The sequence below is a fragment of the Saccharothrix sp. DSM 118769 genome, from assembly GCF_052936295.1.
In genome coordinates, this window is record NZ_CP193627.1 from 7,902,501 (window position 1) to 8,130,788 (window position 228,288).

The following is a 228,288-nucleotide window of genomic DNA, read 5'->3' on the forward strand; positions in this document are numbered from 1 at the left end:
CCTTCGGCAGGAAGGTGAACAGCCGCAGGTACCGCAGCACGTCGGCGTCGCCGACGTTCACGAAGTACTGGTACCAGGCGTACGGGGAGGTCATCGCCGGGTCGAGCCACACGTTGCCGCCGCCGGTGGACTTGCCGAACTTGCGGCCCTCGGCGTCGGTGACCAGGGGCGCGGTCAGGGCGTGCACCGTCTTGCCCTCGACCTTCCGGACGAGGTCGACGCCGCCGATGATGTTGCCCCACTGGTCGGAGCCGCCGACCTGGAGCCGCGTCCCGTACTGCCGGTGGAGCTGGAGGTAGTCGTGGGACTGGAGCAGCAGGTAGCTGAACTCGGTGTACGACATGCCGTCGCCTTCGAGGCGGCGCTTGACCGTCTCGCGCGCGAGCATGACGTTGATCGAGAAGTGCTTGCCGACGTCGCGCAGGAACTCCAGGGCGGTGACGGGCCCCGTCCAGTCGAGGTTGTTGACGACGACCGCGCCGGTGGGGCTGTCGTCGAACTCGACGAACCGCTCCAGCTGGCCGCGGATGCGCCCGACCCAGTCGGCGACGGTGTCGAGGGGGTTGAGGGACCGCTCGGCGGTGTCGCGCGGGTCGCCGATCATGCCGGTGGCGCCGCCCGCCAGGACGACGGGCCGGTGCCCGGCGCGCTGGAAGCGGCGCAGCATGAGCAGGGGCACGAGGTTGCCGGCGTGCAGGCTGGGCGCGGTCGGGTCGAACCCGGCGTAGAGGGTGAGCGGGCCCGAGTCGAGGTCCTTCCGCAGTGCGTCGAGGTCGGTGGAGTGCGCGATGAGGCCGCGCCAGGTCAGCTCGTCGAGGATGTGCTCGCTCACCAGGCCATTGTCCGACACCTGGTCAACGCGGTTTGAGGCGGTGTGCGCTTCGGGTAGTCGGGAGCGGGCTCTAGTGAGAGGACCGCAGCGATGAGCTACCCGGATCGCGATCCACGTCCCGCTGACCGCCCCACCGAGGTCGTGCCCCGTCCCGGGGTGCCGCAGGTGCCGCAGCAGCACGTACCCACCCAGCAGCACGCGGCTGCCCAGCAGCAGGTGCCCTACCAGCAGGAGGAGGTCGTGGAGCGCGGTGACGGCCGCGTGCGCGCGGTGCGCGTGGCCTGCGCGGTGATCGACGTGCTGTGCTGGCTGTTCGCCGTCGTGCTGGCGATCCACATCTTCCTGGTGATCGGCGGCGCGAACCCGGCGAACGGGTTCGCGCAGATGATCGAGTCGTGGTCGGCGGGGGTGTCGCTGGGCCTGCGCGACCTGTTCACGCCCGCGAGCGCCGGTCTGCGGACGCTGCTGAACGACGGGCTGGCCGCGCTGCTGTGGCTGCTGATCGGCGCGGTGCTGACGAACGTGATCACCCGGGTCGCGCTGCCGGAGGGCGAGCGGCGGGTCTGGTACCGGCGGACCGTGCGCTGATCACCGGCGCTACCGACGGTCACCGCGTCGTTCACCCTGCCGCACACGGGTATGCCCCGGCTGGTCAATTGCCCGCACCGCGTTCGACCACCAAGTTCGTTCACGTGGCCAGCGACTTGCAGCGGGAGAAGACCTCCATCGTGTTCGCCGCGATGGACGTGAACGGCGACGGTTACCTGGAGCGCGCCGATTTCGAGGCGTTGACGGACCGATGGGTGGGCCTGCGCGGCGGGGACGGGCCGGAGCGGTTGCGGGAGATCATGATGGGCTGGTGGGAGGCGCTGCACGCGGCCTCCGACCAGGACAGCGACGACAAGGTGACGATCGACGAGGTGCTGGCGGTGGTGTCCGACCTGGGCACGATGCTGGACCTCGTAGTGGCCACGGCCGAGTCGATGTTCGAGGCGGTGGACGAGGACGGCGACGGCACGGTGTCGGCGCCCGAGTACGGCCGCATGATCCACGCCTGGACCGGTGACGACGCGCCGACGGACGCGGTGTTCGCCCGGTTGGACCTCGACGGCGACGGCGCGATCTCCAAGTCGGAGTTCGTGCGGCACTGGGTCGAGTTCTGGGCCGGTGACGACCCGGAGGCGCCCGGCACGCACGTGTTCGGCGAGGTGAAGGGCGCCTAGGGGGTGGCGCGGGTGCGGCGGGTGCCCCGGCGGTAGGTGCTGACCGCCGGGGAGTCGATCCAGAACCGCCACGGCACGTCGACCGCGACGGCGACGCCGACGCGGGGCCCGGTGCGGATGTCGGCCGGGTCGACGGGGTCGCCCGCGAGCAGCCGCACGGTGGCGTCCGGCGAGGTCAGGTCGGTGCCGTTGTGGGCGCGGTCGAGGCCGAGGACGCCGGTGAGGCGGGCCGGGCCCTTGGCCAGCTCGGCGTCGCTGCGCGCGGCGGGGCGGCGGGCGCGGGCCAGTTCGACGCCGGTCACGACCTCGCCCGCGCGCAGCAGCACGGCGCCGGGGACGCCGTCGGTGAGCGACACGACGTTGGCGCAGAAGTGCATGCCGTAGACGAAGTACACGTAGAGCCGCCCGGCGGGGCCGAACATGACGTCGTTGCGCGGCGTCCGGCCCCGGTAGCAGTGGGAGGCCGGGTCGTCGCCGCCCCGGTACGCCTCGACCTCGACGACCCGCACGCCCACGACGCCCTCGGGCGAGGTGGCCTCGACGGTGGCGCCGAGCAGGAGCCGGGCGGCGTCGACGGGGTCGACGGCCAGCTCCCGCTCGGTGAGCTGCCTAGGGGAGGCGGGCAAGGGAGACCCTGTCCCGCAGCCTCTTGAGCTGCTCGGCGACCCGGTCGGGCGCGGTGCCGCCGTGGGCGTCGCGGGAGGCGATGGAGCCCTGCACGGTGAGCACGTCGCGCACCTCGGGGGTGAGGGCGGGCGAGATGGCGGCGAACTCGTCGTCGGTCAGCTCGTCCAGGCCGACGCCGCGGGCCTCGGCGGCGCGCACGCACTCCCCCGCCGCCTCGTGGGCGACGCGGAACGGCACGCCCTGCCGGACCAGCCACTCGGCGATGTCGGTGGCCAGGGTGAACCCGGCGGGGGCGAGCGCGGCCATGCGGTCGGTGTCGAACCGCATCGTGGCGATCATCCCGGCCAGGGCGGGCAGCAGCAGCTCCAGCTGCTCGACGGAGTCGAACAGGGGTTCCTTGTCCTCCTGGAGGTCCCGGTTGTAGGCGAGCGGCTGGGCCTTGAGGGTGGCGAGCAGGCCGGTGAGGTTGCCGATGAGCCGGCCGGACTTGCCGCGGGTCAGCTCGGCGACGTCGGGGTTCTTCTTCTGCGGCATGATCGAGCTGCCGGTGGCCCACGCGTCGTCGAGGACGGCGAAGCGGAACTCGGCGGTCGTCCAGATGATCACCTCCTCGGCGATCCGGGACAGGTCGACGCCGATCATGGCCAGCACGAACGCGATCTCGGCGGCGAAGTCGCGCGAGGCGGTGCCGTCGATGGAGTTCTCCACCGGCGCGTCGAAGCCCAGCTCCTCGGCGACCGCGGCGGGGTCGAGGCCCAGCGACGAGCCGGCGAGGGCGCCCGACCCGTACGGGGAGACGGCGGCGCGCTTGTCCCAGTCGCGGAGCCGGTCGACGTCGCGCAGCAGCGCCTGGCCGTGCGCGAGGAGGTGGTGCGCGAGCAGCACGGGCTGCGCGGACTGGAGGTGCGTGCGGCCGGGCATGACGGCGCCGGCGTGCGCGGTGGCCTGGCCGGCGAGGGCGTCGACCACGTCGAGCACGCCCTCGGAGACGCGCTTGGCGGCGTCGCGCAGCCACATGCGGAACAGCGTGGCGACCTGGTCGTTGCGGGAGCGGCCGGCGCGCAGCTTGCCGCCCAGCTCGGGCCCGGCGCGGTCGATGAGGCCGCGTTCCAGGGCGGTGTGCACGTCCTCGTCGGCGAGCACCGGCGTGAACGCGCCGGAGGCGACGTCGGCCTCCAGGGCGTCGAGCGCGGCGAGCATGCGCGCCAGCTCGTCGTCGGTGAGCAGGCCCGCGCGGGTGAGCACGCGGGCGTGCGCCCTGGAACCCCTGATGTCGTAGGGGGCGAGTCGCCAGTCGAAGTGCGTCGAGAGCGACAGCATCGCCATCGCCTCGGCCGGTCCACTGGCGAAACGCCCGCCCCACAGAGAACTCATCTACCCCTGATCCCTCTTCGGCTGGTCGTGCGGGTGGCCCCAGCCGCGGCCGGCGGGGGCGGAGTCGTGCGGCTCGTGGCCGAGCACGGCGGTGACGGTGGCGCGGCCGTCGTGCAGCGCCAGCCGCACCTCGCCGGTCACGTGCCGCCGGGTGGTGCCCAGGAAGCCGTCCAGCGCGTGCCGCAGCGGCGAGAACCACTGCCCGTCGCGCACCAGTTCACCCCACCGGAGGTCGACCTGCCGCTTGAAGCGGGCCGTCCCCTGCTCCAGGGTGGCGGCTTCCAGCTCCCGGTGCGCGGTGGTCAGCGCGAGGGCACCGGGTGCCTGCCGCACCCCGCGCACAGTGTGCCGGCCGGCCTTGAGGTCGAGTTCGCGGATGGCCTGGAACGCGGTGACGGTCTCGCCGTCGAGGGCGACGGGCACGCCCCGGTCGAAGGTGACGACGACCTCGCAGGCGTCGGCGGGCCCGGTGCTCGCGGCCTCGCCGCCGGTGTCGGGCCCGGTCCGGGGTGGTTCGTGGTCGGGCGCGAGGACGGTCAGGTGCGGTGCGAGGGCCTCGACGCCGGCTTCGACGGCCGCCCGGTCGGCGGCGGCGAGGTCGTGGGCGACGGCCCCGGCGCCGTGCCGCTCGGCGACCCGGACGAGGTGCTCGGCGAGCAGCGGCCGGGTGAGGGCGGGGAGCAGCGGGCCGTGCAGCGCGTTGGCCCGCAGCGCGGGCAGGCAGTAGTGCTCGGCGAACTCGTCGCGGGCGTCCACGACGAGGGCCTCGGCGGCGCCGCAGGCGAGGGCCCGCTCGCGGACGGCGACGAGGGCCCCGCCGACGGGGGCACCGCCCACCGGGGCGACGGCGCGGCCGACGTCGAGGGTCACCGCGATGACCTCGGCGCCGGTCTCGGCGAGGCGGCGCAGGGCGACGGACGAGGCGAGGGCGCCCGAGTAGGCCAGGACGACCCGCCGGTTCACGGTCCCTCGTCCCCGGGTTCGCCGGTGGCGAGGGCGGCGACCCGGGCCGCCAGCTCGGCGCCGGTGAGCGGTTCGCGGGCGACGGCGAGGATGGTGTCGTCGCCCGCGATGGTGCCGACGATGTCGTGCAGCGCGGCCCGGTCCAGGGCGCTGGCCAGGAACTGGGCCGCGCCGGGCGGGGTGCGCAGGACGGCGAGGTTGCCGGAGTGGTCCACGGACACCAGCAGCTCGTTGAGGACCCGCACGAGCCGGGTGGTGCCGCCCTGCACGCCGCGCACGGGGCTGCCGTCCTCGGGGATGACGTAGACGGGCGCGCCGCCGTCGGGTCCGCGCAGCTTCACCGCACCGAGCTCGTCCAGGTCGCGCGACAGCGTGGCCTGGGTGACCTCGATGCCCTCCACCGCAAGCGTTTTCGCCAGCTCCGACTGGCTGCGGATGGCGCGCTGGGCGACCAGTTCGACGATGCGGGCCTGCCGCGCGGTGCGTGTCACGCCGACTGCTCCAGGAGCCAGACGAGCAGCGCCTTCTGGGCGTGCAGGCGGTTCTCGGCCTCGTCCCAGACGGCGCTGTCGGGGCCGTCGAGGACGTCGTCGGTGATCTCCTGGCCGCGGTGGGCGGGCAGGCAGTGCAGGACCGTGGTGCGCACGCCGGTGGCGGCGACGAGGTCGGCGTTGACCTGGTAGGGCCGGAAGGGCCGCATCCGGTCGCGGCCGTCGTTTTCCTGGCCCATCGACGTCCACGTGTCGGTGACGAGCACGTCCGCGCCGTCCACGGCCTCGCGCGGGTCGGTGACCACCCGGACCGAGCCGCCGGTGTCGGCGGCGCGCTTGCGGGCGTCGTCGAGGACCCACGGCTGCGGTTGGAAGTTCTCGGGCGCGGCGATCCGCACGTGCATGCCCGCGGTGACGCCGCCGAGCAGCATCGAGTGGGACATGTTGTTCGCGCCGTCGCCCAGGTAGGTGACGGTGAGGCCGGGCAGCGCGCCGTGCCGCAGGCGGATCGTCTGGAGGTCGGCGAGCACCTGGCAGGGGTGGAACTCGTCGGTCAGCGCGTTGATCACCGGGATGCGCGAGACGGACGCCATGGCGTCGATGCGCTTCTGCGCGAAGGTGCGCCAGATGACCGCGTCGACGTAGCCGGACAGGATGCGGGAGGTGTCCTCGATGGTCTCCTCGCGGCCGAGCTGCATGGAGCGGCCGTCGATGATCACCGGGTTGCCGCCGAGCTGGGCGATGCCCACCTCGAACGACAGGCGGGTGCGGGTGGAGTTCTTCTCGAAGATGACCGCGACGGACTTCGGCCCGGCCAGGGGCTTGGCGGTGAGCCGGTCGGTCTTGCAGGCGTCGGCGAGGTCGAGGACCTCGGCCTGCTCGGCGGGCGTCAGGTCGTCGTCGCGCAGGAAGTGCCGGACCACGTCAGACCTCCAACCAGGTGGGCAGCTCGGCGACGAGCCGGTGGGCGTCGGCCTGGTCGAGGACCAGCGGCGGGGCGAGCCGGATGACGTCGGGCTGGATGGGGTTGATGAGGTACCCGGCCTGCTGCGCGGCCGCCGCGGCCTTCGCCGAGACCGCCTCGCGCAGCGTGATCCCGAGCAGCAGGCCGGCGCCCCGCACACCGGAGATGAGCGGGTGGTCGAGGGCCTCGACGCCGGCGGCGATCTCCTTGCCGACGGCGGAGGCGTGCTCCAGCAGCCCGTCGGCGGCGATCGTGTCGAGCACGGCGAGCGCGGCGGCGCAGCACACCGGGTTGCCGCCGAACGTGGTGCCGTGCTGGCCGGGCGCGAACAGGTCCTTGGCGGGGCCGAGGGCGACGCACACGCCCAGCGGCAGGCCGCCGCCGATGCCCTTGGCCAGCGTGAACACGTCCGGCACGACGCCGGCCTGCTGGAAGGCGAACCAGGTGCCGAGGCGGCCGACGCCGGTCTGCACCTCGTCGAGCACGAGCAGCGCGCCGTGCTCGGCGGTGATGCGGCGGGCGGCCTGGAGGTAGCCCTCGGGCGGCACGACGACGCCGTTCTCGCCCTGGATGGGTTCCACGACGAACGCGGCGGTGTCGTCGTCGATCACCGCCTCCAGCGCCTCGACGTCGCCGAACGGGACGTGCACGACGCCGGGCACCAGCGGTTCGAACGGTTCGCGCTTGGCGGGCTGGCCGGTGAGCGCGAGGGCGCCCATGGTGCGGCCGTGGAAGCCGCCCTCGGTGGCGACGACCTTCACCCGGCCGGTGCGGCGGCTGAGCTTGAACGCGGCCTCGTTGGCCTCGGCGCCGGAGTTGCAGAACAGCACCCGGCCGTCGCCGTCCGCGCCGGCCAGGTCGAGCAGGCGCTCGGCGAGCTTGAGCGCGGGCTCGTTGATGTAGAGGTTGGAGGTGTGGGAGATCCGGCCGATCTGCTCGGTGACGGCCGCGACGACCGCCGGGTGGGCGTGGCCGAGGGCGTTGACGGCGATGCCGGTGAGCAGGTCGAGGTAGCGGTTGCCGTCGGCGTCCCAGACGTGCGCGCCCTCGCCGCGCACCAGGGTCAGGTCGGGTGTGCCGTAGTTGTTCATCATCGCGGCCTGCCACCGCTGCCGGTCGTTCATGCCCGTTCCCCAGTCCCCTCGGTCACCATGGTCCCGACGCCCTCGGAGGTGAAGACCTCCAGCAGCACCGAGTGCGCCAACCGCCCGTCGATCACGTGCGCCTCCGGGACGCCGCCGCGCACCGCGCGCAGGCACGCCTCCATCTTGGGCACCATCCCGCTGTCCAGGTCGGGCAGCATCTTCTCCAGCGCGTCGGCGTCGACGCGGTGCAGCAGCGAGCCGCGGTCCGGCCAGTTCGCGTACAGGCCCTCCACGTCGGTGAGGACCACGAGCTTCCGCGCCCGCAGCGCGACGGCCACCGCGCCCGCCGCCGTGTCGGCGTTGACGTTGTGCACGACGCCGTCGGCGTCCGGGGCGACGGAGGAGATCACCGGGATGCGGCCGGCGTGCACGACGTCGAGCACCGCGTCCGGGTCGACGTCCACGATGTCGCCGACGAGGCCGATGTCGACCGGTTCGCCGTCCACGACCGCGGGGCGGCGGGCGGCGGTGAGCAGGCGGGCGTCCTCGCCGGACAGGCCGACCGCGTACGGGCCGTGCTCGTTGATCAGGCCGACGAGTTCGCGCTGCACCTGGCCGACGAGCACCATGCGGACGACGTCCATGGCCTCGGGCGTGGTGACGCGCAGGCCGCCGCGGAACTCGCTGTGGATGCCGAGCTTCCCGAGCATGGCGGCGATCTGCGGGCCGCCGCCGTGCACCACGACCGGGTGCAGGCCGGCGAGCTTGAGGAACACGACGTCCTGGGCGAACGCGCGCTTGAGCGCGTCGTCGACCATGGCGTTGCCGCCGTACTTGAGGACGACGGTGGCGCCGCGGGAGCGCTGGAGCCAGGGCAGCGCCTCGACCAGGACGGCGGCCTTGTCGTGCGGTGTGGTCATGAGCTGTACGCGCTGTTCTCTTCGACGTAGGCGTGCGACAGGTCGGTGGTGAGCACGGTGGCCGTGCCGTCGCCGAGGCCCAGGCTCACCACGATCTCGACGTCGCGGCCGGACAGGTCGGCCTCGGCGCGGTCGGCGGCCTTGTGGCCGTCGGCGAACAGCGTGACGCCGTTGATGGCGATGCCGAGCCTGTGCTGGTCGACGGTGGCCCTCGACCGGCCCACGGCCATCGCGATGCGGCCCCAGTTGGGGTCCGAGCCGAACAGCGCGGTCTTCACCAGGTTGTCCTCGGCGACGGTCTTGGCGACCTCGACGGCCTCGGCCTCGGTGAGCGCGCCGTCGACCGTGATGGACACCTCCTTGGTGACGCCCTCCGCGTCGCCCTGGAGCTGCTTGACCAGGTCGCCCGCGACGGCTTCGAGGACGCGCGCGAACTCCTCGGCGTCGGGGGTGGTGCCGGACGCGCCGGAGGCGAGCAGCAGCACGGTGTCGTTGGTGGACGTGCCGCCGTCCACGTCGAGCCGGTCGTAGGTGCGGGCGGTGACCCGGCGCAGGGCCGCGTCGAGCGCGTCGCCGTCGAGGGCGGCGTCGGTGGTGATGACGCTGAGCATGGTGGCCATGTTCGGCGACAGCATCCCGGCGCCCTTGACGAAGCCGCCGACGGACCAGCCGTCGGGGTGGGCCTCGAACGACTGCTTGGGGTGGGTGTCGGTGGTCATCACGGCGGTGGCGGCGGCCAGGCCGGCCTCGTCGGTGCCGGCCAGTTCCGCGGCGGCCTTGTCGACGCCCGCGGTGAGGGCGTCCATGGGCAGGCGCTCGCCGATGAGGCCGGTGGAGCACACGGCGACCTCGATCGCGCCGACACCGAGGACGTCCGCGACCTTCTCGGCGGTGGCGTGGGTGTCCTGGAAGCCCTCCGGGCCGGTGCACGCGTTCGCGCCGCCGGAGTTGAGCACCACGGCGCGCAGCCTGCGCTCCCCGAGCACCTGCTGGGACCACAGGACGGGCGCGGCCTTGACCTGATTGGTGGTGAAGACGCCCGCGGCGGCCTGGCCCGGCCCCTCGTTGACGACCAGCGCGAGGTCGAGCGCGCCGGACTCCTTGATGCCGGCCGCGACACCCGCGGCCCTGAAGCCGGACGGGCCGGTCACACCCCTGCTGCGGTTCACGGTGCTACTCCCACGGTGGACAGGCCGGTGGTCTCCGGCAGGCCGAGTGCCAGGTTCATGCACTGCACCGCGGCGCCCGCGGTGCCCTTCGCCAGGTTGTCGACCGCGGCGACGACGACGAGCCTGCCCAGGTCCCGGTCGACGGTGACCTGGAGCTGCACGGCGTTCGAGCCGAGCACCGCGCCCGTGGTGGGCCAGTGGCCCTCCGGCAGCAGGTGCACGAACGGCTCGTCGGCGTACGCCTTCGCGTAGGCGGCGCGGACGTCCTCGTCGGGGTCCTTGAGGGTCGCGGAGCAGGTGGCCAGGATGCCGCGCGGCAGCGGGGCCAGCACGGGGGTGAACGAGACCTTCACGTCGTGCCCGGCGACGGCGGTCAGGTTCTGCGCGATCTCGGGGGTGTGCCGGTGCGCGCCGCCGACGCCGTAGGCGGACAGCGAGCCCATGACCTCCGAGCCGAGCAGGTTCGGCTTGAGCGACTTGCCCGCGCCGGACGCGCCGGAGACGGCGACCACGGTGACCTCGGGCTCGACCAGCCCCATCGCGGGGGCCAGGGCCAGCGAGGACACGGTCGGGTAGCAGCCGGGCACGGCGACGCGCCGGGCGCCGCGCAGCTCGTCGCGCTTGCCGGGCAGCTCGGGCAGGCCGTAGGGCCAGCTGCCCGCGTGCTCGCCGCCGTACCAGCGCTCCCAGGCCGCGGCGCTGGTGAGCCGGTGGTCCGCGCCGCAGTCGACGACGAGGACGTCGTCGCCGAGCAGGGCGGCGAGTTCGGCGGACTTGCCGTGCGGGAGGGCGAGGAAGACGACGTCGTGGCCGCGCAGGCGCTCGGCGGTGGTCTCCTCCAGCACGCGGTCGGCCAGCGGCAGCAGGTGCGGCTGGTGGGCGAGCAGCGGCGCGCCCGCGTTGCCGCCCGCCGTGAGCGCCCCGATCTCCACGTCCGGGTGCCCGAGCAGCAGCCGGAGCACCTCACCGCCGGCGTAGCCACTGGCCCCGGCCACCGCGATCCGCACCGTCATGCGGATAAGTATGCACCGCCGTGCATCATCACTCAAATTTTATTCCACGGTGTGGGAGCACCTCACCGCGCCGCGGTCCACCGGGCCGCGGGTCACCACGCCACGGGCAGCGACGACAGGCCGTGGACGACCTGCTGCGAGCGGAACACCGGCTCGCCGGCCAGGCGCAGGTCCGGGAAGCGGCGGACCAGCGCCGGGAAGGCGGCGCGCATCTCCAGCCGGGCCAGGGGCGCGCCGACGCAGTGGTGGACGCCGTGGCCGAACGCGACGTGGCTCACCGGCGAGCGGGTCAGGTCGAGGTCGTCGGCGCCGGCCAGCAGGTCGGGGTCGCGGTTGGCGGCGGGCAGCGAGCAGACGACGAGGTCGCCCGCGGCCAGCTCGCGCCCGCCCAGCTCGACGTCGGCGGTCACCACCCGCGGCACGCCGGTGTGCACGACGGTCAGCCAGCGCAGCAGCTCCTCCACCGCAGCGTCGTCCAGGTCGGGTCGCTCGCGCAGCAGGCGGCACTGGTCGGGGTGGCGCAGCAGGGCCAGCGCGCCCAGGCTCAGCATGTTCGCCGTGGTCTCGTGGCCCGCGAGCAGCAGCAGGTCGGCCACGCCCACCAGCTCGTCGTCCGCCAGGCCGCCGTCGGCCGGCCCGCCGGCGCGCGCCAGGACGCCCAGCAGGTCGTCGCCCGGTTCGACCCTGGCGCGGGCGACCAGCTCGGCCAGGTAGGCGCGGGACCGCAGCGCGACGGCGAACCGCTCGTCGGGTGAGAGGGACACGTCGAAGAAGTCGGCGGCGCGCTGCTGGAACTCGCTGCGCTCCGCGTAGGGCACGCCCAGCAGCTCGCAGATCACCAGCGACGGCACCGGCAGCGCGAACGCGGGCACGAGGTCGGCGGGCGGGCCGGCGGCGGCCACCGCGTCGAGGTGGTCGCGCACGATCTCGCGCACCCGGGGTTCGAGCAGGCGCACCCGCCGGGCGGTGAAGCCGGGCGCGACCAGCCGCCGCAGCCGGGTGTGCCCGGGCGGGTCGTAGCCGAGCGGGTTGCCGGGCCGCACGCGGGCCAGCTCCTCCTCGGACATGGCGGGCGCGCCGGGCACGAGGTGGTGCGCGGAGTTGCCGAACACGACCGGGTCGCCCAGGACGCGGCGGACGTCGGCGACGCGGGTCACCAGCCACACCCGGTCGCCGATCGGCGAGTCGAACAGCCGCACGCCCTCGTCGTCGCGCACCGCGGCCAGCTCGGCCGCCGGGGCGAACCCCTCGCGGCGCATGTGCAGGGGCAGGGTCATGGCGGGCCTCCGGCGTCGGCGGTGCGGGGAGGGGCGGCGCGGACACGGTAGCGACGGCGCGGGGTGACGCGGCAGGGTCGGGCGAGTGAGACGCCACGACACGGGCAGTGACGGACGACTGCGCACGGTGATCTTCAGCCGGCCGGACGAGGGTGATCGCGGCTGGTCGCGGCTGGCGGCGGCCGGGCGCGGCTAGCGGCGGCCGGGCGCGGCTAGCGGCGGCCGGGCGCCACGAGGTCCGCCCACCGCGCGGCGTCGGCCCCGGTGAGCACGCGGTCGAGCACCACGGTCGGCCGCATCAGCGGGTAGGCGCGGCCGGCTTCCCAGGAGCGCCCCCGGGGCGGGTCGAGCACCACGACGCGCCGCCCGCCCACCAGCGGCACGTCCGCCGGCCGGCCCTCGTGCCGGATCGCCGCGCCGTGCGCGTCGACCAGGGTGAACGAGCCGCGGATGCCGCCCTCGGGCCGGAGGTCGTCGCCGTCGACCGCCGCCGCCACCCACCGGGGGTGCGGCGGCCGGCCCGGCAGCAGGCCGCGCGCCGGGTCGCCGACGAGCACCGCCGCGAGCAGGGTGTGCAGCTGGGCGTTGTCGCCGACGCCGCCGACGGTCAGCTCGTAGGCGGCGCCCGTGCCCCGGTGGACGACGACCAGCGGTTCGTCGTCGAGCACGTCCAGCAGGCCGTGCAGCCACGGCGCGGAGGCCACCCGCCGCGCCGCCCCGGTCGCCGCGCGGAGCCGGTCGCGGTGGGGCAGGGCGCGCCGCACGTCGGCGAGCTGCAACGGCACCAGCAGCCCGGCCACCCACTCGTCGACGGCGAACCACGCCTCGGCCACGTGCCGGCCGTCCGGGGTGGGCAGCCGCGTCAGCACGGCGGGGATGTTGTCGCGCTCCGGCGCGGGCGGCTCGCCACCGCCCGCGGCGCGCCACCGCCCCACGAACCGCGTCGCCCGCTCCAGGGCGTCGGCCACGCGCAGCACCAGCGGCCCCAGCACGGGTGCCGGGTCGCCGCCGAGGTGCACCAGGGCGCCGGTGAGCTGCACGAGGTCGCCGCCGTTGCCCAGCGACAGGTCGGGCAGCGCCGGTCCCAGCACGGCGAGGGCGGCGGACAGCTGCGCCCCGTCGGCCTCCGGGAGGCGCTCGACCAGCACCTCGTAGACCTCGCGGAACCCCGCGGCGTCGCGCCGGCCCACCGCGTCCACGAGCGCGGCGCACGACCCGGGCAGTTCCGCGTTCTCCGGCACGACGCGAGCGTAGCCGCGCCTACCGGCCGAAGCGCTCCAGCGCGCGGATCTTGTTCGTGGCGTCCAGGGCGGCGACCTTGTACGCCTCGGACAGGGTCGGGTAGTTGAAGACGGTGTCCACCAGGTAGTCCACCGTGCCGCCGCACGCCATGACGGCCTGCCCGATGTGGACGAGGTCCGTCGCGCCGGTGCCGAACAGGTGCACGCCCAGCAGCTTGCGGTCCACGGTGGACACCAGCAGCTTGAGCATCCCGTAGGCGTCGCCGACGATCGAGCCACGCGCCAGCTCCCGGTACCGCGCCAGGCCCACCTCGTACGGCGTGGCGGACGAGGTCAGCTCGGCCTCCGTGGCGCCGCAGTAGGAGATCTCCGGGATGGTGTAGATGCCGATCGGCTGCAACGACGACAGCTCGCGCGCCTCCTCGCCGAACGCGTGGTAGGCGGCGAGCCTGCCCTGGTCCATCGACGTGGCGGCCAGCGCCGGGAAGCCGATCACGTCGCCCACCGCGTAGATGTGCTCCACGGGCGTGCGGTAGTGCTCGTCCACGGCGAGCCGGCCGCGCCGGTCGGCCTCCAGGCCCGCCTTGTCCAGGTCGAGCGCCTCGGTGTTGCCCTGCCGGCCGGCCGAGTACATGACCGCGGCGGCCGGGATGCGCTTGCCGCTGGCCAGCGTCGTCACCGTGCCGCTCTCCGACACGTCGACGGTGACGACCTTCTCGCCGAACCGGAACGTCACCGCCAGGTCGCGCAGGTGGAACTTGAGCGACTCGACGATCTCCGGGTCGCAGAAGTCGAGCATCCGGTCGCGCTGCTCGACCACCGTGACGCGGGTGCCGAGCGCGGCGAACATGGAGGCGTACTCGATGCCGATGACGCCCGCGCCGACCACGACCAGCGACGACGGGATCTCGTTGAGCGCCAGCACCTCGTCGGAGTCGAGGACCCGCTCCTCGTCGAAGTCCACCTGCTCCGGGCGCGCGGGCCGGGTGCCGGTGGCGATCACGACCTTGTCGGCGGTGACGACCTGGTGCTCGCCGCGGTGCGCGCCCTGCACGGCGACGGTGTGCGGGTCGACGAAGCTCGCCGTGCCGCTGAGCAGGTCGATGTGGTTGCGGTGCAGCTGGGCGCGCACGACCTGGACCTCGCGCCCGATGACGTGCTGCGTGCGGGCGAGCAGGTCGGAGATGGTGATGTCGTTCTTGACCCGGTAGCTCGCGCCGTACAGCTCGCGCTGGCTCATCCCGGTCAGGTACATCACCGCCTCGCGCAGCGTCTTCGACGGGATCGTCCCGGTGTTGACGCACACGCCGCCCACCATGTCGGCGCGGTCCACGACGGCGACGCGCTTGCCGAGCTTGGCGCCCGCGATGGCCGCCTTCTGCCCGCCGGGGCCCGATCCGATGACGACCAGGTCGTAGTCGTACTCGCTCATGCCCGAAGCCTCGCACAAGAACCCGTTCCGCGGTGATCGGGTGAACGGACCCGCCGGGGCGGTCCGCCGCGGTCGGGGCCGACGCCGCCGACCCCTTCCCGCGCGAGGCCCCCGAGCGCCCCTAGCCGCGGGCCGCGCGCCCCGTGTAGGTGAGCGGGAAGACGAGGTCCTGGCACGCCACCGGCACGTCGTGCGAGATCTGCACGACCATCTCCACCTCGACCTCGCCGGCGGGCGGGATGGTGACCGGTTCCCCCATGGGCACCACGGTGAGCACCCCGGAGGGGCAGTCGGGGACGCGGTTGTGCGCCGCGTCCAGCGGTTGGCCCGGCAGGGCCTGGAGGGTCAGCACGACGATGTCGACGCTGTTGGGGTTGGAGAGGCGCACCAGCCGCGCGCCCTCGCTGCCCGGGGTCAGCTCGACCGGGGCGCCGGAGACGTCGTCGATGCCGAACGGCTCCAGGTCGGCCACCCCGGCCTCGGCGCCGCTCACCGAGTACGCCATGGCGGGCAACTCGGGTTCGGGCCAGGTCAGGTGCATGGACGCCACCACGACGGCGCCCGCACCGAGGATGGTCGCGGCGACGGCGGCTTCCATCCGGGGACCCAAACTGCGCATGAGGCAACCTCACTCGATTGCTGCTCCAGGCGGTGGGTTCGCCGCTAGCTCCCCGTCGGACCGGCGACCAGACACGCCCGGCGGTTCATCGCTTCGCCCCTCGGCCCAGCGGGCCGCGGGATCAATCTTGAAGAACGTTCAACCTCCGCGCAAGGACCCGGCCTGCCCGGAAACACGGGTCTTTGGGCCCCTTGACACGCCACGGCACCGGGGTTGACCTGCGCGTTCACCGGTTTCGACGACCGCGGGCATCACCCGACCGGCCTAGTCCCGGACCCGCAGCGGTGCGGCTCCGGGACCGGGCCGGTCCCCTCGCGTCTCAGCCCCTGAGCACCGCGCCGAAGCGTTCCGCGGCGGCGGCCACGGCCGCGTCGCGCGCCGCCGTCGCCTCGTCCACGGTCAGCGTGCGGTCCGGCGCGCGGAAGCGCAGGGAGTAGGCCAGCGAGCGCTTGCCCTCCCCCACCTGGTCGCCGGTGTAGACGTCGAACAGCCGGATGTCCTCCAGCAGGGCGCCGCCGCCGGAGCGCAGCGCCCGGGACACCCGGTCGGCGGGCACGTCCGCGCCCACCACCACGGCCACGTCCAGCAGCACCGGCGGGTACGGCGACACGACCGGCGCGGGCCGGTCGTCGGTCAGCGGCAGCGCGTCGAGGTCCAGCTCCAGCGCCACCGTGCGCTTCGGCAGGCCCAGCGCCTCCACGACCTTCGGGTGCAGCTCGCCCGCGTGGCCCACGGGCCAGTCGCCGACGCGCAGCTCCGCGCACCGGCCGGGGTGCCACGGGGCCAGGTCGGAGGCGACCGCGGTCAGCTCCACCCCGTACGCCTGGCCGATCAGCCGCGCCGCGCCCACCGCGTCCGCCCAGTCAGCCGGGCGGCCCTTGCCCCACCAGCCGGCCCGCTCGCGGTTGCCCGCGAGCACGGCGGCCACGTGCACCGGCTGCTGCGGCAGCGATGCCAGCAGCGAGGCGACGTCCGCGTCGGACGGGCGCGCGCCCACGCCGACCGCGGGCACCGGCACCTGCTGCGCGCGCGGCAGCGTGACCTGGGCGACCGCGTAGACCGCCAGGTCCTTCTGGCCGCGCGCCAGGTTGCGCTGCACGGTCTCCAGCAGCCCCGGCACCAGCGTGGTGGCCAGCGCGTGCTTGTCGGCCTCCAGCGGGTTGAGCACGCTCACCGCGTTGCGCCGCACGTCGCCCTCGGGCAGGCCCAGCGCGTCGAACACCGCGGGCGCCACGAACGGGAACGGCTTGACCTCGACGAACCCGTTCTCGGCCAGGGCGCGCGACACCGTGCGGCGGCGGCGCTGCTGCTCGGTCAGGCCGCGACCGGCGGGCGCGGGCGGCAGGACCGACGGGATCGTGTCGTAGCCCTCCAGCCGCAGCACCTCCTCCACCAGGTCCGCGGGCTGGGTGAGGTCCGCGCGCCACGTCGGCGGCACCGCGGTGACCATCGTCGCGCCGTCGTCACCGGTGGTGACCTCGACCTGGCAGCCGATCTGGCCCAGCCGGCGCGCCGTCACGCCGCGCGCGTAGCGCACCCCGGCGACCCGGTCGGGCAGGTCGATCGGCATCGACACCGGGCCGGGCGCGGCGGGCGAGCCGACGTCCGTGCGCTCGGGCCGGATGCTGCCGTCGGCGAACATGTCGAGCAGCCGCGCGGCGCGCTCCAGCGCCACCGGCGCCAGCGCCGGGTCCACGACCCGCTCGAAGCGCCGCGCCGCCTCGCTGGGCAGCTTGTGGCGGCGCACCGTGCGGGCGATGGACGCCGGGTCCCAGTTCGCCGCCTCCAGCAGGATGTCCGAGCTGCCGGGGCCGACCTCGGTGCTCGCGCCGCCCATGACGCCGGCGAGCGAGATGACGCCGCTGTCGTCGGCGATCACGATGTCGTCCGGGTCCAGGGCGCGGACCTGCTCGTCGAGCGTGGTCAGCTTCTCGCCGGCCACCGCGCGCCGCACCACCAGGCCGCCCTTGACCGACGACGCGTCGAACGCGTGCAGCGGCTGCCCCAGCTCCAGCATCACGTAGTTGGTGACGTCCACCGGCAGCGAGATCGACCGGATGCCCGCGAGCATCAGCCGCCGGCGCATCCACCACGGGGTGGGCGCGGTCGGGTCGACCCCGGTGACCCGGCGGGCCACGAACCGCGGGCACGCCACCTCGTCCTCGACGCGGACCGGCAGCACCTCGCCCTCGCCCTCGGGCACCTCGGCCAGGCCGGGGTCGCCGAACGGCACGTCGAACGCGCAGGCCAGCTCGCGGGCCAGGCCGCGCACCGAGAACGCGTAGCCGCGGTCCGGGGTCGGCGAGACCTCGATGACCGCGTCGCCCAGGCCGAGCAGCTCGACGGCGTCGTCACCGGGCTGCGCGGTGCCGCTGGGCAGCACCATGATCCCGGCGTGGTCGTCGCCCAGGCCCACCTCGCGGGCCGAGCAGATCATGCCCTCGCTGGTCCTGCCGTAGGTCTTGCGGGCGGAGATGGCGAACCCGCCGGGCAGCACCGCGCCGGGCAGCGCCACCACGACCGTGTCGCCCTCGCGGAAGTTCGACGCGCCGCAGACGATGCCGTTGACCTGGTCCGGGCCGACCTCGACCCGGCAGAAGCGGATCGGCTTCTTGAACTCGGTCAGCTCCTCGATCTCCACCACGCGGCCCGCGACCAGCGGACCGGTGACGCCGTCGAGCCGGTGGACGTCCTCCACCTCGATGCCGATCCGCGTGAACGCCTCGGCGAGCTGCTCTGGCGTGGGGGTCTCGGTGAACTCGAGGTTCTCGACCAGCCAGGTAACCGGAATGCGCACCGGTCAGGCCTCCGTTCCGAATGGCTGGGTGAAGCGGACGTCGCCCTCGACCATGTCCCGCATGTCGGGCAGCCCGTTGCGGAACTGCAGGGTGCGCTCCAGGCCCATGCCGAACGCGAAGCCCGAGTAGGTGCCGGGGTCGACGCCGCAGTTGCGCAACACGTTCGGGTTGACCATGCCGCAGCCGCCCCACTCGACCCAGCCCGCGCCGCCCTTCTTCTCCGGGAACCACACGTCCACCTCGGCGGACGGCTCGGTGAAGGGGAAGAAGCTCGGGCGCAGGCGGGTGCGGGAGCCCTCGCCGAACATGGCGCGGGCGAACGCGTCGAGCGTGCCCTTCAGGTGCGCCATGGTCAGGCCCTTGTCCACGGCCAGGCCCTCGACCTGGTGGAACACCGGGGTGTGCGTGGCGTCCAGCTCGTCGGTGCGGAACGTGCGGCCGGGGCACACCACGTACACGGGCGGCTCGCGGTCCAGCAGCGTGCGGGCCTGCACCGGGCTGGTGTGCGTGCGCAGCACCAGGCCGGAGTCGGCGGGCGCGACGTAGAACGTGTCCTGCATGGTCCGCGCCGGGTGGTCCTTGCCGAAGTTCAACGCGTCGAAGTTGAACCACTCGGTCTCCAGCTCGGGGCCCTCGGCGACCTCGTAGCCCATGGCCACGAACACGTCGGCGACGCGCTCGGCGAGCGTGGAGATCGGGTGCCGCGCGCCGCGCGGGACGCGGTCCCACGGCAGCGTGACGTCGACCGCCTCCTCGCGCAGCACGCGCTCGTCGCGCTCCGCCTGGAGCTCGCCGCGCCGCTCCTCGAACGCGAGCTTGACCGCGTTCTGCGCCTCGTTCACCCGCTTGCCCGCCTCGGCCTTCGCGGCGGGCGGCAGGGCGCCGATCTCGCGGCGCGCCAGCAGCACCGGCGAGCGGTCGCCCAGGTGGCTCGGCTTCACGGCGGCCAGCTCGTCGAGGTCGGCCGCCTTGGCGAACGCCTCCCGAGCCTGCTCGACCGCCGCGCCCAGCGCCTCCGGGGAGAGCGCCGCGACCTGCTTCGGGTCGTACGGGTCGTTGGCTCCGGACATGGTTGGTGGACAGCTCCCGTCACGGACAACAGGTGGATATCCCCCTCCGCGAGGGACGCGGAGCGGCGGACCGATCCTAGGTGATGGGGCCCGACCGGCATGAACCGCCGTCCGGCGCGGCCGTGCTCCGTGACCTCGGCTCGCCGCGCCGGGCCGCGCCCCGCGCCGGTCACCGCTCCCCCGGCCGCGGGTCGCGTCGCGCTCCGGGGCGCGACCGCGGGATTGTCGGTGGGTCGTGGCAGTCTTGCGGTCGCGAGCGGGACCGGCGGGCGAACAGCGGAAAACCGGACCACGAGCCGCGCGAACGAACCTAGAATCGTCCGTCACACGCGACCTTGACCCCGAGGTGAACTCCACTTGGCACACACCTTCGGTGTCGACCTGCGCGGCATCATCGACCTGCTCAGCCACCACCTCTACAGCGGCCCCCGCGTCTACGCGCGCGAACTGCTCCAGAACGCGGTGGACGCGATCACCGCCCGCCGCGCGCTCCAGCCGGACGCGCCGGGCGAGGTGGTGATCGAGCCGGTCGGGTCCCCAGGCGGCACCTTCCGCATCTCCGACACCGGCATCGGCCTCACCGAGCACGAGGTGCACGACCTGCTCTCCACGCTCGGCCGCACGTCCAAGCGCGACGACCTGGGCTTCGCCCGCCAGGGCTTCCTGGGCCAGTTCGGCGTGGGCCTGCTGTCCGCGTTCCTGGTCGCCGAGCGCGTCAACCTGACCACCCGGTCGGCCAGGGGCGGTCCCGCCGTGCGCTGGACCGCCGACGCGAGCGGCGCCTACGAGGTCACCGCGGCCGAGCGGGCCGAGGTCGGCACCACGATCGAGCTGGTGCCGCACCGCGACGCCGAGCACTGGCTGGAGCACGACGTCGTCAAGGCCCTGGTCACCGAGTACGGCGAGCTGCTGCCGGTGACCGTCCGGGTCGGCGGCGAGGTGGTCACGCACGACGAGCTGCCGTGGACCGGCGACGACGCCCTGGCCTACGGCGAGCGCGTGCTGGGCGTGCGGCCGTTCGACGCGATCCCCGTCGAGGTGCCCACCGTCGGCCTCAGGGGCGTCGCGTACGTCCTGCCGGGCGGCGTGCACCCCGGCGCCCGCCAGTCGCACCGCGTCTACCTGAAGCGGATGCTGGTCGGCGACTCCATCGAGGGCCTGCTGCCGGAGTGGGCGTACTTCGTGCGCTGCGCGGTCGACTCGACGTCGCTGCGCCCGACCGCGAGCCGCGAGTCGCTCTACCAGGACGAGACGCTGCTCGCGGTGCGCGAGGAGCTGGGCCGCCAGGTCCGCGACTGGCTCGTGCGGCTCGACGCGACCGACCCCGACCGCACCCGCGCCCTGCTCGACGCGCACCACCTGGGCATCAAGTCGCTGGCCCGCGCCGACGACGAGATGCTGCGCCTGGTCGAGCGGTGGCTGCCGTTCGAGACCACCGACGGCCCGCAGTCGCTGCGCCAGTTCCGCCGCCGGCACGGCACGGTCGCGCACGTCCCGGACGTCGACGAGTTCCGCCAGCTCGCGCCGGTCGCGCACGCCCAGGGCATGGGCCTGGTCAACGCGGGCTACGCCTACGACGCCGAGATCATGGACCGGCTCGTCGCCCTCGACGGCCCGGCCGCCGCGCGCCGCGTCGCCCCGAGCGAGGTGCTGGCCGCCCTCGGCGACCCCGAACCGGAGCTGGAACGCGCCCTGCGCGAACGCCTCGTGCTGGCCAAGGACGTCCTGGAGCGGCACGACTGCGAGGCCGTGCCGCGCGACTTCGACCCGGGCACGCTGCCCGCGCTGCTGGTCACGAACGCCGAGGCCGAGCGCAGGCGGGACGCGCAGCAGGCGGGCGAGCAGGCCGACCCGCTGTGGGCGGAACTGCTGGGCAGCCTCGTCGAGTCCTCGTCGTCCGACGCCGCGCAGCGCCTCGTGCTGAACTGCCGCAACCCGCTGGTGCGGCGCCTGGCGAGGCTGACCGACGCGGCGCTGGTGGAGCTGACCATGGAGTCGCTGTACGTGCACGCCCTGCTGCAGGCCCGGCGGCCGATGCGCCCGAAGGACACCGCCGCGCTGAACCGCTCGTTCCTGGAACTGCTGGACCGCGCCGTGGGAGACCGTTGATGAGCGAGGAGAAGGACGCCGCCGAGCGCCAGTTCGTCGAGGCGTACCACATGCCCGAGGGCATGGCGCGGCACGAGGCGCTGGAGCGCGCGGCCCGCGCCGCGGACGCCGTCGACCACCTGCCGCTGGCCGTGAGCTGCCGGATCGCGCTGATCCGCTCCGCCTACGACCTGGGCCGCTACGACCTGATGCTGGCCCCGTTCGCGTGGTGCGGCACGGCGGAGAAGCGCGACCCGGGCGCGTTCGACGAGTGGGAGACGCACAGCTTCGACTGGGCGCACAAGTGGATCGTGTCGGGCCTGATCGCCGACCCGAGGTTCACGCTGGCGCAGATCGAGTCGTTCGTCGACCAGCTCGCCGCCCGCTACCAGCGGCTCGGGTACTCGATGCAGCCCGTGCACGGCGCGCGCGCCGACCTGGCCGCGCACGTCGGCGACGACGAGGCGTACCGGGAGCACTTCGCCCGGTACCTGGCGGTCGACCGCGGGCCGATGAGCGACTGCGAGGCGTGCGTCGTCGAGGAGCAGGCCGGGCACCTGATCCGGCAGGGCAGGCACGCCGAGGCCGTCGCGCACGCCGAGCACCAGCTGGAGCAGGAGACGGGCTGCGCCACCCAGCCGCAGGGCATCCTCACCACGCTGACGCCCGCGTTCGTCGCGCTGGGCGACGTGGAGCGGGCCCGGCGGGCGCACGTCGTGGCGCACCGGCTGATCCGCGACGACCTCGTCGGCGGCTACCTGGACGACCACCTGGTGTTCTGCGCGACGTCGGGCAACGTGCGCCGCGGCGTCGACCTGCTGCGCGGCCACCTGCACCGGGTGCACCACTCGACCAGCCCGTCGCAGGCCGCGCACTTCTCGGCGGGCGCGGCGCTGCTGCTCAGCCGGGTCGACCCGGACGAGGAGTTCGCCGTTCCGCGCGACGGCACGGCCACCGTGCTGACGGCGGCCCGGCTGCGGGCGCTGCTGGAGGAGCAGGCGCTCGACCTGGCCGCCCGGTTCGACCGGCGCAACGGGTCGGACGCGATGAGCAGGCGCATCCGGGAGACCCTGGAGCGGCCGGACACGGCCCCCGTGCCACTGGCGGTGCCGGTCGCCGCGCCGCCCGCGCCCGTCGCGGAGGAGGAGCCGGTCGCGGTCGGCGACCCGGTGGAGCTGGCGCACGCCATGTGCGAGGCGTTCGACACGGGCGAGTTCATCACCGGCATGCGGCTGCTGCGGTCGCTGCCCGCCGACCTCGACCCGCTGCTGCCCGAACCGCTGGCCGCGCTGGTGGCGGTGCGGCGGGCCATCTCCGGCGCGCACGTCCGCCCGCGCGACGAGGTGCTGGCCGAGCTGGACGAGGGCGTCGCGCGGCTGGCCGCGTGCGGCGAGCACGACCTGGCCAACCGCTACCGGGCGCGGGGCGCCGGCCTGCGCGCCGAGGCCGTCGAGGACGCCCTGGACGAGTGCACCGAGGTGGCGCGCACGTGCCTGGCCGAGGCCGAGGTCGCGGGCACCGCGTACACGCGTGTGCTGACCAGGCTGCTGCTGGCCGACCTGCTCGCCGAGGCCGACGAGCACGACGAGCAGGGCGTGCTCGCCGCGCAGGCGCTGGAGCTGGCGCGCGCCGAGGTGCCCGAGCTGGTGTCGCGGGCGCGCTGCGACCGGGCCCAGCACCTGGCGACGGTGGGCGAGCTGGACGAGGCGCACGCCGAGGTCGTCGACGTGCTGGCGGACGACGCGCCCGCGTCCGTGCGGTTCGACGCGCTGCGCCTGCTGCTGAAGATCCGGACCGTGCGCGGTGACGCCGAGGCGGTGGCGACGGCGGAGGAGTTCGTGCGCGCGTTCAGCGTGCCGCGCGGGCCGTGGACCGCCGAGGCGCACCGGCAGCGCGTGGCGTCCGTGGAGCGGCTCGGCGTGGAGGCCGCGCACCTCGTGGAGCTGCGCGACGCCGTGGCCGCCGGGCACGAGGTGGGCGTGCCGGACGACGTGGCCAAGGCGTGCTACGCCCTGGCCGGCGGCTACCTCAAGTCGGGCCGGTTCGTGGAGGCCGCCGAGGCGTTGGAGGAAGCCGTCCGCGTGGTCGAGTCCGGCGACGTCGACCCGGACGTCGTCGTGCCCATCCGCTACCGGCTGGGCCAGGTCTGCGCCCGCCTCGACGAGACCGACGCCGCCCGCCGCCACCTGGAGCACGCGCTCGGCCTCGTCCCGCCGGACGAGGCGTGGCGCAGGGCCATGGTCCTCGACCTGCTGGGCAGCGTCCTGCGCCGCCTGGACCGCCCGCTCGAAGCCGCCTCCGCCTACCAGGGCGCGGCGGCGGCGTGGCAGCAGGTGCCGGACGACGCCGAGGCCGCGGGCTCCCTGGTCGAGGCGGCGGCCGCGCTGCCGAACGAGGAGACCGCCGAGTGCGCCACCACCCTGAGCGCGGCGGAACGCCTGCTGCCCGAGGTGGAGGACACCGACCACCGCACCCACCTGACCGCGCGGATCGCCGCGATCAGGGCGTTCCTGCACGTCCAGGCCGGGGAGCACGCCGAGGCCGTGGAGCAGAACGGCGTGGCCGAGGAACTGGCCGCGCAGATGGGTGACGTCGACTGGCAGGCGTTCCTGGTCGCGCGGGGAGCCCGGTTCCTCCTGGAGTCCGGCGACGCCGAGAACGCCGAGTCGGAAGCGCGCCGGGCGGGGACCCTCATCACCGACAGCACGCCGCCCCAGATCCTCGGCGACACGGCGAACGTGCTGGAGGAAGCGTTGAGGGCGCAGGACAAACCCGCCCAGACCGACCCCCTGCTCAGAGCCCTGACCACGAGGCTGGAGTCCTGAGCCGGATGTCAAGCAAGACCACCGAATCGAGCGAACCTGACCACAACCGGCCGCGCAGCTAGAACCACAACGCCGGTCGAGCGTCGCCTTGAACGAGGAAGGAGGCCGGCCCAAGCGCCCAGCACCGCCGGCCTCCGCACACCACACCCACAACCGCCGCCCCACAACCACCGCCCCAGCCACCAACCGGAAGCGCCACCGACCGACAGCGCCACCGGCCACCAGCGCCACCGGCCACCAGCGCAGCGGCGGCTCGCCGACGGCCACCCCCGACTGCCGCCGGCCAACAGCCACTCGCCGGCGGCCACCCCTCGCGGCCGCCGGCCAGCAGCCGCCCTCCGGTGGCTGCCCCCTGCAATCGCCCGCCGGCGGTCAGCGGCTGGCGGGCGCTCGCCGGCTGGCGGTCACTCACCGGCGGTCAGCGGCCAGTGGTCACCGGCGGGCGGTCGCTCACCGGCGGTCACTCGTTGCGCAGGACCTCCGCGATGGTCGTCCGCGCCGCGGCCCTGGCGGGGAACAGCGCCCCCAGCACGGTGATGAGCACCCCGGCCAGCACGGGGCCGACGAGCACAGCGGGCTGGTAGACGTCCACGACGACGTCGAGCACGTCGGCCTGCGCCGCGCGCATCATGGCCGGCGCGACCAGGCTGTGCGCCGCGACCCCCAGCGGCAGGCCGATGAGGCCGCCCAGCACGCCCAGCGCGGCCATGGAGGTCACCAGCATGGTCGTGACCTGGCGGGGGGTCATGCCGATCGACTTGAGCATGCCCAGGTCGCGGCGGCGTTCGCGGGCGTTGAGGACGACGGTGTTGAAGACGCCCAGGGCGGCCACGGCTCCGAGCACCAGCGTGAGGAGCGTGGCGGTGCTGATGATGACCACGGCCTGCGACGAGGTGTTGTCGCGCGGTGGCGCGGGGAGCAGGCCCGCGTCGCCCGCCTCGGCCGCGTCGAGGTACGCCTGCTGGTCGGTGCCCGGCGCGAGGCGCACCTGGTAGGTGTCGGCTGGCGCGTCCGGGGCCAGCAGCCGCAGGGTGTCCCAGTTGGAGAAGGTCTCACTGGCGTTGTTGGCCAGGACGACGCCGACGATCCGCACCTGGGCGCGGTTGCCTTCGAGTTCGAGGGTGACGGTGTCGCCGATCGCCAGGCCGCGCTGGTTCAGGAACCTCGACGGGACCGCCAGCTGTCCCGGGCCGTTCGGCCAGTGGCCCGACAGCACCTGCGGGCTCAGGGCGGTGGCGTCGCCTCGGTAGAACGTGACGCCCGCGAGTTGGCCGCCGCCGGCCACGCCGACCGCACGGTGGGTCAGGGCCGCCACGGCGGTCGCGCCGGGGAGTGAGCGCAGCAGGGCCTCGTCCTCGGGGTCGCTCAGTTCCGGTTCGGTGGTGGGGGTGTGGGGGGTTCGGTTCGGTCTTGGCGGGATGGGTGGGGGCGGGGTGGCCGCGCCCGGGGTGGCTGTGGGCGGGGTGGCTGTGGGCGGGGCGGTCGGGGGTGGGCGGTTGGTCAGCAGTTCCACTCGGTCGTGGTGGGACGGGGCTACCGCGTCGCGGTAGGCGGTGACGGACATCGTGATGCCCAGCGCCAGGGTCACGGTGACCACGCCGAGCACCACCGCGGCCAGGGTGAGGGTGCTGCGCGCCGGGCGGGCGAAGGGCACGCCCAGGCCCAGGCTGACCGCTCTCGGCAGGTGCGTCCCGGCCAGTCGGCGCTGGATGGCGAGCGCGCGTCCACCTCCCGGCGCGCTGCCCGCGCTGATCGCCCGCGCGGCCGGTAGGCGGCGGGCGCGCAGGGCGGACACCGAGGCGGCCAGGAGCACGACGGCGGGCATCCCGAGCAGCGCGACGGCGTTCACCCACGGGTCGATGCCGATGTCGGTGGCGCCGAAGCCCGCGAAGGCGTCTTCGAGCATCTGCCGGGCGGCGAGGTTGCCGAGGAGGGTGCCGGCCACGCAGCCGGCGGCGGCCGGGACCGTGACCAGGACCAGGTAGACGGCCATCACCTGGTCGGGGGTGAACCCGAGGGACTTGAGCACGCCGATGTGCCGGTACCCGGCCACGACGGCGCCGCTGATCACGTTGGCCACGATGAGGACCGCGACCACCACGCCGAGGATGCCGAACACGACGAGGAACGGGATGTAGACGCCGGACTCGGCGATGACCTGCTGCTTGGTCGTGAGGTACGACCGGGTGCCGAGCAGCGCGTCCGGCGGGAGGCCCGCGGTGACGGCGGCTTGGCCGGCGGCGATGTCGTCGGCGGTGGCTGCGGCGGTGAAGCGGTAGAGGAGCTGGGTGTCGGTCGGGTCGAGGGCCGCCATCTGGTCGGGGGTGACCCAGGCGTCGGCGGAGGTGCTGACGGAGTGGGCGAAGCCGACGATGGTGAGGGCGGGGCGTCCGGGGACGTCGACGCGGTCGCCGAGGCGGGTGGGGCCGAGTTCGCCGGGGTTCCGGGCGAGGACGATCTCGCCGGGTCCGTCGACCCAGCGGCCTTGCCACACGTCGAGGCGGTCGACGTCGCCGCCGGGGTCGGCGCGGCCCGCGGTGGTGAGGGCGGGGGCGATGCGGGAGCCGGCGGTGTCGAGGGTGACCTGGTCGAACGGTCCGGCCACGGCGGTGACCAGCGGGGAGGACGCGGCGGCGGTGAGCTGGTCGTCGGGTGCGGCGGTGGCGTCGTAGGCGGCGACGAGGTGGGCGCCGTTCTGCTGGGTGTGCGCCCGGTCGAAGGGGGCCGACGCGGAGGTGAGCAGTCCGAGGGCGACCACGATCGTCGCGGTGGACACGCCGGTCACGACGGCGATCACGGTCGTCTGGAGCTTGCGGCGCCGCACCGCGGCGCCGGCGACCCGCCACACGGCGGTCACGGCGTCCGCTCCACGCTGGTCTCGCGGGCGATCCGGCCGTCGACGACCTCGACGACCCGGCCCGCGCAGCGGGTGGCGAGCCGTTCGTCGTGGGTGACGAGCAGGAGGGTCTGGCCGATCTGGTTGAGGTCGAGCAGGAGGTCGACGACCTGGTCGCCCGCGCGGCTGTCGAGCGCGCCGGTGGGTTCGTCGGCGAGCAGCAGGGCGGGGCGGTTCACGAGTGCCCTGGCGACCGCGACGCGTTGTCGTTCACCGCCGCTGAGCTGGGCGGGGTAGGTGTTGCGGCGGTTGGCGACGCCGAGTTCGTCGAGGAGTTCGAGGGCGCGTGCGCGGGCCTGGGCGGCGGGGGTGCCGGTGAGCTGGGCGGCGAGGGCGACGTTGTCGAGGGCGGGGAGGTCGTCGAGGAGGTTGAAGAACTGGAAGATCATGCCGATGCGGCGGCGGCGGAACAGGGCCAGGCCGGTTTCGCCCAGGCCGCCGAGGTCGTCGCCGTTGACGACGACGGAGCCCGAGGTGGGCCGGTCGAGGCCGGCGATCATGTTGAGCAGGGTGGACTTGCCGCTGCCGGAGGGGCCCATGACCGCGACGGCCTCCCCCGCGTGGACGCGCAGCGAGACGTCGTCGAGTGCGACGGAGTCGCTGTACTCCTTGCGGACGGCGGTCAGTTCCACGACCACCCGCTTCGTGCTGTCTTCTGTCGTCACGGTGGGCAATCCTGTGGCAGGTGCGCGGGTCGGGGCATCGGGCCGGGGTGGTATCCGGCGGGGCGGGGTCATCCCGGGGATGTAGGCGCGGGTCGGGATGGGGCGCGGAGGTGATGCGCGGGCGGTGCGCGGGCTGGGACAGTGGCCGCCGTGTGGGTGCCGTGGCTGGTCGTGGCGGTGGTGGTGGCGGTGGCCGGTGTGCTGGCGGCGCGGTTGGTCCGCGCGCGGCGCGCGTTCACGAGGGCGTTGGAGGAGCGCGGCTGGTTGTTGGAGCGGGAGCGGGAGAGCGCGGCGCGGGGCGCGGTGGACGCGGAGCGCGCGCGGATCGCGCGGGAGCTGCACGACATCGTGAGCCACAACGTGAGCGTGATGGTGGTGCAGGCGGGTGCGGCGCGGCGGGTGCTCGACGCCGAGCCGGGGCAGGCCGCGGCGGCGTTGTGGGCGGTGGAGTCGGCGGGGCGGGACGCGATGACGGAGCTGCGGCACCTGCTGGGTGTGCTGGCGCCGCCCGCGGACGGCGGGGAGCCGTCGGACCTGTCGCCGCAGCCGAGCCTGCGGGTGCTGGGGCCGCTGGTGGACCGGATCGCGTTCGCGGGGTTGCCGGTGGAGGTGCGGATCTCGGGTGAGCCGAGGCCGTTGCCGTCGGGGGTGGACCTGACGGCGTACCGGATCATCCAGGAGGCGTTGACGAACGCGTTGAAGCACGGTGACGGGTCGACGGCGGAGGTGACGGTGCGGTACGCGGACCACTACCTGCGGGTGGAGGTGCTGAACGGCGGGCCGAGCGCGCTGAACAAGACGAACGACAAACCGAACACGCGGGTGGCCGGGCTGAACAAGGTGAACGACAAAGTGAACGACAACCTGAACAACGACGAGGGTCGCGGTCTGGCGGGGTTGCGGCAGCGGGTGGCGGTGTTCGGCGGTGACCTGGACGCGCGGCGGCGGTTGGGCGGCGGGTTCCGGGTCAGGGCGCGGATTCCCCTGGAGCGGCCGTGACGGGTGCCGGGCCGCGGGTGGTGATCGCCGACGACCAGGCGTTGGTGCGCACGGGTTTCCGGATGATCCTGGCGTCGGGCGGCGTCGACGTGGTGGGTGAGGCCGCCGACGGGGCGGAGGCGGTGGAGCTGGTGCGGGCGCTGCGGCCGGACGTGGTGCTGATGGACGTCCGGATGCCCGTCGTGGACGGCCTGGAGGCGACCCGCCGCGTGCTGGGGCTGTCGCCGGGGTGCCGGGTGCTGATGCTGACGACGTTCGACCTGGACCGGTACGTGTACTCGGCGTTGGCGGCGGGGGCGAGCGGGTTCCTGTTGAAGGACGTCACGCCGGAGCACCTGGTGGCGGCGGTGCGCCTGGTCGACACGGGGGACGCGCTGCTGGCGCCGTCGATCACGCGGCGGCTGGTGGAGCGATTCGCGTCGGGCGGCGCGGCGTCGGGGCCTGCGGTGCACCGGGACCTGGCGTCGTTGACGCCGCGCGAGCGGGAGGTGCTGACCCTGTTGGGCCGGGGCCTGTCGAACGCCGAGCTGGCCTCGGCGCTGGTCCTCAGCGAGGCGACGGTGAAGACGCACGTGGCCCGCATCTTCGCGAAGCTGGCGTTGCGCGACCGGGCGCAGGCCGTGGTGCTGGCCTACGAGACGGGGCTGGTCGCGCCGGGCGACCAGGTGTGACCGGACCGGGCACGACCGGACCGGGCACCCGGCCCGATCGGACCCGGACCGGTCGGGAGCGGGGCCGGTCGGACCCGGGCCGGTCAGGAGCGTTGGGCGCGGGCCGAGGCGTAGAGGCACACGGCGGCGGCGGTGGCCAGGTTGAGGCTTTCCGCGCCGCCGTAGATGGGCACCTTGAGCGCCGCGTCGAGGCCGGCCACCACGTCGTCGGGCAGGCCGTGGGCCTCGCTGCCGAACACCCACGCGGTGGGGGTGGCCAGGTCGCCGCGCAGGTCGGCGGTGACGAGGTCCTCGGGTGCGTAGCCGTCGGCGGCGACGAGGCGCAGGCCGGCCGCGCGCAGCGCGTCGAACGCCTCGGACGCGTCGCGGACGCGCGTGATGGGCAGGTGGAAGACGCTGCCGGTGGACGCGCGGACGCACTTGCCGTTGTGCGGGTCGACCGTGTCGCCGGCGAAGACCACCGCGTCGGCGCCCGCCGCGTCGGCGACGCGCACCACGGTGCCCGCGTTGCCGGGGTCGGTCACCCCGTGCAGGACCGCGACCAGCCGCACGCCGGGGACCAGCGCGTCGGCGGGCGACACGTCCACGGGTGAGCAGACGGCGACGACGCCCTGGGGCGTCACGGTTTCCGACAGCGCGGCGGCGGCCTTGTCGGTGACGCCGCTGATCCGCACGCCCGCGTCGACGGCGGCGCGCACCAGGTCGGGGTTGCGGGTGGCGGCGACGGCGGTGACGAACAGCTCGTGCACCTCGCCGCGCCCGGCGTCGGCCCAGGCGAGGGCTTCGCGCACCGCCTGCGCGCCCTCGGCGAGGAAGCGCCCGGCGCGGTCGCGGCCGGAGCGCCTGGTCAGCCGCCGAGCGGCAACGACCCGGGGTGTCCGCTCGGTGAACGGAGCATCCCCGGGTCGTGGTGCGCGGTCGTCGCCGCTCAGCCCTGGTCCTGGGCGGGCGCGTTGACGTCGTCCGGCAGGGCGGCGCGAGCGGCCTCGACCAGCGCGGCGAAGGCGGCGGCGTCGCTGACGGCCAGCTCGGCGAGGATCTTGCGGTCCACCTCGATGCCGGCCAGGCGCAGGCCCTGGATGAAGCGGTTGTACGTCATGCCGTTGGCGCGGACACCGGCGTTGATGCGCTGGATCCACAGCTTCCGGAAGTCGCCCTTGCGGGCGCGGCGGTCCCGGTAGGCGTAGTTGAGCGAGTGGAGCACCTGCTCCTTGGCCTTGCGGTACAGCCTCGAACGCTGGCCGCGGTAGCCGCTGGCGAGCTCAAGGGTGGTACGGCGCTTCTTCTGGGCGTTCACTGCCCTTTTGACGCGTGCCACGGGTCCGTCCTGTCGATCTCGTGGGGCCGGGTGAGGGGCCCCGGGTGTTCAAGGGGGAAGGTCTTAGAGGCCCAGCAGCTTCTTCAGCCGCGGCACGTCGTTCTTGGCGACCTCGGTGGTGCCGGAGAGGCGGCGGGTCAGCTTGCTGGACTTCTTCTCCAGCAGGTGGCGCTTGCCGGCCTTCTCACGGAGCAGCTTGCCGCTGCCGGTGACCTTCACGCGCTTGGAGGTCCCGCTGTGGCTCTTGTTCTTGGGCATTTCCGTCCTCAGTCTCGTGCAGCCACCGGGGATGGGGGCGGCCATGCTCGCCCGCCGGCCCGTGAGGGCCGGGGGCACCGGTTCCCGACCCCTGGGGGCCGGGACTTCACTCCTCGACAGACTCCGCCGGCGCCTCGTCCTCGGCGCTGTCGCTCCTGATCGGGCGGGTCTTCGTGGTCTTGTGCGGGGCCAGCACCATGATCATGTTGCGGCCGTCCTGCTTCGGGTTGGACTCGACGAACCCCAGCTCCGCGACGTCCTCAGCGAGCTTCTGGAGCAGCCGGTAGCCCAGCTCCGGCCGGGACTGCTCACGGCCGCGGAACATGATGGTCACCTTGACCTTGTTCCCGTGCGACAGGAAGCGGGCCACGTGGCCCTTCTTCGTCTGGTAGTCGTGCGGGTCGATCTTCGGGCGGAGCTTCTGCTCCTTGATGACCGTCAGCTGCTGGTTGCGGCGTGACTCGCGGGCCTTCTGCGCGCTCTCGTACTTGAACTTGCCGTAGTCCATGAGCTTGCAGACGGGCGGCCGAGCCTGCGCGGCGACCTCGACGAGGTCGAGATCCGATTCCTGGGCGAGTCGGAGCGCGTCCTCGATGCGAACGATCCCGACCTGCTCGCCGTTCGGCCCGACCAGTCGAACCTCGGGCACGCGGATGCGGTCGTTGATGCGCGGCTCGGTGCTCACAGGAGCACCTCGGTTCGAGGGACTTGTCATTCACGTCCTTTGTGACTCGTTGTGCGCCAAAGACAAGAGGCCCCACACCTGCCCGGTGTGAGGCCCGCTTCCGACCGATCGCACGGCGAAGGGCGCAGTCCACCCTTCACCGGACCGGACCCGGCCACCTGCTCGAAGCGGCGGACGCGGGTGGGAGCGGGGCTCCACTTGCCGTCCCCACACGGGTGGGGACTGGTCGCGCCAAAGATAGTAGCAGACGGGCTTGTCAACCCCCGAACCGGCGAGCCGTCCGACGGGGTTGCGAGAATGTCCCGCGTGACCGACCTGCCTGCCGACAACGCCCCCGACAACGTCCGCGAGCTCTCCGACGTCCCCAGCGTGGAGGTGATCAGCAAGGCGGCGATCATGCTGCTCAGCTCCGCCGCCGAGCGCCTCGGCCTGGCCGACGAGGACCCCGACACGAGCCCGCGCCGCGACCTGGACGAGGCCCGCCGCCTGATCACCGCCCTGGCGGGGCTGGTCACGGCGTCGGCGGAGTACCTGGGGCCGCACGCGGGTCCCCTGCGCGAGGGGCTCCAGTCGGTGCAGCGGGCGTTCCGCGAGGCGTCGGCGTACCCGGACGAGCCGGGGCAGGGGCCGGGCGAGAAGTACACCGGCCCCGTGTACTGACCGCGGTGCGCCGATCGGGGCCACCCGACCGAAGGACCGCCCGAAGGACCCGTCGCCACGCCCTGTGACGGCAGTTCACCCCGTGCCATGGTCGAGGGGTTCGCGCGAACCCCCTTGATCCACGACCCCGCACGAGGGAGAACCCGACATGGGAGAGTTCCGCGCGCCCTGGACCAGGTTGGCGGGTGCCGGCGCGATAGCCGTCGCCACCGCGGCGCTGGTCGCCGCACCCGCCCAGGCCGCCGAGGCGTCGATCCGCGACGCGGGCGGCCCGGACGCCGTGGCCGGCAGCTACGTCGTCGTGCTGAAGGAGGGCCGCGCGTTCACCTCGGAGGTGGACGGGCGGGTCACGCACCGGTACTCGGCGGCCCTGGACGGGTTCGCCGCCACGATGTCGGAGGCGGCGGCGAAGCGGCTGGCCGCCGACCCGGCGGTGGACTACGTCACCCAGGACCGGTACGTGCGGGTGGCGGCCGACCAGCCGAACCCGCCGTCGTGGGGCCTGGACCGGGTCGACCAGCGCGACCTGCCGCTCAACGCGAACTACGGCTACGCCACGACCGCGCCGAACGTGCACGCCTACGTCGTCGACACCGGCATCCGCGCCTCGCACCAGGACTTCGGCGGGCGGGCGTCGTTCGACGTCAACACGACCGGGGACGGCAACGACACCGACTGCAACGGGCACGGCACGCACGTCGCGGGCACGGTGGGCGGCACGGCGCACGGCGTGGCGAAGGGCGTGCGGCTGCACGGCGTGAAGGTGCTGTCGTGCTCGGGTTCGGGCACGATCGCGGGCGTCGTGGCGGGCGTGGACTGGGTGACGGCGAACGCGGTGAAGCCGGCCGTGGCGAACATGAGCCTGGGCGGTGGCGCGAACGACGCGCTGGACGCGGCGGTGCGCAACTCGATCGCGTCGGGCATCACCTACGCGGTGGCATCGGGCAACTCGAACGCGAACGCCTGCTCGTTCTCGCCGGCGCGGGTGGCGGAGGCCATCACGGTCAACGCGACCGACGCCAACGACGGCCGGGCGTCGTTCTCGAACTGGGGTTCGTGCACGGACCTGTTCGCGCCGGGCGTGGGCATCACGTCGGCGTGGAGCACGGGCGACTCGGCGACGAACACGATCAGCGGCACGTCGATGGCGTCGCCGCACGCGGCGGGCGCGGCGGCGCTGCACCTGGCGGCGAACCCGGGCGCGACGCCGCAGCAGGTGCGGGACGCGCTGGTGTCGGCGGCGACGCCGAACAAGGTGCCCAACCCGGGCACGGGGTCGCCGAACCTGCTGCTGTTCACGGGGTCCGCGCCGCCGCCGCAGCCGTCGAACGACACGCTGCTGCGCGGCGAGGCGCTCCAGGCGGGCCAGTCGCGGACGTCGGCGGACGGCCGCTTCACGCTGGTCATGCAGGGTGACGGGAACCTGGTGCTGTACACGGCGGCGGGTCAGGCGCTGTGGCACACGAACACGCACGGCACGGGTGCGACGCACGCGGTGCTCCAGGGTGACGGCAACCTGGTGGTCTACACGGCGGCGGGCGTGGCGAAGTGGAACACGGGCACGTGGGGCACGGCGGCGGACCGGCTGATCGTGCAGAACGACTCGAACGTGGTGCTCTACGGGCCGGGCGGCCAGGTCTTCTGGCACCGCCTCGGGTGACGCCCGACCGCGGCGCCGGGGTCCGCGCGTGACCCCGGCGCCACGGGTCGCGGTGCCCGCCACCGTTCGGCTCGGGCACCGCGCGTGTCCGCTTGACCGCTGTCGGTGATCAGGTCCGCACGCCGCTGGCGCGCAGCTGCCTGGCCGCCAGGGCCGTGATGACCTCGGGGTCCTGGCGGCGCCAGCCCTCCACCGGGTCCTGGGGGAAGTTCGCCAGCTCCCGCAGGGACAGGTTGTTCAGGGCGTGCAGCGCGAGCAGGTCGAGGCGGCCCTGGTCGCGCAGCCGCCTGGCCGCGCCCGCCCGGCGGGCGAACCGCAGCCGCAGCGGCAGCCAGGTGATGAGCAGGAACGCGACCGGGATGGCGATGAGCGCGACGGTGAGCCACATCGCGGTGGTCTCGACGGCCTCGATCTGCGTGTTCCCGGCGTCGGACAGGGTGCCGCCCGCGTCCTTGCCCTTGTCGAGGGCCTCGCCCAGCCGGTCGCCGACCAGCGGCACGTCACGGGCCTTGGCCGCGGCGTCGCCGAACGTGTCGGACAGGCCGCGCCCGGCGTCCACGAGCCCGTCACCGGGGGCGCGCAGCGCCCGGACGGCCTCGCCCACCGCCAGGGCGGTGGTCGCCCAGAACAACACCCAGGCCACCGCCGCGAGGTCGGCCACCACCTGCCGGGCCAACCGGGCCGGGCGGTCCGCGTACCACTTCATGTGCGTGGTCTTACCAGGCTCGGGCCGCCGGTGACGGGCCGCTGCCGGATGGTTGCGCGAATGGTCATTGTTGGTGACGTCACCCGGCCGGGGTGGGCGTGGCGGCTACTACTGTCGCAGGGGTGGGGACGACGTTCGGTGACCTGCTGCGGGCGCACCGCCGGCGGGTGAGGCTGACCCAGGAGGAGCTGGCGGAGGGCTCCGGGGTGAGCGTGCGGGCGATCAGCGACATGGAGCGGGGCCGGGCCCGCGGGCCACAGCGGCGCACGGTGGAGGCCCTGGCCGCGGTGCTGGCGCTGGCCGGGCACGAGGTCGAGGAGCTGCTGGACGCGGCGAAGGAGGGCCGGGCGCGGCGCACCGCCCCCGCCGGGCCGCCGGTCGCGCAGTCGGCGCTGCCGCCGGACGTGGCGGACCTGACCGGTCGGGAGGACGAGCTGGCCGCCCTGGACGCGGCCGGGTCGGAGCGGCGGACGACGTCGATGGTGGTGCTGCACGGGCCGCCGGGCGCGGGCAAGACGACGCTGGCGGTGCGGGCGGCCTACCGGCTGGCGAAGCGCTTCCCCGACGGGTGCTTCTTCTTCAACCTGCGCGGCATGGACGCGCGGCCGGTGCACCCCTCGGAGGTCGTGCACCGGATGCTGCTGGCGCTGGGCGTGGACGAAAAGGGGGTTCCGGCCGGCGAGGCGGAGCGCTCGGACCTCTACCGGGCCCTGCTGCGGGAGCGGTCGACGTTGCTGGTGCTGGACAACGCCTCCGACGAGGGGCAGGTGCGCCCGCTGCTGGCGACCGGGTCGCGGTCGCTGGTGCTGGTGACGTCGCGGCTGGTCCTCGGCGGGCTGGAGGCGAGCCTGCGGCTGGGGCTGGACGTGCTGGGTCCGGGCGAGTCGCTGGACCTGCTGGCCGCGATCGCGGGGCGGGCCCGGGTCGACGCGGAGCCGGTGGAGGCGGCGCGGGTCGCGATGCTGTGCGGGCACCTGCCGCTGGCGCTGCGCATCGCGGGCAACCGGCTCGCCAGCCGTCCGAAGTGGACGATCACGCACCTGGCGGAGCAGCTGGCCGACGAGCGGCGCAGGCTGACCGCGCTGACCGCGGGCGACCTCCAGGTGCGCACCGCGTTCGAGATGTCCTACCGGCAGCTGGGCGAGAAGGCCGCGGTGCTGTTCCGGCGGCTGTCGCTGGTGCCGGGCGCGGACTTCGGGCCGGACCTGGCGGCGGTGCTCGCCGACGTGGACCGGTTCTCCGCGGAGGACACGCTGGAGGAGCTGGTCGACGTGAGCCTGCTCGCCACCGGGGAGGTGCCGGGGCGGTACGTGTTCCACGACCTGATCCGGGTGTTCGCCGGGGAACGGCTGGTGGACGAGGAGCCGGTGCCCGTGGTCGGCGCGGCGCGGCGGCGGGTGGTGGACCACCTGCTGGGCACGGCGGTCTCGGCGGCCGGGTTCTTCGGGCCGGACGCGAGCAGCGCGCCGTCCGGGTCGCTGCGCAGCCAGGAGGACGCCGACGCGTGGCTCAGCGCGGAGACCGCGAACTGGGCGGGCGCGCTGCGGTGGGCGGCGCGGGACGGGCGGCACGAGGACGTGCTGCGGCTGGCCACGGCCATGCACTGGTACTCCGACCAGCGGGGGCGCGGCGAGACGTGGGTGGAGGTGTTCAGGGCGGGCGTGGCGGCGGCGCGGGCGCTGGGCAGCGTGCGCGACGAGGCCGTGCAGCTGAACTTCCTGACCTGGACGTTGGCCGTGCTGCTGCGCCGCTACGACGAGGCGCTGGCGCTGCACGACGAGGCGTGGCGGGCGGCCGTGGCGTCGGGGGACGTGGTGGAGCAGGGCTGGGCGATGCACTACCGGGCGGTGTCGCAGATGCGGTCGGGCCGGCTGGAGGCGGCGCAGGGCGACGCGCGGCGGGCGCAGGTGCTGTTCCGCGGGGCGGGCTTCGCGCTGGGCGAGCACATCGCGCTGTCGTGCCTGGGGCTGGTGCTGCACGGGCTGGCGCGGTACGAGGACGCGGTGGTGGTGCACCGGGAGCTGGTGGGTGCCGTGCGGTCAGGGCGGTTGGCGATGGCGCCGGTGATGGCGGCGGAGATGACGGCGCAGCTGCTCGTGCGCACGGCGAACAGCCTGGTGCCGCTGCGGAGGTGGGCCGAGGTGCTGGCGGTGGCGGACGAGGCGCTGGACGCGCTGCGGGGCGCCACGGCGCCGTCCACGCTGTGCGAGGCCCACCGCCTGCGCGGGCTCGCGCTGCACCGGCTCGGCGACCCGGCGGGCGCGCGGGTCGAGCTGGCGCTGGCCGTCGACCTGGCCGACGCCCAGCGCCACCACGACCTGGCGGACGTGCTCGAAGCCCTCGCCGACGTCCACGACGACCTGGGCGACCCGATCGCGGCTGGGGAATTCCGCGACCGGGCCGCACACCTGAGGTCAACCGATCGGTGACGCGTTCCTCGCCATCGCCGGGGTCCTTCCGTGCCGTGCTCTCGGGTGCCCCCAGTCAACCCCGCGGGGTTCCCCGGCACCACGCAGAACAACCGGCAGAAGTACACCCGTCCACCCGGGAGCGCCCGGGTGGACGGTCGCCGGGGGACGAACGCAGGACACGCGGGTCACGAGCGCATGACTCGCGGGTCACGAGCGCATGACTCGCGGGTCCTGGGCGTAGGACTCGCCGGGCCTGAGCGTAGGACTCGCCGGGCCTGGGGGTTGGACTCTCGGGGTCTGGGGGTTGGACTCTCGGGGGTGGGTGGGTGGGTCAGTCGAGGACGGCCAGGGCGTCGATCTCGACCAGGAGGCCCTCGGGCAGGCCCACGTAGACGGTGGTGCGGGCCGGGAACGGGGTCTCGGTCACGAGGGCGTTGTAGGTCTCGTTCATCTCGGCGAAGTGCGCGGTGTCGGTGAGGTACACGCGCAGCATCACCACGTCGGCCAGGGACGCGCCGCCCGCCGCGAGCACGGCCTCGACGTTGCGCAGCGCCTGCGCGGTCTGCTCGGCGACGGTGCTGCCGACGACCGCGCCGGTCTCCGGGTCGAACGCGACCTGCCCCGCGACCTGGAGGACCGGTCCCTTGCGGACGCCCTGGGAGAAGGCGGCCACCGGGGTGGGGGCGGAGGCGGTGCGGATCTCGGTCTTCGACATGCGTTTCTTCCTCTTCTTCAGTCGCGCGGCGACCAGCCGCACTCGACGGACGCCGCCCGCGCGGTCGCGAGCAGGTCGGGCAGGTGGCCGATGAGGCCGTCGAAGTCCAGCAGGACCTTCGGCACGGACATCGACACGGCGGCCACCACCTCGCCGCGCGCGCCCCTGATCGGCGCGGCGATGCAGTGGATGAAGTCCTCGTGCTCGGCGTTGTCCACGGCGTAGCCGGCGGCGCGCACGCGCTCCAGCTCGGCCAGGTACGCCTCGGGCGTGACGAGGGTGTTCGCGGTCAGCGGCACGTAGTCGATGGCGGCGGCGACCTCGCGGCGGCGGGCCTCGGGCAGGTCCGACAGCAGGACCTTCGCCACGGCCGTGCAGTGCAGCGGGGCGCGGCGGCCGATGCGGGAGTACATGCGCATCGGGTGGGTGCTGTCGTACTTGTCGATGTAGATGACCTCACCGTCCTCGTAGGACGCGAGGTGCACGGTGTAGCCGGTGCGGGCGTTCAGCTCGCGCAGCGCGGTCTCGGCGCTGCGCCGCACGTCGCGCTCCTCCAGCGCCCGGTTGGCGAGGTCGAACAGGGCGGTGCCCAGCCGGTAGTGGTGCACGCCGTCGCGCTGCACGAACCGGTGCGACTCCAGGGTGCGCAGCAGCCGCAGGGCGGTCGACTTGTGGACGTCGACCACGCCGGACAGCTCCTCCAGGGTCTTCGGCCCGGTCGCCAGCTCGCGCACCAGGGTGAGGGCCCGGTCCAGGCTCTGGCTCATCGACGTCTCCTCAGGTGTGCGGCGGCCCACGTGCCCGGGTCGGCGTCCAGCAGCGGCGCGGTGACGTGGGGCGGCAGTGGTTCGCCGACATCCTCCCTGGTGAGCAGTGCGGACGCGGCCTGGAGGTGCCCGGCGCGCAGCCGGCGGGCCGGCGGGTCGCCGGCGAGGTGCGCGGCGAGGTAGCCGGCGGCGAACGCGTCGCCCGCCCCGACGGGTTCGACGACGTCGACCCGCAGGCCCGGGTGGAAGGTCGTCGCGCCGTCCTCCACGACGGTCGCGCCGCGCGCGCCGTGCTTCACGACCAGCGTCCTCGGGCGGGGCAGCAGGGCGCGCAGCTCGTCGGGGTCGCCGGTGCCCCACACGGCCTGCGCCTCGTCGGCCCCGGCGAGCACGACGTCGGCGGCGTCGGCGAGGTCGCGCAGCACGCCGGGGTCGCGGTCGCGCCACAGCGCGGGCCGCCAGTTCAGGTCGAACGACACGGGTGCGGCGCGCGGCCCGTCGAGCACGGCCCGCAGCAGGTCGAGGCAGCTGTCGGACAGGGCGGCGGTGATGCCGGTGACGTGCACGAGCAGGGTGTCGCGGAGGTCGAGCCGGTCGAGCACGGAGGGGTCGAGGGCGGAGGCGGCGGACCCGCGCCGGTAGTAGCGGACGCGGCTGCCGGCGGCGTCGGCCTCCTTGACGTACAGGCCGGTGGGCCGGTCGGGGTCGACCCGCACGCCGGTGACGTCGACGCCCGCGCCGCCGACCGCGTCGAGGACGGCGCCGCCGAACGCGTCGTCGCCGACCGCGCCCACCCAGCGGCTGCGCACGCCCAGTCGGCACAGGTGGACGGCCACGTTGGACTCGGCGCCGCCGATCGCCCGGGTCCACGTGCGCGCGGCGCGCACCGGGCCCGGGTCGGCGGGCACCAGCACCGCCATGGTCTCGCCGAGGCACACCACGCCACCCGGCAGGTCGAACCGCATCCGTGCTCCTCCCAGCGCCTTCGCGTTGACGGGCGGCGAGCCGAATGTTACACACTTCGACATCACATCGCGCAATAGCCGTTGCGTATAATGCAACGTGAGGAGTGCCGATCCCCGTGGACCTCGACGCTGTGGACGCCATCCGCCAGGACCGGGTGGACTGGCGCTTCAAGGGCCTGCCCGCCGACGCGTTCGGCGGCACGGTCGGCGAGCTGGTCGACCGCCGGCCCGACCTGTTCGCCGACGGGTTCGTCGGCCCGCTGGTCGTGCTCGACGCCGCCGCCCTGGAGCACAACCTCGCCACCATGGCCCGCTGGTGCGCCGAGCGCGGCGTGCTGCTCGCCCCGCACGGCAAGACGACCATGGCCCCGCAGCTGTTCGCCCGCCAGCTGGCGCACGGCGCGTGGGGCATCACCGCGGCCACCATCAGCCAGGTGCGCGTGTACCGGGCGTTCGAGGTGGGCCGCGTCCTGCTGGCCAACCAGCTCGTGGACCCGGCGGGCCTGCGCTGGCTGGCCGACGAGCTGGCCGACGAGACGTTCGAGTTCACCTGCTGGGTCGACTCGCGGGCGGCCGTCGAGCGGATGACCGAGGTGCTGGGCACGCCCGACCGGCCGGTGGACGTGCTGGTGGAGCTGGGCGCGCCCGGCGGCCGGACCGGCGCGCGCGACCTCGACACCGCGCTGGCGGTCGCGCGGGCGGTCGAGGCCAGCCCCGCGCTGCGGCTCGCCGGCGTCGGCGGCTACGAGGGCGCGCTGGCGCACGACGCGTCGCCGGGGGCGAGGGCCACCGTCGACGGCTACCTGGAGTCGTTGCGGGAGCTGGCGACCCGGCTGCGCGACGGGTTCGAGGTGGACGAGCCGATCGTCACCGCGGGCGGCAGCGCGTACTTCGACCAGGTGGCCGCCGCGCTGACCCGCGAGTGGCCGTTCCCGGTGCGGCCGGTGCTGCGCAGCGGCGCGTACGTCACCCACGACGACGGGTTCTACCGGGGCATCTCGCCGCTGGGCCGCACGCCCGGCGCGGAACCGTTCCGGCCCGCGCTGCGCGCCTGGGCGCAGGTCACGTCGCGGCCCGAACCCGGCCTGGCGCTGCTCACGCTCGGCAAGCGCGACGCGTCGTTCGACGAGGGCCTGCCCGAACCCCAGCTGGTGCGCGGGCGCGACGGCGCGGTCAGGCCGCTGACCGCCGAGGTGACCGCGCTCAACGACCAGCACGCGTTCGTGCGGCTCTCCCCCGACGACCCCGTGGAGGTCGGCGACTGGGTGGGCCTGGGCCTGTCCCACCCGTGCACGGTGTTCGACAAGTGGCAGCTCATCCCGGTGGTCGACGGCACCACCGTCGTCGACCTCGTGCGGACCTACTTCTGAGGGGGCGGCGTGGACATCGTCTTCCGGGGCGCGCTGGTCGTGGACGGCACCGGCGCGCCCGGCCGCCGGGCGGACGTCGGCGTGCGCGACGGGCGGATCGCCGAGATCGGCGACCGGGTCACCGGCCGCCGGACCGTCGAGGCCGACGGCCGCGTGCTCGCGCCCGGCTTCATCGACATGCACTCCCACTCCGACCTCCAGGTGCTCGCGAACCCCGAGCACCTGGCCAAGGTCACCCAGGGCGTGACCACCGAGGTGCTCGGCCAGGACGGGCTGTCCTACGCGCCCGTGGACGACGGCGTGCTCGCCGCGCTGCGCGCCCAGCTCGCCGGGTGGAACGACGACCCCGCCGGGTTCGACTGGGACTGGCGCTCGGTCGGCGGGTACCTCGACCGGCTCGACCGGGGCATCGCCGTCAACGCCGCCTACCTCGTGCCGCAGGGCACGCTGCGGATGCTGTGCGTCGGCTACGACGACCGGCCGCCCACCGACGCCGAGCTGGACCGGATGCGCGAGGTGCTGGCCACGTCGCTGCGCGAGGGCGCGGTGGGCCTGTCCTCGGGCCTGACCTACACGCCCGGCATGTACGCCGACACCGCCGAGCTGACCGCGCTGTGCCGGGTCGTCGCCGAGCACGGCGGGTTCTACAGCCCGCACCACCGCAGCTACGGCGCGGGCGCGCTGGAGGCGTACGCGGAGGTGGTGGCCGTGTCGCGGGAGTCCGGCTGCCCGCTGCACCTCGCGCACGCCACGATGAACTTCGAGGTCAACCGGGGCCGCGCGGGCGAGCTGCTGGCCCTGCTGGACGACGCCCTCGCGACCGGCGTCGACATCACGCTCGACACCTACCCGTACCTGCCGGGCGCGACGTACCTGTCCGCGCTGCTGCCCAGCTGGGCCGGCGAGGGCGGCCCGGACGCCACGCTGGCCCGGCTGACCGACCCGGCGACCCGCGAGCGCATCCGGGTCGAGGTCGAGGAGGTCGGCTCGGACGGCTGCCACGGCGTGCCCGTCGACTGGGCGACGATCGAGGTCAACGGCGTGCGCCGGGCCGAGAACGCGCACCTCGTGGGGCTGTCGGTGGCGGAGGCCGCGCGCCGCGCCGGCCGGCCGCCCGCCGAGCTGTACTTCGACGTGCTGGTCTCCGAGCGCCTCGGCACCTCGTGCCTCATGCACGTCGGCCACGAGGACAACGTGCGGGCGATCATGCGCCACCCCGCGCACACCGGCGGCAGCGACGGCCTGCTCGTGGGCGACCGGCCGCACCCGCGCGCCTGGGGCACGTTCCCCCGCTACCTCGCCCGGTACGTGCGCGAACTCGGCGTGCTCGGCCTGGAGGAGTGCGTGCACCACCTGACCGGGCGGGCCGCGCGGCGGCTGCGGCTGGCCGACCGGGGCCTGGTGCGCGAGGGCTTCGCCGCCGACCTGGTGCTGTTCGACCCCGACGCGGTCGCCGACACCGCCACCTTCGACGAGCCCCGGCGCGCCGCCGCGGGCATCAGCCACGTCGTCGTCAACGGCGTCCCCGTGCTCGACGACGGCGAACGCACCGACGCCCTGCCCGGCACGTCCCTGCGAAACCCCCGGAGCCACGCGTGATCGACTGGTTGCAGCACTCGACGGGAGGGCTGCTGACGCTGTCCGCGCTCAGCATCGCCCTGCTGCTGGCGCTGATCATCAGGCTGAAGGTCGAACCGTTCATCGCCCTGCTGGTCGTGGGCCTGCTCGTCGCGCTCGCCGCCGGCCTGCCCGTGGAGGCGCTCGTCGGTTCCGCGCAGAAAGCCTCCGAGTCCCTGCTGGAGAAGGGCTTCGGCGGCATCCTCGGCCACATCGCCGCCATCATCGGCCTGGGCACGCTGCTCGGCGCGATCCTGGAGGCGTCCGGCGGGGCCGAGGTGCTCACCCGGTCGCTGCTGCGGGCGTTCGGCGAGAAGCGCGCCCCGCTCGCGATGGGCCTGTCCGGCCTGATCTTCGGCGTGCCGGTGTTCTTCGACATCGGCATCTTCGTGCTCGCGCCCCTGGTGTACGTCGCGGCGAAGCGCAGTGGCCGGTCGATCGTGCTCTACGCCCTGCCGCTGCTGGCCGGCCTGTCCGTGATGCACGCGTTCATGCCGCCCCACCCCGGCCCGGTCGCCGCGGCCGGCCTGCTCGGCGTCGAACTGGGCTGGATCATCCTCATGGCGCTCGCCGTGGCCATCCCGTCGTGGTTCGTCGGCGGCGTGCTGTTCTCGTCGTGGATCGGCAAGCGCCTGCACGTGCCGGTGCCCGAGGAGATGCTGGCCGCCGCGGAGGAACTGCGGAACCGGGAGGCGAAGGGCGAGCCGCCGCTGTCGCTGGTGCTGGGCGTCATCGCGGTGCCGCTGGTGCTGATCCTGGCGGGCACGTTCGGCAGCGTCCTGCTGCCCGAGGGGTCCACCGCGCTCGGCGTGTTCACGTTCTTCGGCACGCCCGCCGTGGCGCTCACGATCGCCGTGCTGCTCGCGTTCTGGCTGCTGGGGTACCGGCGCGGCATGACCCGCGAGCAGGTCACCGAGCTGTCCGCCGCGTCGCTGCGCCCGGTCGCGATGATCCTGCTGGTGGTCGGCGCGGGCGGCTTCTTCGGCGCGGTGCTCGCCGCCACCGGCGTCGGCAAGGTGCTCGCCGGCTCGCTGGCCGACCTGGGCCTGCCGGTGATCGCCCTGTCCTACGTGATCAGCTGCGGGATGCGCATCGCCCAGGGCTCGGCCACGGTCGCCATCGTGACCACCACGGGCATCGTCGCCCCGGTCGTCGCGGACCTGGGGTACTCGCAGCCGCGGCTGGCGCTGGTCGTCATGGCCATCGCCGCCGGCTCGATCATCGCCTCGCACGTCAACGACGGCGGGTTCTGGATCGTGTCCCGCTACTTCGGCCTGTCGGTCAAGGAGACCCTCCAGACGTGGACCGTGCTGGAGACGGTCCTGTCGGTGGTCGGCTTCGTCGTGGCCGCGCTGCTCAGCCTGGTGGTGTGACCCGCGGGGCCGGTGTCCCCACCCCCCGGTGGGGGACACCGGCCCCGCGGTGCTCCGGGAGCCCGCGGTTCAGGCCCCGGTGGTTCGGGCCCCGCTGGTTCAGGGCCCCGCTTGTTCAGGCCCCGCTTGTTCAGGCCCCGGCCTTCGCGCCGCCGGGCCCGGCGGCGAACCACTTGCCGCCCACGCCGTGCCCCTTGGCCTCGCCGCACAGCCGGTCCTCGGCGAACAGGTACAGCGGCTTGCCCGCGACGGTGACCTGGAGCGCGCCGTCCGCGCGGGTCACCGTGCCGACCAGCGACGCGTCCACGCCCTGCGCCTCGAAGTTCGGCGAGTCGACCAGCAGCGGCGGCCACTGGGCGGCGCACGCGCCGTCGCAGGTGGACGCCGGCGGGTCGGTCGGGTCGTCCTCGAAGCGGTACAGCGTCATGCCGGTCCGGTCGGTCAGCACGGTGCCCAGCGCGCCGACGGACGCGGTGGTCAGCGCGAGACCGGCGGCCGGGGGCAGCGCCTTCCGGCCGTCCGGCGCGGCGACGAACCACGTGCCGTCCACGCCCTGACCGCCCGCCTGGCCCGGCGCGGTGTCCTCGGCGAAGTGGTAGACCGGCCAGCCGGCGACGGTGATCTGCCTGGTGCCGTCCGCGCGGTCGACCGTGCCGACCAGCGCCCGGTCGACGCCCTGCACCTCCACGTCCCCGGAGGTGGCCAGGGCGGGCGGCCACTTCTCGGCGCACGGCCCGTCGCAGGTCGCGGTCGAGGGCTTGGCGGTGTCCCGGTCGAACCGGTAGAGCGTCAGGCCCTCGCCGTCGGTGAGCACGGTGCCCAGCTCCGGCACGACGGCGGTGGCCAGCTCCGCCGCCCCGGCGAACCGCCGCACGTCCAGCCCGTCGCCCGCCGCCTGGACCGCCGTGCCCGGGGTGGGTGCCGCGACCCGGCCGCACGCGCCGAGCAGGACGGTGCCGAGCAGGGCCGCCGCCCCGAGCGCAACCGCACGAGTGAGGATCATGGTGGACCTCCCCTGGGTGATCGCCCGCGTCCCGTCGCGGCAACCGATGCACCCGACACGGATGTCACCCGGGGGTGGTTCACAAGGATCTTCGGCGAAAATCCCCGGCCGGGACCTTCAGCGTTCGCCGTGCTCCCGGAACACCGCCCGCTTGAGCGGCGGCACCGCCTGGAACGCCCGCAGCGCGGTCCGGAACGCCGACCGGCCCCGGCCGGACACGAACTGGCGGGCGCTGCGCAGCGACGCCTCGACGGCGGCGAAGCCGTGCTCGCGCATGTCCTGCTCGTAGGCGCCGATCGCGGCGAGCAGGTCGCGGGTGGTCGGGGTGCCGCGGGAGGTCGGGGCGGCATGGGAGGTCGGGGCGGCGTGGGGGGTGAGGGCGCGGCACAGGGCCAGGGCGTCGCGCAGCGCGGTGTTGGCCCCGGTGCCGCGCATCGGCGTCATGCTGTGCACCGCGTCGCCGAGCAGCGTCACCGCCGACGGTTCCCACGGCGGCACCCGCACCGACGTGCGGATCGGCCAGTGCGCCACCGCCCCGGGCGGCGTGTCCCGCACCAGGCGCACCAGGTCGGGGTGCCAGCCGGCGAGGTGCCCGAGCACCTCCCCCGCGTCGGCGGTCGCCAGGTCACGGGCGGCGAAGGCCCACATCAGGTAGCCGTCGTCGGCCAGTTCGTGCGGCGCTAGGAACATCCCCGCCGCCGCCCGCGGCACCACGGACCACGCGTGCGCCAGCAGGTCCGGCGGCAGCCACGCCCGGGTCGCCGGGGTCAGCGGCAGGCGACCGGCCACGGCGGTGATGCCGGTGTCGACCAGCGCGGCGTGCGGCAGGCGCTGGGCCCGCACCGCCGACCGCGCGCCGTCCGCGCCCACCAGCACGTCGCAGCGCACCGCCGTGCCGTCGGCGAAGTGCGCGGTCACCCGGCCGCCCTCGTGCTCGTAGCGGGTGAACCGCCGGCCGAACGCCACCGCGTCGCCCAGGCCGTCCAGCAGCACCTCGCGCAGCGCCACCCGGCTCACCGAGTGGTGGGCGCGCTCGGGCGCGTCGTCCCGCCCGTCCAGGACGAGCAGCCGCCGCAGCCGCTCGTCGAGGAACCCGAACCCGCCGCCGCCCCGGCCCGTGCCGGCGGTGAACCGCTCCCACAGCGCCGGCGGCAGGCACTCGTGCAGGGCGTGCGCGCCGACCGGGTTGACGTGCAGGCGGTACCCCTGCACCCGGTCGGTCGGCGTCGCGTCCCGCTCGTGCACCGACACCTCCACCCCGTTCCGCCGCAACCCCTGGGCCAGGCACAACCCGCCCACCCCGGCACCGATCACCGCTACGTGAATCCCCATGACGCCCACTATCAACCATACGTTTGATTGAGTCAAACAGGTGGTTGACAGTGGGCGATGGACTACCGTGGGCGCGTGCCACGCCGCTCCCCCGACGCCACCGAGCGCAAGCGCGACCCCGAACGCACCAGGGCGCGCATCCTGGAGGCGGCGGCGGCCGAGTTCGGCGCCAAGGGGTACGCCGGGGCGCGCGTCGGCGGCATCGCCGAGCGCGCGGGCGTGAACAAGCAGCTGATCTCGTACTACTTCGGCGGCAAGGAGGGCCTCTACCGGGCCCTGGCCGACCGGTGGCGCCACAACGGCGGGCAGCTCGCCGACGGGCCGCTGGACGAGGTCGTGCGCGGTTTCGCGCTGTCCGCGCACGAGCAGCGCGACTGGGCGCGCCTGATGGTGTGGGAGAACGTCTCGGACGACGGCGACCCCGGAGCCCCCGGGGACGGCGACTCCGACGACGGTTTCCTGCGCGGTCAGGTCGAGGCGCTGCGCCAGCGCCAGGCCGACGGCGAGGTCCCCGCCGACCTCGACCCCGCGCACCTGCTGCTCGCGCTCACGGCGGCGGCCTCGGCGTCGCTGTTCATGCCGAAGACGGCGCGGCGGATCACCGGCGAGGACCCTGCGTCGGCCGGGTTCGCCGAGCGCTACGCCGAGCAGCTGGCCCGCCTCGTGCGCCACCTCGGCCGACCGGCGGACCCGGCCTAGCCGGTGTCCCGCAGGTCGTTGTCGCGGCCGGGGGACGACGGCGGCGATGGTGGGTCCGGCCCGGTGGTCGCCCGCCGCGCAAGCCCGGCCGGTGGACCACTCGCCGAGACGGGACGGCCCCGTCCCGGACGGCTCAATCCCCGGAGTCGCCGCCGTAGTCGCCGCCGGAGTCGCCGTGGTCACCGCCGGAGGAGCCACCACCGTCCCCCCGATCAGCCCGCTTCGGCACGCCGTCGGGTCCGGGCGGGTCGGACTTCGGCGCATCCGGGTCGTCCGCCGTCGGTTCCCGCCGGGGTTCGGGGCCCCGCGCCTTCGCCGGCGTCGCGAACGGCATGCGGGAGCCGGTGAGCCGGTAGCGGCGCAGGTCCCGGCGCATGCGCAACCCGGTGACCAGGAAGATCACGCCGAACCCGGGGCCGGCGAACAGGTAGGTCGACGTGCGCGCCTCGGGAGACATCCCCGGGCCCTCCATCGGCAGCCGGCCCCGCGGATCGACCAGGACCTCCAGCCGGTCGCCGACCCGCAGGTCCCGGTCGGCGTGGTGGGCGAGCTCGCCGAGGTCCGCGCCGGTGCCGGCGTCCGCGACCCGGATCTTCCGGCCGGTGTCCGGAGCGGAGTCGCCGTCGTGGTCGTCGACGACCACGACGGCCACCCGATCCGCAGCCGTGTGCAGGTAAGCGAGCGACAGACCGGTCGGGGCGTAGAAGAACAGGCAGACCGCGGCGAGCACCACCGGCAGGATCCACTCCGGTTCGACATCCAGCGAATGCTCGCCGATGAAGCACACCATCACGCTGGCGAACGCGCCGACCAGCAGGGGCAACGAGACCAGGACGGTGAGCCAGGTGAAGCCGAAGCTGTGGCTGTAGGCCACTCCGCCGCTGGTCACCACGATGGCGAGCAGGAATCCGAGGGTCAGCAGAACCTGTCGTACGCAGATCCACGTCCGGGGCACCCCACCATCGTGCCCGCCGCGGGCAACTGGCCGGACCCACCACCACCGCCATCGCCCCCCGGCTGCGACAACGACCCGCGGGACACCGCCTAGCCGGTCCGCTCCCCCGCCAGGCGGGCGCGCAGGCCGCGCAGGCCGCTGCGCATCATCAGCGCGTGGTTGGCGGTGAACAGCGGCCGGGCCACCGGCGCGAGCGCGCGCAGCAGCGGCTTGCGCACCTCGACCTCCTGCTCGAACACCAGGCGCGTCCCGGTGCCCGCGGGCGCGATGCGCCAGGTCGCCGTGCCGTCCATGTCACCGGACAGCACGGCCCGCAGCACGCCCGCCGCCGGGTCGTCCACGTCCCGGCGCAGCACCACCACCAGCTCGTAGGGCAGCAGGGACCGCAGGCGCAGCTCGGCGGCGTCGTCGGCCACCCGCCGTCCGCCGCGCACCTCCCGCCACCACCCCTGGTAGCCCGCGAGGTCGGAGAGCACGTCGTAGACCGGCACGGGCCCCTCGTCGAGCGACCAGGTGCTGCGGAAGCGGTAGTGGTTCAGCGCCATGCCGTCCCACTACCCCCGCGACGCCCTCCCGAACCGGCGGGCTCAGCCCGCCGCCGCCGTCGCCGGCAGCACCGTGCGCAGGAACTCGCCCGTGTAGCTGTCGGCCACCGCGGCGACCTGCTCCGGCGTGCCCTCGGCGACGACCGTGCCGCCGCCCGAACCGCCCTCGGGGCCCATGTCGACCAGCCAGTCGGAGGTCTTGATGACGTCCAGGTTGTGCTCGATCACGATCACCGAGTTGCCCTTGTCGACCAGCCCGTTGATCACGCCCAGCAGCTTGCGGATGTCCTCGAAGTGCAGGCCCGTGGTCGGCTCGTCGAGGATGTAGACCGTCTTGCCGGTCGACCGCTTCTGCAGCTCGGACGCGAGCTTCACGCGCTGCGCCTCACCGCCCGACAGGGTCGGCGCGGGCTGGCCCAGCCGCACGTACCCGAGGCCGACCTCGACCAGCGTGCGCAGGTGCCGGTGGATGGCGTTGATGGGCTCGAAGAACGTCGCGGCCTCCTCGATCGGCATGTCGAGGACCTCGGAGATCGTCCTGCCCTTGTAGTGCACTTCCAGCGTCTCGCGGTTGTAGCGGGCGCCCTTGCACACCTCGCACGGGACGTAGACGTCCGGCAGGAAGTTCATCTCGATCTTGATGGTGCCGTCGCCCGCGCACGCCTCGCAGCGCCCGCCCTTGACGTTGAACGAGAAGCGGCCCGGCTGGTAGCCGCGCACCTTCGCCTCGGTCGTGGCCGCGAACAGCTTGCGGATGTGGTCGAACACGCCCGTGTAGGTCGCCGGGTTGGACCGGGGCGTGCGGCCGATCGGGGACTGGTCGACCTGCACCAGCTTGTCGACGTGCTCCAGGCCCTTGATCCGGGTGTGCCGGCCCGGCACCTGGCGGGCGCCGTTGAGCTTGTTCGCCAGCACCGTCGCCAGGATGTCGTTGACCAGCGTGGACTTGCCCGAGCCGGACACGCCCGTGACCGACACCAGGCACCCGAGCGGGAACGACACGTCGATGCCGCGCAGGTTGTGCTCGCGCGCGCCCACCACGGTCAGCTGCCGCTTCTTGTCGACCTTGCGGCGGGTGGCGGGCATCGGGATCTCCCTGCGCCCCGCCAGGTACGCGCCGGTGATCGACTCCTTGTTCTTCAGCAGCGCCTTGTACGGGCCGCTGTGCACGACCTTGCCGCCGTGCTCGCCCGCGCCGGGGCCGATGTCGACCACCCAGTCGGACGTGCGGATGGTGTCCTCGTCGTGCTCGACGACGATCAGCGTGTTGCCCAGGTCGCGCAGCCGGGTCAGCGTCTCGATCAGCCGGTGGTTGTCGCGCTGGTGCAGGCCGATCGACGGCTCGTCCAGCACGTACAGCACGCCGACCAGGCCGGAGCCGATCTGGGTGGCCAGCCGGATGCGCTGCGCCTCACCGCCGGACAGGGTGCCCGAGGCGCGGTCCAGCGACAGGTAGTTGAGGCCGACGTCGAGCAGGAACCGCAGCCGGGCCTGGATCTCCTTGAGCACCGCGCCCGCGATCATCGCCTCGCGCGTGCCCAGCCGCAGCCCGTCGAGGAAGTCGGAGCACTCGGCCACCGACATGTTGCAGACCTCGGCGATCGACTTGTCGCCCTTGGTCGCGTGGTGCAGCGTGACGGCCAGGATCTCCGGCTTGAGGCGCGTGCCCCGGCACACCGGGCACGGCACCTCCCGCATGTAGCCCTCGTACTTCTCCTTCATGTACTCGGACTCGGTCTGCTCCTGCCGCCGCTCCAGGAACGGGATCACGCCCTCGAAGTTGGCGTAGTAGGAGCGCTCGCGGCCGTAGCGGTTGCGGTAGCGGACGTTGACCTGCTCGTCGACGCCGTGCAGCACCGCCTTCTGCACCTTCGCGGGGAGCTGCCGCCACGGCGTGTCCATCCGGAAGCCCACGGCCAGCGACAGCGACTCCAGCAGGCGGGTGAAGTACTCGGCGGTCTGGCCCGAGGCCCACGGCGCGATGGCGCCCTCGCCGAGCGACAGCTCGTCGTCCGGCACGACCAGCTCCGGGTCGACCTCCTTGCGCACGCCGATGCCGGTGCACGTGGGGCACGCGCCGTAGGGCGAGTTGAAGGAGAACGACCGGGGCTCCAGGTCCTCGATCGCCAGCGCGTGGCCGTTCGGGCAGGCCAGGTTCTCGGAGAAGCCGCGCACCCGGCCGGGGTCGTTCTCCGGCACGTCGACGAACTCCAGCTCGACCAGGCCGTCGGCCAGGCGCAGCGCGGTCTCCACCGAGTCGGTGAGCCGCTGCTTGGAGCTCGCCTTCACGCTCAGCCGGTCGATCACGACCGCGATGTGGTGCTTCTCCTGCTTCTTGAGCTTCGGCACCTCGCCCAGGGCGTGCACGACGCCGTCGACCTTGGCGCGGGAGTAGCCCTGCGACTGGAGCGTGGAGAACAGGTCGACGTACTCGCCCTTGCGGCCGCGGATGACCGGGGCCAGCACCTGGAACTTCGTGCCCTGCTCCATGGCCAGGACCTGGTCCACGATCTGCTGCGGCGTCTGCTTGCTGATCGCCTCGCCGCACTGCGGGCAGTGCGCCTTGCCGGCGCGCGCGTAGAGCAGGCGCAGGTAGTCGTAGACCTCGGTGATGGTGCCCACGGTGGAGCGCGGGTTGCGGCTGGTCGACTTCTGGTCGATCGACACCGCGGGCGAGAGGCCCTCGATGAAGTCCACGTCCGGCTTGTCCATCTGGCCGAGGAACTGCCGCGCGTACGCCGAGAGCGACTCGACGTAGCGTCTCTGCCCCTCGGCGAAGATGGTGTCGAAGGCGAGGCTGGACTTGCCCGAGCCGGACAGCCCGGTGAACACGATGAGGCTGTCCCTCGGCAGGTCGAGGTCCACCCCTCGCAGGTTGTGCTCGCGCGCCCCGCGAACGACAAGCCGGTCGGCCACAGCATGTTCCCTTCGAAGTTGACCATCCCCCGAACAGACGTTCGAAAAGCGTATCGGACCACCGGGCCGGGGTCTGTCGGGGAGGGCTCGGACCATGCTAGGTGGGCCCACCGACAAAAACGCGGTGGCGGCTCTCCCACGATCGTGCGCCAACGGCTCTACCGGTGGGTAGACGACGCCCCTACGCTGGGGCGATAGGCCGTTCGGCCGCATGACGCCGGGATGAGGTGCCCATGAGCTCCGCTGATGCCGCCCAGGTCCGATCCGCCCAGACGAGCGTACCCGCGCCGCGCGAGCACTCCGCGCCGGTCCGCGACGCGAAGGCCGGGCTGGCCGCCGCGGAGCGGGCCACCGACGCGGTGTACGAGGTCGTCGCGGCGCTCGACCAGCGCGCCCTGCGCGGTCCGAGCCTGCTGCCGGGGTGGACGCGGGCGCACGTCGTGACCCACCTCGCCCGCAACGCCGACGCCCTGGTCAACCTCCTGACCTGGGCCAAGACGGGTGTCGAGCACCTGATGTACCCGAGCCGGGCCGACCGGGACGCGGACATCGAGGAGGGCGCGGGCCGCCTGCCGCAGCTGCTCCGCGCCGACCTGGACGCGGCGTGCGAGAGGTTCGCCACGGCGGGCGGTGAGCTGCCCGACAGCGCCTGGGACCACCTGCTCGCGCACCCCGGCACCGGCGCGCCGATGCCCGCGTGCCGCGTGCCGTGGCTGCGGGTGCGCGAGCTGTGGGTGCACCTGGTCGACCTCGACCGCGGCGTCGGGTTCGGCGACCTGCCGGAGGACGTGCTCGACCACCTGCTGGCCGACGCGGCGGGCCAGTACGCGAACCGGTCGGACGTGCCGCCGCTGCGCGTCGAGGCGGTGTTCCCGGACGGCCGTCAGCGCAGCTGGGCGCTCACCGCGGCCGGCGCCGACCCGGTGGCCGTGAGCGGCGACGCGGCGGACGTGCTCGGGTGGCTGACCGGCCGCCAGAGCGGGGCGCGGTTGACCGGCACGGCCCCGACGCTGCCCAGGTGGCTCTGAACGACCTGGGTCCCGGCGGCGTGCAGCCGCGCGCTGAGCACCAGGCCCGCGAGCACCGGCCCGTTCGGGCTCGCGGTCAGCGCGCGGTGCGCCGGCCGCTCCACGAACCGCGTCAGCAGCCAGCCGAGGACGACGGCGGTCCCGGTGAACGCCGCCAGCTCGGCCCACGGGCCGAGGGGGGCGACCTTCGCCATGACCACGTAGCCGATCTCCTGGTGGACCAGGTACACGCCGTAGGAGATGCCCGCCAACCACCGGATGGGTCGGGCGAGGGCGCGCACCGGCGCGACGTCCCAGTCCGGGCCGCCCGCCGCCGCGCACACCGCGATCAGCAGCACGCCGAGCCCGATGGTCGACGGCAGGTCCGCGCTGTGCACCGCCTGCGCCAGCAGCGCGGCCGTGAGCAGGGCGAACAGGTGCGTGTCGCCCAGCCTGCCGCGCGCCCACAGCCAGATGCCGACGCCGATCGCGAACAGCTGGCCGCGGTGCACGCCGAGGCCGTCGTAGAGGGTGCGGACGAGACCGGGGTCCCCGGTCCACCCGCGCGCCACCAGGGGGCCGAGGACCAGCGCCCACAGCATCGCCTTGACCCCGCCGCCGCGGACCCGGGAGACCAGCAGCGCGCCCGCGACGAACCCCGTGACCTGCACGGGCAGCGTCCAGTAGGAGAAGTCGACCAGGCGGACGCCGGGGAACCAGTTCTGGAGCATCAGGGCGTTGAACAGCAGGTCGCGCGGCTCCAGGTGGCTCCAGCCCGCCGGCGCGACGTGGCGCAGCACGAGGTAGGTGACCACGGCGGCCACGACGTAGGCGGGCAGCAGGCGGGCCAGGCGGTGGCGCAGGAAGCGCGCCGGGGCGCCCTTGGCCAGCGAGGCGCAGGCGAAGAAGGCGGAGATCACCACCAGCGCGCTGGCGCCGAACTCCAGGCCGAAGGCGAAGACGGGGTCGCCGAGTTCGGGGTGGACGGACGGTCCGGCGTGGGTCGCGTGCTGGAGGAGGACGCACAGCACGGCGGCGATGCGCAGGACGTCCCAGTTGATCCGGCGGGTGGTGGGCGCGCTAGTAGGCACGAGGTGGGAAAACCCTATTCAGACGACATCGGCGGTGCGGCGGGGCGCGGCGCCAACCCTAGGGGAGGCACCTGTGGGGACCCTGAAGGGCGTGGGTCGGCTACCGTCGGCCGCTGTGGACGTACTTGAGGACTACACGGGGCACGTGGAGCCGGGCGGGCCCGCCGCGCGGCGCACCCTGGACGCGCTGACCATCACGAAGATCTCCGTCGGACCGATGGACAACAACGCCTACCTCCTCGTCTGCCGGGCGACCAACGAGGCGCTGCTGGTCGACGCGGCCGCCGACCCGGAACGCCTGTCCGACCTGGTGGGCCACTCGCTGAACCGGCCCAGGCTCAAGACGGTCGTGACGACGCACCAGCACGCGGACCACTGGGGCGCCCTGGGCGCGGTGGCGGGGGCCAACGGGTCGAACACGGTGGCGCACGCCGCGGACGCGGGCGTGCTCCCGATCCCGCCGGACTTCCTGGTGGAGCACGGTGACGCGGTGCGGGTCGGCGAGGTACCGCTGGAGGTGATCCACCTGCGCGGCCACACCCCGGGGTCGATCGCCCTGCTGTACCGCGACCCGACCGGCCACCCCCACCTGTTCACCGGGGACTCCCTGTTCCCGGGTGGTGTGGGCAGGACCACGTCGCCGGAGGACTTCACGTCGTTGATCTCCGATGTGTCGTCCCGGATCTTCGACGTGCTGCCGGATGACACCTGGGTGTACCCGGGTCACGGGGACGACACCACCCTGGGGGCTGAACGTCCTCACCTGGACGAGTGGCGTTCGCGCGGCTGGTGAGCCGACAGACGGGCTGTTCGGTGGAAACCGGCAGCCCGTCCACCTTCACGATCTGCTTCGCTCAGCCCTTCCGCGCCGGCGCCTTGCGCCACCACGCGCTCGCGGCCGCACACAATCGCACCACATCCGCTCGTCCAGGGTCGAGACCACACGACCAGGGGTGTCGTGGTGTTTCAAGAAGTAGTCCACCATCCTGCCTCCCTCCCCCAGGCCGCCTCGCCGTAGTCGGTCACCACCAGGGAATCGGAATTGTCGGTGAAGTGGGCCACGTAGTCGTGGACTTCGCGTCGGCACCGACGTGATCAGCCAGGGCGTGAATGAGATCGGTACGCGAGAAGAGGTGGAGGCGGAGTTCGTCGACAAATTCGGGCAGCGCGTCGTCGGCCAGCACCGGCTCGCGGGGAACCCGGATCGATTTGAGTTCGTCACCGAATCGACTCGCGTTTCGCAACTGCGCGGTGGCGTTCGCCCAGTGGGGGGTGCCAGCTTCAGGGTCGTGGACAACGCAGACCACCGGGACGTTCGGCCGGTACCGGTCGTCGCGATCCCACCTACCCGCACCGGCAATGCCCTGTTCGGCGGCCGGGACTCACGCTTGCCGTGCACCACGAGCACCGCGATCTCCGGAAACCGGGTCGTCACCACCACCGACAGGCGCGTGGCTTGACCGCACTTGTGCGGTCGCCTGTATCCCACACGGGTCACCGGGCCCTCAGCGCGAGAGCGAGAGCCGAAGATCACCCGATCGGCAGGTGTCAGCGGACCGGTCGAACTCCCAGGATCGAAGTTGCCCGGCTTGCGACCACAGGCGCTCTTCGGCAGGGAGTCACGCGATGCCCTTCACCCCATTGATCGCGTTGAAGAGCAAAAAAGGTGAACTCGACGCGCTCCACCACCTTCCGGCGAACCCCGAGTCACGACCGGCGATCCTCGTGGAATTGCTGGACTCCGTCGGAGTGGCGGAAAGAGGGCAACTCCTGCCCGCGCTCGTCAGAGCCGCGGTGGACGCGGCAGCGCACGACAAACCACTGTGGATCGACGCGCACCTGCTCAGCGCGACCAGTTCGCTGGCCCGCCAGCCGGGCGGCCCGTTGGAATTCCTCGACAAGCAGATCGAGAACACGCTGCACGACGAGCTCGGGCTTCTGGCGCTCGACGTCACCGCGTTGATCCCCGTCGTGGCCGACTCGGCGACGGACGACGAACTCAGGACGATCTCCCTACTCCGACAACACCGGCCGCGGGACGTCGTGGTGCGGGTGCGCGGGGTCGCCACCCCGCCGGCGGAGATCGTCGACCGGCTCCGGCGCGTCGTCAGCCGGACCGGCGTCGAGGCGGGGCACCTGCACGCCGTGATCGACCTCGGCTTCGTCGAGACCGTGCAACCCGCCCACGTGGCACGGGCCGCACGGCTGATCGGCACGATCGTCGAGGGCATCGGGCCGTCGTCGACGACGCTGCTGGCCGGTTCGATCCCGGCCGGCCGGAACAGCTTCGCCACGACTACCCGTCAACGCCCCGAAGTACCTCTGTGGCTTGCGGTCGCCGAGCAGGTGGGCAGGGCGGTGAACTACGGGGACTACGGCGTGGTTCACCCGGTGCCACCCGAAGGCGGGGACCCGGGCCCGAGAACCGTCAACCCGTACCTCTACTACACGGCTCCGGGTTCCACGGTCGCGCTGCGCAGACAACTCGCCAGGGAAGACGGCAAGCCGGTGCAGGGTGCGGCCGTCGAGGCCTTCACCGCCTTGGCGGAAGAGCTTCTGGCACGGCCGGAGTTCGCCGGCAGGGACTTCTCGTGGGGTGACCACGAGTTGACCCGTTGCAGGCGAGGGGGCGGAAGAACCGCGGGCACCGTGCCCCGCTGGATAGCCATCGCCACGTCGCACCACATCGAGCACGTGACGCGCCGGGCGCCATCCGACCTCTGATGCCCGTGCTCGACCACTTGACCGGGAGGACACGCACGGCTGCCCGGTCCGAGCGGAGTCGACATGGCGCGCCTGTGATCGAGTCGGGTCGAGAGACAGCCGATCGTGGCGCTGCCGCACGCTGAAGTGCTGATCCCGCTGTCCGCTGGTGCGGCTTGCTGTTCTAGCCGGGTGTACTGCCCGTCCGCAGGACGCGGCTGCCTCCTCGCCCGGCGCTCCCCGCAGGCGGAGCCACACGGACCGGGGAGCGCCCGCGTCGCTCTCAAGATCGGTAATATGTCGGTTCGACCTGTCGCCAAATGTCGATCCGGTGTGCTGTGAACTGTCGGTCCAGCGCGTGGCGAGGTGTACGGTCAGCCTGCCGTGCCACGACAATCCCCTGCTGAGGGCAGATGACCGACACCGACCTGATGCGCGCTTGCAGCACAGTGGCCGAGGAGTACCTTTCGACCTTCAGGGTCGTCATCCTCAACGGACCACGCCAAGCGGGTAAGACCACCCTGCTCAGGCACATGCGACAGGAGCGCGGCGGAACACTGCTCAACCTCGACAACGAGCAACTGCTGCAAGCGGCGGTCAGCGATCCGTTGGCCTTCGTGACCAGTGGTGAGGAGCCGCGGTTCATCGACGAGGTCCAGCGAGCCGGTGACGCACTCGTGCGCGCGATAAAGGCCGAGGTCGACTCCGCACCCGCACCAGGTCGCTACGTCCTGGCCGGATCCACGCGCTTCCTCGCCACTCCGAGCCTGTCCGAGTCGCTCGCGGGGCGCGGCGCGGTCGTGGACGTGTGGCCGTTCTCGCAAGGCGAGTTCGAGGGCAGGTTCGAGAGCTTCATCGACATCGCGTTCGACGATCCGGGTTCGTTGAGGGCGTTCCCGCCAACCGCTGTGGATCGGCTCGGCTACTTCGAGCGCCTGTGTCGAGGCGGGTTCCCCGAGCCGGCGCTGATGAAGACCGCTCGCGCCCGGCGCACGTGGTTCCGCAGTTACGTGCAGGCGATCGCGGAACGCGACATCCGGGAGATGGCCAGGGTCAACGAACCGAGCGCCATCACCGCCCTGCTCGCCTACCTCGCCTCGATCACCGCCCAGGAGCACAACAGCGTCAACACATCGAGCAAGACCGGTCTGCACCGCACCACCGTGAACCGCTACATCGAACTCCTCGAAGCGGTCTTCCTGGTCCACAGGCTCCCGGTCTGGTCCCGGAACCTGACGGCGCGAGTCGTCAAGCACTCCAAACTGCACCTCACGGACACCGGTTTGGCCGCATCGATGCTGGGCGTCTCGCCCGAGTCCCTGGCGAAGCCGGTAGCTCCGGCGCGCGGTCCGCTCGTCGAGACGTTCATCGTCAACGAGTTGGCGAAACACGCCACCTGGAGCGAAACAGCGGTTCGCTTGCACCATTGGCGAGTCAGCGGAGGCGCGGAAGTCGACGTGGTCCTGGAGCGCGACGACGGCCACGTGGTCGGCATCGAGGCCAAGGCGAAGGACACCGTCACCGGCGAGGACTTCCGGGGACTGGCCACGTTGCGAGACCTGCTGGGTGACCAGTTCTCGCTGGGCGTCGTCTTCCACACCGGACGCCAGGGGGGTATCAGCTTCGGCGACCGACTGGTGTCACTGCCCATCGCGGCGCTGTGGGAAACCGCGCGACCGTGATGGCGCCGTGTTCACCGTTGGTGTGATTCGCCGTTCCCAGATCTTCGACGTGCCTGCCCGATGATAGCTGGGTGTACCGGGGTCACGGGGACGACACCACCCTGGGGCGTGAACGGCCTCACCTGGACGAGTGGCGTTCGCAGGGCTGGTGAGCGGACGGTCGGAGACCACCGCCTGCCGACGCGATCGACCGAGGGCGTCAGCGCGGGTGGGTGCCTGCCGCCCCTCCGGCCCGGTTGGCGAGGATCGCGCGTGCCCCGGCGGCGACGCCCCGGTCCGGGTGGTGCTCGGAGATGGTGGACAGCATGTCGTACCGGTCGGGGTGGTCGGCGTCGGCCAGCGCTCGGACGAAGCCGAGCTGGTCGTCGAGCGGGTGCCCGGTCAGCTCTTCGACCAGCAGGCCGTGCTCGTGCCTGGCGGCGAGGTTCTCGGCCAGCGCGAGGACCACCTCGTGCTTCCGCGCGGCGCTCGGGGCCAGCTCGCCGTGGCGGACCAGCCACTCGGTGGCCACGGCCCCCGGCACTCCGCCGGTGGCGCGCAAGCGGCGGGCCTGTTCGACGCCTGACGCGCCCGTGTGGTGCAACGCCGACCAGGCCAGCAGGCGAGCTGACGGCGACGGCCCGGCCGCGCAGCACTCCGCCAACCCGGCCGCCGCCTCAGCGGTCCCCCTCGCCCCGACCCAGCCCGCCAACACCGACTCGACCAGCTCGGGCGCCGCCTGCCGCAAGGCTTCGCACACCTGGTCCAGCGGCCGTTCGGCCAGCTCCTCGGCCGTGGGTGCGTCGAAGCCCTCCGCCAACAGCACCTCCCGCACACCCCACAACCCCAGCGGGGTCAACTTCACGAGCCTCGGATCGGGGTTCTCCTCACCGGACAGCTCGGCGACCTCGTCCAGTTCCCACGACTCCGCGGCCACCTCCTCCACCGCTCCCAACGTCTCCAGCGCCGTGAGCACGTTGTCGAGGTCCCTGCGCCACATCAGCTCGCGGAAGTCCACCAAGAGCCCGCCGACGCCGAAGTCGAACAGCTCGGAAAGCAGGTTCCGGACGTTCCGGACCAGCAACTCCACCGGCAACGGCGTCCCGCCCGCGGTGTAGAGGTCCAGCAGCAGTTCGGGCGCCACCTCGGGCAGGGACTCCCCGAGCGGGGAAGGAGCTTCGTAGTAGCTGGTGGGCGCGCACAACACGTGCCCCAACCCCGGGAGGGCCGCGTACGCCCGCCGCCACAGGTCCAGCGGTCGGTCGAGCAGTCCGACCGCGCTCTTGACCGGCACCAACCGGCCCTTGACCACCCGGAGCACGCGGACCGCCCTGGCCCACTCGACCAGCAGCGACACCTGCGGCAGGTCGGCGCTGCTCCGTGCCCGCTCCAGGAAGGGCTCGTCCACACCCAGCAGCCCGGCCAGCTCACGGGCGTCGGTGACGCGCAGGCGCTTGGTCGCCGTCAACGCGCGCCCCGCCCCCACCCACGCCACCACCGCGCGGAGCCGGGTCACCAGGGCCGAACCACCCGCCATGGCGGCCAGGTCCTGCTCGGGGGGCAGGACCACCGGCGGCAGTTGACGCCCCACACCCTCGTCGAAGCCGAGGTCGACCAGGTCGACCCCACCGTCGAACGCACCGCGCCGCACGATCTCGGCCAGGACGTCCTGGTCGTAGTCGACCTCGCCGGCCTGGGCCGCCGCCACGAAGCGGCGAACACCCTCACCGTCCTGCGGGTCGACGCCCTGCTCGATCATGCGCGTCGCCCAGAACTTCCCCAACCCGTAGTTGCGCTCGTCGGCCATCCTCTCGAAGAAGACCGGGGCGACCTGGTCGATCACCGCGTGCAACGCGGCCGGATCGCCCGGCCGGTCGATCGGCGCGACCGCCAGGAAATCAACCCAGCTGTGCAGCGTCGACAACGTTCCCGGCCACTCGGACCGGCTCATGGTCACCTTGCGGGGAAACCACTCGACCAACAGCTCCCGGATGTCCTCGGCAGTCCACCGGGCGGGATCGCCATCCCCCGAAACGCGCCACTCCAACGCCGCCTCCACCACGAAGTGGTCGGCGTCGAGGCCGTGCGCGGCGGCCCAGTTCTCGAACTCTGCCGCCAAGGAGTCAGCGGCTGCTCCACGCACGCGGTGGCGATCACCCGTGTTCATGCGGTCACTATCTCGGACGGCCGGGGCCGGTCACCATGCCCCTCCGCCAACGCGTTCTCGACGACCACGCTCCCCGAATCCCACACCGGGGCGGAACGTTCGACGCGGTGGTTCCGGGCGGGGCCGTGCGCCGATAGGCACAGCGGCACGGCGCCACAGCGGCACGGCGGTAGCCCACTGCCCGCGCCTGGGCATCGCCCCACGAACGACAGCCGGCGGCGTGTTCACCGTCGAAGCGACTCGCTGTTCCCGGGAGGAAGCCGGGTGCACCTCTCCTCCACCACGGGCCCGCCGGCCGGTCGACCGAAGGCCGCCGGGGTCAGGGGGTGCCCGCGAGCGCGTCCAGGACGTCGAGGTAGCCGTCGGCGGAGCGCCAGAGGTCGTCCGCGACGGGGTCGAGCTTGCCGGGGCGCCAGCGCGCCTCCTCGTAGCCGCGCGTCCGGCCGCGCAGGGCGCGCAGGCTCACGGCCAGCTCGTCCTCCAGGCGGGCGCGCAGGTCGTCCGGGCTCGGCGCGGGGGTGCGGACCTGCTCGCCGCGCCCCTCGGCCAGCGCCGCCAGGGTCTCCTCCGCCACGCCGGTCGCCGCGTCCCACAGCAGTGCGGGGCGGTCGACGCGGTGGTTCCAGACGGGGGCGCGGGTCGAACGCCACAGCGGTGTGATCGGGTTCGTGGCGACGCGGGTGGCGTGGGCCCAGTGCCCCGCGCCGACCGGCTCGCTCAGCCACGGCACCTCGTCGGCGGGGAGGTCGACCTCCAGGGCAACGGTGAGCCGGTCGATGTCGCGGACCCCGCCGAGGACGTCCCCGACGGCCCACAGCCGCACCACCCGCAGCCGGTAGACCGGGTTCGCCTGTTCCGCCAGCTCGTCGCACTTCTCCGCCAGGTCCCGCAGGTGCCCCACCGCACGCGTCCACTTCACCGGTCCATCCTCGTGCACCCGCCGGTCGCACGGGTCAGCGGCGCAGGAACGCGGCCACCGAGTCGCGCAGGGCCGTCACGCAGGCCGCGGTGACCGGGTGGGCGGCGGCGCCGCGGCGGTGGGCGACGCGGGTCCTGCGGCGGGTCGGCAGGGGGACCAGGCGGACGCCCGGCGGGGGGCGTTCGGCGGCCAGCTGGGGCACGAGCGAGACGCCCTGGTCGGCGGCCACCAGGGCCAGGACGGTGGTGAAGTCGTCCGCGTGGTGGCGGGCGCGCGGGGCGAAGCCGGCGGCCCGGCACACCAGGGTGGTCGCGGTGTGGCAGAGGGTGCCGGGGGCGGCCATGATCCAGTCGGCGTCGCGGGCGGCGTGCAGCGGGTCGGCGGTGCACGGCGCGGTGGCGGGCACGGCCAGGTAGACCGTCTCCTCCAGCAGCGGCACGGAGTCGAGGGACGGGTCGGGCACGACCGGTACCACGTCGTAGTCGTTGAGCAGCCCCACGTCGAGGCGGCGGTCGCGCAGGGCGGCCGGCACGTCCACCGGGTCCAGCTCGGTCACCATCAGCTCCAGGCCGGGGTGCTCCTCGCCCAGCGCGACCAGCGCGGTGGGCAGCAACGTGCGCACGGCGGTGGGGAACGCGCCGATGCGCAGCGGGCCGGACAGGCCGGTCGACACCGCCGCCAGGGCCGCGGACGTGCGTTCGAGGGCGGCCAGGACGGACTCGGCGTGCTCGACGAGGACGCGGCCGGCGGTGGTGAGGGTGACGCCGCGGCCGGTGCGCTCCAGCAGCGGCACGCCGGCCTCCCGCTCCAGCGCGGACAGCTGCTGGGAGACGGCGGACGGCGTGTAGGCGTTGGCGCGGGCCGCGGCGGCGATCGTGCCGAGGCGGGCGAGGTCGCAGAGCAGGCTCAGCCGGCGCACGTCGAGCATCAGGTGAGCTTACGGTTCTCGTCACGGATGCGAACTGGACCTTACGGATCGGGTGGCCGACGCTGGACGCCATGACCCTCACCGGTGTGCACGTGCCGCTCATCACGCCCTTCGACGTGGACGGCCGCGTCGCCCTCGACGCCCTGGAGCGGTTGGCGCGGGACGTGCTGGACGAGGGCGCGTCCGGCCTGGTGGCGCTCGGCACGACCGGTGAGCCGGGGTCGTTGACCGAGGTCGAGCGGCGGGCCGTGGTGGACCTCGTCGCGGGCGTGTGCCGGGAGCGGGGCGTGCCGCTGACGGTCGGCGCGAGCACGGCCGAGGCGCTGACCGCGCTGGACCCCGCGGTGGTGACCGCCGCGCTGGCGACCGTGCCGCCGTTCGTGCGGCCGGGCGAGGCGGGCGTGGTGGCGCACTTCGCGCACCTGGCCTCGCTCAGCCCGGTCCCGTTGGTCGTCTACAACATCCCGTACCGGACGGGTCAGCGGCTGTCGGTGGGCGCGCTGCGCGACCTGGCCGCCGTGCCCGGCGTCGTCGGCGTGAAGCACGCGGTGGGCGGGATCGACGCCGACACCGTGGCGCTGCTCGCCGACCCGCCGGCGGGCTTCGCCGTCCTCGGCGGCGACGACCTGGTGATCTCGCCGCTGCTGGCCATGGGCGCGCAGGGCGGCGTCCTGGCGTCGGCCAACGTCGTCACGGCCGGGTTCGCCGACCTGGTGACGGCCTGGCGCACCGACCCGGCCAGGGCCCGCGCCCTGGGCAACGCCCTCGCGCCGCTGTCGGACGCCCTGTTCGCCGAACCCAACCCGACCGTGGTCAAGGGCGTGCTGCACGCGCTGGGCCGCATCCCGACGCCCGCCGTGCGCCTGCCCCTGCTGCCCGCCGCGCCGGGGACCGTGCGGGCGGCGCTGGACGCGCTCGACCGGCTGCCCGCGCCGATCGGCGTGTGAGCCGGGAGCCCGGACGCCGCCCTGTCAGCCCCGTCGCCCTGTCAGCCCCGCCGACCCGTCAGCACGGCGACGCGCACGTCCTCGGTGAACGGCGCGTGCGGGGCCACGGCGTCCATCACGGCGGCGGTGAAGGCGGCCCGGTCGGGTGGCAGGCGGTCCACCGGGAGCGCGGACAGCACGCCGCCCGCGATGTCGTCCGCGGTCAGGGGCGCGGTGTACTCGACGGTGGTCGCGGCGACGGCGTAGCCCGCGGCGGAGAGGTCGGCGGCGTAGTGCCGCTGCGACTCGTCGTCCGTGCCGCACGCGCGGTCGCCGCCCAGGCCCAGGTGGTCGTGCAGGAACGCCCGCAGCGCCCGCGACCACGCGCTGCCCTGCCGCCACAGCGGGGTGCCGTTGGTGACCACGGCGACGCCCCCGCCCGGCCGCACCAGGGTCGCCAGCTCGGCGAACAGGCGTTCGCGGTCCATCCAGTGCAGCGCCTGGCCGATGGTGACCGCGCCGACCGTCCCCGCGCCCAGGACCGCGCGCAGCGCGGGCACGTCCGCGTCCGAGCCGACCACCCACGTCGCGTTCGGCAGGTCGCCGGCGGCGGCGCGGGCCTCGGCGAGCATGTCCGGTTCGGGGTCCACGCCGACCACGCCGCGCACCCGGCCCGCCAGCGGCACGGCCAACTGGCCCGTGCCGCAGCCCAGGTCGACCACGACGTCGTCGCGCGTGAGGGCGAACGCGGCCACCAGCGCGTCGACCACCGGCGGCGGGTAGCCGCGGCGGTACCGGCGGTAGAGGGCCGCCACCTCTCCCCTGAATCCCAGGTCCACACCGCACACCGTGCACGCCGGCGACGGGCGGCGGTAGTGGGGTCCGCTCTCGGCTGATCAGCTGCCGACGAACGCCCCGGTATGTTCTGGCGCGTGGAGCGGGTGGTGGAGATCTACACCGACGGGGCGTGCAGCGGGAACCCCGGGCCGGGCGGGTGGGGCGCGGTGCTGCGGTACGGGGAGCACGAGCGCGACCTGTTCGGCGGTGAGTCCTCGGCCACCACCAACAACCGCATGGAGCTGATGGCGCCGATCCGGGCGCTGGAGACGCTGAAGCGGCCGTCCACCGTGCGGATCTACACCGACAGCACCTACGTCCGCAACGGCGTCCTGTCGTGGATGGCGAAGTGGAAGTCCAACGGCTGGCTCACCTCCGCCCGCCAGCCGGTGAAGAACGTCGACCTGTGGCAGCGCCTCGACGTCGCGCTCACGCCGCACGACGTCGAGTGGCACTGGGTGAAGGGCCACTCCGGGCACCCGGAGAACGAGCGCGCGGACCGGCTGGCGGTCCGCGGCGTGCAGGCGGCGCGGGAGTCAGACCTCCGGGCAGACGTCGTACATGATGGCGAACAGGCGTGACGACTCGGGCGACTCGACGGGCGGCAGGTCGAAGTACGCCTTGGCGGCGTCGACGCACCGGGTGAGCACGTCGTGCTCGGAGGTCAGGGTGGCGTGGCGGGAGCGGCTGTCCTCCAGCGCCCGGTCGGCCTCGTCCTGCCCGGCCCGCACGCCGGAGAGGAGGCGTTCCTCCTCCTGCCGGGCCGCGGTGAGCCGGTCGCGGTCGTCGCCGGTGTTGGCGTGCAGCACGGTGAACACGGCGGCGACGACCGCGAACACGACGGCCAGCGCGGTGAGCACGACGACCGGCGCGCGGGACGGGGCGGCGGGCGGCGACGGGGCGGCCGGCGGCGGGAAGGCGGCCGGCGGAGCGGCGGCAGGTAAAACAGCGGCCGGCGGGGCGGGCTGGTGCGGGGCGGGCTGCGGGTAGGTCTCCGGGTGGACCGGGGACTGCGGCGGTCGCGCGGGGTGCTCGTCGGTGGGCTGGGACTGCTGGGCGGGTTCGGACGTGGTCATGTGCGGTTCCCCTCGTTCAGCAGTTGTCCGAGGCGCGGTCCACGGCGGGGCCCAGCGCCGCGTCGTCGTCGTCCCGCGCGGCGATGATGGAGTCCTTGGCCGGGTCGGCGCACTTGTGCAGCTCGGCGTTCTCGGCCTGCAGGCGGGCGATCCCGTCGCCCAGCTCGTCGATCGACGCCGTCGTGTCCGCCAGCCGGCCCTCCGCCTCGGACCGGGTCGCCGACAGCTGGTCCAGGCGCTGGGACTCCAGGTCGCGGTCGTCGCGCGCACCGGCGAACAGCGTGATCGCCAGCACCGACGCGCCGATCAGGAGCACGACGAGCGCACCGAGCGCGACGACCACGCGGCGCGGGCCGGACTTCGGGAGCGGTTCTGTCATGGGGCGAAGCTAGGTCGCCGCCGCCGGGCGGGGTCGCCGCGCGCGGGCCGCGACGCCGCCCGACCTGCCGCCCCCGGTTCCCCGGAGCGGGCCGGACCGGGGAACGGCGGGCCGGGAACCGGGACCGGAGGGCCGGGGAACCGGGTCCGGCTACCGCAGCACGGTCGCCAGCCGGCGCATCCCCTCGGCGATGTCGTCCGGCGTGTTCGTGGTGAACGACAGCCGCATCGTCGCCCGGTCCGGCTCACCGGCGTGGAAGGGCGCGCCGGGCACGAACGCCACGTCCCGCTCCAACGCTCCCACCAGCAGCTCGGCGGTGTCGACGTCGCCGGGCAGGGTCAGCCACACGAACATGCCGCCGTCCGGGTCGGTCCACCGGGTGCCGTCGGGCGTGGTCGACGGCAGCGCCGACACCATCGCGTCCCGCCGCTCGCGGTAGGCGGCGCACAGGCCGCGCACGTGCTCGTCCAGGTCGCGCGCGCCGAGGTAGACGGCGGCGGCGGCCTGGTCGAGGGCGGAGGTGTGCAGGTCGGCGGCCTGCTTCACGATCACCAGCGTGCGCATCAGCGACTCGGGCGCGCGCAGCCAGCCGAGCCGCAGGCCGGGCGCGCCGGTCTTGGAGAAGCTGCCCAGGTGCAGGACGCGGTCGCTGAACGAGGCCAGCGGGGGCACCGGTTCGCCGCGGAACCGCAGCTCGCCGTACGGGTCGTCCTCCACCACCCACAGGCCGTGCCGGTCGGCGACGGCGGCGATCTCGGCGCGCCGCCCGGCGTCGATCGTGCGGCCGGTGGGGTTGGCGAACGTCGGCACGAGGTAGAGCAGCTCGGGCCGCTCCCGCTCGACGACCTCGGCCAGCGCCGCCGGGTCCAGGCCGTGCTCGTCGCCCGCCACGGGCACGACCCGCGCGCCCGCGAGCCGGAAGCACTGGAGCGCGGCGAGGTAGGTGGGTTCCTCGACGGCGACGACCGAGCCCGGTTCCAGCAGCGCGGTCGCCACGAGCGTCAGCGCCTGCTGCGACCCGGTGGTGACGAGCAGGTCGGCGGCGGCGGTGGTGGGCAGGCCGCGGCGGGTCATCCGGGCGGCGACGAGGGCGCGCAGGTCCGCGTCGCCCTCGGTGGGCGCGTACTGGAGGGTCCTGCGGGACAGCGCCCGGTCGAACGCGGCGCGCAGGCCGTCGACGTCGAACAGCTCGGGCGCGGGCAGGCCGCCCGCGAACGAGATCACCTCGGGGCGGCTGGTGAGGGCGAGCAGGTCGCGGACCGGGGAACTGGTGAACGTGCGCGGCACGGTGACTCCTCGGGGCTTCGGCGGGGCGAGCGGGGCGTTCACGCGGTCGTGCCACGCGGAAGTGGGCTGCACCGAGGGGTCGAGGGGCGCCGGGGCCAGTTTACCGTGTGCCGGGTGGACCTGGAGAAGCATCGGGTGGAGCTGACCGGCTACTGCTACCGCCTGCTCGGCAGCCCGTTCGAGGCCGAGGACGCCGTGCAGGAGGCGTTCGCGCGGGCCTGGGGCGGCGGGTTCGACCCGGCTCGGGGCCCGCTGCGGCGGTGGCTGTACGCGATCGCCACGAACGTGTGCTTCGACCTGCTGCGCGGCGCGCGGCGCCGGGCCCTGGCGCACGACCTGGCCGCGCCCGCCGCGCCGGGGTCCCCGCTGGGCGAGCCGCTGCCGCCGGGCGCGTGGGTGTGGCCCGCGCCGGACGCCCGCGTGCTGCCCGCCGACGTGCTGGTCGAGCGGCGCGAGTCGGTGCGGCTCGCGTTCGTCGCCGCGCTCCAGCACCTGCCGCCCCGGCAGCGGGCCGTGCTGGTCCTGCGCGACGTGCTGGTGTGGCGGGCGCACGAGGTGGCGGACCTGCTGGGCACCACCACCGCGGCGGTCAACAGCGCGCTCCAGCGCGCCCGCGCCACGATCGCCGAGCGCAGGCCGGCGCCGCTCGAACCGGTCGACGAGGGCCTGCTGGAGCGGTACACGACCGCGTTCGAGCGGCACGACGTGGCCGCGCTCGTCGCGATGCTGCACGAGGACGCGACGACGACCATGCCGCCGTTCGCGTGGTGGCTGCGCGGGCGGGCGGACGTCGCCGCCGTCCTCGCGGTGCCGGGCGCGGGCTGCGAGACCGCGCGGGTGGTGCCGACCCGGGCGAACGGGGTGCCCGCGCTCGCCCAGTACCGGCCGGACGCGGACGGCGTGCTGCGGCCGTTCGCGCTGGTCGTGGTCGAGTTCTCGGGGTCGCGCCTGGTGTCGGCCACGACGTTCCTGGGCGATTCGCTGTTCGGGTTGTTCGGGCTGCCGATGAGTTTCGACGCCCCGGTCCGTACTGATGGGTGAGACCTACGGGAGGACCGCTGATGTACGAGGACGTGAACGGCGTGCGCACCTGGTTCGAGGTGCGCGGCGAGGGCGAGCCGCTGGTGCTGCTGCACGGCGGGTTCGGCGACTCGCGGGACTTCGGGCCGAACCTGGCGCGGCTCGCGGACCGGTTCCGGGTGTTCCTGGTGGACCGGCGCGGTCACGGCCGCACCCCGGACGTGCCGGGCGAGGTGGGCGCGGACCTGCTCGCGGGTGACGTGATCGCGTTCCTGGAACGGGTCGTGGGCGGCCCGGCGCACCTGGCGGGCTACAGCGCGGGCGGGGTGGTGGCGCTGGGGGTGGCCGCGCGGCGGCCGGACCTGGTGCGCCGGCTGGTGGTGCTGAACTCGGGCTTCTCCGCCGACGGCTGGGTGTTCCTGCCGGAGCCGGATGTCGAGTTCCCGCCCTCGGTCGTGGACCGGTACGCCGAGGTGTCGCCGGACGGTCGGGAGCACTTCCCGGTGGTGGTCGACAAGTTCGCCCGCGCCGCGCGCTCGCCGGAGGTCGTGGACCTGGCCGCGATCACCTGCCCGACGCTGGTGCTGGGCAGCGACGACGACATCGTGCACCTGGAGCACACCGTCGCGATGTACCGGGGGATCGCCGACGCGCAGCTGGCGATCGTGCCGGGCAGCTCGCACCTGGCGCTGTTCGAGCAGCCGGACCTGTGCGAACGGCTGGTGGCCGGGTTCCTCACCTCGGTGCCGCGACCGCTGATGCCGGTCCGCCGCTCCTGACACCTACATGCCTGATGGGTTGTATTGCCGGTATGGAATCCACGTTCGCGGTGCTGGCCGACGCGCACCGCCGGCACATCCTCGACGTGCTGCGGCACGGCGAGCGGCCGGTCGGCGACCTGGTCGACGGGTTGGCGATCAGCCAGCCCGCGGTGTCCAAGCACCTGAAGGTGCTGCGCGAGGCCGGTCTGGTCGAGGTGCGGCGCGACGCCCAGCGGCGGCTGTACCGGCTGCGACCCGGGCCGCTGTCCGAGGTCGACGCCTGGCTCGCGCCGTACCGGCGCATGTGGGAGGCGAGCCTCGACCGACTGGAGCGGCGGCTGGACGAGGTGGACGGGTGAGCGCCGAGCTGCGCCGCGTCGCGGGCAAGCCCGTGCTGCGCTTCGAGCGCGTGCTCGACCACCCGCCCGAGAAGGTGTGGCGGGTGGTCACCGAGCCGGACGAACTGGCGCACTGGTTCCCGGCGGCGGTGGCCGTCGAGGGTCGGGCGATGACGTTCGCGTTCCCCGACCAGGTCACCACCGGCGAGGTGCTGGAGCACGACCCGCCGCGGGTGTTCGCGTTCCGCTGGGCGAGCGACGTGCTGCGGTTCGAGCTGCTGCCGCACGAGCGCGGCTGCCTGCTGGTGTTCACGCACGTCGTGGACGACGAACTGGGCACCGCGCGCACCGCGGCCGGCTGGGACACCTGCCTGGCCGGCCTGGGCGCGCGGCTCGACGGGCGGCCGTTCACCCCGGACGGGGACGTGCTGGGCCCGGTCGAGCGGTACGCGCGCGAGTTCGGCCTGGACGAGGGCGTGTTCGAGGACGGCGAGGTGCGGTTCGCCCGCGACCTGGTGTGGCGACCGCTGGACGTGGTGTGGGACCTGCTCACCGAGGGCTCCGACGAGGTGCCGGTGGGCGTGACCAACCCGGCCGCGCCCGCCGGTCCGCTGGTCGAGCGCACGCCGCCGCGCGTGCTGGCGCACGACTCGCCGGCCGGGCGGGTGCGGTGGGAGTTCCGGCACGACCCCGAACGCGGCACGGTGGTCGAGCTGACGCACCGGCCGGTCGACCCGGCGTCCGCGCCGCGCGCGCTCGCCGCCTGGCACGTGCACCTGGAGCTGTTCCTCGCGGCCCTCCTCGGCGGGGTCCGGCGCCCGTGGCCGGCGGACCGAGAGGCGGAACTGCTGGCCCGCTACCGGAGGAGGCTGTCCACAGAGGACAGGTGAGTGCGGCCGAACGGCCCGTCCTCCAGACCGTCCACCAGGGACACCGGCAGGTCGGCGGCGACCTCGTCCGACCCGGACGCGGCGGCCAGCGCGATCGCCGCGACCGTGTCCACGTCCCCGGTGAACGCGACGCACGCGCGCAGGACGGCGCTCAGCGACCCGCCGGTCGCGAGCGCCGTCAGCGCGGCCCGCACGCTCGCCACGCCCTTCGGGCCCACCGGTCCGCGCCACGGCCGCGCCCACACCGGCGAGCCCAGCCGGTCGGCGACCCACGTGCCGACCGAGGCGACCGGGCCCAGGCCGCGGTGGCAGTAGTGCACGGCGAGCGCGGCGGCCCGCGCCGACGCGATCCCGTCCGGGGTGTCGTGCGTGACGCGGGCCTGCACGTCGCTGTGGTGCAGCACGTCGGCCACCCCCGGCAGCAGGCCGACCGGGGCGACCCGCATGGCCGCGCCGCTCTTGTCGCTGCCCGGCCGGATGCGCGCGAGGAACTCCTCCCCCGTGCGCACCGACCCCAGGAACGCCCGGAAACCGCGCGCGTAGCCCTCGCGCGGGTCGCGGTGGAACGCCGTCGTGAAAGCCGACGCGATCGACGCCGCGGTCCACGGCCCGCCGGACGCCAGCAGTTCGGCCAGGGCCAGCGCCATCTGCGTGTCATCGGTGTAGCGGCCCGGCGCCAGCGCCGGGTGCACCGGGTTGCGCACGTACCCGGCGAGGGTGTTGCACCTGGTCACGTGGTCCGCGTCGGCGTACTCGAAGCCCGCGCCGTACGCGTCCCCGATGGCCATCTCGACAAGCACGCGGCCCACGTTATAGCCGGTTCGGTATGGCCCTTTTCACCCGGTCGGGTGGTACGAATCCCCTGTTCCGAGACACCCCTGTGCGCGAGCAATCGCGCGTCTCACGAAACGAGGAAACCGTGCGACTCACCAGGTTGATCCCCACGCTCGTCGCCGCACTGCTCTCCCTGCCCGCCCTCGCCCTGTCCGGTTCGGCGGCGCCCGCCGCGGACGGCGGGGTCGCGCCGTACATCATCGGCGGCGGCTACGCGAGCAACGCGCCGTGGGCGGCCCGGCTGTTCTCCAACGGCCGGCAGACGTGCAGCGCGACGATCATCGCGCCGACGTGGGTGCTGACCGCGAAGCACTGCGTGAGCGGCGGCGGGCTGTCCTTCCGGATCGGCAGCCTCGACCAGACCTCCGGCGGCACCCTGGCCAACGGCGTGCAGACCGTGAACCACAGCTCCGACCTGTCCCTGGTGCGCCTGGACCGCTCGGTGAGCGCCACCTACGCGCGGCTCGGGCAGCCGGGTTCGGTCACCGTGGGCCAGTCCGTGCAGGTGTACGGCTGGGGCGCGACCTCCCAGTGCGGTTCGGAGATCAACTGCCAGTCGCAGTACCTGAAGGTCGCGAACGTGACCGTCACCGGCGGCTGCACCGACGCCTACGGCGGCAGCGCGATCTGCGCCCGGCGCGGCGACGGCATCACCGCGGGCGGTGACTCGGGCGGCCCGATGATGGCCGGTGGCGTGCAGGTCGGCGTCGCCTCGACCAGCGACCGGCAGACCACCACCGCTTACACGAACGTGACGCGCTACCGGTCCTGGATCCAGTCGGTGGCGGGCGTCTGACCCGTCCCCGGACAGGCCCGCGGCGACCGGGGGGACACCCCGGTCGCCGCGGTTCCCCGGGTCGAGCGCGGGTCGCACGCTGACACCCGCGCGCGGTCCGTGACACGATCACGCCATGAGCACGAGCCCCCGTGACCGCGACGAGCAGGGCCGGGCCCGCAACGCGCGACCGCGCGACGGCCTCGGCCGACCGCTGCCCCACGGGCTGCCCGGCGTGGAGCGGCAGCCCGAGGGCGTGCCCCGCACGCCGGACGAGGCGCTGACCGAGGCGCAGCGGCTGCTCGACACCGGCCGCCCGTTCCACGCGCACGAGGTGCTGGAGGACGCGTGGAAGGCCGCGCCCGAGCACGAGCGGGAGCTGTGGCGCGGGCTGGCGCAGCTCGCCGTGGGCCTCACGCACGCCGCGCGCGGCAACACCGCGGGCGCGCGGTCGCTGCTCGACCGCGGCGCGGTCAACATCGCGCCGTACGCCGACCGGCCGCCGCACGGGATCGACGTCGCCGGGCTGGTCGCCTGGGCCGGGACCGGCGCGGGCGTGCCGCGGCTGACCGGGGGTCCGTGACGCGCCGACCGGGCCGCGCGAGGAGCGCGACCGGCCCGGAAGTTGGGCCGAATGCCTGCTTGGGAGCAGGTGGGAGCGGGTAAGTCCCGATCACCTACTACACCGGGAGGCTCCCGTGCTAGCGATCATCGCCGCGGTCATCTTCGGCCTCGCGCTCCTGCTCGACCTCGCCGACGCCTCGCTGGGCACCGTGCTCGACAGCGGGACGCTGCTGATGGCGGGGCTGCTGTGCGTGGCACTGCACCTGGCGGGTGTCGGCGCGGGCGCGCGCACGCTCAGCTTCCGGCGCCGCCGCTGAGGCTCCAGCGCTCACGTGAGGCCCCGGACCACGTCGGTCCGGGGCCTCCCCGCGTACCGGGTCAGGTGCGCGCCGGCGGGGCGGAGAGCAGGCACGGCACGCACGGCACGCCCTCGGGTTCGGGCAGCAGCTCCGCCGTGCCGACCTCGATGCGCTCGCCGCACAGGGCGACCAGCGCCGACCGCGTGCCGTCCGGCAGCGGGACGAGGTGGCAGCTGCGCTCCCGCCCCGACGCGTCGTCGAGCCTGCGCACCAGCAGCACGGGGTCCTCGCGGCGCGCGGCGGGGCTCACGGCACCACCGGCCCGTCGGTCACGCCGCGCACCACCGCGTCGGGCGTGGCGCGGAAGTCCGGGAGGTGCGGCCCGCGGCGCCGGCGGGCCTCGACCGGGTGGCCGCCCGGGTGGCCGCCGGTCGCGTCCCGCGGCGGTGGGCCCGTGGGTTCCGGTTCGGTCATCCCCTCATCGTGGGGGTCGGCCGGCGGTCGGCGAAGGGCGGAGACCCGATCGACGCCGCGGTATGCGCAAGACGCATGTGAACGGTTGAGGCCTGGCGCGTCTCACTTCGCGCCGCGGGCCAGTTCGGCGACGTGGGGTGCGCCCTCCCAGTGCCCCAGCCCGGCCAGCTCGCGGACGACCTGCGCCGACCCCGTGGCGCGGGCCGCGTCGAGCGCCTCCCAGGCCAGCTCCGCCGCCCGGTCGCGGTGGCCCGCCCTGGCGTGCGCGCGGGCCAGCTTGGCGATGTGCACCCCCTGCTCCCACAGGCACATCCGCCGCCACCGGCGCTGGTGCAGGTCCTCGTAGACCTCGATGGCGCGGGTGGGCCGGCCCAGCTCCAGCCAGCCGGCCGCGCGTTCCAGCTCGATGTGCTCGGCGGTGAAGCAGTAGCCGATCCAGTAGGCGTCGCCGTCGGGCCGCCGGACGCGCTCGAACTCGGCGTCGGCCAGGTCGAGCCGCTCCATGCACGTCTCGTCGCCCGCCGCGGCGAGGCCGCGCGCCTCCTGGCGCAGCGCCATGGCCCGCACGACGGGGCTCAGCCCGTGCTCGCGGCGCGCCGCGCGGGCCAGGCCGATCACCCGGTCCGCGTCGCCGTCGGCCTCGGCGAGCTGGGACAGGCGCACGTACGAGTAGCCGACGACGTCGCGGTCGTCGGCGGCCTGGCCCTGCTCCAGCGCGCGGGCCGTCCAGCCCACCGCGCCGCGCGGGTCGTGGGTCTCCTCGTGCAGCCAGCCGCAGAACTCCGCGTACACGGCGACGATGCCGAGCAGCCTGCGGCGCTGCTCGCCGCGCGCGGAGCGGCGCAGCGCGTCGATGAAGTCGTGCAGGGCGCGCACGGTCGGTGCGAGCGCCGCGAAGCCGCGCCAGTTGTGCGCGTCGTTGACGACGCGGCGCAGCACCATCAGGCGCTCGAACGTGTCGTCGGCGATCGGCCCGCCGGCCGGGCCGCCGCCGAACACCGCCGAGCCGGTGAGCGCGATCAACGCCGCCGCGTCCAGGCCGAGCACGTCACCCGCACCGCCCGCGCCCACCGCACCGGCCAGCCCCGCCGCACCGCCCGCGCCGGCCGCACCGCCCGCGCCCAAACCCGCGGCACCACCCAGATTCGCCGCACCAGCCAGACCCGCCGCACCACCCAACCCCGCTGCGCCGGCCAGTCCCGCCGCACCAGCCAGACCCGCCGCGCCGCCCGCGCCCGCCGCGCCCAGACCCGCCGCGCCGGCCGGCCTCGCCGCGCCGGCCTCACCGCCCGCGACCACCGCGCCGGGGCCGGCCGCGAAGTCCGGCGCGAGCGCGCGCACCTGCCGCGCCTCGACCGGCACCGTGTCGTCGGCCAGGCCGAGCAGGTGCGCCGGGATGCCCATCAGCCGCTGGAGGGGCCGCAGCACGCGCAGGTCGTAGGCGATGTTGCTGCCCGCCTCCAACCGGGAGATCGCGGACTGCGAGAAGCCCGCGAGCGCGCCCAGCTCGTCCTGGCGCAGGCCGTGCGCGCGGCGGGCCGCCGCGACGACGGCCCCCGGTGACCGGTGGCGCACCGCGTCGCGCACCTCGGCGGCGGCCCACAGCGACGGCGGCAACGGCGGCAACGGGCCCCGCGGGACCACCGCGTCGGGCTTCCCCGAGGTCGGGTCGGTGCGGTCGAGTGCCATGCCCGTCCCTTCGCGAGACCCCGCATCCTGGCACCGCTGCCGGGACGGGGCACACCGCCGTTTCGGGGTACCGGAAGCCCGTGCTCAAGCGGTTGAGCGGGCCGCGTTCCCGTGGGGTTACCGACAACGACCACGGGTCGTGGCGCCCACGCGGATATGCTCCGCGCCGTGATCAGGGTGCTGCGGGACTTCTCCACCGGTGTGAAGGTGCTCGGCGAGGGCTTCGGGCTGGTGTTCCGCTCGCCGAAGCTGTTGCTGATCGGGGCGATCCCGGCGCTCGTCACGACGGCGCTGCTGATCGGCGGCCTGATCGGGCTCACCACCTACGTCGACGACATCGCGGCGTGGATCACGCCGTTCGCCGACGACTGGGCGGAGACGCCCCGCTCGGTCGTCCGGTTCGCCGCCGGGGTCGGCGCCGTCGTCGCGTTCGTCTCGGTCGGCCTGCTGCTGTTCACCGCGATCACGCTGGTCATCGGCAGCCCGTTCTACGAGTACATCGCCGAGAAGATCGAGGACGACCACCTCGGCGGCGTGCCCGAGGCCGAGCGGGTGAGCTGGCTCACCTCGGCCGCGATCGGCGTGCGCGACGCCGTGCTGCTGGTCGGCCTCGCGGTCCTGTGCGCCATCCCGCTGTTCGCGGCCGGGTTCATCCCGGTCGTCGGCCAGACGGTGGTGCCGGTGATCGCGGTGTGCGTCAACGCCACGATCCTCGCCATCGAGCTCACCGCGATCCCGTTCACCCGGCGCGGCCTGAACCTGAAGGTGCGCAGGCAGGTCCTGCGCCGCCGGCGCGCGATCACGCTCGGCTACGCGGTGCCCGTCTACCTGCTGTGCCTGATCCCGTTGGCGGCGCTGGTCGTGCTGCCCGCCGCGACGGCGGGCGGCACGGTCCTCGCGCACCGGCTGCTGCACGACCAGGTCAGGTGACCGACCGGGCCAGGTGACCTGGTCAGGTGAACGGCAGCCAGGCCCGCTCCACCAGCCCGTCGAGCCGGGTGACCCGCGCGCCGGTGGCGGACAGCGTCCACAGGTCGTCGCCGATCAGCAGCGCCCGGCGGATGCCCGCGTCGTAGGACGACGCCTCGTGCCGGACCTCGCCGAGCGCGGTGAACGCCCGGTCGGCGAGCCGCAGCACGAGCACCCCGCCGACCGCCGGCGCGACCGGCTTCCCCACCGTGCCGGTCGGGTCGGCGGGCGACGCGGTCGGCACGGGCGACGTGGCCGACGCGGTCACCACCGGCAGCACGACGAGGTCGCGCTCGGGCGAGTACAGGAACGCGTGCGGGTCGTACTCCACCTCGGAACTCGCCCCCGGCAGGTGGTGCCCCGCGACCTTGGCGGGCGCGGCCGGGTCCGACACGTCGAACAGCGACACCTGCGTGCCCGTGGTGCGGCCCTGCCCGGTGGCCTCCTGGCCGACGCCGATGAGCGTCCCGCCCTCGCCGGGGTGCAGGTAGGCCGAGTACCCGGTGATCTTCAGCTCGCCCACCCGGCGCGGCCTGGCCGGGTCGGACAGGTCCAGCGTGTAGAGCGGGTCGACCTGCCGGAACGTCACCACGTACCCGACCGGGCCGACGAACCGGACGCTGTAGATCCGCTCCCCCACGCCGAGACCGTCGACCTTGCCGACCTCCTCCAGCTCCCCGCCGTCCCGCTTGAGCACGGTCACCGCGCTCTGCGTGGCGGGCGCCCGCTCGGGGACGCCCGGCGCGTCCCCGGTCGTCGTCGCCACCCGCAGGTGGCCCGCGTGCTCGGACAGCGAGTACTGGTTGAGCAGCGTGCCCGCGACCCGACCGGACGCCACGTGCTCCGGCGGCCCGGGCCTCGACACGTCGAACTGGTGGATCGCGGTCGTCGGCGGACCGTCCGGCGCGCGGCGCGTCCGCGGACGCAGGCGGTGGTCGTCGGCGACGTAGAGGGACCCGCCCGTGCCGTACACGGTGTCGCCGTCCGCCAGGATCGTCACCGCGTCGCCGGTGCCCAGGTCGCCGGGGAAGTCGAAGGTGAGCACGGACAGCATCGACGTGCCCGAGTGGCCGGTGGGCGCGCTGATCCGGTCGCACGCGACCAGCGGGCCCTGCGACGTCCGGCCGGCCGGGTCGCTCAGCTCGTAGCGCGGCAGCCACGCCTCGATCGGCGCGGTGGCGACGACCTCCCGGTTCCTGATCAGGGACTCGGCCTCGCCGCGCCCGTCCGCCGGGTAGGTCCAGGGCAGCTCCGGTCCTGAGTGGACGACCACGCGCACGACGTCGTCCACCTGCCGCGCGTCGACGTACCGGCCGTCGACCCGGAGCGAGCCCAGCACCGCCGGCTCGCCCGTGAGGTCGACCAGCGTGATCGTGGCGCCCTCCCCCGGGACGCCGTCGACCGCGGTCCCCCGGCCGGTCGGGCCGTGCGCCCCGCCGACGAGCAGCGCGCGGTCCCCGCGCAGCAGCAGCTGGGACGCGGGCGCGTCGGCCAGGTCGAGGGTGCCGGTGACCCGCTTCGAGGCCACGTCGAGCACGCGCAGCCGGCCGTCGACGACCGTGACGACCCGCTCGCCGTCGGTCTTCACCAGGTCCGGCTCGTCCACGCCGCGCTCGTGGGTGTTGGTGGTGGAGTGGTCGGGGGCGGGTGCGTCGGGCGCGGACTGCTCCACCGCGGCCTTCTCCCCCGAGGACCGCTGTCCCGCGACCGGCGGGACAGCGCCCGCCCGCGCGTCGGTGGCGACGTCGCCCTCGGCGCTCATCAGGAAACCGCCGCCCAGGCCGTACGGGCCGACGTGCGGCGCGACGGCCGTGCGCAGGCCGTTCAGCGCGTTCTCGCACGAGTCGAACGCGACCAGGTCGACCGGCACCGCCTCGATCGGCGGCACGATCCGCCAGTCCACCTCCGGCGCGGGCACGGCGGAGGCCGCGCTCACCCCCAGCACCAGCGCCGCGCCGCCGACCAGCGCCGCCCGCGAACCCCAGGACCATCGCCTCATGCCCCCAGGACGGGGCGGGGCGGCGGCGCGGTTGCGCGGCACGCCGGATTCCGCGACCGCTGGGCCGATCGGCCTCACCCGGGCGGGCGTGGTTGAGTAGTCGCCGACCGCCCCGCCAGGGGCTGACCGCGAGCACAGGAGAGTGACATGGCCCCGAGCAAGCCCGAGGTGGAGCCCTACGAGGGCGCCGCGCCCGCCGACCTGGTGATCGAGGACATCACCGTCGGCGACGGACCCGAGGCGACCGCCGGCCAGCTCGTGCACGTCCACTACGTCGGCGTCGCGCACTCGACCGGCGAGCAGTTCGACGCGTCCTGGGACCGCGGCGAGGCGTTCTCGTTCCCGCTGGGCGGCGGGCGCGTCATCGCCGGCTGGGACCAGGGCGTGCAGGGCATGAAGGTCGGCGGCCGGCGCAAGCTGGTCATCCCCGCCCACCTGGGTTACGGCGACCGCGGCGCGGGTGGCGTGATCAAGCCGGGCGAGACGCTGATCTTCGTGGTCGACCTGCTCGGCGTGAACTAGCCGCGCCACCCGGCCCGGTCCCGGCGGCTGCTCCGTTCGGAGCATTTGGTCCAGCCCCGGAACCGGGCCGTTCGCGTCTGCGTCATCCTGTCGGGGGAACGCAGGGGACCGGTACAGCGAGGGGGAAGCCGCCGTGCCCGAGGACATCGGGGCGTCCGAGCGGATGCTCAGCCAGTGGCAGCGCAGCGTCGAGGAGAAGGCCGAGCGCTACCAGGAGATGGCGACCCGCGTGCAGGGCATGTCCATCTCGGAGACCTCGCGCGACGGTTCGGTCCGCCTCACCATCGGCTCCAACGGCATCCTGACGAACCTGGAGATCGCCGAGTCCGCGCGGGACAAGCGGATGGCCGAGGTGTCGGCCGAGGTGATGCGCACCCTGCAACGCGCGCAGTCCCGCATCCCGGAGCTGCTCCAGCAGGCCATGAGCGAGACCATCGGCACCCGGGACGAGACGGCCAACGCCCTGTTCGACCAGGCGAAGCGCACCTTCCCGGCCCCGCCGCACGAGGAGCCGCCGCCCCCGGTCAACCGCGAGCTGCGGTTCGGCATCGAGGACGACGCGGCCCAGCCGCCCGGCCCGTCCCAGCCACCCGGTGCGGCCCGGCCGCCCCGTCCCGTCCAGCCACCGCCCCGGCGGCACGCGCGCCCGGACGACGAGGACGACGACTTCGGCGGGCGTTCGTTCCTGTCGTGAGCACGGTTCAAGGGGGGTAGGGCATGGCGGGCTTCGAGATCGTCGCGGACAGCCTCGACGCGCACGGCAAGCAGTTGACGGACCTGGGCACGCGCCTCCAGGGCGCGGTGGACGCCGCCCGGACGGTGAGCATGCCGACCGACGCCTACGGCATCATCTGCCAGCCGTTCCGGATGATGCTCGACCCCGTCGAGCAGTGGGGCCTGGACGCGCTCCAGGGCGCGGTCGGGGCCATGGAGGCCGCGGGCGAGTCCGTGCGGACCACGGCGGCGCAGTACCGCGAGGTGGAGGACGCCATCCGCGACGGCTTCGGGTCGGGCGACTGATGGCCGGCGAGAACCCGCTGGTGGCGCAGGCCCCGGCGGAACCGGGTGGTGTCGTCAACGCGGGCACCGGCGACAACGGGTGGGCGACGGGCATCTCCATCGCCGAGTCCGCGATGGACACGTTCAACGGCGTCAAGGACGGCGACTGGGTCGGCGCCGGCCTGGGGATGGTCGGGCTGGCCGCGGACGCGGCGGCGATGGCGATCGACCCGTTCGGGACGCTGATGTCGTCGGCGGCGTCGTTCCTGATGGAGCACGTCCAGCCGCTCAAGGACATGCTGGACTGGCTGGCCGGGAACCCGCCGGTGATCGAGTCGTACTCGACGACCTGGACCAACGTCGCCACCGAGCTGGGGAAGATCGCCGAGGACTACGCGTCGGCGGTGTCGTCGGGCACGGCCGGGTGGACCGGTGCGGCGGCCGAGGCGTACGCGGAGAACTCGAAGGTCCACGGTGACGCGCTGTCCGGCGCGGCGTCGGCGGCGGGGACCGTGGGCACGGTCGTGGGCATGATGGGCATGGTCGTGGCGTTCGTGCGCGAGGTGGTGCGCGACCTGATCGCCGACCTGGTGGGGAAGCTCATCGCGTGGGTGCTGGAGGCGGCGTTCACGCTCGGGTTCGGGACGCCGGTGATCGTGGCGCAGGCGGTGACCGCGATCGCGCGGTGGGCCGCGAAGATCTCGAAGATCGTCCAGGACCTGCTGGACGCGATCAAGCGCGTCTCGCCGATGTTGAAGCGCCTGGTCGAGGTCTTCGAGAAGATCATGAAGGTGGTCGGCAAGCTGGCCGGCAAGGCCACCGGCCTGGACGTGCTCGACCCGAAGAACATCAAGCGGGGCGGGTTCCTGCAGACCGGTCGGACCGACGTCGACGCGCCCGGTGGGACGCCGGACGGCCCTCCCGCCGGCGGTGACCGCGGCACGGGCCGTGACGGCGGTACCGGCAACCCCGACAGCGGCACTCCCGGCACCGGCACCCCTGGCACCGGCAACCCCGGTACCGGAACCCCCGGCACTGGTGACCCCGGCACCGGAACCCCCGGCACCGGCCGCCCCGGCGACACCACCACGACCTCCGGCACCACGACCGGTACCGACTACCCCAGGCCGGGCCGCGACCCGGACGGCCCCCTGTCCGCACCGCGCCCGGGCCGCACCCCGGACAGCCCGGACCACGACCTGCCGCGCGGCGGCACCACGCCGGGCGGCCCCACTCCCGGCACTCCCGCGCCGGGTGTTCCCGGCCACGGCACCCCGCGCGGCGGCGTGCCGGTCGGCGAGCACCGGGGCGGCCCCGGCGGGCAGTACCCGCCCGGCAGCACCCCCTCCGGCAACCCCTCCGGCGGCGTGCCCGTGGGCGAGCACCGAGGCGGCCCGGGCGGGCAGCCCGCCCCGGGAACCGGCGGTTCCCCGTACGGCGGCGGTTCCCCCAACGGCGGGGCCCCGGGCGCGCCCACGCCCCACCGCTTCGACCAGACCTCGACCTCCACCGCCTCGACGCCCGAGGCACCCCCGCGCCACGGCCAGCCCAACACCCCCGGCGGTTACCCGAACCCCGCCGGCACGCCGGGCAACGTCCCGGGCGGCATGCCCGGAGGCGGCCTGCCCAGCGGTGGCGGCACACCGGGCGGCGGTGCTCCCGGCGGCGGCCCGCGTCCCGGTGGCGGCGGTGGTGGCTGGACCGGAACCCCCGGCGGTCGAGGTGACATGGGCTCGGGTGTCCCCGCGGCACGCGGCCCCGAGACTCCGAGGCCCTCGTCGTTCGGACCCTCGTCGTTCGGGCCCAGTCACGCGGGCCCCGGCCATGCGGGCCCCGGCCATGCGGGCCCCGGCCATGCTGGACCCGGCCACAACAGCCCTGGTCACAACAGCTCCGGTCACAACGCTCCCGGTCACAACGCTCCGGGCCACGGTCGGCCGGGAGGTGCGGGCCCGACCCACACCGGCCCCGGTACCCCGCCGCACGATCGCCCCGGCGGCCCCGGCCCGAACCCGCCCGCACCCGGTCACCACGGCCCGCCCGGGCGGCCCGACGCGCCCCACGCCGCCGATGGCGCGCGCCCGCGCGCCGCCGAGCCGTGGACCCCGCCGCGCCGCGATCCCGACACCACCCCCGGCCCCGGCCACCACCACGAAGGTCCTGACAGCGACCGCCCCGACACCGACCGCGCGGACACCGACCGGTCGGGCATCGACGAGGCGCACGCCCGCCACGGCGAGACCACACCCGCCGGCGTCAGCCACCACCGCGGCGACCCCGACATGGGCGACCTGCCCCACCGCGTCCCACCCGACCCCCACCGCTTCACCGCCGACGTCCACATCACCCCGGACGGCCACGCCCGCATCGGCAACCGCACCTGCACCCCCGAGCAGTACGGCGACCTGCTCCGCCGCAGCGGCTGGGACGGCAGGACCCCCATCCGCCTCATCGGCTGCGACGCCGGCAGCAACGACTTCGCCCAGCGCCTCTCCCGCCACACCGGGGCCGACGTCCTCGCCCCCACCAAACCCGCCTGGACGGACGCCAACGGCCGCGTCTACACCAGCGACGCCCACATCGGCCCGGACGGGAACCGCCACCCCCGCATCCCGCCCAACGGCGAGTGGCAGACCCACCACCCCGACGGCACCACCACGAAGGCCGGCGGCGACGGCTACGCGCCCGGCACCCACGACACCGACAAGGGCGACCACACCGACGCCGACGGCGCCCGCGACCGCGCGACCGACGGTGGTCCCTACGAGCGCGACCCGCGCTTCGAGCACCACCCGGACGACCCGCCACCGGACCCGAAGAGGCCCCAGGAGCTGGAAACCCTCGACCCCGCCCGGTGTGGGACCGAGAACGGCCTGATCACCCACTACGACGGCCAACCGATCGACGCCTACCAGCGGGACGTCCTCGCGGACCGGGCGAAGCTCATCCAGTCCAGGATCGAGGACCGGTCCCTCATGCCGGAGAGCATCCGGGGTGAGACGCACCGCAACCCGGAGAAGTGGGCGGGCAAGAACGTCGTCTGCGTATCCGTCTCGATCGACCACCGGACCGGCAAGGTGTACGAGTCCATCAACGGCGCCCCGACCGACCTGATCCCGGACAGCGACTTGCACCCCGTGCTCCGTGATCGCCAGGAGGCCATGCGCGGGAACCCCCAACCCGACGGCACGCGCCCCGGCTACACCCAGCCGGACCGCCACCCCGATCGGCTCGGGCAGCCCGCTCGCGACGGCAGCGGCAACGAGGTCCGCACCGAGTGGCCGCAGAACGACGCGCCCACCCGGCACGCCGAGGTCAAGAACGTGAACCAGATGTTGAACGACCGCGACCTGCCGCCCGACCTCACGCCGGAGCAGTTGGACGAGGTGCTCGCGGAGTTGCGGGTGGACAACGCGTTCACGCCACCGGGTCGAGGGCCGAACGCATCCGGGGAGTTCCCCGACATCGCCAAGTGCTGCCCCAACTGCACGAGGATGATCGACGGCGTGCGCAGCGGAACGGAACGCGCGACCCACGCGGTGGGCGACCCGAACCGACGCATCATCCCCCCGGAGGAGAGGCACTATGCGAGTTGACGCTGATGAGGTCGAGGAGGACGAGGGCGTCGTCTTCCACCAGGGCGTGCCGTTCACGGGCGAGGTGGTCGAGTCCCGGCCCGACGGGACCGTCCTCACGCTGTACACCTACCTCAACGGCGTCGAGGACGGGCCGTACCGGGAGTGGTTCGACCGCGATCGCCCCTACAAAGAGGGGGAGATGCGCTACGGCATCCCGGTCGGTCGGCACCGGCAGTGGCACACGGACGGCCGGCTCGCGGCCGACCTCCTGTTCAGCGACCGGGGCGACCAGCTCGAACGACGCGAGTGGGACCAGCGGGGCAACCTGGTCACCGAGTGGGCGAAGCAGCCCTGACCGCCGGCGGCGGTCCGTGAAGCGCTCCCCGTTCCCCGCGCGGGGAACGGGGTCGCGAAGACCAGGGCACCGGGAACGAGGGGGCTCCGCACCGTGACGATCGTGCGCGTCGACGAGTCGGACACGTACGTGGACGACGCCCAGCGGGTCTGCCACGACGACGGGCCGTTCACCGGCGAGGTCGAGCACCGCGACGGGAACGGCCGCCTGGTGGGGTCGAACAGCTACTTCGAGGGCATCAGCAGCGGTCTTCAGGAGGAGTACCACCCCGATGGGCGGCTCAGGTCCAGGGGTTGGACCCACATGGGCGTCGCTGTCGGCGACTGGTACGAGTGGTACCCGGACGGGCGGTCGGCCGCCCACCACGTGTTCTCCGACAGCGGTCGGCCCGAGCAGGTCGAGCGGTGGGACGAGCGGGGCGCGCCGGTCGGGGACGGGGGCTGAGCTGTCCCGACCGGACCCCGGCGGTGTGTCGTGGCCGTTAAGATCAGCGCACCGTGTCGGGGGGAGCCGAAAGGGTGTTCGACGCATGAGCCAGCCAGCCACACCGCTGTCCGAGGAGGAGCAGAGCAGGCTCGTCAAGCAGATCGGCCGCGCCATGCTGCCGGCGCTGCCCCCGGGGTGGCAGCGCATCCGCGCCGAGTACCGGGCGGCGGGCAGGCACATCGAGGTCGACCTGGCGTTCGCCGGACCGGACGGGCAGTGGCGGCCGGTGCGGCCCCCGTTGGACGTGGTGCAGCTGTTCGGGCAGCTGCGGGCGGGGATGCACCAGCCGGACCGGGGCACGTGGCTGAGCGCGGTGTACGAGATCGATGCGCCCGCGTCGTTCTCCGTGGACTTCAACGCCGAGGACGAGCCGCGCTGGCGCAACGCGCCGCCGGTGATCGGCTTCCAGGACGAGCTGCGCACGTTCCCCCGGCACGACGACCGCGTGCCCGACTGGTTGCGGCAGCGCGTGGGCCTGCCGCCGCGGCAGCGGGAGCTGCGCACCGCGCACGTGTACGACGGCCGCGACGACGCGGGCCGCCCGGTGGTGAACCGGCAGGCGATCGACCGGCAGCTGGGCGAGGCGCTGCTCACCTACCTGGAGGGCGCGCCGGTGGTGCTGGCCGCGCGGAACCTCGACGTGGACGAGTTCGCGCCCGCCGAGGTGGACGTGCCGCTGAACTTCCGCACCGACGGGACGTGGGTGTGGGCCGGGGCGGTGCCGCACTACCTGCGCAAGCACGGCCTGCCGCCGGAGCCGGAGCTGGTGGCGCACATCGTGGCCCGCGGCTTCCGCGTGGGCGAGGTGGACGAGGCCACCCGCGACCGCGCGGTCGCGCTGATCACGGGGCCGTGACCGCCGCGGGGCGTGGCCTGAGCGCCAGCACGACGAGCGCGGCGAGCCCCGCCCAGACGTAGGCGTTGCCGACGACCTGCTGCCACCAGTTCCAGGTCTGCTCCAGCTTGTCCTCGTACGGCACGTACCACATCGGCCCGAGCCAGAAGAGGAGCGCGACGGCGGCGGCCCACGGCCACGACCGGTGCAGCAGGTAGGCGATCGCGGGCACGACCCACACCCAGTGGTGCGTCCACGACACGGGCGACACGAGCAGGCCGCCGACGGCGACGGCGAGGAACGCGCCGACCCGGTCCTCGCCCGACCGCGCCACCGCGACCCACACGAGCGCGACCGCGGCCAGGCACAGCGCCACCCACAGGCCGGACTCGGCGGTGCCGGTGAAGCCCCACCGGTTGACCAGGCCGCGCAGCGACTGGTTGGCCACGTAGTCGAGACCGCCGACGCGGCCCGGGTCGAGCAGCGCGTGGAACCAGTACTCCTTGCTGTCGGTCGGCGCGACGGCGAAGCCGACGAGGCCGAAGCCGACGAACGACGCGACCGCCGTGACGACGGGCCTGATCTGCCTGCGCGGCAGGAAGAACAGCACGAACACCAGCGGCGTGAGCTTGACGGCGGCGGCGAGGCCGATGAGCAGGCCGCGCGGCCAGCGGGTCCGGGGCAGCAGGCAGTCGAGCCCGGCCAGGCCGAGCAGCACGAGGTTGATCTGCCCGAAGTCGAGCGTCGCGGTGACGGGTTCGAGCAGCAGCGACCCGAGGGCCACGCCGAGGCCGACCAGCAGGGCGCGGTGCGTGCGGCCGTAGGCGTGCTCGGCGGTGACCAGGCAGACGCCGGTGAGCAGCGCGAGCCCGACGGCGGTCCAGATCAGCACGGCGGCGGGCCACGGCACGAGCGCGAGCGGGCTGAACAGGAACGCGGCCAGCGGCGGGTAGGTGAACGGGAACGACGGGCCGTCCAGGGGCTTCGGGAAGCCGTCCGAGTACAGCCGGACGCCCTCCAGCCACGCCTCGCCGCCGGTGCGGTAGACGCGCAGGTCGAGCAGGCCGATGTCACCGCCGGAGCGGCCGAGGACCACGACGAGCGCGGTCACGACCGCCCCCGCCCACAGGACGGCCACCCCGGCCACCCTCTTGTCCACCCGCGCCGGTACCACCACCGGACCACCCCCGCCCTCTCATCCGGCGGCATCGTATCCAGCGGCCGGGTGAGTCCCAGGTCACCGTGCCCCACCTCGTTCGTTTACGTAGAGTGGTGTGCTGTGTGCGCTGCGTTCACAACTGCCGACATTCGAGTTACATGTGCGCACAAAAGCGCACGCCCGGGATACCCTGTGCGCATGAGTCCCGCGCTTGAGGCGGTGTTGGCCAAGGCAGGTCTTCAGGTCACCCCCGACGAGTTCCTGTCCCTCGTCGCCGACGCCGCCAAGAGGCTCGCCCCTCCGCACCCGGACCCGGGCAGCTACTTCCCACCGGACCAGCGCGACGCGCTGGTGGAGGTCGGCCTCGACCTCGCACCTCACCGCACCGCCGACGACCAGGGGCGCGCGCGGACGGTGGTGGCGCACGCGGTGCTGCGCGACTCGGCGATGACCGTCGCCGACGCGGCCCGCCAGCTGGGCGTGGACACGAGCCGCATCCGGCACCGGCTCGGCGTGGGCCGCCTCGTCGGCTGGAAGGACCGGGGCAGCTGGCGGCTGCCCGCGTGGCAGTTCGCCGGCGACGGCGTGCTGCCGGGCCTGGAGGCCGTGCTGGCCGCCGTGCCCGCCGACCAGCCCGCGCTGGTCGTGGCCGGGTTCATGACGACCCCGCAGGAGGACCTGCTCGTCGACGACGAGCCGACCTCGCCCCGCGAGTGGCTGCTGGCCGGCGGCGACCCCCGCCGCGTGACCGCGCTCGCCGCGCAGCTCGGCACCCCCGCCTGAGACACCCCCGCCTGAGGCGCACCCCGCCCGAGGCACCCGCCCGAGGCACGCCCACCCGGGAACGCCCCCGCCCGGGGCGCACCGCCCCGGCCGCACCCGCCCGGGGCCACCCGCGGGACCACGCGTCCCGCGATCCCCCGGTCCCCGAGACACTGGACGCGCATGTCACGGCTCCCCCAGCCGCCCGCTCCCGCCGTGCTCCAAGCGAGCCTCCGCCGCACCGAGGACGTCGTGGCGGTCCACCGGGCGACCCGCCTGGTGCGGATCTTCGCCGCCAAGGGCCTGCACCCGCAGCGCTGGAACAGCTTCCGCTACACCGGGCCGCTGGCGCACGCCCGCTTCGACACGCACCCGCCGTCGCCCGACGGGGCGCCCGCGCACGCCCACGACCAGGGCGTGCTCTACTTCGGCCTCACCGTGCGCACGTCGGTGGCCGAGGTGTTCCAGGCGACGTCGGTGGTGGACCGGCGCACGCGCAGCCCGTTCCTGGTGGTGATGCGACCGCGGCGGACGCTGCGGCTGCTCGACCTGGTCGGGCTGTGGCCCACCAGGGTGGGCGCCTCGCAGGAGATCAGCTCCGGGCCCAAGCACATGACCCGGCAGTGGGCGCGGGCGATCCGCGCGGCCTACCCGGAGCTGGACGGGCTGTGGTACCGGTCGTCGATGGACTCGGGCGCGCCGGCGGTGTGCCTGTGGGACCCGCCCGCGGCGACCGGCCTGCCCGTCTCGCCCGACGTGCTGCTGCCGCTGGAGCACCCCGGCCTGGACCTGCCCCTGGGCCGCGTGTGCGACGAGCTGAACTACACGCTGCTCGGCTGAGCCGCCGGTCCGGCCGGGGTCACAGGCTCATCTGGCGGCCCCGGCGCCGGGGCGCGGACAGGAACCGGCCGTAGCGGACCTCGGGCAGCTCCTGCTCGCCCAGCTCGTAGCGGTGGACCAGCCCGTCGTGCCGCCACCCGTGCGCCTCGTAGAACGCCCGGCTGCGCGCGTTGTCCTGGAAGACCCACAGGACCGCGTACCGGAAACCCTGGTCGAGCAGGTGGCGCACGCCCGCCTCGTGCACCTCGTGGCCCGCGCCCGTGCCGCGGAACCGGGGGTCGGCGTAGATCGCCACCAGCTCGCCGGTGTGCAGGTCGGGGTGCGCGTCGGTGTTCTCGCGCACCGCGTCGACCGCGCAGTAGGCGCCGATCCGGCCCGTGCCCTCCTCGACCGCGACGAACACGCGGCTGGGTTCGGGCAGCCGCAGCACCCGCGCCCACGCCGGGAGCCTGCTCTCCGGGAGCATCCGGTCCAGCACCGGGTCGTCCACGATCCCCCGGTAGGAGTGCTGCCAGGCGTCCACGTTGATCCTGGCGATCTCGGGCGCGTCGTCGGGCCGCCCGGCCCGCACGGTCCACTGCATCGGGAGAGCGTGCCGCAACCGGCTCGCCGTCCGCTAGCTTTCGGTCAAGCGCGTGCGGGGGCGACCGGGCACAGGTACCCGGCGTACCAGGTGCTCTTGACCCGGAAGCGCGTCGGCCGGAACCGGGACGGGTCCAGGTCGTGGAACCGGGTGCGCACGACGTCGGCGAACAGGCGGTCGGAGATCACCAGCACGAGGTCGTCGTCGGAGCCCGCGAGCTCCTCCCGCACCACCTTCGCGTCCAGCAGCCGGCACGTGACGATCGGGGCGTCGCCCACCAACCCGAACGCGCCCGCCGTGAGCGGGCCGCAGTGCATCGCCAAGCGCATCCGCAGCGGGGTGCCCGCCGCCCTGAGGTCGGCCAGGGCGCGCGCCAGCTGCTCGGTGAAGCGGGCGACCACCCACGCGGCGTCGGCGTCGGCGGGCAGCACGGCCAGTTCGCCGTCACCCCGCACCTGCCGGTACCACAGGTCGCGGTCCAGCCCGGCGTTGCGGGCCGCCACGTCCAGCACGTCGCTCAGCCGCGCCTGGACCAGGGACTGGTCGAGCGCGTCGAGCTTGCTGTACCCCTCCACGTCGACCGCTACCACGAGGCGGTAGACCAGTCCGTGCAGCGGCGTCACCATGTCCAGCGTCACCGGTGCAGCATCCCGCCCCCCGGCCCCGGGAAGTAGGGCTATCACCGGGTTTCCCGTTTCACAGCAGTTCGCCGATCTCGCGCAACCGGTCGCGGTCGACGATCGTCACCGACCGGTACCCCACGGTGATGGCCTCCCGGTCGCGCAGCGTCCGGAACTCCCGCCGGGCGGTGTCCTCCTCGACCCCCACCAGCGACCCGATCTCGCCCTGGGTGAGGCCGAGCTTGAGCATGACGCCGCCGACCGCCTTCCGGCCGTAGGCGTCGGCGAGGTACACCAGGACGCGGGCCAGCCGCGTCGCCGCCGGGTAGCCGCTGAAGTCGGTGCGCCGCTGCTCGCCCCACCGCATGGTGCGCACGATCGTCCGGTCCAGGGCGAAGTGCGCGGCCGGGAAGTCGGTGAGGAACCGGGTGAAGGCCGCGGCCGGGACCACCCGCACGCGGCTGTCGACGCACGCGGTCACGGTCGCCGACCGCGGTTCGCCGGTGATCAGCGCCATCTCGCCGATCAGGTCGCCGCCCACCTTGATGTTGAGCAGCGCGACCCGACCGTTCTCCAGGGTGACGGTGGCCTTCACCAGGCCCTGCTCGATCACCACCACGTGGTCGGACAGGTCGCCCTCGCGCATCAGGGGCGTCCCGCGCCGGTAGGTGCGGGACGCGCCGAGGGTGAGCAGCGCGCCCCGGGCGGCGTCGGGCAGCGTCTCCAGGTAGGTCCCGGTGGGTCCGGGCAACGGGTTCACCATGGCGTTCGACCTCCTCCGCAAGGGACCAGTCTGCCGCCCACCACCGCCCGGGACCCGGGATTTCCCGTGGTTCAGCCCAGGTGGCGGCCCCACCAGGCGAGGACGTGGTCGAACCGCTGCTCGCGGTGGCGGGGCTTGCCGGAGCGGGTCAGCTCGTGGCCCTCGCCGGGGAACAGCAGCATCTCGGCCTCGACGCCGTTGCGGCGCAGGGCCACGTACAGGCGCTGGGCCTGCTCCAGCGGACAGCGCCAGTCGTGCTCGGAGTGCGCCACCATGAAGGGCATGGTGATCTTCTCGGCGTAGGTCAGCGGGCTCATCGCGCGCTGCTCCGCGAGGCCCGGCCCGCAGTAGGCGTCGGTGAAGAACCAGCCGATGTCGGAGGACCCGGCGAACGAGTCCCACGCGTTGACGGCGCGCTCGCTCCACGCCGCCCGGAACCGCTCGCCGTGGTGCGCGGCGAGCCACGAGGTCATGAAGCCGCCGTAGGAGCCGCCCATCACGCCGACCCGGCCGGCGTCCAGGTCGGGCCGCTCCAGGGCGACGTCGAGCACCGCGAGCACGTCGTCCACGTCGACGGTGCCGAACGCACCGACCACGGCCTGGCCGTGCGCCTGGCCGTACCCGGCGGACCCGCGCGGGTTGGGCAGCACGACCGCGTAGCCGGCCGCCGCGTAGACCTGGGCCTCGTCGAAGAAGCCCCAGCCGTGGTACATGAACGGGCCGCCGTGCACGGCGAGCACGACGGGGTGCGGCCCCTCGCCCTCGGGCAGGACGAGCCAGCCGTGCACCGGGTAGCCGTCGGGCGCGCTGCCGGTCAGCTCGACGGAGGGCCGCAGCGGCACGGTGGAGCCGAGGTCGGTGAGCACGTCGCCGCCGACCCGCACGACCTCGCCGGGGTTGTCCGCGGTGGAGACCACGGCCACGGTCACGTCGCCGTCCGCGGCGAAGGACCTGACCTCGGCGCGGTCGCCGGCGAGCAGTTCGAGGTCGTCGAGCACGGCGCCGGGGGTGTCGAGCGGCACGCGCCGCAGCTCCACCGCGCCCCGGTTGCGCACGGCCACGAGCACGCCGGCGTCGGTGACCACGGGCGCGCCGGCGGCCTTCTCGCAGTCCACGGTCTCGGTGTCGGTGAGGCGCACGAGCCCGGCGCCGTCGAACCGCCACAGGCCGAGGTTGCGGGCCACGCCGTGCCCGCCGGGGAACTCGGTGCCGTAGAACAGGACGCCGCCGCCGGGCAGCGCCACCGGGAGCGCGACCTGCCCCTCGGAGGCGACCAGCAGCGTGGGCGCGCCGCCCGCCGCGGGCACCGAGTACAGGTCGTTGTAGACGGTCTCGGTCGCGCCGAGGTCGCGGTCGGCGACGAACACGAGCGAGTCGCCGTCGGCGCTCCACGCCGGCTCGGTCGCGGCGAACGCCCCGTCGGTCAGCTCGACCGGCGAGGCGCCCGGGTCGAGCGCGTCGACGGTGAACAGCCGGGTGTGCCGGTCGGTGGTGAAGCCGACGTCGTCGATCCGGTAGTCGAGCCGGGTGATGTGGCGGGGCGCCTCGGCGTCCGGTGACGGGGCCTCGTCGCCGTCGCCGACCGGCGTCCCGTAGCGGCCGGCCTCGGGCACGCGGGCGGTGAACGCGAGCCGCCGCGAGTCGGGCGCCCACACCGGCGCGCCCGCGCCCAGCGGCAGGTCGGTCAGCGCCCGCGCGTCGCCGCCGTCCGCGGGCATGACGTGCAGCTGCGGCGCCGCGCCCTTCCGGGCGACGCGCAGGAACGCGACCCAGCGCCCGTCCGGGGAGATCCGGGGGGCCAGGTCGCGTTCCGCCCACGTCCAGCGCCGCGCGCCGCCACCGTCGAGGGGCACGCGGTGCAGCCCGCCCCGGTAGGTGTTCGAGGCGACGTCCGGGGTGGTGACGTTCACCAGGACGAGGTCACCCCGCACCGACACGGAGCCGGGGGTGGTCAGCTGCTGCAAGTCATCGGGGCGCACGCCTCAGCACGGTACCGGACAGGTCCTTAGCAAAGCGTACGAGTTATTGACGCTCACAGAACGTCACCCGAACGGCCCGGACGACTACTCCGCGGGCTTGTCCGCGCCCGTGTGCAGCGCCGCCTCCGGGTGGCGCTTCACCTTGATCAGGCTGGCGATGGTGGTGATGGCCAGCACGCCGATGATCACCGACAGCGACAGCTCGATGCCGATGGTCGGCACGTGCAGCGGCTCACCGCCGTTGAGGAACGGCAGCGAGTTGGTGTGCAGCGCCTCCAGGATCAGCTTCACGCCGATGAAGCCGAGGATCACCGACAGGCCGATCGACAGGTACACCAGCTTGTTCAGCAGGCCGCCGAGCAGGAAGTACAGCTGGCGCAGGCCCATGAGCGCGAACGCGTTGGCCGAGAAGACCAGGAACGGCTCCTTGGTGAGGCCGAAGATCGCCGGGATCGAGTCGAGCGCGAACAGCAGGTCCGTGGTGCCGATGGCCACGATGACGATGAACATCGGCGTGACGAAGCGCTTGCCGTCGATCTTCACGAACGAGTCGCCGCCGTGGTAGCGGTCGGTGACCGGGTAGACCTTGCGCACGACCCGCGTGGCGACGTTCTCCTTGTACTCCTCGCCGTCGTCGTCGTGGTTCGTGAACGCCAGCTTGTAGCCGGTGTAGATCAGGAACGCGCCGAAGAGGTAGAAGACCCAGCTGAACTGCGCGATGACCGCCGCGCCGACCGCGATGAAGATGCCGCGCATGACCAGCGCCATCAGGATGCCGATCAGCAGCACCTTGTGCTGGTGGATCGCGGGCACCTTGAAGGTGGTCATGATGATCAGGAAGATGAAGAGGTTGTCGACGCTCAGCGAGTACTCGGTGATGTACCCGGCGAAGAACTCGCCCGCGTACGTGCCGCCCGAGAAGTACCAGATGCCGAGGCCGAACAGGACCGCGACGCCGACGTAGAAGATCACCCAGCGGCCCGCTTCGCCGATGGTGACCTCGTGCGGTTTGCGGTCGACGATGAAGAGGTCGATGGCCAGCAGCACCACCAGGCCGGCGATCGTGGCGAACCACAGCCACACAGGAACAGACATCGAGACACCCTCCGGTACACCGCGCGCACGCCAATGACCGGAGGTCTCCTCCGCCGACTGGACCAGCCGACCGGTGGCACCGGGAACCCCACGCCGGATTCCGTGCTGACGACACCACCGCGTTAGGGAGTACTCCCCTCCACCTGCGGATAGTCTCACGCATAACCCCCCTCCCGCGCCACTCGGGGTGATCAGGGGCACCCATTTCGTCGTTTTCGGGTGATTCGCTGAGAGTCGGACCCCCTGCTCACACACCGTTCTCAGGCGTGCGCGCCTAAGGTCGTGCCGTGGCCTCCCTCAACCGCCTCCGCGGCAGGTGGTCGCTCCCCGCGCTGGTCCTCGTAGCAGCCTTGCTGGCTGCTGTCGTGGTCTGGACGCGCGGGGGCGACGAACCAGCCCCGGTGAGCACCCGCGACGCGGTGATCGACGTGCCGGAAAGTCCGGACAGCGACCGCACCGTGCAGATCGACACCACCCTGTACCTGCCCGAACGCACGCCCGCCCCGGCCGTCCTGCTCCCGCACGGCTTCGGCGGGAGCAAGCAGGGCGTAGCCGGTCAGGCGACCGAACTGGCGCAGCGCGGCTTCGTCGTGCTGGCCTACTCCGCCCGCGGCTTCGGCCGCAGCACCGGGCAGATCGCGCTGAACTCGCTGGACCACGAGGTCCGCGACGCGCAGAAGCTCCTCGACTGGCTGGCCACCCGCGAGGAGGTCGTGACCGACGGCGGCGGGGACCCGCGCGTCGGCGTCACCGGCGGCTCCTACGGCGGCGCGCTGGCGCTGTCGCTGGCCGGCGTGGACCCGCGCGTGGACACCATCGCGCCGGTGATCACCTACAACGACCTGGCCCAGGCGCTGCTGCCGAACTCGGCGCGACCGGACGCGGTCGACGCGAGCACGGCCTCGCCGGGCGCGTTCGCCGACAACGGCGTGTTCAAGCGCTCGTGGGCGGGCATCTTCTTCTCCGCCGGCCTGTCCGGCGCGGACGCCGCCAACCCGGGCCAGGAGGCCGTCGAACCCGGCCAGGAGGACGACGACAACCTGGGCGCCGCCGCCGCGGCCGCCACCCAGGCGCCCCCGGCCCAGCAGCAGGGCGAGGGCCGGCCCCCCGGTCCCGTGACCGGGGCGTGCGGCCGGTTCCAGGCCGACGTGTGCGCCGCGTACACCGAGGTCGCCACCACCGGCAAGGCCGGGCCGCAGACGCTGGAGCTGCTGCGCCGCTCGTCCCCCGTCGCGGTGACCGACAAGATCACCCAGCCCACGATGATCGTGCAGGGCGAGCAGGACACCCTGTTCGGCCTCGACCAGGCCGACGCCAACGCCCGCCAGATCGCCGCCAACGGCGCCAAGGTGAAGGTCGTCTGGTACTCCGGCGGCCACGACGGCGGCTCCCCCGGCCCCGAGCTGCGCGGGCAGATCGCCGACTGGCTCGACTTCCACCTGCGCGGCGAGGGGACCGACCCCGGCACCAGCTTCGAGTACACGGTGGCGGGCGCGTTCCGCAGCAGCGGCACCCCCGCGCTGCGCACCGTCGTCGCCCCGGCCTACCCGGGCCTGGCGGGCACCTCGCCCGTGGCGCGCACCGACGTGGCGCTGTCCGGGCGCGAGCAGGTCGTGGTCAACCCGGCGGGCGGCAACCCGGCCGCCGTGTCCAGCCTGCCCGGCCTCGGGTCGATCGTGTCGCGGTCCAGCTCGCTGTCCTCGCGGCTCTCGCTCGACCTGCCCGGCCAGTCCGCCGTGTTCCAGAGCGAGCCGCAGACCGCCCAGACGCTGCTGACCGGCGCGTCCACCGTGCGGCTGCGGGTCGCCGCGGTGCCCGGCCAGCCGGTGCCCGCCGAGGGCGCCGTGCTGTACGTGAAGCTGTACGACGCGGACGCCAACGGCGTGCGCACGCTGCCCGGCTCGGCCGTGGCCCCCGTGCGGATCGCGTCCCTGCCCGCCGACGGCACGCCGGTCGACGTGACCGTGACGCTGCCCGGCGCGGTGCGGCCGGTGGAGAGCGACCACCGCTTCCAGGTCGTCGTGTCCACCACCGACCAGGCGTACGCCAACGCCACCGAGCCCGCCGCGTACCGCGTGTCGCTGGCGGTCCCGACGCTGTCCGTGCCGGTGGTGGCGGGCGTGAACGCGACCAGCGACGTGCCGACCACCGCCCTGTGGGGCATCGCGGTCGTGCTGGTCGTGTGCGTGATCGCGGCCGTGGTCGCCTGGTTCCGGCGCAGGCTGTCGGCCGACGTCGACCCGTCGCTGGAGTCGGTGCCGCTCGTCATCGAGGGCCTGACCAAGTCCTACCCCGGCGGGCTGACCGCGGTGAAGGACCTGTCGTTCCGGGTGGAGCACGGCCAGGTCCTCGGCCTGCTCGGCCCCAACGGCGCGGGCAAGACCACCACGCTGCGGATGCTCATGGGGCTGATCCGGCCCAGCGAGGGCGGCATCCGGGTGTTCGGGCACAAGGTGCACCCCGGTGCACCGGTGCTGTCGCGCATCGGGTCGTTCGTCGAGGGCTCCGGCTTCCTGCCGCACCTGTCCGGCGCGGCCAACCTGCGGCTGTACTGGGCGGCCACCGGCCGCCCGGCGGAGCAGGCGCACGTCGAGGAGGCCCTGGAGATCGCGGGCCTGGGCAACGCGGTGAACCGGCGCGTGCGGACCTACAGCCAGGGCATGCGGCAGCGGCTGGCCATCGCGCAGGCCATGCTCGGCCTGCCGGACCTGCTGGTGCTCGACGAGCCGGCCAACGGGCTCGACCCGCCCCAGATCCACCAGATGCGCGAGGTGCTGCGCCGCTACGCGGGGGCGGGGCGCACCGTGCTGGTGTCCTCCCACCTGCTCGCCGAGGTCGAGCAGACGTGCTCCCACGTCGTCGTGATGCACAAGGGCACCCTGGTCGCCGCCGGCCCGGTCGAGGAGATCGCGACGGGCGGCGGCGAGGCCAGCTTCCGGGTCGACCGCCCCGAGGAGGCGGCCGACGTGCTGCGCGGCCTGGCCGGCGTGCACGACGTGAGCGTGGACGGCGACCAGGTCCACGCCGGCCTCAACGGCACGCCCCGCGCGTCCGCGCTGGAGGCCCTCGTGACGGCGGGCGTGGCGGTGGACCAGGCCGGTCCGCGGCGGAAGCTGGAAGACGCGTTCCTGGAACTGGTGGGCGAATGAATACCAACGGCGTGCACACCGACCCGTCGGCCATCGCCGACCTGACGAACGCGGCGGCGGCGGAGCACTCCTCCGTCGCCCCGGACGGCTCGAAGGTGGGCTACCGGGCCGGGCGGACGCTGCCGCTGCGGGTCGAGCTGGCCCGGCAGCTGCGCCGGCGGCGGACCCAGCTCGTGCTCGGCTTCCTCGTCCTGCTGCCGTTCATCCTGGTGGTGGCGTTCGAGATCGGCGAGTCGCAGGCCAACCGCCGGTCCGGCGGGTTCGTCGACCTGGCCACGGCCAGCGGCGTGAACTTCGTGATCCTCACGCTGTTCGTGTCCGGGAGCTTCCTGCTGCCGATGATCGTCGCGCTGTTCTTCGGCGACACCATCGCGTCGGAGGCGTCGTGGTCGTCGTTGAAGTACCTGCTGGCGGCGCCCGTCCCGCGGCACCGGCTGCTGCGGCAGAAGGCGCTCGCGTCGGGGCTGCTGTCGCTGTTCGCGCTGGTCCTGCTGCCCGCGGTGGCGCTGGGCGTCGGCGTGGCCTGGTACGGGGCGGGCGAACTGGTCTCCCCCACGGGTGAGGCCGCGCCGTTCGGCGACGGCGTCCTCGGCATCGCGCTGGCGGTCGTCTACATCGCGATCCACCTGTTCTGGGTGGCCGGGCTGGCGCTGTACCTGTCGGTGTCGACCGACGCGCCGCTGGGCGCGGTCGGCGGCGCGGTGCTGGCGTCGATCCTGTCGCAGATCCTCGACCAGATCACCGCCCTGGAGGACCTGCGGAACTACCTGCCGACGCACTACGCGCTGGCGTGGGTCGACCTGCTGTCCACCGACGTGGACTGGTCGCAGATGGCGATGGGGACGTTCTCGGCGCTCGCGTTCGGGGCGTTCTTCACCCTCATGGCGGCGCGCAAGTTCGCCACGAAGGACATCACCAGCTGAGGTCTTCCCGCTGTTCGGAGGGGGTGTCGGGGATCTTCCCGGCACCCCCTCCTCATGGCCGCTTCTTCTTCGGCAGCCCGGCGACGACGGCGTCGTAGGACCCGTCGAGCAGCTCCAGCAGCTCGTCGTCCGGCACCGCGCCCGCGAGGTCGACGCGGTTCCAGCCGTAGCGGCCGACGTAGGCGCTGACCGCGATGTCACCGGGGTACCGCTCCCGCCACGCCGCCGCGTCCTCGGCGTCGGTCCCGCACTTGACGCCCACCGTGTGCTCGACGAGCCCGATGAACGCGAACGCCTTGCCGCCGACCTTGCACACCAGCTCGGACTCGCCCCACGGGTAGGTCTCCTCCGCGCCGGGCTTGGCGAGGCAGTGGGCGATGACCTCGTCGAGGGTCATGACGGTTCCTCCAGGGTCGCGGGGTCGGGCAGGGCGTCCGGACCGACGGGCAGCTCGCGGGCCGCCCCGGCGTGCGCGCCGTCGAGGAAGATCGCCAGGTTGCGGCGCCAGGCGTCGGGCGCGGTCGCGTGGGTGGCGCGGACCAGCTGGGCGTGGGACCAGAACACCACGAACAGGTCGCCGGGCGCGAGGTCGGCGCGCAGCGACCCGTCGCGCTGGGCGTCCTGGACCACCCGCGCGGACGCGGTCGAGGACCTGCCCGAGGTCGGCGGCCACGAGGTCGGGCAGGACGGCGTCGATGAGCGCCTCGCGGCTGCCGAAGCGGTTGTAGAGCGTGCCGGTGCTGGCCCCCGCGCGGGCCGCGATGTCCCCGAGGGGTATGGCGAGGCCCCGTTCCCGGAACACCTCGACCGCGGCGGCCTTGAGCTTCTCGACGTTGCGCCGCGCGTCCTGCCGCAGGTGCGGTTCGCCCGCGAGGGGTACGACGTGGCGCTGGTGGCGCGGCGGCGGGGCCCGCTGGAAGCGCTGCGCGACGGCCTGCGGGCCGAGGGCGTCGACGTCGAGGCGTTCACCGCCGACCTGGCCGACCTGGTCTGGGACCTGGTCACGAAGCGCGACCGGGTGGAGGAGGTCCACCCGCCGGTCGGGTCGTGACGGCGGTGGCGCGCCCGCGACCGGGCGCGCCACCGCGCACGGGCTACTTGACCCCGGCCGCGTCCATGCCGCGCAGCTCCTTCTTCAGGTCCTGGATCTCGTCGCGCAGCCGGCCCGCCAGCTCGAACTTCAGCTCGCGCGCGGCGGACATCATCTGGTCGGTCAGGCTCTGCACGAGGTCGGCCAGCTCGGACCTCGCCATGGTGGACGGGTCGCGGTCGGCCAGCACGCCGGAGCTGCGGCCCGAGGCGCCCGGGTCGCCGGTGGGCTTCTTGCCGCGCGAGGCGTTGCGGCCGGAGCCGCCCGGTTCGACGGCGTCCTCGGCCTCGGAGTAGACCTGTTCGAGGATGTCGGTGATCTTCTTGCGCAGCGGCTGCGGGTCGAGGCCGCGTTCCTCGTTGTAGGCGACCTGCTTGGCCCGCCTGCGGTTGGTCTCCTCGATCGCGTGCCGCATCGAGTCGGTGACGCGGTCCGCGTACATGTGGACCTCGCCGGAGACGTTGCGGGCCGCGCGGCCGATCGTCTGGATGAGGCTGGTGCTCGACCGGAGGAAGCCCTCCTTGTCCGCGTCGAGGATCGCGACCAGGGAGACCTCCGGCAGGTCGAGGCCCTCACGGAGGAGGTTGATGCCGATCAGGACGTCGTACTCGCCCAGGCGCAGCTGGCGGAGCAGTTCGACGCGGCGCAGGGTGTCGATGTCCGAGTGCAGGTAGCGGACCCTGATACCGAGTTCGAGGAGGTAGTCCGTCAGGTCCTCGGCCATCTTCTTGGTCAGGGTGGTGACCAGGACGCGCTCGTCGCGCTCGGCCCGGACGCGGATCTGGTGGACCAGGTCGTCGATCTGGCCCTCGGTCGGCTTGACCACGACCTCGGGGTCGACCAGGCCGGTGGGGCGGATGACCTGCTCGACGAACTCGCCGCCCGCCTGGCCCATCTCGTACGGGCCGGGGGTCGCGGACAGGTAGACGGTCTGGCCGATGCGGTCGGCGAACTCCTCCCACGTGAGCGGGCGGTTGTCGAGCGCGCTGGGCAGGCGGAAGCCGTGCTCGACGAGGTTGCGCTTGCGCGACGCGTCGCCCTCGTACATGCCGCCGATCTGCGGCACGGTCACGTGCGACTCGTCGATGACCAGCAGGAAGTCGTCCGGGAAGTAGTCGATCAACGTGGCGGGCGCGGTGCCGGCGGCGCGGTCGTCGATGTGGCGCGAGTAGTTCTCGATGCCGTTGCAGAACCCGACCTGGCGCATCATCTCGACGTCGTAGGCGGTGCGCATCCGCAGCCGCTGGGCCTCCAGCAGCTTGCCCTGGCGCTCCAGCTCGGCGAGCCGCTCGGCCAGCTCCAGCTCGATGTTCCGGATCGCCTTCTCCATGCGCTCCGGCCCGGCCACGTAGTGGGTCGCCGGGAAGATCCGCAGCTCCTCGACCTCCTTCACCACGTCACCGGTCAGCGGGTGCAGGTAGTAGAGCTTGTCGATCTCGTCGCCGAAGAACTCGACGCGGATCGCCAGCTCCTCGTACGCCGGGATGATCTCCACCGTGTCGCCGCGCACGCGGAACGTGCCGCGGTTGAACGCCAGGTCGTTGCGCGAGTACTGGATGTCGACCAGGGCGCGCAGCAGCAGGTCGCGCTCGATCTCGCCGCCGACCGCCAGCTGGATCGACCGGTCGAGGTAGGACTGGGGCGTGCCGAGGCCGTAGATGCACGACACCGAGGCGACCACGATCACGTCGCGCCGGGTCAGCAGGCTCATGGTGGCCGAGTGGCGCAGCCGTTCCACGTCCTCGTTGACCGACGAGTCCTTCTCGATGTAGGTGTCGGTCTGCGGGATGTACGCCTCGGGCTGGTAGTAGTCGTAGTAGCTGACGAAGTACTCCACCGCGTTGTCGGGGAAGAACTCCTTCAGCTCGTTGGCCAGCTGCGCGGCCAGGGTCTTGTTCGGCGCCATGACGAGCGTGGGCCGCTGCACCTTCTCCACCAGCCACGCGGTGGTGGCGGACTTGCCGGTGCCGGTCGCGCCGAGCAGCACCACGTCCTTCTCCCCACCGCGGATGCGGCGCTCCAGGTCCGCGATCGCCGCCGGCTGGTCGCCCGCCGGCTGGTAGTCGCTGACCACGCGGAACCGGCCCTCGGTGCGGGGGATGTCACCGACGGGGCGGTGCGACGAGTGCGCCTTGACCGGGATCTCGGTAGGGAATGCCACGGCTACGAAGGTACGCCCCGGGTACGACAATTTCGCATCGCCCGAGGTGGGCGCGCTAGCAGCTGCAGTCGCAGCAGTTGCAGCAGTTGCCGCAGCCGTCGCAGCCCGAGCAGTCGCAGTTGCACCACGCCTCGCGCCACTTGCCGCTCCACGACCCGGGGTAGGGGTCGCGGAGGCACTGCTGGCACGTGCCGCACTGGTAGAGCACGGCCAGGCAGCCGGTGAAGAGACCCCGGGAGACCGGTGGCCGCCGCAACTTGGGCCAGGCCCACAGGCCGCTGCCGGAGCCGGCCGGGTCGTCGCCGCGCCCGCGCCGGTAGCCCTTCGGCGGGGGCGGCGGGCCGTTGCGGCCGGGCGCGGACGCGGGCGGCACCGGGGGCGGGGGCGCGACGCCGCCGTGCTGGTGGGGGATGTGCGTGCCCGGCCCGGGACGCCGGCCGGGCGGCGGGGTGTGGCCGGGCGCGTGCGCGTGGCCGGGCGCGTGCGCGTGGCCGGGCGCGTGCGCGTGGTGCTCGCCGAACGCGCGCCTGATCGACTCGCGCACCTCGTGCACCAGCAGCACGTGGACGAGCCGGTCGTCGGCGAACTCGACCTCGGCCAGGGCGAGCCCGATGCCCATGGCGGCGTCGTCGCACAGCCGGCGCGCCTCCTCCACCGACGTCCCGATCGCGACCAGCGGGTTCCACGCGCCGGACGCCCGGTCCCCCGCCAGGTCCTCGACGGCGTCGAGCAGGTGCGCCAGGCGGCCGAAGAGGCGGCCCACCTCGCGCAGCGGCGCGGCGTTGCCCGGCCGGCCGGTCAGCGCGGCGGTCTGCGCGACGGCCTCCCCCGCGGCGGTCTCGGTCGGCTCGGTCACCGCGAGCACGGACGTCCCGGCGCCGGCCGCCGCCTCCACCGACGACTGCCGGGCGACCGCGTCCACCAGCACGGCGGTGTCGAAGCCCAGGTCGTGGCCGGTGCTCGCGGCCTGCTCGGCCCACCTGCGGGCGACCTGCCTGCCCACCACGCGCGCGCCCGCGCGCCCGAAGACGCCGTCGCGGTCGACCACGTGGTCGCCGACCTTGGCCGAGGCGAGCACGAGGGACACCGACGCGGCCAGCCGCGCGCCCGCGCCCGTCGCGACGTCCGCCGACCGCATCCCGCGCAACGCGCACGGCCCCGCCGACCTGCGCGAACGCCCCGACTGGGCCTCCACGAGAGCGGAGATGACGAGGCCGTCGTAGTTGGTGACCACGCGCGCCAGGTGGCCGTGGTCGTCGCGCAGCGCGAGGCACAGGCCGCACAGGTGCGCCAACCACGACTCGCGCAGGTCGGGGGCCAGGCGGTTGCGGCAGGGGCGGATGATGCCGAACATGGCGGGAAGAGTAAGCGATCATCCTACTTTCGGGTGACAAAAGTGAGTGTTCAGCGGGTTCCGCTGCATAGGGTCGCGATGTGACGCCGAGCTCCGCCGGGACCCGCATGCACATCCACCCGCCGAAGATCGAGTACTTCGACCTGGACGCCAAGAGCAACACCGACCCGAAGGGCCACCTCCGGGGGGTCGACGAGTACCGCCTGACCCAGCACGGCCTCTACATGTTCCGGCCCGTGCCCGGTCACCCGCACCTGTCGCACTTCGAGTCGTGGCTGCTGCCGTCCCAGGGCCTGCGCGTGACCAGGCAGTCCTGGCACCCGGGCCACGAGCGCGACTACGACCTGTACGTGGACGTGGTCGAGATCAGCTCCAGCGGGTCGGTGTGGAAGACCGTCGACCTGTACCTCGACATCATCGTGCGCACGGGGCGCGGCGTGACCGTGCTGGACACCGACGAACTGCTGCAGGCCCTCGACGAGGGCCTCATCGGGCCGGACCGGGCCCGGTGGGCGCTGGAGAACGCCTACCGCGCGGTGGCCGGGATCGCCGCGCACGGGTACGACGCCGTGCGCTGGCTGGCCGCCGCGGGAACGATCACCACCTGGCGTCGCAGGTAATACAGACCGTGACACTCGCAGGTCAACCATCCCCTGTGTCCGTCACCGGATAGATACCGCCCTTACCACAGACCGTGATATAACGAATCGACCCGCACAGTTACCCGGCGCACATCTGCGGCTACCCTCGGGTCGCGTGGGAGCGGTCATCACACCTCAGCTGGTCGACGTGGTCGACACCGTCAGCGCAGTTCGGAGCTACTCCAGCGGCATGGCGCGGCACTTGTCGGCCTGCCGGGTGGAGCACTGGGGCCTGCGCCTGGAGTGCCCCACGCCGGAGGACCCGTTCTCCGATTCGGAGGTCACCTGGTTGATGCCCGAGCTCGGGCTCCGGCTGACCCACCACAAGCCCCGGTCGCGGCACGCGCGCAGCGGCCCCAGCGTGCTGTCCGCCGTGCGGGTGCAGCGCGACGGCCGCCACTGGCGCACCACGGACCTCCTGCTGGGCCTGGCCGTGCCCGGCGGCACGACGGCCCGCATCGTGCGCTCCGAGGAGTTCGCCGCCGCCGTCGCCGGCCGCGTGCTGAACCCCGACGACGCCGACCAGGCGCTGCGCACCGTGCACCGCACCCTGGAGGAGGTGAGCCTGCACCGCCACGACCTGGCGACCTGGCTCACCCACCGGGGCATCTTCGACGCCTGGCCGTCGCTCTAGTCCTCGCGGGCGGCGAAGAACGCGTCGGCGCGGGCCTCGGCGGCCGACCACCACGACTCCTCCGACCCACCGCGCGCGCCACCCGGACGGGCCTCCGCCGGCTTCAGCGCCGCGTACTCGTCGCGCGCCGCCGCGTCGGCCCGCAGCCAGTCGCGGAACCGCACCGCCCGCTCCCACGCCGGGCCGCCCTCGACGCGCACGCGCAGGTCGACCGGCCGCCCCGGGTCCGCGCCCGCGTGCACCCGCTCCGGGTCGCCCGCACCTCCCACGACGCCCTCGCCCGGTGTGAGGCGCGGGAAGCCGGCCCGCGCCAGCGCGTCCTCCAGCTCCGCGGCCTCGGCCGGGGACGCGACCCCCAGCTGGAAGCCCAGCACGTCCTCCGCGGCCAGCCCCGGCACGGCCGTGGAGCCGATGTGCTCGACCCGCCGGCCGCCCGCCACCACCGCGATCCGCGCCGCGACCCGTTGCGCCTGCGCCGGCCACGTGTCGTCGTACGGCACGACGACCGGCGACCCGGCGGCGGGCCGGCCCAACCGCACGTTCGACTCGTAGCGCACCAGCCGGTCCGCCCACAGCTCGTCGACCCGCGCGAGCACCAGGTCGGGCGTGCCGGAGTTGTCCAGCCACACGTCCGCCACCGCGCGGCGGCGCTCGTCGTCGGCCTGGGCCGCGATGCGCCGGCGCGCGTCGTCCTCCGCCATGCCGCGACCGCGCAGGCGCGCGACGCGCTCCTCGACGTCGGCGTGCACGATGAGCACGAGGTGGTAGAGCGGGGCCATGCCGTTCTCCACGAGCAGCGGCACGTCGTGCACGACGACCGCGTCCTCGGGCGCGGCGGCGATCAGCTCGGCCGTGCGGGCGGCGATCCTCGGGTGCGTGATGCCGTTGAGGGTGACGCGGGCGGCGTCGTCGCTGAACACCTTCGCGGCCAGCGCGGCCCGGTTGAGCGCGCCGTCCTCCACGACGTCCTCGCCGAACGCCTCGACGATCTCGCGCAGCCCGTCCGTGCCCGGTTCGACGACCTCCCGGGCCAGCCGGTCGGCGTCGACCACCACCGCGCCGTGCTCGGCGAGCCTGCCCGCCACCGTCGACTTGCCCGACCCGATTCCCCCGGAGAGGCCCACGCGCAACATGGGGTCAGCCTGCCACGGCCGCGGTGCCCGGTCCTCTTCGGCGGGGGTGCCCGGTCCTCTTCGGCGGGGGGCTCAGTCCTCTTCGGCGGGCGTCATGGACTGCTGGGCGAGTGCGGCCAGGAAGCCGGGGACCTGGTCCTCCGGCAGGAAACCGGCCTTCACGCGCACCACGTACGTGGTCTTGCCCAGCGAGCCGATGAGCAGGCGCTCGGCCGCGGTGACGACGAGGTCGGCCTTGTGCTTGGTGACGTCGACCTTGCCGGTCGTGGCGCCGTCCTCGCGTTCGGCGGTGACGCTGTCCGCGACCCGCCCGGCCGCCGTGGGCTCGTCCACGTAGGTGGCGAGGCCGACGACCACCGGGGCGGCCGCGATCGGCTGCCGCTCGCCGAGGCCGTAGTAGCAGTCGAGCTTGCCCGTGCGGCCGAGCGACGGTTCGCGGACGCCGATGATCTGCTTCAGCTCGCCGCCCAGCTCGCGGCCGAGCTTCTGGTCGAGCACCTCGACGGGCAGGACGAGCTCGCAGTCGTCCGGCAGCGGGCGGTCGGCCATCTGCGGGGTCCGGGTGATCGTCGTCGGCGGCAGGATCGTCGGGATCTGCGGCGGCGGCGCGGGCGTCCTCGGCGCGGGCGCGCACGCCGAGACCAGGGCCGGCAACACGACGGCCAGCACCACCGGCAGCAGCATCATCCGCGCGCTCATAGGGCTCTCAACCTAGCGCACCGCACCAGCCCCCCAGCCTGCTCGAACGCAGAACTCAGGGGTCCTGAGCGTCGGACTCACGGGTCGCGAGCGTTGGACTCACGGGTCGCGAGCGTCGGACTCGCCGGCGAGTGGCCGGCACACCGGCGAGTCATGCGTTCGCGACCCGTGAGTCATGCGTTCGCGGCTGGTGAGTTGGGCGTTCGCGGGTGGGGACAGCAGAGCGCCCCCCACCCGGAGGGGTGGGGGGCGACTCGGGAGTGCTACCGGTCAGGTGACCGGGGTGCTGATCAGGCGCCGCCCGACAGCTTCTCGCGGAGCGCGGCCAGCTGCTCGTCGCTGGCCAGGGTGCCGCCGGCCTGGGCCGGGGCGCCCGTGCTGGACGACGACGCGGCAGCCGGGGCGTCGCCACCGGACGAGTAGTTCGTCTCGCCCGCGGCCTCTTCCTCGGCGGCAGCGGCCTTGGCGACCTGCTTCATGTGGGCCTCGTAGCGCGTGTGGGCCTCGGCGTACTGCCGCTCCCACTCCTCGCGCTGCTTGTCGAAGCCTTCCTGCCACTCCTGGGTCTCCGGGTCGAAGCCCTCGGGGTAGATGTAGTTGCCCTGGTCGTCGTACTCGGCGGCCATGCCGTACTGGGTCGGGTCGAACTCGGAGTCGACCGTGAAGCCCTCGTTGGCCTGCTTGAGCGACAGCGAGATCCGCCGGCGGTCGAGGTCGATGTCGATGACCTTGACCATGACGTCGTCGCCGACCTGGACGACCTGCTCCGGGATCTCCACGTGGCGCTCGGCCAGCTCGGAGATGTGGACCAGGCCCTCGATGCCCTCGTCCACGCGGACGAACGCACCGAACGGGACGAGCTTGGTGACCTTGCCCGGCACGATCTGGCCGATCGCGTGGGTCCGGGCGAACTGGCGCCACGGGTCTTCCTGCGTCGCCTTGAGCGACAGCGACACGCGCTCGCGCTCCATGTCGACGTCCAGGACCTCGACCGTGACCTCCTGGCCGACCTCGACGACCTCGGACGGGTGGTCGATGTGCTTCCAGGACAGCTCCGAGACGTGCACCAGGCCGTCCACGCCACCCAGGTCCACGAAGGCACCGAAGTTGACGATGGAGGACACGACGCCCTTGCGGACCTGGCCCTTCTGCAGCTGGTTGAGGAACTCGCTGCGGACCTCGGACTGGGTCTGCTCCAGCCACGCGCGGCGGGACAGGACCACGTTGTTGCGGTTCTTGTCCAGCTCGATGATCTTCGCCTCGAGCTCACGGCCCACGTAGGGCTGGAGGTCGCGGACGCGGCGCATCTCGACGAGCGAGGCGGGGAGGAAGCCGCGCAGACCGATGTCCAGGATCAGGCCGCCCTTGACGACCTCGATGACGGTGCCCTTGACGGGCTCGTCCTTCTCCTTGAGCGCCTCGATGGTGCCCCAGGCGCGCTCGTACTGAGCACGCTTCTTGGAGAGGATCAGCCGACCTTCCTTGTCCTCCTTCTGGAGAACAAGAGCCTCGACCTCGTCACCGACCTTGACGACCTCGTTGGGGTCGACGTCGTGCTTGATCGACAGCTCACGCGAGGGGATGACGCCCTCGGTCTTGTAGCCGATGTCGAGCAGGACCTCGTCCCGGTCGACCTTGACGATGGTTCCCTCGACGATATCGCCGTCGTTGAAGTACTTGATCGTCTTGTCGATAGCAGCGAGGAAGTCCTCCTCCGTCCCGATATCGTTGATGGCGACCTGCTTCGGCGCAGCGGCAACCGGGACAGTGGTGGTGTCGGTGGACATTAGGTAGGTGGCTCCGGTACGGATTGGGGTTTCGGCCTGCGGGTTCGACGCTTCGCGGAGGGCGCGCCCCACCGCGAAGACCGACTCACCAGGAGATCACCGATCATGGGCAGCGCGAACGCACCACGCACGCGGTATCGTACGCGGCTCGACGACCACCGGGCAAACCGGTCCGCGTGAATGGAGCAGCGTGTCCGACCAGCACGCGAGCGCCGAACTGGCGCTCGGCACGACCGGCATCGCCAAGCGGGGGGTCGACGCGGCGGAGTCGCGGGCGGCGAACCGGGTCTGGTGGGACGCCGACGCGGACGACTACCACGCCGAGCACGGCGACTTCCTGGGCGCGGCTGACTTCGTCTGGTGCCCCGAGGGCGTCCGCGAGGAGGAGGTCGGCTACCTCGGTGACGTGCGGGGACGCCGGGTGCTGGAGGTCGGCTGCGGCTCCGCGCCGTGCGCGCGCTGGCTGAAGCGGCGGGGCGCGGACGTGGTGGCGTTCGACATCTCGGCCGGGATGCTGCGGCACGCCGTCGCGGCGGCCGGGGCCACCGGCACCTCGGTGCCGCTGGTCCAGGCGAGCGCCGACCAGCTGCCGTTCGCCGACGCCGCGTTCGACGCCGCCTGCTCCGCGTTCGGCGCGGTGCCGTTCGTGGCGGACGTGGGCGAGGTGTTCCGGGAGGTGGCCCGGGTGCTGCGGCCCGGCGCCCCGTGGGTCTTCTCCGTGACTCACCCGATCCGGTGGATCTTCCCGGACGACCCGGGGCCGAACGGCCTCACCGTCACGCAGTCCTACTTCGACCGCACGCCGTACGTGGAGGTCGACGACACCGGCCGGGCCACGTACGTGGAGCACCACCGGACCACCGGTGACTACGTGCGGGCGCTCGTCGGGGCGGGTCTGGAGCTGCTCGACGTGGTCGAGCCGGAGTGGCCGGCCGGGCACACCCGCAACTGGGGCCAGTGGAGCCCGCTGCGCGGCCGGCTGTTCCCGGGCACCGCGATCTTCCGGACGCGGAAGTCGTAACCTCCCTGGCATGACCGTCGGGCGGGGGCTGGTGGAGGCGCAGGCGGCGAGGTTCGCGAGCATCGACCCGCTGCTGCCGCCGCCGACGCCCCCCGCGGACGGGGACGTGCTGACCGCGGCGCTGCCGGACGGCACGCGGGTCGCCGGCGTGCTGACCCGCCAGGTGCACGAGCGCCGCTCCCCCGCCCGCCTGTGGTCGGCCACCGAGGTGTGGGAGCTGTCGCCGCTGCTGGGCGGCACGGGCGCGGCGGGCATGGACGCGCTGCTGCGGGCGTGGCGGCAGCGGCTGGACCTGCTGCACCCGGCGGAGCGGGACTCGGCGTGCGTGCTGACCTGGCCGAGCCGGGACGCCGAGTCGACGCGGGCGCTGCTGGACCACGGCCTGGTGCCGCTGACCGTGATCGCGACCCGGCAGGCCCCGCCGCCCCCGGTCACCGGTGGCGCGGCGATCCGCCGGGCCACGCCCGCCGACCTGGACACCGTGCTGGCGCTGGCGCTGGCCGAGCTGCGCTACTCGTCGATGGTCGGCTCCACGGTGCACCGGCCGGACGCGGCCGAGCTGAAGCGGCGGACGCTGGCCGAGCGGCTGGCCGCGGGCGGTCCGGCGTGGCTGGCGGAGCGGGACGGCATCGCGGTGGCGCTGGCCGAGTGCGCGGTGGTGACGTCCGAGCCGGGCAACCTGACCTCGACCCGGCTGCCGACGGGCCGCTGGGGGTACGTGAACTGCGTGTCCGTGCTGCCCGGCGCGCGGGGCTCGGGGGTGGGCCGGCAGCTGATGGCGTTCGCGCACCGCGAGCTGGCCCGGCTGGGCACGGTCGGCACCTACCTCTACTACAACCCGCCGAACCCGCTGTCCTCGGTGTTCTGGCCCCGGCAGGGATATCGTCCACTGTGGACGATGTGGGAGGTCCGCCCGGCCGGCGCGCTGCGCTGACCCCGGCCCGTCCCCCGGGCTGACACCCGGATCACACGACCGTGAGTTGCGAGCGACACCCCTACGAGCCACTATTTGAACTGACTGGTCAGTTCAAATAGGAGGTGCCGGGTGCACATCCACGCCCGTCGCGTCGGCGTCACCGGGCCGCACGGCCCCCTGCTGAAGCCGACGTCGCTGCTGGTGGAACCGGGAGAGCTGGTCCTCGTGGCGGGCGACCCGGACTCCGGGCACACCGCGCTGGCGCTCGTCCTGTCCGGTCGGATGCGGCCGAGCACCGGCGAGGTGACGCCCGACGAGCGCGAGCTGCGCAGGCGGGTCGTGCCGGTCGACTCCCCCGGCGTGACCGAACCCGAGGGCTCCCTGTCGCTGGCCGGCGTCGTCGGCGAGGAGCTGGCCGTGAACGGCGCGCGCAGCGGTCGCAAGGCGGTCGCCGACTGGCTGGTCGAGCGGGACGCCGACCGCTACCACGACCACCGCTTCGAGCACGTCCCCGCGCACACCCGCTGCGGCCTGCTGCTGGAGCTGGCCGCGGGCCGCCCCGACGCCGCGGTCCTCGTCCTGGACAGCCCCGACCGCTACCACGGCGACCCCGCGTCCTGGCTGGAGCTGGCCCGCGCGCAGGTCACCGCCACCAGGTCCGTCGTCGTGCTGTGCACGACCACCTCCGCCGGCTTCCTCGGCGTCCCGGCCGGCCGCATCGGGGCCGACAACACCCCTGGGGAGTCCGAGTGACCGCGCTGCGGATGGCGCTCAACGAGCTGCGCCGGATCACCGCCGGCACGCTCCCGAAGCTCGCGGTGCTGGCGTTGGCGCTGGTCCCGCTGCTGTACGCGTCGCTGTACCTGTACGCCAACAAGGACCCGTACTCGAACCTGGACCAGGTGCCCGCCGCGCTCGTCGTCGAGGACGAGGGGGCCGTCTCGGGTGACGGCACGCGCCTCGACGCGGGCGCGGACGTCGCCGACGAGCTGGTCGGCGGCAAGCGCTTCGACTGGCGCCGGGTGGGCGCGGAGGAGGCGGAGCGGGGCGTGCGCGACGGCACGTTCACGTTCGCCCTCACCCTGCCGGGGGACTTCTCGCAGGCCCTGCTCTCCACCGGCGACTTCACCCCGCGCCAGGGGGTGATCGTGCTGACCACGAACGACGCGAACAACTACCTCGGGTCCACGATCGCCAACCAGGTGGTCACCGAGGTGCGCCGCTCCGTCTCGGTGGAGGTCGGCGCGGAGGCGGCGGACCGGCTGCTGCTCGGGTTCTCCACGATCCGGCAGAAGACGGCCGAGGCCGCCGACGGCGCGGCGCGGCTCGCGTCCGGCCAGCAGGACGCCCTCACCGGGGCGCAGCAGCTCGCGGACGGCACCGCGCCGCTGGCCGACGGGGCGGCGCGGCTGTCGACCGGTCTGGCGCAGCTGCGCGACCAGACCGCGCAGCTGCCCGCGCAGACCCAGCGGCTGGCCGACGGCGCGAAGCAGGTCGCCGACGGCAACGCCACCGTGGCCGGGACCGCCGAGGGCTACGCGGCCAAGGCGCAGGCCCTGGTCGACCGGCTGAACGCGGTGGACGGCGACATCGCCGCCCGGCTGCGCGCGCTCGGGTTCACCGAGGAGCAGGTGCAGCGCGTGCTGGGCGCGGTCGGCGAGGTCCGCAGGCCGGTGGACGACGCGAACGGCCGGGTCCAGGGCGCGGTCGGGCAGCTGCGGGCGCTGGCGGACGGCGCGCGGCAGGTGTCCGACGGCGCCGCGCAGCTCGCCGCCTCCACCCCCGCGCTGACCGGCGCCGTCACCCAGCTCACCGACGGCGCGGCGCAGCTCGCGTCCGGCTCGGCGCAGGTGCGCGACGGGGCGGCGCAGCTCCGCGACGGGGAGCGGCAGCTCGTCGACGGCGCCAACCAGCTGCACGACGGGCTGGCCGCGGGCGTCTCGGAGATCCCGAACCCCGACGACCCGACCCGCGAGTCGACCGCCCACACCATCGGCGACCCGGTGACCGTGCGCGGCGTGAGCCAGACGTCGGCGGGCAGCTACGGCGCGGGCCTGGCCCCGTTCTTCCTCTGCCTGGCCACCTGGATCGGCGCGTTCGTGCTGTTCCTGCTGCTCAAGCCGCTGTCCCGGCGCGGTCTGGCGGCCGGTCGGTCGGCGGTGCGGGTCGCGGTCGGCGGCTGGCTGCCCGGCGCGCTGCTGGGCGTGGCGCAGGTCGTCGTCATGTACTCGGTGGTCACGCTCGTGGTGGACATCCGGCCGTCGCACCCGGTCGGCGCGCTGGCGTTCCTGCTCCTGGTGTCGGCGGCGTTCGTGGCCGTGCTGCACGCGCTGAACGCCCTGTTCGGGGCGGTCGGCAAGTTCATCGGCCTGGTGCTGCTGATCCTCCAGCTGGTCAGCGCGGGCGGCACGTTCCCGTGGCAGACGATCCCGGCGCCGCTGCACCCGCTGCACCACGGCCTGCCCATGGGCTACGCCGTGGACGGCCTGCGGCACCTCGTGTACGGCGGGCCGCTGGGCGACGTCGGCGCGGACGCCCTGGTCCTGGTCGGCTACCTGGTCGCGGGTCTTGCCTTGTCGACGCTCGCGGCGTACAAGCAGCGGGTGTGGACCCCGTCTCGCCTCAAGCCCGAGCTGGTGCTGTGACGACCCCGCGCCCCGGCCGCACCGCCGTCACCAAGCAGAAGCTGTTCGACGCGGCGCTCAAGCTCGTCGGCGAGCGCGGCGCGGCGAGCGTCACGGTGGACGAGATCGCCGCCGAGGCCGGGGTGGCCAAGGGCACCGTGTACTACAACTTCGCCAGCAAGGACGCGCTGGTCGACGCCCTGCTGCGGCACGGCGTCGACCTGCTGGCCGCGCGGCTGCGGGTCGCCGAGGACGACGACGGCACCGAGGCCGCGCTGTCCTCGCTGGTGGACGGGATGCTCGGGTTCTTCGCCGAGTACCCGGCGTTCGGGCAGCTGCTGGTGTCGGAGCTGTGGCGCACGCCCGGCCAGTGGCACGGCACGCTGAGCCTGCTGCGCGACGACATCGTGTCCATCGTGCGCGGGCAGGTGCAGCGGCTGTCGGACGCGGGCCGGCTGCCCGAGGGCGTGCAGGTCGGCACCGCGTCCGCCGCCCTGTTCGGCACCATGCTCGTGGTCGCCCTGGACTGGCAGGTGTTCCAGCCCGAGCGGAGCCTCGCCGAGGTCCGCGAGTCGGTGCTGCTGCTGGTGCGGGGGCTGCGCCCCGGGGTCTAGTGGCGCACTTCCCAGGTGTCGATCTCGCCCACCTGGTGCACCGACGGCGGGCGGCCGTCCAGCGCCCGGCGCACCGCCTCCAGCACGCCCACCGAGGTCTCCTCGTGGCTGAGCCAGCGCGTGCCGCCGCCGTGCCGGACGAAGCCCAGCACGACCTGCTGCGCCGGGTGCCCCTCCAGGACGGGGTCGGGGACGCCGCGCACCGCGTCGATCTCGCCGCTGTCGAGCACCTCCACCACCGGCGCGTGCGGCGCGAGCAGCGGGGCCACGGCCCGCAGCACGGCGGCGCGGTAGCTCGTGTGCACCCAGGCGACCAGCAGGTCGGCGGGCCGGTCGAGCACCTGCCCGACCCGTTCGGCCAGTTCCCGCGGCCGGGCCCAGTCCGCCGCGACCCGCCGCGCCCGCACCTCCCCGTCCGCTCCCTGGGGCACGTGCCCGCGCCCCTTCAGGGACGCCCGGGCCGCCTGCCCGAGGGTGTCGGGTCTGCGGCTGGGCAGCACCACGTGCCACCCGCCGGACAGCAGCTCGTCCGCGCAGCCCTTCAGCATCCCCGTGCCGCCCAGCACCAACGCCGTTCGCCGTTCGCTCATCGCACCGACTCCTCACCCCGTTCCGCGGCTCTGCGCAACGGGCCTCTACGCCACTGGTCGACCTCGCGCTGCCCCCGCAGCCGCACCACCACGAGCTGGTCGGCGCGCTCGCCGCCGAGGACGGCCCGGACCCGGTCGCCGGTCCTGCGGTGCGACTTCCACGCCCAGCGCAGCAGGTGCTCGGGATCGGTGAACACCGTGCGCAGGGGCGGTTCGACGTTGCCGTTCCACAGCTCGACCCGCCGCACCCGCCTCATCGTGGTGCGCACGGTCACCCGCCGCATGACGAGGTGCTTCGGGTGGTCCAACCAGACCAGCGTGTCGGCGTGCGACAGCAGCAGCGGGCGGACCGCGCTGTACTGCCACTCGGTCGCCCAGGCCGGTGTCCTCACCAGTCGCCGCACGTCGTCCTCGAACTCCGGCCTCTGCGTCCACTGTGGACCGTGGAACAGCGAGTCCATCTCCACATAGGACAGACCGAGGCAGTCCGCGACGTGCCGGGCGAGGGTGGACTTGCCCGAGCCGGACGTGCCGGTCACGAGCACCCGGCGCGGCGGGTGCGGCAACTCGTCGAGCGGTCCCAGGAGCGGCACCGGGTCAGGCTACCGCCGCGAACGCCCTCCGCCGCGGCGTTCGGCGGCGATCGGGTCGGGATGTCGACCCGACGCGGCGCGCGGCGCGGTCGGGCCCCGGCGGGGGGGCGTCCGGTCCCCGGCGCGCGTCAGCAGGTCGGGAACAGCCGGCGCGTGCCGTTCGGGTCCGGGTAGGCGGCGGGGTCGCTGAAGCGGCAGCCGTAGTCCGGGGCCGCCACGACCGCGGGGTCGGCCACGACGTCCCCGGCGGGCTCGCGGCCGGTGTCGACCCACGTCACCAGGTCGTCCCAGGCGGCACCGGCCTCGGCCGGGCTGAACTCGCAGTGGCCGACCGCGCGGATCGCCCGCTGCGCCAGCAGGTGGCCCCGGCCGTGGCGCCGCACCTCGCGCTCGTAGACCTGCTCCATGGAGAACGGCACGAACAGGTCGCCCAGGTCGTGCAGCGACAGCACCGGCGCGGTCGGCCGGCCGGCGACGCGCGGCACCTCGGTGAGCGCCGGCGTGAGCCGGGCCCGCAGGTTCTCCGGCAGCACCCGCTGGACGACCCGGTCGACGTCGACCGGGCTGTTCGGCGCGTACCGGGTGAGCACGTTGGTGGCGACCTGGCCCGGGTCGGCGGCCAGGCCCTCGCCGGACGAGCCGGTCGCCAGGCCGAACAGGAAGTCCTCCCAGAACCCGACCGCCCGCTCGGCGCCGGGCCGCGGGCCGCCGGAGCGGTTGACGACGATCGAGGTGAACTGCCCGCCGCGCTCGTTCGGCGTGCCGGTCAGGCCCAGCTCGGCCTTGATGCGGGGGACGACGGCGGTCAGGTAGTCGGCCGGCGCGGGCCACGCGCGGATGCCGCTCAGCGCCTGCGCGGTGAGGTTGTAGTCGAGGAAGAAGTCGAACAGCTCGTGGTCGCCGAGCACGCCGCACATCGGGAGGGCCCCGCCGTAGAAGCCGGGGTACTGCTCCAGCGAGCGGGCGATGACGTGACCGCCCATGGAGACGCCCGCGACGAGGACGTCCTCCGCCCGCCCGATCAGCCGCTGCGCGTGGCGGGCGAGGGCGTGCGTGCTCTCGACGCCCGCCTTCACGTCGTAGCCGTTGGCGTAGTAGCTGGAGGCCGCCCAGGCGAAGCCCTGGTCGAGGAGGCGTTGGCGCAGGCCGTAGGCGGGCGGGTCGACGGTGAGCACGGTGCTCGCGCCGCGGTAGCCGTGCGCCCACAGGGCGAGGCGGCCGTTCCAGCGCGGCGGGACCTCGACGGTGTAGGCGGCGTGCTCGTGCACGCCCTGGAGCACCCGGGACGGCAGGCCGCCGACCTGCGCCGGGGGCAGCGGCGGGTTGTCGATCGTGTAGCCGGGCAGCGGCCGGTCGCCCGGCGGTTCGGCCCGCGCGGCCGGTGGGGCCACCAGGAGGAGGGTGAGGACCAGGACGAACACCCGTCGCGTGCCGCTGCTCCGTCGCATGCCCCTGATTCTGCTCACCACCGCAGGTCCGCGACCAGGTCCTCGTGGGTGACGACGAGGGGGTGGTCCACCCGGACGACCCCGCCGTCCTCGCGGGTGAGGCGGGCGCCGGGGAAGACGCGGCGGACGAGGTGCAGCACCGCCTGGTTGTCGTGCAGGACGTCGCCGTGCAGCGCGGTGTAGCTCAGGGCGGTGGCGAGCGCGCCGAGTTCGGCGACGAGCCGGGTGCCGACGCCCCTGCGCTGCCACGGGTCGACGACGGCGACCGCGACCTCGGCGGCGCCCCCGCCGGTGGCGGCGAGGCGGGCGATGCCGATGGGGCGGCGGTGGGACTCGGCGACGAGGGCGGTGCGGCGGCGGCCGTCGAGGTCGGCGAGGCGGCGGCGCATGTCCGCGGTCAGGCGGGGCACGGGCGCGTGGAAGCGCAGGTAGCGGCTGTGCGGGGAGAGGCCGCGGAAGACGGCTTCGACGACGTCGGCCGCTTCGGCGCGGTGCAGTTCGCGGACTCGCATGGCGTGCGCCCCTTGGGTTCGGAAATCGAACCCTAACTGGATTCGGTTTCCGAACGCAAGCGGTATCGTGGGGGCGTGGGACAGGTCAAGGTCGTGGACGAGCAGTGCACCGTGTCGTTGCCCGCGGCCCTGCTGGGCGAGCGGTGGACCCTGCTGCTGCTCCGGCAGGCGTTCCTGGGGACGCGGCGGTTCGAGGACTTCCAGGCGACGATGGAGATCTCGCGCAGCGTGCTGACCGAGCGCCTGGGGACGCTCGTGGAGGAGGGCATCCTGCGGCGCGAGGCGTACAAGGACGTCCGGACCCGCTACGAGTACCGGCTGACCGAGAAGGGCCTGGACCTGTACCCGGTGCTGATGGCGCTGCGCAAGTGGGGCGACCGCTGGATGTCGCCGGAGACCGGCCCGTCGTTCGACCTGCACCACCGCGACTGCGGGGGCGGCGTGGACGTGGCGGTCACCTGCACGGCGTGCGCGGGGGCGCTGACGGCGCGGGACGTGCGCGTGACGCCGCTGCGCTGAGAGGACTGCGCTGAGAAGACTGCGCTGGAGGGCCTGCGCTGAGGGGCCTGTGCTGGGGGGTGCTGCGCCGGGGGCGGGACTCGGCCCCGCCCCCGGACCGCCCGGACGTCAGTGGGCGGCGGCGTCCCAGGAGCGGCCGACGCCCACCGAGACCTCCAGCGGGACCGCCAGGTGGTAGGCGTTGCCCATCTCCTCGCGCACCAGCGCCTCCACGGCCTCGCGCTCGCCCTCCGCGATCTCCAGCACCAGTTCGTCGTGCACCTGGAGGAGCATCCGCGACCGCAGGTCCGACGCCTCCAGCGCGCGGAACACGCCGAGCATCGCGACCTTGATGATGTCGGCCGCGCTGCCCTGGATGGGGGCGTTCAACGCCATCCGCTCGGCCATCTCCCGGCGCTGGCGGTTGTCGCTGTTGAGGTCCGGCAGGTACCGGCGGCGGCCGAGGATCGTCTCCGTGTAGCCCTTCTCCCGGGCGTCCGCGACGATCGTGTTCAGGTAGTCGCGCACGCCGCCGAAGCGGGCGAAGTACGTCTCCTTCTGCTCGCGCGCCTCGACGGTGGGGATGCGCAGCTGCTGGGCCAGGCCGTACTCGGACAGCCCGTAGGCCAACCCGTACGACATGGCCTTCACCCGCCGCCGCTGTTCGGCGCTCACCTCGGACGTCGGCACGGAGAAGGCGCGGGACGCCACGAACGTGTGCAGGTCCTCGCCCGACCGGAACGCCTCGATCAGGCCCTCGTCCTCCGACAGGTGCGCCATGATCCGCATCTCGATCTGGCTGTAGTCGGCGGTCATCAGCTCGGCGAACGCGGGGCCGACGACGAACGCCTCGCGGATGCGGCGGCCCTCGTCCGTGCGGATCGGGATGTTCTGGAGGTTCGGGTCCGTCGAGGACAGCCGGCCGGTCGCGGCGATGGTCTGGTGGAACGTGGTGTGGATGCGCCCGTCGTCGGCGACCGACTTGAGCAGGCCGTCGACGGTGGTCTTGAGCCGCATCACGTCGCGGTGCGCCAGCAGGTGCTGGAGGAACTCGTGGCCGGTGCTCTCGAACAGCGTCTGGAGCGCGTCGGCGTCCGTGGTGTACCCGGTCTTGGTCTTCTTCGTCTTCGGCATGTTCAGCTCGTCGAACAGCACCACCTGGAGCTGCTTGGGCGAGCCGAGGTTGATCTCCTTGCCGATGACGGCGTAGGCGGCCTGCGCGGCCTCCTTCACGCCCGCCGCGAAGTGCGCCTCCAGGGCGGCGAGGTGCTCGGTGTCGATCGCGATGCCGACCGCCTCGACCTCGTCGAGCACGTGCATCAGCGGCAGTTCCAGCGACGCCAGCAGGGACTCCTGGCCGGTGCGCACCAGCTCCTCGTCGAGCGCGTCGGCCAGCTCGGCCACGGCGAACGCCCGCACGATCGCGCCCTGCGCGACCTTCTCGCGCTCCTCCTCCTCGTCGGCGAGCAGCGACAGCTGGCCGTCGGAGGTCTCCTCGGCGCGCAGCTCGCGCTTGAGGTAGCGCAGCGCGAGGTCGTCGAGGGCGAACGACCGCTGGCCGGGCCGCACGAGGTAGGCGGCGAGCGCGGTGTCGCTGGTGACGCCGCGCAGCACCCACCCGCGGGCGCGCAGCGCGCGCAGGGGCAGCTTCAGGTCGTGCGCCGCCTTGGGCACGTCCGGCGAGGCGAGCCACGCGGCCAGCGCGTTCTCGTCCTCCTCGGAGAGCGAGGCGACCTCGACGTACCCGCCCTCGCCGCCGACCGCGGCGAGCGCGAGGCCCTCCAGGTCGGCGCCGGCGGAGCGGAACGCGACGCCGACCCGCCCGGAGCGGGCGTGCGCGTCCAGCCAGGCGCCCAGGCCGCCCGCGGGCACGAGGCCGCCGCTGACGGTGAAGCCCTCCTCGGCCTCGGGCTCGGCGGTGGCCAGGGTGGCGAAGAGGCGGTCGCGCAGGACGCGGAACTCCAGCTCGTCGAACAGCCGGTGCACCGCGTCGCGGTCCCACGGCCTCGCGTCCAGGTCCTCGGGGCCGAACGGCAGCTCGACGTCGCGGACCAGCTCGGTGAGCTGCCGGTTGAGGATGATGTTGGGCAGGTTGGCGCGGATCGCGTCGCCGACCTTGCCCGGCACCTGGTCGACGTGGTCGACCAGCCCGTCGAGCGACCCGAACTGGTTCAGCAGCTTCACGATCGTCTTCGGCCCGACGCCGGGGGTGTTGGGCAGGTTGTCGGACGAGTCGCCGCGCACCGCCGCGTAGTCGGCGTAGAGCGCGGGCGGGACGCCCTGCTTCTCCAGCACCAGCTCCGGTGTGTAGCGGGCCATCTCGGAGACGCCCTTGACGGGGTACAGCACCGTCACCTTGTCGGTGACCAGTTGCAGCGCGTCGCGGTCGCCGGTGGAGATGAGGACCTCGTAGCCGAGCGCCGTCGCCTGGGTCGTGAGCGTGGCGATGATGTCGTCGGCCTCGTAGTTGTCCTTCGACAGGGTGCGGATGTTCAGCGTGTCGAGGACGTCCCGGATGAGGCTCACCTGGCCGCGGAACTCGTCGGGCGTCTCGCTGCGGCCGGCCTTGTAGTCCGCGTACGCCTCGGTGCGGAAGGTCTTGCGGGACACGTCGAACGCCACCGCGACGTGCGTGGGCCGCTCGTCGCGCATCAGGTTGATCAGCATCGACGTGAAGCCGTACACCGCGTTGGTGGTCTGACCGGTCCCGGTCTGGAAGTTCTCCTTGGGCAGCGCGAAGAACGCCCGGTAGGCCATCGAGTGGCCGTCGATCAGCAGCAGGCGGGAGGCTCCTGAGGTGCTCACGGGCCGAGTCTAGGGTGAGGGTCCGACAGCGTTGAACCGAGTGGAGCAGCACGTGACACCAGCACCCGAGGACCTCCCCGGCGCCAACCAGGCGGTCGCCGCGGAACAGCTCACCGACAAGCTCGGCATCGAGATCACCCGATGGGATGCCGACCGGCTGGTCGGGACGATGCCGGTGAAGGGCAACCGCCAGCCGTACGGGCTGCTGCACGGGGGCGCGAGCGCCGCGCTGGCGGAGACGCTCGGGTCGATCGCGGCGGCGATGCACGCGGCCCCGGAGCGGCTGGCGGTGGGGCTGGAGCTGTCCTGCACGCACCACCGGGGCGCCACGGAGGGCCTGGTCACGGGCGTGTGCACGCCGATCCACCGCGGGCGCAGCACGGCGTCCTACGAGATCGTGATCACCGACGAGCGGGAGCGCCGCGTGTGCACGGCCCGCCTCACCTGTTTCCTCAAGGACGCGCCGAAGGGCTGACCGCGCGGTGTAATGGGACCACGACGAGGTGGAGGTGGCCGTGCGGCTGGTCCGGGTGGTGGCGGTGGCGTCGGTGCTGCTGGTGGGCGGGTGCACGGGCGCCCCGGTGCAGGCGGGTTCGCCGCCGGAGACGTCGGCGGCGGAGACCTACCCGGTGCCGGCGCAGACCGTGCGGCCGGACGAGAAGGCGCTGCACCTGCCGACCACCTCGGACGGCGACACGGCGTTCACCCTGGTGGGCCTCACCACCGGGATCGACGCGATCATCGGCAGCCACGCCGAGTGGCAGGCGCAGGGGCAGTTCGTGCGGGTCCGGATGAGCGTGGTCAACAACGGCCGCAGCAGCGTGTCGTTCGCCGCCCGCCGGCACGTGCTGGTGGACGACGCGAAGGCCGAGCACGAGCCGGACGCGCAGGCCATGACGATCAAGCGGCAGCCGGACGTGATCGACCTGGGCGCGAACGTGCGGCTGGAGTACGACGTCTACTACGACCTGCCCGACGACGCGAAGCCGCTGGCCCTGCGGGTGTTCGGCGGGCCGACGCTGACGGACCTCAAGGACGAGACCGGCACGGACATCCCGCTCGCCCGGTCCTGAGCACCACGGGTTCGGGCACCACGGTCCCGGGTGGCCGGTCCTAGGCGCCGGGCTCCCAGGCCACGAGCCCGTCGAACACGCGCCGGTCGCCGACCAGGTCCAGGGAGTCCATCGGGGCGCGGCCGTACAGGGCCAGGACCAGCTCGTGGGCCGAGGCGCGGGCGGAGGCGTCGACGACCTCCCCGGCGGCGGCACCCCCGGCGGTGGCACCCCCGGCGTTGCCCGGCTCGGGCAGGCGGGCGGCCCGAGCGCCGTCGGCGGAGAGCCACAGGCGCCAGGAGCGGCCCTCGGTGGCGTGGTACTCGACGACGGCGGGGTCGTGCGGCCAGGCGTGCGTCGTCGCGCAGCAGGTGAACAGGAAGTCCTCGACGCCGTCCACCGCGACCTCGTCCGGCAGCGGTCGCGGCGCGCCCGCGGTGAGCTGCGCGTCGTAGGTGTGCACCGCGATCTCCTGGAGCTGGTGCCGGGCGACGGCGCCGGTGGTCGGCGGCGACTGCGAGACGCCCCACCACACCCAGCAGTTCGCGTCCGGCCCGGCCTCCCGCAGCGCGTCCAGGAGCTCCCGCGTCGAGGCGGCCAGCCAGTCCGACAGCGCCTCGCGGTCCCGGGGCGCGGGCGGGGCGCCCACCGGCGCGGACTTGGCGGCGGCGGGTCCCGCGGCGACGGTGGCTGCCCAGGCGCGCCGCCCCTCCCCGATGTGGCGGGCCAGGTCGAACAGCGTCCAGCCGGGGCAGGTCGGCACCGGCGCGTCGAGGTCGGGCGCGGCGGCGACGGCGGCGCGGAAGGCGGCCGACCGCTCGTCGATCAGCCGGAGCAGGTCGGGGAACCCCAGGGTGGTGTGCACCGCGGCTGTCTACCACCCCGCGCGGCGGCGGGACAGCGGTTTTCCACCCCGGCGCGCGAACGACGAGGGGGTCCCACCGCGCTCGGTGGGACCCCCTCGTCGTCGGGCGGGACGGATCAGTGACCGCCGAGGTACGCCGCGCGCACCTGGGGGTCGTCCAGCAGCTCCGGACCGGGGGCGCTCTTGACGACCCGGCCGGTCTCCAGCACGTACGCGCGGTCGGACAGCTTCAGCGCCTGCTGCGCGTTCTGCTCGACCAGCAGCACGGTCGTGCCGCGCTTGTTGATCTCCTTGATGATCTCGAAGATCTGCGCGATGAGCATGGGCGCGAGGCCCATCGACGGCTCGTCGAGCAGGAGCACCTTCGGCTTGGTCATCAGCGCCCGGCCGATGGCGATCATCTGCTGCTCGCCGCCGGACATGGTGCCGCCGAACTGGTTCTTGCGCTCGTTCAGGCGCGGGAACAGCTCGTAGACCTCGGCGAGGTCGGCGTCCAGGGCGTCCTTGCGGGTGTAGGCGCCCATCAGGAGGTTCTCCTGCACCGTCATGCCGGGGAACACGCCGCGGCCCTCCGGTGACTGCCCGATGCCCGCCACGACCCGCTTGTGGCCGGGCATCTTGGAGATGTCCTCGCCGTTGAACGAGACGCTGCCGCTGGTCAGCGGGCGCAGGCCGGAGATCGTCTTGAGCGTGGTCGTCTTGCCCGCGCCGTTGGCGCCGATGAGCGAGACGATCTCACCCTCGCCGACCTCCAGGCTGATGCCCTTGATGGCCGCGATCTTGCCGTAGTGGACGTGGATGTCCTTGACCTCAAGAAGCATCTTCGGACACCCCCAGGTACGCCTCGATGACCTTCGGGTCGTTCTGCACCTCTGCCGGCAGCCCTTCTGCGATCAGCTGGCCGAAGTCGAGCACCGCCACGCGGTCGCTGACGCCCATGACCAGGCTCATGTCGTGCTCGATGAGCAGGACGGTCCGCCCGCTGTCCCGGATCTTGCGGATCAGCTGCTGGAGCGATTCCTTCTCGGCCGGGTTCATGCCCGCCGCGGGCTCGTCGAGCAGCAGCAGCTTCGGGTCGGTGGCGAGCGCCCGCGCGATCTCCAGGCGACGCTGGTCGCCGTACGGCAGGTTCTTCGCGGTCTCGCTCATCCGGCCGGAGATGCCGACGAAGTCGAGCAGCTCCCGCGCCAGCTCGCGCCCCCGCTTCTCCTCCTTGCGGTGCCACGGCAGGTTCAGCGTCGCGCCGACCGCGCCGGTCTTGTGGTGCGCGTCCGCGCCCACCATCACGTTCTCCAGGGCCGACATGTTGTGGAACAGCCGGATGTTCTGGAACGTGCGGGCGATGCCCATCTTGGTGATCTTGAACCGCTTGGCGCCGCTGATGGGCGTGCCGTTGAACAGCACCTGCCCCTCGGTGGGCGCGTACACGCCCGTGACGACGTTGAACACGGTGGTCTTGCCGGCGCCGTTCGGCCCGATGAGGGCGAAGATCTCGCCCTCGGCGATGCTGATCCGCGCCTCGCGCAGCGCGACCACGCCGCCGAAGCGCATGGTCACGGCGTCCAGCTGGAGGACGGGCGTGCTCACTTGGCCACCTCCGACGAGACCTCGGTGTCCGGACCCGCGACCTCGGCGCCCATGGCGCCCATGCCGCCGGTGCCCTCGTGCAGTTCCGCCTTGCGCCGCCGGGACGGGAGCAGCCCCTCGGGGCGCAGGCCCATCATCAGCACCAGCACGCCGCCGAACAGCAGGATGCGGTACTCGGCGGGGTCGGTGCCCAGGGCGTCCTTGAGCCAGTTGACCTCGCGGAACCGCTCGGGCAGCCAGGCGATGACGAACGCGCCGAGGATGACGCCGGGCAGGTTGCCCGCGCCGCCCAGGACGACCGCGGCGAGGATGGTCGCGGACAGGATGAACGGGAAGGTGTTCGGTTCGATGAACACGGCCTTGCCCGCGTAGATGCCGCCCGCGAGGCCGCCGATCATGGCGCCGATGGCGAAGGCGAGCAGCTTGAACTTGAACGTGGGCACGCCCATCAGCTCGGCGGCGTCCTCGTCCTCGCGGATCGCGGCCCAGGCGCGGCCGACGCGGGACTTCTGCAGCCGCACCGAGAAGATGATCACGATCACGATGGCGACCAGGATCAGGTAGTAGTACGGGGCGGGCAGGAGGCCGAACTCCACCACTCCGGGGATGTCCGTCGGGTGCGGGACGTTGGTGATGCCCCGCGCGCCGCCGATCTCGTCGGAGTTGTTGGCGGTGATGCGGACGATCTCGCCGAAGCCGAGCGTCACGATCGCCAGGTAGTCACCGCGCAGGCGCAGCGTGGGCGCGCCGAGGATGACGCCGGACACCGCGGCCAGGATGATGCCGAACGCGACGGTGGCCCAGTAGTTCCAGCCGTACTGGGTGCCGAAGTAGGCGACCGAGTAGCCGCCGATCGCGAAGAACGCGACGAAGCCGAGGTCGAGCAGACCCGCCTGGCCGACCACGACGTTCAGGCCGACGGCCAGCAGGATGTAGGTGCCGATCGGGTAGATCAGCACGGTCGTCCAGTCCGAGCCGGGCGACATGAACGAGCCGATCGCCGGCGCGGGCAGGATGAGCGCGAACACGATCGCGGCGGCGTACACGAGGTACCGCTGCCACGTCTTGGCCTGCTCCCACCAGTCGCGGGCGCTGTCGAACAGGGCGCCCACCCGCCTCAACGGGTTCGCCTTGCCAGTCACTCCGTTGCCTTTCATGCGCGGGCCTTCTGCAGGGATTCGCCGAGGATGCCGGTGGGGCGGAACATCAGCACGACCACCAGGACGGTGAACGCGATGACGTCCTTCCACTCGGAGCCGAGGAAGATCGCGCCCCAGTTCTCGATGAGGCCGAGCACGATGCCGCCGAGCAGGGCGCCGCGCAGGTTGCCGATGCCGCCGAGCACGGCGGCGGTGAACGCCTTGATGCCGAGCACGAAGCCGACGTTGAAGACGGTGTTCTCGAACTCCATCAGGTACAGCGCGCCGGCGACGCCGGCCATCGCGCCACCGAGGAGGAACGTGATCCGCACGATGTTGTCGATGCTGACGCCCATGAGGACGGCGGCCTCGGGGTCCTGCGCGGTGGCCCGGATGCCGCGACCGATCTTGGTCTTGTTCACCAGGCGGTCCAGCGCGATCATCATGATCACCGCGGCCACCACGACAATGATGTGGTCGGTGCGGACCGCGGCGTTGCCGATGGTGAACACCGTGTCGCGGTCGACGATGCGGGCGGCCGACTGCTGGTTGCGGCCGGGCTTGCCGGTCAACCAGGGGATGATGACGAGCGCGAACAGCTCCTGGAGGAACAGCGACGCGCCGATGGCGGAGATCAGCGCGGTGAGCCGGGTGGCACCCTTCCTGCGCAGCGGCCGGTAGGCCACCAGCTCCAGCAGGACCGCGGCGCCGCCGGAGACGGCGGCCGACAGCACGATGATCAACAACATCACGCCGATCAGGGCGATCCCCGTGAGCGGCGACGTCGGGGCGATGGCCGTGACGACCACCAGCGACGTGAACGTGCCGATCATGAAGATCTCGGAGTGCGCGAAGTTGATCAGGCGCAACACGCCGTAGACCATCGTGTAGCCGAGGGCGACGAGCGCGTAGATGGAGCCGAACACCAGTCCGCCCACCGTGCTGGGTAGGAACTGGTTGAGGAAATCATCAAGCATGACAGGTATGCCTCACGAGACGGGCGGGGGAGAGGAACTTCGCCATAGTGGCGGGGAGCGGCAGCAGTCGTTGGCACGACGCTCCCGCTCCCCAGCGCGCTAGCTTGCTTGCCTATTCCGTCTCGGATCAGCCCTCGAGCTTGGCCGACTCCGCCGGACCCAACAGCTTGAGGACACCACCCTTGACCTGGTAGACGAAGATGGAGTTGTTCTCCGGCTCGCCGTTCGCCTTGAACTTGATCGGCTTGGAGACGCCCTCGAAGCTCACCGTCTTCAGGAAGTCGTTGATCTTCTCCGAGGTGGTGGCACCCGACTCGACCGCCTTGATGAACGCGGTGGCCGCGTCGTAGCCCTCGGTCGCGTAGATGGCCGGGTCCGCGTTCGCCGACTTCTTGTAGTTGTCGAAGAACGTCTTCAGCGCACCGGTCACGTCCGGCGAGGGGATGTTGCACGGGCAGGCCAGCACGGCGCCCTCGGCCGCGGTCGCACCCGCGCCGGAGACGAGCTGCTGGTCGAGCGAACCGTCACCGGAGGCGAACGTGGCGGTCACGCCACCGTCGCGCAGCTGCTTGAGCAGGCGACCCGCCTGGGCGTAGTAGCCGCCGAAGACGATCACGTCGGGCTGCGCCGCGGCGACCTTGGTGACGGTCGAGGAGTAGTCGGACGCGTCCTTGGCGAACTTGTCCTGCTCCACGGCGACGCCCTTGCCCTGGAAGGACTTGGCGACCGCCTCGGCCAGGCCGACGGAGTACTCCTGGTCGTCGGACAGGACGAACGCCTTCTTGGGCGACTTCGCCGTCACCAGGAACTCGGCGATGCCGGGGCCCTGGTCGTCGTCGTTGGCGACGACGCGGTGCCAGTAGGTCCAGCCGTTGGAGGCCAGGCCCGGGTTCGTGGCCGACGGGGAGACGCTGGGGATCTTGTTCTCCTCCAGCACGCCGCCGATGGCCTTCGACTCGCCCGAGAAGGCGGGGCCGATGAGGCCGACGATCTTGTCCGTGCCGACGGCCTTCGTGATCAGCGAGGTGGCCTGGTCGGGCTTGCCCTGGCTGTCGTACTGGACCATCTCGATCTTGACCTTGGGGTTCTTGGCGTTGTACTCGTCGAACGCCATCTTCGCCCCGTTCCGGGGCGGGATCACGATCGCGGAGTTCTCGCCGGTGAGGTCACCCATGAACCCGATCTTGACCGAGCTGACGTCGCCACCCGCGTCGCCGCCACCGCCGCCACCGCCGGCGCAAGCCGCGAGCACCAGCGACGAAGCCGCCGCCAGCGCCAGAACTCGGCCGAGTCGTGCTCCTGACACCGGAATACCTCCCATGACACCAACCAACCAGCCCGCCGGTAGGCGGAGCGGAGCCCTCACACGAGGGCGTGGGTTAGGGCAGGAACGTAGCTTCAGTTGAGTTCGGTGAACAGGTGGTCTTACTGCTCTGTGTCCACATCGTGACGGTAGTCACCGGGAAATGCCCTGCCGTTAACAATCTTAAATCCAGCTCAAATAGCCGCAGGTCACAAGGCCAATGCGAACAGTGACGAACAATGGGCACGCCGAACTGTCCGATACCCGGACGGGGAAGCGGAACGGGCACTCGATCGTGTGCCCGACGGGACACCTGATCGAGTGCCCGATGGGGCAAACGGCGCGGTTCGTTCTCAGCCGAAGTTTTCGATGACCGCTTCGGCGACGGCCTTCATGGTCGTGCGGCGGTCCATCGCCGTGCGCTGGACCCACCGGAACGCCTCGGGCTCGGACAGGCCCTGCTTGGTCATCAGCAGGCCCTTGGCGCGCTCGACGACCTTGCGGGTCTCCAGCCGGTCGGTGAGGCCGGCGACCTCGTTCTCCAGCGCGGTCAGCTCGGCGAACCGGCTCATGGCCAGCTCGATGGCGGGCACGAGGTCGCGCTTCGCGAACGGCTTGACCAGGTACGCCATCGCGCCGGCGTCGCGGGCGCGCTCGACCAGCTCGCGCTGGCTGAACGCGGTGAGGATGACCACGGGCGCGATGCGCTGGCCGGCGATGGCCGACGCGGCCTCGATGCCGTCCACCTTGGGCATCTTCACGTCCATGATGACCAGGTCGGGGCGCAGCTCGGTGGCCAGCGTGACCGCCTCGTCACCGTCGGCGGCCTGACCGGCCACCTCGTAACCCTCCTCGCGGAGCATCTCGACCAGGTCGAGGCGGATGAGGGCTTCGTCCTCGGCCACGAGCACGCGACGGGGCGCGACCTCGGGCTGGGCCTCGGCAGCCTGTTGGGTCACCGGGGTCCTCCTGACACTCTGCGGCGGTTCGACGCGGTCGCGCCGGGCGAACCCGCAGTCTACCGGCGGTCCGGCCGGCGTCGGCGCGGTCGGGCCGTGATCACGGCCACCGGGCCGCGTTCCGGCGGCCCCGACGGGGCTGTTCGGACCAGCGCGCCGGGTGGTCGCGCTCCCGCGCCGGAGGGGCGCCGGACCTCCCGGCGCCCCCTCGGGGTCACTTCACCGCGTGCGGCGGTTCCCACCACCCGGTGACGCCCTCGGGCCACTCGAACGCGGCCAGCGCGGCCTCGTGGTCCGGGTCCGGGCCCTCGACTTCCCGCAGGTGGAGGTCGTACCAGGCGGCGGAGAGGGTCAGCGCGCCGGTCGTGCCGGGCAGCTCGACGGCGCCGGGCAGCCCGACCACCGGGTGCAGCAGCCGGTCGGCCACCGGGACCACGCCGAGGCTGCGCGGCCACTCCACCCACAGCCGGTCGCCCTGGGACATCGCGCGCAGCCACGGTGCCCGTGTGAACAAGTTGTAACGGCGCAGGACCAGGCTGCCGACGCCGGTCGGGCGAGGGGTCTCCCCCAGGTGGGCGCGTTCCGCGTCGGTGAGCGGGCCGTCGAGGAACTCGCCGGTGAGGTCGCGGCCCTTCATCAGGGTGCGGACGTACCCCATGCCGACCTCCCACGCCCGCTCGTCCACGCCCGCCAGGCGCACGGCCGCGTCCGAGCCGAGCAGGCGCAGCTCGACCGAGCGCGGGTGGCGGGTGACGCGCAGGCCGGGGACGCCCGCCACCCACGAGTCGTCGACCCGGGGCAGCAGCTCGTAGAGCAGCGGGCCGAGGGCGTGCTCGGTGAGGTGCACGCGCGGGTGCGGCAGCGGTTCGACGGCGCGGAACGCATGCGCCGGGCGCAGCATGCTCGCGGGGGGCCGCAGCTGGAGGTGCCCGGCCGCGTCGAGGCCCGCCACGAGCACAACGGCCTCCAGGGCGCGCTGGTCGGCGTCCTCGGCGTCGGGCAGGAACAGGCCGCGCGCGTCGGCCCGGCCGCGCAGCGCGTCGACCACGCGTCCGCGCCGGTCGGGGGGCAGGTCGTGCAGCACGGCCTTGACCGCGGGCACGGCCTGGGTCAGGTTCTCGCCGGTGCACGCCCGGCGCAGGTCCACGAGTTGTTCGGTCAACGACGATCGGGACACGGCAGTCCTCGCTCCCGCCGCCCGGCCCGGCGAACAAGGACGCGGTCGCGCGTCGGTCCGTTGTCTGCTCCGCACTGCTCGGACAGGGGTGCCCCCACCCCGCGGCGGATTCGCCACCCGGTTGCCGGGGGGTGGCTCCAGCCCGACGTCTGCCCGCACACGCCGTTCCCGACGATAGCAGGGGTCCGCGGCGGCGGGCGGGCGCGGACCGGACCCGGGCCACCGCCCGCGACCTCGCCCCGCCGGTGCCGTAAGGTTCGAACATGAGTTCGAACGAACGCGCGTGGCCGCGCGTGGACGCCCACGACGAGCTGCGGCTGCTGACCGGGTTCCTCACCTTCCTGCGGCTCACCGCGGTGGCCAAGGTCGAGGGCCTGGACACCGCCGACGCCTCGGCGACGCCGATCGGCACGTCACCGGTGGTGAGCGCGCTCGGCGTGCTGAAGCACCTCACGGCCGTCGAGCGCTGGTGGTTCTCGATCGAGACCGGTGGGGCGGACCTGCCGTCGCTGTGGGGCGAGGACGCCGACGCGTCGTGGCGGCTGGGCCCCGGCGACTCGGTGGGGTCCGTCGTCGCCGACTACCGGGCGGAGTGGGAGCGCTCGGCGCGGGCGCTGGCGGGGCTGGGCCCCGACGACCGCACGCGCGGCGACCGCGACGGCCGGGGCCGCACGGTCCGCTGGGTGCTCACCCACCTGGTGCAGGAGACCGCCCGGCACGTGGGCCACCTCGACCTGCTGCGCGAGCTGGCGGACGGCGAGAAGGGCGAGTGAGTCCACCGCCCGGCCCTGTCCCGGCGCGGCCCGGACCACCACGCTGGGGGACGTGACGACCCCACCACCGGCGGACCTGCCCGAGCGGGCCTCCGTCGTGGTCGTCGGCGGCGGCCTCACGGGCGTGTGCGCGGCGTTCCACCTCGCCGAGGCGGGCGTGCGGGACGTCGTGCTGGTCGAGCGGCACGCCCTCGGGTCGGGCGCCGCGGCCAAGGCCGGCGGCGGGGTGCGGTTCTCCGCCGAGGCGCACCTCCGGCTGGCGGCGCTCGGCCTGGCGTCGTTCGCCCGGTTCCGCGCCCGGCCCGGCGTGCGGCTCGACCCGCGCCGGGGCGGTCACCTGTTCGTGGTGAGCGAGCGGGAGGGCGTGGCGGCGTTCGAGCGGGGCGTGGCGGTGCGGGCCGCGCTGGGCGTGCCGACCACCCCGCTCGACCCGGACGACGCGGTGGCGCTGTGCCCGCTGCTCGACCCGGACCGGGTGCTCGCCGCCGCCCACTCCCCCGACGACGACCACCGCGCGCCCCGGGCGGTGGTCGTGGCCTACGCCGAGGCGGCCCGCCGGCTGGGCGCGCGGCTGCTCACCGGCGTCACCGCGCTCGACGTCGGGGTGCGCGGCGGCGAGGTCCGGTCCGTCACCACCGACCGCGGCGTCGTCGCGACCGGCGCGGTGGTGTGCGCGGCCGGGGTGTGGTCGCGCGCGGTCGGCGACCTGGCGGGCGTCGACCTGCCGGTGACGCCGCTGCACCGGCAGGTCGTGCTCACCGGGCCGGTGCCGGCGCTGCCCACCGCGCTGCCGTTCACCGTGGACCTCGCCACCACCGCCTACCTCCACCGCGAGGGCCGCGGCGTGCTGGTGGGCGTGGCCGACCCCGACCTGCCCGACCGGCCGGTCCGGGCCGCCGCCCGCCTCGCGCCCGCCCTGCTCGACGTGCCCCCGGCCGGCGGCCGGACCGGGCTGCACGAGGTGACGCCCGACCGCGACGCCCTGCTGGGCGAGGCGCGCGGGGTGGGCCGGTTCCTGTACGCGACCGGTTTCTCCGGCCACGGCCTGCTCCGCGGCCCGGCGGTCGGCGAGGTGCTGCGGGACCTGTACCTGGGCCGCGAGCCGGCGGTCGACGCGTCCTCGTGGGACGCCGCCCGGTTCGCCCGCGCGCCGCGCCCCGCCCCGGATACCGCGTCCGGGTGAAACGCCGGTGGGTGAACGGGCGTGCGCGGGGCGGGACCGCCTGATTTGATCGACCGCCATGCGCCACCTGGTTGCCGTGCTCGCCGCCCTGCTCCTGCTCCCCCTCCTCACCGCCCCCGCGACCGCCCGGCGGGACGTCGACTTCGCCGGCGCGGTGTCCATGAAGGGCTGCTCGGGGTCGGTGGTGCGGCCACCGGGCGATGAGCCGGGCGCGCCGGCGCTGGTGCTCACCAACGGGCACTGCGTGCGCGTGATGGGCGCGGACGAGGTGGTGGTCGACGTGGCGGGCGGGCGCACGTTCACCCTGCTGTCCCGCGACGGCGGGGACACGCTCGGCACGCTGCGCGCCGACCGCCTGCTGTACGCGACGATGCACGGCACCGACGTGGCGCTGTACCGGCTCACCGCGACGAACGCGCAGGTCGAGGCGATGGGCACGCGGGTGCTGGAGCTGGCGCCGACCCGTGCCGCCGTGGGCGCCGACATCCGCGTGGTGTCGGGCTACTGGGGCACGGTCCACTCGTGCCGCGTCGACGGGTACGTGCGCGAGCTGCGCGAGGACCGGTGGGTGTGGCGCGGCTCGGTGCGGTACACGGAGCTGTGCGACACCAAGGGCGGCTCGTCCGGCTCGCCCGTGGTCGAGGCGTCGACCGGGAAGGTGGTGGCGGTGAACAACACCACCAACGAGCGCGGCGAGCGGTGCACGCGCGACAACCCGTGCGAGGTGGACGAGGCGGGCGAGGTGACCGTGCGGCCCGGCGCCCGGTACGGGCAGCCGGTGGACGGCCTGGTGCCGTGCCTGGTCGGGGGCGGCCGGCTCGACCTGACCGCCCCCGGCTGCGGGCTGCCCCGCCCCTAGAACCGCTCGCCGGACAGCGCCGCGACGGCCGCCGCCGGGTCGCCCAGGTGGTAGTGGTCCACGGCGAGGTAGGTCGGCGTCTTGCGCGCGGCGGGTTCGCAGAAGCGGCGGGCCCGGTCGGCGAGCTTGCCGTTGTCGGTGGCCGCGGTGCCGGTCAGCGGCACGTCCCGGAAGTGGTTCATCACGAACAGCGGCCGGAAGCCGGGTTCGGTGCGGGTGAGCGGCGTGCCCCAGCGGCTGTGGCAGGACCAGTCGGAGGTGCCCAGGCCGGGTCCCATCGACCAGTGGTTCTCGACCGTCCACTCCGACTGGTACATCACCCCGAACGCGTCGCGCGGCACGGCGTCGCCCGAGCGGGAGCGGTCGGTGAAGATCAGCAGCCGGTCGTCGCGGGCGCGCAGGGCGTCCAGGGTGGGCCAGCCGGTGGCGCGCACGTTCGACAGGTCCGGGCGGAACAGGACGTCGGCCAGGCCGTCGACCCGGTCCAGCTCGGCGCGCAGCACCTCGGCGGGGACGTAGTCCTCCAGGAAGACGGTGACGAACTCGCGCGGGTTGGCCTCCAGGAAGTCGACGACCCGCTGCAGGGCCACCCACAGCGCAACCGGGCGGCTGACGAACGTACAGCTGTTGTGGCACAGGAGCGCGCCGTCGGGCGTCCGGTGGACGTCGAGCTGGAAGCCGCGCACGCCGTCGGCGAGCTGCCGCGCGATGCCGCGCGCCTGGTTGGGCGCGAGGTCGACGAACGGCGGGGCGAAGCCGCCGTCCACGCCGTTGGCGTAGGCGTTGTGCGCGGTGAGGAAGGTGACCTGGTCCAGGCGGCGCTGCCCCTCGGCGGGCACGGGCGTGCGGACCGGTGACACGGGGGTCAGGTACCAGAGGTCGGCGCCGGTGCCGACGCGCACCTGGTCCGTGCCGCTCGCGACCAGGTGGCGGTCGGTGCCCGGGACGCGGAGCCGGTGCCGGTCGCCGTCGTCGAGCACGTCCCACCGGGCGTCGGGGCTGTCGCAGGGCAGGGTGACGGCCTGGTCGCCGCTCCGCCCCAGGCACCGGTCGCCCTCGCGCAGGGTGCGGCCGGAAAGGGTCCACTGCTGGCGGTCCTCGTCGCCCTTGGGCCTGCGCTGGAGCACGCCGGTGCCCGAGACGCCGGCGTTGAGGCCGGTGGTGGCGCTCTGGAGGTAGTACCGGCCGTCGGCGGGCCCCGCGTGCGCGGTCGGCGTCACCAGGAGGGTGACGAGCGCCGCGGTCAGCGCGGTCCGGACGAGTGCTGTTCTGCCGGCTCGCATCACGATGTCCTCCCGGGTGGTCCGCGGCGGCGGCGTCCACAGACTAAACGCGAAAGAGGTTCATGTGCAGGGGTCCTACCCTGGTGGCATGACCGAACCGTGGGGCGACCCCGAGAAGATCCGCCGCGTCCTCGCGAACGGCGACACGTGGGCCGTCGTCGGCCTGTCCTCCTCGCCGAGCCGCGCCGCCTACGGCGTGGCCCGCTTCCTCCAGCAGCACGGCAAGCGGGTCGTGCCCGTGCACCCCGACGCCGAGACCGTGCACGGCGAGCAGGGCTACGCCTCGCTGGCCGACATCCCGTTCCCGGTGGACGTGGTCGACGTGTTCCGCCGGTCCGAGGCGGCGGGCGCGTTCGCCGACCAGGCCGTCGAGATCGGCGCGAAGGCCGTGTGGTTCCAGCTCGACGTCGTCGACGAGGCCGCCTATGAGCGGGCCACCGCGGCGGGCCTGGACGTGGTCATGGACCGCTGCCCGGCGATCGAGTGGGCCGCGCGCGGTCCGCGCTAGCCTGCCGACCATGCCGGTCGTCGCGCTCAACGGGATCAACCTCAGCTACCGGGTGGACGGCGAGGGCGACCTCGTCGTCCTCGTCATGGGCTCCGGGAGCCCCGGTCGGGTGTGGCAGGCGCACCAGGTGCCCGCGCTGCGCGCCGCCGGGTTCCGGGTCGCCACCTTCGACAACCGGGGCATCCCGCCGACCGACGAGTGCCCGTCGGGGATGCGGGTCGAGGACCTGGTCGGCGACACCGCCGCCCTCGTGGAGCTGCTGGGCGCGCCGGCGCACCTCGTCGGCACCTCCCTGGGCGCGCTCGTGGTCCAGGAGCTGGCGCTGGCCCGGCCGGACCTCGTGTCGCGGGCGGTGCTGCTCGGCACCGCCGGGCGCAACGACCCGCTCCAGCTCGCCCTGTCCCGGGGCGAACGCGCCCTGCACGACCAGGGCGTCGTCCTGCCGCCCGCCTACCACGCGGCGCTGAACGCGGTGCTCAACCTGTCCCCCGCGACGCTGCGCGACCCGGTGGCCGCCCGCGACTGGCTCGACGTCCTGGAGTTCACCGGGCAGGTGGTCGGCAAGGGCGTGCGCGCCCAGATGCAGCTCGACGAGTACGACGACCGCCTCGACGCCTACCGGGGCATCACCGCGCCGTGCCTCGTGGTGGGGTTCGCCGACGACCGCCGGCTGCCGCCGCACCTCGCGCGCGAGGTGGCCGACGCGATCCCCGGCGCGCGGTACGAGGAGGTGGCCGACGCCGGCCACTACGGGTACCTGGAGCAGCCGGACGCGGTGAACCGGCTGCTGGTCGACTTCCTCAGGGGTGACCCTTCGTGACCCCCTGACCACGGGAACTCGCCTACCACCGCGTCGCGAACGCCGTTACCGTCGTTCGCGACATGGACACCCGAGGGCTCGCGCGCGCATCCCGCCTGGTCGCCCTGATCGGCGCGGGGAGCGTCACCTGCCTCGTGCTCGTGCCCATCGCCGTGAACACCGCCACCGGCGGCTCCGCGCCCCGCGTGCTCGGGTCGTGGGCGGCCTGGCTGTGGCCCGCGCTGGCCGTGCTCACCGCGACCACCGCGTGCCTGGCGGCGTGGGACCCGCTGCGCGCCCGGCTGCTGGAGCGGCGGCCCGCGCACCCCGCGAACCGGGCGGCGGCGCTGGACGCGGTGGAGCGGTTCGTGCGCGAGCGCCTGGACACCTCGCTGGCCGAGCAGGTCCGGCTGAAGCTCGGCGTCGTGCCGCGCGTCGGGCCGCGCCTGCCCGTGCGGCTGCGCGCGCCGCTGGTCGTGGTCGGCGAACCGGGCGCGGGCAAGACGACGCTGCTGCTGGAGCTGGCGGCCACGCTGGTGGTGCGGGCGCGCGACGACCCCGGCCGCCCGGTGCCGGTGGTGGTCGAGCTGGGCGCGTGGCGGCAGGACGACGACTTCGGCGAGTGGCTGCTGCGCGAACTGGCGGCGCGGTACCGGATCGGCGTGCGGCTCGGCCGGACGTGGCTGCGCGACCACAACCTCGCCCTGCTGCTCGACGGCCTCGACGACCTGGCCGGACCGGAGCGGAGCGCGTGCCTGGACCGGATCGCCGCCCTGCGCGCGCCGCAGCTCGTGCTGTGCGCCTCGGCAGGGGTCGCGGGCCTGCCCGGCCACGACGTGGCGCGCGTCGCCCCCCTGCGGCGGGCGGACGTGACCGACCTGATCACCGCGTGCGGCCCGCGCCTCGACGGCCTCCAGGAGGCGCTGACCAAGGACCCGGACCTGTGGGACGACCTGCGCACGCCGCTCGCGTTCGGCCTGCTGGCCCTGGCCTACCGGGCGGGGCGCGCCGAGTACCGGGGCGTGGTCGAGACCTACCTGGTCGAGTCGGCGGCGCGGGGCGGGGCGCGGCCGGAGCGCGTGGTCCGGGCGCTGCGCTTCCTGGCCCGGATCGCGCGGCGGCGCGGCGACCTGGCGGTGAGCCCCACCCTGCCGCCGCGCCGGGTGTGGTTGGACTTCGTGGGGGCCGAGCCGGTGTGGCGGCTCTTCCGGCGGGCGGCGCCGGGTGCGCTGGCGGGGGCGGCGGTGGCGCTGTGCTTCGCGGTCGGGGTCGGGTTCGGCCTGACGGCGGCGGCGTTCGCGGCGGTGGCGACCCTGCTGGTGCCGCGCAGTTCGTTCCCGGTGGAGGTGGGCGGGACCGAGGGCGGGACCGACCTCGGCAGGGCTGACGGCGGCGGGACCGAGGGCGGCGGGACTGACGGCGGGACCGAACTCGGGGCGGCTGATCCCGCGCCGGTCGTTCCCGCGCCGGCGGACGACCGGGCGGTTGTCCACAGGCCGGACACAGACGGCCCGGGTTCGTCGGACCTCTCGGGCAGAATGGAATCAGGGGACCCCCTGGCGGGGACTCCTGCGCAGCATGACGACCATCGGGCCGGCGTCCGGTGGCGCGGTATCCGCCGACTCGGTGTCCGCCGGTACGGCGTCGGGTGGCGCGGTATCCGCCGACTCGGTGTCCGCCGGTACGGCGTCGGGTGGCGCGGCGTCAGGTGGGCGGTGACCGGTTTCGCGGCCGGTGCCGTGCTCACCGGCGGCGTCGCGGTGCTCGGCGGGTGGGTCGGCTCCCTCGTCGCGCGGTGGCCCGCGGCGATCGGGTTCGGGCTCGTCGTCGTGGTCTCGCTGCTGGTCGCCTACTGGAGCACGCACGACCGGTACTGGGCGGTGGCGTGCGCGGTCGTGCCGGCCGGGGTCATGGTGCTGACCGGTCCGCACGCCGTGCTGGGCGGGCTCGGCACCGGGGTCGCCGCGGGCGCGGTGGTCGGGGTGTTCGTGGGCGGGCTCGGCGGGGTGTGGTCGGGGGTGGGCGCCCGGCCCACCGGGGGTGTGCGCTGGTTACCGGTGGCGGGTCTGGTCGGCGCGGGGCTCGCCGCGCTCACCGGTGCCGCCGTGCAGCCCGCCGCTCTCGCGCCGGCCACCGGGCTGCTGCTCGGGCTGGCCGTCACGCCCCTCGCGAACCGCCCCTGGCACGTGGTCGCCGAACTGCTCGCCCGCCCGCTCGCGCTCGACGAGTTCCCGGTGCGCCGGGGGGCTCTCATCCAGGTCGCCCGCGACCGCGTGCTGCTGGTCGACGAGCACCGCTTCCCGCACGAACTGGTCCGCGACCACCTCGCCGCGTGCGACCCGGTCGAGCTGGCCGCGACCGTGCGGCGCAGGCGGAGCGGGCTCACGAGCGGCCCCAGCGGGTCCGCCCCCACGGCTTGAACACCGACAGCGCCGTCGCGACCAGGTAGAGCACCAACGACACGCACGCCGCCGACAACGCACCCGCCCCCGCCGTGCCCGGGTCGCCGTCGGCGGCGTCGTGCAGGGTCCCGCGCAGGCCGAACGTCGTCGCGGTCACCGCCACGGCGGTCAGCACGAACTTCACCAGCACCCACCGGTGCCGCACCAGGCCCCACCTCGTGCCGAACGACAGCAGCAGGCCGGTCGCCAGCGCGGTCAGCGCAAGCGGCAGCACGACGACGTCCCCCAGCAGCGCCATGGCCCGGTAGAGCTGCGGCGCGTCGAACGCGGCCAGCGCCAGCGCCAGCAACCCCACCGTGACGCCGAGCCACCCGACGGACGAGACGACGTGCAGCAGCAGCCACGCCTTGCGCGGGGCGGGTTTCATCCTCCACGGGTCCATGCCCGACAGCGTGTCCGGTGCGGCCCCGTCACCGCGTCCGCCCGGGGGCGGCTCGCGTCCCTACGTCGGCCGACGCAGGTCCCAGTGGGCGGGCGGGCGCAGGCCGTCCGGAAGCTTCGTCGTCCCGTCGCCGCGGGCCGCGTCGACCTGGGCCTGGGTGAGGAAGAACGCGCCGGTCAGGTCGGCGCCACCGAGGTCCGCGCCGCGCAGGTCGGCGCCGATGAAGTCGACCAGCCGCAGGTCCGCGCCCCGCAGGTCCGCGCCGATGAGGTACGCGCCGCGCAGCGTGGAGGCCCTCATCTTCGCGCCGCGCAGGTCCTTGCCGACCAGGTCCGCGCCCCGCCGGTTCTTCCCGCGCCCGCGTCCGCGCACGAGTTCGCTGGCCCGCAGCAGCAGGTCGTTCGCGCGGGCCCAGTGCGGGCCGACGTCGAGCGCCAGCAGCTCCTCCGGGGTGCCGCCGGCCAGGCCGTCCACGGTCGCGCGGAGGTCGGCCAGGTCGGCGTGCAGCGCGCGGGCGGGGGCGAGGCGCAGCGCGTCGGTCAGGTACCAGAGCAGCTCGTGCAGCTGCCGCACCACCGGGAACACGTCGAACACGCGCCGCGCCGTCGACGGGTCGTCGCGCCAGGTCGCGCCGCCGAACGTCAGCTGCGTGACGCGCTGGCCCGCGCCGAAGCAGTCGTACACCGTGCAGCCGGCGAAGCCGCGCGGACGCAGCTCGGCGTGGATGCCGCACCGGGAGTCGCCGCCCAGGTTGGGGCACGGGGTGCGCGCCGGCTTGTCGATCGCGAAGTCGTGGGACTTCCCGAACGCCGGGATCACGCAGCACAGGCCGGTGCAGCGGGAGCAGTCGGCGCGCAGGTCGGTGAACGGGAGCTCGGTCACGCGCTCAGCTCGTCCAGGATCTGCTGCCCGTACTTGGCCAGCTTGTTCTCACCCACCCCGTTGACGGTGCCCAGCTCGGCCAGGCTCGTCGGGCCGGAGGACGCGATCTGCCGCAGCGTCGCGTCGTGGAAGATCACGTAGGCGGGGACGCCCTGCTCCTTGGCCGTCGCGGCGCGCCACGCCCGCAGCTTCTCGAACACCGGGGTGGCCTCGGCCGTCAGCTCGACCTGCGGTGCGGCGGTCTTCGCGGTGCTCTTGGCCGTGCGGACCTTGGCGGCGCGCTCGGGTTCGCGGCGCATCAGCACCTTACGGCCGTTGAACAGCACCTCGTCGCTGGCGGGGGTGGTGACGAGCGTGGAGTACTCGCCCTCGACCGCGAGGAGGCCCTGCGCGAGGAGCTGGCGGACGACGCCGCGCCAGCCGCTCTCGTTCAGCTCGGTGCCGATGCCGAAGACCTTGAGCTGGTCGTGGTCGTGCTGGATGACCTTCGCGGTCTTGCGGCCGAGCAGGATGTCGATCGCCTGGCCCGCGCCGAACTTCTGCCGCCGCTCGTTGCGCAGCCGCACGACCGTGGACAGGACCTTCTGCGCGGGCACGGTGCCGTCCCACGTCTCCGGCGGGTTCAGGCACGTGTCGCAGTTGCCGCACGGCGTGCCCGGCTGGCCGAAGTACTCCAGCAGCTGCACGCGGCGGCACTCGACCGTCTCGCACAGCGCGAGCATCGCGTCGAGGTGCGCCATGAGCTTGCGCCGGTGCTGCTGGTCGCCCTCGGAGTCGTCGATCATCTTGCGCTGCTGCACGACGTCCTGGAGGCCGTAGGCGAGCCAGGCGGTGGACGGCAGCCCGTCGCGGCCCGCGCGGCCGGTCTCCTGATAGTAGCCCTCGACGGACTTCGGCAGGTCGAGGTGGGCGACGAACCGGACGTCGGGCTTGTCGATGCCCATGCCGAACGCGATGGTGGCGACCATGACCAGGCCGTCCTCGCGCAGGAACCGGGACTGGTTCTTCGCGCGCACGCCCGACTCCAGGCCCGCGTGGTAGGGCAGGGCGGCGACGCCGTTCTGCACCAGGAACTCCGCGGTCTTCTCGACGGAGTTGCGCGACAGGCAGTAGACGATGCCCGCGTCGCCCGCGTGCTCGGTGCGGATCAGCTCCAGCAGCTGCTTCTTCGGCTCGTTCTTGGGCACGATCCGGTACTGGATGTTGGGCCGGTCGAAGCTGGCCACGAAGTGCTTGGCGCCACCGAGGTCCAGCCGTTCGGCGATCTCGGCGTGGGTGGTCTTCGTGGCGGTCGCGGTGAGCGCGATGCGCGGCACGTCGGGCCACCGCTCGTGCAGGTGCGACAGGGCCAGGTACTCGGGCCGGAAGTCGTGGCCCCACTGCGACACGCAGTGCGCCTCGTCGATCGCGAACAGCGACACCTTGCCGCGCTCCAGCAACCGCGACGTCTGCTCCGTCCGCAGCCGCTCGGGGGCGAGGTAGAGCAGGTCCAGCTCACCGCGCAGGAACTCCGCCTCGACCAGCGCGCGTTCGTCGGGGAACTGCGTGGAGTTGAGGAACCCGGCCCGCACGCCCAGGTCGCGCAACGCGTCGACCTGGTCCTGCATCAGCGCGATGAGCGGCGAGATGACGACGCCGGTCCCCTCGCGCACGATGGAGGGAATCTGGTAGCACAAGGACTTCCCACCACCGGTGGGCATGAGCACCAGCGCGTCGCCGCCCCCGATGACGTGGTCGACGATCTCCTGCTGGTCCCCGCGGAAGGTCTCGTACCCGAAGATCCTCCGCAGCACCTCTTGCGAAGCCATCGCGCGATCCTAACCGACCCCTCCGACGGTCCTGTGCCCACGGCTCCGGAGCGGTTCAGCCCTCTATCGCGGCGCACGCCGCCCTCACCAGCTGATCAGGGCCGCCGGCCCGACGCTGCTCCATGAGGGGCGCGGCGAGAGCAAGCATGACCGCTGCCCTGGACCCAAAGACGTCCAAGAGCCTGATGCTGGAGGTCGCGGCCCCGGTTCAAGAAGGAGTGCGTCGAGGTGGTGCGAAGCGAGGACAGGGCCTCGGTTCGGGAAACAACTCGTCGTGACCTGCTCCAGTGGCGCAACCGGGCGGCACAGCGCATTGGCCACCGCCCCACCGGTCACGACATCACGACGGCTTCATCCCGATGTGGCGCATCCGGCGCTGTCGACCCCGTCTCGGTAACATCAGGTAACGAAACACCTGTCGCCAGGTATATCGGACACAGCGCGGCCCTCGAGAACGGCGGGCCGCGGAACCGATGAAGCAGGGGTGGCCTGTGGGCGAGTGGAGCTTGACCGTACCGACCGAGGGCAGCATCGACCTGCCGCCCGACCCACGGGCAATGGACGCCATCGGTCGCAACCACTCACTGTCGACCGCTCTCGCCGACCTGGTCGACAACTCGATCGACGCGGACGCGACCCAGGTCCTGATCCGGATCGTCAAGGTCGGCGAACGACTGACCTCGCTCTACGTGGTCGACAACGGTCGCGGCATGCGGCCGGATGTGATCGACTCCGCGATGACCGTGGGCGGGCGACGGGCGTACGGTGATGGCGATCTCGGCCACTTCGGGTTGGGCCTCAAGGCCGCGTCGTTCAGCCAGGCCAGGAATTTGACCGTGATGTCGAGAGCGGCTGACCACGAAGCAGTCGGAAGGCGCTGGCGCTTGGACGCCGGCAGTGATCGAGGCTTTGCCTGCGATGTGGTCCCTCGCGAGTTCGCCGAGTCGGAACTGGTGCGGGATTGGGGCATCGAACTCGACGGTAGCGGAACCGTGGTCCGGTGGGACGACGTGAGGGGTTTTCCCGCCACCGACGATCCGCGTCGAGTCGACGAGTTCATCGATCACATGATCACCAGCGCCTGTCAGCACATCGGCATGGTTTTCCACCGATTTCTCGAACGAGACCGCTTGAGCGTCGATTTCGACGTCCACGAGATCGACACGGGCTTCGTGGGACCACCGATCCCGGTCACACCGCTGAACCCGTTCGGCTACGCGCGCTCTGGTCGACCGGACTTCCCGCGGACCCTCACGGCCGAGGCCGACGGCCTGAAGCTGACCTTCCGGTGCCACCTGTGGCCAGGTCAATCAGGAAACCCTTCGTTCCAACTGACCGGAAATCCGGTCAACCACCAAGGGCTCTACTTCTACCGCCGGGACCGCCTCCTGCAGGCAGGCGGCTGGGAAGGTGTCCACGCGCCCAACCCGAAACTCCGACTGGCGCGCGTCGAAGTGGACATCGACAACGACGTGGTCGGCCTGTTCAGGATGAACCCGGAGAAGTCGCGGGTGAACGTAGGGCCGGAGTTCGCCCGATTGGCGGCCTTGGCCAGGTCGGACGACGGTCTCAGCCTCGATGAGTACTTCGACTTGGCGGAGGCGGTGTACAAGGAGTCGACGAAGCGCTCGACCAAGCGGACGCCGATGGTCCACCCGGCCGCGGGGCTACCGCCCCGAGTCCGCGACACGATCAAGCGCGAGATCCCGGAGAAGTCCGGTGAGGAGCCCATCGACATCCGCTGGGAGAACTTCGCCGACGACCTCTTCTTCCGCGTCGACCGCGACCGGCGGACGATGTGGCTCAACAAGCGCTACCGGAAGATGCTGCTCGGCGGCAAGCACGGCGGCCTGAACGACCTGCCCCTGCTGAAGTCGCTGCTCTACCTGCTGGTCTCCAACGTTTTCGAAGGCAGTCACCTCGGACCGAAGGACAAGGACAACATCGCGCTGTGGCAAACGATCCTGACGGCCGCGGCGAGGGCCGAACGCCAGTGACGGCGAAGAACCCGATCGATGAGCGCCACGTTTCCGTCGCGAACTTCGACCGAATGCTCGACGGCGGAGTACCCGTCACGCTTTCGGTCACCGGCACGCCGCCGATATTCGTCTTCATCGAGCCACGCGTGCCGGAATTGGGCCTGCGGGTCGAGGTCACCGACCATGGTGACGCCCCCGAAACCCATCTGCACAACATCGCCGCACAGATCGCCCTGCGTGACGGAAAACGCTTCTTCGAAGTCGTCGTAACAGCGCCGGAACTCTTCCACGACGCCTATCCGCTCCTCTGCTCCGTGGCGGATCACGTGCAACTGGACAGCATGACGCCCGCTCGCGCACTTCGTGCGACCCTCGATCGGATGTCGTCCCTTTTGCGGACACCCGATTCGCTGTCACGGGAGCGCGAGATCGGCCTGTTCGGCGAGTTGCTGGTCCTTGGTGGCCTGGTCGACCGGCTCGGTGCCGCGAAGGCGGTCGAGGCATGGCGTGGAAGCCTCGCGGAGGAACACGACTTCGGACTTCCCGATCTCGATATCGAGGTCAAGACGACTACCTTGGAATCGAGAACACACTGGATCGAGTCGCTCACCCAACTGGTCCCCAAGGTGAGTCGTCCTCTCTGGCTGGTCTCGCACCAGCTCACCTCGGCGGGCGCCGGAACCGGGACGAGCTTGCCCGACCTCGTCGACACGATCCACGCCCGGCTCGGCTCGGACGTTCACCGGGATCACTTCGAGAGCGTGCTTTCGCACGTCGGCTGGCGTGAGGAACACCGGGAACACCTGACGACCCGCTGGACCCGACGGTCGACCAGCCTGGGTTATCACGTCACCGGCTCCTTCCCGCGCCTCACACCGGACGACCTGCGGGATCGGGGCGTGGTCATCGACCGCATCCCGACGATCCGCTACCGAATCGACCTCGACGGTTACACGGACCCGCACGACAAACCGGAGATCATCCGGAACGCCTGCGACTTCGAAGGATGGGCATGATCACCTCGTTCGTCCGGGCGTACACCAGCGCCCTGCGCGCCATGGAGGGCGACACGCCGCGAGGTCTGGTCAAGCGTGCCGAGTTGGAGGCCGATGACCTGGAGCCCGGCCTCGACGTATCAGAAGCGCGGCTGCGAGAACACCTCGCGATCGCCGATCCCAACGACAAGTTGTGCCTCGACCTGCACATGAACCTCGCGAAGTGGGACAACGCCCCGGTCGAGGGCAACCCGTGGACCAATGGCACCGAGCCGAACACCGAGGAGCGCCGGACACGGGTGATCGAGGCTCTGCGGCTCGACACCGAAACTGCGGCAAAGATCGCGCACCGCTTCCCGCTCGCCAAGGGCGACGGCACAACGGTCATCGCGGGCCCGTGGGAACCGTGGTACACCGACGAGGTCAAGAAGGCCCGCGACTTCTACTGGGGACACTACGCCGACTACCTGCACAACCAGCGTCACTGGGACGCCGACGCGATCGTCAACCTCGACATGGCCACCACACGTGTCGTCGAGCGACTGATCGACCCGTCCCGGGCCAAGGCGGGGCAGACCAAGGGCCTGGTCGTCGGATACGTGCAGAGCGGCAAGACCGCCAACTTCACCGGCGTGATCGCGAAGGCCGTCGACGCCGGGTACCGCCTCGTCATCGTGATGACCGGTACCACCAACATTCTGCGCGAACAGACTCAGCGCCGGGTGGACATGGAGCTGGTCGGCCGCGAGAACATCCTGCGCGGCACCGACGAGCACGACCCGGACGCGGCCCAGTTCATCGACTACCTCGACGACGAGGACTGGGTCGCCGACCGCTTCGTCCGACACGGCGCGTGGCCGTCCCAGATCGGCAGGCCGGACATCCACCGGATGACGAACCGCCGATTCGACTACCGACGCCTCCAGCAGGGCCGATCAGCGCTGGAGATCGAGCGCCGGGACCGCACCAAGCCGTTGTGGCACCCGGACAACCTGTTCACCAGCGATGCCCGCCTGATCATCGTGAAGAAGAACGCCACGGTGCTCAGCAACCTCGTCAAGGACTTGAAGAACACCGCGGACCGGCTCGAGAACATCCCCGCGTTGATCATCGACGACGAGTCCGACCAGGCGTCGGTCAACACGACCGACCCCAAGAAGTGGCGCGAGGACGAGAAGAACCGGACAGCCATCAACAAGCACCTGTCCAACCTGCTCAAACTGCTCCCCCGCGCGCAGTACATCGGCTACACGGCCACCCCCTTCGCGAACGTCTTCGTCGATCCGACGGACGCGGAGGACATCTTCCCCAAGGACTACCTCATCTCCCTGGAACGGCCGCTCGGCTACATGGGCGCCGAGGACTTCCTCGACCTCGACATCGACCCCGACATCGGACGGGATTTCCGCAACTCGAAGGAGATGGCGCACCTCCGCCTGTTGGACGAGCACCAGGAGGAGGACGACACCGAGCTCCAGGCGGCTCTCGACTCGTTCGTCCTCACCGCGGCCATCAAGCTGTACCGCGAAGCCGAGGGTGCCAAGCCGTTCAAGCACCACACGATGCTGGTGCACGAGACGATGCGGACAGCTGGTCAGCGGTCCCGCGCCGAAACCATCCAGGACCTCTGGAGAGCGGCCGGCTACCTGAGTGGACGTGCCCACCGCAGGTTGCGGACCCTCTTCGAGGAGGACTTCGCACCGGTGGCGGAGGCACTCGCGCTGAACTACCCGATGCCTCCTCGGTTCGAGGACCTGACGCGGTTCCTCGGTGAAGCCGCCCGCCGGATCGCGCCCAACGGGAATCCGGTCCTCGTCGTGAACAGCGACAAGGACATCGAGCAGGAGGACCTGGACTTCGACAAGAGGTCCGTGTGGCGCGTTCTCGTGGGAGGCAACAAACTCGCCCGCGGGTTCACCGTCGAAGGACTCACGATCACCTACTACTCCCGGAAGGTCGGGCACGCCGAGGCCCTGATGCAGATGGGGAGGTGGTTCGGCTTCCGCAGGGGGTACCGGGACCTGGTCCGGCTGTTCATCAGCTGTGACGTCCGGGATGCGTTCGAGGCCGCGTGCCGGGACGAGGAGCACTTCAGGGCAGAACTGCGCCAGTACGCCGTCATGGTGGACGGCCGCCCGCTGTTCACCCCGGAGGACATCCCTCCGCTGGTGACCCGGCACGGTCTCCGGCCGACCGCGGCGAACAAGATGTACAACGCCAGGTTGGTGCAGCGGCGCACCCCCACCAAGGAGCCGAGCTCGGGGTACCCACTGTTGACCAACCAAGCTGCCCTCGACCGCAACATCGACGCTCTCGTCCCCCTGCTGAAGGCCGCGCGAGACGTTACATACCTCGCCGGCGGAGGCCGGACCTTCGAAGCCTTCCTCGGGGAGGTGCCCCACCACGAGATGCTGTCCGCCTTGGGAGCCTTGGAGTGGGCGACATCTGAGACGTTCGTCCCGGATTTGGCCTGGCTCGCGAGCCTGCCCGAGGAGATCATCGACCGGTGGGACATCGTGCTCCCACAGCAGAAGACGGGTAAACGGGTGGACATCCGCGGGATCGACAAGTTCACCGTCCACGGTCGGACCACCGGCGGAGGCCAGAGCATTCGCGGCAACGCCGAAAGCGCGCATCGCAAGGCGCTCAACGACATGCCGGGCAGGAAGTCGACCTCGGGTGGCGTGATCATCTACCCGGTGATGAACAAGAACGAGCTCGACGGCGACCTCGCGACAGATGGCTACCCGACCAGGTTGGTCATGGCACTCATGCTCCAGCTACCAGAAGGTGCGCTCCCCGCCGATCGTCGGCCCGTGGTGTACCAGGTGGTCGTTCGCGAAAAGCCCTTGTACGCCATCGTTGACGCGTGACCCGATCTCCACTTACCGCGAGACGGACGACATCCCCGCCTCGCGGGTCGGTCGGCGTGCGACGCGGTAGGCTCCCGCGCATGTCGGCTGAACCGGATCTGCCGGGACGCACATCGGTGGAGCTGTTCGCGGGCGGTGGGGGCCTAGCGATGGCCGTCGAACGCTCGGGTTTCCGACCGTTGCTGCTCAACGAGTTCGTCAAGTACGCCTGCGACACCCTTGAGCAGAACGGCGCCACCTCGCGAGGCGAGGAGGAGCGCATCCCAGAGCCGGGCGAGAAGCCTCCCCTGGTGCGCGGCGACGTCCGCGACCTCAAGATGGGCTACCTGGAAGGTGCCGTCGACCTCCTCGCCGGCGGCCCTCCGTGTCAGCCGTTCAGCCTGGGCGGTGTGGCGAAGGGGGACGAGGACAAGCGGAACATGTTCCCCGAGATGTTCCGCGCCATCCGGGAGATCAAGCCGAAAGCATTCATCTGCGAGAACGTTCGAGGTCTCCTCCGCCCTTCGTTCAAACCCTACTTCGATTATATCACCCGTGAGTTGATGTTCCCCTTCGAAGAGCGCGACCCTGAAGCCAGTTGGCTCCAGCACGACGCGATCCTCAAGGCCAAGGAACAGCGCGGTGACGTCAAGTCCGTCGAGCGGTACCAGGTTTTCACATTTCCAGTGAATGCAGCCGACTACGGCGTGCCGCAGATCCGAAACCGCATCATCGTCGTCGGTTTCAGAGGCGACATCGACATCGATATGGATTTGCTGCAGCAGGCGGTCAGGCCCACCCACTCCGAGCGAGAACTCCTCCACTCGATGAAGTCGGGCGAGTACTGGGAACGTCACAGGAACGTCGCGGGTCGAGCCGACGTACCGGACCACGTGATAAAAAACGTCATGAAGGCACTGCAACCCGTTCTTCCGTTCGAGCACGATTCAGAAGGGCTGAAGCCCTGGAGGACCCTGCGGGATGCCTTGGCGGGGACCCAGGGAAACGATCCCCTCCCGGATGTTCCGTGGGATCGGCTGGACCGGCAGCAGCACGATGACATGCCCGAGGAGCACATCGGCTGGCCGGATGCTCGATTCTACGCCGGACATACGCCGAATTTTCTCGACCGGCCCGCGAAGACGGTGAAGGCAGGCGTCCACGGCGTTCCGGGTGGCGAATCGGTGATGTTGACCGACACTCCTGTCGACAAAAACGAACCTGTCGATCCAGTAGCCGAGAAGGCTAAAAAAACGTACCCCTACCGGCACCGGTACATGACAGTCCGCGAAACAGCCCGCGTGATGACCTTCCCTGATTCGTGGAAGCTCTGCGGCCCGCGCGGAGAGCAGATGCGACAACTCGGCAACGCTGTTCCGGTCTTGCTCGGCGAAGTATTTGCGAAAGCCGTGGCGACGGTACTCGACGACGCCGAGAAACGATCGTGAGCCGTCTGCCCGCACGTGCTTGGAAAGCGAAACCAGGTAGATCCAGAGCACTGGTCGAGGCAGAGCAGGACAGGACCGCGGGCGGCGCTCATCGACGCCTCGTGGATCTGGGGGCCGGACGGACCACCCGAGGCTCTGTCATGCTCAAGGCGTCGGAGGCGACCGGTGTCGTCCGCGCCTACCTGCGGTGGAGCGATCGCGGTCGCACGGTTTCGAGGTCCCTCGGCGTGGTCGAGCACGGCACCCGGTCGGCCAACCTCACCGAAGGCTGGGAGAAGGCCCGTGCCATGGGGATCGCGCGGGAAGAGACGCTTCCCCGCGAGTCATGGGCGTCTTCTCACGAGGTGCGGGCTTCGATGAAGGGCAATCGCGGACGGGACACCGGCCCCGAACTCCGACTGCGCGCCGCCCTCCACGCCCAAGGTCTCCGGTACCGGGTATCGACACGGCCATTGCCGGAGCTGAGGCGCACCGCGGACATCGTCTTCTTCAAGGAGCGGTTGGCGATCTTCGTGGACGGCTGCTTCTGGCACGGCTGTCCGGAACACCACCGTCCGGCGAGGAAGAACTCCGCTTTCTGGGGAACGAAGATCGTCGACAACAAACGACGCGATGCCGAGACCAACGAGGCCCTCGTCCAGCAGGGGTGGACGGTGATCCGGTGCTGGGAGCACGAGGACACGGCCACCGTCGTGGACCGGATCGTCACCACGTTGGGTCGTTCCGCGAACCAGCGCTGAAGCCAAGGGGGACGCATGCCCGAAATCGTGATGCCGAAGGAGATCAAGGACGCCGTCATCCGTGAGCTCTACCGCCAGATCGGCTCGCTGGACTGGGAGGCGGTTTCCGCTCGTGAGCGGACCGCCTACTACACCCGCTGGGTGGAGGACGAGGCGATCGGTGGTGAACTGGCGGACTACTACACAGCTGAGGGCATGCGCGTCTGGCTCAAGGACGGTCCGCTCAAGGAGTACGCCCGAGCGTTGGAGAACTTCGGTTCCTACGCCGCGTACGCCATGAAAAGACTGTCGCCCCCCGATGAGTTCGTCACCGAGTTGCTCGGTGGATCGTGGAAGATCAAGGTCGGTTCCACCGGGGAAAAACCCATGCATTGCGTTGTCACTGATCGGACGCGGGAGCGGTACGTCTGCTGGGGCAGGCCACGCACCTTCAGAGATCTGCTGTGGGCGGCCGTCAACAACGCGGTGGTCGCGCCGTCCAAGCCACTGATCGTCGTGTACGCCACTGACGAGGCGGAGGTGGAGGAGCGGCAGAAGCGGCAGCACGAACTGATCGCGAAGCACTGCTCGCTGGATCTCGCCTACGTGCGCCGCCGTTTGGAAGCCCTGCCGCAGGATTCATCGATCGGGTAGGGCTTGGGGTCCCCGGGCCCACACCGTCGAGCTCCCCAGACGTGCGAGCGCGGTCGCCCGCTGACAGTTGCCACCTGTCAGCGGCGTCCGGCAACAGACAGGCGGTTGCCAGCCGTGCATCATGGCTGGATGGGGGACGAACTGAACGGGGACGACGCCAAGGCGCTCGCGGCCAGCCTGAGGCGACTGCTGAACCTGACCGCGACGCTCGTCGAGGAGGGCGGGGAGGCCGCTCCGCTGATGGCGCGCGTGCGCGACCACCTGGGCTGCGAGCCGGCGCAGGTGTTGTCGGTCGCCACGCGGTTCCCGGTGTGGGAGCACGTCAACCTCCAGCGCGGCGTGGACGCCTACCTGGCGGCCCGCTCGCCCGACGCCGCGTGGTTCGGGGTGAGCGGCCAGCACCGGGGGCACGAGGACATCCTCGGGATGCTCCTCGCCGCACGGCACGGGCAGGCGTACGGGCTCGGGTCCGCCGACTACGCGACCGCCGCCGCCGGGCCCGACGAGAGCGTCGACGTGGTGCAGGTGGGGCTGGTGCCGACCACCGCGCCGGACGGGACGCCGGTGTTCGTCGGGGTGCGCGGCGGGCACGAGTTCGGACCTCCCGCGTGCCGGTTGGAGGTGCTCGCCGCGGACCGGGCGGCGGCCCGCGCGGTCGGGGCCGAGGTGGAGCGGTTGATGCGCGAGCACGACGTGTTCCGCGGCCAGGTGCTGTCGTTCGGCTGGAGCGAGCACCGGGGCAACGAGCTGGTGACGTTCCTGCCCCGCCCCTCGCTGGGCGCGGACGCGGTCGTGCTGCCGGACGGGGTGCTGGAGACCGTCGAGCAGCACGTGGTGGGCATCGCCGAGCACTCGGAACGGCTGCTCGCCGCCGGGCAGCACCTCAAGCGCGGGCTGCTGCTGCACGGCCCGCCCGGCACCGGCAAGACGCACACCGTCCGCTACCTGATGAGCCGGCTGCGGGACACGACGGTGATCGTGCTGACCGGCGCGTCGCTGCGGCTGATCAGCGAGGCGGCGGGGCTGGCCAGGCGGCTCCAGCCGTCGATGGTGGTGGTCGAGGACGTGGACCTGGTCGCGATGGACCGCGGGATGCCCGGCGCGGGCACGAACCCGCTGCTGTTCGCGCTGCTGGAGGCCATGGACGGCATCGGCGCGGACGCGGACGTGACGTTCGTGCTCACCACGAACCGCGCGGACGACCTGGAGCGGGCCCTCGCCGACCGGCCGGGCCGGGTGGACCTGGCGGTGGAGGTGCCGCGGCCCGACGCGGACGGTCGGCGCAGGCTGCTGGAGCTGTACGGGCGGGACGTGGAGCTGACCGCCGACCTCGGGCCGGTGGTCGAGGCCACGGAGGGCGTGACGGCGTCCTTCATCAAGGAGCTGCTGCGCCGGGCCGTGCTGGGCGCCGTGCGCGCGGACCGGGACGCGGACCCGGAGCGGGGCGCGGACCCGGGCGCCGCGCCGGTGATCGGCGACGAGCTGGCCGACATCGCGCGGGCGATGGCCGACGAGCGCGGCTCGCTGACCGGGGTCCTGCTCGGCGGGTCGGAAGGGCCGCGGTCCGGGCCGCTCGCCTCACCGGTCGCGCACCCCGGGGTGACGGTGGCCCGCGCCACGAGGTCCTACCGGACGACCTGAGGGTCCGGCGAGGCGGCCCAAGGGCCGTGCAGGCGCGCCAGGGCACCGCGCCCCACCACGAGCACGTCGTCACCGAGCCGGTGCAGGGCGGTGACGCGCTCACCGGGCCACGTGCGCCCGAGCACGCGCCCGCCCGGCCCCACGGAGTGGACGGTGCCGGCGGCGACCAGGTGCACGCCTCGGTGCGGCAGCACGGACGTGACGGGCGCGCCCGGGTCGAACCGCCAGGCCACCTCGCCGTCGCGCGCGTGGAGCACGGTGCAGCCGTGCCGCTCCGGCTGCCACAGCAGGTCGCCGAGCACGACCGGCGCGACGGGCAGCGGGTCGCCGGGCAGCCGGACCGGGGTGGGGCCGCCGTCGGGCGCGAGCCACGCGAGCAGGTCGCGCCCGCACCGGGCCACGACGTCCGCGCCGACCCGCGCGAACACCGCGCCGTCGCCGGTGGGCAGCGGGCCGGGCAGGGTCCAGCGGACGCGGGTGGCGCCGTCGCGCGCGCCCACCGACCGGACCGAGTCGCCGCCGGGGTCGCCGAGCACGACCGCGTCGCCCACCGCCAGGGGCCGGGTGGCCGGCCGGTCGTCGCGCCACAGCGGCCGACCGGTCGCCAGGTCGAACGCGAGCACCGGCGTGTAGCCGCGCCACCCGCCGACCAGCACCGCGCCACCGGCCACCACGAGGTTCCCGGTGCAGTCGCCCACGTCGGCCCGCCACACCACCCGGCCGGTGGCGAGGTCCAGGCACAGCAGGCACGACGGGGTCGCGGGCAGGACCAGGCACCGGTCACCGGCCACGACCAGCTCGCGCGGCCACGGCCCGACCGGCACGTCCCAGGTGGCCGCGCCCGAGCCCGGGGCCACGCGCACCAGGCGGGTGCCGCGCTCGTGGACGACCACGGCGTCGTCGGTGACGGCGAGCCGGTGGACGCGCTGGTGCAGCGGCCGGCGCCAGAGCGGGGCGGTGGTCACGCACGCAGTCCACCACGCCGCGCCCCCGACCGACCCCCGCCGGCCTCGTTGGAGCCCTCGCCGGAGCCCCGGACGGTGTCGGAGTCCAGCGGCTCGCGAGGGCGGGGCGGCGACCGGCGCGGCACCGGTGATCGACCCGGAACCCCGCGTTCCCACCGCGTCGCCGCGCGTGCCAGGGTGGACGTGGCCGCCGCCCCGGACCCGAGAGGACGGCGGCCCATGCGCGGCACCACCGTGTTGCCCGGAACCCCCTGCGACGCGCCGAGCCGGGGCGCGCCGCCGGTGCACCGGCTGGAGGTGGCCGGGGCGCCGTTCGCCGTGGGCACGTTCGACACCATCGGCCCGATGTCGCGGGCGTCGTTCCCGCACCGGCACACCTTCCACGAGATCGTCTACGTCACCGGCGGCACGGGGGCGCACGTCGTGGACCTCGCGCGGTGGGAGCTGGAGCCGCCGCACCTGTGCGTCATCGCGCCCGGCCAGGTGCACCACTGGGACGGGGCGCGCGACCTCGACGGGTTCGTGGTGCTGTTCACCGACGACTTCCTGCTCGACCACCCGGCCGACCGCGACCTGCTGCGCCGGCTGAGCGCGCGGCCGTGGCTGACGCTGGACGACCCCGGGCCGATCGGGCGGCTGGTCGCCGAGCTGGACGAGGAGCACCGGCGGGGCGGCGAGGAGTCGGTGCTGCGGGCGCTGCTGCACGTGCTGGTGGTGCGGGCGACCCGGCTGCCCGCGACGCCCGCCGCGTCGCCCTCCCCCACCGGCGCCGTGGCCGGGGAGTTCGCCCGGCTGCTGGGGCGCGTCGAGCGGGGGACGTGGTCCGTGCGGGCGTACGCGGAGCGGATCGGCGTGACGCCGGGCCACCTGACCGAAGCGGTGAAGGCCGCCACCGGGCGGACGCCGTCGCAGCTGGTGCGCGAGGCGCGGGTCCGGGAGGCGAAGCGGCTGCTGGCGCGGACGGACCTCAGCGTGCGGCAGGTCGCCGGGCGCGTCGGGTTCGGCGACCCGGCGTACTTCTGCCGCTTCTTCCGGCGCGAGACGGGGACGAGCCCCGGCGGGTTCCGCCGTTCACAGCGGGGATGAGCGGCAACGGCGCCCGCGAGGATCACCACGACGGGCCGGTTGCGTCCCTCGTCCGCGCCCCGCCCGCCTTCGTAGGTTCGGGTGGTCCCGCCGCCGCGCCACCACGTCCCACGAGGAGCAAGCATGGACGCACCAACCCCCGGTGACGACGCGGACGCCCGCCGGCTCGGCAGGCGCCCGGTGCTGCGCGCCGCGCTCGCCGCCGGTGTCGCGCTGCCGGTCGCCCTGATGGGCGTGCCCGCGCTGGCCCGCACCGTCGGTGCGGAGGGCGGCGCGCCGGAGCCGACGCCGCAGTGCGACGACGGCGACGACCCGACCCCGCCGCAGATGGAAGGTCCCTACTTCAAGCCGAACTCGCCCCCGCGCACGACGATGCTCGACGGACCGGGCACGCGGCTCACCGTGTCGGGCTACGTGTTCGGCCTGGCGTGCCAACCGATCGCGGGCGTGCTGCTGGACTTCTGGCAGGCCGACACCAACGGCGTGTACGACAACACCGGTTACCGGTTCCGCGGCCACCAGTTCACCGACGCCCGGGGCGCCTTCACCCTGTCCACGATCGTCCCCGGCCTCTACCCGGGCCGCACGCGGCACCTCCACGTGAAGGTCCAGGCACCCGGCCGGCCGGTCCTGACGACGCAGCTGTACTTCCCGAACGAGCCGCGCAACAACACCGACCCGCTGTTCGACCCGCGGCTGCTGATGACCGTGCAGGACAACGGGACCGGTCGCACGGCCGCGTTCGACTTCGTGCTGGCCGTGCCGGGCACGAGCCCCACGAACCCGACGACCACGACGACCTCGCAGCCCGGCGGCGGCACGTGGGCGGCGGGCACGACCTACGCGGCGGGAGACCGCGTGACCCACGGCGGCGCGGCGTACACGTGCCTCCAGGCGCACCGCGCCCAGCCGGGCTGGGAGCCGCCGAACGCCCCCGCCCTCTGGCGCCGGGCCTGACCGGGAAGCACTCGGCCCCCTCGTCCACGTGGCGAGGGGGCCGGTGTCGTTCCCGGGGCGTCGACGCGGACGGCGCGGTGGAGGACCGGCGTCGTGCGAGGGGGGCGGTAACCGCGCCGGCCCGGTGACGGGCGGCGCACGTGCGACCTGTACGTGCCCCCGGTGCGACTCGAACGCACACTGGACGGATTTTGAGTCCGCTGCCTCTGCCGATTGGGCTACGGGGGCCGGCGGGAGCACTCTACTGGATCAGGGCGCCCCGACCGGGCACGGGGGCGCGCTCAGGAGCGCACCAGGCGGGTGATCGCGGCGGAGGCTTCGGCCAACTTCTCCTCCGCCACCTCACCGCCCTCGGCGACGGCCTGGGCGACGCAGTGCTTCAGGTGCTCGTCCAGCAGTCCCAGGGAGACCGCCTGGAGTGCCTTGGTGGCCGCGGAGATCTGGGTCAGGACGTCGATGCAGTACTCGTCGTTCTCGACCATGCGCTGGAGACCGCGGACCTGTCCCTCGATGCGCCGGAGGCGCTTGAGGTACGCGTCCTTGTCCGCCGTGTAGCCGTGCATCGCTCCCGACCTTCCCTACCCTGGGCGGGTACCGGACCCCAGGATAGGCCACTCGACCGAGTGTGACGGGCACCACGGGGGCGTTCGGGCAGCCTCGCATTTCAGCCCGTGTGGTTTAGCCCGTGAAATGACCCGTCCGGGGGCATCTAGTCACATTTTCCCGCCGAAAGGTTAGGCGATATTCCTCTCGTGCACTATGGTGACCCCCGAAGCGTGTGGCGCAGAACAAGTCGAGGGCAGCACGCGCTATGCGAGCACACACGGAGGAACAGTGGCACAGCAGACCGTCGTCCAACTCATCGACGACCTCGACGGCAGCGAAGCCGCCGAGACCGTGACCTTCGCGCTGGACGGAGTGGAGTACTCCATCGACCTCTCCAAGGACAATGCGGACAAGCTCCGCGAGTCCCTGGCCGACTTCGTCGCCAAGGCACGCCGTGCGGGTGGGCGCAAGCAGCGCAAGGGCACCGGCAAGAGCACGGTAAAGGCTGGTGACAAGGCCCAGGCGCAGGCCATTCGCGACTGGGCTCGGGCGCAGGGCCACCAGATCTCCGACCGAGGCCGCATTCCCCAGGGCCTGGTCGTGCAGTTCCAGGAAGCGCACGCCTCCTGACCTGCGGGGCAACCGTTCTCCCCTGCGGTGGGTCACCCCTTGCCGCAGGGGAAACCGCAGGTCACGTCACGCGCGGTCGGGGAAGCCCGGGCCGAGCACCCTGAGCAGGGCGGTCGCCTTCACGGCGGTCTCCTCGAATTCCTCCGCCGGGTCGGACAGGGCGATGACGGCGCCCCCGACCCCGAAACTCACCTTGTCGCGGTCCACGACCAGCGTCCTGATGACGATGCTGAAGTCGGCCGTTCCGGACAGTGAGAAGTATCCGAGCGCCCCGGAGTAGACCCCGCGCGGCCCGGCTTCCAGGCCGTCGATGATCTGCATTGTCCGGATCTTGGGCGCGCCGGTCATGGACCCGCCCGGGAAGGCGGCCCTAACCACCCCGGTGGCGGTACTGCCGGAACGCAGTCCGGCCCGAACCGTGCTGACGAGCTGGTGCACGGTCGCGTAGCTCTCCACCTCGAAGATCCTGGGCACCCCGACGCTGCCGACTTCCGCGCAATGGCCCAGATCATTGCGCACGAGGTCCACGATCATGAGGTTCTCCGCCCGGTCCTTCGCGCTGGTGGCCAAGGCCCCCCGCAAAGCGCGGTCCTCCTCCGCCGTCGCCCCGCGCGGTCGCGTCCCCTTGATTGGTTCGGATTCGACGACACCCTGTCGGTCGACCCGGATGAACCGCTCGGGTGAAGTGCTGAGCACGGAGAGCGCACCGAAACGGAGCAGTGCTCCGAACGGGGCGGGGCTTTCCGCACGCAGGAACCGGTAGGTGTCCCACGGGTCGAGGGCGCCACGCCACGTGACGGTGTTCGTCAGGCACACCTCGTAGCTCTCGCCGGCCGTGATGGCCTCCTGGCAGGCCGCGATGAGCTTGAGGTACTGCGTGCGGCCGTGGCGGAGTTCGACGGAGTCCGCGCGGGGGCGTTCCGGGGACGTCCCGGGGAGCCCGTCCGGGGACGCCGGGAAATCGCGCAGGAATGCCTCCGTTCGGTCCAACCAGCCGTCGTCGTCGGTCAACGCGAGCAGGTGGCAGCACCGCGATCGGTGGTCGAAAACGACCGCGCGGTCGGCGAACACGAATGCCGCATCAGGCTGCTCCGAACGGTGGGCGGCGTCACCGCCGCATTCGGCCTTCAGCTCGTAGCCGAGGTAGCCGACCCAGCCGAGGGCGAAGTCGAACGGGACGTCGGGCTGCTCGACCCGCCACTCCGCCAGGTCGGCCTCCAGCCAGTCCAGGAACGGCCCGGGGTGCGCCACACCGTCGACGGTCACCTCGCCCGCCCCCACGTCGTAGGTCGCCACGCGGGCCAGCGGGCCGGAGGCGTCGCCCATGACGGAGAAGCGGCCCCGGTCGCCGGGGAGGCTGCTGTCGAGCCAGAACGCGTCCGGGGAGGCGCCGTGGAGCGCCTCGAACACGGCCTCGGGCGGCGGGTGGGCCTCGACCCGGCGGACCAGCACGACGCGGCCCGGGGCGCGCACGGGGGCAGCGGGGACCGTGGGGGCGACAGGGGTGCCAGGGGCGGCAGGGGCACCAGGGGCGGCGGGGGCGGCGGGGGCACCGGGGGCGGGGACGGCCCGGGCTGAACCGGCGAAGGCGGCGGCAGCGGCGTCCGGGACGGCTGGGGGCGCGAGGGCGGAGTGCGGCGCGGGGCCGGGGTGCGGCGCGGCGGCCGACGTGAGGTCGCGGAAGTTCGCGAGCAGGTCGCGGCCGTGCTCGGTGCACACCGACTCGGGGTGGAACTGCACGCCCCACCGCGGGCGCTCGCGGTGCCGCACGGCCATCAGCACGTCGTCCGACGCGGACCACGCGACCGGTTCGAGGGACGCGGGCAGGTCGGAGACGGCGAGCGAGTGGTAGCGGACGACGGCCAGGGGCGACGGCAGGCCGGCGAACAGGTCGACGCCGGTGTGGCGGACCCGGTCGACGACGCCGTGCCGGGGCGTGACCAACCCCACGGCGGCGCCGTGCGCGAGGCACAGGGCCTGGTGGCCGAGGCAGACGCCGAGCAGCGGCAGGTCGGCGTGCTCGACGACGGCGCGGCCCAGGCCGAGGTCGGCGTCGCGCTGCGGGCGGCCGGGGCCGGGGCCGACCACCACGTTGTCGAACGAGGCCAGGTCGGACAGCCGGAACCGCGGGTCGTCGTTGGTGACGACGACCGGCTCGCGCCCGTTCACCTCGGCCAGGAGCTGGAACAGGTTGAACGTGAACGAGTCGTGGTTGTCGATGAGCAGGGTCCGCATGGCGACCAGCACGGTACCTGCCGGAACACCCGTGCGGACGAGCCTGGGAGGCCGGACACACCGGCCTCCCGGGTGCGCTCAGTCCAGGTGGAACGCGGGGTCGACGGCGACCCCGGCGAGCTGCTGCGGGGTCAGCGGCGGCCCGGCGAGCGCGGGCCCCGCGGCGACCGGGTGGCGCCGCGACTGGCCGACGACCACGAGCGTGCCGTCGGCGTGCCGGTGGATCGCGGTCTGCTCGAAGTCGACGTCGGCGCCCTGGGCGGTGACCACGGGCACCTCCACCCCGTCGACCCGGACGAGGTCGCACCTGCCCGTGCCCTCCACGGGGTACGGCCCGGAGATGGCCAGGCCGCAGCCGGACAGCTCCCGCACCCCGGTGTTGCCCCTGGTCTCGACCCGGACCAGCACCCGGCCGACGCCGGCCCCGCCGCCCTGCCCGGACACGGGGGCGTCGACCAGGTACTCCCAGACCTGGAGGTCGCCGGCGTGGTCGAGGAACTGGGCCTGGGTGCGCGGTGCGGCGCCGCCCCTCTCCTGCGCGATCGAGCCGACGGGCAGCGCCCCGGCGAGGGCGTTCAGCAGGCCGCTGCCCTTGGCGGCCCGCGGGCCGCTGGTCGCCGTGCGGTCGGTCTGCCCGTCGGGCCACGGCCGCTCGGTCGACCCCGTCGGGGGCACGCCCGTGCCGGTGGTGGTCGTGGTGGTGGTCATGGTGGTCGTGGTGGTGACCGCCGGCGCTCCGGAGGACGACCGCGCCGCCTCCACCGGGCCCGGTCCGCCCCCCGCGAGGGACGGCACCACGACCGCGCCGACCGCGATGCCCACCACGGCGAGGCCGGCGACCCCGGCGCCCCACGTCGTCCGGCGGCGGCGGTCGGCCCGGCGCGCCGCGGCCAGCGCGGCCCGCGCGTCCATCGGCGGTGGCGGGCTGCTCGCCGCCACGACGTCGCGCATCGCCCTCGTCAACTCCTGCTCGTTCATCGCACCTGCGCTCCCTGCCGGGGGTTGACCAGGCCGCGCAGCGTCCGCAGCCCCCGCGCGGCCTGGCTCTTGACGGTTCCTTCCGAACAACCCAGCGCCCTGGCGGTCTCCTCGACCGACAGGTCCTCCCAGTACCGCAGCACGAGGACGGCGCGCTGCCTGGGCGGGACCCGGGCCAGCGCCGCGAGCAGCACCAGCCGGTCCTCCGCCGAGCCGCTCGGGGTGGCCGCCACGTCGGCGGTCTCCCCGCTCACCCGTTCCCTGCGGAACCAACCCCGGCGCAGCTCGGACACGAAGGTCCGCACCAGGGTCTGCCGGGCGTAGGCGTCGAGCGCGTCGTGCCGGGTTATCCGCCTCCAGGCCACGTACAACTTCGTGAACGTCGTCTGGACCAGGTCCTCGGCCCGGTGCCAGTCGCCGCACAGCAGGTACGCCGTGCCGCGCAGGGCCTCGGACCGCGCCGCGAAGTACTCCGCGAACGCGGTGTCCCGATCACTCATTCGTCCTCCCCATCCCGCGGTACGGGGTAGTCACGCACGCGGGCGGTCGGGGGGTTGCACGGGAAGTTCGGGATTCGTGGAAACTGGGTGCACCACCACCCAGGAGGCTCGGCTTGTTCTTCTTCCTGCTGCTCGCGGTCGTGATGGGCGCGTTCCACTACTACACCTGGAAACGGGTCGTGCGGGACACGACCAGGCCCGGTCGCGGGCGCCTGGTCGGCACGGTCGCGGTCGCGGTGGCGTACCTGCTGGTGATGGGCGCGCTGGTGGTGACCCGGACCGGCGGCGTGGGCGCGTTCGTGGCGTGGCCCGGCTTCGTGCTGCTGGCGTGCGCCTTCTACTCCGTGCTGGTGCTGGGCCTGCTGGAGGTGCCGCGGGCGCTGCTGCTGCGGCGGGCGCGGCGCGGCCGGGTGGCGGCGGCGGTCCGCGCGCCGGCCGTGACCCCGGACGCGGCGGTGGACGCCGACGAGGCCCTGCTCGACCCGGTGCCCGAGGCCCCGGAGGTCGACGAGGGCCGCCGGCTGTTCCTGGCCCGGTCCCTCGCGGTCGCGAGCGGCGTGGCCACGGTCGGCGTCGTCGGTTACGGGACCACGCAGGCACTGGGCGCCCCGGTGGTGAAGCGCGTCCCGGTGGCGCTGGCGAAGCTGGACCCGAGGCTGTCGGGCTACCGGATCGCGGTGGTCAGCGACATCCACCTGGGGCCGCTGCTGGGCCGCTCGCACACCGAGCGGATCGTGCACTTGATCAACGAGCAGCAGGTGGACCTGGTGGCGATCGTCGGCGACCTCGTCGACGGCTCGGTCGAGGAGCTGGGCGAGGCGGCGGCCCCGCTGCGCGACCTGGTGAGCACGCACGGCAGCTTCTTCGTCACCGGCAACCACGAGTACTACTCCGGCGCGGAGCAGTGGATCGGCGAGGTGGAGCGGCTCGGCGTCAACGCGCTGCGCAACGAGCGGCTGACCGTCGAGCGGGCCGGCGCGACGTTCGACCTGGCGGGTGTGAACGACGTCACGGGCGAGGGCTTCGGCGACGCGCCCGACTTCGCCCGCGCCCTCGACGGCCGCGACACGAGCACGCCCGTCGTGCTGCTGGCGCACCAGCCGGTGCAGGTGCGGGAGGCCGCGAAGCACGGCGTGGACCTCCAGCTGTCGGGCCACACGCACGGCGGGCAGATGTTCCCGTTCCACCTGGCGGTGGGGCTCCAGCAGCCGATGCGCAGCGGCCTGGAGACGATCGACGGCACCCAGGTCTACACGTCCAACGGCGCCGGGTTCTGGGGGCCGCCGGTGCGCGTGGGCGCGCCGCCGGACATCTCCGTCGTGGAGCTGCGTCACAACTCCGCCGGCCGGTAGCGCTTTTTCCCCCTTCGGCGCGTACTGTGGACCGCCGTGCCCGAAGACGGTCAGACCGTGCCTGAACACGGTTGCGGAGGGGGACCCCTAGCGAGATGACGAAGAGCTTTGCCGACGATCGGCTACGCGAGGCAACAGCTCGTATTCGTCGTTTCCTGGAGCACGACCGACCGGACACCCCCTGCCTGGTCATCGACCTGCCGACGGTCCGCGACCGGTTCGCCGCGATCCGCGTGGCCCTGCCGCGGGTGGCGGTCTTCTACGCGGTGAAGGCGAACCCCGCGCCCGAGGTGGTCGAACTGCTGGCCGCCGAGGGCTCGTGCTTCGACGTCGCCAGCCCCGCCGAGATCGACCTGTGCCTGGCGCGGGGCGCCGCGCCGTCGGCGATCTCGTACAGCAACCCGATCAAGAAGGCCCGTGACGTCGCGTACGCGTTCGGTCGCGGGGTGCGGTTGTTCGTCTCGGACAGCGAGCAGGACGTGCGGGCGATCGCCGAGCACGCGCCGGGCTCGTCGGTGCTGCTGCGCATCGTGGTGGAGAGCCGCGGCTCGACCTACCCGTTCGGCAAGAAGTTCGGCTGCGCGCCGGAGATGGCCGCCGACCTGCTGCGGCTGGCCGCCGAGCTGGGGCTGACGCCGCTGGGCGTGGCGTTCCACGCCGGGTCGCAGCAGCTCGACCCGACCGGCTGGGACGGCGCGATCGCCGACGCCGCCGGGGTCGTGCTCGAGCTGCGCGCCGAGGGCCTGCCGGTGACGACGCTGAACCTGGGCGGCGGCCTGCCCGCCGGGTACCTGGAGCAGCCGCCGCCGCTCGCCGAGTACGGCGCGGCCATCACCGACGCGATCAGCCGGCACTTCGGCGACTTCGAGCCGAGCGTCATGGTCGAGCCCGGCCGCGCGGTGGTCGCCGAGTCGGGGCTGATCCGCTCCGAGGTCGTGCTGGTGGCGAAGAAGTCCTATTCGGACGAACAGCGCTGGGTGTTCCTCGACGTCGGCCGCTACGGCGGCCTCGCGGAGACCGAGGGCGAGGCCATCGCCTACCCGCTGGTCACGTCGAAGGACGGCGGCCCCACGGGTCCGGTGGTCATCGCCGGGCCGACGTGCGACGCCGACGACGTGCTGTACCAGCACACCGTCTACCAGCTGCCGCTGGACCTGCGCGCGGGCGACCACGTCGACCTGCTCGGCGCGGGCGCCTACACGGCCAGCTACTCCTCGGTGGCCTTCAACGGCTTCCCGCCGCTGGCCACCCACTGCGTGCGGTGAGCACGCCCCCGTACCGCTCCACCCCTCCTGAAGATGTTTGGAGTGATTGATGTCCGGACTCCCGTGCGAACCCGAGCCGGTTGGCTTGTTCGCAGGACAGCACGTGCTCGCCGAGTTGGAAGGCGTGAGCCCGGAACTGCTCGACGACGAGCAGTTCCTCAAGCACGCGCTCGGTGAAGCGCTCACCCAGGCTGACGCCACGGTGTTGGAGGTGGTCTCCAAGCAGTTCGAGCCGCAAGGGGTCACCGTGCTGGCCCTGTTGTCGGAGTCGCACGCGTCCATCCACACGTACCCCGAGGTGGGGGCCGTGTTCGTGGACGTGTTCACCTGCGGCACGCGCGCCAAACCCGCGCTCGCGGTGCAGCTCCTGGCGGAAGCGCTCGGTGCTGTGTCCGCACGGACGGACATGATCAGCCGGGGTCACCGCGTCCCCGCGCTCGTCGGTGAGGAGAAGTCGTGACCGGGGAACCCGTCAACACCGAGGTGATCCGCGAGCCGCTGGCGGCCGGGATGACCAGGCACTGGGACGTCGACGAGGTCGTGGTCGACGCGAAGACCGAGTTCCAGCACCTGGTGATCGCCCGCACCGCGCAGGGGTTGTCGCTGTTCTGCGACGACGACCGGCAGAGCACCGAGTTCAGCCAGCTGACCTACCACGAGGCGCTGATGGTCCCGGCGCTGCTGCTGGCCGACCGCGTCGACCGGGTGCTGGTCATCGGGTCGAGCGAGGGCGTGGTGTGCCGGATGGCGGTGGCCGCCGGCGCGTCGGTGGTCGACCACATCGACATCGACGAGCAGGCCGTGAAGCTGTGCGCCGAGCACCTGCCGTACGGCTACACGACCGACGAGCTGGCCGCCGCCGAACGGGGCGAGGGTCCCGTGCGGGTGCGCTACATCGACGGCTACGAGTACATCCGCACCACCTCCGAGCGCTACGACATCGTCCTGGTGGACCTGCCGGACGAGCGCGAGGAGGAGGCGCAGCACAACCGCCTGTACGGCGCGGAGTTCCTGGCCATGTGCAAGGCGCTGCTCACGCCGGGCGGCGTCGTGGTGTCCCAGGCGGGCTGCCAGACGATGTGGCGCAACACCACCCTGATCCGCATGTGGGAGCGGTTCAACGAGGTGTTCGGCACGGTCGCGTACTACGGCTCGGACGAGCACGAGTGGGCGTACCTGTTCGGGCGCGCCGACGAGGTGGCCGACCCGACCGCGCTGATGGTCGAGCGGCTGCCGGCGTGCGGCTACCAGCCGGAGTCGATCGACGACCTGGCCCTGGTGGGCAACTCCATCCCGCCCTACCGGGTGCGCAACTCCGTGGCCTGAGCGCCACGACGAGGGGGCCGTCCCGCGTGCGGGACGGCCCCCTCCGCCGTTCTCCGGGGCCGGCCCCGGTCAGGCGAGCGCGGTGCGCAGGAAGTCGACCTGGAGCAGCAGCAGGTTCTCCGCGACCTGCTCCTGCGGGGTCATGTGGGTCACGCCCGACAGCGGCAGCACGGTGTGCGGCCGGCCCGCGGCGAGCAGCGCGCTGGACAGCCGCAGGGTGTGCGCGGCGACCACGTTGTCGTCGGCCAGGCCGTGCACGATCATCAGCGGGCGCTCCAGCTTCGCGGCGTCCGCGATGAGCGAGTTGGCCTCGTACACCTCGGGCCGCTCGTCCGGGTGACCCAGGTAGCGCTCGGTGTAGTGGGTGTCGTACAGGGCCCAGTCGGTGACCGGCGCGCCCGCGATGCCCGCGTGGAAGACGTCCGGGCGGCGCAGCACGGCCAGCGCCGCCAGGTAGCCGCCGTAGGACCAGCCGCGGATGGCCACCCGGGTCAGGTCCAGGTCGGGGTGGTCGGCGGCGACCGCGTGCAGGGCGTCCACCTGGTCGTCGAGGGTGGCGCCGGCGAAGTCGAACGCGATGGCGCGCTCCCACCCCGGTCCCCGGCCCGGGGTGCCCCGGCCGTCCACGACGAGCACGGCGAAGCCCTGGTCGGCCAGCCACTGCGAGGTCAGGTAGGCGTTGCGGGCGGCGACGACGCGCTGGGCGTGCGGCCCGCCGTACGGGTCGAGCAGCACCGGCAGCTTCGTGCCCGGCACGTGGTCGCGCGGGAACAGCAGCGCGGCGCGCAGGTCGCGCTCGCCGGCGGTCAGCAGCGTGACGCGCGGGGTGAGGACGGGCCGCTCGGCGTGGTTGGCGATCCCGTGGCCGGTCGACGCGGTCACCTTCACGCCGAAGTGGTCCAGGCCCGACGAGGTCAGCAGCAGCACGCCGCCGCCGCGCACCGCGCCGTGCACGCCGTCCTCGGCGGACAGCCGCGTGGGACCGTTCCCGTCCACCAGGAACACGTGCGTCCGCGTCGGGTCGTCGGTGGAGGCGGTGACGAGCACGCCGTCCGCTCCCACGTCCAGCACGGAGCGCACCTGGAAGCCGTCCGGCGTCCACGGCCGGTCGCCGACGACCAGCCGGTTCGCGCCGTCCACCGGCAGCACGCGCAGCAGCTCGCCGTCCGGCGTCCAGCGCGGCGAGCCGGGCACCAGCTCCAGCCAGTGCGGGTCGACGTCGTCGGCCAGCACCTCGGTGGCGCCGGTGTCCGGGTCCACCGCGAGCACCCGCACGCGGCGCTGGTCGCGGGTCTGGACCTGCACCAGCGGCCGGCCGTGGGAGGACCACACCGCCGTGGTCAGGTACGGGAACGCCTCGCGGTCCCACTCGACGTCGACCCGCCCGTCGCGGTCCGCGCCGAGGACCGACAGCGTGACGGTGGCGTTGGGCGTGCCGGCCGCCGGGTAGGCGATTTCGGTGGCCGGGGTGGCGGGGTTGGCCGGGTCGGCGATGTACCAGCGGCGCACCGGGGCGTTGTCGACGCGGGCGGCCAGCACGCGCGCGCCGTCCGGGGAGAACCAGTAGCCGCGGTAGCGGTGCATCTCCTCGGCCGCGATGAACTCGGCCAGGCCCCAGGTGACCTCGTCGCCGTCCGGCGCGGCGGCGACCCGGTCCGCGCCGGTGCCCAGGTCCACGACGTGCAGCGCGCCGTCGGCGACGTACCCGACGCGGCGGCCGGTCGGGTCCAGGCGGGGGTCGACGACCGGGCCCGCGGCGGGCAGCTCGCGCACCGCGCCGGTGGCCAGCTCGACCACGAACAGCCGCCCGGACAGCGCGAACACCGCCTGCCGCACGTCCGCGTCCGTCGAGTAGCCCACGATGCCCGCGGCCTGCTCCCGGGTGCGCTCGCGGCGGGCCCGCTCCTCCGGCGACAGGTCCTCGGGGTCGGTCAGCAGGGTCGCCGGGTCGACCAGCAGCGCCTCGGTCCCGGTCGCCGTGTCGAACGCCCACAGGCCGTTCGCCCGGCCCGTCGCCGAGGCGGTGCGGAGGAAGTACGCGGTCGAGCCGTCGGGCGCGACGGTGAACGTCCGGGGTGCCCCGAGGGTGAACCGCTGGGTGCGCGCGTGCTGGCGCGGGAAGGAGGTCTCGTTGCCCACCCGGACACCCTATGTCCCCCGTGACCGCGGCCGGGTGCTGTCCGCAGTCCTGCGCCCCCTCGTACCTACGATCGAATGGTTCTCGGACCGGGGGCACCGACCCGCTCCTACAGTGGTCGTCGTGGACGACGCGCTGGTCGCGCAGAACCGGACGATCGTGCTGGTCGACGTGGAGGGCTTCGGCGACCGGCGGCGCACCAACCCGAGCCAGGTGGCGGTGCGCGCCGGGCTCTACTCCGCGCTGCGGCGGGCGTTCGCCGAGGCGGGTCTCCCGTGGGAGCTGTGCGACGTGGAGGACCGGGGCGACGGCGCGTTCGTCCTCGTGCCGCGGGACGTGCCGAAGTCCCTCGTCGCCGAGCGCCTGCCGGCGGCCCTGGCGCGCGCTCTCGTCGCGCACAACGCCGGCCGGCCCGCGCGCGAGCGGATCAGGCTGCGGCTCGCGCTGCACGCGGGCGAGGTGCACCGCGACGGGCACGGCTGCACGTCGGTCGCGGTGAACCACGCGTTCCGCCTGCTCGACGCCCGACCGCTCAAGGAGGCCCTGGCCGGCTCCCCCGGCGTGCTCGCCCTGATCACGTCGGACTGGTTCTACGAGGAGGTCGTGCGGCAGAGCGACGTGCTCGACGCCGCCACGTTCCGCCCGGTGCGGGTGGTGGTGAAGGAGACCGCCGCCGGGGCGTGGGTCGCGCTGCCCGACCACCCGTTCCCGCGGGCCGCGCCCGGGTCGCGGCGCACGCGGCGCCGGGGCGCGCTCGTCGCGGCGTGCGCGGTGCTGCTGTCGGTGCTGCCCGCCGCCGCCGACACCGCGGCCGACACCGCCGCCGCGCCGGCCGTCGAGGTTGTGGGCGTCGGGGAACCCGTCGCGGGGGCCGCCGAGCACCTGGCGCACCTGGTGAACTCGGCGAGCGGGAAGTGCTTGTCCCGCAACGGTCCCCTCAGCAACCCGGGCGACTCGGAACGGGTCGGGCAGCCCGTCTACCAGTGGTCGTGCGCCGGGTCGCACGACCTCGGGCACGTCGTCGTGCTCACCCCGGTCGGCGCGGCGGGCTGGCTGGTGCGCAGCAGCGCGCGGGCCGACCTGTGCCTGACCGCCGACGGCAGCCCCGGCGTGGAGCAGCGCTACCAGGTGTGCGACCCCGGCGACGACCGCGCGGTGTGGCGGCTGCGGCCGGTGCGCGGCAGGCCGGCGGGGCACGTCGTGGTCGAGAACGCCAACACCGGCGGGTGCCTGTCGCACCAGGGCGGCGACCCGGAGGTGCACGTCCAGGTGTTCCAGCGGGCGTGCCGTCCCCTGGCCGACGCGGACGTCGGGTGGTCGGTGGTCCCCTACGCGCTGCCCGGTCGGGTGGGGTGCGCCGCGGGTCCGGTGCACGGCCGGCTGGTCGACCACGAGACCGGCGCCCGGGCCGTCGACGTGTCGCTCACCCCCGTCGGCCCGTCCGCGCACGGGTGCGTCGTCACCGTCGGCGGACCGGGCGCGACGTGCCTGGGCGCGACCGGCGACCCGCGCCCGACCGACGCGGCGTGGGGGCCGTGCCACCGGGGACCCGGCGGGCGGTGGGTCGTGCGGCGGGCGGGCGAGGAGGGCGGCCGGACGTGGTCGTGGCTGCACCCGGCCGGCGACCTGAGCCGGTGCCTCACCGCGGTGGGCGACGCGGTGGCGGTGCGGCCGTGCGGCGGGGACTGGCTCCAGCAGTGGCACGTCGGCTAGTCGACCCACCCGGTGCGGCGGTCCTCGGCGACCCCTGTCTTGGCGCGGCTCCCGGCGCGGAGGTGAACCGACGCCGTGACGGGGCCGTAATCGTCGTTGGAGCGATTGACGGACCGAGGAGGAGTTGAGTGTGATCCGACGAAACCGCGTCGCCATCGCCGTAGCCGGTGGAATGGCGGCCGTGCTCGCACTGGTCATGTGGACGTCCAACACCACCGTGCTCCAGGGCACGAACGTCGCGCAGACCGAGCAGGTGGGCGTCGCGGCCCAGGGCGACTACGGCGACGTCCAGAAGCCCTTGGCCCCTCCGACCAGCGAGGAGTCCGCGCCCGCCGAGGAGGGACCCGCAGAGGAGGAGCCCGCCGCGGGCGCCCCGGAGGGTCAGGCCGCGCCCGCGCCGTCGGGTCCCCGGGTCAGCCTGGTGGGCAAGAGCGTGCCCAAGATGGGCGACGTCGTGCAGGACGGCGACGGCCGCACGCTGTACCGGTTCGACAAGGACACCGCGAAGCCCGCGAAGTCCAACTGCGAGGACCAGTGCGCGGTGACGTGGCCGCCGCTGCTGTCCAACGGCGACGCGCCCGCGTTGCAGGGCGTCGACCCGGCGCTCGTGTCGACGGTCGAGCGCGCCGACGGTTCGAAGCAGGTCACCCTCGACGGCTGGCCGCTCTACACCTACGCGAAGGACGAGGCCCCGGGCCAGTGGAAGGGCCAGGGCGTGGGCGGCACCTGGTTCGTGGTGCAGCCCAACGGGAAGCGCAACGTCGAGTGCCTCCCGCCGGGGGTGACCGCTCCCGGCGTGTGACCCGGAGGTCCACTGCGGAACGCCCTGATCCCCCGGCCCGGGGTTGGCCGGGGGATCAGGGCGTGGTGCAGCGGTCCTCAGAGGACGCGCGCGGCCTCGTCGAAGTCCAGGCGCGGGTTGCGGGGCCGGTAGCCGGACTCGTCGGCGTGGCCGATGTTGACGACCACCAGCGGCTGCTGCGCCGTGCCGGCCAGGAACTCCGCGCGCACGCCCTCGGCGTCGAACCCGCTCATCGGGCCCGCGGCGAGGCCGGCGGCGCGCACGCCCACGATGAAGTAGCCGACCTGGAGCAGGGCGTTGGTGCGGGCCATCCCGGCGCGGGCGGTGTCGTCGGCGAACGCCTGCCGGGCGTTGGGGAAGTGCGGGAACGTCTTCGCCATGTGCTCGGGGAAGTCGGCGTCGGCGCTCAGCACGGCCACCACGGGCGCGGTGCGCGTCTTCTCGCGGTTGCCCTCGGCCATGTGCGGGGCCAGGCGTTCCTTGGCCTCCTCCGAGCGCAGGAACAGCACCCGCAGCGGCTGGCTGTTCATCGCCGTCGGACCCCACTTGACCAGCTCGTGGACCTGGCGCAGCTGCTCGTCGGTCACCGGCTCGGCGGTGAACGCGTTGGCCGTGCGGGCCTCGCGGAACAGCAGGTCCTGGGCGTCGGCGGACAGCGCGAGGGAGTCGAGGGTCGCGGTCATGGGTCCTTCTTCCGGTTGTCCCGTGCGTCGTGCACACGGGACAACCGGTTGAAGGCTCAACTTATTTCAGGCGGTGGCCGCGCTCACAGGCTCGGGTAGAGCGGGTGCTTGGCCGCCAGCACCTCGACGCGCGACCGCAGGTCCGCCAGGTCGGGCGACGGCTGGAGCGCGGCGGCGATGATCTCGGCCACCTCGGCGAAGTCCGCCGCGCCGAAGCCGCGGGTGGCCAGCGCGGGCGTGCCGACGCGCAGGCCGGAGGTCACCATCGGCGGGCGCGGGTCGTTCGGCACCGCGTTGCGGTTGACCGTGATGCCCACCTCGTGCAGCCGGTCCTCGGCCTGCTTGCCGTCCAGCTCGGACGCCACCAGGTCGACCAGCACCAGGTGCACGTCGGTGCCGCCGGTGAGCACCTTCACGCCCGCCGCCGCCGCGTCGGGCCGCGACAGGCGCTCGGCGAGGATCTTCGCGCCCTCGACGGTGCGCCGCTGCCGGTCGGCGAACTCGGGCGACGCGGCGTGCTTGAACGCCACCGCCTTGCCCGCGATCACGTGCTCCAGCGGACCGCCCTGCTGACCGGGGAACACCGCCGAGTTGATCTTCTTGGCGAGGTCGGCCTCGTTGGTCAGGATCACGCCGCCGCGCGGGCCGCCGAGCGTCTTGTGCGTGGTCGTCGTCACGACGTGCGCGTGCGGCACCGGGCTCGGGTGCAGGCCCGCCGCCACCAGGCCGGCGAAGTGCGCCATGTCGACCATCAGGTACGCGCCCACCGAGTCGGCGATGCGGCGGAACTCGGCGAAGTCCAGCTGCCGCGGGTAGGCCGACCAGCCCGCCACGATCAGCTTCGGCTTCGCCTCCTGCGCCAGCCGCTCGACCTCGGCCATGTCGACCCGGCCGTCGGCCTCCGACACGTGGTAGGGCACGACGTTGTAGAGCTTGCCGGAGAAGTTGATCCGCATGCCGTGCGTCAGGTGCCCGCCGTGCGCCAGGTCCAGGCCCAGGATCGTGTCGCCCGGCTGGAGCAGGGCGAACATCGCGCACGCGTTGGCCTGCGCGCCCGAGTGCGGCTGCACGTTGGCGAAGCCCGCCCCGAACAGCCCCTTGACCCGCTCGATCGCCAGCCGCTCGATGACGTCGACGTTCTCGCAGCCGCCGTAGTAGCGCCGGCCGGGGTAGCCCTCGGCGTACTTGTTCGTCAGCACCGAGCCCTGCGCCTGGAGCACCGACACCGGCGTGAAGTTCTCCGAGGCGATCATCTCCAGCGTGCTCTGCTGCCGGTGCAGCTCGGCGGCGACGGCGTCCGCGACCTCCGGGTCGAACTCCGCGAGGGAGGTGTTGAAGTGCTCGGACATGGGATCTCTCTCCTAGTCAGCTCGGGCGGTCAGCTCGGGCGCTTGTAGAACGGCAGCGCGACGACCTCGACGGGCTCGCGCTTGCCGCGGACGTCGACGGACAGCTCGGTGCCGGGCTCGGCGTGCCCCTCGGCCACGTAGGCCATGGCCACCGAGTAGCCCAGGGTCGGCGACAGCGCGCCGCTGGTCACCTCGCCGATCGGGGTGCCCCCCGCGTCCAGCACGGGGTAGCCGTGCCGGGGGGCGCGGCGGGAGGTGGTCTTCAGGCCGACGAGGACCTGGCGCACGCCCTCGGCCGCGGTGGCGGCCAGGGCGTCGCGGCCGACGAAGTCGCCCGGCTTGTCGAGCTTCACCACGCGGCCCAGGTTGGCGTGGAACGGGGTGCGGTCCCGGCCCAGCTCGTTGCCGTACAGCGGCATCCCGGCCTCCAGGCGCAGGGTGTCGCGGCAGCCGAGCCCGGCGGGCCTGAGGTCGTGCTCCCGGCCGGCCTCCAGCAGCGCCCGCCACACGTGCGCGGCGTCGTCCGGGGCGGTGAACAGCTCGAAGCCGTCCTCGCCGGTGTAGCCGGTGCGGGCGAGCAGCACGGGCCTGCCCGCCACCTCGGTCGGGTAGGAGGCGTAGTACTTCACCCCGGCCAGGTCGGTCGGGGTGAGGCCGGCCAGGATCTCGGTGGACCGCGGCCCCTGCACGGCGAGCAGCGCGTAGTCGGTGGAGCGGTCCTCGACGGTGGTGTCGAAGCCCTTCGCCCGCTCGACCAGCGCCTCGAACACGACGGCCGCGTTGGACGCGTTGGCCACGACCAGGTACTCCTGGTCACCCGTGCGGTAGACGATCAGGTCGTCGACGACGCCGCCGTCGGCCTCGCAGATCATCGTGTACCGGGCGCGTCCCACGCCGATCGCCGACGCGTGGCCGACCAGGGCGTGGTCCAGCGCGGCGCCCGCACCCGGCCCGGTCAGCACGATCTCGCCCATGTGCGTCAGGTCGAACAGGCCCGCCGAGGTGCGCACCGCGCGGTGCTCGGCCAGCTCGCTGTCGTAGCGCAGCGGCATCCGCCAGCCCGCGAAGTCGGTGAACAGTGCGCCCAGGGCCTCGTGCTCGGCGTGCAGGGGCGTGCGTCGGCTTTCCATCAGGCGGGGTCCTCCCAGGGTGCGGGCATGCCGGTAGCGCCGACCGGTCGGGTCGGCGGGCACGGGTGAAGGGTGACACGGTCCATCGGAGACTCCTCGTCGAAGAAGCCTCCCCCTCTGTCATGAGCCTGAGAGCTTCGCCGCTGCCGGTGAGCGGCTTGCACCGTGGGCGAGGCGCACCGGGTGCGCCTGCTTTCCAGAGTTGCCTTCGTCGGGCGGTAGCTGTGCCTGAGAGATTCCGGGGAGGAGTTGCTCCTTCGGCGCCCCGACTGGTGGGGACTCTCCCGCGCGACATCGACGGCCGTGTTCAGTTGGTACCGCCAGACGCTAGATGTGCCTGGTGGCCGGGGTCAACCCGCCGCGTCACAGGGCTTTCTCGGCCCGGACGCTCTCCACGACCTTGCGCTCGGCGTAGAACGACACGAACGGGACGGTGCCGGCCAGCAGGACGAGCACCGTGGCCTTGATCGACCAGCGCGCCTTGAGGGCGAGGTCGACGGTGAGCACCAGGTAGATGGCGTAGAGGAAGCCGTGGACGGGGCCGACGACCCTCATCATGGTCTCGGTGCCGCCCGCGTACTTGGCGATCATGGCGACCACGAGCAGCAGCAGGCCGACGCCGACCACGTAAGCCATGAACCGGAACCTGGTCAACGCGCCGCTCATCGCCCTACCCTCACCTCACCGCTGGTCCCGCGCGTGGAGCTGGGCGAGCATGCGGTTGTAGGCCGCCAACTCGTCGTCCTCGTCGTCGCGCGCGGGTGTTCCGACGGGGTCAACGGTAACGACCGGCGCCGGCGGCTCGGCCACCGGCTCCCGGGTACCCCCGTCGGGGGTGACCTCGGTCTCCCCGGCGGTCCCCTCGGCCCGGCGCTGGGCGTCCAGCCTGCGGATGCGCCACACCATGAACGCCGGGAACAGGCCGAACAGGGGCCACTGGAACACGTAGCCGAGGTTCTGGAACGTGCCGCCCGCCTGGGAGAAGCGCTCCCACTGCCAGTAGGCGAGACCGCAGCACACGACCAGCGCGGCCACGCAGACAGCGGCGATGGCGACGCGCTTGGGGGTGATGAGGCCGTGCACACCTCAAGGGTACTTCGCGGGAGCTGAGAGCCCCCTCGGGCCGGGGCTCCCCACGCGGGAGCCCGCCCCTCACGGGCGTTGGGCCCCTCGACCTCAGGAGCCCGCCCGACTCTTCGTCGATCCGGACTAGGCGACGCCGTCCCGGCGTTGCCTCTGCAACCTGGCCACGCACCAGGCTGCCGCACTGCCCCGACGCAGGTGCTGGAGCACCGTCATCGGGCCGAGACGACGACCGAGGTCGGCGGGCGTGAGCCCGGCCGCCCGGTAGTCCAGAGCGCGCTGGTCCAACGGGCTGATGCCCGCGTCCCACCACAGCTCCGCCTCCGACAGGTCACCCACCAGCTGCCAGTAGCTGGCGGCGGCGGCGAGCAGGGGTTCGGGCACCTCGGGCGCCCTCTTCCGCATCGCCGCCACGTAGGCGGGGTCCGCGGACTCGACCCTCATCAGGCCGCGGTTCCCGCCGTTCGCCCGCTGCACCGGGATCCCCGGGGACGGCGGGGCTTCCGCGAGCCACGCGTCCTTGATCCGGTTCACCTCCTGCAGCTCGGCGTCGTCCGAGCGCTCAGCCGCCCACTGCCGCAGCAGCTCGTCGACTCCCGAGTCCTCGACCATTCTGCCTCCTCGTCGGTCGAAGATCAGCCAATGCAGCGCACCGTATTAGCGGGTACCGACAACCGCTAGACCCTGGTTTGCCAAAAACCCTGTTACCAGCGCGTTATAGCCCTCATTCCACCCGTACGGTGCAACGTCGAGGAGTCAAAGTCACCGTGGGTGACCGCATTGAGCGGAGCCGCGGCGGGGTGCGCTAGGCGAAGAGGCTGCGGACGAAGGTGATGATCGACTCGGCGCCCGACTGGAGCCAGCCGAGGGCGGTCTTCACCGCGTCGGCCGATTCGTTGGGCTGGGTGACGAGCAGGAACAGCACCAGCGCGACCGCCGCCAGCGTCACCACCTTCTTGACGTTCACTGATCGGTCTCCGTCCGTTCACGAGGCAGGGGCCGACGGACGCCGTGCCCGTCGCGTCACCCGACATGCTCCACCATTCACCCGGACGATGAACGCGCAACCCTCCGACGTCCCCCGACTGGGGGTAGCGGCGCCCACGCAACCACGCCTGGGCAGTGGCCACTGTCACCTGATCGGACTATCAAGGGGACCAGTGGTCCCGCCGATCACCTAGTTACGGGCACTCGCCCACCCCCCTGGCACGGACACCGAGGTCGAGCGACACCGTCACACCCGCACAGCACATCACCTGATTGCGCCGAAGCACGCACCGAGCGTGACAAAGGCCGATGTCGGCCGCCGGCAATTCCCAGCACCTCTTCCGGTGATTTCTCGCGTTCATTTTCCGGCCACCCGCGTGCGCGGGCCGAACGGCGCGTCGAACGCCCCGGAGAAGCGGGGTCATCCCCCTCAGGCGACCACGCCCGCCGCGCGCAGCGCCGCCACCTCGTCCTCGGCCAGGCCCAGCTCGGCCAGCACCTCGTCGGTGTGCTCGCCGCCCGCCGGCGGCGCGGTCGGCACGCCCGCCGGGGTCCGGTCGAACCGCGGCGCGGGCGCGGGCTGGGCCACCCCCGCGACCTCGACGAACGTGCCGCGCTCCGCGTTGTGCCCGTACCCCGGGGCCTCGCCGGGCGCGAGCACGGGGGCCAGGCACGCGTCCGTCCCCTCCGCCAGCGCCGCCCACTCGTCGCGCGGGCGGGTGGCGACGGCGGCGGCGATGCGGGAGCGCAGCTCCGGCCAGTTGGCCGGGTCGTGGCGGCTGGGCGCGTCCTCCAGCCCCAGCAGGGCGAGCAGCTCGGCGTAGAACTTCTCCTCCAGCGCGCCGACGCTCACGTACCGCCCGTCCGCGGCCTCGTACACGTCGTAGAACGGCGCCCCGCCGTCCAGCAGGTTCTCCCCCCGCCCGCCGGACCACGCGCCCGCCGACGACATGCCGTGCAGGAACGTCGTCAGCAGCGCCGCGCCGTCGACCATCGCCGCGTCCACGACCTGCCCGCGCCCCGACCGCTCCCGCTCGTAGAGCGCCGCCAGCAGGCCCAGCGCCAGCAGCAGCCCGCCGCCGCCGAAGTCGCCGACGAGGTTCAGCGGCACGGTCGGCGGCTGCCCGGGCCGGCCGATCGGCTCCAGCGCGCCGGCCACGGCGATGTAGTTGATGTCGTGCCCGGCGCGGTCGGCCAGCGGGCCGGACCGGCCCCAGCCGGTCATCCGCCCGTAGACGAGCCGGGGGTTGCGGGCCAGGCACTGCGCCGGCCCGATGCCCAGCCGCTCGGTGACGCCGGGCCGGAAGCCCTCGACCAGCACGTCGGACCCCGCGACGAGCCGCAGCACCAGCTCCGCGCCCTCGGGCCGCCGGACGTCCACGCCGATCGAGCGGCGACCGCGGCCGAGCGGGTCGCCGGGCACGGCGGGCGCGCCGGACACCCGGTCGACGCGCACCACGGACGCGCCCAGGTCGGCCAGCACCATGCAGCCGAACGGCGCGGGCGCGAGGCCGGCCAGCTCGACGACCTTCAGCCCTTCCAGGGGTCCCGGCATGTCAGAGCGACCTCGCGATGATTTCCTTCATGATCTCGTTCGTCCCGCCGTAGATCTTCTGCACGCGCGCGTCCGCCCACGCGCGCGCGATCGGGTACTCGGTCATGTAGCCGTAGCCGCCGAACAGCTGCACGCACTCGTCCACGACCCGGCACAGCCGCTCGGTCGACCACCACTTGGCCATGGCCGCGGTGGGCACGTCCAGCTCGCCCGCGAGGTGCGCCTGCACGCACTCGTCGACGAACGCCCTGGTCACGCGGGCCTCGGTGGCGCACTCGGCGAGCGTGAACCGGGTGTTCTGGAACTTGATCAGCTCCCGCCCGAACGCGGTGCGGTCCTTGACGTAGTCGAGGGTGAGGGCGACGGCGGCCTCGATGCCCGCGACGGAGGCGACCGCGATGATCAGCCGCTCCTGCGGGAGCTGCTGCATGAGCTGGATGAAGCCCTGCCCCTCGCCGGTGCCCAGCAGGTTGTCGGCGGGCACGCGGACGTCGTCGAAGAACAGCTCGGCGGTGTCCTGGCCCTTCATGCCGACTTTGTCGAGCACCCGGCCGCGGCGGAAGCCCGGCGCGTCGGCGGTCTCCACGACCAGCAGCGAGATGCCGGTGGCGCCCTGGGACGGGTCGGTCTTGGCGACCACGACGACCAGGTCGGCCTGCGCGCCGTTGGTGATGAACGTCTTGGAGCCGTTGATCACGTACTCGTCGCCGTGCCGCAGCGCCCGCGTCCTGATGTTCTGGAGGTCGGAGCCGCCGCCGGGCTCGGACATGGCGATGGCGCCCACGTACTCGCCGGAGGCCATCTTCGGCAGCCAGCGGCGCTTCTGCTCCTCGGTGCCGTAGGAGTTGAGGTAGTGCGCGACGATGCCGCTGTGCACGCTGTTGCCCCAGGCGCTGTCGCCGCACCGGGCCTGCTCCTCCAGCAGCACGGCCTCGTGCGCGAACGTGCCGCCGCCACCGCCGTGCTCCTCGGGGATGGACAGGCACAGCAGGCCGAGCTCCCCGGCCTTGCGCCAGAAGCCCCGGTCCACCTGCTTCTGCGCCGCCCAGCGCTCCTGGTGGGGGACGGCCTCCTTCTCGAAGAACGTCCGGGCCAGGTCGCGCAGCTGGTCCAGGTCCTCGTTCATCCATGCGGAACGGCGAGTCGGCATGTCGTCGACGGTCCCACCGACGGCGCGCCGGCACCATGACCGCCGGGTGCCGGCGTGGACGTCGATCGTGAGCGCAATTGTCAGGCGGGTGTGCGTGATCGACGTCGCGACCGCACCTCGCGGCCACCGGATGAGCTAATAAGTCACCTCGTGCGGTCATGGGCGCGGGGCGTGCCGCGCCTTACCGTGGGTGCATGAGCGAAGCCTTGATCTTCGACGCGGTGCGCACACCGCGTGGCAGGGGGAAGCGCGGGTCGCTGCACAGCGTGAAGCCGATCACCCTCGCCTCCGGGGTGCTCGACGCGCTGGCGCGGCGCAACGACCTGGACACCTCGGCCGTGGACGACGTGGTGTTCGGCGTCGTGTCGCCGGTCGGCGAGCAGGGCTCGGACATCGCCCGCACGGCCGTGCTGGCGGCGGGCTGGGACCTGCGGCCCGCGGGCGTGCAGCTCAACCGGTTCTGCGCGTCCGGCCTGGAGTCGGTCAACCTCGCCGCGGCCAAGGTGGCGTCCGGGTTCGAGGACCTGGTGGTGGCGGGCGGCGTCGAGTCGATGTCGCGGGTGCCGATGGGGTCCGACGGCGGCGCGTGGATGGCCGACCCGGAGACCAACACGGCGGTCAACTTCGTGCCGCAGGGCGTGAGCGCCGACCTGATCGCCACCCTGGAGGGCTTCAGCCGCGAGGACGTGGACGCCTACGCGCTGCGCTCGCAGCAGCGGGCGACGCTCGCGCGGGACAAGGGGTACTTCGACCGCTCGATCGTGGCGGTGGTCGACCAGAACGGGTCCGTGCTGCTGGACCACGACGAGGCGATCCGGCCGGAGACGACGCTGGAGGGGCTGGGCAGGCTCAAGCCGTCCTTCGCGTTCCACGGCGACCTGGGCTTCGACGCGGTGGCCATCGACCGCTACCCCACCGTCGAGCGCGTCCACCACGTGCACACGCCGGGCAACTCGTCGCAGATCGTGGACGGCGCGGCGGCCATGCTGATCGGCAACGCCCGGATCGGCGAGGAGCTGGGCCTCACGCCCCGCGCGCGGGTCGTCGCCACCGCCGTCGTCGGCTCGGAGCCCACGATCATGCTCACCGGCCCGGCCCCGGCGGCGCGCAAGGCGCTGGACAAGGCGCGGCTGGCCGTCGAGGACATCGACCTGTTCGAGATCAACGAGGCGTTCTCGTCGGTGGTGCTGAAGTTCCAGCGCGAACTCGACCTGCCCGACGACAAGGTCAACGTCAACGGCGGCGCCATCGCCCTGGGGCACCCGCTGGGCGCGACCGGCTGCATGATCCTGGGCACCCTGCTCGACGAGCTGGAGCGCCGGGACCTGCGCCGGGGCCTCGCCACGCTGTGCGTGGGCGGCGGCATGGGCATCGCGACGATCATCGAGAGGGTCTGATGGCCATCCACTTCGAGCGGGACGACGAGGGCGTCGTCACCCTCACCATGGACATGTCGGGCTCGGCGAACGTGATGAACGCCGAGTACCACGAGGCCATGGGCGAGGTGGTCGACCGGCTGGAGGCCGAGCGCGACGACATCACCGGCGTCGTGCTGACCTCGGCGAAGAAGACGTTCTTCGCGGGCGGCGACCTCAACCTGCTGATCAGGATCACCCCGGAGAACGCGGCCGGGGCGCTCGGGTTCCTGGAGGAGGTCAAGTCCCAGCTGCGGCGGCTGGAGCAGCTCGGCAAGCCGGTCGTCGCGGCGATCAACGGCTCCGCGCTCGGCGGCGGGTTCGAGATCGCGCTGGCGTGCCACCACCGGGTGCTGCTCGACGACGACCGGATCAGGGTCGGCCTGCCCGAGGTGACGCTGGGCCTGCTGCCCGGCGGCGGCGGCGTGACGCGGGTGGTGCGCCTGCTCGGCGTGCAGCCCGCGCTGCCGCTGCTGATGGAGGGCAAGCAGCTGCGGCCCGCGCGGGCGTTGCAGGCCGGTCTGGTGCACGAGCTGGCGTCGTCGCGCGAGGAGCTGGTCGCGAAGGCGCGGGCGTGGGTCAAGGCGAACCCCGCGCCCGTGCAGCCGTGGGACGAGCCCGGGTACACCGTGCCGGGCGTGCGGTTCGGCGACCCCGACCTGTACGGGCTGCTGGCCGCCGCGCCCGCCGTGCTGCGCAAGAAGACGCACGGCGCGTACCCGGCGCCGGAGAAGGTCCTCGCCGCGGCCGTCGAGGGCGCGCAGGTCGACTTCGACACGGCGCTGCGGGTGGAGGCGCGGTACTTCGTGGAGCTGGCCACCGGCCAGGTCGCGAAGAACATGATCAACACCTTCTGGTTCCAGCTCAACGAGATCAACGCGGGCGGGTCGCGGCCCGGCGGCGTCCCGAAGTCGGCGGTGTCGAAGGTCGGCGTGCTCGGCGCGGGCATGATGGGCGCGGGCATCGCCGAGGTCAGCGCCAAGGCGGGCATCGAGGTCGTGCTCAAGGACGTGACGCTGGAGGCCGCCCGGCGCGGCGCCGGCGACACCCCGGGCGTCACGCCGACCGACTCCGACGCCGACCTCGCGGGCTGCGACCTCGTGATCGAGGCGGTGTTCGAGAACCGCGAGCTGAAGAACGCGGTGCTGCCGGCGGCCGAGTCCCACGCCCTGCCGGACGCGGTGATCGCCTCGAACACCTCGACGCTGCCGATCACCGGCCTGGCGTCCGCCGTGTCCGACCCGACCCGGTTCATCGGCCTGCACTTCTTCTCGCCGGTGCCGAAGATGCGGCTGGTGGAGATCATCCGCGGCGAGCGCACGTCGGACGAGACGCTGGCGCGGGCGTTCGACTACGTGCTCCGGATCGGCAAGACGCCGATCGTGGTCAACGACAGCCGCGGGTTCTACACGTCGCGGACGTTCGGCACGTACGTCACCGAGGCCGTGTCGATGGTCGCCGAGGGCGTCGCGCCCGCGTTGATCGAGAACGTGGCCAAGCGGGCGGGCATGGCCGTCGGGCCGCTGGCGGTGTCCGACGAGGTGACGTTGACGCTCCAGCTCAAGATCCGCGACCAGGCGCTGGCCGACGACCCGTCCGCGGCGGGCGCCCTGGGCGACAGCCCGGCGTTCGCGGTGCTGGAGGAGCTGGTCGCCGAGGGCCGCACCGGCAAGTCGGGCGGGGCCGGGTTCTACGAGTACCCGGAGGGCGGGCGCAAGTTCCTCTGGCCGGGCCTGTCGCGCTACGCCAGGGCCGACGCGGGCGTGACGGAGAAGGACGTCGAGGACCGCCTGCTGTTCGTCCAGTCGCTGGAGACGCTGCGGTGCCTGGACGAGGGCGTGCTGACCTCCGTCGGCGACGCGAACGTGGGCAGCGTGTTCGGGTTCGGCTTCGCGCCGTGGAGCGGCGGCACCGTGCAGTTCGTCAACGCGTACGGGCTGACGAGCTTCGTGGAGCGCGCGGACTACCTGGCCGACACCTACGGCGAGCGCTTCCGCCCGCCCGCGTCCCTCCGCGACCGCGCCGCCGCCAACACCCCCTTCTGACCGAGAGTCCAACCTCCAGACCCCGAGAGTCCAACGCCCGGGCCCCGAGAGTCCAACCTCCAGGCCCTCTGAGTTCTCCGTTCCGCATACCGACCGGTCGGCTCGAACGCAGAACTCAGGGGTCCTGAGCGTTGGACTCTCGGGTCGCGAGCGTTGGACTCTCGGGGTCTGAGCGTTGGACTCTCGGGTTAGGCGGTGGCTCGGGGGCGGTTGGGCAGGGCGGTGGTCACGTCGGCCCGGGTGGTCGTGCCGTTCACCGTCACGGCGATCGTCAGGTGGGCGGGGCGGATCGCGGTGAGGGTGCCCGCGGCCGGGTCCAGGTGGGCGTCGTGCCAGGGGCGGAGGTCGGCGGGCGGGCCGACGTGCAGGTTCGGCGAGCCCGACCAGTCCGCGGACACCGGGTGGGCCACCGGGACCGCGCGGGAGCCCTGGGTGACGGTGGCGGCGACCCGGACCGGAGCCCCCACGCGGACGGTGGGCGGCGCGTCCAGGGCCAGCGCGTCCACGTGCGGGCGGACCTCGGCGGCGATCCAGTCGTCGCCGGGACGGGGCGCGCCCACGCCGAGCAGGGTCCAGCCGGTGAACCCGCCCCGGCCCGCGTCACCGGCGGGGGCCTTGCCCGAGTTGCCGTTCACCAGGTACGGCACGCCGTCCACCCGCGAGGCGTGGAACAGGCCGACGTGCGCGCCGACGAACGCCACGCCCTTGCCGGTGGTGCGCCGGAAGTCCGCCAACCAGTCCTCCACCAGGTCGGCCTCCAGCCGGTCGGACAGCTGGCTGCCCTTGGTGGGCGTGGGGTCGCGCGGCGGGTGGTGGTGCACCACGACGACCGAGTCCACCCCCGAGTGGTCGCGCAACGCCTCGCGCAGCCGCACCACCTGGTCGAACCCGCCGCCGCGCAGGGTGCCGGAGGAGGAGTCGAGCAGCACGAACCGCGTGCCCCGGTGGTCGAACACCCGGTGGGTCGCGCCGAACTCGCGGCGGAAGTTGTCGATCGTGCCCGGTCCCATGACCTCGTGGTTGCCCGGCGCGTAGTACCAGGGCAGCTCGTCGCCCAGCTCCTCGGTGAGCACGCGCCGCGCCAGCGCCAGGTCCTCCGGCGACGCCTCGTCCACGAAGTCGCCCGCGATCACCAGGAAGTCCGGCCGCTGCGCCTTGACCTCGCGCAGCGTGCGCCGGGCCGCGCGCACCAGGGCGCTGTCCGGGTCGCGCGCCACGAACTGCGCGTCGGACAGCACGGCGAACCGCCACGGCCGGTCGGCGACCGTGCCGTCCCGCACCACGAGCCGGTCCTCCACCGGCTCCACGACGGGCAGCTCCACGTCCGGGGGCACCTTGGCCACGATGTCGTCCACCAGCACCTCCCCCGCGTACTGGCGGTCGGCCGCGGTCTCGATCGTGTAGAACCTGTTCACCCGGAGGGGGAACGCGAGCGCGGTGGGCACCGCCACCTCCAGGTACCGCCACCCCCGCCAGGTGATGTACGGGCCGTACAGCGACCGGCTCTGGCCCGACGCGTCGGTGACCGTGAAGGCCGTCCACTCGCCGCGGCCGTGGCCGTAGACCCACGCGCCGAGCGCGAGCGGCTGGCCGGGCACCTCGATCGGCGCGGGCGGGACGGCGTACGCCGTGCGCGTGCCGGTGGACTGCGCGAAGTCGTAGGTCATCCGCAGGCCGGGACCGGTGCGGCCGGCGGCGGGCGCGACCGAGCCGGAGCCGCGGGCCGACCCGAACGTCCAGGACGCGGCGTCGTCGAACCCGGCGACCAGCCGCTCCTCCAGGCCGACGGTGACCGGCACGCGGACCTCGTGACCGCCGGCGCGGGCCACGACGGTCGTGGCGCCGGGGGCCAGGGCGGTGACCGCGAGCCGACCGCCCACCGGTTCGACCCGGAGCAGCGCGGGGTCGTACTCCAGGGCCAGGTCGGCGGGGTCGACCGGCGCGGTGAACCCGTCGTCGTCCCGGCCGAGCACGCCGACCTCGCCGCTGCCGCCCACCTCGGGCAGGCTCAGCCGCGCGGTCGTCGCGAACAGGCCGGCCAGCGGTCCCAGCACGGTCAGCTCGACCTCGCCGGCCACGCCACCGCGCCACGCCACCGCGGTGGTCGTGCCGGGCCGCAGGGCGTGGAACACGCCGTCGTCGCCCACCCGGCCCACGTCGGCCCGCGTCGCGCGCCACCCGTGCCGCTCGTCGCGCGCCGGGCCGTACGTCTCGTCGTACCCCTCGGCGACCAGCTGCCTGGTCAGGCCGGGGAAGACGCGGTCGGGACGGCCGCCGGGCACGGTCCCGTCGCCGGGCGCGTCGCGCGGGTCGACCGCGGTGGCCACCCGGAACCCGGTCAGCTCGCCGCTGCCCCCCGGCGCGTACAGGGCCAGCCCGTTGGGCACGGCCCGCTCGCCGCCCTCGGACGGGGTGTTCTCCACGGTCACCGACTCGGCGCCGGGCTCGCGGGCCACCAGGGTCGACGAGCCGCCGCCGTCGAGGTTGAGCGCGTTGTGCGCGCCCATCTCCTTGAGGACCGAGGCGACGTCCTTGAGGTTCAGGCCCGACAGGTACGGCGACACGCGGCCGTCCACGGTGAGCAGGAACATCCGCTCGCCGGTGGCGTCGAAGCCGACCGCGGTGCGCGGGTGCAGCGGGTCGTCGGGCGCGACCACCTCGCCGTCCCGCAGGAGCAGCTGGTTGCCGCCGATCGCGGCGCGCAGCGCGGCCCCGTCACCGGTCCTGGCGGTGTGCTCGACGGCGATCCGCTCGCCCACGACCAGGGTCCTCAGCGCGTCCGCGCCCGTCTCGCGGCCGACCAGGACGACACCGTCGGCGGGGACCGGGTCGGTGCCCGCGCGGTCGCGCACCTCGGTCACGGCGCCGTCGCGCACGACGACCTCGGCCACCCGGGTCGCGCCCCGCACGACCCGCGCGCGGCTGAAGGAGCCCCACATCGGGTCGAACACGCCGATGCCGCCGTTCTCCACGATCGGGTTGTTGAGCTGGTCCAGGCGCAGGGACGTGCCGTCCGCGCGGGTGACGCGGCCGTCGAAGAACACCTCCATCACGCGGCCGACGCCCGCCGCGTCCACGCCGGCGGCGCGGCGGTGGGTGGCGGTGGGCGACTTGACCGTGCGACCGCCCTGGACGCCGGGGCCCCGCGGGGCGTCGGAGTTGCCGATGTCGAAGAAGTCGCCGTTGACGGCGGCGACCGCGCGGGTGCGGTCGGCCTGCGCGGACAGCGGTTCGGTGGCCGAGACGGCGCCGGGGTGCAGGTAGTCGACGCGGGTGCCGGCGTTCAGGTCGACGGTCAGCGCGTCGCCGCGCACCCAGCCGCCCGCGTCGCCGGGTTCGTACCAGTCGAAGGAGTCCAGGGTGACGCCCGGCGCGACCGGGCGGGTGGAGCGGGCGGTCTCGACCCGGCGGGCCGGGTCGACGGCCGCGGCCCGGCTGACCGGCGGTTCGAGCAGGTCCGGCGCGGACTCCGCCCGGGCCGCCGGCACCGCGGGCGCGGGCGGTTCGGCGTGGGCCGGCGGGGGCAGGACGAGGGTCGCGGCCAGCGCGGCGGCGACGAGGGCTCCGGGACGTGGGGGCACGGGCACTCCCGCTGGGTGTGGTGGCGAGTTTTCGCAGTGCCAGTGCACCGCGTTGGAGATTTCCGGTCCACGGCCGTTCGGGCGAAGTTCCGCCGGGGCGGTCACCCGCCGGGACCGCCGCGGTAGGTGCCGGGGCTGGTGCCGGTCCAGCGCTTGAACGCCCGGTGGAAGGCGCTCGCCTCGGAGAAGCCGAGCCGCAGCGCCAGCTCCTCCACCGACTCGCCGCCCCGCACGAGGCTCGCCACCGCCTGGTCGCGCAGCAGCTGCTCGCGCACCTCGCGGAACGACGTGCCCTCGGCCGCCAGCCTGCGGCGCAGCGTGGGCGCGCTCACGCCGAGCCGCGCGGCCACGTTGTCCAGGCCCACCACGCCGCCGCCGAGCACCCGCCGGACCTGGCTGGACGCGTCCGCGCCGTAGTCGCGCCGGGACAGCAGCTCGGCGGGTGAGGTGCGCAGGAACCGCCGCAGCGCGGCCTCGTCCTGCACCACCGGCATCCGCAGGAACCGGGTGTCGAAGGTGAGCATGGTCGTGGGCGCGCCGAACCGCAGCGGCGCGCCGAAGATCAGGTGGTACTCCGCGCCGTGCGGCGGTTCCGGGTACGCCAGGTCGACGCCGCGCAGCGGGATGCGCCGCCCGACCAGCCACGACGAGAAGCGGTGCCACAGCACCAGCAGCGACTCGACCAGGAACCGGTCCGGGTCGTCCACGCCGTCCGCGGCGAGGGTGAACGCGGCGGCGCCGTCGTGCTCGCCCAGCGACATCACCGGCCGCACGTCGAACAGCCCGTAGAACGCGAGCCCGCGCCGCAGCGCGTCCTCCAGCGACGGGCAGTGCACCGCGAGCAGGCACATCGTGGCGAACGTGCCGCGCTTGCTCGGCTGCGGCGCCAGGCCCAGGAACTCGTCGCCCAGCACGTCCCACAGGGTCTGCACCAGCCTGGCGTACTGCGCGGGCGTGACCCTGGCGCGCTCGTCGCCCAGCAGCGCCTCGCCGATCCCGGCGGGCCCGAGGAACTCGGCGGGGTCGTGGCCCCGGCGCACGGCCCCGCGCAGCGCGGCGGTCACGTAGTGGATGGCGATGGTCCTGGTGAGCATCACGCCCAGTGTGCAGCACACCCGGCGGGCGTCACGCGCGGTGCGCGTCGGGCGGCGCGTCCCGCGACGGGGAACGCGGGGGAAACCGTGAGCGGCGGCGCGGCTCGGGGAGAGAAGTGCCGCGCCGCCGCCAACGGGTGGCCCACCCCAGTGAGCCGGCTCCTCGTCGATGGGGCATCCGCCCGCCCACCAACGAGGGACGTTGTGGTGCTCACCACTCTATGTGGTCTAGACCAGATACGTCAATACTGCGAAAAGCGCAGGAGTGGCGTGACCGCGGGACATTTGTTTCACCGGGATGTCACGTTCGTTCCAGGGGTGCTACGGCGAACCCCGCGGAAAACCTCTCGCACCAGATCACGACGCTGCGCACGGCGTCCAAGGACGTTCCGGCGGGCACTTCGTAGACCTGGTTGCCCCGGTTCGCCTTCAACTTCCCCAGGTTCGTGAAACCGGAGCCGAACGCGGACTCCGGCGAGTCCGACGACTTGTCCGACAGGTACACGTACAGGTCCGGGCCGTCGCTGGTGTCCAGCGCCTCGAACTGCACGGCGTGCCCGCCGCCCGGCAGCCGGACCAGCGTCGCGCTGCCCGTCGTGGCGTGCTCCAGCGAGCGGAACGGGCCGGAGGCCAGCGCGACCGGCCCCGGTGGAGGGGTGGTGGTGGTCGGCGCGTCCGACGTGGTCGGCAGGGACGTGCCCGGAGCGGACGGAGTGGACGAACCGGACGTGCCGGACGTGCCGGGCAGCAGGAGGGCCTCGTCGGTGGTCCGGTCCGTCCACAACCGCCACGGCTGGAACAGCAGCAGCCCCACCACGAGGGCCACCACCACGACCCCGGCCACCCCGACCACGACCACGCGCTTGGACATCGTCCGCCTTTCCCCGGTTCTCCTCCGGGCAACCCCGGCCTTCCCGGACAACTCTGGCGAACCGGACGGCCCGGTGGGCCGGGAATCGCCTTACGAAGTTCTGACGTCGGGCCGGCGGCCGTTGTCGGGGTCACCGGGTGGGTGAGCGGGCGGGGTTGGCGGTGATGCGCCGACGCGGCACGGGGAGCGTGGACGTGCGGCGACCGACCGTGGACCGGCTTCCCGGCGGTGTGACACCCGACCGGGCGCACCGCCCCTGAAGGCGACTCTTCCCCACACTCCCGGTGAGCGGTTTTCCGGCGTGCGCGGGGTCGCGGGGCGCGGGTGGGCGGAGGACCGTCACCACCGGGCACCCCCGCTCGTTGTCCGCAGCGGTGCGGGAACCGCGACGGCCGGGACCGCCCCGCCGGGCGGTACTGTTCAGCCGCTCACCGTGTGCGGCGCGGGTGCGTTCTCGCGAGTGCGTTCTTGAGGAGGACTGCGGTGCGGGTGCTGTGGGCGACGTGCGGCCTGGCCGTGGCGGCGTCGGCGCTGACGGGTGTCCTCCTCGGGTTGTACATCGACGGGGTGAACGGCGGCGCGGACGCCGACACCCCCGCCTCGACCTGGACCACCGGTCGCCCTACGACGACCACGTCGTCGACGCCGAGTTCGGCGACCACGGACGCGGTGACCGCGCCGTCCGGTTCGACCACCACCACGACGACCGCGGTCACGACCACGCGGACCACCACCCAGCCGCCCGCCGCGCCGCCGCCACCGCCGGAGACCACCGAGGCGCCGCCGCCGGTGACCACGACGACGCGGACGCGCAGCACCGAGTGGCCGTGCAGCCCGCTCAACCCGCTGCCGCCGCCCTCCTGCCGGGACTGACCCGCGCGGGGCCGGCCACCGGCGTCGCCGGGAGCGTCAACGGGCCCGAAACGCCCGCGTCCCCCATCGGCAACCTCGCCGCACCAGCCTGGGTGCATGGAGCCCACACCGAAGACCTGGCGGCTGCGCGTCGAGCTCGACGACAGCCCCGGCGCGCTGGCCCGGATCACCATCAGGCTGGCCGACCGGGACTGCAACGTGCTGGCCCTGTCCGTGATCCCGGTGCCCGGTGGGGTGCTCGACGAACTGGTCGTGCGGGCCGCGCCGGGCCTGCTGCCCGCCGACCTGGTGGCGGCCGTGCGCGCCGAGGGCGGCCGGTGCGTCGGCATCACCCGGGCGGACGTGCGCGACCTGGTGGACGCGCCCACGGCGGCCCTGCGCGCGGCCGGGCGGGCGCTGCGCGACCCCGGCACGGTGTGCGACGCGCTGCGCGCCGTGCTCGCGGCCGACTCCGTGGCGGTGCTGCCCGACAGCGCGGGCGAGGACCTCGACGAGAACCACGCGCGGCTGGTGACCAGGGACGGCGCGGTCGTCGTCGCCCGGCGCGGCTGGTCGCCGTTCACGCAGGTGGAGCTGGCGCGGGCGCGGGCGCTGCTGGACCTGCTGTCCTCGGACGGCGTGGTCGCGCCGCAGCCGAGCGCGCTCGTCACCGACGACGGCATGGCCGTCGTGCTGCGGCCCGGCCGCACGGGGGACGAGGACGCGGTGGCCGCGCTGCACACCCGCTGCTCGATGGGCACCCTGTTCAACCGGTACCACTCGGGGATGCGGACGGTGCCGAGGCGCTGGCTGCACCGGCTGCTCAGCCCGCCGCGCGGCACCACCGTCGTCGCCCAGTGCGCCGACCGGGTGATCGCGATGGGCCAGCTGATCCCCATGTCCACTCCGGACAGTGCCGAGGTGTCGCTGCTGGTGGAGGACGCCTGGCAGGGGCGCGGCGTGGGGACGGCGCTGCTCGGCGCGCTGGCCCGTGCCGCGCGTGCCGGCGGGTACGCCGAGCTGGTGGGCTGGTGCCTGCCCGCGGAGACCGGGCTGGCGCGCACGGCGGCCCGCGCGGAGCTGGTGGCGTCGGTCCGCCGGGAGGACGGCCTGAGCCGGGTGTCGATCTCCACGAGCGGGTCGGGAACCGCCCGTCCGGGCCTTCCTGAGAGCGCTTCCCAAGAGATCGCGTCGGGCTAAGCTGGTCCTCGTACGGCGATCGTCGAGGAGTGGTGCTCGTGTCCGTCCAATCGCACAGCGCCCGGCCCACGCTGGAGGACGTAGCGGCGAAGGCTGGCGTTTCCCGTGCGACGGCGTCGCGGGTGCTCAACGCCTCGCCCCGGGTCAGCCCGGAGGCGCACGAGGCGGTCACCGCGGCCGTGGTGGAGCTGGGCTACCAGCCCAACCACGCCGCGCGCGCCCTCGTGACCCGGCGGACCGGCGCGGTGGCCGTGGTGTTCTCCGAGCCGGAGCCCAAGATCTTCGACGACCCGCACTTCGCGTGGCTGATCCGCTCCGCGGCCCGCGCGCTGGCCGACGCCGACGTGCAGATGGTGCTGATGCTCGTGCACTCGCCGCAGGACCAGCTGCGCGCCGAGCGGTTCCTGGCGGGCGGGCACGTGGACGGCGCGCTCATGTTCGCCCCGCACAAGGGCGACCACATCCTCACCGCGGCCCGCAAGCTGCCGCTGCCGGTCGTGCACGCCGGGCGGCCGTGGGGCTCGCTGCGCGGGCTGCACCTGGTCGACCACGACAACGAGGGCGGCGGCCTGCTCGCCACCGAGCACCTGCTCGCGTCGGGTCGCCGGAAGGTCGTGTCGGTGACCGGGCCGCTGGACGAGCACTCGGCGATGGACCGGCTCGCGGGCTGGCGGCTCGCGGTCGGCGCCGACGACGGGACCACGGCGCTGATGACCGAGGACGGCGGCTTCTCCCGCGAGGGCGGCAAGCGCGCGATGGAGGCCCTGCTGGCCCGCGTGCCCGACCTCGACGCCGCGTTCATCGCCTCCGACCACATGGCGGCGGGCGCGCTGGACGCGCTGCGCGAGGCGGGCAGGCGCGTGCCGGAGGACGTGGCGGTCGTCGGCTTCGACGACCACCCGATGATCGCGCCGCACACCTCGCCCCCGCTGACCAGCGTGCGCCAGGACACGACCGCCCAGGTGCGGCACATGGTGGGCCACCTGCTGCGCCTGCTGCGCGGGGAGCCGGTCAAGGCGCGGCGCGAGGTCCTGCCCACCACCCTGGTCAAACGCGCGTCCGCGCCGTAGGCCGGTTCGGCGGCCCGAGCGGCGCGGCGGGTCGGGCCGTCCCCCTCGGACGACCCGACCCGGTGCCTCACGCCACGTCGTACCCGGTCGCCGGCACGGCGTTCGCGCCCACCACGCGGGCCAGGGTGTGGCCGCTGCGCTTCACCGTGCGGGTCTGCGTGGCGTAGTCCACGTGCACGATGCCGAACCTCTGGCTGTACCCCGCGGCCCACTCGAAGTTGTCCAGCAGCGACCACGCGAAGTAGCCGCGCACGTCCACGCCCGCCTGCACGGCCCGGTGCACGGCGCGCAGGTGGTCGACCAGGTAGCGGGTGCGCTCGACGTCGTCCACCTCGCCGTCCACGACCTCGTCGGGGAACGCGGAGCCGTTCTCGGTGATCACCAGGGGCACCGCCACGTCCCGCCCCAGGCGTTCCAGCAGGGCGGTGAACGACCCGGCGTCCACCTCCCAGCCGAAGCCGGTGACCTCGCCGCGCGCCGGCCGGACCTCGACGCCGCGCAGGCCGGGGTGCGGGCCGCCGGTGACGACGAGGGGGTCCTCGGCCACCGCGACGCGGGTGGGGCTGTAGTAGTTCACGCCCATCCAGTCGATCGGCGCCGCGATCACCTCCAGGTCGCCCTCCCGCACCACCGCGGACCAGTCGCCCAGCCACGCGGTGTCGGCCAGCACGTCCTCCGGGTAGCCGCGACCGGCCAGCGGGTCGAGGAACAGCCGGTTCTGGAGGCCGTCGACCTTGCGCGCCGCCTCGGGGTCGGAGTCCGGCGACACCGAGCAGAAGTTCAGCACGATGGACAGCCGGTGGTCGGCCGGTGCCTGCGCGCGCATCGCCTCGATCGCCAGGCCGTGCCCGAGCAGCAGGTGGTGCGCGGCCTCCAGCGCCCCCTTCGGGTCGACCACGCCGGGCGCGTGCACGCCGTTGGCGTACCCGAGGAACGCCGAGCACCACGGCTCGTTGAGCGTCGTCCACAGCTGCACCCGGTCGGCCAGGTGCTCGTGCACGAACGCCGCGTAGTCGGCGAAGCGGAACGCCGTGTCGCGCGACCGCCACCCGCCCCGGTCCTCCAGCCCCTGCGGGAGGTCCCAGTGGTAGAGCGTCGCGACCGGCCGCACGCCCCGGCCGAGCAGCTCGTCCACCAGGCGGTCGTAGAAGTCGAGCCCCCTCGGCTCGACGCGGCCGGTCCCGGTGGGCTGCACGCGCGGCCACGCGACGGAGAACCGGTAGGCGCCCAGGCCGAGGCCGGCCACCAGGTCCACGTCGGAGGCGTAGCGCCGGTAGTGGTCGCACGCCGGGTCGCCCGTGTCGCCGCCGAGCACCGCGCCCGGCCGCGTCGCGAACGTGTCCCAGATGGACGGTCCGCGCCCGTCGGCGGTGGTCGACCCCTCGATCTGGAACGCCGCCGTCGCCGCTCCCCACAGGAAGTCCGGCGGGAAGCGCAACAGGTCCACCTCGGTGGCCGGATCGGTCGTCGTCATTCGAGTCCTCACCCCTTGACCGCGCCCTGCATGATCCCGCCGACGATCTGCCGCGCCAGCAGGAGGAAGATCGCCACGACCGGCAGCACCGCGAGCGACGCGCCGGCGAGCATCAGCGAGTAGTCCGTGTAGTAGCCGCTGGCCAGCGTCGACAGCGCCACCTGCACGGTGGGGCTGTCGTTCGGGTCCAGCACGATCAACGGCCAGAAGAAGTCGTTCCAGGCCGTCATGAACGTGAACATGCCCATCACCGCCGCCTGCGGGCGCACCGCCGGGAACGCGACGTGCCAGAACGTCCGCAGCACCGAGCAGCCGTCCACCCGGGCGGCCTCGACCAGCTCGAACGGCACGGACTCCTCGCACGCCTGCCGCATCCAGAACACCGAGAACGCGCCGATCAGCGCGGGCACGACCACCGCCTGGAGCGTGCCGTACCAGTCGAGGTCCGACATCAGCATGTAGAGCGGGATCACGCCGAGCTGCGTGGGCACCATCGACGTGCCGACGACGACCAGGAACAGCGCGTTGCCGCCCCGGAACCGCAGCCGGGCGAACGCGAAGCCCGCGAGCGTGCCGAGCACGACGTTGCTGATCGCCACCGTGCCCGCGACCAGCAGCGAGTTCTGCATGGCGAGCCAGAAGTCGACGGTGTCGAACACGCGGGTCAGGTTCTCGACCAGGTTGCCGCCCGGCACGAGCGACGGCACCGCGTCGCCGAGCGCCGAGTTGTCCTTGCTCGCGATGAGGAACGAGTAGTAGAGCGGGAAGATCGACGCCAGCAGCACCACGACCAGCACCGCGTGCACGAGCGGACCGGCCTTGGTGACCGAGGAGCGCGTGCCCCCTGGAGAGCGCACGGCCCTCACCCCTTCGACGCGATGCGCCGCGCCACCGCGAAGTTGACCAGCGCCACCACGAGGACCAGCAGGAACAGCACCCACGCGATGGCGGACGAGTAGCCCGCGTCGAACAACCGGAAACCCTTCTCGTACAGGTACATCACCAGGGTCTGGAACTGCCGGTCGTCGCCGCCGGTGCCGGTGGCCGTGCCGCCCGGGTCGAACAGCTGCGGCTCGACGAACAGCTGCATCCCGCCGATGGTGGACACGACGACGGTGAACAGGACGGTCGGCCGGATGCTGGGCAGGGTGATCGACCAGAACACCCGCCACCTCGACGCGCCGTCGAGCATCGCCGACTCGTACATGTCCTTGGGCACCGACTGCATGGCGGCCAGGTAGATCAGCGCGTTGTAGCCGACCCACCGCCACGTCACCATCGAGCTGATGGCCAGGTGCGAGGCCCACGTCTCCGCGCGCCAGTCCACCGGGTCGACGCCGACCAGGCCGAGGAGCGAGTTGACGATGCCGAAGTCGCGTCCGTAGAGCTGGGCGAACACCAGCGCCACGGCGGCGACCGAGATGACGTTGGGCAGCAGCACGCCGGCCCGCCAGAACGCCCGGCCGCGCAGCCCGCGGTCGAGCAGGGTGGCCAGGCCGAGGGCGAGGAACAGCTGGGGCACGGTCGAGAGCGCGAACAGGCTGAGCGTGTTGCCCAGGGCGTTCCAGAAGTTCTCGTCCGAGAGCAGCTCGGTGTAGTTGGCGAGGCCGGTGAAGCCCTGGTCGCCGTCGATGAGCTGCCAGTCGTGCAGGGACACCCACGCGGTGTGCAGCAGCGGGTAGAGGCCGAAGACGCCGAACACCGCGAAGAACGGCGCGACGACCAGGTACGGCGTGTACCTGCCGTCCCACCGGGTGAGCCGGTCCCGCCACGACAGGGGCGCGGGCGGCGGGACGGGTGTCGTGCCCCGTCCCACCGCCGTCCGTTCGGGCGCGACCATCACTTGGCGGACGCTTCCTTCGCCTCGCCCACGGCCTGCTCGAACGCCTCGGTGGCCGACTGCTTGCCGGTCTCGACGCGGGACAGGGCGTTGTTGAACACCGGCGTGACCACGGAGTCCTTCGTGCCCCGGTAGGTGGGCTTGAGGCCCTCGGCGGAGTCGCCGAAGATCCGGCCGACCGGCGCGGAGTTGAAGTACTCGTTCGTGGTCGCGGTGACCTCGGGGTCCTGGTACGCGGTGGGCTGGCTGGGCAGGTTGCCGGTCTCCTTGAAGATCCGCTTCTGCTGCGCGGGCGCGGTCAGCCACTTGGCCAGCTCGGCGGCCTCCTGCACGTGCTCGCCCTGCTTGGGCACGGCCAGGAACGAGCCGCCCCAGTTGCCGCCGCCACCGGGCGCGGCGGCGACGTCCCACTTGCCCGCGGCCTCGTCGCCGGCACCGGCCTTGATCAGCGCGAGCGCCCACGCCGGGCACGTGGTGGTGGCGAAGGACGCCTGCTTGAGGCCGACGTTCCAGTCCTGGCTGAACGGGGCCAGCGCGGCGGTCTGCTTCTTCTCGCCGAGGCTCGCGGCGAGGGTGAACGCCTTCTCGACCTTGTCGTTGGAGTCGGCGACGTAGCTGTCGTCGGCCTTGGCGAAGTAGCCCTCCTCGGTCTGGTCGAGGATGGCCTTGTAGACGTTCTGGGCGGCGTCGACGAACTTCTTGTCCGGCGTCCTGGCGGTGAAGGTGTCGGCGACCGCCAGGTACTCCTCCCAGGTCGGCCAGAGCTTGCCGACCTCCTCGCGGTCGACGGGCAGCCCGGCGGCCTCGAACAGGTCGCGGCGGTAGCACAGGGCGAGGCTGCCCATGTCGGTGCCGAGGCCCAGGACGAACTTCCCGTCGTCGGCGGTGCCCTGGTTCCACTTCCAGGCCGCCCACTGGTCCTTCAGCTCCAGCGCGCCGTGGTCGGCGAGGTTGACGAACTTGTCCTTGGACTGGCGGAACTGCGCGATGGCGCCCTCTTCGATCGCCACGACGTCCGCCGCGCCCCGGCCGCCCGCGAGCTGGGTGGCGAGCTGCGTGTGGTGCTGCTCCATCTTGACCGTGCGCTGCTCGATCTCGATGCCCGGGTGCGACGCCTCGTACTCCTCGATCAGGGTGGTGAACCCGAAGTCGGAGAAGATGCCGATCGACAGCTTCACCGTGCCGTCGCCCGCGTCACCTCCCCCGCCGCCGCAGGCCGCCACCAGCGTGGCGGTCAGGGCGACCGCGGTGATCGCCGTCGTCCGGCCGACCGAAGTCCTGCTCATCCGTCCTCCTCGACGCACGCGCCGGGAACCGTGCCCGGCTTCGTGAGAGCGCTCTCATGAGAGCGCTCTCACCCTGTGACCCGAGGCACGGCACGTCAAGGAGTACCGGGATTCCCGACACCGTTCCGTAACTTTCTGAAGCGCTCTCGTAACAGAAAGCAACATTTTTGTGACGTCGAGTGAGCCCGGCGGCGGCAGGATGCACGAAGCGGGGTGGCCCGGCCCTCGCTCGGGCCACCCCGCACCTGGTTAGAGGGATTCCGCGCCCCGACGTGACGCGCGGCCGCAAGATCTTCCGCGATCCACCGCCCCGGACCGGGGCGGTGGGCGACCACGACGGCGGGAGCGCCGTGCGCGGATGAGCGGATGAGCGGTCCCGGCGCGGGAGCGGCGATCGACTTCGCCGGCTCCCCGGCCTACGCCTCGGCGATCCCCGCGATCACCGAGGTCCGCGCCGCCCGGCGGGCGGGCAGGGCGGCGGCCAGGACGGCGGCCACGACGGCGCCCGCCAGCATCACGCCGATCTGGCCGAACGGGACGACGAGGTCGATCGCGACGGTGTCGGTGGACGCGGCCTCGACGACCACCCAGCCGAAGCCGACGCCCAGCACCAGGCCGATCGCGGCGCCCATCACGGCCATCAGGACCGACTCGACGACCAGCATCAGGCGCAGCTGGCCGCGGGTCAGGCCGAGGGCGCGCAGCAGCGCCGACTCGCGGGTCCGCTCCAGCACCGACAGCGTGAGCGTGTTGGCGATGCCGAACAGGGCGATCACCACGGCCAGGCCGATCAGCGCCCAGATGAACCCGAGGACCTGGTCGAGCTGCCGGTTGAGCTGCGCCTTGGTCTCCGCGGCGCTGTCCAGGACGGCGAGCGGCGAGGCGTCGGTGACCTTCTCGACCGCCTCCCGGCCGTTGGCCGCGCCGTCGCGCAGCTTGATCAGGATGCTGTCGTAGCCCTCGGTGGCCCGCGGGAAGCGCCGGGACGTCTCCAGCGTCATCAGGCCGTCGGACAGGCCGTTGCCGCTGACGACCGCGATCACCCTGAGCGACTGCGTCTCGCCGCCCTCGGTGGGCTCCACGGTCAGGGTCGACCCGACGGACAGGCCGGCCTGGGTGGCGTACTCGTCCCGCACGGCCACCGTGCCGTCCGCGAGGTCGGCGAGCGAACCGCTCTTGACCACGGGCCGGAACAGGTCGCCGACCGCGTCGCGCGGGATGCCGGTGAAGTACGCGCGGTCGCCGTACACCGCGGTGGTGGGCGCGATGGCCTCCACCTCGGGCACCTTCGCCAGGTCGTCGGCGAGCCCCTGGGGCAGCGACCGGTCGTAGACGGAGGACGTGACCGTGTAGTCGGCGGGCATCCGCTGGTCGATCTGCGCGTTCGCGGTCTCCTTGGCGCTGTTGGCGACCACCGTGACCAGGGCGACGATCGTGACGCCGATGATCAGCGCGGCGGTGGTGGCGGCGGTGCGCCGGGGGTTGCGGCCGGCGTTGGCGGAGGCCAGCTTCGCCGGCACGCCGAACAGCGCCCGCGGCAGCACGCCGAGCACCCGGTTCACCGGGCCGACCAGCAGCGGGCCGAGGACGATCACGGCGGCGAGCAGCGCCATCGTGCCCGCGCCGCTGACCAGCATCGACGCTTCCTCGCCGTCGATGCCGACGCCCACGACGACCGCGGTGACCCCGACCGCGGCGAACAGCCCGGCCGTGAGCACCCGCAGCACGCCGGTGCGCTTGACCTCCTCGCCGCTGTCGGGCTGGCTGCGCAGCGCGGCCACGGGGGCGACGCGGGTCGCCTTGCGGGCGGGCAGCACGGCGGCCAGCACGGTCACCAGCGTGCCCACGGCGAACGCGGCGAGCACCGTCGTCGGCGCCACGGGCAGGCGGACCGGCGCACCGCCGCCGTCGCCGATGCTGCCGATCACCTGTTGCAGCAGCGCCGAGACCCCGAGACCCGCGACCAGGCCGAGCACGGACGCCACGAGACCCATGACCAGGGCCTCGGCGAGCACGCCGCGGAACACCTGGCCGCGGCTCGCGCCGACGCACCGCATCAGGGCCAGCTCGCGGGTGCGCTGGGCGACCAGGATGGTGAACGTGTTGTAGATGACCATGGCCGCGACGATCAGCGCGATCAGCGCGAACACCAGCAGCACGGAGGTGAACTCGGCGGCCTGGGAGGCGACCGAGCGCAGCGTCTCCTCGGTCAGCTGCTCACCCGTCCGGAAACCGAAGTCGGTGCCGCCGATCGCCGCGCGCACGTCGTCCAGCACCTGCTGCTGGGTGACGCCGGGCGCCGCCGCGACGACCACCTCGTAGGGCCGCTGCTCCGGGTCGAACGACCGGAGCGCGTCGGCGGTGAGCACGACGTGGTCGGTGCCGGACACCTGGACCTGGCTGACGCCCTGGGTGTAGGTGCCCACGACCCGGAACACCCGCTCCCGGTCGCCGTCGCCGAGCAGGGTCACGGGCTCGCCGACCGCGAGGTCGGCGGTCTTCGCGGTGCGCTCGTCGACCGCGATCTCGTCGTCGCCGGTCGGGTAGCGGCCGTCGACGAGGTCGAACTCGCGCAGCTCCTCGGTGGTGGCGAGCGGGACGCCCCAGGCGTTCTTGGCCTTGCCGTCGCCGCCGATGAGCGGGACGGGCACGGCGTAGCGCGGGTCGGCCCCGGCGACACCGGGGGTCGCGCGGACCTTCTCCAGCACCTCCGGCGTGATGCCCTCGGTGCCCTCGGAGCGCGTGGCGGGCGTGACCGAGAGGTCGACGTTGCGGGCGCCCTTGGCGAACTGGTCGCGCAGGCTCTCGTTCATCGCGTCGCCGAGGACGAGCGTCCCGGTCACGAAGGCGACGCCGAGGGCGATCGCCACCGACGAGAGCACGAGTCGTGCGGTGCGGGCCCGCAGGCCCGCGAGGATGGTGCGCAGCATCAGGTCACGCGCCCAGGTGCTTCAGGGCCGCGAGCACGGAGTCCGCGGTGGGGTTGGCGATGTCGCCGGCCAGCCGGCCGTCGGCGAGCAGCACGACGCGGTCGGCGTAGGACGCGGCGACCGGGTCGTGCGTCACCATGATCACGGTCTGGCCGAGCTTGCGCACCGACATGCGCAGGAAGTCGAGGACCTCCGCGCCGGAGCGCGAGTCGAGGTTGCCGGTCGGCTCGTCGGCGAACACCACGTCGGGCCGGGCGACCAGGGCGCGGGCGCAGGCCACGCGCTGCTGCTGGCCGCCGGACAGCTCGGTGGGCTTGTGCTTGAGGCGGTCGCGCAGGCCGAGCACGTCCACGATCGTGTCGAACCACTCGCGGTCGGGCTTGCGGCCGGCCAGCTCCAGGCCGAGCAGGACGTTGGCCTCGGCGGTGAGCGTGGGCAGCAGGTTGAACGCCTGGAACACGAAGCCGACGCGGTCGCGGCGCAGCTTGGTCAGGTCCTTGTCGTTCAGCGAGGTGATCTCGGTGCCGCCGATGCGGACCGTGCCGCCGTCGACGTTGTCCAGCCCGGCCAGGCAGTGCATCAGCGTGGACTTGCCGGAGCCCGAGGGCCCCATGATCGCGGTGAAGCGGCCCGCCTCGAAGGCGACGCTCACCCCGTCGAGGGCGCGGACCGCGGTGTCGCCCTTGCCGTACACCTTCACCAGGTTCGCGGCCTCTGCGGCGGTGCGGGTCCCGACGTCGGACACCAGTGCGGACATGCTCCCTCATTCCCTCGACGAGTGCGATCGACGAGAAAGCTATGGGGAGCGGGCGTAACCGGTCGTCACCTCGGCGGCGGAACCCGTCGTCAGCCGGCGGGATGACGACGGGTGGTCCTGCGGTCTGACGGCGCGGCGGGCGCGGGGGCGCCAGTCGGGGCGGGGGCGGGGCGCGTCAGTCGGGGCGGGGGCGGGGCGCGTCAGTCGGGCAGGTCGAGCAGTCCCCGGTCGAAGGCGTTCGCCACCGCCTCGGCCCGCCGGCTCGCGCCGAGCTTGGCCATGATCCGGCTCAGGTGCACGCTGACCGTCTTCTCCGAGATGTAGAGCTCCTCGCCCACCTGCCGGTTGGTGCGCCCCCGCGCGACCAGCTCCAGCACCGACCGCTCGCGCGGCGTGAACGGGTCGACCCGGTCGCGCGGACCCGCGTCGCGCAGCGCCACCCGCGCCCGCCGGGCCACCAGGTCCAGCGCCTCCCGCAGCGGCTCCGCGCCCAGGCGGTCGGCCACCTCGCCGGCCGAGCGCAGCTCGACGACCGCCTCGTCGCGCCGGTCCGCGGCGAGCAGCGCCTCGGCCAGCCGCCACCGGCACACGGCCTGCTCGAACACCGCGCCGAACCCGAACCCGTCGACGGCGCGCCGCCACAGGTCCGGATCGCCCGCGCCGGTCAGGCGGGACTCCTCGGCGGCCACCCGGACGAGCCACGCGCGCCCCTCGGGGCCCAGCTCGCCGGTGCGCGGCGACCCCAGCTCGGCCGTCGTGCGCGCGTAGTCGGCCAGCTCGTGCCCGGCGCGCACCGCCTCCTCCTCCGCGGCCCGGTCGCGCCGCCGCCGCGCCCGCACGGCCAGGTCGGCGTGCCCGGCGACGCCCAGCGCCGCGAGCCGGATGCCCGCCAGGAACCACTCGACCTCCTGGCGCGACCACTGCACGGCGTCGGCGACCCGCTCCACGGCCAGCTCCGGCTGCCCCCGCCACAGCGCCAGCTCGGCGCCCGTGCCGCCGGTGATGAGCGCGATCTGGAGGTCGCGGTGCCAGTCGGCGCGCAGCTCGCGGATCATCCGCTCGGCCTGCTCGAACTCGCCGCGGCCGACCGCGACGTGCGTGCCGGCCGCGGCGAGGCGCGCGGACACCGTGCTCGACACCCGCAGGCCGGGCGGTTCGGCGGCGGTCGCCGCGTCGTCCCACTCGCCGACGCAGTACCGGGTCAGGACCTGGAGGATGCGCAGCTCCAGGCCGAACGAGCTCCACGTGAGGCCGGTCTCCCTGGCCCGCGCCACGCCCTCGTCGAGCACCCGCGCGGCCTCGGCCGGCTCGCCCAGGTCGTAGTGGTGCAGGCCCAGGAAGTAGCGGGCGCGCAGCTCGGTGCTGACCGCGCCGGCCTCCAGCGCGCACGCCACGGACGCGGTCAGGTGCTCGCGGGCCGACGCCACGTCGCCCTCCGGCTCGTCGAGCAGGCCCAGCGTGGCCAGCGCGTCCGCCACCGCGGACGCCGCGCCCGCCGCGCGGCCGTCGGCCACCGCCAGCTCGGCGCGCTCCCGGGCCTCGGCGTACTTGCGGTCGTGCCGCAGCACCCCCGCCCACACCGCGAGCACCCAGGCGCGGGCGCGGGACCCGGGGCGGTCGCGGACGAGCCGCCACGCCTCCTCGATCGCGTGGTACTTCTCGTCCTCGGTGCCGTCGAGCACCTGCAACGCCTGCGCGAAGCGCTGCCACATCCCGGCCGCGGTCTCCGGGTCGGACTCGTCGACGACCCGCGTGCCGCTGCGGGCGAACGCGATGGCCCGCTCCGGCTGGCCCGCCGTGCCCGCCGCCCACGACGCGCGGCGCAGCAGCGCCAACTCGCCCAGGTCCGCCGGCCGGTCGGCGGGCGGGACGGCGGCCCACAGCTTCAGCGCCTGCTCCAGGTGCCCCAACGCCTCGGCGGGCGCGCCGGCGGCCTGCGCCTCCTGCGCGGCCCCCACCGAGGCCCGCAACGCGCGCGGCAGGTCGTGGCACTCCAGGCTGTGGTGGGCGAGCGCGGCGGCGGCGCCCCGGCCGCCGGTGGCCGCGACCAGGTCGGCGTACGCGGAGTGCAGGCGGACGCGTTCGCCGGGCAGCAGGTCGGCGTGCACGGACTCGCGCAGCAGGGCGTGCCGGAACGCGTACCCGCCGTCCCGGGCGACCAGCAGCACGTGGTGCTGCACGGCCTCGCGCAGCGCGCCGTCCAGGGCGACGTCGTCCAGGCCCGCCACGGCCCGCAGCAGCTCGTGCCGCACGGACCGGCCGCCGACGGAGGCGACCCGCACGACGTGCTGGGCGTCCGCGCCGAGGCGTTCGATGCGGGACAGCAGCACCTCGGAGAGCGTCCACGGCACGTGCCCGGCGCGGTCGGCGGCGGCGGCGATCAGCTCCTCGGCGAAGAACGGGTTGCCGTCCGAGCGCTCGGCGACCTCCAGCACCACGTCGTCCGGCAGGTCGTCGGACAGGGCGGCCACGAACGACCGGGCGTCGATGGCGCTGAACGGGGTCAGGTCGAGCCGCTGCACGGCGGGCAGCCGCACCAGCTCGGTGAGCAGGGGCCGCAGCGGGTGGCCGCGGTGCAGGTCGTCGCCGCGGTAGGTGCCGATGACCAGCAGCCGCTGCGCGCGCAGCCGGGAGAGCAGGAAGGACAGCAGGTAGCGGGTGGAGGCGTCGGCCCAGTGCAGGTCTTCGAGGACCAGCAGCACGGGCCGCTCCGCGGCCAGGTCGCCGAGCAGGCCGTGCACGGCGTCGAACAGCTGGAGCTGGCCGACGTCCTGCTCGGGGCGGCGGCCGACGAGGTGCGACGGCGGGCCGGACACGGACCGGCCGCCCTCGTGGGGCGCGGGCAGGGCCAGTTCGGGGAGGAGCAGGCCCAGGGCGGGCCGGGCGGCGACGTCGAGCAGGCCGGCCTCCCGCACCTGCCCCAGGGCCTCGGTGAAGGGCAGGTACGGGAGGCCGGTCCCGCCGACGTCCAGGCAGCGCCCGGTGAGCACGAGCGCGTCGCCCGCCACCGCGGCCAGCTCGTCCACCAGGCGGGTCTTGCCGACACCGGCGTCACCGGCGAGCAGGACCGCGGTGGCCGTGCCGCGGGCGGCGTCGTCGAGGGCGGCGCGGAGCCTGGTCATCTCCCGGCCACGCGCCACCAGGGGGATTCCGGAACCGAGGCGTGCCACACCAGGCATGCTGTCACACCTCAGGCGGCCGTCGGGCGCTCGTTCCCCGCCCCGGGCGACTCCGGGCCGGACCGGTGGCCCAGCACCGCCCACCACCGCCTCCTCGACGACGCGGGCCTCCGGTCGACGCGGGTCCGCGCCGCGTCCGCGCGCAGTGCGGCGTGCCGGTAGTCGACCTCCGCCTTGACGGCCTCGGGTGTCCACTCCATGACGTGCTCCTCGTGTCCTCGTCGGTAGCACGAAGACTCCTGCTGAGGCGCGGGAGCGGGCATCGGTGGTTCGCGTGCCCCGACGCCCGCCCGCCCCCGCCCGCCGCCGTAAGGGGTGGCGGGCGCGGGGTAAGGGGTACCCCCGAGAGGCGGTCGGCGCGGCGGTCAGGCGGTCGGCGCGGCGGTCAGGCGGTCGGCGCGGCGGTCAGGCGGTCGGCGCGGCGGTCAGGCCGACACGGCGGCCTTGGCGCGGGCCAGGCGGGCCCGGACCTGGTCGGCCTCCGGCGCGTCCAGCTCGGTGAACAGCGCCAGCGCCCGCTGCCAGTGCGCGATCGCACCCGGCGCGCCCTGCCGCTCGAACACGGTGGCCAGCCGGTCGTGCGCCATCGCCTGGTGGTACGGGCTGGCGGCGGCCGACGCCACCTGGAGCGCGGTCCGCGCCGACGCCGCCGCCTCGGCCTCCTCGCCGGACTCCAGCAGCACCTGGGCGAGGTCGGTGTGGCAGGTGGACTCGCCGCACTGCTCCCCCACCTCCCGGTACATGTCCACGGCGGCGCGCAGCCGGGACTTGGCGTCCTCGTACCGGCGCGACGCCAGTTGCAGCAGCCCCAGGTTGTGGTGCGCGCTGGCCTCCGCCCAGCGGGCCCCCGCCGCGCGGCTGACCTCCAGCGCCTCGCGGTAGGACGCCTCGGACTCGTCCACGCGCCCCAGGTGCTGGAGGATGTCGGCGACCGTGGTGAGCGCCCGCGCCTGCGCGTTGACGTCACCCGAGGCGCGGGCCACCTCCAGCGCCTCGCGGTGCCGCGCCAGCGACTCGTCCATGCGCTGGAACTGCGCCAGGGCCGCGCCGAGGTTGAACAGCATGACGAACCGCGCCGCGGGGTCGCCCAGCGTCGTGGCGGCCTTGAGCGCGGCTTCCGTGGTGCGCAGCCAGGTGGTCCGGTCGGCGCGCATCCAGAAGAACCGCGACAGCGTGTAGGGCAGCTGCCAGGCGTGCACGAGCCACTCGCGGCGCCCGCCCTCGGCGGCCAGCTCGGCGGCGGCGATGATGTTGCCCTGCTCGGCGTCCAGCCAGGCGACGGCCTCCGCCGAACCGGTGAACCTGGGCACCTCGACCGGCACGTTCTCCGGCGCCACCCGGACGCCGCCCCGGCCCACCGGCAGCAGGCCGTCGGCGACGTCGGCGACGTGCAGGTAGTAGTCCAGCATCCGGCTGGTGGCCCCGAGGCGCTCCTCGGCGGCCAGCTCGGCGGCCAGCGTGCGGGTGTAGACGCGGACCAGGTCGTGCGCGCCGTAGCGGCCCGTCTCGGTGAGCGACAGCAGGTTCGCGGTGGCCAGCGAGTCCAGCGCGCGTTGCGCCTCGCCCAGCCGGACGCGGGCCATGGCGGCGGCGACGTGCGCGGTCACGTCCGGCCCGGGGTGCAGGCCCAGCAGGGCGAGCAGCCGCGCCGGGAGCGGCGACAGGGCGCGGCGGGACGCGTCCAGGGCGGCCCGCACGGTGGAGTCCTCGTCCTCCAGGCCCAGCGCGGCCAGCCTGCCGTGCTCGTCGTCCAGCTCGGCCACCAGCTCGGCGACCCTCAACGACGGCGCCACGGCGAGCCGCGCGGCGGCGATGCGCAGCGCCAGCGGCAGCCCGTCGCACAGCACGGCCAGCCGGCGCAGCGCGGCGGCCTCGGTGCCGTCCCGGCCCGCCACCCGGCCGACGACCGCGACCGAGGCGTCCAGGTCCAGCATGTCCAGCTCGACCAGGCGCGCCTCGGCGTGCGCGACCAGCCCGACCAGCCGCCGGCGGGACGTCACCAGCACGCACGACGGCGGCCCCGGCAGCAGGGGCAGCAGCTCGGTCGAGCCGCGCGCGTTGTCCAGCATCACGATCGTGCGCCGGTCGGCGATGAGCGTCCGGAACAGCGCCGAGCGCTCCTCCACGGTGACCGGGATGTCCGGCGACGGCACGCCGAGGGTGCGCAGGAGGCGGTTGAGGACCTCGCCCGCGCTCAGGGGCTCCTGGTTGGGGTCGTAGCCGTGCAGGTCCACGTAGAGCTGGCCGTCCGGGAAGTCCTCGCGGACCCGGTGCGCCCAGTGCAGGGCGAGCGCGGTCTTGCCGACGCCGGCGGGACCCGTGACGACGAGGACCAGGCCGCCCGCGGGGTCGGCGGCGAGCAGGCCGTCGAGGCGCTTGAGCTCCTCGTCGCGGCCGATCAGCGTCACCGAGGCGCGCGGGAGCTGGGCCGGGGTCGGCGCGGGCGCGGGCTCGGGCGCCGCCGGGAGGGTCATCGGCCGGGTGGGGCGCTCCGGCTCGGGGTCCTCCCCCGCCAGCACGGCCTGCTGGAGCTTGCGCAGCTCCGGGCCCGGCTCCACGCCCAGCTCGTCGATCAGCACGCGGCGCGCCTCGCGGTAGGCGGCCAGCGCCTCGGCCTGGCGGCCGGCCTGGCACAGCGCGCGCATCAGCAGGCCGTGGCCGCGCTCCCGCAGCGGGTGCTCGCCGACCAGGGCGGTCAGCGCCCCGACCAGCTCCGCGCCGCGGCCGATGAGCAGCATCAGCTCGGCCCGCTCCTCCTGCACGACGAGCCGCCGTTCGACCAGGCGGTCCCGCTCGACCTCGGCGAACAGGCCGGCGACCCCGCCGAGGGGTTCGCCGCGCCACAGGGCCAGGGCCTCGTCGAGCGTGGTGGCGGCGGCCACCAGGTCGCCGGAGGAGCGCAGCCGGCCGGCGGCGGACACCCGCCGCTCGAAGTCGTCCAGGTCGACCGCGCCCGGGTCCACCCGCAGCAGGTAGCCGTCGCCGACGGAGGTCAGCAGCTCGGCGGGCGCGCGGCGGGCGCGGCGGGGCTCCAGGGCGCGGCGCAGGCCCGCCACATAGGTCTGCACCAGGTTGACCGCGCTGGTGGGCTGGTTGTCGCCCCACACCGCGTCGATGATCTGGTCCCGGCTGACCGGGGTGTTGCGGGCGAGCAGGAGCACCGCCAGCACGGCGCGCTGCTTCGCGGCGCCGAGGTCGACCTCCTTGCCGCCGCGCACCGCCCGGAGGAGGCCGAGCACCTCGAACCGCGAGCGCTCCGCGCCGACGTCTTCCACCGACCGATCCTTCGTCGAAGGTCCCTCTCACGACAGAGCCTAGGAGATCACTTCAGTCCGGCTCCAGTCGTCCTGTAGCCGCATTCTTACGCTAAGCGTGTCCGACCAACCACACAGGGCGAACCCCGAAGGGCGAGGTTGGACCAGACAGCGGAACACCCGCTGCTCCACGAACGACGAGGGCAGGCCGGCGTGCAAGGGGCATCCAGCCCGCGGCGGCGGAACGCCGGCCCGCCCTCGTCCCCTTCTCCACCTGGAGACGGGTCATCCGGTAGGGGATGGCCCCGATCCTTTGCCCTCCCCCCAGTGGAAGGGGCCGCGGCCGGGAACCGAACCCCCGACCGCGGCCCCTTCGACCATTCCGGGGCGGTTGTCCCGGGGCTCCGGCTCAGGCCACTTCCTCCAACTGGGCGGGCACCGCCGCGGCGCGGGCGGCGGCACGGCGGCGGCGCAGCACCACCACGGCGCCCACCGCGACCGCGACCCCCATGAGCACCCACATCGCCCCGTTGAAGACGGACTCGATGTACTTCGCCGAGGCGCCCGCGGCCGACCCGATGCCGATGTGCAGCGCCGACCAGCCGACCGCGCCCGCGATCGAGGCGGGCAGGAACCGGCGGTACTCCAGCTTCGAGGCGCCCGCCGAGGCGGGCACCAGGGTGCGGACCACCGGCATGAACCGGGCGAAGAACACCGCCCACGCGCCGCGCTTGCGCAGCAGGGCACCCGCGTTGTCCCAGTGCTCCTGGCCGAGCTTGCGCACCACGCGGCTCTCGCGCATCCGGTCGCCGTACCGGCGGCCCAGGAAGTAGCCGATGCTGTCGCCCGCGATGGCGCAGACCGACACCACGAGCCACATCACCAGGAACCGGGGCACGCTGGTGACCGTGGTGGCGGCGAGCAGCAGGGCGCTCTCGCCCGGTGCGATGAACCCGACGCCCAGCGTGCACTCCGCCAGCGTCAACGCCCCCGTGACCGCCAGGACGGCGGGTTGGGGCAGACCGGCCAGCCCTTCCAGGGCGTCGGTCAGCAGAGCCATGTGTCGTCCCCCAGTGATCGCGGTGTGCGCCCGACCCGGTGGAGCGGCCCGCGGCGCCGTTGCGACGCGCAGGGTAGGGCCTCCGGGTGCGGGGCGGGTGGAGTGGACCCGGTCCAGCGGGGTCCTGGACCAGTCCACCGCGATCACGACCGGGCGCGCATCGGACTTAAGTCTGATGCGACCCCTGATCTTCGGGGGGTGGCCGGGGCGGGGGGAGGCAGGGGCGCTCGGCCGTGCGCCCGGCTCCCGCACCGGTCGGCCTAAGGGTCAGCGCGGGTCTAGCGCGCCCGCCTTCGCGGAACCGAGGAACCGCGACCACTGCGCGGAACCGAAGTCCAGCTCGCCGCCGGCCCGGTTCTTCGAGTCCCGCACGCCGGCGCGCGCGGTGTCGAGCGCGATCTCCACGCACTCCGGACCGCCCGCGGACGACCTCGTGCTCTTGCGCCACTCTCGCTGCATGGGTCCCACGCTCCTGGTTCAGGTGTGCTCCCGCGCCACCCGCTCGATCAGCTCGGCCGAACCGGCCGGGTCGAGGGATCGGGCGCAGAGCCGCGCGAACGTGTCGGAATACCCGAGCACGTCGGCCGGCTGCTCCAAATAGACGTCGCTCCTCGTGCTTTCGATGTATACCACGTCCGGGTCGAGCTTCTCCGGGAACGAGAGGATCACGAACCGGCCGTCCATCGCGGGGTGGCCGCCGGTGGCGAAGGGGACCACCTGGAGGGTGACGTTCGCGAGCCCGCCGACCTCGCGGAGCCGGTGCAGCTGCTCGCGCATCACGGCGGGGCCGCCGACCACCCGGCGCAGCGCGGCCTCGTCGACCACGACGTGCAGGCGCAGCGGGTCGTCCTCGCGCAGCAGGGCCTGCCGCGCCTTGCGCAGCTTCACCCGCCGGTCGACCTCGGCCGGGGCGGCGCCCGGCAGCACGTCGCCGATCAGCGCCCTGGTGTAGGTCTCGCACTGGAGCAGGCCGGGCACCATCAGGCCCTGGTAGGCGCGCACCGACTCGGCGTCGGCCTCGAACCCGACGTAGCGGCCGGGCGCGATGTCGCCGAACTCGTCCCACCACGCCTTGCGGCGCGCCTCGCGGGCCAGCTGCACCAGCTCGTCGCTGGTGTCCCGGTCCGCGCCGTAGGCGGCCAGCATGTCGCGGACGTCGCGCGGCGTGACGCCGACGCGGCCGGTCTCGATGCGGCTGATCTTGGAGGCGGAGCACTCCAGGCGCTCGCCGACCTCCTCGATGGTGACACCGGCGGCCTCGCGCAGCCTGCGCAGCTCGCTGACCAGCCTGCGCTTGCGCAAGGTGGGGCTGCTGCCGCGGGGCATCCGCACCTCCTCGTGACGACGACCGCCCACCAGTTTGTGCCGGTCACCCGGTGGAGCAAAGAGACGTCATCCATTCGTGTAGTGCAACTTGCAGTCCGGCGGTGGGCGGGCACAGGCTGCTGGGGCAACCGACCCGGAAGGAGCGCTGAAAAGGTGTCCGCCACCGTCTTCAGCCAGCTCGACAAGTCCTTGCACGAGCACCTGGACACCCTGGTCCGCCTCGCGGCGACCGGCGACGACGAGACGGCGGTGGACCTGGCCCGGGGCGAGCTGCCCCGCGTGGTCACCGCGCTCCGGTCGCTGCTCGCCGAGCACGCGCCCGACGAGCACGGCCGCTGCCCGACGTGCCGCACGCGCCGCTGGAGCCGCCGGCTGCCCGCGCCGTGCCGCGCCTACCTCGGCACGCAGCTGTGCCTGACCGCGGCCGGCGACGAGCCCTCCGGTCGGCGCAGGCACCTGCGCCGCGTCGGCTAGCCCCCCGACGAGCGGGTTCGCCCGCTCCCCCGCCGGACGACGCCGCTCCCCCGAGCACGAGCCCGTCAGCGCCGTCCGGCGCGGGCGCCCGGGGCGGGACCCCCGCACCCCCGACCGGGTCGGTCCCGCCCCGCGGCCCCGCCGTCACACCCGCACCGGCTCCAGGCGGTCGCGCTCCGGGTCGACCAGGTAGACCCGGGCCGCCGAGATGTCGAAGTACGTGCCGACCAGGCGCAGCGACCCCGCCGCCACGGCCTCCCGCACGCTCGGGTAGGTCATCAGGTTGTCCAGCTGCTGGGCGACGTTGGCCACCGCCAGCCGCTCCACCGGCGGCAGGTCCGACTCGCCCGCGTGGAACCGGATCAGGCTGGGCTCGGCCGCCCGCAGCCACGCGTGCAACCGCGTGCCGGGCTTCGCCGAGCCGTGCACGACCGCCTTCATCGCGCCGCAGTCGGAGTGGCCGCACACCGCGATCGTGTCGACCGCGAGCACCTCCACCGCGTACTCGATCGCCGCGCCCACCGAGTCGTCGGCGGTCGGCGGCACCAGGTTGCCGATGTTGCGCACGCAGAACAGGTCGCCCGGCCCGCTGGTCGTGATCAGGTTCGGCACCACGCGGGAGTCGGCGCAGGTGATGAACAACTGGCGCGGGCGCTGGCCCCGTTCGGCGAGCTCGGCCAGGAAGGGGCGCACGAGCGGCGCGGTGGTGCGCTCGAACTCGTGCATGCCGCGGATCATCGGGTCGGTGCCCACCAGGCCGGTGCCCACCAGGTCGGTGACGGCCGGGTCGGTGACGGCCGGGTCGGCGCTCGTCCGGTCGGCTCTCGTCCGGTCGGCGCCCACCGGGTCGGCGTCGCCGCGCTGCCGGGGCACGGTGACCGCCCGCGCGCGCTGCCAGTGCGCCCACGGCGCGAACCAGCGCGGCAGCGGCGACAGCGGGGTCTTGCGCCGGGCCGGGATGCCCCTGGTGGCCTTGCTGAACCAGGTGTCGTGCACCTCGTCCACCTCGACGGTGCCGCCCAGCCGCTCGTAGCCGGTGCGCCAGTCGTCGATCGCCTCGTAGGCGCCGTGGTCGAGGAAGTCGATGTGCAGCTCCAGCACGACGTGCCGCCCGAGCGGGATGCCGCGCAGCGCGCGCACGAGCCGGCCAACGCCGAGGAACACCAGCGAGCCGCGGATGACCACGCGCCACCCGTCGTGCTCGGGCTCGACCCGCACGGAGCTGCGCGTGAGGCGGTGCAGCGACCGCAGCGCCGCCGCCGCGACGCCCAGCAGCACGCCCTGCACCAGGCCGAGCGCGACCACGCCGAGCGCGGTGACCGCGTAGGCGGTGAACTCGCCGTGCCGCCGCAGGGCGCGCATCCGCCGCACGCTGACCAGCCGCACGCCCACGACGAGCAGCACGCCCGCCAGCGCGGCCAGCGGGATCAGCTCCAGCACCGAGCCCAGCGCGAGGGTGAACACCGCGATCCACACGCCGTGCAGCACGGTCGAGGCGCGGGTGCGGGCGCCGGCGGCGACGTTCGTGGAGCCGCGGGCGATGCCACCGCTGACCGGCAGGCCGCCGAGGGCGCCGGAGACGGTGTTGGCGACGCCCTGGGCGACCAGTTCGCGGTCGAGGTCGGCGCGCGGTCCGGCGTGGAGCTTGTCCACCGCGACCGCGGACAGCAGGGACTCGACGGCCGTCACCAGGGCCACGGCGACCACGGCGAACGCGATGCCCGCGACCGCGCCGGACGGCATCCGGGGCAGCACGAGCTGCTCCAGGGCGTTCTCCGGCAGGTCGACCCTGGCCACGGGCAGCCCGCTGCCCACCGCGGTCGCGGCGAGCACGGCGACGAGCGGGGCGGGCACGTACGAGGAGCGCGGCACCCTGGGCCACAGGACGAGCACGACCACCGCGACGCCGCCGACGAGCAGCGCGTGGCCGTCCACCGGGCCGACCAGCCGGGCGAGGTTGTCGAGCACCGCGGGACCCGCCTGGCCGCCGAGCACGACGACGAGCTGGCCGACCGCGATGGTCGCGCCGATGCCCGCGAGCAGGCCGTGCACCACGGCGGGCGAGAGGGACAGCGCGACGCGGCCGACGCGGGTGAGGCCGAGGGCGACCTGCACCAGGCCCGCGCCGGCGGTGATCATCGCGGTGGCGGCCCAGCCGTACTCGGCGATGAGGCCCGAGGTGATCAGCACCATGCCCGCCGCCGGGCCGCTGACCTGCAACGGGGCCCCGCCGAGCGCGCCCGCCACGACGCCGCCGACGACGGCCGAGACCAGGCCCGCGATGAGCGGCGCGCCGGTCGCGGCGGCGAAGCCCAGCGACAGCGGCACGGCGATCAGGAACACCACGACCGAGGCAGGCAGGTCGTACCGCAGCACGGTGGCCAGGCCGCCCGGTGGGCCCGCCGTCGTGTGCTCGCCGGCGTGGGACTTGGTGGGGCGTGGTCGGTCCATCGGAGTCCGTCCTGTGTGGAGTGTCTGTTGTGTCCGGTCCGCGCCGGGTGCGCGGGTCCGCCGCCCCGGTCGGGGCGGTGCGTCGGTGGGTGGGTGCCTACCGCCGCGCTAAGGGCAGCGGAAGGCGCGGCCGTGGGGCGTCGAGTCGGGACTCGGCCCGGGCGCGGTGGTGGGTGGTCGCCACGGTGGCACCTCCGTGTCGGCACAGGGGACGTGTCGGCACAGCCCGCGTCGTACAGGTCGCGTTGAGACCATCATGACGACGGAGTGGCTGATCTGACAGCGGTTCCACCCGGTCGTGTTGATCACCGGGGAGGCCGTCACTGCTGGTGACGGCCTTCGGCGGACGACGGCGGCGCGGGAGGGGAGGGGGTCACCCGCGGGGCGGGGCAGAGCGGCGGGGGGCGGGGCGGAGGGCTCGGGCACACCCCCCCACCGACAGCACAACGCCCGCCACTGCCGGCGGGTGGCCGGCCGTGACGGGCGTGGCGGGGGCGGTCCCGCGCCCGGTCGCGCCCCGGGCGCGGGTGTCGGGCGTCAGGTGTCGGGCGTCAGGCGTCAGGCGTCGGGCGTCAGGCGTCAGGCGTCCACTTGGGACCTGTCACCCGACCAGAGGGTGTGGAAGCTGCCCTCTCGGTCGGTGCGGCGGTAGGTGTGCGCGCCGAAGAAGTCCCGCAGGCCCTGGACGAGCGACGCGGGCAGGCGCTCGGAGCGCAGGCCGTCGTAGTAGGCGAGCGCGGACACGAAGCCGGGCGCGGGCACGCCCGCCTCGACCGCGCCGACCACGACCCGCCGCCACGCCTCCTCGGCCGACTTCACCGCGTCGCGGAAGTAGTCGTCGACGAGCAGCGAGGGCAGCTCGGGCGCCTTGTCGTACGCCTCGCGGATGCGGTCGAGGAAGCGGGCCCGGATGATGCAGCCGCCGCGCCAGATGGTGGCCATCGCGCCCAGGTCGAGGTCCCAGCCGTACTCGGCGCTCGCGGCCCGCATCTGGTCGAAGCCCTGCGCGTACGCGACGACCTTGGACGCGTACAGCGCCTGCCGGACGTCCTCGACGAGCTGCCCGGCGAGCTTGTCGGAGGCGAACACCGCGGACGAGCCGAACGCCTCGCGCACCGCCGCGCGCTGGTCCACCCGACCGGACAGGGACCGGGCGAACACCGCCTCGGCGATGCCGGTGACCGGGACGCCCAGCTCCAGGGCCTCCTGCACGGTCCAGCGGCCGGTGCCCTTCTGCTCGGCCGCGTCGGCGATCACGTCCACCAGCGGCACGCCGGTGTCGGCGTCGAAGTGGCCGAGCACCTCGGCGGTGATCTCGACCAGGTAGGACTCCAGGTCGCCGGTGTTCCAGCCGCGGAAGACCTCGGCGATCTCGGTGGGCGTCATCCCGCCGACCCGCTTGAGCAGGTCGTACGCCTCGGCGATGAGCTGCATGTCGGCGTACTCGATGCCGTTGTGCACCATCTTGACGAAGTGCCCGGCGCCGTCGGGTCCGACGTGGACGCAGCATGGCACGCCGTCCACCTCGGCGGCGATGGACTCCAGCACCGGTCCGAGGTGCCGGTAGGACTCCTCCGAGCCGCCGGGCATGATCGACGGGCCGTTGAGCGCGCCCTCCTCGCCGCCGGAGATGCCGGCGCCGACGAAGTGCAGGCCCGCCTCCTTCAACGCGGCCTCGCGGCGGCGGGTGTCGGCGTAGTGGGCGTTGCCGCCGTCGATCACCGTGTCGCCGGGCTCCAGCAGCGGGACCAGCTCGTCGATGACGGCGTCGGTGGGCGCGCCCGCCTTCACCATGATGATGATCTGCCTGGGCGCCTGGAGGCTCGCGACGAGCTCCTCCAGGGTCTCGGCGGGCACGAACTCGCCCTCGTGGCCGTGCTCGGAGATCAGCGCTTTGGTGCGGGCGGAGCTGCGGTTGTGCACGGCGACGCGGAAGCCGTGCCGGGCGAGGTTGCGCGCCAGGTTGCTGCCCATGACGGCGAGCCCGGTGACGGCGATCCGCGCGGGTGCCTCGGAGGTGGTCATGGCACAAGCCTGCCGAAATCCGCGCCCGCGCGCACCTGTGCGGACCCCTGAACACGAAGCGCGCCACCGGATGCGCCCGAAGCTGTAACATCGTGAAACAAATCGTGGAACAAGGGGGGCGGCATGACCAGGGCTACCGTGCGGGACGTGGCGAGGGCGACGGGGTTGTCGATCGCCACCGTCTCCCGGGTCCTCAACGGCCAGGCCAACGTCGCCCAGCACACCCGCGAGCTGGTGCTGCGGACCGTCGACCAGCTCGGGGCGCAGGCGCCGAGGCCGCGGGGCGCGAAGCCGGCCGGGTCGATCTACGTGCGCTGCCCGTACCTGCTGACCGACTACTTCGGCCTGATCGTGTCGAGCGTGGCCGAGACGCTGGCCCTGCACGGCAGGCAGGTGCTGCTGGACGCGGGCACGTCGGCGCAACGCGTCGGCGCCCTGCCCGGCCTGCCGAGCCGCTCGGACGTCGGCGGCGCGGTGCTGATCCTGCCGCCGGAGCCCGCCGACGAGCTGGTGCGGCTGCGCGACCGGCGGTTCCCGTTCGTGGTGGTCGACCCGCGCACCGAGCTGCCGCGCGACGTGGCCTCGGTGTCGGCGGCGCACTTCGCGGGCGCGCGGCGGCTGATGGCGCACCTCGTGGAGCTGGGGCACCGGCGCATCGGCATCATCGGCGGCCCCTCCGACTGGCTGGCCGGCGACGGGCGGCTGGCCGGGTACGCGGCGGCGCTGTCGGACGTCGGCGTGCTGCCGTCGGCGGAGCTGCTGCGGCACGTCGACGAGCCGACCGCCGAGCACGGCTACCGGGTGGCGCGCGAGCTGCTCGACCTGCCCGAGCGGCCGACCGCGCTGGTCGCGTTCAACGACAAGATGGCCGTCGGGGCCCTGCGCGCGGCCCGCGAGCTGGGGTTGTCGGTGCCGGGTGACGTGTCCGTGGCCGGGTTCGACGACCTGGACCTGAGCCGCGCCACCCGGCCGGAGCTGACCACCGTGCGGCAGCCGTTGCAGGAGATGGGCCGGATGGCCGTGACGCTGCTGATGCGGCTGCTCGACCGGCACGAGCTGGAGGCGCTGCACGTCGAGCTGGCCACCGAGCTGGTGGTCCGGGAGTCCACCGGGCCGGCCCGCCCCGCCCGGGACCGGCCGGCCCGGAACTGACCGCTCCCCCGCTTTTCACGGTCTTTACCGGGCTGGGGGCGCGACCTTGACACCCGTTGCGGGTCATTGTTTCCTTTCATCTGCGAGCTAGTTCCAGGTTTGTTCCATTTGTTACAGGCCGCCGATGACCCTGTCCACAACGTCGTGAAAGGAGTCCGGGGTGCCCTTTTCCCACCGTCGGGCTTTCATCAGCGCCGGCGTCGCGGCGGTAGCCGTCGCCGCCACCGCCACGGCCCTGCCCTCCCCCGCCGCGATCGCCGCGGGCGAGTCGGTCGCCGTCCACCTGACCACCACCTCCGACAGCGGTGGCCGCACGGTCACCCGCGGGCTCCAGCCGCAGGCCCCCGTCGCGTTCAGCACCAGCGCGGGCGGCGCCGCGCACACCGTCACCGTCAACGAGGGCACGACCTACCAGCAGTTCGAGGGCGGCGGCGCGTCGATCACCGACACCACCGCCTACCTGCTGCGCGGCGGCCCCGTCTCCGCGGCGACGCGCGACGCGGTGATGCGCAAGCTGTTCCACCCCGTCGACGGCATCGGCCTGTCGTTCGTGCGCAACCCGATCGGGGCGTCCGACCTGTCGCGGCCGGGCAACGTCTCGCTCGACGACACGTGCTGCGACCTCAACGACTTCGGGGCCAACGGCTACGACACGAACGTGCGGCTGCTGACCCAGCAGGCCAAACAGCTCAACCCGCAGCTGCGGGTCAAGGGCGTGCCGTGGAGCGCGCCGGGCTGGATGAAGGACAACGGCCGCATGGACCAGATGGGCTGGCTCAAGTGGGAGCACTACCCCACCTACGCGCAGTACCTGGTCAAGTACGTGCAGAGCTACCAGAACGCGGGCATCCCGGTCGACTACGTCTCGGTGCAGAACGAGCCGAACTGCTGCAAGGCGGGCAACCCGACCGAGATGGACTACCCGGGCATGAGCTGGAACCCGGCCGGCCTGGTCGAGTTCACCAAGAACTTCGTCTACCCGGCGTTCCGCGCGGCGGGCATCACCACCAAGGTGCTGGTGCACGACTGGAACTACGGCGACTACGCCAACTTCGGCGCGGGCATCCTGAACGACGCGGGCGTGCGCAACGACCCGCTGTTCGGCGGCATCGCCTGGCACGGCTACTTCGGCGAGCCGACCGTGGGCACGCAGGTGCACGACCAGTACCCGAACGTGAAGCAGTTCAGCACCGAGCACTCCGGCGGCACGTGGATCTCGAACCAGCACAACGAGGACATGGCCGACATCGTCAACTACGCCCGCAACTGGAGCGGCAGCCTGGTCAAGTGGAGCCTCGGGCTCAACCAGAACATGGGCCCGCACAACGGCGGCTGCGGCACGTGCACCGGCCTGATCACCGTGCAGGAGGGCGGCTCGCGCGCCGGGCAGGTCGACTACACGATCGAGTACTACACGACCGGTCACCTGACGAAGTTCGTGAAGCCGGGCGCGCACCGGATCGACTCGACCGCCAACGGCACCGTGCAGAACGTGGCCTACAAGAACCCGGACGGCTCGAAGGCCCTGATCGCGCACAACGGCGGCACGTCGTCCCAGTCGGTGCGGGTGAACTGGGGCAACCAGGCGTTCACCTACACCCTGCCGGCGCGCACCACGGCCACGTTCACCTGGTCGGGCACGCCGGGCGGCGGCAACCCGCCGGTGGGCGGCGGCGCCATCACCGGCCTGGGCGGCAAGTGCGTCGACGTGGCGGGCGGCTCCTCGGCCGACGGCACGGCGGTGCAGCTCCACACCTGCAACGGGTCGGCGGCGCAGCAGTGGACCCGGCCGGGCGACGGCACGGTCCGCGCGCTGGGCAAGTGCCTCGACGTGAAGGACCGGTCGACGGCGGACGGCGCGCAGCTCCAGCTGTGGACGTGCGGCGGGACCCCGAACCAGCAGTGGACCCACACGGCCGGGCGCGACCTGGTGAACCCGGCGGCGGACAAGTGCCTCGACGTCACCGGCAACACCAGCGCGGACGGCACCAGGCTCCAGCTGTGGACCTGCACGGGCGCGGCGAACCAGAAGTGGACCGTCGCCTGAGCCGATGACGGCGGGGACCCGTCCCGATGACGGGGTCCCCGTTCCCCGGGTCCCCCGGGGAGAGCGGGCCCGCCCCGGTGACGGCGGCTGCCGGGCGGGCCCGCTGCGGTGCACGCCCTGCGGTGCACGCCCTGCGGTGCACGCCCTGCGGTGCACGCCCTGCGGTACACCCGCTGCGGTACACCCGCTGCGGTGCGGCCATCGCGGTGCGGCCATCGCGGTGCGGCCATCGCGGTGCGGCCATTGCGGTGTGCCGAACCGCGTCCCGGTCGCGGGGCGCGGTCCGGCGCCGGGCGGCCCACGATCGAGCGATGAGACGACCTCGCGCGACCGCGCTCGTGCCCGCCCTCGTGGCGGCGCTCGTGGCGGCCACCCTCCTGGTCCCCGGCCAGGCGTCGGCGGCGTGGGCGCTGACCGCCGCGCAGCGCCGGGCCTACCTGACCCACTACGCGCCGGTGATCCTCAAGCGCGGCGACGAGAACGACGGCAAGGCCGGCCGCGACTGGATCACCAACTTCGACTTCGACCGCGACGGGAACCACGCCACGAACCGGGCGAACTGGCGCGACGTTCCCTCGTACGTGGCGGGCGGTCACCCGGACTGGCGAATCCGGCCCACCCTCTACACCGCGCTGCTGGAGTTCACCGAGAACGGCTCCAAGTCCCTGGTCCTGCTCTACCACGTCTACCACGCGGCCGACAAGGACGCGAAGGAGATCCACGACTGGGAGCGGGTGGAGGTCGTCGTGCGCGGCGTCACCGGCACGCCGGGCGGGGCGGGCGAGTCGTTCGCCAACGCCACCGTCACCCACCACAAGGACCACGTGATGCGCCGGGCGTCCGACCCGGACGTGCGCTTCCTCGGCTCGCACCTGCTGCTGTGGCAGGCCGACGAGAGCGACTTCGACCTGCCGGACATCGGGCCGCACGGGCACGAGCTGCGCTACGCCACCGACCCGTGGGCGACGATCGCGGACCGCATGGCGTCCGGGGCGAAGGCCGAGGTGCACATCTCCGGCGCCGACGACGCGCGCAACGTGCACTACGCGTTCGTGCCCGGTGGCGCGGCGGACGCGGTGGCGGCGTTCGGCGCGGTCCCGCTGACCCCGTCCGCCGCGAGCCGGGTCGACAACGGCACGAAGGTGACGTGGCCGCAGGTCAAGCGGCTGACCTACGAGTTGCAGGACCTGGCCGACATCGTGCCGACGCACTGGTCGGGCGGGGACTGGCAGCGGCACTGGCTGGCCGACGAGTCCGTGGACGTGCTGCTGGAGGAGCCGGCGCTCGGCGTCCCCGCGGGCCGGCAGCGGTTCCTGACCCGGTCGCGCGACGACGCCGCGCCCGACCTGAGCGACGGCCGCGAGGGCTACCCGTCGAAGGCGTGGTTCTTCGGCGCGTACTCCGCCGAGCTGGGCGAGGACACGCCGTCCGGCTCCGACGACTTCGGCGGGTTCGCGGGCACCGGCGTGGACAGCGCCGGCCGCACGCGCGGCGCGGTGAGCGGCGACCCCGCCTCGCACGGCGCGTACTGGCGGCAGCACGAGTACTTCGTGCACGACGGCGGTCTCGACGACGCGCGGAGCCGTGAACGCGGCACGTGGCTGCCGCCGGGCTGGCACCTGGCCGCCAACGGCGGCTTCGACGGCCGCTGGGAGCGGTTGTTCGACGACCTCCCGTGAGGGGGCGGAGCTGCCCGCCGCCGCTGCACGACCAGCGGCGGCGGGCGCTCACCTAACCGGTGGCGCGGTATGCCTCGCCGGCCCGGTTGGGCGTGCCGCCGGGCAGGTACAGCCCCGTGCCCGGCTTGTCCGCGGGCAGCGCGAACCACGCGTACCGCTCCAGGTAGGACAACCCCTCCAGCATCCGCGACGACCCGCCGGCGAAGTCGGCCAGCTGCCGCTCGTCCGGGTAGCGCACGCCGCCGCCGGAGAAGTCCATCAGCGAGTACTCGGTCAGCCAGACCGGCAGGCCGTACCGGGCGCTCACCGCGTCCAGGTAGTTCTTCAGGTGCCCGACGGCGGCCGGGCCGAAGTCCGAGCCGTACCAGTGCAGCGCGATGAAGTCGACGCGCAGGCCCCGCGCCCTCGCCCCCGCCATGAACCGGTCGAGCCAGCCGCCCGGCTTGTCGCCGCTGTGGGCCACGGCCGGGCTGCCCAGGCGCATCCCCGTCGCCTGGAGCTGCGGCCACAGGTCCAGCGCCTGCTCCACGGTCATGTTCGACTGCTCGCCGAGGTCGGGCTCGTTGAACCCGAGCAGGGTGGTGCCCTGCCGCTTCACCGCCTCCAGGTTCGCCGGGGTCACCGCCTTCGCGCCCCAGATCATCGGCACGTACTCGACGCCCGGCGGGACCCGCACGTCCTCCGGGTTCGTCGCCCAGTTGTAGACCCAGCCCGCGCCGACGTCGGACAGCGCCGTCGAGACGCCGTCGAAGTTCCAGGTGCTGACGCCCTTCTTGACCGACCTGGTGGCGGGCGGCCGGGGCGGCGGCGGTGCGGCGACCACCTCGGGCGCGGTCGTCGTGGTGGTCGTCGTCGTGGTGGTGGTCGTGGTCGTCGTGGTGGGCGCGGCCGTGACGGGCACGGTCGTGGTGGTCGTGGCGGCGACCGGCGCGGCCACCGGCAGGGGCCGCGGCGGCGGGTCGTTCGGCAGCAGCACCACCCCGCCGGCGACCGCGACCACGGCCGCCGCGGCGACCAGCGGCTTGGCGGCGGCGTGCGCCCAGAACCCCTTCTTCACCGCGAGCGCGCCCTTCGACGCGGGGTGCGCGACCGACGCGGGGTGCGCGACGACCGTCGGGTCCGCCGGGAGGGCGGCGACCCCCGTCTGCCCGAGCAGGTCGAGGCCGGGCGGCAGCGGCACGAGCGGGATGCGGGCGACCAGGCCGTCCACGTTCGCCAGGTCGTCGAAGCCGCGCGCGCACCGGGTGCACTCGCGGGCGTGCCGCACGATCCGCTTGCGCCACAGCGCGCTGGGCGCGCCGTCCCAGTCGGAGGTGACGGCGGCCAGGTCGCCGCAGCGCGGCATGGCCAGCACCCGCACCACCACGCGGGCGGCGTCGAGCTGCGCCTTCATCCGCTGCACGCGCACGGCGGCGTGCTGCGGCGTGAGGCCCAGCGCCTCGGCCAGCTCGGCGCGGGTGATCCGGCCGACCGACTCCAGCCACCACAGCGACAGCAGCTCGCGCTCGTCGTCCCCGATCCAGCGGGTGGCGGCCACGACCTCGCGCCGCTGCCCGCGCAGCTGGAGGCGCGTGATGGCGAAGTCGGCGAAGTCGGCGCCGGGGTCGGCGCGGTCGAGCACCTCGTGGTCCACCGGCAGGGGCGTGTTCCGCCGGTGCCGGTCGCGGACCTGGTTCATCGCGATGACGAGCAGCCAGGACCGGAACGACCCGGGGTCCTGGAGCTTCGACAGGCCGTCCACCGCGCGCAGCATGGTCTCCTGCACCACGTCGTCGGTGTCCGGGTGCCCGCCGAGGGCGTGCCCGACGACGTTGTAGACCAGCGGCAGGTAGGCCGCCACCAGCGCGTCCAACGCGCCGGGCTCACCGCGCTGCGCGGCCGTCACCGCGTCGGCGTCCCCTGGTGTGCGCATACCGATCCTCTCGCCCGAGCCGGACTTACCCCCAGGAGACGGCTGGTGCGCGACACCATAACGACTTTCCCCGCCCCCCGAGAGTCCAACGCCCAGGTCCCGAGAGTCCAACGCTCAAGACCCGAGAGTCCAACGCCAGGGCCTCGAGAGTCCAACGCTCAGGACCCCTGAGTTCTGCGTTCGGGACTCACACCGTTCGGCGTGGGTGAAGAACTCACCGGGCCTGAGCGTTGGACTCTCGGGACCTGGAGGTTGGACTCTCGAGGTCTGGGGGTTGGACTCTCGGGTCAGGCGACCAGGACGGAGGCGGCCATGCCGAGGAGGGCCGTGCCGCACAGGCGGTCGAAGGCGGGGCGGACGCGGGGGTGGGCCAGCCAGGTCGACAGGCGGCCCGCCAGGGGCACGACGACCGCCCAGAAGCAGGCGAAGACGGCCACCGCGACCGCCGACAGCAGCGCCGCCTGGGGCAGCGGCGGGGCGGTCGGGTCCATCGCCTGCGGGACGAGGCTGAGGAAGGTCAGCATCACCTTGGGGTTGAGCAGGTCGCACAGCAGGCCGCGCAGGAACAACGACCGGTCGGACGTCGCCGCACGGCGGATCGGGCCGCCGCGCCGGGCCGCGCGCAGCGTCGTGAACCCGAGGTACACGAGGTAGGCCGCGCCCACCGCCTTCACCGCGAGCAGCGCCGCCGGGGCCGCCGCCACCAGCGCGGACAGGCCCGCGGTCGCGAGCGCGGCGTGCGCGAGCAGCCCGGTCACCACGCCCAGCGCCGTCACCGCGCCGTGCCGCACGCCGCGCACCGCGGCACCGGTCACCAGCACGAAGTCCGGACCGGGCACGACGGTGACCACGACGAGCGCGAGCAGGAAGGACGTCCAGGCGATGTGCACGACGCGATCGTGTGACGCGCGTTCGGTTCGTTCCACCCCACCCGTACGGTGTGCGGTTGTGGGCGGAACAGCCGAACTGGATTCGGTCGACTGGCAGATCCTGGAGGAGTTGCAGAACGACGCCACCCTCCAGAACCGGGCGCTGGCCGACCTGGTGGGCATCGCGCCCTCGACGTGCCTGCAACGGGTCCGCCGGCTGCGCGAGCTGGGCGTGATCACCGGTTTCCACGCCGTGGTCGACCCGCGCGCGGCCGGCCTGCCGCTGGAGGCCGTCGTCTCGGTGAACGTGCGCCCGCACACCCGCCCGGTGGTGGCCGCGTTCCGGGCGTACGTGATGGCGCAGCCGGAGACCCGCTCGCTGTTCCACGTCAGCGGCACCGCCGACTTCCTGGTGCACATCGCGGTCGCCGACAGCACGCACCTCCAGGCGTTCCTGGTGGACAAGATCGCCTCCCGCACCGAGGTGCGGAACCTGACCAGCTCGGTGGTGCTCGAACGCGTCGAGACCCGCGCCCTGACCCCGCCCGGCGACCGGCGGCCGACCCACCGCAGGCGGCGCGTCTACCGTGCTGCGCATGAAGCCTGAGGAGTTCCGCCGGATCGGCCACGAGGTGGTCGACTGGATCGCCGACTACCGCGCCCGCGTCGAGGAGTTCCCGGTGCGGTCCCGGGTGGAGCCGGGCTGGGTGCGGGAGCGGCTCGCCGCCCTGCCCGAGCACGGCGAGGGGTTCGGGCCGCTGCTCGCCGACCTCGACCGGGTCGTGCTGCCCGGCACGACGCACTGGCAGCACCCCGGGTTCTACGCGTACTTCCCGTCGAACGCGTCCCTGCCGTCGGTGCTCGGCGACCTGCTGTCGTCGGGCCTGGGCGTGCAGGGGATGCTGTGGTCCACCTCGCCCGCCGCGACCGAGGTCGAGCAGCACCTGATGGACGAGCTGGTCGGCGCGATGGGCCTGCCGGAGTCGTTCCTGGGCGGCGGCGTCGTCCAGGACACCGCGTCGTCCGCCGCGCTGGTCGCGCTGCTGGCGGCGCTGCACCGGTCGTCCGGCGGCACGTGGCGGCGGTCCGGCGTGGACGGTGCGGAGACCGTGTACGTGTCGTCGCAGACCCACTCGTCGCTGGAGCGGGCGGCGCGGATGGCCGGGCTCGGCGAGCGGGCCGTGCGGTCCGTCCCGGTCTCGCCGTCCACCCTGGCCATGGACGCCTCGGCGCTCGCCGAGGTGGTGCGCGCCGACGTGGCGGCGGGCCGGCGGCCGGTCCTGGTGTGCGCGACGGTCGGCACCACCGGCACCGGCGCGGTCGACCCGGTGCGCGAGATCGCCGCCGTGTGCGCCGAGCACGGGACCTGGCTGCACGTGGACGCCGCGTGGGCGGGCCCGGCGGCCCTGTGCCCCGAGTTCCGCGACCTGTTCGACGGCCTGGAGCGGGCCGACTCGTTCACCGCGAACGCCCACAAGTGGATGCTCACCGCGTTCGACCTGTCGCTGTTCTGGACGGCCCACCCGGACGTGCTGGTGGACGCCCTGACGATCCTGCCGGAGTACCTGCGCAACACCGCGACCGAGTCGGGCGCGGTCGTCGACTACCGCGACTGGCAGGTCCCGCTGGGCCGCCGGTTCCGCGCGCTGAAGCTGTGGGCGGTGCTGCGCTGGTACGGCTTGGAGGGCGTGCGGGCCCACCTGCGCGGGCACGTGGCGCTGGCCGCCCTGCTGGAGTCGTGGGTCGGGGCGTCGGCGGACTGGGAGCTGGTCGCGCCGCGCACGTTGTCGCTGGTCACGATCGCGCACCGGGGCGGGGACGAGGTGACCAGGGCCGCCGCGGAGCGGGTCAACGAGTCGGGCCGCGCCTTCGTCACGCACACGACGGTGGGCGGCCGGTTCGCGATCCGGGTGGCGATCGGGGCCGAGGGGACCCGGGAGCACCACGTGCGGGCGCTGTGGGAGGCGCTGGACGGGTGACGGGATGCGCCACCAGGGGCCTCCCGGTGGCGCGTCCCCGGCATCACCCGAAGGTGAAGGCGATGGTCTCCAGCACCGCGCCGGCGGCGTCGCGGGTGGTCACCGTGCCCGTCGCCGTCATGTCCCCGTCGCCCGGCACGGGGACGGCGACGCTGCCGGCGACCGGTGCCGCCGACGCCTCGCCGTGGCCGGGCACGGTCAGGACGACGGTGGCCACCCGGTCGTCCACGACCTCGCCGAGCAGGGCCAGCGAGTCGCTCGACCAGGACTCCCCGCCGCTCTCGGGATCGGTCCGCGCGGTGAACCCGTAGAAGACGGCCGTCCCGCGCACGGTGTCGCCGAGGACCCCGGTGCGGGGCGCACGCGCCTCGGGCACGCGGGCCGTGTCCACCACCTCGCTCTCGCCGTCGTGGCAGGTCACGACCAGCCCGTCGTAGAAGCCGAGCTGGATCGACTCGCCGAGCACGGCGGTGGTGTCCATCCCCGCCCGCCACGCGTCGGCGTCGGCCACCGGCGGGTTGCGCGCCTCCAGGCACCGCGCCAGGCGGAGGGCCGCCGCCGGGTCGGTGCGGTCGCCGTCGGGCACCTCGCGGTCGGTGACGGTCGCCGCGGGGGCCGGGGCCGCCAGTACGACGTGCTCCTGGATCTCGGCGGAGTCGCGGACCTCGCGGACGGCGGTGACCCGGTCGCCGTCGACCCGGTGGGAGTTGGGCGCGAGCCAGACGGTGCCGAAGCGCGCGGTGTACGCCCGGGGCGACCCCGCGTCGGGCCCCAGCGCGAAGTCCCTCGGGTCGGGGCCGGTGAACCCGGCCAGCGAGCCGGTGGCGGTGCTGAACGACACCGCGAGGGCGCCGGGGTCGGCGACCGGCGGCGACACCGCCACCGCGGCGGGCGTCAGCTCGCAGAACACCACGCCGGCGGGCGTCGTGAAGGCGACCAGGTCCACCCGGTCCTTGGACGCGGTGGCGACCGGCGCCCACCCCGGCGCCGCCCCGCAGCGGTCCGGCGCGCCGGCGGGCGCCACGCCCTCGCGGACCCGGTACCGGTGGTCCTGGTCGGGCATCGGCAGTTCGGGGATCGCCGACCGCCGCGCCGCCTGGTCGGCGGGCGCGCCGCCGGGGAGCAGCGCCGCCTGGTCGGCGGGCGCGCCGCCGGGGAGCAGCGCCGCGACCGCCGCACCGATGCCCAGGACCGCCACCGCGGCCACCGCGATCGGCGCCCGGGACCGCCGGCGCATCCCCTCGTGGAGCTTCAGCCGGGCCGAGCCGCGCACGTCGTCGGGCAGGGGGCGTTCGGCGGGCAGGCCGAGGTCACTCATCGTCGTCCTCCTGGGTCAGGTCGCGGAGCCGGGCGCGGGCGCGGGACACGCGGGAGCGCACGGTCGCCTCGGTGACGCCGAGCAGTTCGGAGGCGTCCGCGGTGGACATGCCGCCGAGCAGGCACAGGCGGGTGGCCTCGCGCTCGGCGCGGGGCAGCCGCTCCGCCGCCGCGAGGACCCGCCGCAGCCGGCGCCCGGCGGCGTCGGAGTCGGCGACCCCCTGGGCGTGGTCGGCCTGCGGCTCGCGCGCGCCCAGCCGCCGGACCAGCCGCAGCAGCCGCGCCCCGGCCCGCCGCTCGTCGCGGGCCAGGTTGGCGGTGACGGTGAACAGCCAGGGCCGGGCCGACTCGCGGGTCAGCACCACCCGCGCCCGCAGTCGCCAGGCGGTGAGGAACGTCGCCGACAGCAGGTCGTCGGCACTGGTCCAGGACGCGGTCAGCCGGTAGGCGTAGTTCCACACCGCCTCGGCGTGCCGCTCGAACAGCCCGGTGAACGCGGCGTCCGCGTCCGGCCCCCGGGAGGTGGCGCGCAGCCACAGCTCCCGGTCGCCCTCGGGTGGTGGCCCCTCGCGGGCGTCGGACGGCACCGTCACCCCGGTCGCACTGGTGGTCATGCCCTGGTGGGGCCGGCTCACCCGCCGACGTGGCACTCCGGGCGCGTGACGCGGGTCACAGGACGCGGAGCAGGCCCTCCTGGACCACGGTCGCCACGAGCTGGCCGTCGCGGCTGTAGAAGCGGCCCGTCGCGAGGCCCCGCGCGCCCGACGCGGACGGCGAGGCGCAGTCGTACAGGAACCACTCGTCGGCGCGGAAGCGGCGGTGGAACCACATGGCGTGGTCCAGGCTCGCGCCCAGGACCTTGTCCGTGCCCCAGTACACGCCGTGCTTGACGAGCACCGAGTCGAGCAGGGTCATGTCGGAGGCGTAGGCCACCACGCACACGTGCAGCAGCTCGTCGTCGGGCAGCTTCCCGTCCGCCCTCATCCACACCTGGCTGCGCGCCTCGGTCGGGCCGACCTCGCGGGCCTTCCACGGCGGCGTCGTCACGTACCGGATGTCGATGGGCCTGGGCAGGCGGGCCATGCCGACCTTCTCCAGGTACCCGGCGGCCGACTCGGCGTAGGTGGGCAGCGACTCCGGCTCCGGCACCTCCGGCATGGGGTCCTGGTGGTCCAGGCCCGGCTCGTCGCGCTGGAACGACGCGGAGAGGGAGAAGATCGCCTTGCCGTGCTGGACGGCGACCACGCGCCGGGTCGTGAACGAGCGGCCGTCGCGGATGCGGTCGACCTCGTACACGATCGGGGCCCTCGGGTCGCCGCCGCGGATGAAGTACGAGTGCAGGGAGTGCACGTGCCGGTCGGGCTCGACGGTCCGACCGGCCGCCACCAGCGCCTGCCCGGCGACCTGCCCGCCGAACACCCGCACGGGCGACTCGGCGGGCGACACCCCGCGGAAGATGTTCTCCTCGATGCGCTCCAGGTCCAGCAGCGCGACGAGGCGGTCGAGCACGGGCTGCCCGTGGGGCACACCGTCCGCGTCCCGGGGTACGTCCGAGAACTCGGCGGTCGCCGCGGCACGGGCAGCCTCGGTCACGTCATCTCCTAAGCGTGGTCTTCCTCCCCCAGGCGGTGCACCCGGATGAGGTTGGTGGACCCGATGGTCCCCGGCGGGGAGCCTGCCACGACCACCATCAGGTCGCCCGCCTGGTAGCGGCCGATCGACAGCATGGACAGGTCCACCTGGCGGACCATCTCGTCGGTGGAGTCCACCTTAGGCACGATGAACGTCTCCGTGCCCCAGGTGAGAGAAAGCTGACTGCGCACGCTCGGCTCCGGCGTGAACGCCAGCAGCGGCAGGTGCGTGTGCAGGCGGGCCAGCCGCCGCACGGTGTCACCGGACTGGGTGAACGCGACGAGCGCCTTGGCGTTCAGCCGCTCGCCGATGTCGCGCGCCGCGTAGGAGATGACGCCGCGCTTGGTGCGCGGGACGTGCGTCAGCGGCGGCACCTGCACGGACTCGGTCTCGACGGCCTCGATGATGCGGCCCATGGTCTTGACCGACTCGATGGCGTACCGGCCGACCGAGGTCTCGCCGGACAGCATCAGCGCGTCCGCGCCGTCGAGCACCGCGTTCGCGACGTCGGACGTCTCGGCGCGGGTCGGGCGGGAGTTGGTGATCATCGAGTCGAGCATCTGGGTGGCGACGATCACCGGCTTGGCGTTCTCGCGGGCGATCTGGATCGCCCGCTTCTGCACCAGCGGCACGTGCTCCAGCGGCAGTTCGACGCCCAGGTCGCCGCGGGCGACCATCACGCCGTCGAACGCGAGCACGATGGCTTCGAGGTTGTCGACCGCCTCGGGCTTCTCGATCTTGGCGATGACGGGCTTGCGGCCGTGGCCGACCCGGTCCATGACCTGGTGGACCAGGTCGATGTCGGCGGGCGAGCGCACGAACGACAGGGCGATGAAGTCCACGCCCAGGTTGAGCGCGAACTCCAGGTCCTCGATGTCCTTCTCGGACAGGGCCGGCACGGAGACGTCCATGCCGGGCAGGGACAGGCCCTTGTTGTTGCTGACGGGGCCGCCCTCGGTGACCTCGCAGACGACGTCGGGGCCGTCGACCTCCAGGACGGTCAGGCCGACCTTGCCGTCGTCCACCAGGAGCCGGTCACCGGCCCTGGCGTCCTGGGCGAGCTGCTTGTAGGTGGTGGAGACCCGGTCGTGGGTGCCCTCGACGTCCTCGACGGTCACCCGCACGACGTCGCCGGTGCGCCACTCCACGGGACCGTGGGCGAAGCGGCCGAGCCGGATCTTGGGGCCCTGGAGGTCAGCCAGGATGCCCACCGCGCGGCCCGATGCCTCGGCCGCGTTGCGGACGAGGTCGTAGACCTGCTTGTGGTCGGCATGGCTGCCGTGGCTGAAGTTCATCCGAGCCACGTCCATACCGGCTGCCACCAGCTCGTTGACCTTGTCCTCGGTCCCGGTGGCAGGGCCCATCGTACAGACGATCTTCGCGCGTCGACTCACGTTAGGTCAGAGTAGTCCTTGTCACTGGACCGATCAGGATGTACCCGGGGGTAATCTCCGCGAAACAGGGAGAATGGCCCTCGTGGGCACCAGAATCCTTCCGTTCGTGACCGCGGTGTTGCTCAGCGTCATCATCCTGTTCACCCCGCAGTCAGGTGTGCCCGACTCCCCTCCCGGGACCGACAAGGTCGTCCACTGCCTGCTGTTCGCCCTGCTCGCGGTCACCGGCCTGTACGCCCGGCTGCCGCGCGTCCCGCTCGTGGCCGGCCTGGTCGGCTACGCGGTGGTCTCGGAGGTGCTCCAGTGGCTCCTCACCGCGCTGGGGCGCGGCGGCGACGTGCTGGACGGGCTGGTGGACGTGGCGGGCGTCGCGGTCGGGGTGCTGGTGTTCCGGCTGCTGCCGGTCAGCGGCGGAAGCCGACCTCGCTGAGCCCGACGTGGTCGGCGCACCAGTCGACCAGCGGGGTGACCTCGCGCCAGGCGGCGCGGACGCGCTCCAGGCACTCCGGCTCGTGCAGGGCGTCGTCGGGCGGCCACACCTTCGCCACGTAGATCCGCCGGTGCTTGAGCAGCTCGATCCGGGGGTGCTCCGGGTCACCGCCGCGCGGCGCGCGCTTGAGCTTGTCCCCGCGCAGCTCCCAACCGGCCTCGACGAGGCCCGTGACCAGCTTCTCCAGCTGCTCGCCGCGCAGGTCGTCGACGACGGAGGCGCGGTAGCGGGCGAGCTGGTCGGGGGCCATCGCGAACGACCCGCCGGCCACGAACAGGCCCTCGGTGCCGACCTGGACGTAGTGCGCCCCGCCGCCGCGGCCGAGTTCGACCACGCCGCCGCAGTGGTCCTTGTAGGGCGTCTTGTCCTTGCTGAACCGCACGTCCCGGTACGGCCGGAACACCTTGCCGGGGCCGAACTCCGGTTCGAGCGCCGCGAGCAGCGCCTCCATCGGCGCCCGGACGTCGGCCTGGTAGACGTGCCGGTGCTCGTCCCAGTACGCCTTGGAGTTGTCGACCACGAGCCCGTCGAAGAAGTCGACCGCGTACTCGCCGAAGCCGGTGAATTCCACGGCGCACAGCTTACGTCCGCGCTTCGGGCCCCTTCGGGACGTGTCGCCGCGATCCGCGACCAGGTGATCACGCCCGGTGCATAATCGTCCGGATGGGCAGGAAATCGGCGCTGGTCGCCTGGCTGCGCGCACTCGACGCGCCGGAGCTCCGGGAGGTCCTGGCGCTGCGCCGGGACGCGGCCCGCGCCCGCCCCCGCACGGTCCGGGCGCTCGCCGACGAGCTGACCACCGCGTCGTCGCTGCGGCGGGCCGTCGACGGCCTCGACCGGGCGTGCCGCGACGTGCTCGACACGGCGGTGCGGCTGGGCGAGGGCGCGAGCACCGAGGCGTTGGCGGAGGCGTTGCGCTGCAACGGGAAGGCGGCGCGCGCCGAGCTGAAGCGGGTGCTGGGCGTGCTGCGCGCGCACGCCCTGGTGTGGCCGGCTGAGCCCGCCCCCGACCCGGCCGGCCCCTCGGGCCCGGCCGCGGCTCCCGCCCTGGTCACCTCCCCGGGGCTGCGCCCGTCGGACGGCGAGCCGGCGCGCCGGGTCACGCCCGCGCCGCGCGCGCCCCGCCGGGCGCGGCAGGACCGGGGGTTCGCCGACCGGGCCGCCACCGCGCCCGCCACGTCCACTGTGGACGGTGTGACCAGGTTGGTGGAGCTGTGCGACACCCGGCACGTGGCGTGCGGCAGCGGCGTGGGCCTGCGCGAGCTGCGGCGGGTCGCGGCCGCGCTGGGCGTCGAGGAGGACCGGGCGCGGCTGTGGCTGGAGCTGGCGGCCGAGGCGCGGCTGCTGGGCGTGGACGAGGACTCGCGCCGGCTGGTGCCGACCGGGTCGTCGGACCGCTGGCGCGCCGCCCCGCCCGCCGCGCGGCTGGCCGCGCTGGCCGACGCGTGGCCGCGGATGACGTGGGCCGCGGTCGGGCAGCGGGCGGCGCTGGCCGGACCGCCCCCCGCGGGCGCGGGCGACCGGGCGCGGCGCGGCGTGCTGGAGCGGTACGCGCGGCTGGCACCCGACGAGGCGTTCGAGCACCGGCACGAGGTGGTGGCCGACCTGGTGTGGTCGCGGCCCGCCGTGCACGACCCGGCGGCGACGGGTGCCGTGCTGGCGGAGGCCGAGTCGGTGGGCCTGGTGGCGCTGGGCGCGCTGTCCGCGCTGGGCCGCGCCGTGCTGGGCGGGACGACGGCCGCGGTGGCCGACCGGTTCGTGCCGCCCGCCGCGACGACCGCGCACCTGCGCCCCGACCTGACCGCGGCGGTGGCCGGGCTGCCGTCGCGGGAGCTGTGCGAGGTGCTGGACCTGGCGGCCGACGCCGCGAGCGGCGGCTGGCGGTTCAGCGGGGCGAGCGTGCGGCGGGCGCTGGACGCGGGCCACGAGCCCGGGGAGCTGCTGGCGCGCCTGGGTTCCGCCGCCTCGCACGGCGTGCCGCCCGCCCTGGAGCGCCTGGTGCACGAGGTGGCGCGGCAGCGCGGTCAGGTCGCGGTGACCGCGGTGGCGTGCTGCGTGCGGGCCGAGGACCCCGTCCTGCTGGCCGAGATCGCCGGGCACCGCGCGCTGGCCGGGCTGTCCCTGCACCCGCTGGCCCCGACCGTCCTGGCCTCCGCCCGGCCGGTGCCGGAGACGATGGCGCTCCTGCGCGCCGCGGGCTACGCCCCGACGTCGGACGGCGGCCCGTTCGTGGCCCGCGTGCCCCGCCGCCGCGTCGAGCCGCCCCCGCCCGCCGCACGGGCGCCGCTGACCGGGAACGCGCCGGCCGGGAACGGGCTGACCGGGAGCGGGTCGGCCGGGAACGCGCCGACCGGCGGTGAGCCGACCGGGAAGGACCTGACCGAGGAGGAGCTGACCGCGCTGGCCGCCGCCCTGGTGGACCGCGAGCGCCCGCACCCCGCCACGCCGCAGGTGCGGTCCCGCCGCACGGGCGCGGTGCGGCTGCTGCGCGACCAGTCGCTGGTGCTGCGCGACTCGGAGGTCGTGCTGCTGGCGGACGCCCTGGTCAGCCGCACGTCGGTGGAGATCGCCGTGGCGAACGGCCCGCGCACCACCGTCCGGCACGTGGTCACGCCGGTCGACCACGCGGCGGGCAACCTGACCGCGACCACCGACGCGGGCCACCGCGAGTTCCCGGTGAGCCGCATCCGGTCGGTGCGCCCCGTGCCGTCGGCCACCTGACCGGCGGGGGTGGTGCGTGGCCGCCCCGACGCCGTTGTCGGGGCGGCCGGGGCACCTACACCACGGCGAGCGGAAGCTGGTTGGGGATCACCGGCGACGGCAGGTCGGACGAGCCGGTCAGGAAGCGGTCCACCGCGTTGGCCACCGAGCGGCCCTCCGCGATGGCCCACACGACCAGGGACGCGCCGCGGTGGGCGTCGCCGCAGACGAACACGCCGGGGGCCTGCGTCTGCCAGTCCGAACCGCACGAGATGGTGCCGCGCGAGGTCAGCGCGATGCCCAGCCGGTCGAGCAGCGGCATGTGCTCGACGCCCTCGAAGCCGATCGCCAGCAGCACCAGGTCGGCGGGCAGCAGCTCGACCTCCTCGGACATCGGCACGACCACGCGCCGGCCCGAGGCGTCCCGCTCCACGCGCACCTTGCGCAGCTTGATCTGCTTCACGCGCCCGTGCTCGTCGCCGACGAACTCCTCCACGGCCACCGCGAACCTGCGCTCCCCCGCCTCCTCGTGCGCGGGGTAGGTGCGCAGCACCCACGGCCACACCGGCCACGGCGAGCGCTCGTCGTCGCGCTGCGACGGCGGCATCGGGTACTGGTCGAGCTGGAGCACCGAGGCCGCGCCCTGGCGGGCCGCCGTGCCGTAGCAGTCCGCGCCGGTGTCGCCGCCGCCGATGATCACGACGTGCTTGCCCGCCGCGTCGATCGACGGCGCGCCGTCGCCCTCGCACGCCCGGTTCGCCGGGACCAGGTGCTCCATCGCCAGGTGGATGCCGGTCAGCTCGCGGCCGGGCGTCGTGGTGTCGTCGCGACCGCGCAGGGCGCCCACCGCCAGCACCACGGCGTCGAACTGCCCGCGCAGCTCCTCGACGGTCAGGTCCACGCCGACCTCGCAGCCGGTGACGAACCTCGTGCCCTCCTTGCGCAGCTGCGCGAGGCGGCGGTCGAGGACCTTCTTCTCCATCTTGAACTCGGGGATGCCGTAGCGCAGCAGGCCGCCGAGCCGGTCGTCCCGCTCGAAGACGGTGACCTCGTGGCCGGCCCGCGTCAGCTGCTGCGCCGCCGCCAGCCCGGCCGGGCCGGAGCCGACGACCGCGACCCGCTTGCCGGACGCGACGTGCGACTGGCTGGGCTGCACGAGCCCCTGCTCCCAGGACACGTCCGCGATGGCCTGCTCGACGCGCTTGATCGCGACCGCGCCGCCCGCGTCGTGGCTGATCGACAGCACGCACGCCGCCTCGCACGGCGCGGGGCACAGCCGCCCGGTGAACTCCGGGAAGTTGTTCGTCGCGTGCAGCCGGTCCGACGCCTGGCCCCAGTCGCCCCGGCGCACCAGGTCGTTCCACTCCGGGATCAGGTTGCCCAGCGGGCAGCCCGCCGACCCCGAGTGGCAGAACGGGACGCCGCAGTCCATGCACCGCGACGCCTGGGTGCGCACCTGCGCGTCGCGCGCCTCGGGCCCGAGGTCGAGGTAGACCTCGTCCCAGTCGCCCAGCCGCTCCTCGGCGGGGCGCTTCTTCGCCTCGCCGCGGGGGTGCTTCAGGAAGCCGTACGGGTCAGCCACGGGATGCCTCCATGATCGCCTGGTCGACGTCCCTGCCCTCCGCGCGGGCGAGCCTCATCGCTTCGAGCACGCGCTGGTAGTCGCCGGGCATGACCTTGGTGAAGCCGGCCGAACGCCGGGGCCAGTCGCCGAGCAGCGACGCGGCCACGGCGGAGCCGGTGAGCTGGTGGTGCTTCTCGACCACCTCGCGCAGCCAGCGCAGGTCCTCCGCGCCGGGCCGCTGGAGCTCGACCTGCGCCCGGTTGACCGCGGCGGGGTCCAGGTCGAGCACGTACGCGATGCCGCCGGACATGCCCGCGGCCAGGTTGCGGCCGGTCGGCCCGAGCACCACGGCCCGGCCGCCGGTCATGTACTCGAACGCGTGGTCGCCCACGCCCTCGGCCACGGCCAGCGCGCCCGAGTTGCGCACGCAGAACCGCTCGCCGACCCGGCCGCGCAGGAAGATCTCGCCGGACGTCGCGCCGTAGCCGATCACGTTGCCCGCGATGACCTGCCGCTCGGCGGCGAACGGCGCGTCCGGGTGCGGCCGGACCACGATCCGGCCGCCGGACAGGCCCTTGCCGACGTAGTCGTTGGCGTCGCCGACCATCTCCAGCGTGATGCCGCGCGGCACGAACGCGCCCAGCGACTGGCCGGCCGAGCCGGTGAACGTCACGTGGATCGTGTCGTCGGGCAGGCCGTCGCCGCCGAAGCGGCGGGTGACCTCCGCGCCGAGCAGGGTGCCGACGGTGCGGTTGACGTTGCGCAGCGGCAGTTCCAGCCGCACCGGGTGCGCGTCCTCCAGCGCCGCCTCGGCGAGCTGGATGAGCGTGCGGTCCAGGGCCTGCGCGAGGCCGTGGTCCTGCTCGCGGACCTTGCGCTTGGCCGTGCGGTACGGGGTCTCGGGCACCTCGAACACCGGCGACAGGTCCAGCCCGGCCGCCTTCCAGTGCTCGACGGCCCGGTCGGTCTCCAGCAGCTCGGCGTGGCCGACGGCCTCGTCGATGGTGCGGAAGCCGAGCGCGGCCAGGTGCTCGCGCACCTCCTGGGCGACGAAGTGGAAGAAGTTCACCACGTGGTCGGCCTGGCCGGTGTAGCGCTTGCGCAGCTCCGGGTTCTGCGTGGCCACGCCCACCGGGCAGGTGTCGAGGTGGCAGACCCGCATCATCACGCAGCCCGCGACGATCAGCGGCGCGGTGGCGAAGCCGAACTCCTCGGCGCCGAGCAGGGCGGCGACCACCACGTCGCGGCCGGTGCGCAGGGCGCCGTCGACCTGCACGGTGATGCGGTCGCGCAGGCCGTTGAGCAGCAGCGTCTGCTGGGTCTCGGCGAGGCCGATCTCCCACGGCGTGCCCGCGTGCTTGAGCGAGTTGAGCGGGGACGCGCCGGTGCCGCCGTCGTGGCCGGAGATGAGCACGACGTCCGCGTGCGCCTTCGCCACGCCCGCCGCGACCGTGCCGACGCCGACCTCGCTGACCAGCTTGACGTGCACGCGGGCCTGCTCGTTGGCGTTCTTCAGGTCGTGGATGAGCTGGGCGAGGTCCTCGATCGAGTAGATGTCGTGGTGCGGCGGCGGCGAGATGAGGCCGACGCCCGGCGTGGAGTGCCGGGTGCGCGCGATCCACGGGTACACCTTGTAGCCGGGCAGCTGGCCGCCCTCGCCGGGCTTCGCGCCCTGCGCCATCTTGATCTGGATGTCGCTGGCGTTGACCAGGTACTCGGAGGTGACGCCGAACCGGCCGGACGCGACCTGCTTGACCGCGCTGCGCCGCTCCGGGTCGTACAGGCGCTCCGGGTCCTCGCCGCCCTCGCCGCTGTTGGACCGGCCGCCGAGCCGGTTCATCGCGATGGCCAGCGTCTCGTGCGCCTCGGCCGAGATGGAGCCGTAGGACATGGCGCCGGTGTTGAAGCGCCGGACGATCGAGGAGACCGGCTCGACCTCGTCGATCGGGACGGGCGTGCGGTCCCCGGTCCTCAGGGAGAACAGGCCGCGCAGCGTGCCGCCCTGGCGGGACAGCGCCTCCACCTCGTCGGTGTAGCGGCGGTAGACCTCTTCCCTGCCGGTCCTGGTGGCGTGCTGGAGCAGGAACACCGTCTCCGGCGTGAACAGGTGCAGCTCGCCCTCGCGGCGGTAGGCGTACTCGCCGCCCACCTCCAGCCGGCGGTGCACCCGGTCGGTCGGGTTGTCCGGGTGGGCGCGGCGGTGGCGCAGCGCCACCTCCTCGGCCAGCACGTCCAGGCCCGCGCCGCCGAGCTTCGACACCGTGCCGGTGAAGTACTCGTCCAGCAGGTCCTTCGACAGGCCGACGGCCTCGAACACCTGGGCCGCGGTGTAGGCGCCGACCGTGGAGATGCCCATCTTGGACATGATCTTCAGGGTGCCCTTGACCAGCGCGGTCACGTAGTTGCGCACGGCCTTGCGCGGCTCGATGCCGGTGATCGCGCCCTGGGCGATCAGGTCCTCGATCGTCTCGAACGCCAGGTACGGGTTGACCGCGGCGGCGCCGTAACCGAGCAGCGCGGCGATGTGGTGCACCTCGCGGGCGTCACCGGTCTCCACGACGAGCGCCACGCGCAGCCGCTCCTTGGTGCGCACCAGGTGGTGGTGCACCGCGGAGACCAGCAGCAGCGACGGGATGGGCGCCATCCGGTGGTCGGAGTCGCGATCGGACAGCACGAGCGTGCGCGCGCCGTTCGCGATGGCCTCGGACGCCTCGCGGCGCACCCGCTCGATCGCCGCCGCCAGCGCCGGGCCGCCGCCGTCCACCTCGTACAGGCCGGACAGGACGGTGCACGCGAAGCCCGGCAGGTCGCCGTCGTCGTTGATGTGGATGAGCTTGGCCAGCTCGTCGTTGTCGATGACCGGGTAGGTCAGCTTGATGTGGCGGCAGCTGACCGGGCCGGGCTCCAGCAGGTTCTGCTCCGGGCCCATCACCCGCGAGACGCTGGTGACGATCTCCTCGCGGATCGCGTCCAGCGGCGGGTTGGTGACCTGGGCGAAGTTCTGCACGAAGTAGTCGTAGAGCAGGCGCGAGCGCTGGGAGAGCGCGGCGACCGGGGTGTCGGTGCCCATCGAGCCCAGCGGCTCGGCGCCCGCCGTGGACATCGGGGCGAGCAGGACCCGCAGCTCCTCCTCGGTGTAGCCGAACGTGCGCTGGCGGCGCACCACGGACTCGTGGCTCTGCACGACGTGCTCGCGGTCGGCGAGGTCGGCCAGCTCCAGCAGGCCCGCGTGCAGCCACTCGTCGTAGGGCGACTCCCCGGCCAGGCGCGACTTGACCTCGTCGTCGTCGACCAGGCGGCCCTGCTCGGTGTCGACCAGGAACATCTTGCCGGGCTGGAGGCGGCCCTTGGCCACCACCTGGTCCGCGGGCACGTCGAGCACGCCGGTCTCGGAGGCCAGCACGACGCGGCCGTCGGCGGTCTGCCACCAGCGGGCCGGGCGCAGGCCGTTGCGGTCGAGCACCGCGCCGACCAGGGAGCCGTCGGTGAACGTGACGCAGGCCGGGCCGTCCCACGGCTCCATCAGGCTGGCGTGGAACTCGTAGAACGCGCGGCGCTCGGGGTCCATCGACGCGTGGTTCTCCCACGCCTCGGGGATCATCATCAGCACCGCGTGCGGCAGGCTCCGGCCGCCGAGGTGCAGCAGCTCCAGCACCTCGTCGAAGCTCGCCGAGTCCGACCCCTCGGGGTGGCAGATCGGGAACAGCCGGGTCAGGTCGCCCGGGATGAGGTCGGAGGCCAGCAGCGCCTCGCGGGCCCGCATCCGGTTGCGGTTGCCGCGCACGGTGTTGATCTCGCCGTTGTGGGCGACGTACCGGAACGGGTGCGCCAGCGGCCACGACGGGAAGGTGTTGGTGGAGAAGCGGGAGTGGACCAGGGCGATGGCGGACGCGAGCCGCTCGTCGCGCAGGTCGGGGAAGAACGCGGGCAGCTGGCCCGTGGTCAGCATGCCCTTGTAGACGATCGTCCGGGCGGACAGCGACGGGAAGTAGGTGCCCGCGCCGGCCACGACCGACTCGTGCTCGACCCGCTTGCGCAGGGCGAACGTGAGGCGGTCCAGGTCGACGCCGGTGCGGCCGTCCTCGCCGCGGACCAG

General features: G+C 73.6%; 199 protein-coding genes, 1 tRNA gene, 3 pseudogenes and 2 riboswitches (2 of these 205 running past the window's edge). Of the genes and pseudogenes, 85 read left to right on the forward strand and 118 right to left on the reverse strand.

The window, feature by feature from the left end; translation table 11 throughout:
- A protein-coding gene (tyrS, locus tag ACRAKJ_RS33170; RefSeq protein ID WP_438924032.1) for a tyrosine--tRNA ligase crosses the window boundary here: on the reverse strand, positions 1-832 show its 5' portion. Its footprint begins 443 nt before the window's first position; only the first 832 of its 1,275 coding nucleotides appear in the window; its start codon is at positions 830-832; the stop codon falls past the left edge of the window.
- Between the two features lie 90 nt (positions 833-922).
- Between tyrS and ACRAKJ_RS33175 the strand changes: the two genes are divergently transcribed.
- Positions 923-1,420, forward strand: a complete 498-nt coding sequence (locus ACRAKJ_RS33175) for a hypothetical protein (protein WP_438924033.1) — start codon at positions 923-925, stop codon at positions 1,418-1,420.
- 104 nt (positions 1,421-1,524) lie between these two features.
- The gene (locus ACRAKJ_RS33180; protein ID WP_438924034.1) at positions 1,525-2,055 is read left to right on the forward strand and encodes an EF-hand domain-containing protein; all 531 of its coding nucleotides are present in this window, start codon (positions 1,525-1,527) and stop codon (positions 2,053-2,055) included.
- Here ACRAKJ_RS33180 and ACRAKJ_RS33185 read toward each other — a convergent pair.
- The 15 genes from ACRAKJ_RS33185 to pheS all read right to left on the reverse strand — a co-directional run bounded on the left by ACRAKJ_RS33185 (position 2,052) and on the right by pheS (position 19,098).
- On the reverse strand, positions 2,052-2,681 hold the full coding sequence (locus ACRAKJ_RS33185; RefSeq protein ID WP_438924035.1) for a DNA-3-methyladenine glycosylase: 630 nt from the start codon (positions 2,679-2,681) through the stop codon (positions 2,052-2,054). The genes ACRAKJ_RS33180 and ACRAKJ_RS33185 overlap by 4 nt on opposite strands.
- On the reverse strand, positions 2,665-4,056 hold the full coding sequence (gene argH, locus ACRAKJ_RS33190; protein WP_438924036.1) for an argininosuccinate lyase: 1,392 nt from the start codon (positions 4,054-4,056) through the stop codon (positions 2,665-2,667). Before argH ends, ACRAKJ_RS33185 begins: the two co-directional genes overlap by 17 nt.
- Positions 4,057-5,019 carry an argininosuccinate synthase domain-containing protein gene (locus ACRAKJ_RS33195; protein ID WP_438924037.1) on the reverse strand — a complete coding sequence of 321 codons (963 nt, stop codon included), beginning with the start codon at positions 5,017-5,019 and terminating at the stop codon, positions 4,057-4,059.
- Positions 5,016-5,510, reverse strand: coding sequence for an arginine repressor (locus tag ACRAKJ_RS33200; RefSeq protein WP_438924038.1), 495 nt, complete (start codon positions 5,508-5,510; stop codon positions 5,016-5,018). The genes ACRAKJ_RS33195 and ACRAKJ_RS33200 overlap by 4 nt, the downstream gene beginning before the upstream one ends.
- Positions 5,507-6,433 (reverse strand): ornithine carbamoyltransferase, encoded by a 927-nt coding sequence (gene argF, locus ACRAKJ_RS33205; protein WP_438924039.1) that lies wholly within the window; start codon positions 6,431-6,433, stop codon positions 5,507-5,509. The genes ACRAKJ_RS33200 and argF overlap by 4 nt, the downstream gene beginning before the upstream one ends.
- Position 6,434: 1 nt before the next feature.
- On the reverse strand, positions 6,435-7,598 hold the full coding sequence (locus ACRAKJ_RS33210) for an acetylornithine transaminase (protein WP_438924040.1): 1,164 nt from the start codon (positions 7,596-7,598) through the stop codon (positions 6,435-6,437).
- Entirely contained in the window at positions 7,595-8,479 is an 885-nt protein-coding gene (gene argB, locus ACRAKJ_RS33215) for an acetylglutamate kinase (protein WP_438924041.1), read from the reverse strand. The genes ACRAKJ_RS33210 and argB overlap by 4 nt, the downstream gene beginning before the upstream one ends.
- Positions 8,476-9,648 carry a bifunctional glutamate N-acetyltransferase/amino-acid acetyltransferase ArgJ gene (gene argJ / locus ACRAKJ_RS33220; RefSeq protein WP_438924042.1) on the reverse strand — a complete coding sequence of 391 codons (1,173 nt, stop codon included), beginning with the start codon at positions 9,646-9,648 and terminating at the stop codon, positions 8,476-8,478. Before argJ ends, argB begins: the two co-directional genes overlap by 4 nt.
- On the reverse strand, positions 9,645-10,661 hold the full coding sequence (gene argC / locus ACRAKJ_RS33225; RefSeq protein ID WP_438924043.1) for an N-acetyl-gamma-glutamyl-phosphate reductase: 1,017 nt from the start codon (positions 10,659-10,661) through the stop codon (positions 9,645-9,647). The genes argJ and argC overlap by 4 nt, the downstream gene beginning before the upstream one ends.
- Positions 10,662-10,753: 92 nt before the next feature.
- Positions 10,754-11,938 (reverse strand): cytochrome P450, encoded by a 1,185-nt coding sequence (locus ACRAKJ_RS33230; protein WP_438924044.1) that lies wholly within the window; start codon positions 11,936-11,938, stop codon positions 10,754-10,756.
- A gap of 212 nt (positions 11,939-12,150) precedes the next feature.
- The gene (locus ACRAKJ_RS33235; protein ID WP_438924045.1) at positions 12,151-13,179 is read right to left on the reverse strand and encodes a hypothetical protein; all 1,029 of its coding nucleotides are present in this window, start codon (positions 13,177-13,179) and stop codon (positions 12,151-12,153) included.
- A 19-nt stretch (positions 13,180-13,198) separates the two neighbouring features.
- Positions 13,199-14,611, reverse strand: coding sequence for a Si-specific NAD(P)(+) transhydrogenase (gene sthA, locus ACRAKJ_RS33240; protein WP_438924046.1), 1,413 nt, complete (start codon positions 14,609-14,611; stop codon positions 13,199-13,201).
- Positions 14,612-14,732: 121 nt separating this feature from the next.
- Positions 14,733-15,230: a hypothetical protein gene (locus ACRAKJ_RS33245; protein ID WP_438924047.1), complete on the reverse strand. Its 498-nt coding sequence runs from the start codon at positions 15,228-15,230 to the stop codon at positions 14,733-14,735.
- A gap of 319 nt (positions 15,231-15,549) precedes the next feature.
- Positions 15,550-18,027, reverse strand: a complete 2,478-nt coding sequence (gene pheT / locus ACRAKJ_RS33250; RefSeq protein WP_438924048.1) for a phenylalanine--tRNA ligase subunit beta — start codon at positions 18,025-18,027, stop codon at positions 15,550-15,552.
- 3 nt (positions 18,028-18,030) lie between these two features.
- Positions 18,031-19,098, reverse strand: a complete 1,068-nt coding sequence (gene pheS, locus ACRAKJ_RS33255) for a phenylalanine--tRNA ligase subunit alpha (RefSeq protein WP_438924049.1) — start codon at positions 19,096-19,098, stop codon at positions 18,031-18,033.
- A gap of 357 nt (positions 19,099-19,455) precedes the next feature.
- Between pheS and ACRAKJ_RS33260 the strand changes: the two genes are divergently transcribed.
- Positions 19,456-21,207 carry an HSP90 family protein gene (locus tag ACRAKJ_RS33260; protein WP_438924050.1) on the forward strand — a complete coding sequence of 584 codons (1,752 nt, stop codon included), beginning with the start codon at positions 19,456-19,458 and terminating at the stop codon, positions 21,205-21,207.
- Positions 21,207-24,011, forward strand: coding sequence for a hypothetical protein (locus tag ACRAKJ_RS33265; protein WP_438924051.1), 2,805 nt, complete (start codon positions 21,207-21,209; stop codon positions 24,009-24,011). The genes ACRAKJ_RS33260 and ACRAKJ_RS33265 overlap by 1 nt, the downstream gene beginning before the upstream one ends.
- 460 nt (positions 24,012-24,471) lie before the next feature.
- On the opposite strand, the gene ACRAKJ_RS33270 is transcribed toward ACRAKJ_RS33265, so the two are convergent.
- Together ACRAKJ_RS33270 and ACRAKJ_RS33275 are read right to left on the reverse strand one after the other, a co-directional pair.
- On the reverse strand, positions 24,472-26,868 hold the full coding sequence (locus ACRAKJ_RS33270; RefSeq protein ID WP_438924052.1) for an FtsX-like permease family protein: 2,397 nt from the start codon (positions 26,866-26,868) through the stop codon (positions 24,472-24,474).
- Positions 26,865-27,572 carry an ATP-binding cassette domain-containing protein gene (locus ACRAKJ_RS33275; RefSeq protein ID WP_438924053.1) on the reverse strand — a complete coding sequence of 236 codons (708 nt, stop codon included), beginning with the start codon at positions 27,570-27,572 and terminating at the stop codon, positions 26,865-26,867. The genes ACRAKJ_RS33270 and ACRAKJ_RS33275 overlap by 4 nt, the downstream gene beginning before the upstream one ends.
- A 150-nt stretch (positions 27,573-27,722) precedes the next feature.
- Between ACRAKJ_RS33275 and ACRAKJ_RS33280 the strand changes: the two genes are divergently transcribed.
- Positions 27,723-28,571, forward strand: a complete 849-nt coding sequence (locus tag ACRAKJ_RS33280) for a histidine kinase (protein WP_438924054.1) — start codon at positions 27,723-27,725, stop codon at positions 28,569-28,571.
- Positions 28,568-29,242, forward strand: coding sequence for a response regulator (locus tag ACRAKJ_RS33285; RefSeq protein WP_438924055.1), 675 nt, complete (start codon positions 28,568-28,570; stop codon positions 29,240-29,242). Before ACRAKJ_RS33280 ends, ACRAKJ_RS33285 begins: the two co-directional genes overlap by 4 nt.
- An 83-nt stretch (positions 29,243-29,325) precedes the next feature.
- Here the strand turns inward: ACRAKJ_RS33285 and ACRAKJ_RS33290 are convergent, their stop codons facing one another.
- The 4 genes from ACRAKJ_RS33290 to infC all read right to left on the reverse strand — a co-directional run bounded on the left by ACRAKJ_RS33290 (position 29,326) and on the right by infC (position 31,533).
- Positions 29,326-30,174, reverse strand: a complete 849-nt coding sequence (locus tag ACRAKJ_RS33290) for a TrmH family RNA methyltransferase (protein ID WP_438924060.1) — start codon at positions 30,172-30,174, stop codon at positions 29,326-29,328.
- Complete coding sequence (gene rplT / locus ACRAKJ_RS33295; protein WP_438924056.1) at positions 30,171-30,560, reverse strand: 50S ribosomal protein L20; 390 nt, start codon at positions 30,558-30,560, stop codon at positions 30,171-30,173. The genes ACRAKJ_RS33290 and rplT overlap by 4 nt, the downstream gene beginning before the upstream one ends.
- 63 nt (positions 30,561-30,623) lie before the next feature.
- Positions 30,624-30,818, reverse strand: coding sequence for a 50S ribosomal protein L35 (gene rpmI, locus ACRAKJ_RS33300; RefSeq protein WP_033442867.1), 195 nt, complete (start codon positions 30,816-30,818; stop codon positions 30,624-30,626).
- A 106-nt stretch (positions 30,819-30,924) separates the two neighbouring features.
- The gene (gene infC, locus ACRAKJ_RS33305) at positions 30,925-31,533 is read right to left on the reverse strand and encodes a translation initiation factor IF-3 (RefSeq protein ID WP_438924057.1); all 609 of its coding nucleotides are present in this window, start codon (positions 31,531-31,533) and stop codon (positions 30,925-30,927) included.
- A gap of 267 nt (positions 31,534-31,800) precedes the next feature.
- On the opposite strand from infC, the gene ACRAKJ_RS33310 reads away from it, so the two are divergent.
- Positions 31,801-32,163, forward strand: coding sequence for a DUF1844 domain-containing protein (locus ACRAKJ_RS33310; RefSeq protein ID WP_438924058.1), 363 nt, complete (start codon positions 31,801-31,803; stop codon positions 32,161-32,163).
- A 148-nt stretch (positions 32,164-32,311) separates the two neighbouring features.
- Entirely contained in the window at positions 32,312-33,823 is a 1,512-nt protein-coding gene (locus ACRAKJ_RS33315) for a S8 family serine peptidase (protein ID WP_447008781.1), read from the forward strand.
- A gap of 109 nt (positions 33,824-33,932) precedes the next feature.
- On the opposite strand, the gene ACRAKJ_RS33320 is transcribed toward ACRAKJ_RS33315, so the two are convergent.
- Positions 33,933-34,529: a hypothetical protein gene (locus tag ACRAKJ_RS33320; RefSeq protein WP_438926602.1), complete on the reverse strand. Its 597-nt coding sequence runs from the start codon at positions 34,527-34,529 to the stop codon at positions 33,933-33,935.
- Between the two features lie 122 nt (positions 34,530-34,651).
- Between ACRAKJ_RS33320 and ACRAKJ_RS33325 the strand changes: the two genes are divergently transcribed.
- Positions 34,652-36,958, forward strand: a complete 2,307-nt coding sequence (locus ACRAKJ_RS33325; RefSeq protein WP_438926601.1) for a helix-turn-helix domain-containing protein — start codon at positions 34,652-34,654, stop codon at positions 36,956-36,958.
- A gap of 313 nt (positions 36,959-37,271) precedes the next feature.
- On the opposite strand, the gene ACRAKJ_RS33330 is transcribed toward ACRAKJ_RS33325, so the two are convergent.
- The 3 genes from ACRAKJ_RS33330 to ACRAKJ_RS33340 are packed head-to-tail and all read right to left on the reverse strand — an operon-like array spanning position 37,272 to position 39,387.
- Entirely contained in the window at positions 37,272-37,655 is a 384-nt protein-coding gene (locus ACRAKJ_RS33330) for a RidA family protein (RefSeq protein ID WP_438926600.1), read from the reverse strand.
- Between the two features lie 17 nt (positions 37,656-37,672).
- Positions 37,673-38,422 carry an IclR family transcriptional regulator domain-containing protein gene (locus ACRAKJ_RS33335; RefSeq protein ID WP_438926599.1) on the reverse strand — a complete coding sequence of 250 codons (750 nt, stop codon included), beginning with the start codon at positions 38,420-38,422 and terminating at the stop codon, positions 37,673-37,675.
- Positions 38,419-39,387 carry a PfkB family carbohydrate kinase gene (locus ACRAKJ_RS33340; RefSeq protein WP_438926598.1) on the reverse strand — a complete coding sequence of 323 codons (969 nt, stop codon included), beginning with the start codon at positions 39,385-39,387 and terminating at the stop codon, positions 38,419-38,421. The genes ACRAKJ_RS33335 and ACRAKJ_RS33340 overlap by 4 nt, the downstream gene beginning before the upstream one ends.
- Positions 39,388-39,497: 110 nt before the next feature.
- Between ACRAKJ_RS33340 and ACRAKJ_RS33345 the strand changes: the two genes are divergently transcribed.
- From ACRAKJ_RS33345 to ACRAKJ_RS33355, 3 genes are read left to right on the forward strand one after another with little or no spacing between them, the layout of a single operon-like run.
- Positions 39,498-40,757 (forward strand): amino acid deaminase, encoded by a 1,260-nt coding sequence (locus ACRAKJ_RS33345; RefSeq protein WP_438926603.1) that lies wholly within the window; start codon positions 39,498-39,500, stop codon positions 40,755-40,757.
- Positions 40,758-40,766: 9 nt separating this feature from the next.
- Positions 40,767-42,356, forward strand: coding sequence for an amidohydrolase family protein (locus ACRAKJ_RS33350; RefSeq protein ID WP_438926597.1), 1,590 nt, complete (start codon positions 40,767-40,769; stop codon positions 42,354-42,356).
- On the forward strand, positions 42,353-43,747 hold the full coding sequence (locus ACRAKJ_RS33355; protein ID WP_438926596.1) for a GntT/GntP/DsdX family permease: 1,395 nt from the start codon (positions 42,353-42,355) through the stop codon (positions 43,745-43,747). The genes ACRAKJ_RS33350 and ACRAKJ_RS33355 overlap by 4 nt, the downstream gene beginning before the upstream one ends.
- 130 nt (positions 43,748-43,877) lie before the next feature.
- Here the strand turns inward: ACRAKJ_RS33355 and ACRAKJ_RS33360 are convergent, their stop codons facing one another.
- Both ACRAKJ_RS33360 and ACRAKJ_RS33365 read right to left on the reverse strand, forming a co-directional pair.
- Positions 43,878-44,750 (reverse strand): hypothetical protein, encoded by an 873-nt coding sequence (locus ACRAKJ_RS33360; RefSeq protein WP_447008782.1) that lies wholly within the window; start codon positions 44,748-44,750, stop codon positions 43,878-43,880.
- Between the two features lie 117 nt (positions 44,751-44,867).
- Entirely contained in the window at positions 44,868-46,082 is a 1,215-nt protein-coding gene (locus tag ACRAKJ_RS33365) for an FAD-dependent monooxygenase (protein WP_438924888.1), read from the reverse strand.
- A 75-nt stretch (positions 46,083-46,157) separates the two neighbouring features.
- On the opposite strand from ACRAKJ_RS33365, the gene ACRAKJ_RS33370 reads away from it, so the two are divergent.
- Entirely contained in the window at positions 46,158-46,781 is a 624-nt protein-coding gene (locus ACRAKJ_RS33370; protein WP_438924889.1) for a TetR family transcriptional regulator, read from the forward strand.
- Positions 46,782-46,914: 133 nt separating this feature from the next.
- Here ACRAKJ_RS33370 and ACRAKJ_RS33375 read toward each other — a convergent pair whose 3' ends face one another.
- From ACRAKJ_RS33375 to uvrA, 3 genes are all read right to left on the reverse strand, one after another.
- The gene (locus ACRAKJ_RS33375; protein ID WP_438924890.1) at positions 46,915-47,736 is read right to left on the reverse strand and encodes a hypothetical protein; all 822 of its coding nucleotides are present in this window, start codon (positions 47,734-47,736) and stop codon (positions 46,915-46,917) included.
- A gap of 89 nt (positions 47,737-47,825) precedes the next feature.
- Complete coding sequence (locus tag ACRAKJ_RS33380) at positions 47,826-48,281, reverse strand: SRPBCC family protein (protein WP_438924891.1); 456 nt, start codon at positions 48,279-48,281, stop codon at positions 47,826-47,828.
- Between the two features lie 42 nt (positions 48,282-48,323).
- Positions 48,324-51,197, reverse strand: a complete 2,874-nt coding sequence (gene uvrA / locus ACRAKJ_RS33385; RefSeq protein WP_438924892.1) for an excinuclease ABC subunit UvrA — start codon at positions 51,195-51,197, stop codon at positions 48,324-48,326.
- Between the two features lie 233 nt (positions 51,198-51,430).
- On the opposite strand from uvrA, the gene ACRAKJ_RS33390 reads away from it, so the two are divergent.
- A complete protein-coding gene (locus ACRAKJ_RS33390; protein WP_438924893.1) occupies positions 51,431-52,225 on the forward strand; it encodes a maleylpyruvate isomerase family mycothiol-dependent enzyme in 795 nt (264 codons plus the stop codon).
- A gap of 119 nt (positions 52,226-52,344) precedes the next feature.
- On the opposite strand, the pseudogene ACRAKJ_RS33395 reads toward ACRAKJ_RS33390, so the two are convergent.
- A pseudogene (locus ACRAKJ_RS33395) lies at positions 52,345-53,295 on the reverse strand (acyltransferase family protein); the annotation flags it as partial.
- A 115-nt stretch (positions 53,296-53,410) separates the two neighbouring features.
- Here ACRAKJ_RS33395 and ACRAKJ_RS33400 point away from each other — a divergent pair.
- The 5 genes and pseudogenes from ACRAKJ_RS33400 to ACRAKJ_RS33420 all read left to right on the forward strand — a co-directional run.
- Positions 53,411-54,088 (forward strand): MBL fold metallo-hydrolase, encoded by a 678-nt coding sequence (locus ACRAKJ_RS33400; RefSeq protein WP_438924894.1) that lies wholly within the window; start codon positions 53,411-53,413, stop codon positions 54,086-54,088.
- A gap of 313 nt (positions 54,089-54,401) precedes the next feature.
- On the forward strand, positions 54,402-54,755 hold the full coding sequence (locus ACRAKJ_RS33405; RefSeq protein ID WP_438924895.1) for a hypothetical protein: 354 nt from the start codon (positions 54,402-54,404) through the stop codon (positions 54,753-54,755).
- A gap of 166 nt (positions 54,756-54,921) precedes the next feature.
- Positions 54,922-56,019, forward strand: a complete 1,098-nt coding sequence (locus tag ACRAKJ_RS33410; protein ID WP_438924896.1) for a beta family protein — start codon at positions 54,922-54,924, stop codon at positions 56,017-56,019.
- A gap of 392 nt (positions 56,020-56,411) precedes the next feature.
- On the forward strand, positions 56,412-57,680 hold the full coding sequence (locus tag ACRAKJ_RS33415) for a DUF4143 domain-containing protein (protein WP_438924897.1): 1,269 nt from the start codon (positions 56,412-56,414) through the stop codon (positions 57,678-57,680).
- A 53-nt stretch (positions 57,681-57,733) separates the two neighbouring features.
- A pseudogene (locus ACRAKJ_RS33420) lies at positions 57,734-57,832 on the forward strand (MBL fold metallo-hydrolase); the annotation flags it as partial.
- 47 nt (positions 57,833-57,879) lie between these two features.
- On the opposite strand, the gene ACRAKJ_RS33425 reads toward ACRAKJ_RS33420, so the two are convergent.
- The 3 genes from ACRAKJ_RS33425 to ACRAKJ_RS33435 form a co-directional block, all read right to left on the reverse strand.
- On the reverse strand, positions 57,880-59,778 hold the full coding sequence (locus ACRAKJ_RS33425) for a hypothetical protein (RefSeq protein ID WP_438924898.1): 1,899 nt from the start codon (positions 59,776-59,778) through the stop codon (positions 57,880-57,882).
- A 367-nt stretch (positions 59,779-60,145) separates the two neighbouring features.
- Positions 60,146-60,745 (reverse strand): DUF7711 family protein, encoded by a 600-nt coding sequence (locus tag ACRAKJ_RS33430; protein WP_438924899.1) that lies wholly within the window; start codon positions 60,743-60,745, stop codon positions 60,146-60,148.
- A 34-nt stretch (positions 60,746-60,779) separates the two neighbouring features.
- Positions 60,780-61,673, reverse strand: coding sequence for a LysR substrate-binding domain-containing protein (locus tag ACRAKJ_RS33435; RefSeq protein ID WP_438924900.1), 894 nt, complete (start codon positions 61,671-61,673; stop codon positions 60,780-60,782).
- A gap of 71 nt (positions 61,674-61,744) precedes the next feature.
- Here ACRAKJ_RS33435 and ACRAKJ_RS33440 point away from each other — a divergent pair, with 71 nt between their 5' ends.
- Positions 61,745-62,620, forward strand: a complete 876-nt coding sequence (locus ACRAKJ_RS33440) for a dihydrodipicolinate synthase family protein (protein WP_438924901.1) — start codon at positions 61,745-61,747, stop codon at positions 62,618-62,620.
- A gap of 41 nt (positions 62,621-62,661) precedes the next feature.
- Here the strand turns inward: ACRAKJ_RS33440 and ACRAKJ_RS33445 are convergent, their stop codons facing one another.
- Positions 62,662-63,438: a methyltransferase domain-containing protein gene (locus ACRAKJ_RS33445; RefSeq protein WP_438924902.1), complete on the reverse strand. Its 777-nt coding sequence runs from the start codon at positions 63,436-63,438 to the stop codon at positions 62,662-62,664.
- Between the two features lie 81 nt (positions 63,439-63,519).
- Between ACRAKJ_RS33445 and rnhA the strand changes: the two genes are divergently transcribed.
- Positions 63,520-64,017, forward strand: a complete 498-nt coding sequence (rnhA, locus tag ACRAKJ_RS33450) for a ribonuclease HI (RefSeq protein WP_438924903.1) — start codon at positions 63,520-63,522, stop codon at positions 64,015-64,017.
- On the opposite strand, the gene ACRAKJ_RS33455 is transcribed toward rnhA, so the two are convergent.
- The 3 genes from ACRAKJ_RS33455 to ACRAKJ_RS33465 all read right to left on the reverse strand — a co-directional run bounded on the left by ACRAKJ_RS33455 (position 63,973) and on the right by ACRAKJ_RS33465 (position 66,178).
- Entirely contained in the window at positions 63,973-64,512 is a 540-nt protein-coding gene (locus tag ACRAKJ_RS33455) for a hypothetical protein (RefSeq protein ID WP_438924904.1), read from the reverse strand. The genes rnhA and ACRAKJ_RS33455 overlap by 45 nt on opposite strands.
- 16 nt (positions 64,513-64,528) lie before the next feature.
- Complete coding sequence (locus tag ACRAKJ_RS33460; RefSeq protein ID WP_438924905.1) at positions 64,529-64,891, reverse strand: hypothetical protein; 363 nt, start codon at positions 64,889-64,891, stop codon at positions 64,529-64,531.
- A 150-nt stretch (positions 64,892-65,041) separates the two neighbouring features.
- A complete protein-coding gene (locus ACRAKJ_RS33465) occupies positions 65,042-66,178 on the reverse strand; it encodes an aminotransferase class I/II-fold pyridoxal phosphate-dependent enzyme (protein WP_438924906.1) in 1,137 nt (378 codons plus the stop codon).
- A gap of 114 nt (positions 66,179-66,292) precedes the next feature.
- On the opposite strand from ACRAKJ_RS33465, the gene ACRAKJ_RS33470 reads away from it, so the two are divergent.
- Genes ACRAKJ_RS33470 through ACRAKJ_RS33485 form a run of 4 tightly spaced genes read left to right on the forward strand, consistent with a single transcriptional unit; the run spans position 66,293 to position 69,187 of the window.
- A complete protein-coding gene (locus tag ACRAKJ_RS33470; protein ID WP_438924907.1) occupies positions 66,293-67,219 on the forward strand; it encodes an RNA polymerase subunit sigma-70 in 927 nt (308 codons plus the stop codon).
- Between the two features lie 20 nt (positions 67,220-67,239).
- Positions 67,240-67,977, forward strand: a complete 738-nt coding sequence (locus tag ACRAKJ_RS33475; protein ID WP_438924908.1) for an alpha/beta fold hydrolase — start codon at positions 67,240-67,242, stop codon at positions 67,975-67,977.
- Between the two features lie 32 nt (positions 67,978-68,009).
- A complete protein-coding gene (locus ACRAKJ_RS33480) occupies positions 68,010-68,318 on the forward strand; it encodes a metalloregulator ArsR/SmtB family transcription factor (RefSeq protein WP_438924909.1) in 309 nt (102 codons plus the stop codon).
- Positions 68,315-69,187, forward strand: coding sequence for an SRPBCC domain-containing protein (locus ACRAKJ_RS33485; RefSeq protein ID WP_438924910.1), 873 nt, complete (start codon positions 68,315-68,317; stop codon positions 69,185-69,187). The genes ACRAKJ_RS33480 and ACRAKJ_RS33485 overlap by 4 nt, the downstream gene beginning before the upstream one ends.
- On the opposite strand, the gene ACRAKJ_RS33490 is transcribed toward ACRAKJ_RS33485, so the two are convergent.
- Positions 69,154-69,987, reverse strand: coding sequence for an ADP-ribosylglycohydrolase family protein (locus tag ACRAKJ_RS33490; RefSeq protein WP_438924911.1), 834 nt, complete (start codon positions 69,985-69,987; stop codon positions 69,154-69,156). The genes ACRAKJ_RS33485 and ACRAKJ_RS33490 overlap by 34 nt on opposite strands.
- A 119-nt stretch (positions 69,988-70,106) precedes the next feature.
- Here ACRAKJ_RS33490 and ACRAKJ_RS33495 point away from each other — a divergent pair, with 119 nt between their 5' ends.
- The 3 genes from ACRAKJ_RS33495 to ACRAKJ_RS33505 all read left to right on the forward strand — a co-directional run bounded on the left by ACRAKJ_RS33495 (position 70,107) and on the right by ACRAKJ_RS33505 (position 71,677).
- Positions 70,107-70,817, forward strand: coding sequence for a trypsin-like serine protease (locus tag ACRAKJ_RS33495; RefSeq protein ID WP_438924912.1), 711 nt, complete (start codon positions 70,107-70,109; stop codon positions 70,815-70,817).
- Between the two features lie 115 nt (positions 70,818-70,932).
- Complete coding sequence (locus tag ACRAKJ_RS33500) at positions 70,933-71,379, forward strand: DUF309 domain-containing protein (protein ID WP_447008783.1); 447 nt, start codon at positions 70,933-70,935, stop codon at positions 71,377-71,379.
- A gap of 115 nt (positions 71,380-71,494) precedes the next feature.
- Positions 71,495-71,677 carry a hypothetical protein gene (locus ACRAKJ_RS33505; RefSeq protein ID WP_447008784.1) on the forward strand — a complete coding sequence of 61 codons (183 nt, stop codon included), beginning with the start codon at positions 71,495-71,497 and terminating at the stop codon, positions 71,675-71,677.
- A gap of 61 nt (positions 71,678-71,738) precedes the next feature.
- On the opposite strand, the gene ACRAKJ_RS33510 is transcribed toward ACRAKJ_RS33505, so the two are convergent.
- From ACRAKJ_RS33510 to ACRAKJ_RS33520, 3 genes are all read right to left on the reverse strand, one after another.
- Entirely contained in the window at positions 71,739-71,969 is a 231-nt protein-coding gene (locus ACRAKJ_RS33510) for a hypothetical protein (protein ID WP_447008785.1), read from the reverse strand.
- Complete coding sequence (locus ACRAKJ_RS33515; protein ID WP_447008786.1) at positions 71,966-72,133, reverse strand: hypothetical protein; 168 nt, start codon at positions 72,131-72,133, stop codon at positions 71,966-71,968. Before ACRAKJ_RS33515 ends, ACRAKJ_RS33510 begins: the two co-directional genes overlap by 4 nt.
- 102 nt (positions 72,134-72,235) lie before the next feature.
- Complete coding sequence (locus ACRAKJ_RS33520; protein ID WP_447008787.1) at positions 72,236-73,822, reverse strand: helix-turn-helix domain-containing protein; 1,587 nt, start codon at positions 73,820-73,822, stop codon at positions 72,236-72,238.
- A 168-nt stretch (positions 73,823-73,990) separates the two neighbouring features.
- On the opposite strand from ACRAKJ_RS33520, the gene ACRAKJ_RS33525 reads away from it, so the two are divergent.
- Positions 73,991-74,752 carry an EI24 domain-containing protein gene (locus tag ACRAKJ_RS33525; protein ID WP_438925220.1) on the forward strand — a complete coding sequence of 254 codons (762 nt, stop codon included), beginning with the start codon at positions 73,991-73,993 and terminating at the stop codon, positions 74,750-74,752.
- Between the two features lie 22 nt (positions 74,753-74,774).
- Here ACRAKJ_RS33525 and ACRAKJ_RS33530 read toward each other — a convergent pair whose 3' ends face one another.
- Positions 74,775-76,790 carry a beta-propeller domain-containing protein gene (locus ACRAKJ_RS33530; RefSeq protein WP_438925219.1) on the reverse strand — a complete coding sequence of 672 codons (2,016 nt, stop codon included), beginning with the start codon at positions 76,788-76,790 and terminating at the stop codon, positions 74,775-74,777.
- Between the two features lie 147 nt (positions 76,791-76,937).
- Between ACRAKJ_RS33530 and ACRAKJ_RS33535 the strand changes: the two genes are divergently transcribed.
- The 7 genes from ACRAKJ_RS33535 to ACRAKJ_RS33565 all read left to right on the forward strand — a co-directional run bounded on the left by ACRAKJ_RS33535 (position 76,938) and on the right by ACRAKJ_RS33565 (position 83,586).
- Positions 76,938-77,312: an FKBP-type peptidyl-prolyl cis-trans isomerase gene (locus ACRAKJ_RS33535; protein ID WP_438925218.1), complete on the forward strand. Its 375-nt coding sequence runs from the start codon at positions 76,938-76,940 to the stop codon at positions 77,310-77,312.
- Positions 77,313-77,445: 133 nt separating this feature from the next.
- Entirely contained in the window at positions 77,446-78,006 is a 561-nt protein-coding gene (locus tag ACRAKJ_RS33540; protein ID WP_438925217.1) for a YbaB/EbfC family nucleoid-associated protein, read from the forward strand.
- A 23-nt stretch (positions 78,007-78,029) separates the two neighbouring features.
- Complete coding sequence (locus ACRAKJ_RS33545; protein WP_438925216.1) at positions 78,030-78,332, forward strand: type VII secretion target; 303 nt, start codon at positions 78,030-78,032, stop codon at positions 78,330-78,332.
- On the forward strand, positions 78,332-81,907 hold the full coding sequence (locus ACRAKJ_RS33550) for a WXG100 family type VII secretion target (RefSeq protein ID WP_438925215.1): 3,576 nt from the start codon (positions 78,332-78,334) through the stop codon (positions 81,905-81,907). Before ACRAKJ_RS33545 ends, ACRAKJ_RS33550 begins: the two co-directional genes overlap by 1 nt.
- Complete coding sequence (locus ACRAKJ_RS33555) at positions 81,897-82,244, forward strand: toxin-antitoxin system YwqK family antitoxin (RefSeq protein WP_438925214.1); 348 nt, start codon at positions 81,897-81,899, stop codon at positions 82,242-82,244. Before ACRAKJ_RS33550 ends, ACRAKJ_RS33555 begins: the two co-directional genes overlap by 11 nt.
- A 93-nt stretch (positions 82,245-82,337) precedes the next feature.
- Positions 82,338-82,688: a toxin-antitoxin system YwqK family antitoxin gene (locus ACRAKJ_RS33560; protein WP_438925213.1), complete on the forward strand. Its 351-nt coding sequence runs from the start codon at positions 82,338-82,340 to the stop codon at positions 82,686-82,688.
- A gap of 85 nt (positions 82,689-82,773) precedes the next feature.
- Positions 82,774-83,586 carry a hypothetical protein gene (locus ACRAKJ_RS33565; RefSeq protein ID WP_438925212.1) on the forward strand — a complete coding sequence of 271 codons (813 nt, stop codon included), beginning with the start codon at positions 82,774-82,776 and terminating at the stop codon, positions 83,584-83,586.
- Here ACRAKJ_RS33565 and ACRAKJ_RS33570 read toward each other — a convergent pair.
- On the reverse strand, positions 83,573-84,742 hold the full coding sequence (locus tag ACRAKJ_RS33570) for a glycosyltransferase 87 family protein (RefSeq protein WP_438925211.1): 1,170 nt from the start codon (positions 84,740-84,742) through the stop codon (positions 83,573-83,575). The two genes, ACRAKJ_RS33565 and ACRAKJ_RS33570, sit on opposite strands and share 14 nt — an antisense overlap.
- Before the next feature lie 180 nt (positions 84,743-84,922).
- Between ACRAKJ_RS33570 and ACRAKJ_RS33575 the strand changes: the two genes are divergently transcribed.
- Complete coding sequence (locus ACRAKJ_RS33575; RefSeq protein ID WP_438925210.1) at positions 84,923-85,507, forward strand: DNA-binding protein; 585 nt, start codon at positions 84,923-84,925, stop codon at positions 85,505-85,507.
- A 162-nt stretch (positions 85,508-85,669) separates the two neighbouring features.
- On the forward strand, positions 85,670-86,326 hold the full coding sequence (locus tag ACRAKJ_RS33580; RefSeq protein ID WP_438925209.1) for an RES family NAD+ phosphorylase: 657 nt from the start codon (positions 85,670-85,672) through the stop codon (positions 86,324-86,326).
- Between the two features lie 19 nt (positions 86,327-86,345).
- Here the strand turns inward: ACRAKJ_RS33580 and ACRAKJ_RS33585 are convergent, their stop codons facing one another.
- From ACRAKJ_RS33585 to ACRAKJ_RS33605, 5 genes are all read right to left on the reverse strand, one after another.
- Positions 86,346-86,909, reverse strand: coding sequence for a GNAT family N-acetyltransferase (locus ACRAKJ_RS33585; protein WP_438925208.1), 564 nt, complete (start codon positions 86,907-86,909; stop codon positions 86,346-86,348).
- A gap of 44 nt (positions 86,910-86,953) precedes the next feature.
- Entirely contained in the window at positions 86,954-87,547 is a 594-nt protein-coding gene (locus tag ACRAKJ_RS33590; RefSeq protein ID WP_438925207.1) for a hypothetical protein, read from the reverse strand.
- Positions 87,548-87,605: 58 nt separating this feature from the next.
- A complete protein-coding gene (locus ACRAKJ_RS33595; protein ID WP_438925206.1) occupies positions 87,606-88,292 on the reverse strand; it encodes a cyclic nucleotide-binding domain-containing protein in 687 nt (228 codons plus the stop codon).
- A 71-nt stretch (positions 88,293-88,363) separates the two neighbouring features.
- The gene (locus ACRAKJ_RS33600) at positions 88,364-90,271 is read right to left on the reverse strand and encodes an alpha/beta fold hydrolase (protein WP_438925205.1); all 1,908 of its coding nucleotides are present in this window, start codon (positions 90,269-90,271) and stop codon (positions 88,364-88,366) included.
- Positions 90,272-90,355: 84 nt separating this feature from the next.
- The gene (locus tag ACRAKJ_RS33605) at positions 90,356-91,366 is read right to left on the reverse strand and encodes a TerC/Alx family metal homeostasis membrane protein (protein WP_438925204.1); all 1,011 of its coding nucleotides are present in this window, start codon (positions 91,364-91,366) and stop codon (positions 90,356-90,358) included.
- Between the two features lie 287 nt (positions 91,367-91,653).
- Between ACRAKJ_RS33605 and ACRAKJ_RS33610 the strand changes: the two genes are divergently transcribed.
- Together ACRAKJ_RS33610 and ACRAKJ_RS33615 are read left to right on the forward strand one after the other, a co-directional pair.
- Positions 91,654-94,515: an alpha/beta fold hydrolase gene (locus ACRAKJ_RS33610; protein WP_438925203.1), complete on the forward strand. Its 2,862-nt coding sequence runs from the start codon at positions 91,654-91,656 to the stop codon at positions 94,513-94,515.
- Positions 94,512-95,438, forward strand: coding sequence for an ABC transporter permease subunit (locus tag ACRAKJ_RS33615; protein WP_438925202.1), 927 nt, complete (start codon positions 94,512-94,514; stop codon positions 95,436-95,438). Before ACRAKJ_RS33610 ends, ACRAKJ_RS33615 begins: the two co-directional genes overlap by 4 nt.
- Before the next feature lie 52 nt (positions 95,439-95,490).
- Here the strand turns inward: ACRAKJ_RS33615 and ACRAKJ_RS33620 are convergent, their stop codons facing one another.
- The 3 genes and pseudogenes from ACRAKJ_RS33620 to ACRAKJ_RS33630 all read right to left on the reverse strand — a co-directional run.
- Positions 95,491-95,835, reverse strand: a complete 345-nt coding sequence (locus ACRAKJ_RS33620; protein WP_438925222.1) for an MmcQ/YjbR family DNA-binding protein — start codon at positions 95,833-95,835, stop codon at positions 95,491-95,493.
- Complete coding sequence (locus ACRAKJ_RS33625; RefSeq protein ID WP_438925223.1) at positions 95,832-96,068, reverse strand: hypothetical protein; 237 nt, start codon at positions 96,066-96,068, stop codon at positions 95,832-95,834. The genes ACRAKJ_RS33620 and ACRAKJ_RS33625 overlap by 4 nt, the downstream gene beginning before the upstream one ends.
- Positions 96,069-96,183: 115 nt before the next feature.
- Positions 96,184-96,240: pseudogene (locus ACRAKJ_RS33630) on the reverse strand (hypothetical protein); the annotation flags it as partial.
- Between the two features lie 54 nt (positions 96,241-96,294).
- On the opposite strand from ACRAKJ_RS33630, the gene ACRAKJ_RS33635 reads away from it, so the two are divergent.
- The gene (locus tag ACRAKJ_RS33635) at positions 96,295-96,489 is read left to right on the forward strand and encodes a hypothetical protein (RefSeq protein ID WP_447008788.1); all 195 of its coding nucleotides are present in this window, start codon (positions 96,295-96,297) and stop codon (positions 96,487-96,489) included.
- A 43-nt stretch (positions 96,490-96,532) separates the two neighbouring features.
- Here the strand turns inward: ACRAKJ_RS33635 and uvrB are convergent, their stop codons facing one another.
- A complete protein-coding gene (gene uvrB / locus ACRAKJ_RS33640) occupies positions 96,533-98,689 on the reverse strand; it encodes an excinuclease ABC subunit UvrB (protein ID WP_447008789.1) in 2,157 nt (718 codons plus the stop codon).
- A 55-nt stretch (positions 98,690-98,744) separates the two neighbouring features.
- Positions 98,745-100,043: a DUF5685 family protein gene (locus ACRAKJ_RS33645; RefSeq protein WP_447008790.1), complete on the reverse strand. Its 1,299-nt coding sequence runs from the start codon at positions 100,041-100,043 to the stop codon at positions 98,745-98,747.
- A gap of 107 nt (positions 100,044-100,150) precedes the next feature.
- On the opposite strand from ACRAKJ_RS33645, the gene ACRAKJ_RS33650 reads away from it, so the two are divergent.
- Both ACRAKJ_RS33650 and ACRAKJ_RS33655 read left to right on the forward strand, forming a co-directional pair.
- Positions 100,151-100,663, forward strand: coding sequence for a DUF402 domain-containing protein (locus ACRAKJ_RS33650; protein ID WP_438919195.1), 513 nt, complete (start codon positions 100,151-100,153; stop codon positions 100,661-100,663).
- A gap of 136 nt (positions 100,664-100,799) precedes the next feature.
- On the forward strand, positions 100,800-101,318 hold the full coding sequence (locus ACRAKJ_RS33655) for a DUF402 domain-containing protein (protein ID WP_438919189.1): 519 nt from the start codon (positions 100,800-100,802) through the stop codon (positions 101,316-101,318).
- Here the strand turns inward: ACRAKJ_RS33655 and coaE are convergent.
- From coaE to rpsA, 3 genes are all read right to left on the reverse strand, one after another.
- The gene (gene coaE, locus ACRAKJ_RS33660) at positions 101,315-102,451 is read right to left on the reverse strand and encodes a dephospho-CoA kinase (RefSeq protein WP_438919188.1); all 1,137 of its coding nucleotides are present in this window, start codon (positions 102,449-102,451) and stop codon (positions 101,315-101,317) included. The genes ACRAKJ_RS33655 and coaE overlap by 4 nt on opposite strands.
- A gap of 72 nt (positions 102,452-102,523) precedes the next feature.
- Positions 102,524-103,150 carry a hypothetical protein gene (locus tag ACRAKJ_RS33665; RefSeq protein ID WP_438919187.1) on the reverse strand — a complete coding sequence of 209 codons (627 nt, stop codon included), beginning with the start codon at positions 103,148-103,150 and terminating at the stop codon, positions 102,524-102,526.
- A gap of 290 nt (positions 103,151-103,440) precedes the next feature.
- On the reverse strand, positions 103,441-104,937 hold the full coding sequence (rpsA, locus tag ACRAKJ_RS33670) for a 30S ribosomal protein S1 (protein ID WP_438919186.1): 1,497 nt from the start codon (positions 104,935-104,937) through the stop codon (positions 103,441-103,443).
- Positions 104,938-105,127: 190 nt separating this feature from the next.
- Here rpsA and ACRAKJ_RS33675 point away from each other — a divergent pair, with 190 nt between their 5' ends.
- The 5 genes from ACRAKJ_RS33675 (at position 105,128) to ACRAKJ_RS33695 (ending at position 110,112) form a co-directional block, all read left to right on the forward strand.
- Positions 105,128-105,958, forward strand: coding sequence for a methyltransferase domain-containing protein (locus tag ACRAKJ_RS33675; RefSeq protein WP_438919185.1), 831 nt, complete (start codon positions 105,128-105,130; stop codon positions 105,956-105,958).
- A gap of 10 nt (positions 105,959-105,968) precedes the next feature.
- Entirely contained in the window at positions 105,969-106,892 is a 924-nt protein-coding gene (locus tag ACRAKJ_RS33680) for a GNAT family N-acetyltransferase (RefSeq protein WP_438919184.1), read from the forward strand.
- Positions 106,893-107,003: 111 nt separating this feature from the next.
- Positions 107,004-107,627, forward strand: coding sequence for a hypothetical protein (locus ACRAKJ_RS33685; RefSeq protein ID WP_438919183.1), 624 nt, complete (start codon positions 107,004-107,006; stop codon positions 107,625-107,627).
- Positions 107,624-109,519: a YhgE/Pip family protein gene (locus tag ACRAKJ_RS33690; protein ID WP_438919182.1), complete on the forward strand. Its 1,896-nt coding sequence runs from the start codon at positions 107,624-107,626 to the stop codon at positions 109,517-109,519. Before ACRAKJ_RS33685 ends, ACRAKJ_RS33690 begins: the two co-directional genes overlap by 4 nt.
- Entirely contained in the window at positions 109,516-110,112 is a 597-nt protein-coding gene (locus tag ACRAKJ_RS33695; protein ID WP_438919181.1) for a TetR family transcriptional regulator, read from the forward strand. Before ACRAKJ_RS33690 ends, ACRAKJ_RS33695 begins: the two co-directional genes overlap by 4 nt.
- Here ACRAKJ_RS33695 and ACRAKJ_RS33700 read toward each other — a convergent pair.
- The 4 genes from ACRAKJ_RS33700 to ACRAKJ_RS33715 form a co-directional block, all read right to left on the reverse strand.
- Positions 110,109-110,702, reverse strand: coding sequence for a hypothetical protein (locus ACRAKJ_RS33700; RefSeq protein WP_438919180.1), 594 nt, complete (start codon positions 110,700-110,702; stop codon positions 110,109-110,111). The two genes, ACRAKJ_RS33695 and ACRAKJ_RS33700, sit on opposite strands and share 4 nt — an antisense overlap.
- A complete protein-coding gene (locus tag ACRAKJ_RS33705) occupies positions 110,699-111,295 on the reverse strand; it encodes an AAA family ATPase (RefSeq protein WP_438919179.1) in 597 nt (198 codons plus the stop codon). The genes ACRAKJ_RS33700 and ACRAKJ_RS33705 overlap by 4 nt, the downstream gene beginning before the upstream one ends.
- Before the next feature lie 128 nt (positions 111,296-111,423).
- Positions 111,424-112,743: a hypothetical protein gene (locus tag ACRAKJ_RS33710; RefSeq protein WP_438919178.1), complete on the reverse strand. Its 1,320-nt coding sequence runs from the start codon at positions 112,741-112,743 to the stop codon at positions 111,424-111,426.
- A gap of 14 nt (positions 112,744-112,757) precedes the next feature.
- A complete protein-coding gene (locus tag ACRAKJ_RS33715; protein ID WP_438919177.1) occupies positions 112,758-113,255 on the reverse strand; it encodes a GNAT family N-acetyltransferase in 498 nt (165 codons plus the stop codon).
- Between the two features lie 75 nt (positions 113,256-113,330).
- On the opposite strand from ACRAKJ_RS33715, the gene ACRAKJ_RS33720 reads away from it, so the two are divergent.
- Positions 113,331-113,774: a winged helix-turn-helix transcriptional regulator gene (locus ACRAKJ_RS33720; RefSeq protein WP_438919176.1), complete on the forward strand. Its 444-nt coding sequence runs from the start codon at positions 113,331-113,333 to the stop codon at positions 113,772-113,774.
- Positions 113,775-113,882: 108 nt separating this feature from the next.
- Here ACRAKJ_RS33720 and polA read toward each other — a convergent pair whose 3' ends face one another.
- A complete protein-coding gene (gene polA / locus ACRAKJ_RS33725) occupies positions 113,883-116,558 on the reverse strand; it encodes a DNA polymerase I (RefSeq protein WP_438919175.1) in 2,676 nt (891 codons plus the stop codon).
- Positions 116,559-116,610: 52 nt separating this feature from the next.
- On the opposite strand from polA, the gene ACRAKJ_RS33730 reads away from it, so the two are divergent.
- The gene (locus ACRAKJ_RS33730; RefSeq protein WP_438919174.1) at positions 116,611-117,033 is read left to right on the forward strand and encodes a hotdog fold thioesterase; all 423 of its coding nucleotides are present in this window, start codon (positions 116,611-116,613) and stop codon (positions 117,031-117,033) included.
- A gap of 28 nt (positions 117,034-117,061) precedes the next feature.
- Entirely contained in the window at positions 117,062-117,631 is a 570-nt protein-coding gene (locus ACRAKJ_RS33735; protein ID WP_438919173.1) for a DUF4352 domain-containing protein, read from the forward strand.
- Between the two features lie 40 nt (positions 117,632-117,671).
- Here ACRAKJ_RS33735 and ACRAKJ_RS33740 read toward each other — a convergent pair whose 3' ends face one another.
- From ACRAKJ_RS33740 to ACRAKJ_RS33775, 8 genes are all read right to left on the reverse strand, one after another.
- Positions 117,672-118,475, reverse strand: a complete 804-nt coding sequence (locus tag ACRAKJ_RS33740) for a maleylpyruvate isomerase N-terminal domain-containing protein (RefSeq protein ID WP_438919172.1) — start codon at positions 118,473-118,475, stop codon at positions 117,672-117,674.
- A gap of 116 nt (positions 118,476-118,591) precedes the next feature.
- Complete coding sequence (locus ACRAKJ_RS33745; protein WP_438919171.1) at positions 118,592-119,296, reverse strand: ATP-binding cassette domain-containing protein; 705 nt, start codon at positions 119,294-119,296, stop codon at positions 118,592-118,594.
- Positions 119,286-120,026, reverse strand: coding sequence for an ATP-binding cassette domain-containing protein (locus tag ACRAKJ_RS33750; RefSeq protein ID WP_438919194.1), 741 nt, complete (start codon positions 120,024-120,026; stop codon positions 119,286-119,288). Before ACRAKJ_RS33750 ends, ACRAKJ_RS33745 begins: the two co-directional genes overlap by 11 nt.
- Before the next feature lie 32 nt (positions 120,027-120,058).
- Positions 120,059-121,204 (reverse strand): ABC transporter permease subunit, encoded by a 1,146-nt coding sequence (locus ACRAKJ_RS33755; protein WP_438919170.1) that lies wholly within the window; start codon positions 121,202-121,204, stop codon positions 120,059-120,061.
- A gap of 11 nt (positions 121,205-121,215) precedes the next feature.
- Positions 121,216-122,178, reverse strand: a complete 963-nt coding sequence (locus tag ACRAKJ_RS33760; RefSeq protein ID WP_438919169.1) for an ABC transporter permease subunit — start codon at positions 122,176-122,178, stop codon at positions 121,216-121,218.
- Between the two features lie 127 nt (positions 122,179-122,305).
- Positions 122,306-123,484, reverse strand: a complete 1,179-nt coding sequence (locus ACRAKJ_RS33765) for an ABC transporter substrate-binding protein (RefSeq protein ID WP_438919168.1) — start codon at positions 123,482-123,484, stop codon at positions 122,306-122,308.
- A gap of 350 nt (positions 123,485-123,834) precedes the next feature.
- The gene (locus ACRAKJ_RS33770; RefSeq protein ID WP_316034042.1) at positions 123,835-124,440 is read right to left on the reverse strand and encodes an ANTAR domain-containing response regulator; all 606 of its coding nucleotides are present in this window, start codon (positions 124,438-124,440) and stop codon (positions 123,835-123,837) included.
- Positions 124,441-124,654: 214 nt separating this feature from the next.
- Positions 124,655-125,617 (reverse strand): hypothetical protein, encoded by a 963-nt coding sequence (locus ACRAKJ_RS33775; protein WP_438919167.1) that lies wholly within the window; start codon positions 125,615-125,617, stop codon positions 124,655-124,657.
- A gap of 263 nt (positions 125,618-125,880) precedes the next feature.
- Here ACRAKJ_RS33775 and ACRAKJ_RS33780 point away from each other — a divergent pair, with 263 nt between their 5' ends.
- The 3 genes from ACRAKJ_RS33780 to ACRAKJ_RS33790 are packed head-to-tail and all read left to right on the forward strand — an operon-like array spanning position 125,881 to position 128,432.
- The gene (locus tag ACRAKJ_RS33780) at positions 125,881-126,390 is read left to right on the forward strand and encodes a DinB family protein (protein WP_438919166.1); all 510 of its coding nucleotides are present in this window, start codon (positions 125,881-125,883) and stop codon (positions 126,388-126,390) included.
- A gap of 52 nt (positions 126,391-126,442) precedes the next feature.
- Entirely contained in the window at positions 126,443-127,573 is a 1,131-nt protein-coding gene (locus ACRAKJ_RS33785) for an FAD-dependent oxidoreductase (RefSeq protein ID WP_438919165.1), read from the forward strand.
- A gap of 58 nt (positions 127,574-127,631) precedes the next feature.
- The gene (locus ACRAKJ_RS33790; protein ID WP_438919164.1) at positions 127,632-128,432 is read left to right on the forward strand and encodes a trypsin-like peptidase domain-containing protein; all 801 of its coding nucleotides are present in this window, start codon (positions 127,632-127,634) and stop codon (positions 128,430-128,432) included.
- Here the strand turns inward: ACRAKJ_RS33790 and ACRAKJ_RS33795 are convergent.
- A complete protein-coding gene (locus tag ACRAKJ_RS33795; protein ID WP_438919163.1) occupies positions 128,429-129,715 on the reverse strand; it encodes a PI-PLC domain-containing protein in 1,287 nt (428 codons plus the stop codon). The genes ACRAKJ_RS33790 and ACRAKJ_RS33795 overlap by 4 nt on opposite strands.
- Positions 129,716-129,803: 88 nt before the next feature.
- On the opposite strand from ACRAKJ_RS33795, the gene ACRAKJ_RS33800 reads away from it, so the two are divergent.
- The 3 genes from ACRAKJ_RS33800 to ACRAKJ_RS33810 all read left to right on the forward strand — a co-directional run bounded on the left by ACRAKJ_RS33800 (position 129,804) and on the right by ACRAKJ_RS33810 (position 133,442).
- Complete coding sequence (locus ACRAKJ_RS33800; protein WP_438919162.1) at positions 129,804-130,223, forward strand: CoA-binding protein; 420 nt, start codon at positions 129,804-129,806, stop codon at positions 130,221-130,223.
- A gap of 10 nt (positions 130,224-130,233) precedes the next feature.
- Complete coding sequence (locus ACRAKJ_RS33805) at positions 130,234-131,043, forward strand: alpha/beta fold hydrolase (RefSeq protein ID WP_438919161.1); 810 nt, start codon at positions 130,234-130,236, stop codon at positions 131,041-131,043.
- Between the two features lie 62 nt (positions 131,044-131,105).
- Positions 131,106-133,442: a hypothetical protein gene (locus tag ACRAKJ_RS33810; protein WP_438919160.1), complete on the forward strand. Its 2,337-nt coding sequence runs from the start codon at positions 131,106-131,108 to the stop codon at positions 133,440-133,442.
- Here ACRAKJ_RS33810 and ACRAKJ_RS33815 read toward each other — a convergent pair.
- From ACRAKJ_RS33815 to recQ, 3 genes are read right to left on the reverse strand one after another with little or no spacing between them, the layout of a single operon-like run.
- Entirely contained in the window at positions 133,405-133,866 is a 462-nt protein-coding gene (locus ACRAKJ_RS33815; protein ID WP_438919159.1) for a hypothetical protein, read from the reverse strand. The two genes, ACRAKJ_RS33810 and ACRAKJ_RS33815, sit on opposite strands and share 38 nt — an antisense overlap.
- Before the next feature lie 60 nt (positions 133,867-133,926).
- Entirely contained in the window at positions 133,927-134,748 is an 822-nt protein-coding gene (locus tag ACRAKJ_RS33820) for a pentapeptide repeat-containing protein (protein ID WP_438919158.1), read from the reverse strand.
- Positions 134,745-136,556, reverse strand: coding sequence for a DNA helicase RecQ (recQ, locus tag ACRAKJ_RS33825; protein ID WP_438919157.1), 1,812 nt, complete (start codon positions 136,554-136,556; stop codon positions 134,745-134,747). Before recQ ends, ACRAKJ_RS33820 begins: the two co-directional genes overlap by 4 nt.
- A 506-nt stretch (positions 136,557-137,062) precedes the next feature.
- Between recQ and ACRAKJ_RS33830 the strand changes: the two genes are divergently transcribed.
- The 7 genes from ACRAKJ_RS33830 (at position 137,063) to ACRAKJ_RS33860 (ending at position 146,844) form a co-directional block, all read left to right on the forward strand.
- The gene (locus ACRAKJ_RS33830; protein ID WP_438919156.1) at positions 137,063-138,553 is read left to right on the forward strand and encodes an ATP-binding protein; all 1,491 of its coding nucleotides are present in this window, start codon (positions 137,063-137,065) and stop codon (positions 138,551-138,553) included.
- Positions 138,508-139,551: a PD-(D/E)XK motif protein gene (locus ACRAKJ_RS33835; protein WP_438919155.1), complete on the forward strand. Its 1,044-nt coding sequence runs from the start codon at positions 138,508-138,510 to the stop codon at positions 139,549-139,551. The genes ACRAKJ_RS33830 and ACRAKJ_RS33835 overlap by 46 nt, the downstream gene beginning before the upstream one ends.
- Positions 139,548-142,403 carry a Z1 domain-containing protein gene (locus tag ACRAKJ_RS33840; RefSeq protein WP_438919154.1) on the forward strand — a complete coding sequence of 952 codons (2,856 nt, stop codon included), beginning with the start codon at positions 139,548-139,550 and terminating at the stop codon, positions 142,401-142,403. Before ACRAKJ_RS33835 ends, ACRAKJ_RS33840 begins: the two co-directional genes overlap by 4 nt.
- 80 nt (positions 142,404-142,483) lie before the next feature.
- Positions 142,484-143,830, forward strand: a complete 1,347-nt coding sequence (locus ACRAKJ_RS33845) for a DNA cytosine methyltransferase (protein WP_438919153.1) — start codon at positions 142,484-142,486, stop codon at positions 143,828-143,830.
- Positions 143,831-143,970: 140 nt separating this feature from the next.
- A complete protein-coding gene (locus tag ACRAKJ_RS33850; RefSeq protein WP_438919152.1) occupies positions 143,971-144,570 on the forward strand; it encodes a DNA mismatch endonuclease Vsr in 600 nt (199 codons plus the stop codon).
- Between the two features lie 15 nt (positions 144,571-144,585).
- Complete coding sequence (locus ACRAKJ_RS33855; RefSeq protein WP_438919151.1) at positions 144,586-145,203, forward strand: hypothetical protein; 618 nt, start codon at positions 144,586-144,588, stop codon at positions 145,201-145,203.
- A 129-nt stretch (positions 145,204-145,332) separates the two neighbouring features.
- On the forward strand, positions 145,333-146,844 hold the full coding sequence (locus ACRAKJ_RS33860) for an AAA family ATPase (protein ID WP_438919150.1): 1,512 nt from the start codon (positions 145,333-145,335) through the stop codon (positions 146,842-146,844).
- Here ACRAKJ_RS33860 and ACRAKJ_RS33865 read toward each other — a convergent pair.
- Positions 146,829-147,809 (reverse strand): outer membrane protein assembly factor BamB family protein, encoded by a 981-nt coding sequence (locus ACRAKJ_RS33865; RefSeq protein ID WP_438919149.1) that lies wholly within the window; start codon positions 147,807-147,809, stop codon positions 146,829-146,831. The genes ACRAKJ_RS33860 and ACRAKJ_RS33865 overlap by 16 nt on opposite strands.
- 219 nt (positions 147,810-148,028) lie before the next feature.
- On the opposite strand from ACRAKJ_RS33865, the gene ACRAKJ_RS33870 reads away from it, so the two are divergent.
- Together ACRAKJ_RS33870 and ACRAKJ_RS33875 are read left to right on the forward strand one after the other, a co-directional pair.
- Positions 148,029-148,895: a helix-turn-helix domain-containing protein gene (locus ACRAKJ_RS33870; RefSeq protein ID WP_438919148.1), complete on the forward strand. Its 867-nt coding sequence runs from the start codon at positions 148,029-148,031 to the stop codon at positions 148,893-148,895.
- 123 nt (positions 148,896-149,018) lie between these two features.
- Positions 149,019-149,852, forward strand: a complete 834-nt coding sequence (locus ACRAKJ_RS33875; protein ID WP_438919147.1) for a dioxygenase family protein — start codon at positions 149,019-149,021, stop codon at positions 149,850-149,852.
- A gap of 154 nt (positions 149,853-150,006) precedes the next feature.
- Here the strand turns inward: ACRAKJ_RS33875 and ACRAKJ_RS33880 are convergent.
- A tRNA-Leu gene (locus ACRAKJ_RS33880) sits at positions 150,007-150,080 on the reverse strand.
- A 53-nt stretch (positions 150,081-150,133) separates the two neighbouring features.
- Entirely contained in the window at positions 150,134-150,415 is a 282-nt protein-coding gene (locus ACRAKJ_RS33885) for a metal-sensitive transcriptional regulator (RefSeq protein ID WP_438919146.1), read from the reverse strand.
- Positions 150,416-150,686: 271 nt separating this feature from the next.
- On the opposite strand from ACRAKJ_RS33885, the gene ACRAKJ_RS33890 reads away from it, so the two are divergent.
- Complete coding sequence (locus ACRAKJ_RS33890; protein ID WP_015104119.1) at positions 150,687-151,028, forward strand: histone-like nucleoid-structuring protein Lsr2; 342 nt, start codon at positions 150,687-150,689, stop codon at positions 151,026-151,028.
- 66 nt (positions 151,029-151,094) lie between these two features.
- Here ACRAKJ_RS33890 and pabB read toward each other — a convergent pair whose 3' ends face one another.
- The 3 genes from pabB to ACRAKJ_RS33905 form a co-directional block, all read right to left on the reverse strand.
- Positions 151,095-153,263, reverse strand: coding sequence for an aminodeoxychorismate synthase component I (pabB, locus tag ACRAKJ_RS33895; protein WP_438919145.1), 2,169 nt, complete (start codon positions 153,261-153,263; stop codon positions 151,095-151,097).
- A 78-nt stretch (positions 153,264-153,341) separates the two neighbouring features.
- Positions 153,342-154,241, reverse strand: coding sequence for a hypothetical protein (locus ACRAKJ_RS33900; RefSeq protein ID WP_438919144.1), 900 nt, complete (start codon positions 154,239-154,241; stop codon positions 153,342-153,344).
- A complete protein-coding gene (locus ACRAKJ_RS33905) occupies positions 154,238-154,741 on the reverse strand; it encodes a SigE family RNA polymerase sigma factor (protein WP_438919143.1) in 504 nt (167 codons plus the stop codon). The genes ACRAKJ_RS33900 and ACRAKJ_RS33905 overlap by 4 nt, the downstream gene beginning before the upstream one ends.
- 113 nt (positions 154,742-154,854) lie before the next feature.
- On the opposite strand from ACRAKJ_RS33905, the gene ACRAKJ_RS33910 reads away from it, so the two are divergent.
- The 4 genes from ACRAKJ_RS33910 to ACRAKJ_RS33925 all read left to right on the forward strand — a co-directional run bounded on the left by ACRAKJ_RS33910 (position 154,855) and on the right by ACRAKJ_RS33925 (position 158,684).
- Positions 154,855-156,093, forward strand: a complete 1,239-nt coding sequence (locus tag ACRAKJ_RS33910; RefSeq protein WP_438919142.1) for a metallophosphoesterase — start codon at positions 154,855-154,857, stop codon at positions 156,091-156,093.
- Between the two features lie 95 nt (positions 156,094-156,188).
- Entirely contained in the window at positions 156,189-157,358 is a 1,170-nt protein-coding gene (locus ACRAKJ_RS33915) for a type III PLP-dependent enzyme (RefSeq protein WP_438919141.1), read from the forward strand.
- Positions 157,359-157,407: 49 nt separating this feature from the next.
- On the forward strand, positions 157,408-157,818 hold the full coding sequence (gene speD / locus ACRAKJ_RS33920) for an adenosylmethionine decarboxylase (RefSeq protein WP_438919140.1): 411 nt from the start codon (positions 157,408-157,410) through the stop codon (positions 157,816-157,818).
- A 50-nt stretch (positions 157,819-157,868) separates the two neighbouring features.
- Positions 157,869-158,684, forward strand: coding sequence for a spermine/spermidine synthase domain-containing protein (locus ACRAKJ_RS33925; protein WP_438919193.1), 816 nt, complete (start codon positions 157,869-157,871; stop codon positions 158,682-158,684).
- Between the two features lie 69 nt (positions 158,685-158,753).
- Here the strand turns inward: ACRAKJ_RS33925 and ACRAKJ_RS33930 are convergent, their stop codons facing one another.
- Positions 158,754-160,823 carry a prolyl oligopeptidase family serine peptidase gene (locus ACRAKJ_RS33930; protein ID WP_438919139.1) on the reverse strand — a complete coding sequence of 690 codons (2,070 nt, stop codon included), beginning with the start codon at positions 160,821-160,823 and terminating at the stop codon, positions 158,754-158,756.
- A 121-nt stretch (positions 160,824-160,944) separates the two neighbouring features.
- Here ACRAKJ_RS33930 and ACRAKJ_RS33935 point away from each other — a divergent pair, with 121 nt between their 5' ends.
- Positions 160,945-162,534 carry a ricin-type beta-trefoil lectin domain protein gene (locus ACRAKJ_RS33935; RefSeq protein WP_438919138.1) on the forward strand — a complete coding sequence of 530 codons (1,590 nt, stop codon included), beginning with the start codon at positions 160,945-160,947 and terminating at the stop codon, positions 162,532-162,534.
- Positions 162,535-162,664: 130 nt separating this feature from the next.
- The gene (locus ACRAKJ_RS33940; protein WP_438919137.1) at positions 162,665-163,336 is read left to right on the forward strand and encodes a COG4315 family predicted lipoprotein; all 672 of its coding nucleotides are present in this window, start codon (positions 162,665-162,667) and stop codon (positions 163,334-163,336) included.
- A gap of 77 nt (positions 163,337-163,413) precedes the next feature.
- Here ACRAKJ_RS33940 and ACRAKJ_RS33945 read toward each other — a convergent pair whose 3' ends face one another.
- The 9 genes from ACRAKJ_RS33945 to ACRAKJ_RS33985 form a co-directional block, all read right to left on the reverse strand.
- Positions 163,414-164,019 (reverse strand): malonic semialdehyde reductase, encoded by a 606-nt coding sequence (locus ACRAKJ_RS33945; protein WP_438919136.1) that lies wholly within the window; start codon positions 164,017-164,019, stop codon positions 163,414-163,416.
- Positions 164,020-164,102: 83 nt separating this feature from the next.
- Positions 164,103-165,368 carry a serine hydroxymethyltransferase gene (glyA, locus tag ACRAKJ_RS33950; RefSeq protein ID WP_438919135.1) on the reverse strand — a complete coding sequence of 422 codons (1,266 nt, stop codon included), beginning with the start codon at positions 165,366-165,368 and terminating at the stop codon, positions 164,103-164,105.
- Positions 165,369-165,397: 29 nt separating this feature from the next.
- Entirely contained in the window at positions 165,398-166,498 is a 1,101-nt protein-coding gene (gcvT, locus tag ACRAKJ_RS33955; protein ID WP_438919134.1) for a glycine cleavage system aminomethyltransferase GcvT, read from the reverse strand.
- Positions 166,499-166,608: 110 nt separating this feature from the next.
- A riboswitch (glycine riboswitch) is annotated at positions 166,609-166,703 on the reverse strand.
- A 1-nt stretch (position 166,704) separates the two neighbouring features.
- Positions 166,705-166,795, reverse strand: a riboswitch (glycine riboswitch).
- A 66-nt stretch (positions 166,796-166,861) separates the two neighbouring features.
- A complete protein-coding gene (locus tag ACRAKJ_RS33960) occupies positions 166,862-167,164 on the reverse strand; it encodes a DUF3817 domain-containing protein (protein WP_438919133.1) in 303 nt (100 codons plus the stop codon).
- Positions 167,165-167,179: 15 nt separating this feature from the next.
- Positions 167,180-167,581, reverse strand: a complete 402-nt coding sequence (locus tag ACRAKJ_RS33965) for a hypothetical protein (RefSeq protein ID WP_438919132.1) — start codon at positions 167,579-167,581, stop codon at positions 167,180-167,182.
- A 126-nt stretch (positions 167,582-167,707) separates the two neighbouring features.
- Positions 167,708-168,193, reverse strand: a complete 486-nt coding sequence (locus ACRAKJ_RS33970) for a helix-turn-helix transcriptional regulator (RefSeq protein ID WP_438919131.1) — start codon at positions 168,191-168,193, stop codon at positions 167,708-167,710.
- Between the two features lie 193 nt (positions 168,194-168,386).
- Positions 168,387-168,548 carry a hypothetical protein gene (locus ACRAKJ_RS33975; RefSeq protein WP_306749839.1) on the reverse strand — a complete coding sequence of 54 codons (162 nt, stop codon included), beginning with the start codon at positions 168,546-168,548 and terminating at the stop codon, positions 168,387-168,389.
- Positions 168,549-168,998: 450 nt separating this feature from the next.
- On the reverse strand, positions 168,999-170,123 hold the full coding sequence (locus tag ACRAKJ_RS33980; RefSeq protein WP_438919130.1) for a CoA transferase: 1,125 nt from the start codon (positions 170,121-170,123) through the stop codon (positions 168,999-169,001).
- Between the two features lies 1 nt (position 170,124).
- Complete coding sequence (locus tag ACRAKJ_RS33985) at positions 170,125-171,273, reverse strand: acyl-CoA dehydrogenase family protein (RefSeq protein WP_438919129.1); 1,149 nt, start codon at positions 171,271-171,273, stop codon at positions 170,125-170,127.
- Between the two features lie 194 nt (positions 171,274-171,467).
- Between ACRAKJ_RS33985 and ACRAKJ_RS33990 the strand changes: the two genes are divergently transcribed.
- Positions 171,468-172,670: an acetyl-CoA C-acetyltransferase gene (locus ACRAKJ_RS33990; RefSeq protein WP_438919128.1), complete on the forward strand. Its 1,203-nt coding sequence runs from the start codon at positions 171,468-171,470 to the stop codon at positions 172,668-172,670.
- On the forward strand, positions 172,670-174,733 hold the full coding sequence (locus ACRAKJ_RS33995; protein ID WP_438919127.1) for a 3-hydroxyacyl-CoA dehydrogenase NAD-binding domain-containing protein: 2,064 nt from the start codon (positions 172,670-172,672) through the stop codon (positions 174,731-174,733). Before ACRAKJ_RS33990 ends, ACRAKJ_RS33995 begins: the two co-directional genes overlap by 1 nt.
- A gap of 188 nt (positions 174,734-174,921) precedes the next feature.
- On the opposite strand, the gene ACRAKJ_RS34000 is transcribed toward ACRAKJ_RS33995, so the two are convergent.
- The 4 genes from ACRAKJ_RS34000 to ACRAKJ_RS34015 form a co-directional block, all read right to left on the reverse strand.
- Positions 174,922-178,314, reverse strand: coding sequence for a phosphodiester glycosidase family protein (locus ACRAKJ_RS34000; protein WP_438919126.1), 3,393 nt, complete (start codon positions 178,312-178,314; stop codon positions 174,922-174,924).
- Between the two features lie 101 nt (positions 178,315-178,415).
- On the reverse strand, positions 178,416-179,408 hold the full coding sequence (locus ACRAKJ_RS34005) for an AraC family transcriptional regulator ligand-binding domain-containing protein (protein WP_438919125.1): 993 nt from the start codon (positions 179,406-179,408) through the stop codon (positions 178,416-178,418).
- A 301-nt stretch (positions 179,409-179,709) separates the two neighbouring features.
- Positions 179,710-180,279: a DM13 domain-containing protein gene (locus ACRAKJ_RS34010; protein ID WP_438919124.1), complete on the reverse strand. Its 570-nt coding sequence runs from the start codon at positions 180,277-180,279 to the stop codon at positions 179,710-179,712.
- A 428-nt stretch (positions 180,280-180,707) separates the two neighbouring features.
- Positions 180,708-181,121, reverse strand: a complete 414-nt coding sequence (locus ACRAKJ_RS34015) for a hypothetical protein (protein ID WP_438919123.1) — start codon at positions 181,119-181,121, stop codon at positions 180,708-180,710.
- 127 nt (positions 181,122-181,248) lie between these two features.
- Between ACRAKJ_RS34015 and ACRAKJ_RS34020 the strand changes: the two genes are divergently transcribed.
- Together ACRAKJ_RS34020 and ACRAKJ_RS34025 are read left to right on the forward strand one after the other, a co-directional pair.
- Complete coding sequence (locus ACRAKJ_RS34020; RefSeq protein WP_438919122.1) at positions 181,249-182,331, forward strand: GNAT family N-acetyltransferase; 1,083 nt, start codon at positions 181,249-181,251, stop codon at positions 182,329-182,331.
- A 38-nt stretch (positions 182,332-182,369) separates the two neighbouring features.
- Positions 182,370-183,401, forward strand: a complete 1,032-nt coding sequence (locus ACRAKJ_RS34025; RefSeq protein WP_438919121.1) for a substrate-binding domain-containing protein — start codon at positions 182,370-182,372, stop codon at positions 183,399-183,401.
- A 67-nt stretch (positions 183,402-183,468) separates the two neighbouring features.
- Here the strand turns inward: ACRAKJ_RS34025 and ACRAKJ_RS34030 are convergent, their stop codons facing one another.
- The 12 genes from ACRAKJ_RS34030 to ACRAKJ_RS34085 all read right to left on the reverse strand — a co-directional run bounded on the left by ACRAKJ_RS34030 (position 183,469) and on the right by ACRAKJ_RS34085 (position 200,507).
- Positions 183,469-184,875, reverse strand: a complete 1,407-nt coding sequence (locus ACRAKJ_RS34030) for a GH1 family beta-glucosidase (protein ID WP_438919120.1) — start codon at positions 184,873-184,875, stop codon at positions 183,469-183,471.
- A gap of 8 nt (positions 184,876-184,883) precedes the next feature.
- On the reverse strand, positions 184,884-185,732 hold the full coding sequence (locus ACRAKJ_RS34035; RefSeq protein WP_438919119.1) for an ABC transporter permease subunit: 849 nt from the start codon (positions 185,730-185,732) through the stop codon (positions 184,884-184,886).
- Positions 185,733-185,737: 5 nt separating this feature from the next.
- Positions 185,738-186,715 (reverse strand): ABC transporter permease subunit, encoded by a 978-nt coding sequence (locus tag ACRAKJ_RS34040; RefSeq protein WP_438919118.1) that lies wholly within the window; start codon positions 186,713-186,715, stop codon positions 185,738-185,740.
- A complete protein-coding gene (locus tag ACRAKJ_RS34045; RefSeq protein WP_438919117.1) occupies positions 186,715-188,001 on the reverse strand; it encodes an extracellular solute-binding protein in 1,287 nt (428 codons plus the stop codon). Before ACRAKJ_RS34045 ends, ACRAKJ_RS34040 begins: the two co-directional genes overlap by 1 nt.
- Positions 188,002-188,417: 416 nt before the next feature.
- Positions 188,418-190,931 carry an FtsX-like permease family protein gene (locus ACRAKJ_RS34050; protein WP_438919116.1) on the reverse strand — a complete coding sequence of 838 codons (2,514 nt, stop codon included), beginning with the start codon at positions 190,929-190,931 and terminating at the stop codon, positions 188,418-188,420.
- 4 nt (positions 190,932-190,935) lie between these two features.
- A complete protein-coding gene (locus tag ACRAKJ_RS34055) occupies positions 190,936-191,688 on the reverse strand; it encodes an ATP-binding cassette domain-containing protein (RefSeq protein ID WP_438919115.1) in 753 nt (250 codons plus the stop codon).
- A gap of 200 nt (positions 191,689-191,888) precedes the next feature.
- A complete protein-coding gene (locus tag ACRAKJ_RS34060; RefSeq protein ID WP_438919114.1) occupies positions 191,889-194,867 on the reverse strand; it encodes an AAA family ATPase in 2,979 nt (992 codons plus the stop codon).
- 11 nt (positions 194,868-194,878) lie between these two features.
- Positions 194,879-195,067 carry a hypothetical protein gene (locus ACRAKJ_RS34065; protein WP_438919113.1) on the reverse strand — a complete coding sequence of 63 codons (189 nt, stop codon included), beginning with the start codon at positions 195,065-195,067 and terminating at the stop codon, positions 194,879-194,881.
- A 225-nt stretch (positions 195,068-195,292) separates the two neighbouring features.
- On the reverse strand, positions 195,293-198,142 hold the full coding sequence (locus ACRAKJ_RS34070; protein WP_438919112.1) for a BTAD domain-containing putative transcriptional regulator: 2,850 nt from the start codon (positions 198,140-198,142) through the stop codon (positions 195,293-195,295).
- Positions 198,143-198,530: 388 nt separating this feature from the next.
- Positions 198,531-199,181 carry a VTT domain-containing protein gene (locus ACRAKJ_RS34075; RefSeq protein WP_438919111.1) on the reverse strand — a complete coding sequence of 217 codons (651 nt, stop codon included), beginning with the start codon at positions 199,179-199,181 and terminating at the stop codon, positions 198,531-198,533.
- Positions 199,182-199,448: 267 nt separating this feature from the next.
- Entirely contained in the window at positions 199,449-199,640 is a 192-nt protein-coding gene (locus ACRAKJ_RS34080; RefSeq protein ID WP_438919110.1) for a DUF397 domain-containing protein, read from the reverse strand.
- Between the two features lie 18 nt (positions 199,641-199,658).
- Complete coding sequence (locus tag ACRAKJ_RS34085; protein ID WP_438919109.1) at positions 199,659-200,507, reverse strand: Scr1 family TA system antitoxin-like transcriptional regulator; 849 nt, start codon at positions 200,505-200,507, stop codon at positions 199,659-199,661.
- A gap of 153 nt (positions 200,508-200,660) precedes the next feature.
- Here ACRAKJ_RS34085 and ACRAKJ_RS34090 point away from each other — a divergent pair, with 153 nt between their 5' ends.
- Positions 200,661-200,981: a hypothetical protein gene (locus ACRAKJ_RS34090; protein ID WP_438919108.1), complete on the forward strand. Its 321-nt coding sequence runs from the start codon at positions 200,661-200,663 to the stop codon at positions 200,979-200,981.
- Between the two features lie 144 nt (positions 200,982-201,125).
- On the opposite strand, the gene ACRAKJ_RS34095 is transcribed toward ACRAKJ_RS34090, so the two are convergent.
- Both ACRAKJ_RS34095 and gndA read right to left on the reverse strand, forming a co-directional pair.
- On the reverse strand, positions 201,126-203,432 hold the full coding sequence (locus tag ACRAKJ_RS34095; RefSeq protein ID WP_438919107.1) for a SulP family inorganic anion transporter: 2,307 nt from the start codon (positions 203,430-203,432) through the stop codon (positions 201,126-201,128).
- Positions 203,433-204,011: 579 nt separating this feature from the next.
- Positions 204,012-205,457: an NADP-dependent phosphogluconate dehydrogenase gene (gene gndA / locus ACRAKJ_RS34100; protein WP_438919106.1), complete on the reverse strand. Its 1,446-nt coding sequence runs from the start codon at positions 205,455-205,457 to the stop codon at positions 204,012-204,014.
- Between the two features lie 123 nt (positions 205,458-205,580).
- Between gndA and ACRAKJ_RS34105 the strand changes: the two genes are divergently transcribed.
- The 3 genes from ACRAKJ_RS34105 (at position 205,581) to ACRAKJ_RS34115 (ending at position 210,335) form a co-directional block, all read left to right on the forward strand.
- Complete coding sequence (locus tag ACRAKJ_RS34105) at positions 205,581-206,609, forward strand: substrate-binding domain-containing protein (protein WP_438919105.1); 1,029 nt, start codon at positions 205,581-205,583, stop codon at positions 206,607-206,609.
- Positions 206,610-206,769: 160 nt separating this feature from the next.
- A complete protein-coding gene (locus ACRAKJ_RS34110; protein WP_438919104.1) occupies positions 206,770-208,656 on the forward strand; it encodes a ricin-type beta-trefoil lectin domain protein in 1,887 nt (628 codons plus the stop codon).
- A gap of 311 nt (positions 208,657-208,967) precedes the next feature.
- On the forward strand, positions 208,968-210,335 hold the full coding sequence (locus ACRAKJ_RS34115) for a hypothetical protein (RefSeq protein WP_438919103.1): 1,368 nt from the start codon (positions 208,968-208,970) through the stop codon (positions 210,333-210,335).
- Between the two features lie 52 nt (positions 210,336-210,387).
- Here the strand turns inward: ACRAKJ_RS34115 and ACRAKJ_RS34120 are convergent, their stop codons facing one another.
- Positions 210,388-212,247, reverse strand: coding sequence for a sigma-70 family RNA polymerase sigma factor (locus tag ACRAKJ_RS34120; RefSeq protein ID WP_438919102.1), 1,860 nt, complete (start codon positions 212,245-212,247; stop codon positions 210,388-210,390).
- Between the two features lie 287 nt (positions 212,248-212,534).
- Entirely contained in the window at positions 212,535-213,137 is a 603-nt protein-coding gene (locus tag ACRAKJ_RS34125; RefSeq protein WP_438919101.1) for a LysE family transporter, read from the reverse strand.
- 58 nt (positions 213,138-213,195) lie between these two features.
- Between ACRAKJ_RS34125 and ACRAKJ_RS34130 the strand changes: the two genes are divergently transcribed.
- On the forward strand, positions 213,196-213,723 hold the full coding sequence (locus ACRAKJ_RS34130; RefSeq protein ID WP_438919100.1) for a winged helix-turn-helix transcriptional regulator: 528 nt from the start codon (positions 213,196-213,198) through the stop codon (positions 213,721-213,723).
- Positions 213,713-215,095: a pyridoxal-dependent decarboxylase gene (locus ACRAKJ_RS34135; protein ID WP_438919099.1), complete on the forward strand. Its 1,383-nt coding sequence runs from the start codon at positions 213,713-213,715 to the stop codon at positions 215,093-215,095. Before ACRAKJ_RS34130 ends, ACRAKJ_RS34135 begins: the two co-directional genes overlap by 11 nt.
- Positions 215,096-215,138: 43 nt before the next feature.
- Here the strand turns inward: ACRAKJ_RS34135 and ACRAKJ_RS34140 are convergent, their stop codons facing one another.
- Genes ACRAKJ_RS34140 through pyk form a run of 4 tightly spaced genes read right to left on the reverse strand, consistent with a single transcriptional unit; the run spans position 215,139 to position 219,438 of the window.
- Complete coding sequence (locus ACRAKJ_RS34140) at positions 215,139-216,413, reverse strand: hypothetical protein (RefSeq protein ID WP_438919098.1); 1,275 nt, start codon at positions 216,411-216,413, stop codon at positions 215,139-215,141.
- Complete coding sequence (locus ACRAKJ_RS34145; protein ID WP_438919097.1) at positions 216,406-217,026, reverse strand: sigma-70 family RNA polymerase sigma factor; 621 nt, start codon at positions 217,024-217,026, stop codon at positions 216,406-216,408. Before ACRAKJ_RS34145 ends, ACRAKJ_RS34140 begins: the two co-directional genes overlap by 8 nt.
- 55 nt (positions 217,027-217,081) lie before the next feature.
- Positions 217,082-218,005 (reverse strand): acyl-CoA thioesterase II, encoded by a 924-nt coding sequence (gene tesB / locus ACRAKJ_RS34150; RefSeq protein ID WP_438919096.1) that lies wholly within the window; start codon positions 218,003-218,005, stop codon positions 217,082-217,084.
- A gap of 8 nt (positions 218,006-218,013) precedes the next feature.
- Positions 218,014-219,438, reverse strand: a complete 1,425-nt coding sequence (gene pyk, locus ACRAKJ_RS34155) for a pyruvate kinase (RefSeq protein WP_438919095.1) — start codon at positions 219,436-219,438, stop codon at positions 218,014-218,016.
- A 106-nt stretch (positions 219,439-219,544) separates the two neighbouring features.
- Here pyk and ACRAKJ_RS34160 point away from each other — a divergent pair, with 106 nt between their 5' ends.
- Complete coding sequence (locus ACRAKJ_RS34160) at positions 219,545-219,868, forward strand: VanZ family protein (RefSeq protein WP_438919094.1); 324 nt, start codon at positions 219,545-219,547, stop codon at positions 219,866-219,868.
- Here ACRAKJ_RS34160 and ACRAKJ_RS34165 read toward each other — a convergent pair.
- Positions 219,843-220,499: a DUF2461 domain-containing protein gene (locus ACRAKJ_RS34165; RefSeq protein WP_438919093.1), complete on the reverse strand. Its 657-nt coding sequence runs from the start codon at positions 220,497-220,499 to the stop codon at positions 219,843-219,845. The two genes, ACRAKJ_RS34160 and ACRAKJ_RS34165, sit on opposite strands and share 26 nt — an antisense overlap.
- A 92-nt stretch (positions 220,500-220,591) precedes the next feature.
- Here ACRAKJ_RS34165 and ACRAKJ_RS34170 point away from each other — a divergent pair, with 92 nt between their 5' ends.
- Entirely contained in the window at positions 220,592-222,649 is a 2,058-nt protein-coding gene (locus tag ACRAKJ_RS34170; protein WP_438919092.1) for a helicase-associated domain-containing protein, read from the forward strand.
- A gap of 55 nt (positions 222,650-222,704) precedes the next feature.
- Here the strand turns inward: ACRAKJ_RS34170 and ACRAKJ_RS34175 are convergent, their stop codons facing one another.
- Both ACRAKJ_RS34175 and gltB read right to left on the reverse strand, forming a co-directional pair.
- Positions 222,705-224,210, reverse strand: coding sequence for a glutamate synthase subunit beta (locus ACRAKJ_RS34175; protein ID WP_438919091.1), 1,506 nt, complete (start codon positions 224,208-224,210; stop codon positions 222,705-222,707).
- A protein-coding gene (gene gltB / locus ACRAKJ_RS34180; protein ID WP_438919090.1) for a glutamate synthase large subunit crosses the window boundary here: on the reverse strand, positions 224,203-228,288 show its 3' portion. Its footprint extends 453 nt past the window's final position; only the last 4,086 of its 4,539 coding nucleotides appear in the window; its start codon lies beyond the right edge, outside the window — the gene reads right to left on this strand; the stop codon is at positions 224,203-224,205. Before gltB ends, ACRAKJ_RS34175 begins: the two co-directional genes overlap by 8 nt.

Excerpts from the sequence above, each read along its gene's own strand:
- speD (WP_438919140.1), top strand. The coding sequence starts at position 157,408 with ATGTCCGGACTCCCGTGCGAACCCGAGCCGGTTGGCTTGTTCGCAGGA.
- ACRAKJ_RS33500 (WP_447008783.1), top strand. The coding sequence starts at position 70,933 with ATGAGCACGAGCCCCCGTGACCGCGACGAGCAGGGCCGGGCCCGCAAC.
- ACRAKJ_RS33860 (WP_438919150.1), top strand. The coding sequence starts at position 145,333 with ATGGGGGACGAACTGAACGGGGACGACGCCAAGGCGCTCGCGGCCAGC.
- ACRAKJ_RS33700 (WP_438919180.1), bottom strand. The coding sequence starts at position 110,702 with ATGAGCGAACGGCGAACGGCGTTGGTGCTGGGCGGCACGGGGATGCTG.
- ACRAKJ_RS33760 (WP_438919169.1), bottom strand. The coding sequence starts at position 122,178 with ATGCTTGATGATTTCCTCAACCAGTTCCTACCCAGCACGGTGGGCGGA.
- ACRAKJ_RS33455 (WP_438924904.1), bottom strand. The coding sequence starts at position 64,512 with ATGACCACGTCCGAACCCGCCCAGCAGTCCCAGCCCACCGACGAGCAC.
- argC (WP_438924043.1), bottom strand. The coding sequence starts at position 10,661 with ATGACGGTGCGGATCGCGGTGGCCGGGGCCAGTGGCTACGCCGGCGGT.
- ACRAKJ_RS33665 (WP_438919187.1), bottom strand. The coding sequence starts at position 103,150 with ATGAGCGCGCGGATGATGCTGCTGCCGGTGGTGCTGGCCGTCGTGTTG.
- pabB (WP_438919145.1), bottom strand. The coding sequence starts at position 153,263 with ATGCGGACCCTGCTCATCGACAACCACGACTCGTTCACGTTCAACCTG.
- ACRAKJ_RS33480 (WP_438924909.1), top strand. The coding sequence starts at position 68,010 with ATGGAATCCACGTTCGCGGTGCTGGCCGACGCGCACCGCCGGCACATC.
- rpmI (WP_033442867.1), bottom strand. The coding sequence starts at position 30,818 with ATGCCCAAGAACAAGAGCCACAGCGGGACCTCCAAGCGCGTGAAGGTC.
- ACRAKJ_RS33900 (WP_438919144.1), bottom strand. The coding sequence starts at position 154,241 with ATGAACGAGCAGGAGTTGACGAGGGCGATGCGCGACGTCGTGGCGGCG.
- gcvT (WP_438919134.1), bottom strand. The coding sequence starts at position 166,498 with ATGGAAAGCCGACGCACGCCCCTGCACGCCGAGCACGAGGCCCTGGGC.
- ACRAKJ_RS33790 (WP_438919164.1), top strand. The coding sequence starts at position 127,632 with ATGCGCCACCTGGTTGCCGTGCTCGCCGCCCTGCTCCTGCTCCCCCTC.
- ACRAKJ_RS34050 (WP_438919116.1), bottom strand. The coding sequence starts at position 190,931 with ATGCTGCGCACCATCCTCGCGGGCCTGCGGGCCCGCACCGCACGACTC.
- ACRAKJ_RS33230 (WP_438924044.1), bottom strand. The coding sequence starts at position 11,938 with ATGACCCTGCCCCTGCACATGCGCCGCGAGGGGTTCGCCCCGGCGGCC.
- ACRAKJ_RS33840 (WP_438919154.1), top strand. The coding sequence starts at position 139,548 with ATGATCACCTCGTTCGTCCGGGCGTACACCAGCGCCCTGCGCGCCATG.
- ACRAKJ_RS33475 (WP_438924908.1), top strand. The coding sequence starts at position 67,240 with ATGTACGAGGACGTGAACGGCGTGCGCACCTGGTTCGAGGTGCGCGGC.
- ACRAKJ_RS34170 (WP_438919092.1), top strand. The coding sequence starts at position 220,592 with ATGGGCAGGAAATCGGCGCTGGTCGCCTGGCTGCGCGCACTCGACGCG.
- ACRAKJ_RS34115 (WP_438919103.1), top strand. The coding sequence starts at position 208,968 with ATGAGACGACCTCGCGCGACCGCGCTCGTGCCCGCCCTCGTGGCGGCG.
- ACRAKJ_RS33340 (WP_438926598.1), bottom strand. The coding sequence starts at position 39,387 with ATGCGGTTCGACCTGCCGGGTGGCGTGGTGTGCCTCGGCGAGACCATG.
- ACRAKJ_RS33805 (WP_438919161.1), top strand. The coding sequence starts at position 130,234 with ATGCCGGTCGTCGCGCTCAACGGGATCAACCTCAGCTACCGGGTGGAC.
- ACRAKJ_RS34020 (WP_438919122.1), top strand. The coding sequence starts at position 181,249 with ATGGAGCCCACACCGAAGACCTGGCGGCTGCGCGTCGAGCTCGACGAC.
- ACRAKJ_RS33390 (WP_438924893.1), top strand. The coding sequence starts at position 51,431 with ATGAGCTCCGCTGATGCCGCCCAGGTCCGATCCGCCCAGACGAGCGTA.
- argB (WP_438924041.1), bottom strand. The coding sequence starts at position 8,479 with ATGACCACACCGCACGACAAGGCCGCCGTCCTGGTCGAGGCGCTGCCC.
- rpsA (WP_438919186.1), bottom strand. The coding sequence starts at position 104,937 with ATGTCCACCGACACCACCACTGTCCCGGTTGCCGCTGCGCCGAAGCAG.
- ACRAKJ_RS33330 (WP_438926600.1), bottom strand. The coding sequence starts at position 37,655 with ATGTCGAAGACCGAGATCCGCACCGCCTCCGCCCCCACCCCGGTGGCC.
- rnhA (WP_438924903.1), top strand. The coding sequence starts at position 63,520 with ATGTTCTGGCGCGTGGAGCGGGTGGTGGAGATCTACACCGACGGGGCG.
- ACRAKJ_RS33715 (WP_438919177.1), bottom strand. The coding sequence starts at position 113,255 with ATGCGAGTCCGCGAACTGCACCGCGCCGAAGCGGCCGACGTCGTCGAA.
- ACRAKJ_RS33750 (WP_438919194.1), bottom strand. The coding sequence starts at position 120,026 with ATGCGCTTCGGCGGCGTGGTCGCGCTGCGCGAGGCGCGGATCAGCATC.
- ACRAKJ_RS33535 (WP_438925218.1), top strand. The coding sequence starts at position 76,938 with ATGGCCCCGAGCAAGCCCGAGGTGGAGCCCTACGAGGGCGCCGCGCCC.
- ACRAKJ_RS34085 (WP_438919109.1), bottom strand. The coding sequence starts at position 200,507 with ATGCCCCGCGGCAGCAGCCCCACCTTGCGCAAGCGCAGGCTGGTCAGC.
- ACRAKJ_RS33315 (WP_447008781.1), top strand. The coding sequence starts at position 32,312 with ATGGGAGAGTTCCGCGCGCCCTGGACCAGGTTGGCGGGTGCCGGCGCG.
- ACRAKJ_RS33530 (WP_438925219.1), bottom strand. The coding sequence starts at position 76,790 with ATGAGGCGATGGTCCTGGGGTTCGCGGGCGGCGCTGGTCGGCGGCGCG.
- ACRAKJ_RS33515 (WP_447008786.1), bottom strand. The coding sequence starts at position 72,133 with ATGACCGAACCGGAACCCACGGGCCCACCGCCGCGGGACGCGACCGGC.
- ACRAKJ_RS33995 (WP_438919127.1), top strand. The coding sequence starts at position 172,670 with ATGGCCATCCACTTCGAGCGGGACGACGAGGGCGTCGTCACCCTCACC.
- ACRAKJ_RS33440 (WP_438924901.1), top strand. The coding sequence starts at position 61,745 with ATGACCCTCACCGGTGTGCACGTGCCGCTCATCACGCCCTTCGACGTG.
- ACRAKJ_RS34135 (WP_438919099.1), top strand. The coding sequence starts at position 213,713 with ATGAAGCCTGAGGAGTTCCGCCGGATCGGCCACGAGGTGGTCGACTGG.
- ACRAKJ_RS33745 (WP_438919171.1), bottom strand. The coding sequence starts at position 119,296 with ATGCTTCTTGAGGTCAAGGACATCCACGTCCACTACGGCAAGATCGCG.
- ACRAKJ_RS33595 (WP_438925206.1), bottom strand. The coding sequence starts at position 88,292 with ATGGTGAACCCGTTGCCCGGACCCACCGGGACCTACCTGGAGACGCTG.
- ACRAKJ_RS33210 (WP_438924040.1), bottom strand. The coding sequence starts at position 7,598 with ATGAACGACCGGCAGCGGTGGCAGGCCGCGATGATGAACAACTACGGC.
- ACRAKJ_RS34065 (WP_438919113.1), bottom strand. The coding sequence starts at position 195,067 with ATGGAGTGGACACCCGAGGCCGTCAAGGCGGAGGTCGACTACCGGCAC.
- ACRAKJ_RS33380 (WP_438924891.1), bottom strand. The coding sequence starts at position 48,281 with ATGGCGCTGAACCACTACCGCTTCCGCAGCACCTGGTCGCTCGACGAG.
- ACRAKJ_RS34105 (WP_438919105.1), top strand. The coding sequence starts at position 205,581 with ATGACCAGGGCTACCGTGCGGGACGTGGCGAGGGCGACGGGGTTGTCG.
- ACRAKJ_RS33875 (WP_438919147.1), top strand. The coding sequence starts at position 149,019 with ATGGACGCACCAACCCCCGGTGACGACGCGGACGCCCGCCGGCTCGGC.
- ACRAKJ_RS33520 (WP_447008787.1), bottom strand. The coding sequence starts at position 73,822 with ATGGCACTCGACCGCACCGACCCGACCTCGGGGAAGCCCGACGCGGTG.
- ACRAKJ_RS33310 (WP_438924058.1), top strand. The coding sequence starts at position 31,801 with ATGTCCCGCGTGACCGACCTGCCTGCCGACAACGCCCCCGACAACGTC.
- ACRAKJ_RS33265 (WP_438924051.1), top strand. The coding sequence starts at position 21,207 with ATGAGCGAGGAGAAGGACGCCGCCGAGCGCCAGTTCGTCGAGGCGTAC.
- ACRAKJ_RS33460 (WP_438924905.1), bottom strand. The coding sequence starts at position 64,891 with ATGACAGAACCGCTCCCGAAGTCCGGCCCGCGCCGCGTGGTCGTCGCG.
- ACRAKJ_RS33810 (WP_438919160.1), top strand. The coding sequence starts at position 131,106 with ATGGACACCCGAGGGCTCGCGCGCGCATCCCGCCTGGTCGCCCTGATC.
- recQ (WP_438919157.1), bottom strand. The coding sequence starts at position 136,556 with ATGGCTTCGCAAGAGGTGCTGCGGAGGATCTTCGGGTACGAGACCTTC.
- glyA (WP_438919135.1), bottom strand. The coding sequence starts at position 165,368 with ATGTCCGAGCACTTCAACACCTCCCTCGCGGAGTTCGACCCGGAGGTC.
- ACRAKJ_RS34010 (WP_438919124.1), bottom strand. The coding sequence starts at position 180,279 with ATGTCCAAGCGCGTGGTCGTGGTCGGGGTGGCCGGGGTCGTGGTGGTG.
- ACRAKJ_RS33545 (WP_438925216.1), top strand. The coding sequence starts at position 78,030 with ATGGCGGGCTTCGAGATCGTCGCGGACAGCCTCGACGCGCACGGCAAG.
- ACRAKJ_RS33925 (WP_438919193.1), top strand. The coding sequence starts at position 157,869 with ATGACCAGGCACTGGGACGTCGACGAGGTCGTGGTCGACGCGAAGACC.
- argH (WP_438924036.1), bottom strand. The coding sequence starts at position 4,056 with ATGAGTTCTCTGTGGGGCGGGCGTTTCGCCAGTGGACCGGCCGAGGCG.
- ACRAKJ_RS33580 (WP_438925209.1), top strand. The coding sequence starts at position 85,670 with ATGTCACGGCTCCCCCAGCCGCCCGCTCCCGCCGTGCTCCAAGCGAGC.
- ACRAKJ_RS34005 (WP_438919125.1), bottom strand. The coding sequence starts at position 179,408 with ATGCTCACCAGGACCATCGCCATCCACTACGTGACCGCCGCGCTGCGC.
- ACRAKJ_RS33245 (WP_438924047.1), bottom strand. The coding sequence starts at position 15,230 with ATGCGCAGTTTGGGTCCCCGGATGGAAGCCGCCGTCGCCGCGACCATC.
- ACRAKJ_RS34040 (WP_438919118.1), bottom strand. The coding sequence starts at position 186,715 with ATGGTCGCGCCCGAACGGACGGCGGTGGGACGGGGCACGACACCCGTC.
- ACRAKJ_RS33365 (WP_438924888.1), bottom strand. The coding sequence starts at position 46,082 with ATGGGGATTCACGTAGCGGTGATCGGTGCCGGGGTGGGCGGGTTGTGC.
- ACRAKJ_RS33870 (WP_438919148.1), top strand. The coding sequence starts at position 148,029 with ATGCGCGGCACCACCGTGTTGCCCGGAACCCCCTGCGACGCGCCGAGC.
- ACRAKJ_RS33605 (WP_438925204.1), bottom strand. The coding sequence starts at position 91,366 with ATGTCTGTTCCTGTGTGGCTGTGGTTCGCCACGATCGCCGGCCTGGTG.
- gndA (WP_438919106.1), bottom strand. The coding sequence starts at position 205,457 with ATGACCACCTCCGAGGCACCCGCGCGGATCGCCGTCACCGGGCTCGCC.
- ACRAKJ_RS33410 (WP_438924896.1), top strand. The coding sequence starts at position 54,922 with ATGCCCTTCACCCCATTGATCGCGTTGAAGAGCAAAAAAGGTGAACTC.
- ACRAKJ_RS33645 (WP_447008790.1), bottom strand. The coding sequence starts at position 100,043 with ATGTTCGGCATCATCCGCCCCTGCCGCAACCGCCTGGCCCCCGACCTG.
- ACRAKJ_RS33435 (WP_438924900.1), bottom strand. The coding sequence starts at position 61,673 with ATGCTCGACGTGCGCCGGCTGAGCCTGCTCTGCGACCTCGCCCGCCTC.
- ACRAKJ_RS34045 (WP_438919117.1), bottom strand. The coding sequence starts at position 188,001 with ATGAGCAGGACTTCGGTCGGCCGGACGACGGCGATCACCGCGGTCGCC.
- ACRAKJ_RS34030 (WP_438919120.1), bottom strand. The coding sequence starts at position 184,875 with ATGACGACGACCGATCCGGCCACCGAGGTGGACCTGTTGCGCTTCCCG.
- ACRAKJ_RS34120 (WP_438919102.1), bottom strand. The coding sequence starts at position 212,247 with ATGCGCACACCAGGGGACGCCGACGCGGTGACGGCCGCGCAGCGCGGT.
- infC (WP_438924057.1), bottom strand. The coding sequence starts at position 31,533 with ATGACAAGTCCCTCGAACCGAGGTGCTCCTGTGAGCACCGAGCCGCGC.
- ACRAKJ_RS33650 (WP_438919195.1), top strand. The coding sequence starts at position 100,151 with ATGCACATCCACCCGCCGAAGATCGAGTACTTCGACCTGGACGCCAAG.
- ACRAKJ_RS33335 (WP_438926599.1), bottom strand. The coding sequence starts at position 38,422 with ATGAGCCAGAGCCTGGACCGGGCCCTCACCCTGGTGCGCGAGCTGGCG.
- ACRAKJ_RS33990 (WP_438919128.1), top strand. The coding sequence starts at position 171,468 with ATGAGCGAAGCCTTGATCTTCGACGCGGTGCGCACACCGCGTGGCAGG.
- ACRAKJ_RS33555 (WP_438925214.1), top strand. The coding sequence starts at position 81,897 with ATGCGAGTTGACGCTGATGAGGTCGAGGAGGACGAGGGCGTCGTCTTC.
- pheS (WP_438924049.1), bottom strand. The coding sequence starts at position 19,098 with ATGTCCGGAGCCAACGACCCGTACGACCCGAAGCAGGTCGCGGCGCTC.
- ACRAKJ_RS33780 (WP_438919166.1), top strand. The coding sequence starts at position 125,881 with ATGAGTTCGAACGAACGCGCGTGGCCGCGCGTGGACGCCCACGACGAG.
- ACRAKJ_RS33320 (WP_438926602.1), bottom strand. The coding sequence starts at position 34,529 with ATGAAGTGGTACGCGGACCGCCCGGCCCGGTTGGCCCGGCAGGTGGTG.
- ACRAKJ_RS34075 (WP_438919111.1), bottom strand. The coding sequence starts at position 199,181 with ATGGCTCTGCTGACCGACGCCCTGGAAGGGCTGGCCGGTCTGCCCCAA.
- ACRAKJ_RS33575 (WP_438925210.1), top strand. The coding sequence starts at position 84,923 with ATGAGTCCCGCGCTTGAGGCGGTGTTGGCCAAGGCAGGTCTTCAGGTC.
- ACRAKJ_RS34145 (WP_438919097.1), bottom strand. The coding sequence starts at position 217,026 with ATGACCACCAGTGCGACCGGGGTGACGGTGCCGTCCGACGCCCGCGAG.
- ACRAKJ_RS33710 (WP_438919178.1), bottom strand. The coding sequence starts at position 112,743 with ATGCGACGGAGCAGCGGCACGCGACGGGTGTTCGTCCTGGTCCTCACC.
- ACRAKJ_RS33795 (WP_438919163.1), bottom strand. The coding sequence starts at position 129,715 with ATGCGAGCCGGCAGAACAGCACTCGTCCGGACCGCGCTGACCGCGGCG.
- ACRAKJ_RS33980 (WP_438919130.1), bottom strand. The coding sequence starts at position 170,123 with ATGCCGGGACCCCTGGAAGGGCTGAAGGTCGTCGAGCTGGCCGGCCTC.
- ACRAKJ_RS33175 (WP_438924033.1), top strand. The coding sequence starts at position 923 with ATGAGCTACCCGGATCGCGATCCACGTCCCGCTGACCGCCCCACCGAG.
- ACRAKJ_RS34060 (WP_438919114.1), bottom strand. The coding sequence starts at position 194,867 with ATGCCTGGTGTGGCACGCCTCGGTTCCGGAATCCCCCTGGTGGCGCGT.
- ACRAKJ_RS34055 (WP_438919115.1), bottom strand. The coding sequence starts at position 191,688 with ATGTCCGCACTGGTGTCCGACGTCGGGACCCGCACCGCCGCAGAGGCC.
- ACRAKJ_RS33565 (WP_438925212.1), top strand. The coding sequence starts at position 82,774 with ATGAGCCAGCCAGCCACACCGCTGTCCGAGGAGGAGCAGAGCAGGCTC.
- ACRAKJ_RS33585 (WP_438925208.1), bottom strand. The coding sequence starts at position 86,909 with ATGCAGTGGACCGTGCGGGCCGGGCGGCCCGACGACGCGCCCGAGATC.
- ACRAKJ_RS33360 (WP_447008782.1), bottom strand. The coding sequence starts at position 44,750 with ATGATCCTCACTCGTGCGGTTGCGCTCGGGGCGGCGGCCCTGCTCGGC.
- ACRAKJ_RS33970 (WP_438919131.1), bottom strand. The coding sequence starts at position 168,193 with ATGGTCGAGGACTCGGGAGTCGACGAGCTGCTGCGGCAGTGGGCGGCT.
- ACRAKJ_RS33850 (WP_438919152.1), top strand. The coding sequence starts at position 143,971 with ATGCTCAAGGCGTCGGAGGCGACCGGTGTCGTCCGCGCCTACCTGCGG.
- ACRAKJ_RS33815 (WP_438919159.1), bottom strand. The coding sequence starts at position 133,866 with ATGGACCCGTGGAGGATGAAACCCGCCCCGCGCAAGGCGTGGCTGCTG.
- ACRAKJ_RS33620 (WP_438925222.1), bottom strand. The coding sequence starts at position 95,835 with ATGACCCTCGACGAGGTCATCGCCCACTGCCTCGCCAAGCCCGGCGCG.
- ACRAKJ_RS34080 (WP_438919110.1), bottom strand. The coding sequence starts at position 199,640 with ATGCAGCGAGAGTGGCGCAAGAGCACGAGGTCGTCCGCGGGCGGTCCG.
- ACRAKJ_RS33885 (WP_438919146.1), bottom strand. The coding sequence starts at position 150,415 with ATGCACGGCTACACGGCGGACAAGGACGCGTACCTCAAGCGCCTCCGG.
- coaE (WP_438919188.1), bottom strand. The coding sequence starts at position 102,451 with ATGTTGCGCGTGGGCCTCTCCGGGGGAATCGGGTCGGGCAAGTCGACG.
- ACRAKJ_RS33415 (WP_438924897.1), top strand. The coding sequence starts at position 56,412 with ATGACCGACACCGACCTGATGCGCGCTTGCAGCACAGTGGCCGAGGAG.
- ACRAKJ_RS34095 (WP_438919107.1), bottom strand. The coding sequence starts at position 203,432 with ATGGACCGACCACGCCCCACCAAGTCCCACGCCGGCGAGCACACGACG.
- ACRAKJ_RS33905 (WP_438919143.1), bottom strand. The coding sequence starts at position 154,741 with ATGAGTGATCGGGACACCGCGTTCGCGGAGTACTTCGCGGCGCGGTCC.
- ACRAKJ_RS33985 (WP_438919129.1), bottom strand. The coding sequence starts at position 171,273 with ATGCCGACTCGCCGTTCCGCATGGATGAACGAGGACCTGGACCAGCTG.
- ACRAKJ_RS34140 (WP_438919098.1), bottom strand. The coding sequence starts at position 216,413 with ATGAGTGACCTCGGCCTGCCCGCCGAACGCCCCCTGCCCGACGACGTG.
- ACRAKJ_RS33960 (WP_438919133.1), bottom strand. The coding sequence starts at position 167,164 with ATGAGCGGCGCGTTGACCAGGTTCCGGTTCATGGCTTACGTGGTCGGC.
- ACRAKJ_RS33550 (WP_438925215.1), top strand. The coding sequence starts at position 78,332 with ATGGCCGGCGAGAACCCGCTGGTGGCGCAGGCCCCGGCGGAACCGGGT.
- ACRAKJ_RS33615 (WP_438925202.1), top strand. The coding sequence starts at position 94,512 with ATGAATACCAACGGCGTGCACACCGACCCGTCGGCCATCGCCGACCTG.
- ACRAKJ_RS33945 (WP_438919136.1), bottom strand. The coding sequence starts at position 164,019 with ATGACCGCGACCCTCGACTCCCTCGCGCTGTCCGCCGACGCCCAGGAC.
- sthA (WP_438924046.1), bottom strand. The coding sequence starts at position 14,611 with ATGAGCGAGTACGACTACGACCTGGTCGTCATCGGATCGGGCCCCGGC.
- ACRAKJ_RS33680 (WP_438919184.1), top strand. The coding sequence starts at position 105,969 with ATGACCGTCGGGCGGGGGCTGGTGGAGGCGCAGGCGGCGAGGTTCGCG.
- ACRAKJ_RS33915 (WP_438919141.1), top strand. The coding sequence starts at position 156,189 with ATGACGAAGAGCTTTGCCGACGATCGGCTACGCGAGGCAACAGCTCGT.
- ACRAKJ_RS33855 (WP_438919151.1), top strand. The coding sequence starts at position 144,586 with ATGCCCGAAATCGTGATGCCGAAGGAGATCAAGGACGCCGTCATCCGT.
- ACRAKJ_RS33800 (WP_438919162.1), top strand. The coding sequence starts at position 129,804 with ATGACCGAACCGTGGGGCGACCCCGAGAAGATCCGCCGCGTCCTCGCG.
- ACRAKJ_RS33845 (WP_438919153.1), top strand. The coding sequence starts at position 142,484 with ATGTCGGCTGAACCGGATCTGCCGGGACGCACATCGGTGGAGCTGTTC.